164 protein-coding genes, 4 tRNA genes, 1 CRISPR repeat array and 1 riboswitch are annotated in these 171,511 nt (G+C 43.3%); of the genes, 66 read left to right on the forward strand and 102 right to left on the reverse strand.

Going from position 1 to position 171,511, the window contains the following annotated elements; genetic code table 11:
- The first annotated feature begins 6 nt into the window (after window positions 1-6).
- Window positions 7-1,621: a CRISPR direct-repeat array (repeat unit 28 nt; unit sequence GAAACACCCCCACGGTCGTGGGGAAGAC).
- A 50-nt stretch (window positions 1,622-1,671) separates the two neighbouring features.
- The 9 genes from cas2e to BP27_RS0101575 form a co-directional block, all read right to left on the reverse strand.
- A complete protein-coding gene (gene cas2e, locus BP27_RS0101535) occupies window positions 1,672-1,956 on the reverse strand; it encodes a type I-E CRISPR-associated endoribonuclease Cas2e (RefSeq protein WP_027850036.1) in 285 nt (94 codons plus the stop codon).
- On the reverse strand, window positions 1,934-2,809 hold the full coding sequence (gene cas1e / locus BP27_RS0101540) for a type I-E CRISPR-associated endonuclease Cas1e (protein WP_027850037.1): 876 nt from the start codon (window positions 2,807-2,809) through the stop codon (window positions 1,934-1,936). The genes cas2e and cas1e overlap by 23 nt, the downstream gene beginning before the upstream one ends.
- Window positions 2,810-2,812: 3 nt before the next feature.
- On the reverse strand, window positions 2,813-3,529 hold the full coding sequence (gene cas5e, locus BP27_RS0101545; RefSeq protein WP_027850038.1) for a type I-E CRISPR-associated protein Cas5/CasD: 717 nt from the start codon (window positions 3,527-3,529) through the stop codon (window positions 2,813-2,815).
- Between the two features lie 12 nt (window positions 3,530-3,541).
- Entirely contained in the window at window positions 3,542-4,570 is a 1,029-nt protein-coding gene (cas7e, locus tag BP27_RS0101550) for a type I-E CRISPR-associated protein Cas7/Cse4/CasC (protein WP_027850039.1), read from the reverse strand.
- Between the two features lie 19 nt (window positions 4,571-4,589).
- Window positions 4,590-5,234: a type I-E CRISPR-associated protein Cas6/Cse3/CasE gene (cas6e, locus tag BP27_RS0101555; protein WP_027850040.1), complete on the reverse strand. Its 645-nt coding sequence runs from the start codon at window positions 5,232-5,234 to the stop codon at window positions 4,590-4,592.
- Complete coding sequence (gene casB, locus BP27_RS0101560) at window positions 5,231-5,779, reverse strand: type I-E CRISPR-associated protein Cse2/CasB (RefSeq protein ID WP_036239087.1); 549 nt, start codon at window positions 5,777-5,779, stop codon at window positions 5,231-5,233. The genes cas6e and casB overlap by 4 nt, the downstream gene beginning before the upstream one ends.
- Before the next feature lie 5 nt (window positions 5,780-5,784).
- Window positions 5,785-7,281, reverse strand: coding sequence for a type I-E CRISPR-associated protein Cse1/CasA (gene casA, locus BP27_RS0101565; protein ID WP_027850042.1), 1,497 nt, complete (start codon window positions 7,279-7,281; stop codon window positions 5,785-5,787).
- Window positions 7,282-7,290: 9 nt separating this feature from the next.
- Window positions 7,291-9,858, reverse strand: a complete 2,568-nt coding sequence (locus BP27_RS0101570) for a CRISPR-associated helicase/endonuclease Cas3 (protein ID WP_027850043.1) — start codon at window positions 9,856-9,858, stop codon at window positions 7,291-7,293.
- Between the two features lie 120 nt (window positions 9,859-9,978).
- The gene (locus tag BP27_RS0101575) at window positions 9,979-10,803 is read right to left on the reverse strand and encodes a helix-turn-helix transcriptional regulator (protein WP_027850044.1); all 825 of its coding nucleotides are present in this window, start codon (window positions 10,801-10,803) and stop codon (window positions 9,979-9,981) included.
- A gap of 101 nt (window positions 10,804-10,904) precedes the next feature.
- Here BP27_RS0101575 and leuS point away from each other — a divergent pair, with 101 nt between their 5' ends.
- From leuS to holA, 3 genes are read left to right on the forward strand one after another with little or no spacing between them, the layout of a single operon-like run.
- Window positions 10,905-13,502 (forward strand): leucine--tRNA ligase, encoded by a 2,598-nt coding sequence (gene leuS / locus BP27_RS0101580; RefSeq protein WP_027850045.1) that lies wholly within the window; start codon window positions 10,905-10,907, stop codon window positions 13,500-13,502.
- 1 nt (window position 13,503) lies between these two features.
- Window positions 13,504-14,019: an LPS-assembly lipoprotein LptE gene (locus tag BP27_RS0101585; RefSeq protein ID WP_036239092.1), complete on the forward strand. Its 516-nt coding sequence runs from the start codon at window positions 13,504-13,506 to the stop codon at window positions 14,017-14,019.
- Window positions 14,019-15,047 carry a DNA polymerase III subunit delta gene (holA, locus tag BP27_RS0101590; RefSeq protein WP_027850047.1) on the forward strand — a complete coding sequence of 343 codons (1,029 nt, stop codon included), beginning with the start codon at window positions 14,019-14,021 and terminating at the stop codon, window positions 15,045-15,047. Before BP27_RS0101585 ends, holA begins: the two co-directional genes overlap by 1 nt.
- On the opposite strand, the gene BP27_RS0101595 is transcribed toward holA, so the two are convergent.
- Entirely contained in the window at window positions 15,044-17,491 is a 2,448-nt protein-coding gene (locus BP27_RS0101595) for a YbeU/YbeR family protein (RefSeq protein ID WP_027850048.1), read from the reverse strand. The genes holA and BP27_RS0101595 overlap by 4 nt on opposite strands.
- Window positions 17,492-17,576: 85 nt before the next feature.
- On the opposite strand from BP27_RS0101595, the gene BP27_RS14865 reads away from it, so the two are divergent.
- Window positions 17,577-17,963 carry a DUF488 domain-containing protein gene (locus BP27_RS14865; protein WP_051610130.1) on the forward strand — a complete coding sequence of 129 codons (387 nt, stop codon included), beginning with the start codon at window positions 17,577-17,579 and terminating at the stop codon, window positions 17,961-17,963.
- 17 nt (window positions 17,964-17,980) lie between these two features.
- Here BP27_RS14865 and BP27_RS0101605 read toward each other — a convergent pair whose 3' ends face one another.
- The gene (locus BP27_RS0101605; protein ID WP_036239094.1) at window positions 17,981-18,814 is read right to left on the reverse strand and encodes a carbon-nitrogen hydrolase family protein; all 834 of its coding nucleotides are present in this window, start codon (window positions 18,812-18,814) and stop codon (window positions 17,981-17,983) included.
- Between the two features lie 97 nt (window positions 18,815-18,911).
- Between BP27_RS0101605 and BP27_RS0101610 the strand changes: the two genes are divergently transcribed.
- Both BP27_RS0101610 and BP27_RS0101615 read left to right on the forward strand, forming a co-directional pair.
- On the forward strand, window positions 18,912-19,130 hold the full coding sequence (locus BP27_RS0101610; protein WP_150112006.1) for a hypothetical protein: 219 nt from the start codon (window positions 18,912-18,914) through the stop codon (window positions 19,128-19,130).
- A gap of 94 nt (window positions 19,131-19,224) precedes the next feature.
- Window positions 19,225-21,207, forward strand: coding sequence for an exoribonuclease II (locus BP27_RS0101615; RefSeq protein WP_027850051.1), 1,983 nt, complete (start codon window positions 19,225-19,227; stop codon window positions 21,205-21,207).
- A gap of 77 nt (window positions 21,208-21,284) precedes the next feature.
- On the opposite strand, the gene BP27_RS16620 is transcribed toward BP27_RS0101615, so the two are convergent.
- From BP27_RS16620 to BP27_RS0101645, 6 genes are all read right to left on the reverse strand, one after another.
- Window positions 21,285-22,520, reverse strand: coding sequence for an HD-GYP domain-containing protein (locus BP27_RS16620; protein ID WP_084324474.1), 1,236 nt, complete (start codon window positions 22,518-22,520; stop codon window positions 21,285-21,287).
- A gap of 246 nt (window positions 22,521-22,766) precedes the next feature.
- Window positions 22,767-24,131: an ATP-binding cassette domain-containing protein gene (locus BP27_RS17560; RefSeq protein WP_150112007.1), complete on the reverse strand. Its 1,365-nt coding sequence runs from the start codon at window positions 24,129-24,131 to the stop codon at window positions 22,767-22,769.
- A 17-nt stretch (window positions 24,132-24,148) separates the two neighbouring features.
- Window positions 24,149-24,907, reverse strand: coding sequence for an ABC transporter ATP-binding protein (locus BP27_RS0101630; protein WP_027850053.1), 759 nt, complete (start codon window positions 24,905-24,907; stop codon window positions 24,149-24,151).
- A complete protein-coding gene (locus BP27_RS0101635) occupies window positions 24,904-25,911 on the reverse strand; it encodes a branched-chain amino acid ABC transporter permease (RefSeq protein ID WP_027850054.1) in 1,008 nt (335 codons plus the stop codon). The genes BP27_RS0101630 and BP27_RS0101635 overlap by 4 nt, the downstream gene beginning before the upstream one ends.
- The gene (locus BP27_RS0101640; RefSeq protein WP_027850055.1) at window positions 25,911-26,786 is read right to left on the reverse strand and encodes a branched-chain amino acid ABC transporter permease; all 876 of its coding nucleotides are present in this window, start codon (window positions 26,784-26,786) and stop codon (window positions 25,911-25,913) included. The genes BP27_RS0101635 and BP27_RS0101640 overlap by 1 nt, the downstream gene beginning before the upstream one ends.
- A gap of 81 nt (window positions 26,787-26,867) precedes the next feature.
- The gene (locus BP27_RS0101645) at window positions 26,868-28,022 is read right to left on the reverse strand and encodes an ABC transporter substrate-binding protein (RefSeq protein ID WP_027850056.1); all 1,155 of its coding nucleotides are present in this window, start codon (window positions 28,020-28,022) and stop codon (window positions 26,868-26,870) included.
- Between the two features lie 398 nt (window positions 28,023-28,420).
- On the opposite strand from BP27_RS0101645, the gene paaX reads away from it, so the two are divergent.
- Together paaX and BP27_RS0101655 are read left to right on the forward strand one after the other, a co-directional pair.
- Window positions 28,421-29,344 (forward strand): phenylacetic acid degradation operon negative regulatory protein PaaX, encoded by a 924-nt coding sequence (gene paaX, locus BP27_RS0101650; protein WP_027850057.1) that lies wholly within the window; start codon window positions 28,421-28,423, stop codon window positions 29,342-29,344.
- Window positions 29,345-29,494: 150 nt separating this feature from the next.
- On the forward strand, window positions 29,495-31,435 hold the full coding sequence (locus tag BP27_RS0101655; protein ID WP_027850058.1) for a methyl-accepting chemotaxis protein: 1,941 nt from the start codon (window positions 29,495-29,497) through the stop codon (window positions 31,433-31,435).
- An 82-nt stretch (window positions 31,436-31,517) separates the two neighbouring features.
- Here the strand turns inward: BP27_RS0101655 and fghA are convergent, their stop codons facing one another.
- The 7 genes from fghA to BP27_RS0101690 all read right to left on the reverse strand — a co-directional run bounded on the left by fghA (window position 31,518) and on the right by BP27_RS0101690 (window position 35,465).
- Window positions 31,518-32,360, reverse strand: a complete 843-nt coding sequence (gene fghA / locus BP27_RS0101660) for an S-formylglutathione hydrolase (protein ID WP_027850059.1) — start codon at window positions 32,358-32,360, stop codon at window positions 31,518-31,520.
- Window positions 32,361-32,387: 27 nt separating this feature from the next.
- Complete coding sequence (locus BP27_RS0101665) at window positions 32,388-33,512, reverse strand: S-(hydroxymethyl)glutathione dehydrogenase/class III alcohol dehydrogenase (RefSeq protein WP_027850060.1); 1,125 nt, start codon at window positions 33,510-33,512, stop codon at window positions 32,388-32,390.
- A 37-nt stretch (window positions 33,513-33,549) separates the two neighbouring features.
- Window positions 33,550-33,822 carry a BrnA antitoxin family protein gene (locus BP27_RS0101670; protein ID WP_027850061.1) on the reverse strand — a complete coding sequence of 91 codons (273 nt, stop codon included), beginning with the start codon at window positions 33,820-33,822 and terminating at the stop codon, window positions 33,550-33,552.
- Window positions 33,797-34,108 (reverse strand): BrnT family toxin, encoded by a 312-nt coding sequence (locus BP27_RS0101675; protein WP_027850062.1) that lies wholly within the window; start codon window positions 34,106-34,108, stop codon window positions 33,797-33,799. The genes BP27_RS0101670 and BP27_RS0101675 overlap by 26 nt, the downstream gene beginning before the upstream one ends.
- Before the next feature lie 184 nt (window positions 34,109-34,292).
- A tRNA-Ser gene (locus BP27_RS0101680) sits at window positions 34,293-34,380 on the reverse strand.
- A gap of 74 nt (window positions 34,381-34,454) precedes the next feature.
- Window positions 34,455-34,907 carry a YiiD C-terminal domain-containing protein gene (locus tag BP27_RS0101685; RefSeq protein WP_027850063.1) on the reverse strand — a complete coding sequence of 151 codons (453 nt, stop codon included), beginning with the start codon at window positions 34,905-34,907 and terminating at the stop codon, window positions 34,455-34,457.
- Window positions 34,908-35,465 (reverse strand): nitroreductase family protein, encoded by a 558-nt coding sequence (locus tag BP27_RS0101690; protein ID WP_027850064.1) that lies wholly within the window; start codon window positions 35,463-35,465, stop codon window positions 34,908-34,910.
- A gap of 112 nt (window positions 35,466-35,577) precedes the next feature.
- Between BP27_RS0101690 and BP27_RS0101695 the strand changes: the two genes are divergently transcribed.
- Entirely contained in the window at window positions 35,578-36,183 is a 606-nt protein-coding gene (locus BP27_RS0101695) for a hypothetical protein (protein WP_027850065.1), read from the forward strand.
- Window positions 36,184-36,201: 18 nt separating this feature from the next.
- Here the strand turns inward: BP27_RS0101695 and BP27_RS0101700 are convergent, their stop codons facing one another.
- Genes BP27_RS0101700 through rarD form a run of 3 tightly spaced genes read right to left on the reverse strand, consistent with a single transcriptional unit; the run spans window position 36,202 to window position 38,890 of the window.
- Window positions 36,202-36,978: an ABC transporter permease gene (locus BP27_RS0101700; protein ID WP_027850066.1), complete on the reverse strand. Its 777-nt coding sequence runs from the start codon at window positions 36,976-36,978 to the stop codon at window positions 36,202-36,204.
- Window positions 36,978-37,937, reverse strand: coding sequence for an ABC transporter ATP-binding protein (locus tag BP27_RS0101705; protein WP_027850067.1), 960 nt, complete (start codon window positions 37,935-37,937; stop codon window positions 36,978-36,980). The genes BP27_RS0101700 and BP27_RS0101705 overlap by 1 nt, the downstream gene beginning before the upstream one ends.
- Before the next feature lie 50 nt (window positions 37,938-37,987).
- Entirely contained in the window at window positions 37,988-38,890 is a 903-nt protein-coding gene (gene rarD / locus BP27_RS0101710) for an EamA family transporter RarD (protein WP_027850068.1), read from the reverse strand.
- Between the two features lie 113 nt (window positions 38,891-39,003).
- Between rarD and BP27_RS0101715 the strand changes: the two genes are divergently transcribed.
- Window positions 39,004-40,218 (forward strand): YbfB/YjiJ family MFS transporter, encoded by a 1,215-nt coding sequence (locus BP27_RS0101715; protein WP_027850069.1) that lies wholly within the window; start codon window positions 39,004-39,006, stop codon window positions 40,216-40,218.
- 13 nt (window positions 40,219-40,231) lie between these two features.
- On the opposite strand, the gene BP27_RS16625 is transcribed toward BP27_RS0101715, so the two are convergent.
- From BP27_RS16625 to BP27_RS0101745, 6 genes are all read right to left on the reverse strand, one after another.
- Window positions 40,232-42,715, reverse strand: coding sequence for a bifunctional diguanylate cyclase/phosphodiesterase (locus tag BP27_RS16625; protein WP_051610133.1), 2,484 nt, complete (start codon window positions 42,713-42,715; stop codon window positions 40,232-40,234).
- Between the two features lie 18 nt (window positions 42,716-42,733).
- On the reverse strand, window positions 42,734-44,977 hold the full coding sequence (locus BP27_RS0101725; RefSeq protein ID WP_027850070.1) for a bifunctional prephenate dehydrogenase/3-phosphoshikimate 1-carboxyvinyltransferase: 2,244 nt from the start codon (window positions 44,975-44,977) through the stop codon (window positions 42,734-42,736).
- Window positions 44,978-44,992: 15 nt separating this feature from the next.
- Entirely contained in the window at window positions 44,993-46,093 is a 1,101-nt protein-coding gene (gene hisC, locus BP27_RS0101730) for a histidinol-phosphate transaminase (RefSeq protein WP_027850071.1), read from the reverse strand.
- A 30-nt stretch (window positions 46,094-46,123) separates the two neighbouring features.
- Entirely contained in the window at window positions 46,124-47,224 is a 1,101-nt protein-coding gene (pheA, locus tag BP27_RS0101735) for a prephenate dehydratase (RefSeq protein WP_027850072.1), read from the reverse strand.
- A gap of 6 nt (window positions 47,225-47,230) precedes the next feature.
- On the reverse strand, window positions 47,231-48,316 hold the full coding sequence (gene serC / locus BP27_RS0101740) for a 3-phosphoserine/phosphohydroxythreonine transaminase (RefSeq protein ID WP_027850073.1): 1,086 nt from the start codon (window positions 48,314-48,316) through the stop codon (window positions 47,231-47,233).
- A 132-nt stretch (window positions 48,317-48,448) separates the two neighbouring features.
- Window positions 48,449-49,057: an ATP-binding cassette domain-containing protein gene (locus BP27_RS0101745; RefSeq protein ID WP_027850074.1), complete on the reverse strand. Its 609-nt coding sequence runs from the start codon at window positions 49,055-49,057 to the stop codon at window positions 48,449-48,451.
- Window positions 49,058-49,207: 150 nt separating this feature from the next.
- Here BP27_RS0101745 and yafN point away from each other — a divergent pair, with 150 nt between their 5' ends.
- Both yafN and BP27_RS0101755 read left to right on the forward strand, forming a co-directional pair.
- Window positions 49,208-49,507 (forward strand): type I toxin-antitoxin system antitoxin YafN, encoded by a 300-nt coding sequence (yafN, locus tag BP27_RS0101750; RefSeq protein WP_027850075.1) that lies wholly within the window; start codon window positions 49,208-49,210, stop codon window positions 49,505-49,507.
- Between the two features lie 240 nt (window positions 49,508-49,747).
- Window positions 49,748-49,969, forward strand: coding sequence for a TA system antitoxin ParD family protein (locus BP27_RS0101755; protein WP_027850076.1), 222 nt, complete (start codon window positions 49,748-49,750; stop codon window positions 49,967-49,969).
- A gap of 140 nt (window positions 49,970-50,109) precedes the next feature.
- Here BP27_RS0101755 and BP27_RS0101760 read toward each other — a convergent pair whose 3' ends face one another.
- From BP27_RS0101760 to thiB, 4 genes are all read right to left on the reverse strand, one after another.
- Window positions 50,110-51,426 carry a type II toxin-antitoxin system HipA family toxin gene (locus BP27_RS0101760; protein ID WP_027850077.1) on the reverse strand — a complete coding sequence of 439 codons (1,317 nt, stop codon included), beginning with the start codon at window positions 51,424-51,426 and terminating at the stop codon, window positions 50,110-50,112.
- Window positions 51,420-51,752: a helix-turn-helix transcriptional regulator gene (locus BP27_RS0101765; RefSeq protein WP_027850078.1), complete on the reverse strand. Its 333-nt coding sequence runs from the start codon at window positions 51,750-51,752 to the stop codon at window positions 51,420-51,422. Before BP27_RS0101765 ends, BP27_RS0101760 begins: the two co-directional genes overlap by 7 nt.
- A gap of 79 nt (window positions 51,753-51,831) precedes the next feature.
- Complete coding sequence (locus BP27_RS0101770; RefSeq protein WP_036239098.1) at window positions 51,832-53,418, reverse strand: ABC transporter permease family protein; 1,587 nt, start codon at window positions 53,416-53,418, stop codon at window positions 51,832-51,834.
- Window positions 53,419-53,420: 2 nt separating this feature from the next.
- Complete coding sequence (thiB, locus tag BP27_RS0101775) at window positions 53,421-54,443, reverse strand: thiamine ABC transporter substrate binding subunit (protein ID WP_245597798.1); 1,023 nt, start codon at window positions 54,441-54,443, stop codon at window positions 53,421-53,423.
- Window positions 54,432-54,537, reverse strand: a riboswitch (TPP riboswitch). (Overlaps the previous gene by 12 nt.)
- Here thiB and BP27_RS0101780 point away from each other — a divergent pair.
- On the forward strand, window positions 54,528-55,295 hold the full coding sequence (locus BP27_RS0101780) for a phosphotransferase (RefSeq protein WP_027850081.1): 768 nt from the start codon (window positions 54,528-54,530) through the stop codon (window positions 55,293-55,295). Its footprint overlaps the riboswitch before it by 10 nt.
- A 284-nt stretch (window positions 55,296-55,579) precedes the next feature.
- Here the strand turns inward: BP27_RS0101780 and BP27_RS0101790 are convergent, their stop codons facing one another.
- Together BP27_RS0101790 and rlmKL are read right to left on the reverse strand one after the other, a co-directional pair.
- Window positions 55,580-56,422: a COG3904 family protein gene (locus BP27_RS0101790; RefSeq protein ID WP_027850082.1), complete on the reverse strand. Its 843-nt coding sequence runs from the start codon at window positions 56,420-56,422 to the stop codon at window positions 55,580-55,582.
- A 120-nt stretch (window positions 56,423-56,542) separates the two neighbouring features.
- Window positions 56,543-58,750, reverse strand: coding sequence for a bifunctional 23S rRNA (guanine(2069)-N(7))-methyltransferase RlmK/23S rRNA (guanine(2445)-N(2))-methyltransferase RlmL (gene rlmKL, locus BP27_RS0101795; RefSeq protein WP_027850083.1), 2,208 nt, complete (start codon window positions 58,748-58,750; stop codon window positions 56,543-56,545).
- 172 nt (window positions 58,751-58,922) lie between these two features.
- Between rlmKL and rmf the strand changes: the two genes are divergently transcribed.
- The 5 genes from rmf to gloA all read left to right on the forward strand — a co-directional run bounded on the left by rmf (window position 58,923) and on the right by gloA (window position 63,048).
- Window positions 58,923-59,141, forward strand: a complete 219-nt coding sequence (rmf, locus tag BP27_RS0101800) for a ribosome modulation factor (protein WP_027850084.1) — start codon at window positions 58,923-58,925, stop codon at window positions 59,139-59,141.
- 152 nt (window positions 59,142-59,293) lie between these two features.
- Complete coding sequence (locus tag BP27_RS14880; RefSeq protein WP_051610135.1) at window positions 59,294-60,211, forward strand: recombination-associated protein RdgC; 918 nt, start codon at window positions 59,294-59,296, stop codon at window positions 60,209-60,211.
- 39 nt (window positions 60,212-60,250) lie between these two features.
- Window positions 60,251-61,393, forward strand: a complete 1,143-nt coding sequence (locus BP27_RS0101810; RefSeq protein ID WP_245597799.1) for a lysophospholipid acyltransferase family protein — start codon at window positions 60,251-60,253, stop codon at window positions 61,391-61,393.
- Window positions 61,394-61,425: 32 nt separating this feature from the next.
- A complete protein-coding gene (locus BP27_RS14885) occupies window positions 61,426-62,631 on the forward strand; it encodes a cation diffusion facilitator family transporter (RefSeq protein ID WP_051610138.1) in 1,206 nt (401 codons plus the stop codon).
- A 9-nt stretch (window positions 62,632-62,640) separates the two neighbouring features.
- Window positions 62,641-63,048: a lactoylglutathione lyase gene (gene gloA / locus BP27_RS0101820; RefSeq protein ID WP_027850086.1), complete on the forward strand. Its 408-nt coding sequence runs from the start codon at window positions 62,641-62,643 to the stop codon at window positions 63,046-63,048.
- A 72-nt stretch (window positions 63,049-63,120) separates the two neighbouring features.
- Here the strand turns inward: gloA and BP27_RS0101825 are convergent, their stop codons facing one another.
- The 13 genes from BP27_RS0101825 to BP27_RS0101885 form a co-directional block, all read right to left on the reverse strand.
- Entirely contained in the window at window positions 63,121-65,076 is a 1,956-nt protein-coding gene (locus tag BP27_RS0101825) for a methyl-accepting chemotaxis protein (RefSeq protein ID WP_027850087.1), read from the reverse strand.
- Window positions 65,077-65,279: 203 nt separating this feature from the next.
- Window positions 65,280-66,245 (reverse strand): lipoyl synthase, encoded by a 966-nt coding sequence (gene lipA / locus BP27_RS0101830; protein WP_027850088.1) that lies wholly within the window; start codon window positions 66,243-66,245, stop codon window positions 65,280-65,282.
- Window positions 66,242-66,901, reverse strand: coding sequence for a lipoyl(octanoyl) transferase LipB (gene lipB / locus BP27_RS0101835; RefSeq protein WP_027850089.1), 660 nt, complete (start codon window positions 66,899-66,901; stop codon window positions 66,242-66,244). Before lipB ends, lipA begins: the two co-directional genes overlap by 4 nt.
- Window positions 66,901-67,188 (reverse strand): HP0495 family protein, encoded by a 288-nt coding sequence (locus BP27_RS0101840; RefSeq protein WP_027850090.1) that lies wholly within the window; start codon window positions 67,186-67,188, stop codon window positions 66,901-66,903. Before BP27_RS0101840 ends, lipB begins: the two co-directional genes overlap by 1 nt.
- Window positions 67,189-67,266: 78 nt before the next feature.
- Window positions 67,267-68,415 carry a D-alanyl-D-alanine carboxypeptidase family protein gene (locus BP27_RS0101845; RefSeq protein ID WP_245597800.1) on the reverse strand — a complete coding sequence of 383 codons (1,149 nt, stop codon included), beginning with the start codon at window positions 68,413-68,415 and terminating at the stop codon, window positions 67,267-67,269.
- A 78-nt stretch (window positions 68,416-68,493) separates the two neighbouring features.
- Window positions 68,494-69,390, reverse strand: a complete 897-nt coding sequence (locus tag BP27_RS0101850) for a septal ring lytic transglycosylase RlpA family protein (RefSeq protein WP_027850092.1) — start codon at window positions 69,388-69,390, stop codon at window positions 68,494-68,496.
- Window positions 69,391-69,393: 3 nt separating this feature from the next.
- Entirely contained in the window at window positions 69,394-70,377 is a 984-nt protein-coding gene (gene mltB / locus BP27_RS0101855) for a lytic murein transglycosylase B (RefSeq protein ID WP_027850093.1), read from the reverse strand.
- 24 nt (window positions 70,378-70,401) lie between these two features.
- On the reverse strand, window positions 70,402-71,544 hold the full coding sequence (gene rodA, locus BP27_RS0101860) for a rod shape-determining protein RodA (protein WP_027850094.1): 1,143 nt from the start codon (window positions 71,542-71,544) through the stop codon (window positions 70,402-70,404).
- Window positions 71,531-73,408, reverse strand: coding sequence for a penicillin-binding protein 2 (mrdA, locus tag BP27_RS0101865; RefSeq protein ID WP_027850095.1), 1,878 nt, complete (start codon window positions 73,406-73,408; stop codon window positions 71,531-71,533). Before mrdA ends, rodA begins: the two co-directional genes overlap by 14 nt.
- A 6-nt stretch (window positions 73,409-73,414) precedes the next feature.
- Window positions 73,415-73,885 carry a 23S rRNA (pseudouridine(1915)-N(3))-methyltransferase RlmH gene (gene rlmH, locus BP27_RS0101870; protein ID WP_027850096.1) on the reverse strand — a complete coding sequence of 157 codons (471 nt, stop codon included), beginning with the start codon at window positions 73,883-73,885 and terminating at the stop codon, window positions 73,415-73,417.
- 3 nt (window positions 73,886-73,888) lie between these two features.
- Window positions 73,889-74,236 (reverse strand): ribosome silencing factor, encoded by a 348-nt coding sequence (gene rsfS, locus BP27_RS0101875; RefSeq protein WP_027850097.1) that lies wholly within the window; start codon window positions 74,234-74,236, stop codon window positions 73,889-73,891.
- A gap of 27 nt (window positions 74,237-74,263) precedes the next feature.
- Window positions 74,264-74,944: a nicotinate-nucleotide adenylyltransferase gene (gene nadD / locus BP27_RS0101880; RefSeq protein ID WP_084324476.1), complete on the reverse strand. Its 681-nt coding sequence runs from the start codon at window positions 74,942-74,944 to the stop codon at window positions 74,264-74,266.
- Window positions 74,925-76,181, reverse strand: a complete 1,257-nt coding sequence (locus BP27_RS0101885; protein WP_027850099.1) for a glutamate-5-semialdehyde dehydrogenase — start codon at window positions 76,179-76,181, stop codon at window positions 74,925-74,927. Before BP27_RS0101885 ends, nadD begins: the two co-directional genes overlap by 20 nt.
- Window positions 76,182-76,466: 285 nt before the next feature.
- Here BP27_RS0101885 and BP27_RS0101890 point away from each other — a divergent pair, with 285 nt between their 5' ends.
- Window positions 76,467-77,300, forward strand: a complete 834-nt coding sequence (locus tag BP27_RS0101890; RefSeq protein ID WP_027850100.1) for a hypothetical protein — start codon at window positions 76,467-76,469, stop codon at window positions 77,298-77,300.
- Window positions 77,297-78,274: a GGDEF domain-containing protein gene (locus BP27_RS0101895; protein WP_027850101.1), complete on the forward strand. Its 978-nt coding sequence runs from the start codon at window positions 77,297-77,299 to the stop codon at window positions 78,272-78,274. Before BP27_RS0101890 ends, BP27_RS0101895 begins: the two co-directional genes overlap by 4 nt.
- On the opposite strand, the gene BP27_RS0101900 is transcribed toward BP27_RS0101895, so the two are convergent.
- On the reverse strand, window positions 78,271-78,891 hold the full coding sequence (locus BP27_RS0101900; RefSeq protein ID WP_027850102.1) for a flavin prenyltransferase UbiX: 621 nt from the start codon (window positions 78,889-78,891) through the stop codon (window positions 78,271-78,273). The two genes, BP27_RS0101895 and BP27_RS0101900, sit on opposite strands and share 4 nt — an antisense overlap.
- The gene (gene mpl, locus BP27_RS0101905) at window positions 78,888-80,303 is read right to left on the reverse strand and encodes a UDP-N-acetylmuramate:L-alanyl-gamma-D-glutamyl-meso-diaminopimelate ligase (RefSeq protein WP_027850103.1); all 1,416 of its coding nucleotides are present in this window, start codon (window positions 80,301-80,303) and stop codon (window positions 78,888-78,890) included. Before mpl ends, BP27_RS0101900 begins: the two co-directional genes overlap by 4 nt.
- A 230-nt stretch (window positions 80,304-80,533) precedes the next feature.
- Here mpl and BP27_RS0101915 point away from each other — a divergent pair, with 230 nt between their 5' ends.
- Complete coding sequence (locus tag BP27_RS0101915) at window positions 80,534-81,793, forward strand: 6-phosphofructokinase (RefSeq protein ID WP_027850104.1); 1,260 nt, start codon at window positions 80,534-80,536, stop codon at window positions 81,791-81,793.
- 64 nt (window positions 81,794-81,857) lie between these two features.
- Here the strand turns inward: BP27_RS0101915 and BP27_RS0101920 are convergent, their stop codons facing one another.
- Complete coding sequence (locus tag BP27_RS0101920) at window positions 81,858-82,235, reverse strand: holo-ACP synthase (RefSeq protein ID WP_027850105.1); 378 nt, start codon at window positions 82,233-82,235, stop codon at window positions 81,858-81,860.
- A complete protein-coding gene (locus BP27_RS0101925; protein WP_027850106.1) occupies window positions 82,235-82,720 on the reverse strand; it encodes a YajQ family cyclic di-GMP-binding protein in 486 nt (161 codons plus the stop codon). The genes BP27_RS0101920 and BP27_RS0101925 overlap by 1 nt, the downstream gene beginning before the upstream one ends.
- A 126-nt stretch (window positions 82,721-82,846) precedes the next feature.
- Here BP27_RS0101925 and rfaH point away from each other — a divergent pair, with 126 nt between their 5' ends.
- A complete protein-coding gene (rfaH, locus tag BP27_RS14890; protein WP_036239104.1) occupies window positions 82,847-83,335 on the forward strand; it encodes a transcription/translation regulatory transformer protein RfaH in 489 nt (162 codons plus the stop codon).
- Here the strand turns inward: rfaH and BP27_RS0101935 are convergent.
- From BP27_RS0101935 to rpoE, 13 genes are all read right to left on the reverse strand, one after another.
- Window positions 83,310-84,230, reverse strand: coding sequence for a ketopantoate reductase family protein (locus BP27_RS0101935; protein WP_027850107.1), 921 nt, complete (start codon window positions 84,228-84,230; stop codon window positions 83,310-83,312). The two genes, rfaH and BP27_RS0101935, sit on opposite strands and share 26 nt — an antisense overlap.
- 1 nt (window position 84,231) lies before the next feature.
- Window positions 84,232-86,139 carry a hypothetical protein gene (locus BP27_RS0101940; protein ID WP_036239106.1) on the reverse strand — a complete coding sequence of 636 codons (1,908 nt, stop codon included), beginning with the start codon at window positions 86,137-86,139 and terminating at the stop codon, window positions 84,232-84,234.
- Window positions 86,136-87,545 carry an AmpG family muropeptide MFS transporter gene (locus BP27_RS0101945; protein WP_084324477.1) on the reverse strand — a complete coding sequence of 470 codons (1,410 nt, stop codon included), beginning with the start codon at window positions 87,543-87,545 and terminating at the stop codon, window positions 86,136-86,138. Before BP27_RS0101945 ends, BP27_RS0101940 begins: the two co-directional genes overlap by 4 nt.
- Window positions 87,545-88,279, reverse strand: a complete 735-nt coding sequence (pdxJ, locus tag BP27_RS0101950) for a pyridoxine 5'-phosphate synthase (protein WP_027850110.1) — start codon at window positions 88,277-88,279, stop codon at window positions 87,545-87,547. The genes BP27_RS0101945 and pdxJ overlap by 1 nt, the downstream gene beginning before the upstream one ends.
- Window positions 88,280-88,301: 22 nt before the next feature.
- Window positions 88,302-89,024 (reverse strand): DNA repair protein RecO, encoded by a 723-nt coding sequence (recO, locus tag BP27_RS0101955; RefSeq protein WP_027850111.1) that lies wholly within the window; start codon window positions 89,022-89,024, stop codon window positions 88,302-88,304.
- A 5-nt stretch (window positions 89,025-89,029) separates the two neighbouring features.
- Window positions 89,030-89,935, reverse strand: a complete 906-nt coding sequence (gene era, locus BP27_RS0101960; protein ID WP_027850112.1) for a GTPase Era — start codon at window positions 89,933-89,935, stop codon at window positions 89,030-89,032.
- Complete coding sequence (gene rnc, locus BP27_RS0101965; protein ID WP_027850113.1) at window positions 89,932-90,615, reverse strand: ribonuclease III; 684 nt, start codon at window positions 90,613-90,615, stop codon at window positions 89,932-89,934. The genes era and rnc overlap by 4 nt, the downstream gene beginning before the upstream one ends.
- Window positions 90,616-90,620: 5 nt before the next feature.
- Complete coding sequence (lepB, locus tag BP27_RS0101970) at window positions 90,621-91,466, reverse strand: signal peptidase I (RefSeq protein WP_027850114.1); 846 nt, start codon at window positions 91,464-91,466, stop codon at window positions 90,621-90,623.
- Window positions 91,467-91,480: 14 nt separating this feature from the next.
- Window positions 91,481-93,280: a translation elongation factor 4 gene (gene lepA, locus BP27_RS0101975; RefSeq protein WP_027850115.1), complete on the reverse strand. Its 1,800-nt coding sequence runs from the start codon at window positions 93,278-93,280 to the stop codon at window positions 91,481-91,483.
- A 137-nt stretch (window positions 93,281-93,417) separates the two neighbouring features.
- On the reverse strand, window positions 93,418-94,821 hold the full coding sequence (locus BP27_RS0101980) for a DegQ family serine endoprotease (RefSeq protein ID WP_027850116.1): 1,404 nt from the start codon (window positions 94,819-94,821) through the stop codon (window positions 93,418-93,420).
- The gene (locus tag BP27_RS16630) at window positions 94,811-95,287 is read right to left on the reverse strand and encodes a SoxR reducing system RseC family protein (protein ID WP_051610140.1); all 477 of its coding nucleotides are present in this window, start codon (window positions 95,285-95,287) and stop codon (window positions 94,811-94,813) included. Before BP27_RS16630 ends, BP27_RS0101980 begins: the two co-directional genes overlap by 11 nt.
- Window positions 95,288-95,305: 18 nt before the next feature.
- A complete protein-coding gene (locus tag BP27_RS0101990) occupies window positions 95,306-96,004 on the reverse strand; it encodes a sigma-E factor negative regulatory protein (protein ID WP_027850117.1) in 699 nt (232 codons plus the stop codon).
- A 126-nt stretch (window positions 96,005-96,130) separates the two neighbouring features.
- On the reverse strand, window positions 96,131-96,727 hold the full coding sequence (rpoE, locus tag BP27_RS0101995) for an RNA polymerase sigma factor RpoE (protein WP_027850118.1): 597 nt from the start codon (window positions 96,725-96,727) through the stop codon (window positions 96,131-96,133).
- Window positions 96,728-96,880: 153 nt separating this feature from the next.
- Between rpoE and nadB the strand changes: the two genes are divergently transcribed.
- Window positions 96,881-98,506, forward strand: a complete 1,626-nt coding sequence (gene nadB, locus BP27_RS0102000) for an L-aspartate oxidase (protein WP_027850119.1) — start codon at window positions 96,881-96,883, stop codon at window positions 98,504-98,506.
- A gap of 5 nt (window positions 98,507-98,511) precedes the next feature.
- Here the strand turns inward: nadB and BP27_RS0102005 are convergent, their stop codons facing one another.
- Together BP27_RS0102005 and BP27_RS0102010 are read right to left on the reverse strand one after the other, a co-directional pair.
- On the reverse strand, window positions 98,512-98,910 hold the full coding sequence (locus BP27_RS0102005; RefSeq protein ID WP_150112008.1) for a protein YgfX: 399 nt from the start codon (window positions 98,908-98,910) through the stop codon (window positions 98,512-98,514).
- Complete coding sequence (locus BP27_RS0102010; protein ID WP_036239138.1) at window positions 98,870-99,181, reverse strand: FAD assembly factor SdhE; 312 nt, start codon at window positions 99,179-99,181, stop codon at window positions 98,870-98,872. The genes BP27_RS0102005 and BP27_RS0102010 overlap by 41 nt, the downstream gene beginning before the upstream one ends.
- Before the next feature lie 193 nt (window positions 99,182-99,374).
- Between BP27_RS0102010 and BP27_RS0102015 the strand changes: the two genes are divergently transcribed.
- From BP27_RS0102015 to lapB, 3 genes are read left to right on the forward strand one after another with little or no spacing between them, the layout of a single operon-like run.
- Entirely contained in the window at window positions 99,375-99,656 is a 282-nt protein-coding gene (locus tag BP27_RS0102015; RefSeq protein ID WP_027850122.1) for an integration host factor subunit beta, read from the forward strand.
- A 24-nt stretch (window positions 99,657-99,680) separates the two neighbouring features.
- Entirely contained in the window at window positions 99,681-99,986 is a 306-nt protein-coding gene (locus BP27_RS0102020) for a LapA family protein (protein WP_027850123.1), read from the forward strand.
- 27 nt (window positions 99,987-100,013) lie between these two features.
- Window positions 100,014-101,195, forward strand: a complete 1,182-nt coding sequence (gene lapB / locus BP27_RS0102025) for a lipopolysaccharide assembly protein LapB (protein WP_027850124.1) — start codon at window positions 100,014-100,016, stop codon at window positions 101,193-101,195.
- Here the strand turns inward: lapB and pyrF are convergent.
- Complete coding sequence (gene pyrF, locus BP27_RS0102030) at window positions 101,173-101,874, reverse strand: orotidine-5'-phosphate decarboxylase (protein WP_027850125.1); 702 nt, start codon at window positions 101,872-101,874, stop codon at window positions 101,173-101,175. The two genes, lapB and pyrF, sit on opposite strands and share 23 nt — an antisense overlap.
- Window positions 101,875-102,052: 178 nt before the next feature.
- On the opposite strand from pyrF, the gene BP27_RS0102035 reads away from it, so the two are divergent.
- Window positions 102,053-102,379: a ComEA family DNA-binding protein gene (locus tag BP27_RS0102035; RefSeq protein WP_036239109.1), complete on the forward strand. Its 327-nt coding sequence runs from the start codon at window positions 102,053-102,055 to the stop codon at window positions 102,377-102,379.
- 67 nt (window positions 102,380-102,446) lie between these two features.
- On the opposite strand, the gene BP27_RS0102040 is transcribed toward BP27_RS0102035, so the two are convergent.
- Window positions 102,447-103,208 (reverse strand): SDR family oxidoreductase, encoded by a 762-nt coding sequence (locus BP27_RS0102040; protein ID WP_027850127.1) that lies wholly within the window; start codon window positions 103,206-103,208, stop codon window positions 102,447-102,449.
- A gap of 219 nt (window positions 103,209-103,427) precedes the next feature.
- On the opposite strand from BP27_RS0102040, the gene BP27_RS14900 reads away from it, so the two are divergent.
- The 3 genes from BP27_RS14900 to groL all read left to right on the forward strand — a co-directional run bounded on the left by BP27_RS14900 (window position 103,428) and on the right by groL (window position 106,053).
- A complete protein-coding gene (locus BP27_RS14900; protein WP_051610146.1) occupies window positions 103,428-103,904 on the forward strand; it encodes an FxsA family protein in 477 nt (158 codons plus the stop codon).
- Window positions 103,905-104,050: 146 nt separating this feature from the next.
- Entirely contained in the window at window positions 104,051-104,338 is a 288-nt protein-coding gene (locus BP27_RS0102050; RefSeq protein WP_027850128.1) for a co-chaperone GroES, read from the forward strand.
- A gap of 62 nt (window positions 104,339-104,400) precedes the next feature.
- A complete protein-coding gene (gene groL / locus BP27_RS0102055) occupies window positions 104,401-106,053 on the forward strand; it encodes a chaperonin GroEL (RefSeq protein ID WP_027850129.1) in 1,653 nt (550 codons plus the stop codon).
- Window positions 106,054-106,137: 84 nt separating this feature from the next.
- Here groL and BP27_RS14905 read toward each other — a convergent pair whose 3' ends face one another.
- From BP27_RS14905 to BP27_RS0102075, 4 genes are read right to left on the reverse strand one after another with little or no spacing between them, the layout of a single operon-like run.
- Window positions 106,138-106,932 (reverse strand): heme ABC transporter ATP-binding protein, encoded by a 795-nt coding sequence (locus BP27_RS14905; protein WP_036239111.1) that lies wholly within the window; start codon window positions 106,930-106,932, stop codon window positions 106,138-106,140.
- Window positions 106,929-107,948 carry a FecCD family ABC transporter permease gene (locus BP27_RS0102065; protein WP_211251266.1) on the reverse strand — a complete coding sequence of 340 codons (1,020 nt, stop codon included), beginning with the start codon at window positions 107,946-107,948 and terminating at the stop codon, window positions 106,929-106,931. Before BP27_RS0102065 ends, BP27_RS14905 begins: the two co-directional genes overlap by 4 nt.
- 5 nt (window positions 107,949-107,953) lie before the next feature.
- Window positions 107,954-108,844 (reverse strand): heme/hemin ABC transporter substrate-binding protein, encoded by an 891-nt coding sequence (locus BP27_RS14910; protein WP_211251267.1) that lies wholly within the window; start codon window positions 108,842-108,844, stop codon window positions 107,954-107,956.
- Between the two features lie 16 nt (window positions 108,845-108,860).
- Window positions 108,861-109,943, reverse strand: a complete 1,083-nt coding sequence (locus tag BP27_RS0102075) for a hemin-degrading factor (RefSeq protein WP_051610148.1) — start codon at window positions 109,941-109,943, stop codon at window positions 108,861-108,863.
- Between the two features lie 265 nt (window positions 109,944-110,208).
- On the opposite strand from BP27_RS0102075, the gene BP27_RS0102080 reads away from it, so the two are divergent.
- Both BP27_RS0102080 and BP27_RS0102085 read left to right on the forward strand, forming a co-directional pair.
- Window positions 110,209-112,236: a TonB-dependent receptor plug domain-containing protein gene (locus tag BP27_RS0102080; RefSeq protein ID WP_027850132.1), complete on the forward strand. Its 2,028-nt coding sequence runs from the start codon at window positions 110,209-110,211 to the stop codon at window positions 112,234-112,236.
- A gap of 48 nt (window positions 112,237-112,284) precedes the next feature.
- Window positions 112,285-113,433, forward strand: coding sequence for an HmuY family protein (locus BP27_RS0102085; protein WP_027850133.1), 1,149 nt, complete (start codon window positions 112,285-112,287; stop codon window positions 113,431-113,433).
- A 101-nt stretch (window positions 113,434-113,534) separates the two neighbouring features.
- On the opposite strand, the gene BP27_RS0102090 is transcribed toward BP27_RS0102085, so the two are convergent.
- Both BP27_RS0102090 and BP27_RS14915 read right to left on the reverse strand, forming a co-directional pair.
- On the reverse strand, window positions 113,535-113,900 hold the full coding sequence (locus BP27_RS0102090) for a glutaredoxin domain-containing protein (protein WP_027850134.1): 366 nt from the start codon (window positions 113,898-113,900) through the stop codon (window positions 113,535-113,537).
- Between the two features lie 171 nt (window positions 113,901-114,071).
- Window positions 114,072-115,250, reverse strand: a complete 1,179-nt coding sequence (locus BP27_RS14915; RefSeq protein ID WP_051610150.1) for a cytochrome-c peroxidase — start codon at window positions 115,248-115,250, stop codon at window positions 114,072-114,074.
- Between the two features lie 176 nt (window positions 115,251-115,426).
- Between BP27_RS14915 and BP27_RS0102100 the strand changes: the two genes are divergently transcribed.
- The 8 genes from BP27_RS0102100 to parE are packed head-to-tail and all read left to right on the forward strand — an operon-like array spanning window position 115,427 to window position 124,710.
- Window positions 115,427-117,496: a TonB-dependent receptor gene (locus BP27_RS0102100; RefSeq protein ID WP_027850135.1), complete on the forward strand. Its 2,070-nt coding sequence runs from the start codon at window positions 115,427-115,429 to the stop codon at window positions 117,494-117,496.
- Window positions 117,496-118,530 carry an ABC transporter substrate-binding protein gene (locus BP27_RS0102105; protein ID WP_051610151.1) on the forward strand — a complete coding sequence of 345 codons (1,035 nt, stop codon included), beginning with the start codon at window positions 117,496-117,498 and terminating at the stop codon, window positions 118,528-118,530. Before BP27_RS0102100 ends, BP27_RS0102105 begins: the two co-directional genes overlap by 1 nt.
- A 15-nt stretch (window positions 118,531-118,545) precedes the next feature.
- Window positions 118,546-119,337, forward strand: coding sequence for an ABC transporter permease (locus BP27_RS0102110; RefSeq protein ID WP_027850137.1), 792 nt, complete (start codon window positions 118,546-118,548; stop codon window positions 119,335-119,337).
- On the forward strand, window positions 119,334-120,158 hold the full coding sequence (locus BP27_RS0102115) for an ABC transporter ATP-binding protein (protein ID WP_051610153.1): 825 nt from the start codon (window positions 119,334-119,336) through the stop codon (window positions 120,156-120,158). Before BP27_RS0102110 ends, BP27_RS0102115 begins: the two co-directional genes overlap by 4 nt.
- Window positions 120,152-121,363 carry an NnrS family protein gene (locus tag BP27_RS0102120; protein WP_211251268.1) on the forward strand — a complete coding sequence of 404 codons (1,212 nt, stop codon included), beginning with the start codon at window positions 120,152-120,154 and terminating at the stop codon, window positions 121,361-121,363. The genes BP27_RS0102115 and BP27_RS0102120 overlap by 7 nt, the downstream gene beginning before the upstream one ends.
- A 38-nt stretch (window positions 121,364-121,401) precedes the next feature.
- Window positions 121,402-121,851, forward strand: a complete 450-nt coding sequence (locus BP27_RS0102125) for an NfeD family protein (RefSeq protein ID WP_027850140.1) — start codon at window positions 121,402-121,404, stop codon at window positions 121,849-121,851.
- Window positions 121,852-121,878: 27 nt separating this feature from the next.
- On the forward strand, window positions 121,879-122,808 hold the full coding sequence (locus BP27_RS0102130) for an SPFH domain-containing protein (protein ID WP_027850141.1): 930 nt from the start codon (window positions 121,879-121,881) through the stop codon (window positions 122,806-122,808).
- A 3-nt stretch (window positions 122,809-122,811) separates the two neighbouring features.
- Window positions 122,812-124,710, forward strand: a complete 1,899-nt coding sequence (gene parE / locus BP27_RS0102135) for a DNA topoisomerase IV subunit B (protein ID WP_027850142.1) — start codon at window positions 122,812-122,814, stop codon at window positions 124,708-124,710.
- Between the two features lie 19 nt (window positions 124,711-124,729).
- On the opposite strand, the gene BP27_RS0102140 is transcribed toward parE, so the two are convergent.
- Window positions 124,730-125,905 (reverse strand): nuclease-related domain-containing protein, encoded by a 1,176-nt coding sequence (locus tag BP27_RS0102140; RefSeq protein ID WP_027850143.1) that lies wholly within the window; start codon window positions 125,903-125,905, stop codon window positions 124,730-124,732.
- Window positions 125,906-126,114: 209 nt separating this feature from the next.
- Here BP27_RS0102140 and parC point away from each other — a divergent pair, with 209 nt between their 5' ends.
- Window positions 126,115-128,376 (forward strand): DNA topoisomerase IV subunit A, encoded by a 2,262-nt coding sequence (gene parC / locus BP27_RS0102145; protein ID WP_027850144.1) that lies wholly within the window; start codon window positions 126,115-126,117, stop codon window positions 128,374-128,376.
- Here the strand turns inward: parC and BP27_RS0102150 are convergent.
- Window positions 128,373-128,576: a hypothetical protein gene (locus BP27_RS0102150; protein WP_027850145.1), complete on the reverse strand. Its 204-nt coding sequence runs from the start codon at window positions 128,574-128,576 to the stop codon at window positions 128,373-128,375. The two genes, parC and BP27_RS0102150, sit on opposite strands and share 4 nt — an antisense overlap.
- A gap of 117 nt (window positions 128,577-128,693) precedes the next feature.
- Between BP27_RS0102150 and BP27_RS0102160 the strand changes: the two genes are divergently transcribed.
- On the forward strand, window positions 128,694-130,520 hold the full coding sequence (locus BP27_RS0102160; RefSeq protein WP_027850146.1) for an ABC transporter ATP-binding protein: 1,827 nt from the start codon (window positions 128,694-128,696) through the stop codon (window positions 130,518-130,520).
- A gap of 128 nt (window positions 130,521-130,648) precedes the next feature.
- On the opposite strand, the gene BP27_RS0102165 is transcribed toward BP27_RS0102160, so the two are convergent.
- From BP27_RS0102165 to BP27_RS0102200, 7 genes are all read right to left on the reverse strand, one after another.
- Window positions 130,649-131,653: an Abi family protein gene (locus BP27_RS0102165; RefSeq protein WP_027850147.1), complete on the reverse strand. Its 1,005-nt coding sequence runs from the start codon at window positions 131,651-131,653 to the stop codon at window positions 130,649-130,651.
- 270 nt (window positions 131,654-131,923) lie between these two features.
- Entirely contained in the window at window positions 131,924-133,090 is a 1,167-nt protein-coding gene (locus BP27_RS0102175; RefSeq protein ID WP_027850149.1) for a DUF4268 domain-containing protein, read from the reverse strand.
- Between the two features lie 20 nt (window positions 133,091-133,110).
- A complete protein-coding gene (locus BP27_RS16915; protein WP_245597801.1) occupies window positions 133,111-133,287 on the reverse strand; it encodes a hypothetical protein in 177 nt (58 codons plus the stop codon).
- Between the two features lie 203 nt (window positions 133,288-133,490).
- Complete coding sequence (locus BP27_RS0102185; RefSeq protein WP_027850150.1) at window positions 133,491-133,805, reverse strand: CBS domain-containing protein; 315 nt, start codon at window positions 133,803-133,805, stop codon at window positions 133,491-133,493.
- Window positions 133,806-133,924: 119 nt separating this feature from the next.
- Window positions 133,925-134,095, reverse strand: coding sequence for a hypothetical protein (locus BP27_RS17090; RefSeq protein WP_211251269.1), 171 nt, complete (start codon window positions 134,093-134,095; stop codon window positions 133,925-133,927).
- Window positions 134,096-134,156: 61 nt separating this feature from the next.
- Entirely contained in the window at window positions 134,157-134,354 is a 198-nt protein-coding gene (locus tag BP27_RS0102195; RefSeq protein ID WP_027850151.1) for a hypothetical protein, read from the reverse strand.
- Window positions 134,355-134,389: 35 nt separating this feature from the next.
- Window positions 134,390-134,872: a ferritin-like domain-containing protein gene (locus tag BP27_RS0102200; protein ID WP_027850152.1), complete on the reverse strand. Its 483-nt coding sequence runs from the start codon at window positions 134,870-134,872 to the stop codon at window positions 134,390-134,392.
- Window positions 134,873-135,036: 164 nt separating this feature from the next.
- Here BP27_RS0102200 and rlmD point away from each other — a divergent pair, with 164 nt between their 5' ends.
- From rlmD to dmsD, 8 genes are all read left to right on the forward strand, one after another.
- Entirely contained in the window at window positions 135,037-136,449 is a 1,413-nt protein-coding gene (rlmD, locus tag BP27_RS0102205) for a 23S rRNA (uracil(1939)-C(5))-methyltransferase RlmD (protein ID WP_051610154.1), read from the forward strand.
- 67 nt (window positions 136,450-136,516) lie between these two features.
- On the forward strand, window positions 136,517-137,119 hold the full coding sequence (locus tag BP27_RS0102210; RefSeq protein ID WP_027850154.1) for an anthranilate synthase component II: 603 nt from the start codon (window positions 136,517-136,519) through the stop codon (window positions 137,117-137,119).
- Window positions 137,097-138,116: an anthranilate phosphoribosyltransferase gene (gene trpD, locus BP27_RS0102215; RefSeq protein WP_027850155.1), complete on the forward strand. Its 1,020-nt coding sequence runs from the start codon at window positions 137,097-137,099 to the stop codon at window positions 138,114-138,116. Before BP27_RS0102210 ends, trpD begins: the two co-directional genes overlap by 23 nt.
- Window positions 138,117-138,130: 14 nt before the next feature.
- Window positions 138,131-138,934: an indole-3-glycerol phosphate synthase TrpC gene (trpC, locus tag BP27_RS0102220; RefSeq protein ID WP_027850156.1), complete on the forward strand. Its 804-nt coding sequence runs from the start codon at window positions 138,131-138,133 to the stop codon at window positions 138,932-138,934.
- 136 nt (window positions 138,935-139,070) lie between these two features.
- Window positions 139,071-141,536: a DmsA/YnfE/YnfF family dimethyl sulfoxide reductase gene (locus BP27_RS0102225; protein ID WP_027850157.1), complete on the forward strand. Its 2,466-nt coding sequence runs from the start codon at window positions 139,071-139,073 to the stop codon at window positions 141,534-141,536.
- A 35-nt stretch (window positions 141,537-141,571) separates the two neighbouring features.
- Entirely contained in the window at window positions 141,572-142,192 is a 621-nt protein-coding gene (locus tag BP27_RS0102230; protein ID WP_027850158.1) for a DMSO/selenate family reductase complex B subunit, read from the forward strand.
- 2 nt (window positions 142,193-142,194) lie between these two features.
- Window positions 142,195-143,028 carry a dimethyl sulfoxide reductase anchor subunit family protein gene (locus tag BP27_RS0102235; RefSeq protein WP_027850159.1) on the forward strand — a complete coding sequence of 278 codons (834 nt, stop codon included), beginning with the start codon at window positions 142,195-142,197 and terminating at the stop codon, window positions 143,026-143,028.
- Window positions 143,029-143,033: 5 nt separating this feature from the next.
- Window positions 143,034-143,660, forward strand: coding sequence for a Tat proofreading chaperone DmsD (dmsD, locus tag BP27_RS14920; RefSeq protein ID WP_051610155.1), 627 nt, complete (start codon window positions 143,034-143,036; stop codon window positions 143,658-143,660).
- 7 nt (window positions 143,661-143,667) lie between these two features.
- Here the strand turns inward: dmsD and crp are convergent, their stop codons facing one another.
- Window positions 143,668-144,318, reverse strand: a complete 651-nt coding sequence (crp, locus tag BP27_RS0102245; protein WP_027850160.1) for a cAMP-activated global transcriptional regulator CRP — start codon at window positions 144,316-144,318, stop codon at window positions 143,668-143,670.
- A gap of 182 nt (window positions 144,319-144,500) precedes the next feature.
- Between crp and BP27_RS0102250 the strand changes: the two genes are divergently transcribed.
- Window positions 144,501-144,920 (forward strand): OsmC family protein, encoded by a 420-nt coding sequence (locus BP27_RS0102250; RefSeq protein WP_027850161.1) that lies wholly within the window; start codon window positions 144,501-144,503, stop codon window positions 144,918-144,920.
- Window positions 144,921-144,989: 69 nt separating this feature from the next.
- Here BP27_RS0102250 and BP27_RS0102255 read toward each other — a convergent pair whose 3' ends face one another.
- The 9 genes from BP27_RS0102255 to BP27_RS0102295 all read right to left on the reverse strand — a co-directional run bounded on the left by BP27_RS0102255 (window position 144,990) and on the right by BP27_RS0102295 (window position 154,831).
- The gene (locus tag BP27_RS0102255) at window positions 144,990-146,231 is read right to left on the reverse strand and encodes a saccharopine dehydrogenase family protein (protein WP_027850162.1); all 1,242 of its coding nucleotides are present in this window, start codon (window positions 146,229-146,231) and stop codon (window positions 144,990-144,992) included.
- Window positions 146,232-146,271: 40 nt separating this feature from the next.
- A complete protein-coding gene (locus tag BP27_RS0102260) occupies window positions 146,272-147,369 on the reverse strand; it encodes a carboxynorspermidine decarboxylase (protein WP_027850163.1) in 1,098 nt (365 codons plus the stop codon).
- A gap of 65 nt (window positions 147,370-147,434) precedes the next feature.
- Entirely contained in the window at window positions 147,435-148,082 is a 648-nt protein-coding gene (gene coq7 / locus BP27_RS0102265; RefSeq protein WP_027850164.1) for a 2-polyprenyl-3-methyl-6-methoxy-1,4-benzoquinone monooxygenase, read from the reverse strand.
- 21 nt (window positions 148,083-148,103) lie between these two features.
- Window positions 148,104-149,336: an acetate/propionate family kinase gene (locus tag BP27_RS0102270; RefSeq protein ID WP_027850165.1), complete on the reverse strand. Its 1,233-nt coding sequence runs from the start codon at window positions 149,334-149,336 to the stop codon at window positions 148,104-148,106.
- Between the two features lie 3 nt (window positions 149,337-149,339).
- A complete protein-coding gene (locus tag BP27_RS14925; protein ID WP_051610156.1) occupies window positions 149,340-150,314 on the reverse strand; it encodes a bifunctional enoyl-CoA hydratase/phosphate acetyltransferase in 975 nt (324 codons plus the stop codon).
- 69 nt (window positions 150,315-150,383) lie between these two features.
- On the reverse strand, window positions 150,384-150,728 hold the full coding sequence (locus BP27_RS0102280) for a histidine triad nucleotide-binding protein (RefSeq protein WP_027850166.1): 345 nt from the start codon (window positions 150,726-150,728) through the stop codon (window positions 150,384-150,386).
- A gap of 52 nt (window positions 150,729-150,780) precedes the next feature.
- Window positions 150,781-151,104 carry a ferredoxin FdxA gene (gene fdxA / locus BP27_RS0102285; protein WP_027850167.1) on the reverse strand — a complete coding sequence of 108 codons (324 nt, stop codon included), beginning with the start codon at window positions 151,102-151,104 and terminating at the stop codon, window positions 150,781-150,783.
- A gap of 33 nt (window positions 151,105-151,137) precedes the next feature.
- On the reverse strand, window positions 151,138-153,765 hold the full coding sequence (gene mutS, locus BP27_RS0102290; protein ID WP_027850168.1) for a DNA mismatch repair protein MutS: 2,628 nt from the start codon (window positions 153,763-153,765) through the stop codon (window positions 151,138-151,140).
- 73 nt (window positions 153,766-153,838) lie between these two features.
- The gene (locus BP27_RS0102295; RefSeq protein ID WP_027850169.1) at window positions 153,839-154,831 is read right to left on the reverse strand and encodes a bile acid:sodium symporter family protein; all 993 of its coding nucleotides are present in this window, start codon (window positions 154,829-154,831) and stop codon (window positions 153,839-153,841) included.
- 92 nt (window positions 154,832-154,923) lie between these two features.
- Between BP27_RS0102295 and BP27_RS0102300 the strand changes: the two genes are divergently transcribed.
- The 9 genes from BP27_RS0102300 to BP27_RS0102340 all read left to right on the forward strand — a co-directional run bounded on the left by BP27_RS0102300 (window position 154,924) and on the right by BP27_RS0102340 (window position 162,058).
- Window positions 154,924-155,412: a CinA family protein gene (locus BP27_RS0102300; protein WP_036239115.1), complete on the forward strand. Its 489-nt coding sequence runs from the start codon at window positions 154,924-154,926 to the stop codon at window positions 155,410-155,412.
- A 106-nt stretch (window positions 155,413-155,518) separates the two neighbouring features.
- Complete coding sequence (gene recA / locus BP27_RS0102305; RefSeq protein ID WP_027850171.1) at window positions 155,519-156,607, forward strand: recombinase RecA; 1,089 nt, start codon at window positions 155,519-155,521, stop codon at window positions 156,605-156,607.
- Between the two features lie 17 nt (window positions 156,608-156,624).
- The gene (locus BP27_RS0102310; RefSeq protein ID WP_027850172.1) at window positions 156,625-157,128 is read left to right on the forward strand and encodes a regulatory protein RecX; all 504 of its coding nucleotides are present in this window, start codon (window positions 156,625-156,627) and stop codon (window positions 157,126-157,128) included.
- Between the two features lie 83 nt (window positions 157,129-157,211).
- A complete protein-coding gene (gene alaS / locus BP27_RS0102315; protein WP_027850173.1) occupies window positions 157,212-159,863 on the forward strand; it encodes an alanine--tRNA ligase in 2,652 nt (883 codons plus the stop codon).
- 34 nt (window positions 159,864-159,897) lie between these two features.
- Window positions 159,898-161,136: an aspartate kinase gene (locus BP27_RS0102320; protein ID WP_027850174.1), complete on the forward strand. Its 1,239-nt coding sequence runs from the start codon at window positions 159,898-159,900 to the stop codon at window positions 161,134-161,136.
- 253 nt (window positions 161,137-161,389) lie between these two features.
- Window positions 161,390-161,584: a carbon storage regulator CsrA gene (csrA, locus tag BP27_RS0102325; protein ID WP_027850175.1), complete on the forward strand. Its 195-nt coding sequence runs from the start codon at window positions 161,390-161,392 to the stop codon at window positions 161,582-161,584.
- 165 nt (window positions 161,585-161,749) lie between these two features.
- Window positions 161,750-161,839 (forward strand) — tRNA-Ser (locus tag BP27_RS0102330).
- Window positions 161,840-161,869: 30 nt separating this feature from the next.
- Window positions 161,870-161,946: transfer RNA gene (locus tag BP27_RS0102335), tRNA-Arg, on the forward strand.
- 35 nt (window positions 161,947-161,981) lie between these two features.
- A tRNA-Arg gene (locus BP27_RS0102340) sits at window positions 161,982-162,058 on the forward strand.
- Between the two features lie 82 nt (window positions 162,059-162,140).
- Here BP27_RS0102340 and BP27_RS0102345 read toward each other — a convergent pair.
- The 3 genes from BP27_RS0102345 to purD form a co-directional block, all read right to left on the reverse strand.
- Window positions 162,141-163,013 carry a phosphoribulokinase gene (locus tag BP27_RS0102345; RefSeq protein ID WP_027850176.1) on the reverse strand — a complete coding sequence of 291 codons (873 nt, stop codon included), beginning with the start codon at window positions 163,011-163,013 and terminating at the stop codon, window positions 162,141-162,143.
- 1 nt (window position 163,014) lies between these two features.
- Entirely contained in the window at window positions 163,015-163,446 is a 432-nt protein-coding gene (locus tag BP27_RS0102350; protein WP_027850177.1) for an acyl-CoA thioesterase, read from the reverse strand.
- A 71-nt stretch (window positions 163,447-163,517) separates the two neighbouring features.
- On the reverse strand, window positions 163,518-164,810 hold the full coding sequence (gene purD / locus BP27_RS0102355) for a phosphoribosylamine--glycine ligase (RefSeq protein WP_027850178.1): 1,293 nt from the start codon (window positions 164,808-164,810) through the stop codon (window positions 163,518-163,520).
- A gap of 386 nt (window positions 164,811-165,196) precedes the next feature.
- Between purD and BP27_RS0102360 the strand changes: the two genes are divergently transcribed.
- From BP27_RS0102360 to BP27_RS0102385, 6 genes are all read left to right on the forward strand, one after another.
- A complete protein-coding gene (locus tag BP27_RS0102360; RefSeq protein WP_027850179.1) occupies window positions 165,197-166,318 on the forward strand; it encodes a branched-chain amino acid ABC transporter substrate-binding protein in 1,122 nt (373 codons plus the stop codon).
- 126 nt (window positions 166,319-166,444) lie between these two features.
- Window positions 166,445-167,368 carry a high-affinity branched-chain amino acid ABC transporter permease LivH gene (livH, locus tag BP27_RS0102365; protein ID WP_027850180.1) on the forward strand — a complete coding sequence of 308 codons (924 nt, stop codon included), beginning with the start codon at window positions 166,445-166,447 and terminating at the stop codon, window positions 167,366-167,368.
- Window positions 167,368-168,636 (forward strand): high-affinity branched-chain amino acid ABC transporter permease LivM, encoded by a 1,269-nt coding sequence (gene livM, locus BP27_RS0102370; RefSeq protein WP_027850181.1) that lies wholly within the window; start codon window positions 167,368-167,370, stop codon window positions 168,634-168,636. The genes livH and livM overlap by 1 nt, the downstream gene beginning before the upstream one ends.
- Complete coding sequence (gene livG, locus BP27_RS0102375) at window positions 168,637-169,404, forward strand: high-affinity branched-chain amino acid ABC transporter ATP-binding protein LivG (RefSeq protein ID WP_027850182.1); 768 nt, start codon at window positions 168,637-168,639, stop codon at window positions 169,402-169,404.
- Window positions 169,404-170,105, forward strand: coding sequence for an ABC transporter ATP-binding protein (locus tag BP27_RS0102380; RefSeq protein WP_027850183.1), 702 nt, complete (start codon window positions 169,404-169,406; stop codon window positions 170,103-170,105). Before livG ends, BP27_RS0102380 begins: the two co-directional genes overlap by 1 nt.
- 155 nt (window positions 170,106-170,260) lie before the next feature.
- Window positions 170,261-170,626: a phasin family protein gene (locus tag BP27_RS0102385; protein ID WP_027850184.1), complete on the forward strand. Its 366-nt coding sequence runs from the start codon at window positions 170,261-170,263 to the stop codon at window positions 170,624-170,626.
- 110 nt (window positions 170,627-170,736) lie between these two features.
- Here BP27_RS0102385 and phaR read toward each other — a convergent pair whose 3' ends face one another.
- Window positions 170,737-171,243, reverse strand: coding sequence for a polyhydroxyalkanoate synthesis repressor PhaR (gene phaR, locus BP27_RS0102390; protein WP_027850185.1), 507 nt, complete (start codon window positions 171,241-171,243; stop codon window positions 170,737-170,739).
- Between the last annotated feature and the right edge of the window lie 268 nt (window positions 171,244-171,511).

The raw sequence follows: 171,511 nt of genomic DNA on the forward strand, positions 1-171,511 counted from the left end.
GCTGTAGAAACACCCCCACGGTCGTGGGGAAGACTTGGCGCGGATAAACACTTAGGCGAGCAAGAGAGAAACACCCCCACGGTCGTGGGGAAGACTCAGAACGCACTGGCCTAGCAATAAAGAGCGCAGAAACACCCCCACGGTCGTGGGGAAGACCTAAATCCACATTATTAATAACTGGAGTCGCCAGAAACACCCCCACGGTCGTGGGGAAGACAGCCTAAAGCGGCGCACTTCCCGGACGCTTCGGGAAACACCCCCACGGTCGTGGGGAAGACGCTGGCACGGCCAAAGGTGGTGCCAGCCGCTTAGAAACACCCCCACGGTCGTGGGGAAGACCGACAGCAGCAGCAGCAAGACCAGCTAGCCAGGGAAACACCCCCACGGTCGTGGGGAAGACAAATCTTAAATCAGGCTTTTGAATCAGCAGGAAGAAACACCCCCACGGTCGTGGGGAAGACAAAAACTACTGACTTGCTTGGTATCACACCGGGGAAACACCCCCACGGTCGTGGGGAAGACCACAGCAAGTTCATGAAGCGCACGCAACATTAAGAAACACCCCCACGGTCGTGGGGAAGACAGTTTGTAGCTAGCGGTAGAACTGTCAGAAGTGGAAACACCCCCACGGTCGTGGGGAAGACTTCAAGAGGCTTGGCAAGGTGGCTTTTGGTCGAGGAAACACCCCCACGGTCGTGGGGAAGACACGCCAAAACGAAACCACGAAAGTAATGGCGGAGAAACACCCCCACGGTCGTGGGGAAGACTACTGCAAAATCTTTACTGCTTAAAATGCTTGAGAAACACCCCCACGGTCGTGGGGAAGACACGCCAAAACGAAACCACGAAAGTAATGGCGGAGAAACACCCCCACGGTCGTGGGGAAGACTACTGCAAAATCTTTACTGCTTAAAATGCTTGAGAAACACCCCCACGGTCGTGGGGAAGACAAGCCAATCATAATTCGGTCTAAAGCTTGCTGAGAAACACCCCCACGGTCGTGGGGAAGACACAGCATGGATGGCGGCATAAAAGGCGCTAAAGGAAACACCCCCACGGTCGTGGGGAAGACACCACCAGCCCCTGAAATGAACCCCGATGCCAGGAAACACCCCCACGGTCGTGGGGAAGACAGCTTGGCGGTCAGTCGCTTGCTATATATCAAAGAAACACCCCCACGGTCGTGGGGAAGACCAAAACTACAGCCGACAATAAAAAAACTTATTGGAAACACCCCCACGGTCGTGGGGAAGACTCGTTGCCTATGATGGGCGCTCCGTCAGATACGGAAACACCCCCACGGTCGTGGGGAAGACAAAGCTCGTAAAGCCTTATAGCATAGGCACTTGGAAACACCCCCACGGTCGTGGGGAAGACCGAAAAAATGCTGTTCACGGCCTAGAATATTTAGAAACACCCCCACGGTCGTGGGGAAGACAAAAATACAACGGACAAAATAAGGGTAAGCGAGGAAACACCCCCACGGTCGTGGGGAAGACGATTTTTGGTGGGGCAGTGTTATTATTGCCCTGGAAACACCCCCACGGTCGTGGGGAAGACTTTTGTGGGTAACCCCCCTACATACCTACAGGGGAAACACCCCCACGGTCGTGGGGAAGACAGCAACACATTGTTAAAGATCTGCAGTTAAAACACAACACCTAGTGTTCTTTAGTTTTTAAGGGTTTCAATAACTAACTGCAATCCACTGATTTCAGTCATTGTTTTTCGAGTGGGGCCAATAGATCGAACTTCATACCCAGGCGGTTTAGATATAGACCTAAATATCATTACGCCAGAACTAGCTGGGCAGTATTTATAAAGGTAATCAATTACGCTAGTTGCAACTGAGTCTTTAATTCCTGAAACAAAGACATTAGGCCTCGGCTCAACAAACCATAATTTCATACGCCCACGTACCGCAGGCGGTAAATCATTTGCTATGACGACGAGCACGTTTCCCTCCCAACAGCTCAGGAATATCAACAGCAACCTTAGCTAAAAGATCCATCTCTATTACGCGACTTCGAAATGCACTGGAAACCTTGTGTTTGTTGTAACGCCCCGCCAAGTCTCTTGTTAATGAAAATGCTAAATCTATACACAGGTATTCTTTATATAGATCAGATAAATCATAAACAAAGGGTAACGGGCTACCTGAATGAATAAAGCCAATATGTGGAGAATAGCCCATGCTATGCACGGCAGAACATAAAATACCGTAAAGAGCAGCGTTACAAGACGTTAGCACCTGATTAGTAATATCACTGATTTCAAATTTACCCGGCGTAAACTGCCTGCCCTTCCAGCCTACTTGGTATTCTTGCGCTTTAGTTTGGTAAACCGTTCGCACACGATGGCCTTCCATGCCCATCATTTGTTGCAAGGTTTTATCCGTAAGCTCTGCATCTGGAAACCGCCTAGCAAACATTTTTCTAGCGACATTTAAAGATTTCTCATCATCTGCTGCCAGCTCAATTTGTTGCCTAAGGTTGCGCGTATCGGCAGTAGGCAAAAAGCCCGCTGCATAAAACAGCAGGCTATCTTCACCAACCCAGCAGATAGAACAGTTAGCAGCAGCGGCAATTTTAACTGCCTCATGTGTCACTGTTGTTCCTGGCCCAAGCAAAATGGCATTCAACGTTGCAACCGGCAAAGGCACGACATTAGCTTCTGCGTCTATCCATTTGATGCTACTGTCATCAATTTCTAAACGCCCTCGTTCAAGATAAATAAAAGGGTATTTATCTTTAACTTGCGGCAAGGTATCGCGTGTTACCTTAACCAGTAAACGGGTGCCCTCAGACATACCTTACTCCCTAGGTATTACCGTTACACGTCGGTCACGGTATAACTTATGTTCTCCAAATTGTATGGGTACATCGTTTAAAGTGATCACCTCGCCTTCATGCTCCCCCTGTAGAACTTTGAAAATGGACGTTCTGTTTTTATCTTCAGAAGCGGCTATTTCATGCGCTCTATTCATTGCAGCATCTAAGTTAGGGTAAACACCTTGGCCAATAAATTCTGTTGGCACACAATTCTTACGGCCAAGGTATAAACCCCAAACAGGGGTTTTTAATGCTTCTGTTAGGGTTTCTAGCTCTGCTTGTGGGCCTTGCAAGGCAACCGCATAGGCCATGTCTTGCAAGTAATAGCGATAAGTCATTTTTGCACCACCCCCGACTGACTTCTTCCCATCACTTGTCTTAGGGATCAGCAAATTTTGCCAAGGGTCTTGGTCATCATAACCACTACCGACCATGTGAAAATCACGTAACAAAGGTTCGCGCGTAACTGGCTCGCCTTCTTTGCCTTGGCGAACATAGGCCTCAACCACCATATCGCTATTTGCCCACTGTGCTAACCATTCCGTTTGCTTACCGCTAGCACCTAAAGCACAACACAGTAAGCCCAAGACACCTGACTTGGTGGGAAAGTCTAGGCTATCGCGACGGCCAAACTTAGAGTCATGCCCCCAAGCTTGCAGCGGCGCTTCTAACCAAAGCAATAAATAAGGTTCACTCATAGCTCACCCCCATTACACATGGCTTTGTAAGTTTTCAATCAAGTTATCAATGCTGTAGTTTTCATCTTCACCCCATTCATAACCCGCTAACTTGCCAAATAATGAGCCAGTCATTTTCTCTTTTTTATCTAAATAGCCTTTAAGTTCTGCAACGCTGGACTGTAAAAAACCACCCTCTTTAGCACGTACTGCTGTTTCAAAAGGTACTTGTAAACCTTGGCCTTTTCTAACCAATACACGCGCAAACTCCCATGGGCTAGCACCCGACTGGGTAGTTTGACGCGCATTTGGAACTGCTACAAAAATAGCTTTAGTGAAAGCTTCGATAGCAGGTTTTAAGTCAGCATCATCACCTAAGGTTTGCGCCAACTGGCCTAGGTCTAGGCTGATATAACGGTAATAGGTAGCCGAGTTAAACTCTAAGCTTCCCATGTGGGCAGAGCCTGGCTCATCCTGCAAATCATCTAACCCAGTAAAAAACTCAACTTCATTAGTTACTTTGTGGGTAGAAATAGCATGAGAAAACGATGCAGCGGCTTCAACATTCATATCGGTAGCTTTAGCAACCATGCGGCCAAACAAAGCAATATCTAAAGCATCATGTGCCGCATTCAATGCTTTTTTAGCAACACGCCCTAAGTCTTTATCCTTAATTTTACTGGCATCAAACTCTAGTGTTTTTGCGTAATTTGCAAAGGCATTAGCTTCTGTTTCGCTAATGAATAACAAAGTGTCATCACTTAATACTTTGGAAATTTTTTCTGCACAAGCGGTAGCCTGCTCTTCACTAGCGCCAGCTGCTACGCAAGCTTTATGTAACAAGCCCTCTACTTTCTTGGTACGAATACCTAACTTAATACCAAAATCTTGCATGGCTAAGCGAACTTGACGCTTCCAACACTGCGAGCTAACACGTGCCCTAGGCGTACCTCCAACCACTGCTGATTTAGGCGCACCTACATCATCACGGTTTAAGCAGGTAACGGGGAAGGATTGCAAAATATGGAATTCAATTCGGGTATTGGTGTAAGTATTTTTCATCGTTATTTTCCTGTTTTTATTAAGCAAAAGGGTTTTCTATTAAAGGAACGAGTTGTAACAACCCACAGCCAAAAGCACGACCACGGCCTACACCTTGACTAAAGCTGTTAATAAACTGTTGTTGGTTAGTTACCTGTAAAGTGCCTTGCACACTTGCCTGTGCCATTGTTATATCGCGTTGGTTTTTATCTTTAAATTGCAGCACATTAATTGAATCGACTTGTAACTGGGCAGGTGAAACATCAAAGCCCCAGCTGGTTTTAGCACGTTCAGCAAACCAATCATGTACAGCTTCTCTTCCCCTTACTGCTAGTAGCTTTTTGCTAGCACTGTCACGTTTTGTTGGGTTTACAATTACTTTAAAGCGGTAGTTTGCGTGGTTTAAAAAACTGTCACTAATTGCTTTGCTTTGTACTTCACCGTACTGCCCATCAACCTTTTCTTGGGGTGGTCGATTAGAAAGCAGCAGAATTTTACGACTTTTATAGTCACCCCCTTGATCCGCATAAAGTAGACCGCTACTTTTACTGGCTTGTTTTTCTTGCTCGCTGCGCACATCTTCAAACAAGCTATAAACCACGCGGTGCAGTGAATAGGGACTAGTGATTTTCAATGCTTTAATGGCTTGACGATCAAGGTGCAAAACACTAGCTATCAAAGTCATTCTTGCACCTCCGTAGTCTTATCTTGATCGCGCTGATTATAAAAGTCTTTCGCCCACCTGATTTTGCTGGATTCACCAAAAAAGCGTAGTTGACGAAGCAGGGCTGAAAAATCTATGGGTTGGCCTAACTTACTATCAATTAAAGTTAAGGTTGAGCGCAAAATACGGCAGGCTTCAGCAACATCATGACATGCCAATAAACGGCGCAAACGTGCTTTGGTTTGGTCGCTATACTTGTCAGCACCACCGGCTTCTGGGTAACACATCGCAATGGCTTTACCTAAAGGCAAGCTTCCATTTTTATCTGCTTTACTTCTAGCAATGGCTGCTGCAATGGTTGCATAGGGAAGACGCTCATAACTATTTTCAAGATCAATCCACGGCCCTAATATTTCCCAACTTTGGTATTCAGTAGCAGGGTTATCAGCGCGGCGTAATTTTGCAATAAAACCTTTATCTTGGTTGCAACGGTCAATAATGTAGTGAACAAATTGCTGTTCTTTATTGGTTTTATTCTTTGGTATTGCTTGTTGAGCAGCTTGCATGATGATTAAGCCTCCTGTGCTAAATATTTAAAGTTATTAGGGCGATGCTGCACCCAGTAATCTAATTGCCTTGCAGTACCCTTAGGGCAATAAAAGTCATAAGCTTGTTGTTGGTAGTTTGAAAACTTGCGGCGTAGCTGTTGGCGCACTTTGTTGGTTTCCTCTAAAGGTTCACAGTTATCAACAAGTGTTTGAAAATCGCGCTCGCATAACTGCCAAAAGAGCTGTGTAGCTTGTGCTGCTAACTTTGCACCATCAAGCTTCTGGTCTTTAAAATAACCTATAACACGCCCATAAAGATTTTTAGCAAGCGACTCCAAAGCTTCCATTTCTTGTTTAAGCTGGACATAAAACCCTTCACCCAATACTGCACTTTCTAACCCTACTTGCGATTCAACAGAATCGTTGTTTCCTGAGACATATTGCTCACCTGCATTGCTGCTTACTCTCAAACCGCCAGACCAAATCGTAAAATAGTCTACCGCTTCTCTGATACGATCTAAGCCGTTATGCACTTGCCAGCAATGAAAGCCTTGCGATCCTGATTGCTCAAAGAAGCTCAACAAGCTTGTAAGTTCTCGCCAAGGTCTTTTTTCAGGATCAGCCCACAAGGCTTTTGGATCTTTAAGGGAATAATTAACAGCCATACTGGTATCAAGCATTCCTTCTTTATAGCCAGCGTGTGCAATACCTTCAGAGTAGTGCATACCTTCTGGTGTTAATAAACAAAAACGGCATAAAGGAATTAACCTTCCCATTAGGCTTTGTTTCAGCTGTTTTGCCCGAGCACAGCCCTCACCTACTGGCATTTCTTCCCATGGGGCTTGCCCCATTCCTTCAGGATATAATTTCATTTGGGTAAGCTTCTGCTTAGAAAAAAGGTTTAGCCAAAGGCTTGTTTGCAAGTTCACTCCTAATAAAAATGTATGCAAAAAACCCATGTGCCCGACTGACGGCCCCGCTTTACCTGAAGACGGCTTACCCTTATTATTTTTTTTACCTGCATAATCTTCAGAAAGGACTACACTGTTATCTGTTTTTTTACCTGACAGTGCAAATCCCATTTGTGTGAGTAACAACAAAGCTTTATCTGCTTCACTTAACTCACGCTCAACTTGTGAGTGATTAAGGACTGTCGTATTTCCTGTTGAGACTTCGGGAACAAAAGCACCATATGAAAGTGCTCTTGCAGTAGCTATTGCAGGCATCTGCAAAAAAGGCTTATCGCCATATAGGTAAAAATGGTCATACCATTTATCTAGGTATGCCAAACAACGCTTGGCTAAACCCTGTGCCCCTAACGCTTGCCACTCTTGTTCATCTTTGGGCGTTGCAGCCGCTTGTGCGATAGCTAACAGCAATTTTAACAACGCAATTTTTTGAACAGGATTTCCTCCCAAACTGCGGTATTCAGGCTCGGTAAATATCTGCCTTAGGCTTACCTTTCCTTGATCGGTAACAGGTATCCAAGGCTCATCAATTAAGTTAAAGCGATTTTCCATTGGTAACTCCTAGTTTTTGATTACCTGATAACCTAAATCATCTCGGTATTCCAAAGGGTATTTATCGTGAATAGTCATGTGTTCTATTCCTTTTAATTCATCAGTTTCAGTTAGCAAAGCAACTCTTAATAAACTCTCATCATCTTGCCAATCTGGGTTACCTAAATAAAAACAATGTTGTAAACCAAAGTGCTTTAATACTTGGGTGGGTACTTGTTTAGGGGCATCGGCAATACGCACGTTCACAAGATGCTGCATTAATTTAGCAGTACATTTACGCCAATCTGCTCTCCCTAGCTGTGAACGCCTTAAAGGTAAAACAATTTGCTCACCCGTGATTAAAACAAGTACACCTGCTTGGCTTTCTTGGTCGTATTTAATCGAGCGCAAAATAAGCACTTCGAAGTTATCTGCTTCGCTGTAGCGTGTTTGAGCTTTACTTTCAGGCAAGGTAACACCCGTTTGTGCTAATGATATATTGGCTAACTGCTGTAATGTTTGCTGGCCTATTTTGTAACGGCTGCCTTCCTTTAGCTCCATTAACCAACGCAACATTGCACCCTGTTCTTCGCGCGCTTTATAGGTGTCCTCAATCAGTGGTCGAATATCATCGGGCAATGTAACTTGAGTTTTGCCTTGCCATACTTCTAAGCTGCGGCACAACACAAAAGGGCTATACACAAAAGCACTGGAACCAAATTCTGCCGCTGGGGCTTCAATAGCTGGTTTGAGTTTGGGTGCTAACAACCAAGCTTCTGGCTTAGCAAAACTGCAGCGTGGTGTATCTTCATGCCGCCATAAACGGCCAAACCGCTGTAATAACATATCGGTGGGTGCAAAACGGCTCACCATAAAATCAGCATCTATATCCAGCGACTGCTCTAGCACTTGTGTTCCGACCAAAATGCGTCCTTGTTGTTGGCGTTGTAGCCAGCCAGGTTTGCCGAATAAACCTACCCATTTTTCTTCAATTTTGTGACGATCATGCAAAGTAAAACGTGAATGTAGCAAACCACAAGCCACGCCTAATTCATTTGCACGTGCTGCTAAATCTAGGTAACGCTCTTGGGCTTCTTTAACCGTATTTTCTATCCATAAAATTTGCTGACCTTGTTCCGCACGTTTCAGAGCTTCTTCAAGGGCAAGGTCATCATTTTCTTGCAAATGAATGTGTACTTGCCGTGAATCACCTTTAGGTATAACAACCTCGGTTACTTCATTGGCTTTTTGTGGAAATGAGGTAATCAACGGATAAGCCATCGAGCTAGTTTGGCTACCAATTATTTGTTGGCGACGTTCTTGGTTAAGCGTGGCACTTAAAATAATAACGGTGCAATCTAGTTCACGAAGCAATTTAACCAAAGCATCTAGCAACGTGCCTGTGTAGGCATCATAGGTATGGACTTCATCAAGTATCACGACTTTTCCTGCCAACCCAAAAGCACGAACAAAACCATGCTTTACGTGCATAGCTGCCATTAAAGCTTGGTCAATTGTACCCACCGCAAAAGGTGCTAAAAGCCCACGTTTAGCTTGATTAAACCAAGCGCCACCCGGTCGCCCTTCTTCACCCATATCAGTGTCATAAAGCCAAGCGTTAGCATGCAGCAGCAAAGAACGCTGCTCGCAATCTTCGGTCAGTATCTGATCAAGAAAACCTTGGAAGCGCTCAAAAATCTTATTAGAGGTCAGTTGGGTAGGAAGCGCAAAATAAACACCGCTAGTGTTACCTGTGGACAACTGCTGATAAGCTACATAAAGTGCAGCTTCGGTTTTACCTAAACCCATTGGTGCTTCTAACACATAAACACCTGGGCTAGCCGCCTGCTCAATTAACAAGCTTTGCGCTTCGCGTGGAGGAAAACCAAACACCTGTTCAAAGCTTAAATCTTTTTTATAGGTAGGCTGCACAAAACCTGCTTGATCAAGCGCCACCCTGATATTTTTTTGCCAATCTTTTGTTGGGTCATCAAAGTGTTCACCTGAGCCTATCCAGTCTGCAACGCTTGTTAAGCCAGCTAACAAACGCGCTTGAGCATAAGATTTTATTTCTGGCCAGCTTTCACCTAACGCTTCTTGTAATGCTAGCACCAGCTTTTCTCGTTCTTGCTGCCAAGCAGTGCTACCGAAAACATCGTCATTCGCTCGTTTACCACTGACAGGTGGTGTAAATCCATGATGCTGACCAAGAATTTCAGGAATATATTCAGGTGCATTCATTGCTTTGGCGGTTAATTGGCTAACACCCGCATGGCCACCCCATTGCTTTTCTAAGTCAGGATTTACATTAGGAATTAATGGCAAGCCACAAGCACGCATCAGCTTGTTATAAAAGGTAGGGCTAACTTTGCCTATATCGTGGGTTGCTGCTGTAAATGCGGAGCCAGGTGGAAAAAGGTGTTTGGTAGGTAAGCGATGAATGATTTCACGCGCTACTTCACCAACAATATGACAGTGATTTTCAACACTACGCCCTAACTTAAAACCATGTCCAGCTTCAAAAGTTTTAGCTGGACAAACACTAAAATCAACAAGGTGTGCTTTTGGTTTTACTGTTATTGTTTTTTTCCTTCTCATGACCTTCCTTAGTTTTAAAATTTAACTTACCCAACAATGCTAAAACTTCTATCCAATTACAAGCCTGTAAAAAAAACACTGTAAACAAAGCCGACAGTCCTTTGCTAAATATTATTAGCTCTACTCAAACAACCAAGGTTTAATGTCATTTTTGTTGATAATTATTAATTGCTGCGCTGTTGCTTCTGCTTCATAAATACGTGGATTTATATTTAAAAGCTGTAATTTATAGCTAACTAAACAGGCTCGCGTTATTATTTCTAGCTGGCCATTTTGCATGGCATATTCAAACTCAACTACTCTTCGCTGTTCAGCACTTAGCCTTGGGTCAGGTGCAACAATAATAGAAACGTGAGTGTGCCAAGCTGCATCATCTAAAAAACTTATTGTGCTTTTGTTTAATAATTCAGCCTTACCTTGGAATCTACCTAATACAAAATCTCGAAAATCCTGGTTTTTTTCACACCAAGCACGTAAGTGCCATCTTTGGCCTGTATTAACTAAATGGTAAGGAACAATAATTCGTCCTTCGTGATCAGGATTACTAATAGAAACATAGTTAACTTCTATTCGCTTCTGTTCTCGTAAAGCCTGTAACAAAGCTCGCATTAGCTCAGGTGCTATAGGCCTCATAGGTGGTGCTAAGCAAGTGTTAGCTAATGCTCTTTCATACTGTATATTCTGGCCAGTAATCCAGCGTAGATACTCACCTACCTCGCAGGTTATGTAGCTGGGTAGAAGTTTTTCGGTCGGCAAATATGCTTTTTGTTTATTGCAAAACTTTAAGGCTTGTAAGTTATTTTGCCGATACTCACTTAGCTTTTTGCTGGCTTGTTGTCGGCTAACACCCGTAATACTGGCTAGTTGTGATGGCTGTATTCGTCCTTCCCAATAAGCAAGTAGCTCTATCAGCCAGTAAAAAAATTTATGCTTTGAGTTATGCATTAGGCTTATTCTCCCTGTTATAGCTGCTACATCTTAGCTCTTTTTTAGTGTATTCTAAGGCGTTATCTTTTCTATTTTTTAACTAATTTAACCGAGACAAAATGGACACCCAGATCCCCGATTACCAACCCAGTCTACTGGAGCAACAGGCTCAGAGCTTCTGGGATAAAAACCAATGTTTTAAAGCCGTTGAAGATGCTAGCCGCGAAAAATTCTATTGCCTCTCTATGTTTCCCTACCCTAGCGGCAAGCTGCATATAGGTCATGTGCGTAACTACACCATTGGCGATGTTATTAGTCGCTTTCAGCGTTTGAATGGCAAAAATGTAATGCAGCCTATGGGCTGGGATGCTTTTGGCCTACCTGCTGAAAATGCTGCTATTCAAAATAATGTTGCGCCTGGCAAGTGGACTCAGCAAAACATTGCCTACATGCGTGACCAGCTTAAGTCGCTGGGTTTTGCTTATGACTGGAGCCGTGAGTTTTCTACCTGTGACCCTTCTTACTATAAGTGGGAACAGTGGTTTTTTGGCAAGCTAATTGAAAAAGGCTTGGTTTATAAAAAGAATGCCATGGTGAATTGGGACCCAGTAGACCAAACCGTTTTAGCGAACGAACAAGTAATTGACGGTCGTGGTTGGCGTTCTGGCGCTTTAGTTGAGCGTAAAGAAATCCCTCAGTGGTTCTTAAAAATTACTGACTATGCTGAAGAGTTGCTAGCCGACCTAGAAAAAGTTGAATGGCCTGAGCAAGTTAAAACCATGCAGCGCAACTGGGTAGGTAAGTCTCGCGGCGTGGAAATGACTTTTGGCTTAACTGAACAGGCCAAGCAAGTTTTACCTGAAGGTTTAGAAGTTTACACCACTCGCCCTGATACCTTGTTTGGTGTTACTTATGTGGCTGTTGCAGCTGGTCATCCGCTGGCTAAAGCCGCCGCTGAAAACAACCCTGAGCTAGCCGCATTTTTGGTTGAGTGTGCTAAGGGTGGTACATCTGAAGCAGACCTAGCTGTTATGGAAAAGAAAGGCATGGCAACCGGCTTTGAGGCTGTGCATCCTTTAACCGGTCGTCAAGTGCCTATTTGGGTGGCTAACTTTGTGCTAATGGAATATGGCACAGGTGCTGTTATGGCTGTTCCAGCCCACGACCAACGTGACTGGGAATTTGCTACCAAATACGGCTTAAACATTGAGCAGGTCATTGAGCCACTAGCTGGTGAAGAATGTGACATTAGCCAAGCTGCTTTTGAAGAAAAAGGCCGTTTAATTAACTCGTCTCAATACAACGATTTAGAATTTGATGCCGCTTTTAATGCTCTTGCTGGTGAGTTAGAAAAACAAGGCAAGGGTCGCATTAAAATTAACTACCGCCTGCGTGATTGGGGTGTTTCTCGTCAGCGTTATTGGGGTGCGCCCATTCCTGTTGAGAATGGTCCTAATGGCGAAACCCGCCCTGTTACCGATGCAGACTTACCTGTTGAACTACCTTTAGAAGTTGAGTTTGATGCTTCTGGCGGTTCGCCCATTAAAAAAATGCCAGCTTTTTACGAGCTTGAAGATGGCTGGCAGCGTGAAACCGATACCTTTGATACCTTTATGGAATCTAGCTGGTATTACGCACGCTTTTGTAGCAGCGACAATAACGATGCCATGTTAGATGAACGGGCTAATTATTGGTTACCTGTCGATGTGTATATCGGTGGTATTGAACACGCTATTTTGCACCTGCTATATGCGCGTTTTTTCCATAAACTGATGCGTGATTTTGGTTTAGTAAATAGCGACGAACCCTTTAAGCAGTTGCTTACCCAAGGCATGGTTATTGCTGAAACCTTCTACCGTAATTTACCCAATGGCGGCAAAGAGTGGTTTAACCCTGCCGATGTAGAAGTAGAAAAAGACGCTAAAGGTCGACCGACCAGTGCTATTTTAACCACCGACGGTCAACCCGTTGAAATCGGTGGTATGGAAAAAATGGCCAAGTCGAAGAATAACGGTGTTGATCCACAATCCATGATTGACCTTTACGGTGCCGATACTGTTCGCTTGTTTATTATGTTTGCTGCCCCACCCGATCAATCTTTGGAATGGTCAGATACTGGGGTAGAAGGTGCTAGTCGTTACCTTAAACGCCTATGGCGCTTGGTACACCAACACCTCTTGGCAGGAACACCGGGCGAGCTAGACTTAAGCCAGTTAACGGCTGAACAAAAGAATCTGCGTCGCAAAACCCATGAAACCATTAAAAAAGTGGCCGACGATATGGGTCGCCGCATTACTTTTAACACTGCCATTGCAGCGGTTATGGAGCTAACCAACGAGTTATCTCGCTTTAATGCCTTAGATCCGCTTAGCCTGGCTGTAGCGCGTGAAGGTTATGAAGCCTTAACTGTTATGTTATCGCCCATTATTCCGCACATTTGCCATAAAATTTGGCAAGATTTAGGCAAAGAAGGCAGCGTGATTGATGCGCCTTGGCCTGAAGTGGATGAGTCTGCTTTAACGCGTGACACCATTAATATGGCGGTTTCTATAAACGGTAAGCCACGTGTACAGCTAGAGCTGCCAGCTAATGCAGATAAAGAAGCCATTGAAAAAATAGCCTTGGAAGATGAAAAGGTACAGAAGTACCTAGATGGTAAAACACTACGCAAGGTTATAGTGGTACCTGGTAAATTAATTAACCTAGTGGTTGGTTAAAATGCCTAGCTTAATAAAGTCACCAATAAAGCCACATTTAGGCATTGCATTACTACTGCTAGTGGTACTGGTAACAAGTGCCTGTGGTTTTCGTTTGCGTGGCTTTATTGAGCTGCCAGAAAACTTGCAGCCTTTATATATTAGTAGCCAAGGGGGCGCTAATAATTTAGCCGCCACCCTAGCAAGGCAACTAGAACAATCGGGTGTGGTTATTAGCCAAGAATTAGATCCTAGTAAACTTAGGTTAGAGCTTAAAGATTTTAACTCTAGCCAACGTCAGGTTGTTTTTGGTCAAAGAGAAGAGTTTGAGTTAAGTCTGCAAATTACCGCTAGCGCTAGAGATAGCCAAGGTGAAGCTTTGTTTACTGATGAGGTTCTTCAGGCCTACCGTCAGTATTCTTATAACTCTGATACCGACAGTCTGCTAACGCGTGATAGCTTACGCAAAGAACTTTTGCGCAGTATGGAAGATGATTTAATCCGTCAGCTGACTTTACGCATTCAGGCACTTCAGTAATGAAAATCGCGGTTAATAAATTAAGCTCTAGCCTTAATAAGCAACTGCCCAAAATTATTTGGCTAACGGGCGATGAGCCCTTACAAATGCAAGAAGCTGCCGACCTGATTCGTTCAAAGGTTAAGCAACAGGGCATAACCGAGCGCGAGGTTTACGATGTTGGCGCTCAGTTTGCTTGGCATAGTTTGCTTGAGGCAACTGCTAGCCTGTCTTTATTTGGTGATAGCAAACTTATAGAAGTGCGTTTAGGTGCTAGCAAACCTGGTAAACCGGGTGGTGAGGTAATAAGAACCCTTTGCCAGCAACTAGCTAACAGCCCAGATATTTTTCTATTTACAAGCAATAAGTTAGATGCAGCACAAACTAAAAGTGCTTGGTTTAAAGCCGTTGATCAAGCAGGTTTAATTGTACAAATTTGGCCTATTAGTGCTAACCAGCTGCCTCAGTGGATTAGCCAGCGTTGCCAAACCAGTGGCTTAACGCTAGAGCCTGCAGCGGCTACGCTTTTAGCAGAAAAAGTTGAAGGTAATTTATTGGCTGCTGCTCAAGAAATAGAAAAGCTCAGCCTGTTTGTTAATAAAGGTGAAGTGTTAAACGCTGAAAAACTGCTAAGTTTAATTGAAGATGCCAGCCGCTATAGTTTATTTGATTTAGCCGATGCTTGTTTAGAGGGCAAGGGTAATAGAGCAGTTAGAATTTTACGCGGCTTACAAGCTGAAGGAACGGAAGCGCCTTTATTGCTTTGGGCATTAACTAGAGAAATTCGCCAAGCTTTTCACCTAGCCTACAAGTTAAATGATGGCTTACCCTTCGACACCCTTTGCCAGCAATTACGCATTTGGGATACACGCAAACCGCTTTACGCTAAAGCCTCAAAACGCTTAACGCCTCTGCAAGCCCAACAACTTTTACAACTGGCCAACCAATGCGATCAGGCCATTAAAGGCTCGGGTGAGCCATTAAATGACTTACTGTTACAACTGGTTGTGCAGTTTAGTGGCCAAGCACCAGCTTTAATCAGCAGCTAGTGCAAACGCTGTTTAGCGGTTGTTAAGGCCGTTGCAGCTTGATTCCATTCCCTTGCTCTTTCCCCAGGCCAAGCTAGGGTGTACCAAAGCCCAACTTGAGGAGGTACAGCTATCAGCAGGCTAAGTAAGCGTTGGCTAAAGGTTTCTAAGAGTTCAGACCTAGTTGCTGATTCATTCATAAAAAAGTTATAACCCGCTAATAGAGCGCGTGCAAAGTCATCCCAACCAGAATACTCCTGGGTTATTAAATCACGTACTTTGGCTAACCAAGCATGGAGCTGGTCGTCATCTAACCAATTAAGCTGGTAACCAGCTACGGCTAAATCAACCAGCTGCACCATATCCCAAGCAGTTAAATCAACGTCATTAATGCCTAAGCTATTGTGCTTCACTCTTAATAAGCGTTGATAATAAGCTTCTTGCTCTTCATCACGTTCTTCAATTGCATGGGTTTCTATTTCAGCATCTAACCTTGCTTCATTTAAGGTGAAGGGCGAAAAAGCGATTAAGTATTCTTGCCTGTCACCTGCATGATAGAGGTGGTTAAGGTAATCAATTAAATCATCAGCCGTTTGAAATAAGTGCGTATCTTGTAAGAGGCTTTTAAGCTCTTGGGCTGGCCAAGCGGGCAACTTTTCTGGCCAAGACCAATGAATACCAGTTAAAGGCCCCACTAGGTTCAAGGTCGCTAGGTCGGCTTCGCTCACTGGTTTACCTGGCTCGGTAAAGCTAACCGGTGGGCGCTTCCAAGGAATAAAACGAAACAAGCTACCTGGGTCTTTTAAGTGCCAATCTAGCTCTATCAATAAAGGTTTTTCATCTTCTGCTTTAGATAAAAGCTCATCCCATCCCCGCCACGCTTGGAGCATTTCTTGAGCAGTGGAATAATGCCAGCTTAAATAATCTTTTAACGCTAGGGTAAGCTGCTGCCTATCTTTTGCTGGGTAATGGTGGGTTTCTTCAGCCTTAACTAAGTAAAAAGCATACTTCTCTGCCATTACTATGCCTGCTGGATGTTTCACTAGCTCGGCTAGTTCCGGCAATTGTTGCTGCCATATTTCCCAAACCTCGGGTATTGCAGCTAGGTTTTTAGCTAAGCGTGGTGCTTTATTTATTCGGCTGTTTAAAGCCAGTTGATCATAATGATGAACTCGTCCGGGTTGCCAAAAGCGCGACAAGGTTGAAGTTAGGGCTTCGTCTGGATGAATATCTAAACCTGCAAATAAATAGTCTTTGGCTTCATCACGACGCTCATCAGGTAATTCATCGGGTGCTAAGCCAGTTAATAGGCTGGCATCGTCTCGCAAGCTCGCCACTAGAGCGGTTAATAAAAATGGCTCGTCTAAGCCAGCTGAAAAGTTGGCCCTGGCATCACGAAAATCTGGGTGATCTAAGGCTAGGGCTTGCCAATCTAGCTGCTGAAAGGGTGAGAAGGGAGATTCTAAGAGTAGCTCCCAAGTGTGTTCTAACTCAGGGCTTAAAGTGTATTCTGTTTGGGTTTGCCACAACTGATAGCCCAATAAATAGCTATTAGCTAAGGCTTGCCAAGAAGTGTACTGACTACGCAATAACCAAAGTGCTACCAAACCAAATGTACGCCACTCAGCTTGAGTTAAATAACCAGCCAAGTAACCAGCAAAGGCAAGGTCTGCCATGCGTACCCAATCCCAGGCTGCAACATCTAACTGGCTGCCAGGTTCTAATTGGGTTAGTACATTAGCATAGTCTTCGTAACCTTCAGGTAGCTCACTACGCCAAACCTGGCGATCAGACTCTTCTGCTTGCTGTAACCAGGCCGCATCGAGTTGCCATGCATAACGCTGACCCTGCCCTGCCATCCAATACAAAAGCTGTCGGCAATCTTTTCCTGAATGAACCTGCCAATATTCATTAAGAGTGGCTTGCACATCTGGCCAAAATTTTTCTTTTAACTTTTCTTTGTTGTCTAGGGGCTGTTGATAAACAACAAAGCTAGATGAACGAATGGCTAATGCATAACCTATAGGGGTGTTGCGCGCTTGCAAAGCCTTGGGTAGTTGCAAGCTGAGCTTATCTAAAGTGCACTCAACACTAAACTTGGCTTGCCAGTTTGAAAAGTCGGCTTGGGCCATGCGTTTTAATTTAGCTACCCCATAGTCTTCCTCTTCAAGGCGAGCTAGTAGCTGTTCGGCAGTTGGGTAGGTTTGCTGCAAACGCTGGGCAAAAAGTTCTAACCAGGCTTGGCTTTCGTTAGAATCTATCCAATGCAGGTGCCGCATAGCAGCTAACACCTGTACACTACTGACTAGATCACTGGCAGAAGTTTGGTGCCATGCACGGTGTAAAAAGCTATAGGCATCGGCTAACTGAGGTAAACTACACTCAGCTAAAATTTCACCCGTCTCACGATCATCATTCGTTGTGAGTAATAATGGACGCAGCCAATCAGTTAAGGTTACAAACAAAACAACCCCCGAGGGAAAAGAGCTAAGCGGGCTATTCTAACTGAGTGAAGCGCCAGCGTCAGTCCAATTCAACAGAGAAGGCGTTATGAAACACGAAATAGCTATTAAATGGATTTATGCAGCAAAAGAAGACCAGGATGGAACTAGAATTTTAGTAGACCCTGTCTCACCCCATAGTCGTGAATTACATGATTTAAACATTGACTCTTGGTGCCAACATGCCGCCCCTAGTAGTGGGTTGAAACGTCAGCTAGTTAAGGGCGAGCTAGACTGGAAAAGCTTTACACAAGCTTATCGTGAAGAGATACATCTACAGCCTCAAAAACTTACTCAGCTTTTAGATGCTGCCAGCCAGGGCAAACTTACTTTGTTAACCGTAGAGCGCGAACCTGAACACACTTGGTTGGCTTTACTAAAAGACCTGCTAGAAACCCGCCTCAAGAGTAATATGTTTAATCTTAGCCCTGAATAGTTTTATCCTTGAATTAATTACCAGCGCCTATGATGTAAGGCTGGTAACTGGGTGCGTACCTCTTGCAGCCTTGCAGCATTTAACTCACCTAAGACCACGCCTTCGTCTTCTGGCTGATAGGCTAAAACTTCACCCCAAGGGTCTATAAACATAGAGTGACCATAGGTTTTACGTCCGCCTGCGTGCTCGCCTACCTGAGCGGGCGCTAACATATAGCAAAGGTTTTCTACCGCTCTAGCACGTAATAAAAGCTCCCAATGAGCTTTGCCTGTAGGCACAGTAAAAGCAGCGGGTAGAATCAGTAAATCTATTGCATCTAACTTACGAAATAGCTCGGGAAAACGCAGGTCATAGCAAATACCTAAGCCAACTCGCCCAAAAGGCGTATCAAAACTAACTGGCTGATCACCCGCTATTTGTGTTGCAGCTTCGTTATATCGTTCTTCACCCTTTTGGTAACTAAATAAGTGTACCTTGTCATAACGCACCACACGTTGACCATTAGGGCCATACACTAAGCAGGTATTGGTTAGCTTATCTGCCGCATAGCTTTTTAGTGGCAGGCTACCACCCACTAACCAAATGCCCTGCTTTTGTGCTTGTTCTGCTAAAAAGTCTTGCATGGGCCCTTGCCCATCGTCTTCAGCTAAGGCAAAACGGGCAGACTCATCTGGAGTAATGATTGGAAAGTATTCAGGCAGGGCTACTAGCTCTGCTCCCTGGTCTACTGCTTGGCCAATCAGTTGGGCGGCTTTATCACGGTTAACAGACCAGTCTGCCGCTGAATTCATTTGTATTGCTGCAACCTTAGCGGCGGCTTCTAAATGAGAAAAACTACGTGGATGCAACATAACTGACTCCAGCACTGAAATGAAAAACAACTATGAGGTAGAATACCCCACAGTTTACTTGCCTCACCCACCTATCAACAAGATGGAAATTTTTTATATGGCTCCCAGTATTTTTTTCTTGCACTTTATTGGCGTGGTAATTGTGCTTGTTGGCCTCACCCTTAAAGAAAAGCGCAAAAAAATTGGTCTTAGCCTTGCCATTATTGGTTTTTTAATTGGTACAGGGCCTGTTTGGTATGGTCACTTTATGGCACCTAGCCCTAGTGAAATGCGCCAAATTCAAATTCAGGAATACATGGTTCCTGATAAAAAATAAATTAACAAAAACTTATCGCTGCAACTTGTAACCCCCTCTTGAGTGGTTATAGTGTGCTTTTCATTATTTGCCGTCTAACTAGGTTTCTTAATCTATGCAAAATGCCCTACTAAAAAATAACTCTCTACTATCTCAGTTAAAAACCCAATTGCGTGAAACAACACCACGCATAGAAGGCCGCATTAAGGGCACTGACCGTGGTTTTGGTTTTCTAGAAACTGAAGATGGCAAAAGCTACTTTGTACCCCCACCCCATATGAAAAAAGTAATGCACGGTGATGTGGTTAAAGCCGTTTTACATGAAGAAACTGACAACAAAGGCCAAGCACGTGAAACTGCTGAGCCAGAAGAACTCATTGAAATGGGTTTAAATCGTTTTATTGCTCGGGTACAAAAAGTACAAGGCAAGCTAGCAGTAGTGCCAGACCACCCAAGTATTAAACAAGCCATTAAAGGTAAAGCTGCAAATGGCCTAGATGAAAAAAACCTCACCGAGGGTGATTGGGTTGTCGCTAATTTAGAGCGCCATCCATTAAAACCTAACGACACCAGCTTTTTTGTTGAGGTAACACAGCTTGTTGCCAAAAGTGATGACCACTATGCGCCTTGGTGGGTTATTTTAGCGCGTCATAATTTACCTCGCGAACAACCTGTAATAGATGAAGACTGGACTTTAACAGACCCAGAAGGCTTGGTTCGCCAAGATTTAACCTCAGACAACTTCTTTACCCTAGACAGCGAGTCTACTTTAGATATGGACGACGCTTTAGCCGTAACACCTCGTAGTGAGGGTGGCTGGGTATTAAAAGTAGCCATTGCTGACCCAACTGCTTATGTAGCAGAGGGTAGCGCGGCAGATCTTGAAGCTAAACTACGGGCTTTTACACTTTATTTACCTGCTCGCACGGTCACCATGCTACCCAAGGTTTTATCTGATGACCTTTGCTCGCTGGTTGAAAACCAACGTCGTCCTGCTTTAGTTGCAACCCTCACCTTAGACGAGTCGGGTGCTCAACTAGGGTCAACAGAGTTTTCAGCTGCTTGGATAGAGTCTAAAGCTAAGTTGGACTACTTAAAGGTATCAGATTGGTTAGAGGGTATAGGTGATTGGCAGCCTAGCTCACCAGACCTTGCCGAAGCTTTAAAAGCTCTCGAGGCTTTGGCTGCAGCACGTTTGGCTTGGCGACATAATAACGCGCTAGTATTTAAAGACTTTCCTGATTACCGCTTTGTATTAGATGCCGATGGAAAACTGGTCGATATTGTTACTGAAGAACGTCGTGTTGGTCATAAAATGGTTGAAGAAGCCATGCTGTTAGCCAACGTTTGTGCTGCCAACTTCCTAACCGAAAAAGCAGGCCAGGGTGTTTACAATGTTCACCAAGGTTTTGATTCAGAAAAAGTCGCTAGTGCAGTAGAGCTTATTGCTGAACAGGGTTTAACCTACCACGAAGAAGCATTTACCCCTGAAAACCTAGATACCTTGCTTGGTTTTAGGCACCTACGTCTTGCATTAGATAACTTAGAGTCTGGCTGGTTAGATGCACGCCTACGTCGTTACCAAGGTTTTTCTTTAGTGTCTATTCTACCTGGCCCCCATTTTGGCTTAGGTTTTCAAGGTTATGCCACCTGGACTTCTCCCATTCGTCGTTATGGCGATATGCTGAACCACCGCATTATTAAAGCTATTCTAGCGGGTAAAACTCCGCAACCTATTGATGAGAGCTTGCCTGAACAACTAACTGCAGCGCGTAAAACTAACCGCTTGGCAGAACGTGAAGTTAAAGATTGGCTGTATGCACGCTTTTTAGAAGAAAAAGTAGGCGAACGTTTTGAAGCAGAAATATTTAATATTAACCGAGGCGGTATGCGTGCTCGTTTAATCGCTAATGGCGCTGCTGTATTTATTCCTGGTTCTTCCATTCATGCAGTTAAAGATGAAATTATGTGTGATGCAGATAATAGCTGGATAAAAATTAAGGATGAAGTGCAATACCGTGTGACTGATAAAATTCAAATAGAGTTAACCGAGGTTAAAGTAGATCAACGTAGTTTAATTGCTCGCATTTCTGCCTAGATTTTAAAGCAAAAAAAAGCCACTCAGATATAAAAACTGAGTGGCTTTTTATTAAGGCTTTATTTTGGTTTTTTAAGCTAGCGCAGACCACGCATAAATTCATCAACACTCGATAAATCAACTTTAATATTGACTCTTAACGCTTCAAAGCCCCACAGCTGTGATGGGTCCACTCTCACCCTTTCGGTTGGATCACACACATACTTAACAGCAAAACCAGGCTCTTTCGTGCTATGTCTACGCGGTGAAGAGTGCATATTACCATCTGATTTTCTTATACTCGCCACCATGGGGACTTTAAAGTCAGACGTTCGACCTACCACTACGGCTAGCTCACCATTTTCTAAGCGCACATAAATGCCAGGTGGGTATAAACCTAATTCGTTAATAAATAATCGGGTTAGCTTATCGTCAAACTTACTGCCACGCTGAGTAAATAAGTCACGGAGTGATTCTGTCAGCTTAATAGGGCCGCGATAAACTCTAGGGGTAATCATTGCTGAGTAAACATCGGCTAAAGCAAGTATAAGTGCTTCTCGACGTATTTCTTCACCCTCTAGCTGCATAGGGTAGCCGCTGCCATCGAGCTTTTCGTGATGCTGCTCTACTAGCTGTAACCAGAGCTCATTTTCTACACCCGCTTCTTCTAATTGCCTTGCACTGAGCAATGGATGATTATTTACCAGTTTACGCTGCTGATCAGTTAAAGGCGTTTTCTGCTGATTCAAAGCTTTTTGGTAGGGGTTCATTGCCAAGTTGCTGGTTAAAGCTGCGGCTAGGGTGCTGATGCGAACGTCTTGCGTGACTTGTAATCTTTCTAGTATAAGTTCAGTTAAAATAGCAATTTGCATGGGGTGGTGTACATGGTATTCAAAACGGTCAGAAAGGTGGACCGCTCCCATGAGCGCATCGGCATCGTAGTTAACTAAACCTTGAATATGTGCTGCAATATCATAAACCTTACGTTCTACTCGACCCTCAGGCTGGATTCTTGAGAACTCCATTTCATTAAACAAGGTTTCTAGCTGAACACATAAATCATCAAATTCTGCAAAAGGGTTTACCCTGCCTTTAAAAACAAAAGGCTGTTTAACTTTTTTATGCTTAGGGAAATGAGCTAGTTTAATTTTTCTTATTTCTTTAGAAAAATACCCCACCTGCTCCAATAGTTTTTTATACATATCTGATTGAATAAGAGTACCCTTTTCAACCAGTTCTTGGCCGTCGGAATCACATATTTTATAAGGCGTAGGCTTGCCAACGACTAGGTCGTCCTGCTTTACCTTTAACAATTCAAACTGCTTCGATGACATAATGTTTCTCAAAAATACATTGTAATGCCTTACATTAGACCTTTCGACTAGAAGGTGTCAATAGTAAGCATACTTATTTACCTTATTTACAGGCCTTATACAATGGAGTTAACCAACTGAATTTTAAGTTTTTTTATTTAGTAATCACATAAATTGGTGATATAAAACCACGTTTTTTTGGTACAAAAAAAACACCAGGTTTTTAATCTGATGTTTTTTTAGAGAGCTTCTACTAACAAATAAAGTTTACATTCCTAAATAGGCCTCGCGCACCTTCTCATTACTAAGCAGTTCTTTACCCGTGCCTTGTAATACTACCTGCCCAGTTTCTAACACATAGCCTCTGTCTGCTAGTGCTAAGGCTTGGGATGCATTTTGTTCCACTAAAAAGATGGTCATGCCTTCATCTTTAAGCTCTCGCACGATTTCAAAGATTTCTTCAATGATTAAGGGTGCTAGCCCCATGCTAGGTTCATCTAACAGTAGTAGGCGTGGTCTAGCCATAAGTGCACGGCCCATGGCTAGCATTTGCTGCTGCCCACCTGAAAGCTCACCTGCTAGGTTATAGCGTTTTTGCCTTAAAATAGGGAATTTGCTGTACACCCTTTCTATATCGTCTTGAATTTCAGTGCTTTTACCCCGTGTATAAGCACCTAGCAAAAGGTTGTCATAAACCGTCATATCTTTAAAAACCTGGCGACCTTCTGGCACTTGAACAATGCCTTTACCTACGCGTTTATCTGCAGCTACTTTGGCTAGGTCTTCTCCATTAAACTGCATCTGGCCTTTGTCCATTGGCTGTAGCCCAGAAATAGTCATTAATAAAGTAGACTTACCAGCACCATTAGCGCCCACTAAAGAGACAATTTCTCCTGCATTAATGCTGATATCAACGTCATGCAAAACTTCAATTTGCCCATAAGAAGTCACTAGGTTTTTAATGGAGAGCATTTCCTGCCCTTCATGATGAGCCGTGACTCGTCCTGTATGCGCTAAACCTAAACCACCTAAACGCTCGGGTGTTAAACTTATAATTTTGTGGCGAAGGTCACGAAATTCTTCCCTAACCCTATCACCAAAGAGCGGGTCGTCCTGTTGGTCTCGAGCCGATAAAATACTATCCCAATCTTCATCGGTTAGTAGGTCTCTTGCTCTAGGAATAACCACACCTTCTTCTTTCTTTATGTGCTTACGCAAAGCTGCACTAAAGCGACTTAAACCATGACCAAAGGCTTCTCGACCATCTGGCCAATGAATCATGCAGTCTTTTAATAGTTGACGTAACTCTTGAAGCTTTTCATGCCCTATCACATAACCTTTCTCTAGTTTTTCTAGCAAAGGTATCGATTCTGCAGACTTTTCTTTTAATAGTTGGTACAAGCGTATTTCGGTTGGCTGGCTGTGTACTCGGTTAGAAAAGTGTTGGATATAGTCAAAAATAGCTCCAAACAGCAGTTCATCGGGTAGGGCTGCATTGATATTCATGTCCTGCTCTAGCAGGTCCATTAAATCAATAATACGCCATAAACCTTGGTGTTCACGAACAATAGTGCGAATGACTTGCTCACCACGTAAGCGAGTAGGCGCAACCTGATTTTGCTCTTGCGTCATGTTATTTGCCTCCACGCTTAGCCACCTAAATAGGCAGCAATGACATCTGGGTTATTACGAATTTCTTCTGGTGTGCCTTCGGCCAGTTTACGGCCATAATTGAGCACTAATAGTCGGTCTGAAATTCCCATTACTAGCTTCATATCATGTTCAACTAACACAACTGTAATACCTTGAGCAGCAATTTTTTTAATTAGCTCTTCTAAAGCTGCCGTTTCTGTGCCGTTTAAGCCTGCTGCGGGCTCATCTAGCAAAACCACCTTGGGGTTTGAAGCTAAAGCCCGCGCTATTTCTAAACGCTTTAATGCACCATAAGACATAGCTGAGGCATCGGTTTCTAGGTATTCACCACAGCCTACAAACTTCATAAGTTCTACCGCATGGTCACGGCAATCTTCTTCATCTTTTAGTAAAGAAGGTAGGCGTAGCATGGTGGTTAGAAAACTGCTTTTAAGCTGTAAGTGACGACCTAACATGACGTTTTCTAAGGCTGTCATATTCATACAAATTTGCATTTGCTGGAAAGTACGGCACATACCACGTTCAGCAAGCTGGTTAGGTTCTAAACCTACTACCATTTCACCGTTAAGCTTAATTTCGCCTTGGGTGGGTGTGTAAATACCCGTTATTAAGTTAAACAGAGTGGTTTTACCTGCGCCGTTTGGGCCAATAACTGAATAAATTTGCCCAGCATCAACACTAAAACTTAAGGCTTCAACTGCATGAACGCCACCAAAGGTTTTGCTTAACCCAGTTACCTCAATCAGAGCTGTCATGCTTGTTCCTCCGATTTCTTACGCTTTCTTTCTGCTAACTTATTTTGCAGGGTTGGAAACAAACCTTTGGGCATAAAAATCATTGTCAGCATTAGAATTAAACCAAACATCATCATTTCAAGTTCTTGAAAATCAGCTAAAACTTGAGGCAGTAATTTCAAAACCACTGCACCTAAAATCACCCCAAAAGTTGAAGCCATGCCACCTAAAACCACCATGGTAATAAGCACTATGGATTGTTCAAAACTAGCAAGGTGAGGGGTAATAAACCCTGAGAAGTGGGCATAAATACTGCCCATTAAGCTGGCATAAACAGCAGAAACAACAAAGACGAGACTTTTATAGTAGGACGTATCAACACCCACTACACGCGCCGCTATTTCTGAACCATGCACTGAACGCAGAGCACGCCCTATAGGTGAGTCAATAATATTTTCTGCTATCCAAACTGCAACAAGCAGTAGAAAACCAGCAAAGAAGTACCAAGCAACATCACCACCAAACTCAATACCAAAAAGAGAGTACTGATTAAATGAGCTAAGCTCCCAACCAAAAATACTAAAAGGTGCAACGGACATTCCATCTGGGCCACCCGTCAACCAGCCTTCGTTGTTAATAATAATGGCAATAATAAAACCCATTGCCAAAGTAGCCATGGATAAATAATGGCCTTTTAATTTTAAAATTGGTCGACCAACTAACCAAGCAAGCAAAGCAACAACGACTGCTGCAACTAGCATTGTTGGCAGGGGCGTCCAACCATAAGTGCCTGTCATAACAGCACTGAAATAAGCACCCACACCAAAAAAACCAGCATGGCCTAAGCTTATTTGTCCTGCAAAACCTACCAGCAAATTCAACCCAACAACGGTAGCTGCAAAAATGGCAATTTGCGTTGCTAAGTCATAGTGAAAGGGGTTGTTAAAAAATAATGGTAATAAGAGCACTATTACAGCCAAAACCACTAAGCCTTTTAAGCGCATTTGTAAAAAGTTTTTTAACATTAAACACGCTCCACTACACGGCTACCAAACAGACCACGAGGCATAAAGAACAACACTAGAAGTATCATTGAGAAAGCAACCGCATCTTTGTAGTCAGAAGAAATATAACCTGCTGTCATGGCTTCAACTATTCCTAGCAATAAACCACCAACAATTGCGCCTACACCGCTACCTAAGCCACCTAAGGCTGCAGCAACAAAACCTTTAAGACCTAGCATGATGCCTATGTCGTAAGAGGTAAAAGTAATAGGGGCAACAATAATTCCAGCTATCGAACCTAAAAGTGCCGATAGCATAAAGGCCAGCATTAGCACCATTTGTGTACGTATACCAACCAAACGTGCTGCATCCTTATTCATTGAGGTAGCTAGAATGGCTTTACCTGTCATGGTTCGGCTAAAGAACAAGACCAAAGCAACAACAAGAATAGCACCTATGCCAACCACCCAAAAACTTTGGCTATTTAGTACTGCACCAAAAGCATGAATAGGTTTATCGGTCGAAAAGTTTTTCATCACGTGGTATTGCTTGCCCCAAACTAGCTGGGCTACACCACGAATAAAAATAGATGCACCTATGGTAATAATAATTAAGGTAACAACATCTGCTTTTTTAGCGGGTGCTATAGCAAAACGCTGTAAACAAATACCGATAACCCCTGCGAGCAACACTGCTAGAACTATGGAAACAGGCATAGGTAATCCCATTCCAACAAATGAAACAGTAGCCATTCCACCAATCATTAAGAACTCGCCTTGGGCAAAGTTAATTACATGACTAGAGTTGTAAATAAGGGTAAAACCCAAAGCGATTAGTGCGTAGGTCGCACCAATGGTGATACCAGTAAAAAGGTACTGAATAAATTCTGCAAACATGTTTTAAATCTCGCACGACACCGTACAGCCCCTTAAGCTGAAATTATTAAGGGACTGTAAACGGGCTGGTTTAGAGTTGAATCAGTTGATCAGCTTCCACTTGCCATTTTTAACTTCCAAAATACGGAAGGAATCAGCGCTAAGACCGTTGTGGTCTGTAGAAGACATGTTGAATACACCTGTTACACCTACATAACCCTGAATGCTTTCAAGTGCTTTGCGCACTGCTTCACGGTCAGTACTACCTGCTTTTTCAATGGCTTCAACTGCTAGCATTAGGCCATCATGTGCGTAACCACCAAAAGTAGAAACCTGCATATTCCAACGCTCTTCATAAAGCTTCTTATAAGAGGTTACTACAGCTTTTTGAGGGTCACTATTAGGTAGTGAATCAGGTACTAACAAAGGAGAAGCAGGTAAACGCAAACCTTCACCCGCATCACCTAGTAAATCTAGGAAACGGTCAGAAGCTACACCATGCGACTGGTAGAAAGGTAGATCTATACCTAACTGAGCATAGTTACGTGTAACAATGGCAGGCGATTGACCAAAACCAAAGTTAAATACTGCTTCTACACCTGGAGTGTTACGAATACGCGTTAACTGGGCAGTCATATCGGTATCAGAAGGGCTGTAGGTTACATCAGCTACAATTTCCATACCCATTTTACCAACCAGGGCTAGGGTTTGCTCACGACCCGAACGGCCAAAACCACCCGTTCCTGAAATTAAGCCAATCTTAGTAATACCATGGCTTTTCATGTCTTGTAAGACACGTTCTGCTGCTGCACGGTCAGACTGAGGCGTTTTAAATACCCACTTTTTAACTGGGTCAGTAATTACTACAGCACCCGCTAAAGAGATAAAAGGCATACGCGCCTGCTCAATTAAAGGCACAGCAGCCATGGTTGCACCTGTAGTACTACCACCAACAATGATATCAACACGGTCTGAACGAACTAGGCGACTAGCAAAGTTACGCGCAGCCGATGCATCACCAGCATCATCGTAGTGAACTAATTCTAAAGGACGACCAATAACACCACCCACAGCATTAATACGTTCTACGTACAATTCTAGGGTTTTTAGTTCAGGGTCACCTAAGAAAGAAGCAGGGCCAGTTACAGATAGGAAGGATCCAATTTTAATTGGCTCAGCAGCTTGAGCACCAGTAAAGATACTTGCTGCCAAGGTTGCGGCTAGAAAGCCCGCACGACGTAAGATTTTCTTACTCATTATTTTTATTCTCCAAGCTTGGGGTAGTGACTACCCTCATTTATTTTTGTTTCCAAATACAGCTTACAGCAATTATTTTTTAAACATGTATCACTTAGCTCTAACACTAAAAGTAACTGACTTAGGTACCTAGCCAGCTAATATTTAGAATCAGAACCACTCCCGGCTCATTTAGCCATCAAATGAATCAAAAAAAGTGACACATTTGATGAGCTATATCAAAAACTATTGTATCACGACCTGCATGTCAACCAGTTTTGCCGCTAAAAATCAGCCCACAAAACCTAACATATGTCATGAAAATAGCTTAAGGCTTGATATATAAAGGTTTACCTCTTGTTAAAGCGCGGCATAATAGGCCAACCCTCTTTTTCCCTTTGTATAGAATTTTTGAGTGTATGACTGCAAAAAACCAACTGGACTTATTAGTCCATAATTTTCAGCAAAAGCGCCCCTTACGTGCTGGTTCATTAATTATTACTCTCTACGGTGATGCTATTGTTCCTCGCGGCGGCACTGTTTGGTTAGGTAGTTTAATGAAGCTGCTAGAACCTATGGGCATTAGTGAGCGCCTAGTTCGCACTTCAATATTTCGCTTAACCAAAGAGTCTTGGGTGCAAGCAGAAAAAGTGGGCCGCCGCAGCTATTACAGTCTTACCGGCCCAGGGTTAAGGCGCTTTGAACAAGCTTTTAAACAGGTTTACAACACGAATAGTGAGCAGTGGGTAGGCCGTTGGTGTCTAGTTTTCTTATCGCAACTTGAAAACAACAAACGACGTATCATAAAAGAAGAGCTTGAATGGATGGGGTTTGGTTGCCTAGCCCCTAATGTTATGGCACACCCACGCTTAGAGCGCACCGAAATTTTACCCCTACTTCAAGAGCGCGATACTTTAGATGACACCATTGTTATGCAAAGTGAACCTCAAGAACTACTCACTTCTCGCGCACTTAGGTTACAAGTTAAAGAAAGTTGGAACTTAGAACACCTGGCTAGCAGCTATGCAAAGTTCATTAATCAGTTCCGCCCACTTTGGCAAGAGCTAAGTATTGAAAACACCCTAACCCCTGAAGAATGCTTTATAGTTCGTACCCTTCTTGTGCACGAGTATCGCAAAGTGCTTTTGCGCGACCCTCAACTTCCTGATGAGCTTTTACCTGGTGATTGGGAAGGTCGAAGTGCTAGACAACTCTGTCGTAACCTTTACCGCGTTATTTATCAATGTGCTGAAACTTGGCTAGATGAAAACCTAGAAAATGCTTCTGGTCCATTACCCGCACCTAATGCCAACTTTTTTCTACGCTTTGGTGGTTTAAAATAAGACTGACAAGAAGCGATACAGAAAAAATCACAAAGAACACAAAAAGCTATCACTTGTTGCTGGCTTTTTTTTGACTTTAGTCTAGTATTCTACTTCGAAAATATGACATTCCTCCTGGCTCTCAAAAATAACTATCAGAGGAAAGTCGCTATGCTCACGCTAGTTCGTAACTTATCTGTACGAATAAAGCTCCTATTAATGGTCGTTCCACCACTAGTCGGCATGTTGGTTTACGCTGGCTTAAGTACCCGTAACGATTTACAGCTTTATACCGACCTGCAATTTCAGCAGCAGTTGGTAGATGCACGTATGCAACTGAATATAACGGCAAGTGAATATCAAAAACTAAGAAGCTCTTTGATGCTAGACGGTTCAAGCTCAGATCAACAGCTTCAAGCGAGTTTAAGCAAACTAATCAGCTTAACTAAAAGCTTGCCCCAAGATCTTCACCCCTATTTAAATGGTTTAGATTTACTGGCCAAACAAGCCAGTCAAAATAAAATAGACCTAGCAGGCTTGCTCAACTCAAGCTCTGCTCTAGCCACCTTGGGTTTGCGCTTAGAGCTTTACTCTAATCAGTTAGCTGGCTATTCCAACGGCCTGACTACTCGTTCCCATTCTGCGCATCATGCCTTAATGCTAGCAGTCAGCCGTTTACATGAAGAACAGCTTATTATGGCGCAAGCCTTTACCGCTAGTTATTTTCCTACGGGGGCTTATCCTCGCTTTGTACGCCTACTGAGTGAACAAAGTGTGTTTTTTGCTAACTTCAATAACAACCTGCCTGGCTCATCAAATTTAGGTTTAAAAGCTTGGCAACAAAGTGATGACTACCAGCAGCTCACACGAGTAAGAGCCACTGCTGAACAAATTTATTTGGATGGTAACTTTGGATTAAGCACTTCCACCCAAGAGTGGATGCAGCTCACTAACAAGTTATTAAATAATCCTATTGAGCAACAAGACCAACTACTTCAGCAGTTAAATACCCAGGTTGCTAACCAACTAGACTCAGCTTGGCAACGTCTTTTAATGATTGGGCTGTCTAATCTATTACTGGTTTTAACGGGCGCTTTGATTACCTGGTTTATTTACCGACAAATTAGCCTGCCCATGCTGCGGCTAACGCACACTATGGAAAAGGTAGCCGATGATTTAAACCTAACTCGCAAAATGGCTTTAGTTGGGGAAGATGAAACCGCTCAAGCAGCTCGTGCTTTTGACCGCATGCTAGAACAAGTTAGATTGTTATTGCAGCAGGTTATTAGTGCAACCGATGAGGTTTCTTCAAGTTCAAGCTTGGGCAAGCGAGTAGCTTCTAATTTAGAAGGGCAAGTTCAACAAGGCCAGCAACGCTTGAGTGAAATGCTAACCAGTGTGGAAGAACTTCATCAAGCCATTCATGGTATAGCAGCCAATGCCGAAACCAGCCAAGATGCTTCTCTTAATGCTAGCCAACTTGCTGCTCAGGGCAATGAGTTAATTCAAAGTTTAGAAAAAAATAACACCGCTTTATCTACCAGCCTACAAAACTCTGGAAATAAGGTGAATGAACTTGCTGAACATAGTGCCAAGATAGACAGTATTTTAGAGGTCATTAATGCCATAGCAGAGCAAACCAACTTGCTTGCCTTAAATGCAGCAATAGAAGCTGCCAGGGCAGGTGATGCTGGTCGAGGGTTTGCAGTTGTTGCTGATGAAGTACGCTCACTTGCTGCCCGCTCACGTGAAGCTACGATTGAAATTAGCCAATTATTAGATAGCAACCGTGTAGCAGCAGATGAAGCCGTAAAACAAATGCACACTAGCCTTAAACAAGCAGATGAAGTGAGCCAGCAATTAAAACAGGCTGACCAATCTTTGCAACAAATCAATACCGCTGTTGAAGGCATTCACTCTGCTAACGTAGAAACCGCAGCAGCGGCTAATCAGCAACGTGCCACAGCAGACCAGCTTAGTAACAATGCCACTGCAATGAATAACCTTTACCAAGAAACAACAGGTGCAGTAACAGAGCTTGAAAACAATAGCCAAGGACTAGAAAGCCTGCTGACTAGATTAGAGCAACAGCTAAAACGCTTTAAGACTTAACAAAAGCTTTCTTCTTGGTTATCAAGCAACAAAGCCCCAAAAGCTATGCCTTTGGGGCTTTTCTTAAAACCAGTTTAAAAGGCTAGTCAGCCATCAAAAAAGGCTGATGAAACTTTAAGTGCTCATCTATAAAGCTGGCAATAAAATAATAGCTATGGTCATAGCCTTCTTGCATTCGCAGCTCTAACGGGTAACCCGCTTCTTTAGCCGCAGCCACTAAGCTTTCTGGCTTTAACTGCTCAGCTAAAAAGTTATCACCTTCACCTTGGTCAATTAACATGGGGAGATGCACTTTAGCCTTAGCAATTAACTCACAGCTATCGTAAGCCTTCCAAGTTTCACGGTTATCACCTAAATAAGCGGTGAAAGCTTTTTCACCCCAAGGCACGTTGATAGGATTAACGATTGGGCTAAATGCCGACACCGAAGTAAAGCGTTCTGGGTTCTTCAGTGCCAAGGTTAATGCACCATGCCCACCCATAGAATGCCCACTAATGGCACGTTTGTCCGTTACTGGAAAAGCAGACTCAATTAAATCAGGCAATTCCTTTAAAATATAGTCTTCCATTTGGTAATGCTTGGCCCAAGGTGCTTGAGTGGCATTCAAATAAAAGCCTGCACCCTGCCCTAAATCATAGGCATCATCGTTGGCGACACCTTCACCACGAGGGCTGGTATCGGGCGCAACAAGCGCAATACCCAATTCAGCCGCCATGCGATGCGCACCTGCTTTTTGCATAAAATTTTCATCGGTACAGGTTAAGCCAGACAGCCAATAAAACACAGGCACCGACTGAGTTGCTGCTTGAGGTGGCAAATAAATAGCAAAACGCATATCACAACCCAACACCTTAGAAGCATGGGTATATTGTTTATGCCAACCGCCAAAACTACGGTTTTGGCTAGTATTTTTTAAACGATCCATTAAATAAACCTCGCAAATAGACGCATCTTAAAAATGAATAACACTACGAATTGACTTACCTTCGTGCATTAAATCAAAGGCTTCGTTAATTTTTTCTAGCGGCAGGGTGTAGCTAATAAAGTCATTCAAAGCGAATTTACCTGCTAGGTAATCTTCAACAATGCCTGGCAATTCAGAACGGCCTTTAACACCACCAAAAGCTGAACCACGCCAAACTCGACCAGTGACTAGTTGAAACGGACGCGTAGAAATTTCTTGCCCAGCGCCAGCCACACCAATAATGACCGACTCGCCCCAACCCTTATGGCAGCACTCAAGCGCGGAACGCATGACATCAACATTACCTATGCACTCAAAAGAATAGTCCACACCGCCATCGGTTAAATCAACAATGACTTCTTGAATGGGCTTGTCGTAATCTTTAGGGTTAATGCAATCAGTCGCACCCAGCTTTTTAGCCAGCTCAAATTTAGACTCATTAATATCTACAGCTATAATACGGCTAGCTTTAGCCATTACCGCACCAATAATCGCTGACAAGCCAATACCGCCAATACCAAAGATAGCTACAGTAGAACCCTCTTCAACCTTGGCGGTATTTAACACCGCGCCCATGCCAGTAGTTACGCCACAACCTAACAGACACACCTCTTCTAAAGGCGCTGCTTTATTCACCTTGGCTAACGAAATTTCTGGCAAGACGGTGTATTCAGAAAAAGTTGAACAACCCATATAGTGATAAATAGGCTGACCATCTTTATAGAAGCGTGTCGTGCCATCGGGCATTAAACCCTTACCTTGGGTTTCACGAATTTTTTGGCACAAGTTAGTTTTGCCCGATAAACAAAATTTACACTCACCACACTCAGGCGTATAAAGCGGAATCACATGGTCGCCCACGGCAACACTGGTTACACCTTCGCCTATCGCTTCAACAATACCACCACCTTCATGACCTAAAATAGCAGGAAACACACCTTCAGGATCTTCACCTGAAAGGGTAAACGCATCGGTATGGCAAACACCCGTGGCAATAATTTTTACTAGCACTTCACCCGCTTGTGGCGGCATAACATCCACTTCTTCAATCGACAGCGGTTGGCCAGGGCCCCAAGCAATAGCAGCACGGGACTTAATTATGGGTTGAGTCATAGCTTTCTCCAGGAAATTTTAGTTTGTAATAAATTCATCAAATTTTACTGTTTTGCTTAACATCATTAGCAAGCCAAGCCTTAATAAGTGACTGATAAGGTATATCCCTTTTATTAGCTTCAATTTTAATTCTTTCGAGTAGTGTTTCTGGTAATCTGAGTGAAATTGTCTTAGTTGAAGGCTTCAATTTTGGTAAAGAAGCCAGCTTAGCTTTATTCCAGTCCATATAATCTGAGGAGTCGTGACTTTCCCAAAACTTTCGTTCTTCAGTTTCGGTTTTAAACTCAGGCATCTCTTTTAACTTGTTCATAAGTAGCCCTCTCTTTATGGTGCATATCACGAGCAGAAATTATCCGTATCAAAGTTTCAGTATTTCGTAGAGTGAAAGTAATATGCAGTAGTCTAGTGTTATCAGTTTTACCAAGCGCATGAAATCGAGCTTCTTCATTACTGTGTTTAGAATCTTGCAACACAAGAAGTGGCTCATTAAAAAATATTTCTTCTGCCTCTGACTGGCTAACTTTGTGTTTTTCAGCACTTTTTCGGGAATTACCCTTATCCCAGTCAAAGCCAATAATCTGTGTAAAATCAATCATGAGTGTATATTACCATCATATACAAACGCGTTAAACTTATGGGGGTATTTTTATTAGAGCGCAAATTGTTTCTAAAAAGGTTACCAACCAGTTTTATAGTGTGTATAAAGTTTACTACTTAAGTGCACACCAAAACGACAAGCAAAAAAAAGCCCCTGATAAATCAGGGGCTTAAAGAATTTTTTGGCGGAGAAGGAGGGATTCGAACCCTCGATACGTTGCCGTATATCCGCTTTCCAGGCGAACGCCTTCGACCACTCGGCCACTTCTCCGCAAACTTTTTATAGGGAGCTACCCCTTAACAAGAGCCGCGTATAATACTGATAGATAAGACTTATTGCAAGCTTCAGTGCTTGCCTAGCGCAACGTAAGTACCTTCATAGCTAAAAGCTACCTCACCTGCTTGCTCCACCCAAACCTTTAGCTTCAATCTAGCGCGCCCTTTTTCATTCAACTGCTGTAAGAAACCTTCTTTATAGCTGGGGTCTACTGCTTCACAGCGCATTATAAAATCTTCTGTAATAGGCGCAGTAAAAGCATTGTTAGAATCTTTAACTACCACAGGGCAAAGCTGGTTTGTTTCATCTAAGAGCAGAGTAACAAAGCACCAGCCTAGTAGGGTGGCAATACCTGCCACACCACCACCAAAACCCGTACCCTTGTCATTCACTAGCGGTGCAAGCTCTAGATCGAAAGCTAAACGCTGCTTCTGCCAATAGATAGACTTAATACCCAAATGCTTTGTTAAGGGTATGGCTTCATTCAGCCAGGGTAAAAATGCTGCATTAACTGGCTTCATTTATGTCCACTTTTCTACAAAATCTGAGGTTTTACGTTCTGGTAAAGCTTTACGGCGACCAACAGGACTTCCCATATAAATAAATCCTAGCAGCTCATCAGCATCATTGAGTTTGAGTGACTGCTTAACCTTAGGGTCAAAACAAAGTGAACCTGAACGCCACATAGCCGCAAAACCTTCAGCTTCTGCGGCTAACAAAAGCCCATGAGCCACACAGCCAGCAGATAAAAGCTGTTCACTAGCAGGCACTTTTGGATGCTCTTGTATTTTAGCAATTACAGCTATCACTAAGGGGGCCCGATAGGTCATATTGCGTAAGCGGGTTAAATCTTCAATACTGGCACCCGGGTCTTCACAAAGCTTGGCTTGAGCAAATAGCTCTCCTAGCTGGCCTAATCCTTCATTCCGAAACTCAATTAATCGCCAAGGAGTTAATCCTGCATGATCTGGGGCTCTTAGAGCGGCTTGGTAAATTCGTTCCATTACCTGTCCTTCTGGTGCAGGCTCTATTAGTCTTGGATGTGAGTTTCTTCCTATCAGAAATTCAGTAACTTGCATAAAATAACCTCTGAGTTGCAAAAATTAATAGCTAGATAGTTGCTAGTCACTCTATAGAAGCTTAATCTTTATAGAATATCCACTAACATCAGTACTTTGAGGACAGCTTACCATGGCGTTATCTCCCTTGGCAGTTATGTTATTAGCCCAACTTGGGTTAGTGATGCTGGCAATTATTTTTTTTCAAAAACTGCAAAAGCGACGCCTTATTAAAGAAATAGATAGCCTTAAGTCACCTAGCCGACCTTTTTTTGCTGCAGAAAATGAAGCTGAGGCACCTAGCTTTGATCAAGACCAAGTCGAGCTACTTATGAATCGTATATTTCAGAAGTCACAACTGATTATCTCTGAAGTGCCTGCATCTAAGGCTCTCTCACTAGAGCAGCAAGAATTATTGCATAGCCTTGGTGAAATTTTAGGTATTCAATTAGATTCATCAAAAGCAGAACCCTCTATTAACCCAGCATCAATTGAAAATGAAGACATTATAACTCAACAAGAAATCGACTCTACATTAGGTAGAGAAGAAGCCCTTGAAGAATTTGAGATGGATGACTTTGAGAATCTAGAAACTAGCGATACAGCTACAGATGCTGATTCCGACTTAACTGAAGAAGAATATGAGCTACCCGAAGACAGTGTTCAGGTAGCTTTAGATAATATGGGTGATTTTGATATGGATGAATTTGAGTCTGAGCTCAGTAAGCTAGATGACTAAATACACCAGCCAAAAGAGTTACTGACGTAAACCACGCCCTCTTTCAAGAAGCCATAAAGCCAAACCAAACAATAAAACAATAAAAACACAAATGGCTGCTAAAGCTGCCCAAGCGTTAATATCTGAGACACCTAAAATACCAAAACGGAAAGTATTCACCATATAAAGCACTGGGTTAAACAAAGACAAACCCTGCCAAAATTCTGGCAATAGCTGAATCGAATAAAACACCCCACCTAAATAGGTTAGAGGCGTTAAAATAAAGGTTGGAATAATCGTAACGTCATCAAAGCTACGTGCAAACAAAGCATTAATAAAACCACCCGTAGCAAAAAGCACAGCTGTTAAAAAAACCACCGTTATAGTCAAAAATAAGTTATGAACGGTTAGGTCAGTAAAAAACAGTGCCATGATAGTGACAATTAAACCCACTAATAGGCCACGAGCTACACCACCTAGTACAAAGCCCGTTAAAATAACCCAGCTAGGTACAGGTGCCACTAACATCTCTTCAATAGATTTTTGAAACTTGCTGCTAAAAAATGATGAAGTCACATTAGAGTAACTATTGGTAATAACCGACATCATTATTAAACCAGGCATAATAAATTGCATATAGTTAAAGCCACCCATTTCACCAATTCGGCTACCAATTAGGTTGCCAAAAATAACAAAATACAGCGCCATAGTAATAGCTGGTGGCAAGAGTGTTTGCGCCCAAATACGCGTAAAACGACGTACTTCTTTAATTAGAATGGTGCTAAAAGCAACCCAGTAAATACGAACAGAATTCATCAGACACTCACTTCAGTAGTAATTTCATCAGCTTTAAAGCCACTTGCTGCTGTTTTATCAACCAGTGAAACAAACAGTTCTTCCAACCGGTTAGCTTTATTGCGTAAGCTAAGCACTTCAATTTTTTGTTCAAACAAAAGAGCAAACAGCTGGCTAATGTTTTGGCCTTTTTTTATTTCAACCTCTAGGGTAGTTGCATCTTCTAAATGGGTTCTAAAACCCTCTACTTTAGGTGCATCTATTAAAGGTTGAGCTAAATCTAACACAAAGGTTTCACTGGTTAATTCAGCCAGTAAAGCTTTCATACTGGTATTTTTAATAATTTCACCCTTGTCGATAATGGCAATATTTCGACACAGGCTTTCAGCTTCTTCTAAATAATGCGTGGTTAAAATAATCGTGGTACCTTGGCGATTAATTTCTTGCATAAAGCTCCACATAGAGCGGCGCAGCTCAATATCTACACCTGCTGTTGGCTCATCTAAAATAAGCAGTTTAGGGCGATGTACTAACGCTCTGGCTATCATTAAGCGGCGCTTCATACCACCCGACAACATGCGTGCCTGAGCATGACGCTTGTCCCACAAACCTAAATCACGCAATAGCTGTTCAGCACGAGGACGGGCTTCTTTTAAGGTTAATCCTTGATAACCCGCAGAAGTTAAAACTATGTCTTCTACTTTTTCAAACACACCAAAATTAAATTCCTGCGGTACCACGCCTATCAGTTGCTTGGCCTTAGCAAAGTCATCATCAATATCTACGCCAAAAATACTCACCTTACCGCCAGTTTTGCGAACTAGTGAGCATACTATGCCTAAAGTGGTTGATTTACCTGCACCATTAGGACCTAGCAAAGCAAAAAAATCGCCTTCTTTTACATCTAGGCTGATGCCTTTTAGGGCTTGAAAACCATTGCCATAGGTTTTTTGTAAATTGTGTATCGAAAGTGCTTTCATACTAAATTCATTTTCTCCGAACGCAGAGGGTGTCTTATTTAAAATAAAGTTTAATCAGTGGCTTGCTGTTCAGCTAAACGCTGCTGCTTTAATAGTCGCCTTGCCTGCCACAAACCCCACATAAATAGCAACATAGCGGCCCAAATAAGCGCAAAAGTAATTAGGCGCTCGGGTGGGTAATCTTCTTTAAGAATAACCACAGCAGAAATAAACTGCATGGTTGGGTTGATGTACATGATAAAGCCGACTACAGACAAGTCCAAGCGTTGTGCTGCTGCAGCAAATAACAACAAGGGTGCAGCAGTCATTAAACCTGAAGCCATTAACAGCAAACTAATTTGCCAAGAGCTACCGTAGCCTACAGAAGTTGAACTTAGATAAGCCCAGCCCAGCCAAATAAAAGCTAAGGGAAGCATCCAAAGCGTTTCTGCGGTTAATCCGTGTAAAGCATCCACTGGGTGTTGTTTACGAACCAAGCCATAAAAGCCAAAGGTTAAGGCTAAAGACAGTGGGATCCAAGGCAAGCTTCCTAAACTAATCAGCTCCCAAGCAACGGCTATTCCTGCTAACCAACCTGCAGCGGCTTGCCAAAAGTGAAGTTTTTCTTTTAAAAAAATACGTCCCAAAACCAAGCTGACCAAAGGCGTTAAAAAATAGCCTAAACTGGCTTCCATTACTCTTTGCTGACCCACTGCCCAAATAAATATAAGCCAGTTAGTCGCAATAAGAATAGAAGATAGGGCTAACCAACTTAAAGCAACAGGCTGTTTGAACAAGGCTAGCAAACCCCTGCCTCGCTTAAAAACTAGGCTAATAAATAAGGTAGCAACTAAAGACCAGATAACTCGGTGAACTAAAACTTCACTGGCAGTTACCGAACTAAGTAGACTAAAAAACAATGGGAAACAGCCCCAAATCATATAGGCTGCCAGTGCTAAACCTAAGCCTTGCATGGCGAATCTCGCTTAGTGGGTAAATTAAAACTAATAAGTCATTTATGCTTCTTGCCTTTTGATAAGGCTACTTTAGAGTGTAGACGCAGCAGTCTAACAAAAAGGATAATAACATGCTCACCTCCCAACGTATTAAGGTTCTTTTGGCAGGTATTTTTAGTCAAATATTATGTGTCGGTGTAGCGCGCTTTGCTTACACCCCTTTGTTACCCATTATGCAAGAGCAAACTTGGATGGGCGATGCCGCTGGCGGTTGGTTAGCAGCGGTTAATTACCTTGGGTATATTAGTGGTGCGCTTATTGCTGCTTCTATAAGTGACTTAAAACTCAAAGATACGCTTTACCGTTTGGGTTTAATTTTGGCAGTCACCACTACTGCTGCCATGGCTTTCACAGAAAACCTAACGCTATGGATGCTGTTACGTTATTTATCTGGCCTAGCTAGTGCTGGCTCTATGTTAATTGCTTCTGGATTAATTCTTAACTGGTTAATACGCCACGATCACCGTGGCGAACTAGGTATTCATTTTGCGGGCATAGGCTTAGGTATTGCCATTGCAGCCCTATCTGTAGAGCTAATGATTTATTTAAGTCAGGGTTGGGCAGAGCAATGGTTGTGGTTATCACTCTTAGGGTTTGCGCTAGCTATTCCTGCCTGGCTTTGGCTACCCAGACCTGAAGTAGGTAACACCACCTCAAATGGTTCTACGCTAACCGACAACCCACCCACCAGCCGTTTTATGTGGCTAATGATGGCGGCTTATTTTTGTGCTGGTTATGGCTATGTTATTACCGCAACCTTCATTGTGGCTTTTGTAGAACGTCAGCCTGAACTTGCTGGTATGGGTGCTATGTCGTTTGTATTAGTAGGCTTAGCCGCAGCACCCGCTGTTATGGTTTGGGATATTGTCGCTAGGCACACTGGTTATCTAAATGCCCTACTACTCACCTTAATATTGCAGGTAGGCGGTATTCTCTTACCCGTTATTTACCCAAGCTTGCCTGTTGTTTTCTTAAGCGCCATGTTGTTTGGTGGTACTTTTATTGGTTCTGTCAGCCTAGTGCTAACCATGGCAGGCCGACTTTACCCAACCAAACCAGCCAAACTCATGGGTAAAATGACTATTTCTTATGGGTCGGCACAGGTTATAGCGCCTGCTTTAACAGGCATGTTAGCGGCTAAACTGGGTAATTATGACTTAGGTTTATGGATAGCTGGTAGCTTTGTTGTAGTAGGTATAATCCTAGTGCTTTGGCTTAAATTCACCGATGAAACTGCTCAGCAGTTAGATGCTTCGGCTAAGCTAAGTAATACAACTAATAGCTAATTAACAGGCAAGCTTATGCCTGTAGATAAAGAACAAACTCATCTGCAGGCATAGGTTTAGCAAAATAGTAGCCTTGAAACTCATCGCATTTTAATTCAGCCAACATTTGCATCTGCTGTTGAGTTTCAACTCCTTCAGCCGTCACTTCCAAACCCAAACTATGGGCTAGTTGAATAACAGTTGTAACTAAAGCGTAGTCATCTGTATCATTTTCCATATCACGCACAAAAGACTGATCTATTTTTAACTTATCTACAGCGAAGCGTTTTAGGTAAGAGAGGTTAGAATAACCCGTTCCAAAATCATCGATAGACAGTTGTACACCTAGCTCTTTTAGTTGACTAAGCATTTGTAATAAGCGCTTCTGATCTTTCAATAACAGGCTTTCTGTTAATTCCAACCCTAAGTACTGCGGCTCTAATCCGCTGGTAGCGAGTGCTTTTTTAACCGTTTCTACCAAGTCACCTTTACGAAATTGCACGGCAGATAAATTAACCGACATAACAAAAGGTGGAATACCGGTTTGCTGTATTTTTATTGCTTGTTGGCAAGCTTGATTGAGTACCCATTCACCTATAGGAACAATTAAACCGCTATCTTCGGCTAATGGAATAAAGCGGGCGGGGGAAACAAAACCTAACTCTGGATGCTCCCAACGCAGTAATGCTTCTGCACCAATTATTTGAGTGCCTGTTGAGTCATATTGTGGTTGATAGTTCAGGCTTAGTTCTTGGTTTTCTAGAGCTACTCGTAATTTACTTAATAAGCTAATGCGCTCTTGTGCTTCTTCCTGCATGTTTTTTTCAAAAAACTGATAGTTATTACGACCATCTGATTTAACCGCATACATGGCGGTGCTAGCATTGCGAAATAGGGTTGTAAAATCTTGCCCATCTGCAGGGTAGCTAGCTATACCAACGGAAGAGTTAGTAGCTAAATCATAAGAGTCGACATTCACTGGATGAGACAGGTGGCTTTGTAAGTTTTCAACAAAATCAATTATAAAAGCTTTATTAGGTAGGTTAGTTAGCAAGACTAAAAACTCATCGCCACTGTACCGACTAACCAAGCCTTGATTAGCTACCAAAAGCTGTAGCTTTTTAGCCAGCACACAAAGAAACTTGTCGCCAACATCATGCCCTAAAGAGTCATTCACATCTTTAAAGTGATCTAAGTCGATGTAAATAAGTGCACACTGACAAGCTGTACCTTTGCAACGCTGCATCTGCTCTTCAGCTTGCTTAACAAAGTAAACTTTATTCATTAGCCCTGTTAATTGATCAAAATGGGCTAGGTTTTCTATGTAAGCACGACTTGCTTTTCTTTCTGTAACATCCGTAGCAATAGTCCCACTACCTAACAAGCACCCATTAGAGTCGATGACTGGAAAATGAATGGTTTCAAAAGCTATTTTTTTATCGTCAAACACTACTACATCTTCTGTGACACAAGCCTCTACTTGCCCCCTCACTTGCTCTAAACTTAAAGCAACCCTTTGTGCTAACTGAATGGGTAAAACCTCATGAAAGGTTTTATTTAAAATTTGCTCTTTACTTTTACCAACTAATTTTTCAAAAGCAGGGTTAACAAGGGTGTAACGATTCAAAGTATCTTTTACAGAAACACTGGAAGGTATATTGTCAATAAAAGCAGTATTTAAGGCTTGAGTGGCTCTTAAACTGGCGCTACTTTCAGCTACTAAGCTTTCTAAGCGTTGTTCATTCTTTTTTAAATCACTAAAAAGCAATTCATAGGGTGTTAATAAGCCAGTAACCAAAATAGCCCGGTAAATTAAGTAGGTAGAAACTAACAAAAGGTGATGGCCTAGCTGATTTGCAAAGTCGAAAACGCCTATATACTGAGTAAATGCAAAGCTGCTCAGGGCGTTACACAGCATGGCAGCCGCTAACAGCCAACGAACGTCTTTTTCCAAATGGTTTTTAGCGTTTAATAATAAGAAGGCACTGGCTAAAAAGGCCAGAATCATCACCCACTCACTGTAAATTTTAAAAGGTGTAAGTCCTTTACCTTCTATAAAAGCATCAGGAAACTGCCCATTAAAAATGGTCACACAGAAAAGAGTAGCTAGTAGTCCAAACCCTAAGAAGTTGCTAGGTATATGTACTTTTTTACCTAAAGACAAGACAGCAACTAAAACCGCCAAGGCTTCTAAGTAACGAAAAGCTAACCATAACTGAGTGGGAATATTAGGATCATCTAGCGCCATTAACCCCATGCCTTTGTAGGTTAAAGTATGCAATAGCTCTAATACGCCTATAAAACCTGCGGCGATAGAAAGAACCAGCAAAGCGCTATTATTACTCCAGCGTCGGGTATGCCATCCCAAGACAAAAACACCACCCAGCACAACCACTCTGAGCAGCTCAACTAGGGTGTGATAAAGCAAAAAGTTAAAGCTTGCTAGTACACTTAAAGCTAAAAGTGTAGAAAATAGAATTGCTACTTGATGCCAACCAAATAACAGTTTGCGTATCATGCCTTAACCTCGGTATTGCTATTTTTGTTCAACGAGTAGCTTACCGCCCACATTATTCATTAACTCCGCAAAACCTGGAAAAGATGTATTCACCACTGCGCAGTCTTTAATATGAATATTGCCACTAGCTCGTAAACCGGCCACGGCAAAGCTCATGGCAATTCGGTGGTCGTGATGGCAAATAATTTCTGCTGAACCAAACACTTCTGCTTGCTCACCTTTGCCAATAATTTGAATGCCATCGTCTAATACAGTGCATTCAACGCCTAAATCTAATAAACCATCGGCCATCACTTGTATGCGATCCGATTCTTTAACACGTAATTCTTCAGCACCGCTTAAGGTGGTTACCCCTTCGGCACAGGCTGCAGCAATAAATAGCACAGGAAATTCATCAATCGCTAAAGGTACTTGGTCTTCAGGTATGGCAATGCCTTTTAAAGGTGCATAACGCACACGAATATCAGCTACGGGTTCGCCACCCACTTCTCTTTGATTAGACAATTCTAAATCAGCACCCATTAAACGTAAAATATTAATCACGCCATCACGGGTCGGGTTAATGCCCACGTGCTCTAGGGTTAAATCACTGCCGGGCATAATCGCTGCGGCAACCATAAAAAAGGTCGCTGAAGAAATATCCGCTGGAATATCGATTTCTGTGGCCGTTAATTTGCCACCACCCGTTAAACTAACGGTTGCGCCTGCTTGGCTTACTGTATAACCAAAGCCTTTTAACATGCGTTCAGTGTGGTCACGAGTGGGTGCTGGCTCAGTCACCTGAGTCTCACCTTCTGCCCACAAGCCAGCTAAAAGCAAACAAGACTTAACCTGTGCCGAAGCCATGGGTAAATCGTAGTTGATGCCCTTTAAAGGCTTACCACCGGTAATTTTTAAGGGTGGGCGGCCTTGGTCAGCGGTGGCTATTTCTGCACCCATTAAACGTAACGGGTCGGCAACACGGTTCATGGGTCGTTTGCTTAAGGAGGCATCGCCTGTTAGTTCAGTATCAAAAGGTTGGGCGGCCAACAAACCTGCTAGTAAACGCATGGTTGTGCCTGAATTACCTAAATACAGCGGCCCTTGTGGCTTTTTCAAGCCGTGCATACCCACGCCATGAATAGTTACTTGGCCGTTATGTGGGCCTTCAATTAAAACCCCCATATCACGAAAAGTTTGTAGGGTAGCTAGTGCATCTTCACCTTCCAAAAAACCCTTAACCTGGGTGGTGCCTTCGGCCAAAGCGCCTAACATAATGGAACGGTGCGAAATGGACTTATCACCGGGTACTCGAATTGTGCCTTTAATGGTTTTAGCACCAGGCTGAGTTATAAAATTAAGTGTTGTTGTTTGCATGGTTTGATAGCCCGTTTCATTCAATAGCGCTGTAAAATAGTCTCTTGCTGACTTGGCTCGTGTAAAGCTACTCACGAGTGCTTCAGCATCTTGGGATTCAACAGCTGTTTTTAGCCGTTCTACCCCTTCCATAAATTCATCCAATGCCTCTAAGGTGGCATCACGATTGGCTAGAAATATATCTCGCCACATAACAGGGTCACTTGCAGCCACACGGGTAAAGTCACGAAAGCCACCCGCTGCATAGCGAAAAATTTCTAAACGCTCATCTTTTCTAGCTAAAGTTTCAACCAAAGAAAAAGCTAATAGGTGGGGTAAATGACTGGTTCTTGCCAAAACTTGATCATGCTTTTTCACATCCATTTCGATGACTTCAGCACCACAGGCTTGCCATAGTTGCTTAACCAAGCCGATAGCTTCAGCAGCATTGTTTTCAGTCGGGGTTAAAATCACTGTTCGACCCACAAACAAATCAACTTTCGAAGCTAAAACACCGCTTTTTTCAGCGCCAGCTATGGGGTGACCTAAAACTAAGCGAGCGGGAAGCTCATTAAATACTTTTTTGGCAGCTTCTAAAACAACTGCTTTGGCAGAACCCACATCGGTTACCACAGCAGTAGGTTTTAAGTGGGGTTTTAGCGCTGCTAATACTGGCTCCATTGCCAATACTGGCACGGCCAAAAGAATTAAATCAGCATCGGGGGCCAGCTCTGCTAAAGATGCACTGGCTTGATCGACCACACCTAAAGATAGAGCTCCTTGGCGCTCGTCATAAGCTAGGTCAACACCTAAATAGTGGTTAGCAAAACCAGCACGTCTAGCGGCTAGGGCAACCGAACCACCGATTAACCCTAAACCAACCACTAAGAGCTTATTCACCTTTAAAAGCTCATCAACCTTCTGCATACCTTCTGCCACGGTTTAAACTACCTTGCGCAGTGCATCAATAAAGCGTTGGTTTTCTTCGGGTAAGCCAATACTAACGCGCAGGTGGTTATTCATGCGGTAAGGGCGTAGTGGGCGGACAATAATGCCTTCTTTTAGTAATGCATTGTTAACAGCTTCTGCATCACCCACTTCTACACAAATAAAATTGCCTACTGAGGGTATATAAGGCAAACCTAACTCTCGAAAAGCAGTTTCTAACTGCAACATGCCCGCTTTGTTAGTGACAACTGACTGCTGTAGGTATTCATCGTCATGTAAGGCGGCTAACGAAGCCTCTAGTGCCAAAGAGTTAACATTAAAAGGTTGGCGAATACGGTTTAAAGTTTCTGCAATATTCACAGAGGAAACGCTATAGCCCACACGCAAGGCCGCTAAACCATAAGCTTTTGAAAAGGTGCGGCAAACAATGATATTAGGAAAGTCATTTAGCAGCTTTAAAGTGTCTGGGTAGGCTTGTTCATCAACGTATTCTGAATAGGCTTCATCTAATACAACCAGTACGTTTTCTGGTACACGCTGCATAAATTCACGCAGTTCTTTTTCTGCCAGCCAAGTGCCCGTTGGGTTGTTAGGGTTGGCTACAAAAACTAGGCTGGTGGTTTCATCTATGGCCGCGGCCATGGCAGGCAAATCATGCCCCCAGTTTTTAGCAGGCACCACCTTATGCACAGCACCCATAGCCTGGGTTGTAATGGGGTAAACGGCAAAACTGTATTCGCTATACACTGCACTACGCCCGGGTGCTAACCAGCAGCGGCCAATTAAATCTAATAAATCATTCGAGCCATTACCCAAAGTCAGTTGGCGCGTGCTTAAATCAAACTTTTTAGCTAAAGCAGCTTTTAAACGGTAGCCGCTACCATCGGGGTAACGAGTTAGCTCTTTTAACTCTTGTTGAATCGCTGCCAAAGCTTTAGGGCTAGGACCTTGTGGGTTTTCATTACTGGCCAGCTTTACAAGAGTCGCTGGGTCTAGGTTCAATTCACGGGCCACTTCATCAACCGGCTTGCCTGGCTGGTAGGGCATTAAACCTTGCACGCCTTCATTGGCGAGTTTAAAAAAATCACAGCTCATCTAGTTATACTCTTTTCAGTCAATTGCTGGTTATAAAACGCCTTGAGGATAAGAACCTAGCACTTTCATATCTGCAGCATTCTCGCCTACTTCTTTTAATACTGGCTGAACCCGCGCTTCATCAATATGCCCATTAAAATCAACAAAGAACACATAGTTCCAAGCACCTGAACGGCTAGGGCGGCTTTCAATGCGGGTTAAGTCAATTTTATGTTTATTAAAAGGTTCCAGTATTTGATGCAGCGCACCTGGTAGGTTACGCATAGAAATCATTAGTGAAGTTTTATCATCGCCAGATGCAGGTACTGTTTCACGGCCAATAATTAAAAAGCGTGTCGAGTTATCTGGTGTGTCTTCAATATTTTCTGCTAGGCGTTTTAAACCGTATAAATCCGCCGCCATATCGCCAGCAATAGCGGCTGAGTGCCATTCGCTTTTTACTTTGCGTGCGGCTTCTGCGTTGGAAGGCATGGCTACCCGCTCAGCACCCGGGTAGTGGGCATCTAACCATTTACGGCACTGGGCTAAAGAGGAAGTATGCGAATAAATAGTAGAAATTTTATCGGGTCGGGTATTTTCACCTAATAATAAATGCTGATGAATACGCAGCACTACTTCGCCACTAATTTGTAGGCCTGAGTCCATAAAACTATCCAGCGTATGGCTTATCACCCCTTCGGTGGAGTTCTCGATGGGTACAACACCATAATCAACCGCACCCGCTTCTACTTCACGGAAGACTTCATCAATTGCCGCAAAAGGTACAGAAATGGCCGAATGACCAAAATGCTTTAGCGTGGCCTGCTGGGTAAAAGTACCCTCTGGCCCTAAGTAAGCTACTTTAATGGGGCGCTCTAGCGCCAAGCAGGCCGACATAATTTCGCGGAACAAACGGGCTATTTCTTCGTTGGATAAAGGCCCTTGGTTGCGCTCCATAACAGCACGCAACACCTGCGCTTCACGTTCTGGACGATAAAAAACCGCATCTTTACCGTCTTCAGCTACTTTAACCTGAGCCACCTGCTGCGCACATTTGGCACGTTGGTTAATCAGCTGATGCAACTGCTGGTCTATTTGGTCAATTTCTTTTCTAACGTCTGCCAAATCTGGCAGTGATTTACCCTGAGTCATTCAGGCTTAACCTCTTGTTTTAGCAAAGTCATTCATAAATTCAATTAGCGCATCTACCGCTGCTTCGGGTACGGCATTATAAATACTGGCACGCATACCACCCACGCTACGGTGACCGGCTAGGTTTAGTAATCCAGCATCGTCTGCCTTAGCTAAGAAAAGCTTATCTAAACTGGCATCGGCCAAACGGAAAGGCACGTTCATAATCGAACGGTTTTCTAATGCGACTGGATTGCTATAAAAGTCGTTAGCATCTATCGCAGCATAGAGTTTGGCTGCTTTACGCTGGTTAATGTCTGCCATCTTTTCAAGACCGCCAACATCATTTTTTAACCAATCAAACACTAAGCCAGAAAGATATAAAGCAAAGGTGGGCGGCGTGTTATACATGGAAGCATTTTCAGCACACACCTTATAGCTAAACATGGTGGGAATTTCTGCTTTGGCTTGGTCAAGTAAATCATCACGTACAATTACAAGCGTTAAACCGGCAGGGCCAATATTTTTTTGAGCGCCAGCATAAATTAAACCAAACTGGTTAATATCTGTAGGCACGCTAAGAATATCGGACGACATATCACAAACTAGCGGCACATCACTGGTAGGAAGATAGTCAAACTCTAAACCGCCAATGGTTTCGTTGCTGGTGTAGTGTAAATAAGCGGCATCGGTACTGGTTTGAATTTCAAACTGACGTGGCACTCGGCTTAAACCATTAACTTCAGCGCTGCTACCCGCCAAATGTACTGGCATATAACGCTCGGCTTCTTGAATGGCTTTTTTACCCCAAATGCCCGTATTTATGTAGTTAGCTGTACCACCCTTGCCGCCTAGGTTTAAAGGCACCATGGCAAACTGGCTGGAAGCACCGCCCTGCATAAATAAAACTTTATAGTTAGCAGGTATTTTTAATAAATCACGCAGGTCGGCTTCGGCTTTATTGGCAATGCTGACAAACTCATCGCTGCGGTGACTCATTTCCATAACAGACAGGCCCTTGCCTTGCCAGTCTAGCATTTCATCACGCGCTTGCTTTAACACTGCTTCAGGTAAGGCCGCTGGGCCAGCACAAAAATTGAATTTACGGCTCATGGATAAGGCTCTTGTCGATAAAAAAGTAAGAAAAATTGCCAACAATCATACAGTAAAAAGCAGCTTGTCGCTGCTATCTGTTAGCAGAATGCATTAGCAGCGGCACATCGACTAGGCAAGAAAAGAATCAATTTACAAAATAAGCAGCTGATCTGCCAAGGCATCGGCATCGGCTTGCCTATGGGTTACTAATAACGCAACTCGGCCAGAGTTTTTTATTTCTGCCTGCAACCACTGGCCAGCCACTTGGCGTAGGTCGTCATCTAAGGCACTAAAAGGTTCATCTAGCAAAACCACTGGCATGGGTCGCAAGACGCTGCGAATTAAGGCAAGGCGCTGCTGCTGTCCACCCGAAAGCTTGCTGGGTAAACGCTTTAATAAAGGCGTTACTTCTAACAGTTCACAAGCCACTAATACCTGCTGCCATTGTTCTGAGCTAGGTTTGCCTTTGTTAAAGCCTAGTTTTAAATTTTGCTCTATGCTGAGGTGTTCAAAAAAATTCTGCTGCTGAAATAAATACGAAACAGGACGCTCTTCTGGCGGCAGGCTTTCTATGGCTTGCCCGTTAACCAAAATACTACCCGAAGCTACTGGCAAAAAACCCGCTACAGCATTTAATAGCGTACTTTTACCGCTACCACTGCCGCCCATAATCACCACCAACTCACCGGCCTCAACCTGCAAATGATGCTGCCAAGTTTGTTCGCCTAGCTTTAACTCAAGATGGTTTATTTTTAGCATTGAGCCTCACTCGTTTTATAAGTCACTTAAGTCACTTAAGTCACTAAGATAAACCAAAATCAAACTAACTGATTTGCTCAAGTAGCTTAACAAGAATATAATGCATTATATTGTACTTAATTTTGTACAAAAAATCACACGAGGCTTACTATGAAAACCAATTTAATTTTAGCCGAAAAGTCCGTAAGTATTTCTGCATTACGTAGTAACCCAGCTCAATACTTTGTAAATGAGCCAGTGGCTGTACTTAACCATAACAAGCCCGCTGGCTACTTAGTAGGGGCAGCTTTATTTGAAGAGATGGTTAACAGGCTAAGCGTCTTAGAAGAATCCCAGGCCTTTATAGGTCGCTTCCAGCCTAGAGGCGCTGAGCTTGCTGAGCTTTGTAAAAAGGGTGCAGATTTAATGCTAGAAACAACCCAAGAAGAAATGGCGGACTTTGCTGAGTGATTCGTGTTTTTAGATATACACTCACAAGCTAAAATTAGTAATGTTATGCGAAAGATTGGTGAGCAGGCAGAAATTTTTCGCATGAAGTATTAATTTCTTACAAGCTCTTGTTTCACTTCCTTTCCAACAGCATTAACCCTATAAAAGCCAGACCCAGAAGCCAAAGCCGCTGCAGCTAGTAGCTTCTTGCTACAAATGTGGCGCAACGCTACAATCGTAACTCCACACAAGGAGAAAATTATGTCTACCACAAGCATCAGGCTCGACCAAGCACTCGTAGAAAAAACCTCCATCATGGCTAAGGCTTTTAGCAGAACAACACCTAAGCAAATTGAACATTGGGCAAAAATTGGAGAAATGATGGAGGATAATCCTGATCTTCCCTACGAGTTTGTTAAGCAAGCCATTATTGCCCAAGCAGAAAAAGAAGCAGGTAAACTTGAGGAATATACTTTTGGCTAGAGTAAACCGCATTTTACAAACACCAAGCTTCAAAAAAACGGTTAAAAAGCTGCACACAATGACACCTTCCGCAAGTTTGCTCGCCTAGCTTTAACTCAAGATGGTTGATTTTTAGCATTGAGCCTCACTCTAAATTGCTTCTAAATTCTTAACCTAAGATTATTCACCACTTCATCAATTAGAGCCTTTGGAACTTGGTTATCTATTGCAAGTTTGTTCCAACCTGCTATTTTTTCAATGGTTTCATCAAGTACATTATTAATAAAATGACGATTAAAAAGTGGACTCAGTTTTTCTAGCGAATAAAAGTCTTTACGCACAAAATCATCACGTTTACCGTTTAAGCTCATCCAGTGGCTATTTACCCACTTACTACCAGGTTTATAGCTATAAGCTAAATCATAAGCAGGTGCTAAAACCCACTTATCTTCTTGCAACATAAAACCAAAGTTCTTTGCATGATCATCATGATTGCGAGCTACGATATTGAATACCATACGCCGAAATAGCTGCTCAGCATCAACAGCAGTTAACTTCAGCTTCCTTAACACACCAAAAAGCTCAGCATAGGAAAAAGAACCTGGCTTTTTATAATCAACATGCGCAAGACCATTAAGTGTTTGCACATGAACTTTATCATTACCCATTCGATCAAAGCGTTGGGTAATAAAATGCCTGCGGTGACCTTCAGCTAATAAGTAACAAGGCATCATGTCAATACCGCACTCTTTAGCCAGTAGGTAGTACACATATTCCATCGCACCGAAACCCAGTGGGTCACCAAAGGTTTCTTGGTATTTATTCTGCTCGCTAACACCATCAAACTTCATTAAGTAATGTGTAAACCCTTCAGGTGCAGCTACTTGCCCAGAACGTGCTTCAGTAAAATCCGTATTGAATGCCAGCACTGCTTTTGGTCTTGCCCCACCTGCGCTCATACCCACAGACACTAGTGAAAGCATTGCCTCTCGATCATCTTGGTTGTTGTTATTGAGTTCTACAGAAAAGTCACTACGCGTATTTAAAATGTCTTGAGCAATTGAAACAAGAGAATCGACTTCGACTTCCTGTGATGCGTTAAGACTTTTAATCTGGGTGGCTGGCTTATATTCAAGCGCACCCATGCCACGTGTTCCAGTGTATTGTAGACGTTGCAAAGGCGTAATAGTATTTGGTGATTTGCCACGCATCGCCATCCACGCATTTAGTACGGCATTACCAAAATCATCCGGCAGAGAATCGGCAATTAAACCAGGCAGGCCTTTAAAAGTATTAAAGTCTAGCTCAGGAAAACTATAAATACGCTGTGCTAAAGGCATTTTTAACGGTGATAGCTCAATCCCTGTTTTAATAAAACTTGGCGCATACTCAAAAGCACCCAAGCCTGTTTGGGTATCGAAGCTAACTGCACCTACTTCCTGCTGCTTGAAGTGGACTGAGAGAACTTCAATTACCATTCTGACTCATCCTCTTCTTCATCAGGACTTTTTTGACCAGAAGCACGTTGCCGCTGCCGACCTTGCAACTTAGCAAGTTGGATAGGAGATATTTGCTGTTTAGGCAGGAAAAGTTCTAAATGTTCCGTTAAATTTAATGCAACCAAAATGGCCACAAACACTTCAAGCTGAGCTTTACCTTTTTCTGCATTTATTACTAGCCTACGATTAATGCCAACCGCTTTAGCCACTTCAGCCTGAGTCACATTCTGATTCAATCGTGCTTGCTTTAAGCGTTCACCTAGCTCTTCTGCAATAGCTGTTATCGACATTTTAGAAAGGCTCATAAAGTACCTTTTAATACACTTAATAACCATAAAAAGCTTTTAAGTGTAGAATATAGCACTTTATATACTCCGTCAAAACTCACTTCCTTTCCAACAGCATTAACCCTATAAAAGCCAAACCCAATAACCATAACGAAGCCAAGGCCGCTGCGGCTAGTTGGTAACTGCCTGCTAGTTCGTAAATTAACCAAGGCAGGGTGGTGTAGTTAGGCTGTCCAAAAATACCAAATATTGCAAAGTCACCTAAGGTTAATACCAAAGAAATTGCGGCAACTCTTTCGAGCGCTGGCTTTAAATAGGGTAAGACAACTCGCCACCAATACATCCCAAAAGGTAAACCTAAACTAGCAGCTAGCCGTTGGTAATTAACTTGGTAGGTAAATACCGCAGGTTTTAGTTGTGAAAAAGCAAAGGGCAGCGCAATGAGTGCATTTAACCAAATAATGGCTAGCCAGCCCCAATCCATCCAGTTTATAAACGGCATAAAGAAAATATACAAACCCACACTAAGCACCATGCCGGGAATAATTAAATGATGTAGCGCCGCTAAGGCGGCTAGGCGGGTTATAAACCCCTCTAAACTGTTGGTTTTTTTGGGCAGGTAGGCCGGTTGAGTGCTAGACATCCAACTTAGCTGCAAAGCCATTAATACAGCTAATAAACTAGCGGTTAAAGCAAATAACAAAGACCAGCCACTGGCTTTAAGTAGTTTTAACCAAGGTAAACCTGCTAAACCTTGGCTAATGGCTGTAGGCAATAAACCTAACACGGGCAGGGTTAAATAAAGCGCAATGCACAAATAAAAGCCTCGCCCTAACCAGCGAGTAAATAAGTTAGTCGCAGGTCGCCAAGTTTGTCCACCGCTGGCTGGTGCTAACCATTCTAACTTGCCCCAACGGTTAAAAAACCAGAACAAGCTGCCTGCTACTATTAGCTGGGTTACGGCTAAAAATAGCGCTTCAGATGGGTTGAAGTTGTATTTTAAAGCTTGAAATATTGCCACTTCCAAAGTGGTTGCCGCTGGGCCACCGCCTAAAGCTAACACCACTGCAAAGCTGTTAAAGCATAACAAAAAAATAAAACCTAATAAGGCAGGCAATACACTACGCAGAGCTGGCCATTCCACCAATAAAAATCGCTGCCAGCCTTTTAGTTGTAACTGAGCGGCCATTTTCCAAACACTAGAAGGAATGCTGCCCCACTGAGAGGTTAAAACTCGAATCGCCAAAGGTAGGTTTAAAAATACATGCGCCAGCAGAATGCCGGTTAAACCATACAGCGACCAACCTTCACCAAAAACCAAATTCAGAAAAGGCGTTAGCCAACCGGTAAAACCAAACATCACTACTAGACCAGTAATTAAAATTAGGCTTGGCATCACAAAGCACAACAAGCACCAGCGCAAAAAAGTTGCTTTAGCGGGTAGTTGTTTATCCATCACCAAAGCCCTTGCTAAAGGTAGCGCCAGTAACACGGAAATAAAGCTACTTAATACTGCCTGCCAAAGGGTAAATTTTAAAACCTGCCAAAACCAAGGGTCTTGCCAAAGCTGCACTTGAGGCGCAGTTTGCCAGCCTGTTAGCGCCAGCAAAGCTAGGCCACTACTTCCTAGCAATAAAGCTAGTAGCAGCACCAAAAAATACTGACTGAATGAAAGTGACTTCACCCTTAACGGCTAACCGCAGAACGCCATTGGCGAATCCAAGCTTGGCGTTGTTGGTGAATTTCTTCTGGCGTAAAACCTATCGCTTTAGGTTGAATCAGTTGTGAAAAAGCATCGGGCAGTTCCACCCCTTCACGAACAGGCAGCATCCAGTTATTTACGGCAATAATCTGTTGGGCTTCTTCACTTAATAAAAAGGTTAAAAACTGTTTACCTAGTTCAAGCTGTTTAGAAAACTTAGTTAAAGCCGCCACTTCCACTTGCCTAGCATGGCCTTCACTAAACAGCACTGCAGCATAACGGTCTGATTTTTCAGCCATTAAATGGTAAGCCGGTGAGCTGGAGTAGCTCAGCACATAATCCGCTTCACCCTGTAAAAATAAGTTATAGGCTTCAGACCAGCCCTTGGTAACTGTAACAGTACGTTGGCGCATTTTTTGCCAAGCTTGTTCGGCTTGCTCGCCATAAATGGCCTGCATCCAAATTAACAAACCTTGGCCTGGTGTGCTGGTGCGTGGGTCTTGGTAAATAATTCGTGCATTGCTATTTAACAGTTCAGCCATAGAATGAACTGGCTGTGTTTTTTGGCGATCATAAACAAAAGCAAAATAACCTAAGTCAAAGGGTATAAAGTCTGCCGCTTGCCAGTTGAGTTCGGGTTTTAATTTTAAATCGGCTAAATTTAAACCATGTGGTTGTACTAAACCTAAGCTGCGTGTTTCAGTCATTAACGCATCGTCTAGGCCAACCACCACATCGGCTTGGGTATTTTTACCTTCTAAACGCAAGCGATTTAATAAACTAACGCCGTCATCACTGCTGACATAATTCAGTTTGCAGTCGCATTGGTCTTCAAAGGCTTTTTTTAGCTTAGGTCCTGGCCCCCAATCGCTGGTAAAAGAAGAATAGGTATAAACATTTAAGGTGGCAGCGGATAAACTGCCAATAAAGAACAAGGGCAGCAGCAGAAAGCTACGCCATAAAAAATAAGAGAAGTATTGCTTCATGATTAAAATTACCTTGTCCATCCCACTCCCTACGCTGGTATTAACCAGATCAGGTTCAGCGGGTAGATTTTCTCAGCCACACAAGTACAAGCCGTGGGCACCCCGATGAGACAGACCTATTCTAACCTAAAAACAACTTTGCAGCTGCCCGACTTGCCCGCTGATTATCGCCCTTTAAAAGCACCCGAATTTTTTGCTGAAGGTACCGGTAATAGCCACTGGCTGATTACTAGCCCTGTGGGCAAGTTGGTATGGCGGCAATTTGGGCAAGCACCAGGCGTAGACCACCAACGAGAAACAAAACTGTTAACCTGTTTACAAAACAAAGCTTGGGTGCCACGTTTATTGCTGGTTGCTGGTGATTTGGGCGTGTTAATGCGTTTAGCTGAAGGCGAGCACCCTAAAACTAACGAGCTAAGCAATACCGCAAGGCAAAGACTGATCACCCTAGCTCTTGAGCTATGGCAAAACCCTTGTCCTATCGCGCCACAAAATTACCCACAACTGCTGAATAGTTATTGGCAGCTTGCTGGTAGCAAAACAGACAACCGCCCTTTATTAGAGCAGCTGGTTTATGAAAGTTTACGCTGGCCTACTAGCTGTTATCGCTTAACCCACCATGATTTGCATGCGGGTAATCTGTTACTGAATAACGACCGATGGATATTGCTCGATTGGGAATATGCAGCCTTAGGAAACCCTTGGCTAGATGCAGTTTCTTTAGATAGGTTTATGCACTTAACTGCCGACGAAAAAGCACAACTAGAAGCAGCCTTGCCACCCCTAGCTGTTTATACCAACCCTTGGCGAAGTCTAGGTCGCTGGTTAACAGATCTAGATTCATTGTGGCAAAAGGCTTTAAAAACAAGCTAGGTATTAAAACCATGATCCAACACAGCTTTAAAACTAGTGTTTCTTTATTAACTCAGATTACCTACAATCAAAACTTATAAATAAACTTTAAGAGACAACACTATGTATTGGTTTACACTCATCATACCTGTGATTTCAGCACATTTTTTGGCTAAGTATTTATCAAAAATAGCAAATGTTAGTAATCAAAACTTCTATGGTGAAGCAATGGCAATTCTAGTTACTATCCAGTACCTATCATTTTTTATTGGTAAAATAATATAAACATTTATGATGTTTTTATATTACTGCATCCCCATTTCTTTTAGTTTAGTTTTAACACCCCTATGAAACTTTGTGACTTGCTCTTTAACAGCATTATTACGACACTCATCCATATCTTTTATCATTTTAATGTATGGTGCTAGCAACCCTTTCTGTTCCATATTGAAAGCTAACTTAGCATCATCTTCTAAAGAAATATCTTCATCATTAACATTAGGATTCAAGATTCTAGCTAATTCCAAACTATGATAAGAGTTTACTATTATCAACTGTTCAGGATTATATGCTCCACACTTAGCTATCAACCATTCATCATAAAAAGCTGATCTAACCCCAAACTCCTCGTTAGCTTCTACTGCAGTTAGTAAGTCCACTTCATTTGATGGTGCTTTAAAAATACGTTCGATAACCTTATCTGGAACCTCTATTTCTTTCAAGTACTCAACACTATCCTTTGTAAGCTGAACATATTTTTTTTGAGCCTCATATAAAGAGAGGCTTGAAAAATACCCATGTTCATACCTAGGTCGATGAAGTCCTATTTCACCTATAGCAATCCTATCTACCCCTGCTGCCCATATAAAAACACATGCACTATAACACTGCTTATCTGTCCATACAGGCACATTGCTCAATCTAATAAAACGTCCTATTTTAATTGCCTCTTGAATATTTCCACCATAAGATGATATAAGAAACATATTTGGCGGCTCATCTAAATTAGAAAAAAGTAATGCAACTTTTTTTGCATCTCCCTCCTCTATAATTCCATCCATAATAAAAACCCCACCATTTGAAGATATCTCCAATGCGTAAGATTGTTTAGAAAACACAACAATTAAAATAAAAAAAACCAATCTCATATTGATAGCATCCCTTTAGCCACTTAGATTCAAATTTAAAATACACAATAATAAAAAACCTTAACGCCCATCTATACATATCAAGCCCTAATTGATTAACAAGCATCCACTTCTTTGTTTTTAACTATGCCTAATTTCAAAGCATTGGTGAATTTTGCTGTTGCGCTCAAAATCTGGGTCTAGCGTTTGATGGGTAATGTCTTTAACTTCATACTTTTCTAAAATTTCTGGGCTAATTTTAAAGCCACGCAAGTTATTAGAAAAAATCAGCAAGCCATCGGTGCTTAACCGCTGCATGGCTAAATCGACTAACTCTTCTTGGTCGCGCTGTATATCCAAGGTGCCTTGCATACGCTTAGAGTTAGAAAAAGTAGGTGGATCCATAAAAATAAGGTCGTAAGCATTGCTTTCTTGCTTTAACCATTCACGGCAATCGGCTTGTACACGGGTATGCTTTTTCAAATCCAGTTTATTTAAGCGCAGGTTACGTTCTAACCAATCTAAATAAGTTTTAGATAAGTCTACACTGGTGGTATGAATGGCTCCGCCTACAGCTGCATGAATGGTTGCTGCACCCGTGTAACAAAAGAGGTTTAAAAAGCGTGTGCCTTGGGCTTCTTTAGCTAGACGCAAACGTATTGGCCGGTGGTCTAAAAAAATTCCTGTATCTAGGTAGTCAGTTAAGTTCACTAACAACTCTACCTGCCCTTCAACCACAGGAAAAAACACCCCTTGGCCAGCAAACTTTTCATATTGCCTTTTACCGGTTTGTTTACGGCGGGTTTTTAAATGAATTTTGTTGGCTGCCACTTCAAGTACACTAGGAATGGCTTGCAGCGCTTCCATTAAACGCTTTTGCGCCTTGCCTTCATCAACGCTTGCAGGGGGTGCATATTCTTGTACATGCACCTGGTCGTTATACACGTCTATGGCTAGGGCGTATTCAGGCATATCGGCATCATAAACGCGGTAGCAATTAATATTCTCGCGTTTTACCCAGCGTGAAAACTTCTTTAGGTTTTTAGCTAAGCGATTAGCAAACATCTGTGCGCCTTCACTTAACGGCCTAACATTAATAGAGGTTTCAATGGGGTCTTGGGTTTCAGTAACTTCATTAACCTGCTTTACCTTCTTAATAGCAGGGCTAGTACCCGCTTCAGGCACTTCAAATAAATATAAGCGGCAATCTAAGGTGGCATTGTTAATGGGGTAGCTTTTATAAGGTTTAAGTGGAATGCGGTAAGCCAGTTCTTGGTTATTGGTGTACAGCGCAAATTTCCATTGGGCATAATCTTGGCAAACTCGCTGACCTAAGTCAGCATACAGCTTTGCTAGCTGCGGTAGGTTATCTAAACGCTCACCATAGGGCGGGTTAGTAATTAACAAGCCTCGCGCTGCAAAAGCAGGCGGTAATTCGTTTAAAGGTCGCACAAACAAGCGCACCTTGTCTAACAGGCCAGCACGTTCTAGGTTATCTTTTGCCATAGCAATAACCCGTGCATCTTGGTCACTGCCTTCAAAATTTAAAATTTTATTTGCTCCAGCAGCGCGTCTGGCTTCGGCTTCTTCCACCAAAGCCTGCCACACACTTGGCTGATGACCTAACCAGGTTTCTAAACCATGCCAAGGGCGCAACAAACCCGGTGCAACGTCTAGCGCGATAAAAGCAGCTTCAGCTAACAAAGTTCCCGAACCACAGAAGGGGTCAAACATTACGGCTTCTTCAGCTTCTGCAACCATCGCAGGCCAGCCAGCACGTAACAGCAAAGCAGCCGCCAAGTTTTCTTTTAAAGGGGCTAAACCTGCCTGTAAACGGTAGCCTCTTTGGTGCAAGCTAACACCACTTAAATCTAAGCTTAATACGGCTTTTTGGCCTTTATCAAAACGTAAATGAAAACGCACATCGGGGCGTACTTTATCTACTGAAGGGCGGCGATCTTGCTGCTGTTTGAAGTAATCAACAATGGCATCTTTCACTCGTAAAGCCGTATCGTGGCTATTGCGTAAGTGCGGTGTAGTGCCAGACACTTCCACAAATAAAGTACCATCACCTAACAGGTGTTCGCTCCAATCCACCAAGGCCAGCCAGTTGCTTAATTCCTCTGCTGTTTCAACAAAAGCGGTATCAATTTGTAACAACACACGGTTAGCTAAGCGGGACCACAAAATAGCGCGATAGGCACTTGCTAAACTAGCCTGCCCTGTTACCCGCCCCACCCTTGCGCGAGCATCTATAAAGCCCAGGGTTTCTAGCTCTTCAGCCAGTAGTTGTTCTAGGCCGCGTGAACAAGTGGCATGAACGGTATAGGTAGCATTTAAGGATGTCATGGTAACGCCTTTTATGGTGGAGCAATTATATTGAACAATCGGAAGTGCAATAACGATAAATAAATAAAGCTATCAATCTTAACTCTTCTAGCTTATCAATAGAGATGAGGCATTCAAGTGACCTGCCGTAGAAGAAAGCACCATCTTAACAATAAACAAGAGGCTGTACTCTATGAAGCGTCAAAAACGTGATCGTACCCAAAGCGTTTATACTCGTGGTTACAAAGTTGGTTTAGCTGGGCAATCAAGAGAGAAATGCCCTAATCAACAAGACGACCTACGTACTAGTTGGATGAATGGCTGGCGAGAAGGTCGAGAAGACCGATGGTCAGGTATGAATGGCGTATCTGCTATTCATAAAAACCCCGCTGTTACCCTCGGCAGCTCCTGATACCTTTTAAGGTTCATTCCTATATAGTTCGATCACTCCGCATTGAACAAACTCACTTAGAACCCATGCTTAAGCATGGGTCTTTTGCTTTGGTAGCTTCATCCTTCAGGATCATGGATAATACCGCACTAATCGAATGAAGGATTTCTTTAATGTGGTTTAAAGCCTTACGTATATATCAGGCGCGTAGCAAGCAGCCTTGGAGTAGTGACTCCTTAGAATCAGCCCTAGCAACTAAACCTTTTCGCCCTTGCACCAGCAGTGAAGAAAGTACCGCTGGCTGGGTTTCGCCATCGAATAGTTCCATGCTAGTGCATAGCCAGGGTGATCACTGGCTAATTAAATTAAAAATAGAAGAAAAAATTCTTCCAGCGAGTGTTGTGCGTGAACAATTAACTGAAGAAATTGAGGCCTTAGAAGCTGCTGAGAATCGTCGTATAGGTCGTAAAGAACGCAAAGACCTAACAGACGAAGTGCGTTTAAGCCTTTTACCTAAAGCTTTTACCCGTTCACGTTATGTTTGGGTGTGGTTAGACGGTAAAAACAACCGCATTATGCTAGACACCACTACCGACAAACAAGCAGAACTAGCCTTAAATTTGCTGCGTGAAGGTTTGGGCAGCCTGCCAGTGATTCCTTTAAATACGCAGCTAGCACCTGTACAAGTCATGACTAATTGGGTAGCTAAACAACCACCCCAAGGCATAGAATTACTTGATAGCTGCGAACTTCGTGACGCAGAAGACGATAAATCCATTATGCGTTGTCGAGGACAAGATTTAGCCAGTGATGAAATTCAACAACTCTTAGCTGCAGATAAACGCGTAACCCAGCTAGGCTTAAACTGGCAAGAGCAATTGAGCTTTACACTCACTGACAGCCTAATGTTAAAAAGCTTAAACTTTGCAGAAGAGCTATTAGAAGAAGCTGCAGATGTTAATCCAGATCAAGACCCTTTAGTTGCACTGGATGCTGAATTTATTTTAATGAGCAATACTTTAAGCACGCTAATTGACCAACTGGTGACTTACCACCAGGGCCTAAGTGATAACCTACAAGCAGACGAATAATAAAACCTGAGGTTTGTTGTAACGATGGAAACCAGCTTAATGAATGCCTCTCCCGAGGCCTTTGACGAAATACGCCCCTACCGTGATGAAGAAGTCCGCGAGGTGGTTGAACGGCTAACCAAAGATGCTGAGTTTAAAAAGGCTATTTTGCGTTTTAAATTTCCTAAACTAGCCAATTCGCTACTTGCCTTACCCTTGGCTTGGTTAGTAGGGCGTGAGCTGAGCAAACGTTTAGCAAAAATTAATACAATACATGACCTACAAGTTTACGTTGAAAGCTATATGGCTGAAATGATCGCCAACACCACTCAAGGCTTTAGTGTCGAAGGCTTAGAAAATCTAAAAGCAGATGAAAGCTATCTATTCATTAGTAATCACCGTGATATTGCTATGGATCCAGCCTTTGTAAACTATGCCTTACACGTTAAAGGTAGGAACACAGTACGCATTGCTATAGGTGACAATCTTTTAAAAAAGAACTATGTCAATGATTTAATGCGTCTAAATAAAAGCTTTATCGTTCAACGTTCAGCTAAGGGTGTCAGGCAAATGATGGCTGCCTTTAACCTCTTATCTCGCTATATTCATCATAGTATCAAAGAAGAGAACCATTCTATTTGGATAGCTCAAAAAGAAGGCCGAGCTAAAGATGGTATCGACCGAACAGACCCTGCCATTATTAAAATGTTTTATATGGCAGAAAAAAAATCGGGTAAATCCTTTGGAGAGTGCATAGCTGGTTTAAAAATTGTACCCGTTGCACTCAGTTATGAATACGATCCACTAGATATAGACAAGTCACGCGAACTCGTTCAAATAGAACAAGAAGGTCACTATGCTAAAAGTGAATTTGAAGATATAACCAGCATTGCTCAAGGCATTGCAGGGTTTAAAGGCAAGGTGCAAGTGGCTTTTGGCCAACCGTTAGGAAAGAACTATGCCGATGCTGATGCAGTCGCTGCTGAGGTAGACAGGCAAATACGTCAGCTTTACAAACTTTACCCTAGCAACTACCTAGCCTTAGAAGCTTTAAATGAAGCGGAAGATTTTACGATTCCTACATTTGATGCACGCACTAAAGCTGAATTCACTCAACGCCTAGCCACCTGCCCTGAAGATTACAAACAACAATGGCTAAAGCTCTACGCTAACCCAGTTAAAAACTACCTAGGTAGGCTTTAATAGCAAGAAACACTTCCAAACAGGTAATAAAAATGCCTAACAATCGAGCAGCAGAAACACGCGCTGCACACAAGGTTACTTTAATAGGCATGCTAGTTAATGCCCTCAATGCCTTAGCTAAAATTTTAGTGGGTGTTTGGGCTAACTCTAGCGCGCTGATTGCAGATGCCATTCACTCCTTCTCTGACTTACTTAGCGATGCCTTAGTGTTAGTCGCCACGCATTTTGGTCGCCAAAAGCCAGACGAAGACCATCCTTATGGGCATGACCGCTACGAAACCCTTGCTACACTGTTACTTGGAACTATTTTAATTGCTGTAGCAGGTGCTTTAGTTTGGGATAGCCTTAGACGCTTACTTCAGCCAGGCGAACTCATTATACCTGGCACTTTAGCCCTAGTGGTTGCAGCTGCCTCGGTATTAAGTAAAGAATGGATTTATCGCTACACCTTAAAAATAGCCAAAAAAATCAACTCTAAACTGTTAGAAGCCAATGCTTGGCACCACCGTACCGATGCGCTCTCATCCATAGTGGTGTTTATTGCCCTGCTTGGTAGTTTGTTTGGTTTTAGTTGGTTAGATCAGCTAGCAGCTGTAATAGTAGGCATTATGGTCGCTAAAATGGGTGCCGAGCTTATTTGGGAAAGCTTAAAAGAGCTAGTAGACACTGCCCTACCCGCAGAAGAAACAGACAGAATTTATAGTGCCGCTAGAAGTATTCCGGGTGTAAGAGATGTTCACCACTTGCGTACTCGTACTATGGGAAGCCGTACTTTGCTAGATATTCACCTACAAGTTGCTCCCTACTTAAGTGTTTCTGAAGGCCATGAAATTGGTGTTTGGGTAGCTAGAAAGCTACGCGATGACTTTGAGCACATTTCTGATGTTACCTTTCATATAGACCCAGAAGATGACGAAGAAACTGATAACCCAGATCCAGCCAATATGCTGCCTTTACGCCCTAATATTATGGCGCAGTTGCATAGCTGCTGGCAGGGTGACGAAGACTATGAACGACCCCACCACACTACCTTGCACTACCTAGACCTCAGCATAGATGTTGATCTGTTTTATCCAGCCGATCAAATAGAAACCTCACAAATTAGTGATTTTGAAACACGCTTAAAAACCAAGGCAGAGCACCTACCTTGGTTGCGTGATGTAAAAGTGTGGGTGGGCTATATCACCCCTAGAGAAACCGCTAAAAAGCAAAAAATTTACTGTGTTAAAGAAATATAGGTTATAACCATGAGAATACTACACACCATGCTTCGTGTTAGTGACTTAGATAAGTCTCTACATTTTTATACTCAAGTGATGGGTATGCAATTATTGCGTACTAGCAAAAATGAAGACTACCGTTACACCTTAGCTTTTGTTGGCTATGGTAATGAAGCTGACACTGCTGTGATTGAACTCACTTATAACTGGGATACAGACCAATACGATTTAGGCACTGGTTATGGGCATATCGCCATAGAAGTAGAAGATGTATATAGCAGCTGTGACAAACTGCGAGCGGCTGGTGCAAAAATTACCCGTGAACCTGGGCCTGTACTTGGTGGCAGCACTGAAATAGCTTTTGTTGAAGACCCAGATGGCTACAAAATAGAATTAATTGCCAGCAAGGGTGCTGGTCAAGGCTTAGAAGGTTAACTGATGACTGTAATAACCCCCAGAAGCTAGCTTTTGGGGGTTATTTTTTTAGGTGTTTAAGACCAGCAAAGTTTAAATAGAGCGGGCAATCTTTTCCATTTCTTGCCCTGCTTTTGCTACTGAAGCACTCTGCTGGGTAATTTCAGACGTTTCATTTTGCAAAACAGCAACAGCTTCTGCTAGATGAATTATATTGCTATTCACTTCTTCCATAGTAGTCTGCTGCTGAACAGTTGTGCTTGCTATTTGCAAATTCATCTGCTCTAACTGGCTAACAGCCTGTTGAATGTCTGTCAGTGCCTGCTCTGCTTCTTTTGAATACTCTACAGTTTCTGTGGCTTGTTTAGCACCAGCATCCATAGTGCTAATTGCTTGTACAATTAAGCCTCTTAGGTTCTGAATAACATCTTGTGTACGTTCAGTCGATTCTCTAGTTTGCTCTGCTAGGGTACGCACTTCATCGGCTACCACAGCAAAACCTCGACCATGCTCACCCGCACGCGCAGCTTCTATTGCCGCATTAAGGGCTAGTAAGTTGGTTTGCTCAGCAATGCTAGTAATGCTATCAAGCACTTCACCTATTTGCTCACTAGAGTGGTGCAACTCTTGTAACTCTTTAGCAGCATCACTAATACGGTCAGACAAGGCACTAATTTGCTTCTGGTTATGAACCAAAGCTTCATGCCCTCTATTAGCCTGCTCTTTAACCCGAACACTATCATCTGAGGCAAGTTTTGCATGTTGAGCAACCTCCTCAAACGTTTGCGTCAGCTCACTGGCTGCTGAAGCCACTTGATCCATTTCTTGTGACTGCTTACTTACTTGCTGACTCAGTGTTGAACCAGTGTTTTCTAGTTGGTTGGAAGCCTGAGTAAGCCCTTCTGCCACCTGAACAATGCTAGAGACTGAACCTCCTAACTTTTCCATAAAAAAGTTAAAGTTATTAGTGACTGCACGTATTTCTTTTGGTCCTGTCGCAATAAGACGAGCATTAATACCCTTATCGTCACTCACAAGGTTTTGCATTGCTTCTGCCAGCTTAGTTATAGGTTTGGCCTGCGACAAACTAGAAAGCACAATTAACACAACAACCAGCCCTAAGCCAAACAACATAACCAAAACCAGTGTAATTGAAAGGCGATTAGCACTGGCATAAAGTTCAGTTGAAGGAACAGAAACACCAAACGTCCAGCCAGGAGTGTTGGCGATTTGTGTAAAGATCATGGTGACTGACTCACCTTGAATATTAAGAATGTCACCCGTACCACTTTCGCCTGCAATCATACGCTTGCCATGGAAATCTAAACCAGTAAACCCACTTTTATCGGCGTCAGTTACATTGATAGTCATACGAGCTTTTTCTGAAGGGTGAGCAACTAATAGTCCTGTACCATCGGCTATCCATGCATAACTACGGTCAGTTAACTTAGTTTTATCGGTGATTTCACTTAACATTTCTAAGGTTACAGTTATTGCTAAGGCACCCACAATATTGCCTTGTGGATCTTTCACTACTTTTGCAATAACAGAAATAGGCTGCTGAGTAGCAGTAGAAATAACAGGATTGGTTAAAACTTCAGCTACACGGCCACTAAGTAGGTCTTTAACATACTGGCGCTTACTAAGGTTGGCTTGCCCCATTTTTCCATCTCTGGTTACAAAGGTAGCCTCGAAGTTAGTATCAACAAAGAAAAGCATTTCTGCTAATTTCAACTCGGGTATATTGCCCTTAAACCAAGCAGGTAAATCCTTTTCTCTAGTAGCTGAAGCAAGTAACGGTGCTGTTGCAAGTACCGCTACTTCTTCTTGTAAACCATTGAGAATTGCCGCTACCTCTGCAGCATGACCTTGCACAACCTGCTCACCCGATTCGAGCATAATATGTGAAGTCTCTGACTTTATTTCATTATAAATCCAAACAGTTAAACCACCCATCAACACAATAATGGGCAGCATAACAGTCACAAGCATCTGGGTTAGCAGTGGTGTTCCAGATGTAGAAGCTACAGGGGTGCTTGGGTTGGGCATATCTAACTTTCTCCTTGTTTTACAGCTAAGTGTTGTTTTTTTAATTTCTGTTTAGATAACTAATTGTTACATTTTATGCAAAGGACATACATAAGTCGACTTGAATCCACAACAAATATTAGCCTAAAAAGCACAAAAGGCCAGACTCTTTAAAGCCTAGCCTTTTATTTATTAGTAAAACTTACTCTTTTTTCTTGGGTAAGCTAGCTAACTTTTTCACCACCCGCTTGTTTGTCAGCATGGTAAGAGGAGCGTACTAAGGGGCCGGAAGCAACGTGTTTAAAGCCCATTTTATAAGCTTCTTCACCTAACCAGTCAAACTCTTCTGGCGTTACCCAGCGGTCTATCGCTAGGTGATTTTTAGAAGGCTGCATGTATTGGCCTAGGGTTAGCATATCAACATCGTGGGCGCGTAGATCACGCATTACTTCTAAAATTTCTTCATTGGTTTCGCCTATACCTAGCATTAAGCCAGACTTGGTTCTTACCTCTGGGCAACGTTCTTTATAACGTTTAAGCAGGGTTAGTGACCACTGGTAATCGGCACCTGGGCGCACTTTACGGTAAAGGCTAGAAACGGTTTCTAGGTTGTGATTAAACACATCTGGTGGTGATGCCTCTAAAATATCGAGTGCAATATCCATACGACCACGAAAGTCAGGCACTAGCACTTCAATTTCTAGCTCGGGTCTTCGCACACGCAGCTCGCTAATACACTGAGCAAAATGATCTGCACCACCATCACGCAAATCATCTCGGTCGACAGACGTAATCACCACATACTTTAAATCCATTTCAGCAATAGCAGCTGCCATTTCTCTGGGTTCATCTGGGTTTAATGGGTTAGGGCGACCTGTAGCCACATCACAGAAAGGACAACGGCGGGTGCAAATATCACCCATAATCATAAAGGTTGCCGTTCCACCATGGAAACACTCACCCAGGTTAGGGCAAGAGGCTTCTTCACAAACAGTGTTTAAATTATGTTTACGTAGGGTTTCTTTAATACGCGCCACTTCAGGTGAAATGTGCATTCTCACTCTCAGCCAGTCTGGCTTAGTGGGCAGCGTTTCAGTTGGAATAACTTTTATGGGTATACGGTCAGTTTTATCAGCGCCCCGTAGCTTTTCACCTTGGATAACTTTCTTTTTCTGAGTGCTCGCGGTCATACCGACTCCTGCCCATGTAAATAAGTAATGTTTGTGTGGCCTAAACGGCGAATAAGGATTGCTAAAAGGGCATCTTGTGCCTGTTGAAAACTGCTAGTGGGTACTAAGTCAATTAAACGTGCTACTGGCATTCCTGCATAACCGCAGGGATTAATGCGCTGAAAAGGACTTAAATCACAGCTCACATTAAAACTTAACCCGTGAAAGCTGCAGCCGCGGCGTATTTTTAAACCCAAGGCAGCAATTTTTGCACCAGCAGCTGAGCCTTCTTTTAAATACACGCCAGGTGCATCAGGTCTGGCTTCTGCTGAAACACCTAAACTAGCAAGGTACTCAATAAGACTGTCTTCAATTAGGTTAACTAAATGACGTACACCATAATTAATACGACGTACATCTAACAGCAGATAAATAACTAACTGACCAGGGCCATGCCAAGTAACTTGACCACCCCGATCAACTTTAACTACAGGTATATCACCTGGGTTCAGTAGGTGTTCTGCTTTGCCTGCCTGACCTTGAGTAAACACTGAGTCGTGTTGCACTACCCAGAGTTCATCAGTGGTTGCTTCATCACGAGTGGCAGTAAAGTCTTGCATAGCCTGCCAAACAGGTAGGTAAGGCTGTTGACCTAACAACCTAATGTTTAATGGCATTAAAGAACCATCTGTACTCGACCCGTGTCTTTCAAACACTGGTGCAACTTAAATAAGTGGTCTTCACTTTCTGCCTGAATGGTTACCCGAATGGATTGATAGCGACCTGTTCGGCTATCAACCACACTAACAGTTTCTTGCTTAAAGCTAGTTTCAGATTCAGCTAAAACATCTAGAATGCATGCTTTAAAATCTGGTGCAGCTGTACCCATTACTTTAATGGGGTAATCACAAGGAAACTCAATTTTTGGCGGGTTATCTAAGGGACAAACGCTAGGGTTTTGCATGGCATCACCATAATTCTGACTAGTTTAATCAAGTATAACGCTTCTTAAGCTGTTAGTGCAGCCTAAGAAGCTTAGAGGTTAACTAAAAAGGTTAATAAAAAACATCACTAGGCTATGCCAAAGGCTTTTAAAGAAGCCTGCTTTGTCGATATTGTCTAAGGCTACCAGTGGTTTTTGGGTGATAATATCATCACCTAAGCGTACCACTAACCTACCTAGCTGATCACCCGCACGAATAGGTGCTTGGATATTTGGGTTAATCTGCATATCCGCATTCAGCTTATCAACATGGCCGCGAGGTAGCGTTGCATAAAGGTCTTCGGTGACACCTAGCTGCAAGGTATCCTCTACACCCTTCCAGAGTTTGACTTTATTTAACACTTGGTATTGTTCATATAAACGCGTGGTTTCAAAGTACCTAAAACCATAAGTTAAAAGTTTCTGGCTTTCTTGCGCTCGCCCTTCTTCACTGCGTGCTCCCATAACCACGGAAATCAAGCGCATTCCCTTATCTTCTGCTGAAGCAGCTAAACAGTAGCCTGCTGCATCTGTATGGCCTGTTTTTAAACCATCCACTGTTTCATCACGCCACAAAAGACGATTACGGTTAGACTGGGTAATGTTGTTGTAAGTGAACTCTTTTTCCGAGTAGATTGCATAGTGGTCAGGGTAGTCTTGAATTTTAACCTGTGACAAAAGTGCTAAATCTCTAGCACTTGAGTAGTGATCGTCTTCTGGCAAACCAGTTGAATTTCTAAATTGGGTGTTTTTCATGCCTAGTGCACGGGCATGCTGGTTCATCATATCTGCAAAGCTTTCTTCACTGCCTGCTAGGTGTTCAGCCACGGCAACCGAAGCATCATTACCTGATTGAATAATAACGCCTCTCAATAGGTCACTTATAGAAACATAGGTTCCTTCTCTAATAAACATACGCGAGCCAGGCATGCGCCAAGCTTTAATGCTTACTCTTACCTTGTCTTCTAAGCTGACATTGCCTTGTTTAAGCTCATATTCAAGCAGATAACTAGTCATCATTTTAGTTAAGCTAGCAGGTGGAATGCGCTTATCTGCATTGTGTTCGGTAATAACCTTGCCACTATTGGCATCAATTAATATCCAGGCAGTAGCTGATAACTGTGGGGCTGCAGGAATCATGGGTTGAGCTTGAACTAGCGTACTAGCCAGTAGAGCAACAATTAAAACGCCACCACTAAAAAAACTCATCACCAATCTTTTAAAGCTTAAAACAAACATTTGATGGTCAAACCTCTTTTAAAAAAATCATAATCACTAACTTTTAACTTAATAGCGCACCATTAAGGGACGGCCTAAATCGGTTGCTTCTAATTGCTGGATTGCAGTTTGCACTGAGTTACCTTGTAAGGGTCCTACCTGAACTCGGTAGAGGGTAGGCGCACCCTGAGACAACACTCTTACTGGAGCCTGAGTAAGCTTACGAACTCGATGCTCTAGACGCTTGGCTGCTTGAGCATCACCTAAGGCGGCGACCTGTAAAAAAACACTGTTTTGTGAAGCATTAGAAGCCACTAGTCGATTGCTCTGGGCTTTTTTTGCTTGCCACTGCACTGGATCTATGGCTTCTACTTTAACTCTAGCGGTACCCGTTTTAATCATATCTAGGCGATAGGCTGCAGCATAAGATAAGTCAATAATACGGTTACCAACAAAAGGGCCACGATCATTAACCCTCACGATTACTTGGCGATTATTATCTAAGTTGGTTACTTTTACATAGGTCGGCAAAGGCAGACGTGTATGGGCTGCACTCATGGTGTACATATCATAAACTTCACCATTAGAAGTTAAGTGACCATGAAATTTTTTACCATACCAAGATGCAGTACCCGTTTGTGTAAAGCCTCGGCTAGAATTTAATACTCGGTAAGACTGACCAAAAACCACATAATTAGAGGCATTACCTCCTCTACTTTTAGGTTCTACTTTAGGTATAGCGTCTGGAACACGCGAAACATCAGGTGGATTAGAGGGCAAGCTATCGATACGTTGCGTATAGCGACCTTTACCTGAGCTAACAATTCTATCTTCTAAAGTGTAGACACCTTGCCCTTTATTATAGGCACCATAAACCCCGCCACCTTTACCTACCGAACAAGCGGTTAAAAAGAAAAGAGTGGGTAGCAAACAAAGTAAATATAAGTTAATTCTTAACGCTTGCATGAGTTAGTTTCGTAAAGCCTCGGCTAGTTCATAAACGGCTAATGCATACATTCGACTATGATTGTAGCGGGTGATCGTATAAAAGTTCTGCCTTCCCAAAAAGTAAACCTCGCCCTCTTCTAGTGCAAAAGCCATAGGAATAACTTCCAAATCATCTTTGAGCTTTTGATTAGCAGGGATGATTCCTGCCGATTTAGCCTCACCCAAAGTGACGCGATTAAAACGGTTCAATCTAAGTTCGGGTAGCTTTTTATCTGATTTGAGTGTTTTAACTGGCTCTACTACTGGCTGATCTTTTTGCCAGCCATGCGCCACAAAGTAATTAGCAACCGAGCCTATGGCATCCACTGGGTTAGTCCAAATATCGGCAAAACCATCGCCATCATAATCGACAGCAAAGTCACGGTAGCTAGTAGGTATAAATTGCGGGTAGCCCATAGCACCAGCGTAAGAGCCCATAGGTAAAAGTGGGTTTAAACCTTCTTTATTAGTTAAGTTTAAAAACTCAACCAACTGGCCTCGGAAAAACTTAGCCCTAGGTGGATAATCAAAAGAAAGGGTAGCTAAGGCATCGATAACTCTATGGCGACCTTTGTTACCACCATAATAGGTTTCCACACCTATAATGGAGGTAATCACTTCTGCTGGCACACCGTATTCCTGCTCTGCACGCTTTAAAGCAGCTGCATAGTCAGTCATAAATTTGTGACCTCCAGCTATACGCTTAGGGGTAATAAATATTTTTCTGTACTCGTGCCAACCTAAAACCCTTTCTGCAGGCTTAGCAATTAAATCCAGTATATCTTGACGTTTATTGACCTCTTTAAAGACTGCTTTTAAATGAGCTCTGTCCATTTGATGCTCATTTACCATTTCTTCTATAAACTCAGAAACATCTTGGCGTTGTGCAGGATTATAATCACCAGCATGTAAGTGACTGACTAGTAAGAAACTCAACAACGTACAACCTAAAAGACGCAAAAACATTTTCTACCCCTGAAAATTCTTAACCTAACCAACAGCCATACTTTTATGAGTATGGATTGACATTAAAATTCCAAAACCAGCCATAATGGTGATACTTGATGTTCCGCCAAAGCTCACTAAGGGCAGTGGAACACCCACAACGGGTAACAACCCACTGACCATGCCTATATTAACAAAAACATACACAAAAAAGGTTAAAATAACAGCCGATGCCATAAGCCGGCTGAAGGTATCAGTCACTGATAAAGCTATTAACATTCCTCGCCAAATAATGAGCATGTAAAGCGTCAGCAGCAGAGTAACGCCAACTAAACCTGTTTCTTCTGCTAAGACTGCAATAATAAAGTCAGTATGCCTTTCTGGTAAAAATTCTAATCTAGATTGAGTACCTTCTAACCAGCCTTTACCATGTAACCCACCTGAGCCTATGGCCGTTTTTGATTGAATAATGTTCCAGCCTGTTCCTAAAGGGTCACTTTCAGGATTTAAAAAGGTTTTTACACGATTTTTTTGATAGTCATGCATCACCATCCATAAAGCAGGAAGTGCCGCTAATGCCAAGGCAAAGAATGAAGCAATTAAGCGCCAGCTTAAGCCAGCTAAAAAAAGCACTACAAGGCCTGCCCCCGCAACCAAAATAGAAGTACCTAAATCAGGCTGTACAGCAATCAAAGCGATAGGAATAACCATTAAGGTCATTGCTATAAATAAATTTTTCCAACCTGGTGGTAAATGACACCTAGCTAAATATGCGGCCAACATCAGTGGCAAAGCCAACTTCATCAGCTCTGAAGGTTGTACCCTAAAAACACCCAAGGATATCCAGCGCTGCGCTCCTTTTGCATTAATACCTAGAAGAAGCACGGCCAAGAGCATCAGCAAAGTTAGCCCATAAATAATAGGCGCCCAACGTTGCATATAACGGGGTGGAATTTGTGCAATCACCAGCATACCTAGCAAAGCCAAGCCAAAACGAGAAGCTTGCCCTAGTGTTGCATCTAAGCTACCGCCGGTTGCACTGTAGAGTACAAACAAGCCGCTTGCCATTAATGTAAGCAAACCCAGCAGTAGCCAACCATCAAGGTGTATTCTAGACAGAAGACCTTCTTTACGGCGCAAATCCCGATGCCCGCCAGGCAGACTCCATAAAAAATCACGGGGCACGATTACTCTCCTTGCCAGCTAGTCGCTCAGGGGTGAGATAAAAGTCTAAAATTTTTCGTGCTAAGGGTGCAGCCACTGTACTTCCTCCCCCTGCATTTTCCACTACAATCGCTAAGGCTATTTGTGGGTTTTCTACCGGTGCAAAACCAATAAAAACGGCATGATCCCTTAAATGCTCGGGTAAATCAGTCTTAGTTGTATTTTTTTCTTGGCTTAAGCTATACACCTGTGATGTACCAGTTTTTCCTGCAATTCTATACTGAGCACCCCGCCCCGAAAAACGTGCTGTCCCTTCATAGCCGTGCATAACATCAGCCATAGCATCAAAAACATATTTCCAGTTTTCAGTATCTTTAAGCTGAATATTTTTTTTATTCACTATTTTTTTAGCTAAGGACTCTGTTTTAGTTTCTTTATTTGCTAGAAACCTTGGCTGCACCCATTCACCTTGATTAGCTAATACCGCTGTGGCAGTGGCTAACTGTAAGGGGGTGGTTAACCAATACCCCTGCCCTATACCCGTACTTAAAGTTTCGCCAGGAAACCAAGGCTGTTTTTGGGTTGCTTTTTTCCATTCTCGGCTAGGCATTAAACCTGTACGGGCATTATTGACATCTAGCGCGGTGTCTTCACCAAAACCAAAACGACGCATGAAAGATGACATTTCATCTATTCCCAAGTTATAGGCAAGGTTATAGAAAAAAGTATTGTTCGATACGGCTATAGCCCTTGCTAGGTCGACTAGACCATGACCTGACCGTTTCCAGTTTCGATACAAGCGATCATCATTAGGTAACTGGAAGTAGCCAGTATCCTGCAGCTCATAGTCGCGTGTTACTACGCCATTTTCTAGGGCAGCAACTCCAAGCATGGGCTTAATGGTTGAACCAGGCGAGTATTGGCCACGGCTAGCACGATCAAATAAAGGTAGGTTTGGGTCTCGACGCAGCTTATTAAACTCTGATGAATCTAGCATGCCGATAAAAACATTAGGGTCATAACCAGGCGAACTAACCAGTGAGAGTATTCCCCCTGTTTTTGGCTCAATAGCAACAACTGCTGCTCTACGACCTTCTAACAGAGCGTAAACTTTCTGTTGTAATTCAGCATCTAAATAAAGCTCTAAATCTTGACCAGGAATAGGTAGCTCTGACTCAACTATTTTGATAACTCGACCGCGGGCATTAGTTTCTACTTTGCGATAACCCACTTGGCCGTGAAGCTGGTTTTCATAAAAACGCTCAACACCTGTTTTACCCAAATAGTGAGTGCCACTATAAGCGCGTCTATCTAAGGTGCGCATGTCCTCTTCACTAATACGACCCACATAACCCAGCGCATGAGAAAGTGCTTCACCACCTGGGTAGTTTCTTAATAACTGAGCTGAAATATCTACCCCAGGTAATAGGTGTCGGTTAACAGCAATGCGAGCTATTTGCTCTTCGGTTAACTGATCAACAAGTAAGGCAGGCTCAAAAGGACGGCGGCGTTGAAAGCTGCGTTCGGTTAAAGCTTCTTGGCAGGCTGCATCTAGCTCTAACAGCATGCAAATGCGCGCTACAACCAGTTTTACATCGTCAGTTAATTCTCGGGTTAAAGTAAGACTGTGGCTAGGTAGGTTGTCAGCTAACAATCTACCTTGTCGGTCATATATTAATCCGCGAGTTGGAGGGATAGCTTCTACACTGGTGCGATTACGCTCCGATCTGAGAGTGTAAAGATCGTATTGAAAAACTTGCAAATAGGCCATTCGACCTAGCAGCACAAGCATGAGTAGCACGACAAAAAAAAGCAGTAGCCGACCACGAAATAGAAAGATTCGACTTTCTTTTTCTGGGTCTTTAATTTGACGTCTAAATTCAGTCATAATTACTCAACGGTGATAGGGGTGACCCGAAAGCAGTGTCCAAGCACGGTAGAGCTGCTCAGCTAAAAGCACTCTAACCAATGGGTGAGGTAGGGTAAGCGCAGACAAAGACCAACGCTGTTCAGCTAGCTGTAAACATTCTTGGGAAAGCCCGTCTGGCCCGCCTATAAGTAAAGCTAGGTCACGCCCTTCCATGCGCCAATCTTCAGCTACTTTAGCTAAATCTTCACTGCTCCAAGACTTCCCCAGTACATCTAAAGCTATAACTTTTTCTTTCCTATTTTTTAATTTAGCTAAAATAGCGGCGGTTTCTTGCTGCATGGCTTTCTTTAAATCACTGCCTGGTCGCCTAGCACCCAAGGGAATTTCTTCAAACTCAACTTTAAAGTCATGCGGAAGCCGCTTAGTGTATTCAGCAACTCCCTGCTCGACCCAAGCAGGCATTTTTTGCCCTACAGCTAGTATTCGTATTTTCAAAACTTAAGCCTGATGGTTGATTGGGCTAGCAAACTCACCCCAGAGCTTTTCTAAATCGTATAACTCTCGAACCTGAGGCTGCATGAGATGAACAATAATATCGCCTAAATCAACTAGCACCCACTCGCCTGCATCTAAACCTTCCACCCCTAGCGGCTCAACATTTAACTCTCTAACTGCACTTTGTACATTGCGAGCTAAAGCTATGACTTGGCGAGATGAGGTACCACTGGCAATAATCATATAGTCGGTAACACTGGTTGCTGCTTTTACATCTAATACAATCAAGTCTTGTGCTTTTAAATCTTCTAAAGCTGCGACTATTGTTTGCTTCAACTGTTCAGTTTGCATTTCTGCTCCGGAAAGAAAACAGCAGGGTTAGTGCTTAGACTGGTAAAGCTGCTGCTGGTGAATAAAATCTAACACTTGTTCTGGTAGTAAATAACGTGCTGATTGCTTGTTAGCTAAAAGCCTACGAATATATGTGGCTGATACTTCAAAAGAGCTAGGTAAGCTTAAACGTAAAATACGCCCTGCTGGACTAGCATTTAAGCTTTCTCCAGCTTGTAGCTCATGTTTATCTAAAAGCTGCAAAACTTCTTCTGCTGGCTCATGCATTTGGCCGGGTCGTGCTAGCACAATAATGTGTGCCAACTCTAACAATCGCTCACTTCGAGACCAGCTAGGCAAACCAAGAAAAGCATCCCAGCCTAAGAGCATTGCTAGGGGCTGCTGCTCTCCGTAGTCTTGACGCAAACTGGCTAAAGTATCGACCGACCAAGAAGGGCCTGCTCTTAGTAGCTCTCGATCATCACCATAGAGCAAAGGCTCAGCTGCTATGGCTAAATTAAGCATTTCAAGCCGCTGCTCGGCTGTAGCAGACGGCTGACTACGATGTGCAGGAAGCTGACAAGGCACTAGGTGTACTTTTTTTACGGGTAACACCTGAGTTAATTCTAAAGCACAACGCAAGTGCCCATGATGAATCGGGTCGAAAGTACCGCCAAACATTAACACTAAAGAAGGTGTTTTGGCAGTTTTAGCCACGTATTTGTCCATCACCCAGCACTAGGTATTTTTGTGAGGTTAAGCCATTCAACCCAACAGGCCCTCTGGCATGAATTTTATCCGTTGAGATGCCTACTTCGGCACCTAAGCCATATTCAAACCCATCGGCAAAACGCGTAGAAGCATTGACCATAACAGAGCTTGAATCGACCACGGCCATAAAACGTCTGGCACGGGTATAGTTTTCGGTAATAATGGCATCGGTATGATGTGAACCATAAGTATTTATATGCGTCATGGCTTCATCTAAACAGTCAACCAGCTTAACGGCTAAAATGGGTGCTAGGTATTCTGCTGTCCAATCGGAATCAATGGCTGCCAACATACTTGGCGCTACTAATCTACTACGCACACAACCACGCAACTCAACACCCTTCGCTTCATAAGCTTCAGTTAAAGCAGGTAGCAAACTGGCTGCTTGCGACTCATGAATTAAGAGTGTTTCCATGGTGTTGCAGGTGCCATAGCGGTGAGTTTTAGCATTAATGGCTATATTTAAAGCCTTTTCTCTGTCTGCATAGCTATCAATATAAACATGACACACACCGTCTAGGTGTTTAATAACTGGTATTTTGGCATCAGCAGTGATTCGCTCAATCAATCCTTTACCACCCCTAGGCACCAACACATCAATGTATTCACTGAGTGTTATCATTTGTGCTACGGCTTCTCTGTCTATGGTTTCTACCACTTGCACTGAAGTTTCGGGTAAGCCGGCAGCTTTTAAGCCTTGCATTAAACACTGAGCTATAGCTTTATTTGAACTAATCGCTTCTGAGCCACCACGCAAAACTGCAGCATTACCTGCCTTTAAACAAAGACTAGCTGCTTCCACAGTTACATTAGGGCGTGATTCATAAATAATACCCACAACACCTAAAGGCACACGCATTTTACCCACTTGAATACCACTAGGGCGGTAGCTCATCTCGGTTATTTCACCCACAGGGTCTGGAAGGCTAGCAACTTGGCGTAAGCCTTCTATCATTGCATCGATACGCTCATGGTTAAGCTCTAAACGATCGAGTAAAGCCGCATCTAGCTGTCGAGTAGCGCCAGCTTTCATGTCTTCATTATTGGCAGCAAGCAATTCTTCTCGCTGTTTGTCTAATTCTTCAGCAGTGGCTAACAAGGCTGCATTTTTAACTTCTGTTGCTGCTTGAGCTAGTTGACGCGAGGCTTCTCTAGCTTGCTTGCCTAAAGTTTGCATATATTCTGCAATATTCATTTTTATGCTCTTTTTCTATTACCAATTTGTTAACTTTCACACAGTATACTCAAGGCTAAGAGCTTACCCTAGCCCTAGTAGTAATTCTTCTGCTCTCTTAGTTTCCTAATAAGACAACATTAAGTTACAATGAATCCGCCAGGGGATGGTTAGGTCAGCCGGAGAGGCACTATATTTTTTAATAAGACCGGGTACGCCGCGTCTCGGCGCAAGATATTTACTGTAAGGTTTTACCAAGTTATGGGACTACTCGTGTCCATACGTTCGCTTGTATGGTGCCAATTTTTGGCCTGCAGCTTTTTTATACTGTTGTTTGGCTGGCATATTTATCAAGGAGATGACTTAACTGCCTTGATGTACCTTAGTGGCTCCGTGGTTATAATTTTCACGTTACTGAGCGGTCAAGACCCATCTAAAAAAAACTTACAACTTTTAAATCGCTTAGTCTTTGCTGGCTATACCCTCGTATCATTAATTCTACTGCTACTTGCCCCACAAAAAAACAGCTTTCTTCACCTTAGCTTATACCTAGCCTACCCTTTATTAGCCTTTTATTTATTACCTTTTCGGGTAGCGCTGCTGTTTGTTATAGGCTTTTCTATACTCGCCAATCTTTTACTTATGCTACAGCTAGAAGGTGCTTTTAGAGCCATTTATATTCTTGCCTTTTGGCTAGTTACGCTCTTAACCAGCTTGAATCGTTTTACACATTTTACACGCCAAGAAGCCTTACAAAAACAACTTAATCGTGACCCTAAAACACAACTACTCAACCAAGACCAACTTTTTACCGACTTACAAAAGGAACAAGAAAGAGCAGAGCGTGAAGCAACTTGTTTAGGAGTTATTTGCTTCACCAGTATAGAAAATTTTAGCTTAGTAGAAATCAAAGAGTTGAAGGGTTACTTTGCACCCTATGAAGGGATTTATTCAGTCCAGTCAGCCAATAAACTAGTTGCTCTAGTTCCCTTAGCAACCCCTCAAGACTTGCAAGCTCATAAAAAGAAACTTACCCAACACCTACCCCATTTAACGCTAAGTTTTCAGATCACCAGCACCGAGCAGTCTTTGGCAAGTGACTTAAAAGCTTTTACAACTGAGCCTGGGTTAGCTAAATGAGCAGCGAAGTTAACCCTACTTACCCTAGAGCCTCGGCAAGTCTCTACCTGGTATTAAGCTTAGGCTTAGGTGCTTTGGCTTTTAAGGTTTATTTATCTGGCTACTACCAAGCCATTCTTTTGCCTACCTTACTAACACCTATTTTTATCGCCTTAGGTAGTTGGCGCTGGCACACGGCTAATCGTTATACCCATGACCCAGCAGCTGTAACAGCCTTATTAGCCCTAGGTTTACTTTTATTATTTCAGCCTGAAACGTCTACAAATATTACCCAATGGCATTGGATTGCTTTTTGTTATCCACTCTTAGCTTTTTACTTACTACCAACAGCCCTTTCTTTAGCCTTTTGTTTGCTGTTATTAGCCGGGCTACTCCACCTAAGACTGCACAGCCACTCAATTGAAGATCAGTTAACTTTTTCTGGTCAGTTTTTACTACTCATGTTTATTGCCTGCTTTTACGCTATTTCTAATCTGTTAAAAATTAAACAACTAGAACATTTGGTTGGCCTTGATAAAGTGACAGGCTTTTTTAATCGCCGTCATTTAACTCAGCGCTTAAATGCCGAGGTTAGTAGAGCTAGAGCAACTAAAAAACCCTTGGCTCTACTTTTAGTTGAATTGAACCAATACCCAGAAATTCAAAAAGAATTAGGTCAGTTGCTAGCAGATAATTTTATTCGTGAAGCCAGCAAACTATGTAAACTTAACTGCCGTACTGGCGATGAGGCTTACCGTTATGATGAACAAACCCTGTTACTTTTAATACCCAACACCACCATTAATGGTGCTTTAGTGCTTAGGTCTAGGCTTTACCAACATCTACTGCAAGAGCTGACTAGTGATTTAGGTCCGCTGGATGTCATTATTACGCCCCTAGAACTGCAAATAGGGGAGCAGGTTGCAGACTTAGAAATGCGCATAGCTAACAGCTGTTACCACTCTTTAAGTGACAGGGTCGAAGACAAGCTTTAATCTTCGCCCCATTTAGCGACCAGGTTTTGATCTAAACCCAAATGATCCATTACTCGGGCAACTACAAAATCAATTAAATCTTCGATACGTTTAGGCTGATGATAAAAGCCAGGGCTAGCGGGCATAATAACAGCACCCATTTGTGCCAATTTCAACATATGTTCTAGGTGAACTTGATGCAGCGGCATTTCACGAGTAACTAAAATTAACTGGCGGCCTTCTTTTAAAGCCACATCGCCCGCTCTTTCTATTAAATTATTACTGGCACCGGTTGCCAAGGCTGAAAGCGTACCTCCAGAGCAAGGACAAACTACCATGCTAGAAGCCGCCCCTGAACCTGAAGCAGCAGGTGCAAACCAATCTTCACGACCATAAGCCTTAACCTGCCCTGGCAACTGAGAGTAGCGCTTCATTAATTGCTCGGTTAACTTCTCTGCATTGGCAGGTAGCTTTTCTTCCGTCTCTACTTCTATCACTAGGTGGGCTGCTTTAGATATTAATAAATCCACTGCACAGTTTTGAGCCAATAAACACTCTAATAAACGTAAACCATATTGCACACCTGTAGCGCCGGTAATGGCTAGCGTTACTCTTTTTTGCTGTTTGCTGTTGCTCATTCTTCTGCTGCCCTAGTTGTTAATGCCTGCATTATTTCTTGGTGCAAACCACCAAAACTACCGTTGCTCATCAATACCACCCAATCATCTGGTTTTAAGTCGGTAAGCAACGCAGTTTTAAGGGCGGCTAAATCAGTAAATGAATGACCCACATTTAGCTCTTGAGGTGACCAGCTCATTTTGGGTGACTGATACCAATAAACGGCATCAGCTAATTCAACACTGGCAGGTAAAGCGGCACGCAAAGTACCTAACTGCATGGTGTTAGAACGTGGCTCTATCACTGCAATTAAACGCCCTTTACAACCAGGGCGAGCGCCCTCTAGGGTGGTTGCTATAGCCGTTGGATGGTGAGCAAAATCATCGTAAACCTGCACACCTGCTACCTCGCCTAGCAATTCCATACGGCGCTTTACACTTAAAAAGCTACCTAGTGACTCTAATGCCTTAGCTGGTTCTACGCCCACATGCCTAGCTGCAGCTAAAGCTGCTAAAGCATTGCTAATATTGTGTTCGCCCGTTAACGACCAATTAACTTCACCTAGGTACTCACCTTTTAAGTAAACTTCAAAAGCTGAACCAGCCGCATCCTTTTTAACCGCTTGCCAATCGGCTTTGTTACCACCTAGGGTTTCTTGTTCACTCCAACAGCCTTGGGTAATCACAGCTTGTAATGCTGTATCAGCTTGTGGGTAAATAACACGGCCATTAGCAGGTAATAAACGCATTAAGTGGTGAAACTGCGTTTGAATCGCGGCTAGGTCTGGAAAAATATCGGCATGATCAAACTCAAGGTTATTAAGTACTAGGGTTCGTGGCTGGTAGTGTACAAATTTAGAGCGTTTATCAAAAAAAGCCGTGTCATATTCATCAGCTTCAATAACAAAAAAATTTGTGCCACCTAAACGAGCAGGAATACCAAAGTTAGCAGGCACACCACCAATTAAAAAACCTGGATTCATGCCAGCATCTTCTAATAACCAAGCCAACATACTGGCTGTAGTGGTTTTACCATGTGTGCCAGCCACGGCTAATACCCAGCGCCAAGGTTCTATTTGACTGGCGGAAGGCTCTAGGCTTTGGGTTAATGTATTCGTTTGCTCTTGCCCACGCAGCAGGTAATCATGCAGCCATTGCGGACCAGAAGTATAAGGCAGCTTAGATTCTAACAAGGCTTCAACGCAGGGTTGCCCACGACTCATAACATTGCCGACTATCACTAAATCAGGGTTAAAGTCTTCAGGGTTATAATCAAAACCCTCGTGTAAATGAATGCCAGCAGCCAGCAGTTGGTCACTCATGGGTGGGTAAACCTGTTGATCTGAGCCGCTGACACTATGCCCCATTTCTCTAGCTAAAATAGCCAAAGACCCCATAAAAGTGCCACAAATACCTAAAAAATGCAGGTGCATAGTTGAACTCGTTTTTTCTGTTTATCTAAAATATCACCTAAAAAGCCGTTAGAGTTTACCACCGCTGCCATTAAAAGTGGCTTTATCTAATGCAAGTCATCATGCATAGCTAGGTTAAATCCGTTAGAATAACAGCAACGCTTAAACCTTTATTATTAAGATGCCCATAAAGCAGGTTATTAACCTTGCTAGGCATTTACTTCTTAACCAAGCAGGAGCTTTTACTAACGATGAGTAAGCAAAACGCTTTTTATGCCCAGTCGGGCGGCGTAACGGCTGTAATTAATGCCAGTGCCTGTGGTGTAATTGAAACAGCACGCAAGCATGGTGATTCTATTGGCACAGTTTACGCTGGTCGCAATGGTATTCTGGGTGCTTTAACAGAAGAATTAATAGACACCTCCGCTTTATCTGACGAAACAGTTGCTGCTCTGCGCCATACGCCTGGTGGTGCTTTTGGTTCTTGCCGTTACAAGTTAAAAGATGTTGAAACTCACCGTGCCCAGTACGAGCGCTTAATCGAGGTTTTTAAAGCGCACAATATTGGTTACTTCTTCTATAACGGTGGTAACGACTCCGCAGATACCTGCTTAAAAATTGCTCAATTAGCTGAATCAATCGGTTATCCATTAAAAGCCGTCCATGTTCCTAAAACGGTTGATAACGACCTACCCATTACCGATAACTGCCCTGGTTTTGGCTCTGTTGCTAAGTACATAGCGGTTTCTACCAAAGAAGCGGCTATGGATATCGAATCCATGAGCGCGACCTCTACTAAGGTCTTTATTCTTGAAGTAATGGGTCGTCATGCTGGCTGGATAGCAGGTGCGGGTGGTTTAGCAGGCGAAGGGGAAGGCTCTGCGCCGCATTTAATTATCTTCCCTGAAATTCCTTTTGACCGTGGCACAGTAATGGCTCGAATTGATGACTGTGTTAAAAAGTTTGGCTACTGCGTTATTGTGGTGTCTGAAGGTGCACGTTATTCAGATGGCAGCTTCTTAGCCGATGCAGGCACAACCGATGCCTTTGGTCATAAACAGTTAGGTGGTGTAGCTCCCTCTTTAGCCGCCATGGTTAAAGAAGACCTAGGATACAAATACCACTGGGCAGTGGCTGACTACCTACAGCGCTCTGCACGTCACCTAGCCTCTGCTACTGACGTTGAGCAGGCTTATGCGGTAGGTAAAGCAGCCGTTGAATTTGCTCTGGCAGGTAAAACCTCGGTTATGCCAGCCATTATGCGTACCAGTGAAAGCCCTTACGCTTGGGAAATTGGCGAAGCACCTTTATCTAAAATTGCTAATGCTGAAAAATTCATGCCGCGTGACTACATTACGCCTGATGGTTTTGGCATTAGTGACCTTGGCCGTAAATACTTTACACCACTGATTCAAGGTGAAGACTACCCTCCTTATAAAGATGGGATGCCCGTTTATGTTAAGTTGCAGCATAAGTTGGTAGAAAAAAAGCTAGGTGACTTTGAACCCTAAGGTTAGGTTAATTAGTTTTAGCTAGTAAAAAGACCGCTTTGATAGCGGTCTTTTTTTATGCAAACTAACCTTCTAATACAACAAAGGCTAAAGCCATTTCCTTTTCATCGCTAATAGTAAGGTGAACAGTGTTTACACCCTTGGCACTTGCTAGCTCAGCAGCCTTACCACTTAACTGCATTATAGGTTTGCCTAGCTCATCATTGCTTACTTCCATGTCTTGCCAACTTAAACCATTGCGCAAACCAGTGCCTAGTGCTTTAAGCAAAGCTTCTTTAGCTGCAAAACGCTTGGCTAAAAAAGCGGCTTGGCTAGCAGCCTGCTGCATGGCTTTGGCTTCCTTAGCCGTTAATAAGCGACGCGTAATAGCCTCTGCTCGTCTTTGTAAAATTGCATTAAAGCGTTCTATTTTGGCTAGGTCTGTGCCAATTCCAATAATCATTAGTCGCGAAAGTTAATGTACTGAAGCGGCATATCTAGCTCTGCACCACGCAGTAAAGCCATAACCTGTTGTAGGTCATCACGTTTTTTACCCGTCACCCTTACCTGCTCGCCTTGTATCTGGGCTTGTACTTTTATTTTTGAGTCTTTTATCATTTTCACAATCTTTTTAGCCAACTCAGTTTCTATACCTTCACGCAATTTCACTGGCATACGTGCAGTTTTATTGGCTTCTTCCACCTTACCTTCTTCCATACAAGCGGCATCTATGCCCTTGCGTATCAACTCTGCTTGTAGAATTTCTAATAACTGCTTAACTTGGAATTCTGCTTCAGCATGCAACATAACGTCATTATTAGTGGTTAGCTCAAAGCGTGCATCAACACCTTTAAAATCAAAGCGATTCCCCACTAATCGATTAGCCTGGTCTACAGCATTGGTTACCTGGTGCTTATCTAATTCTGAGACGACATCAAAGGATGGCATAACAACTCCTTAACTAAAATAATAATCATTGTGCGCCTAGTATAACCCTAGTCACGGCAAAGCTGATATCTTGTTGCAGCTTAAGATGCTAGGCGTTAAGGTAGCGCCTTAAGTTTTGGAGTAAACATGGCAGAACGTAGTTGGTATGCAATTCAGTGCAAGGCAAAAGAGTCTTTTCGAGCCGCTGAGAATTTACAAAATCAGGGCTTTGAAGTTTTTCATCCCTTTATCGAAGTTGAGAAAATACGCTCAGGCAAGCTAAAGCTAATAGAAGAACCCTTATTCCCCTATTATTTATTTATTTATTTAAGTGATGCTACAGATAACTGGCACCCTATACGCTCAACTCGTGGCGTACTTAAAATGTTAGCTTTTGGCAGTACACCAGTAAAAATTCCTGATAGTTTGATTGAGGAGTTAAAGCAGCGCATTCTTCCTGCACCTGAAAATGTATTTAAAGCAGGTGATCAGGTGCTTATTAATGAAGGGCCATTTAAAGGACTAGAAGCTATTTTTGCTACCAAGAAAGGAGACGAGAGGGTTATTTTGCTGCTTAACCTTTTACAAAAGCAGCAGCGTATAGAAATTGCTACTCGCGCTGTTCGGCCTCTTTAATAGCCAAATAAACAGACTGGTGTGCTTTAAGATCTAGCTTTAGGGCTTTAGCTGCTTTTAAGAGTGCACCGGTTATGTAATCAATTTCAGTTTTTTTGCCTGAACTTATGTCTTGTAACATAGAGGAACGATTAGCTGCAGTCGATAAAATGACCTGTTCTACCCTGTATTTTAGTCCGCCCTCAGGTTCTTCTATTCCTAAGCGTTTAAATACTTGCAGCACCTCTGCACATAAAGCATCAACCTGAGGCTTGTAATCTCGGCTAGCCAGAGCGCCATTGTCTATATTATTGATTGCTGTTAAGGGGTTAATAACCGAGTTGACTGCGAGCTTATGCCAGAGCACTGGACGTATAGGCTCAGTCACTTCTGCTGTTAAACCTGCAATGGTTAAGCGGCTGGCCCAACGAGCAGCGGCATCTTTTCCTGCACCACTCCAACGTCCTAATTGGGTTTTACCCTTAGACGCATGAATCACGGATCCTGGCTTTGCTAGGTAAGCGCCTTCTGTAACACTGGCCGCTAACAAGGTTTGCTGGGCTGTTAATAACTTAGCGACTTCTGCTTGGCTACCCATACCATTTTGCAGCATTAAAATTTCTGCATCATCCGCCAAACTGCTTTGCCAGTTTTTTAGCGACTGAACTGCTTGCCCTGCTTTTGTAGCAAGTATTAGCTGTTGAATTTTTATCTCACTGCTTGGTTCACTTCTAACCCTAACAAAAACACGCTTAGCTAAGGCTGCCTCTCCCTCGCTCAGGGTAATACCTAAATTTAAAGCTGAAGTTTGGCTAGGCTTAACTAACAAGCAAACAGTTTTACCTGTTAAGGCTAAACGTGCTGCGTAAAGTAGGCCTAAAGAACCAGCGCCTAGAACATAAGTAACCTGCTGCATTTTAACTTAACTCCTGCCTAGCCTTAATGAGTGCTCGATACCAGTCACGCTTAGGGGCAACAACTAAAGGTGGGCGTAAACTTAAAAAGCTGACTGGGGTATTAACACTACTGGTTTCATAGTTAGAGAGCATTTCTAGTGTTTGTGGCCTTGCACCATAGGTATCCACTAAAAAGTCACGCGCTTCTTCTGTTAAGTCGACTCGATAGTGCTTAACTAGTGCAACGGCTAGCCTTTCTGCAGCATGACTCATATCTTGTTGCACTTCGCGCGCCATAGCTGAGCCTAGAGCGGCTTTTTCTGCAGCGCTCATATCTGGTTCTAGCCCACCCAAATAAGAGGCATTGGTGGCATTCAAGCCCCGTTGAATAGCAGGCCGTGAAAGGTGTATATGTGGTTCTAAAGCTAAGGCAACTTCTACAGCCAGCTGTCGAGCACCTTCCAGTGTTAAAGGGCGTGAGCGACCATCGCGACGTGTAAAAAAACGTCGACCACGTTTTTCAAGTTGTTCACCATGTAAGTATTCTACTAGGTGCTGACAAACGTCTACTTTTTGTTCATCAGATAAAGACACAATCCGTTCAATAATGCGTAAACCATTGCGGCCTGGGCCAAGTCTTAATTGGCTTTCTGTATCGCTAAAACGGTCGGCAAGTTTATTCCAATTTTTTGATGCATCTAATAGGCCTACATGCGCTCGACCTAATTGCTGGTAGCCCAAGCGAGCCGCTTTATAAAGGTTAAGTGACTTAGCTAAGACTTCTGCCTTGCCTCTTAGCTCAGTTAAGCTTGTTAGTTTGCGCTTATTTGAAAGCTCAACTAGGGCTAAAACATCACTGGCAACCTGATCCATAATTTCTTCAATGCCGCCAATCAACTCATGGGCAGAGGTTCCATAAGGCAGTTGTTCGTGGGTCGCTTCATCGGTTTCAACCAAAAAACCTGCCAAGGCACGAATACGGTTACTGCCACTAGCTTGAGCTATACGATAATGACTACGCTTTTCTTCTAGCTGATCTATGGCTCTGGCCAGTTTCCATTTACCTGAATAGCTAAAAATTAACATGGGTATTTCACGCCCATTAATTAACTCAAAAGCTAGAATCAACATTTCTTCAACGTCTTGCAGGGTCATTAACAGCAGGTTGTCTTCTTCAATGGCTGCCAATACACGTTCTATAAAGTACTCATCTCTCGGCACACCTTTTTCTAACTGAGGTGCATCCCCACTAAAGCGCTCTCTTAGTACGCTGGTTGCTTCTGGTGAAGCTTCATTGAGCCACTGTAAAGCTGTTTCAATGCGTTCACGGTGTTGGCGATTTAAGTCTCTAACGCGAGAATATAAGCCTGCACGACGGTAGGTTTCAATTCGACCTAAAATTTTTGCTAGTTCACTATCACCGGTTAACTCTTGAGCGGCAAAAGCCACACCATCAGGGGTTAACTCTATTCGTCGTAATAATTGCAATGCTGCTTCACGCGGGCGCACTTCTTCTTCATGGCTTTCTACAATTAAGTCACGAACAGCTAAGATAAGGTCAGCTAACTTATCTATAACTTCTGTAACATCTTGCTGAGCCTGCTCTGCAACATGACCACGTGTCATGTCATAAACAACCTTAGCAAAAAAGGCGATCAAACCTGACAAAACCGTAAAGGTGAAAAAATAAAGCAGGGTTTGTACTGGGGGCACCTTGCCATAAGCTAGGTAAAACCCACCTAGCAGCCCTAGCATAGTGACTGGACCGGCTGTCCACATAATGCCTAAAATAGTGCGCGTCCAGTGAATTTTATGTACCACCTGACTTATGCGCTCAATTTGCTCATTACCTTCACGCTCAAGCGATACCCTAGCTCTTAAATCACTTAGGTCATTCTTGTTGCGGGAACCAAACAAACGCTCAATCATTGGTTAACCACCTCATCTTGTTTTTTTGCAGCTGGGGATGCTTGAGACGAAACACTGGGAAAGTGTCGCATAATCACCCATAAAAGCGGCAATCCAACCAAGGCAATAATTGCTGTTAAAATAAAGAAAAGTGTCCAGTCACCATTTAGCTTGTCGACCATCCAGCCGCTAGAAGCAGATAACCAAATTCTGGCTAGGTTACCTAAGGATGCCAAGAGTGCATATTGTGTTGCCGTATAAGCTGAGTTACACAGGCTAGAAAGGTAGGCTACAAACGCAACAGTGACTAAGCCAGTAGTAAAATTATCACTGACCAAGGCAACAACAAAAACTAAGTAAGATTGCCCAGAAGCAGCCAACCAAGCATAGGTAAGGTTAGTTGTTGCCGTAGCCAAACCTGAAATAAATAAGGCTTTTAACATGCCCACCCTAGCAACCAGAATACCACCCAAAAGAATACCTACAATATTACCTGCAAAGCCATAGAGTTTAGAAACCTCGGCTATTTCCAATAAAGAAAAGCCTAATTCACGGTAGAAAACGCCCGACATACGCCCGAGCAAAGCATCGCCTAGTTTAAAAACAAAAATAAAGACCAGTATCCATAGCCAACCACGTCGGCGAGTAAACTCTACAAAAGGTGCTAGCAAGCTAACATATAACCAGCTTATTGCATGGCGAAAATACTGAGGAAAAGCTCTAAAAGCTTCTAGGCGAGCAATCACGCGTGACTCTTCAGCTAGAGTTTCAGCTGAAATGGCTTGGTCCGGTTCTGAACTCATCAGTATGGCAAGCATTCCAAGGACAATGCCTGTGGCCAAAACCATATAAGCAGCATTCCAACCATAGTATTCTGCAAGGTATAAACCACCCGCCGCACCTACTAGCGTGCCTCCCAAATGCCAGCCCCAGATAGCAGCTGCCGTACCAGCACCATACAAGTGAGGCTCTAGTAACTCTATGCGGTAAGCATCAATAACAATATCTTGGGTAGCAGACATAAAGGTAACAAAAAGCACTGCCATGGCTACTAGCATTAAATTTTCTGCAGGGTTAGTTAAAGACAACAAAAGAATAGCTACAACTAACAGGCTTTGAGTCAACAAAGCCCAGCCTCTGCGTCGTCCAAATTTAGCTGAGAGCCAAGGTATTCTTAGCCTATCAACCAAAGGTGCCCAAAGAAAATTAATAGCATAAGGGGTAGCTGCTAAAGCAAAAAGGCCAATGTCAGTACGACTAACCCCTAAGTCTCGCAGCCAAATTGAAAGGTTGGAAAACACTAATGGCGCAGGCAAACCACTAGAGAAGCCTAGCAATAGTAGGGTTAACATTCGCCTATCATTATAAGGCGCAAAGGTTCTGGCCAGTCGTTCCTTAACTGGCACTAAACCTAGCTTTTTTAGCATCAAGCCCTAGTAGCCTGCATTATAGCTTTCATTTCTTTAATCGCTTCAACCAAGCCTGTAAATACAGCACGTCCAATAATGGCATGACCAATATTTAATTCATTAAGGCCTGGTATGGCAGCGATAGCCTGCACGTTATGGTAATGCAAACCATGACCAGCATTAACAATTAAGCCTTGGCTAAGGGCATAGGCTGTACCTTCTTGAATACGTTGGAGTTCTTTTGCAACTAATTTCGGGTCTTTGGCTTCTGCATAAGCGCCTGTGTGTAGCTCTATGGCTGGTGCGCCAGCCTTAACAGCTGCATCAATTTGTTTAGGATCGGCATCTATAAACAAAGATACTTCACTGCCTATTGCTGCTAAACGCTTGCAAGCTGCCGTTATGCTGTCTAGCTGTGCAAGCACATCTAGCCCACCCTCTGTAGTCAACTCTTCTCTACGCTCTGGTACTAAACAAATATGCTCTGGCTTAATTTTTTCAGCGTAGCTCAACATAAACTCTGTCACAGCCATCTCAAAATTCATGGGGGTGTGCATCACTTGTTTAATCAGCTCTACATCCCTTTCTTGAATATGGCGACGATCTTCACGCAGGTGCAAAGTAATACCATCAGCTCCTGCTTGCTCGGCTAGCTGTGCTGCTAATACAGGGTCTGGATAGTCTGTACCTCTAGCTTGGCGCAGAGTAGCAATATGGTCGATATTAACGCCAAGCAATAATCGCTGGTTCATTTTAATCTCCAATAAGAGAAAGTTATTTGAGGCTGGGCTTTTTCATTTGCAAAAAAAGCTGCCGACTGAGTAAAGGCTTGTTTCCTAGCAAGGGTGCTAAAAGCTGCCGTGTTAAAGCTTTGGCAGTTTTTCGTGTTAGTTTTTCTTGCCAATCATCGTTTGCTATCGCAAGCAGGCTTGCGCCAGTGTAGGTTCTATTATGAGGTTCAGCTATTCCCTGAACCATTAAAAATCCCTGCTCAGGTAGCCAGCGATACAAACATTCTTTAGCAAGCGGCGCTCCTAAATGATCATTAAATAGTAAAGGGTAGCCTAGGTGTTCTAGCAGGCTTAATTCAAAACGCCGTAAAGCTGGCTCACGTTGGTCAGTATTATTTAATAATTGTAATAACAGGGAATAGTCACGAAAAAGGGCTGGGCAAGCCTGACTTGGCAAAAGTAAACGACTTAATAACTCATTAGCATAGAGCCCACAAACCAAAGCTTCACCACTTAACCAATGAGGTGCAGAGGTTGCTTCTAGTCCTACCAGGTTTTTTAATTCGTGCTTACCACTGACTCTAACAAGCAAGGGGGTAAAAGGCTGTAACAGGGCACGGTAACGACTTTTTTTTGTGCGCACACCCCTAACCACAGCATTAACTCGCCCTTCTTCTAAGGTTAGCAACCAGGCTAGGGCACTGGTTTCCCTGTAGGGGCGTGAGTGCAATAGCCAAGCGGGTTGAAAGTCACTGGCCTGCGACATGGGGTTTAGTCCTGCCCAGTGTAGCCTAAGCTTTTTAAAGCGCGTGCGTTATCTGACCAGTTACTTTTAACCTTAACCCAGAGGTTAAGCATTACTTTGCTTTCAAAAGCTTTTTCCATATCTAGGCGAGCATCTCGACCAATCAGTTTTAACTGATTGCCCCTATCACCAATAATGATTTTTTTCTGACCTTCACGCTCAACCAGTATTAAAGCATGAATATGCAATACTTTACCCTGTTGCTTAAACTGCTCAATTTCAACGGTTGTTGAATAGGGCAGCTCTTCACCTAGTTGGCGCATAATTTTTTCTCTGACTAGCTCAGCAGCTAAAAAACGCAAACTGCGGTCAGTTACTTGGTCTTCAGGATAAAAGTGGGGGCCTTCGGGTAAGCGTTTTTGTATCTCATTAACTAGGCTGTTCACTTTTTTACCACTGAGTGCAGAAATAGGCACTAGGGCTGCAAAGTCATGTTTTTGACTAACTTCTTCTATAAAAGGCAAAAGCGTACTTTTATCTTCTAGCCAATCGACCTTGTTAATTACCAAAATAACTGGACACTTCAAGTAGATTAAACGCTCTAGTACCAACTGGTCTTCAGGCATCCATTTAGTACGGTCAATGACAAACACCACTAAATCAACGTCTCGCAAAGCCTGTTTTGCCGTATCATTCATATAGTGATTAATGGCTTTATCACGTGTACCTTCGGCAAGGTGCATACCAGGCGTATCAACATAAATGGTTTGTACTTCACCTTCAGTATGAATACCCATAATTTGGTGACGTGTTGTTTGTGGCTTTTTACAAGTAATGCTTATTTTTTGCCCTAAAATACGATTTAAAAGTGTAGATTTACCTACATTCGGGCGACCTACTAGGGCCACATAACCACAACGACTACTAGTCATTTAACCTTAACCTCCAATGCCTGCAAAACCTTTTCAGCGGCTTCTTGCTCGGCAAATCGACGACTAGAACCTATGCCTAGAGGTCGATAATCTAACTGATCTATCACACATTCAACTGTAAAAAGTTGTGCATGGGCTTCGCCTTCAACGTGTATAACATCATACTGGGGTAGGGGTAGTTGACGCGACTGAAGGTATTCTTGTAAACGTGTTTTGGGGTCTTTCTGAGTGTCATTTAAGCTCATCGCTTCTAGTCGCGAAGCAAACCAGCTTAAAATACGATTTTTAACTACTTCCATGCCTGCATCTAAATAGATAGCACCTATCACTGCTTCTAAAGCATCGGCAAGAATTGATTCTCGGCGGTATCCGCCACTTTTTAACTCACCAGAACCCATACGCAAGTAATCACCTAGCTTAAATTCTCTGGCTACTTCAGCTAGGGTGGTGCCTTTTACTTGACGAGCTCTAAGACGAGACAACTGCCCTTCTCTTGCTTGAGGAAAGCGTAGGTATAAGTCTTCAGCAATTACAAAATTAACGATAGAGTCGCCTAAAAACTCTAAGCGTTCGTTATTATTATTACCAAAACTACGGTGCGTAAGCGCCAGCTCTAATAAACTAGAGTCGCTAAAGGTATGGCCTAAAGCTTTGATTAGTGGTCGTAGGTTATCTTTCACTCGGATCACTCAATTAAACGAACATCACCAAACTTAGGTAAGCTTAGCAGTTTAGGCCAATGCATCCACACAGCAAAAGCACGCCCTACTAAATTTTCTTCAGGAACAAACCCCATAACCAAGGGTGCACCACGGTCATTAACGTAACCAGGAATAATTAAACAACCTGCTTCATTGCGTGGCTGACCCTGGCACCAAAAACGACTGTCATTACTATGGTCACGATTATCACCCATGACAAAATAGTAACCTTCAGGCACAGTTATTTCAGGAAAATTAAAAGTAGGCTGCGGATAGTTATAAACTGAATAGCTGGCCTCTGCCAAATTCTCTTGCCACAAATCTTCTTTGGGTGACTCTACAGGGCTTTTTTCTACAAGCTGTCGCTCTAAGGGTTGGCCATTAATTTGTAACTGACTATTGTGGTAACTAATTTTATCACCCGCAACGCCCACTACTCTTTTAATGTAGTTTAAACGCTCATCTAGCGGGTAACGAAACACTGCAACATCGCCTGGCGATGGGTCATCCATTGCTATAATTTTTTTATTAACTACCGGCAAACGCACACCATAGCTGAATTTATTAACCAGAATAAAATCACCTATTTTTAGGGTAGGCAACATTGACCCTGAAGGTATTTGAAAGGGTTCAAATAAAAAAGAACGTAAAATTAGTACCAGTGCTAAAACCGGAAAAAAAGAATTGGAATACTCAACCACTAGGCCAGGCTTTTTATCTTGAAAGCGACTGGCTGCTCGGCGTTTTTTTAATACCAGCTTATCTAGCAACCAAACCAACCCTGTTACAAAGGTTGCTAGAACCAAGATAAGTGAAAAATCTAGATGCATAAGTGAATTAATTCCTAGTTATCAACCTGCAATACAGCAAGGAAAGCATCCTGTGGAATTTCCACTCGACCGACTTGCTTCATACGCTTCTTACCGGCTTTTTGTTTTTCTAAAAGTTTCTTCTTACGACTAGCATCACCGCCATAACACTTAGCCAGAACGTTTTTACGCATTGCTTTTACGGTAGAGCGTGCAACTATTTGTCCACCCAAGGCAGCTTGAATAGCAACATCAAACATTTGCCTAGGTATTAGTTCCTTCATTTTTTCAACTAAACCGCGACCTTTGCTAACCGCTAAGTCGCTATGCACTATCAAAGCTAAAGCATCCACTTTTTCGCCATTGATCAGCACATCTAAACGAGCCAGCTTAGCTACTTCAAAACGATTAAAGCTGTATTCAAGTGAAGCAAAGCCGCGAGATACTGACTTCAAACGGTCGAAGAAATCTAATACTACTTCAGCTAATGGAATATCATAAACCAGTTGTACTTGGCTACCTAGGTAAAGCATATCTACCTGCATACCACGTTTTTCTGTACACAGAGTAATACAAGAACCCACCATTTCTTGTGGAGTTAAAATGGTACAGCGAGCGATAGGTTCACGCATTTCTGCAATGGCTGCAGGGTCTGGCATCAGTGTTGGGTTGTCTACTTTTATAACGTCGCCATTTTTTAAAACCACTTCGTAACTAACGGTGGGTGCAGTGGTGAGCAGGTCTAGATTATATTCGCGCTCTAAGCGCTCTTGAATAATCTCCATGTGCAGCATACCCAAAAATCCACAACGGAAACCAAAACCTAGTGCTTCTGAGCTGTCTGGCTCAAAAAATAGCGAAGCATCGTTTAATGAAAGCTTGTCTAGCGCATCACGAAAGTCTTCAAAGTCTTCAGCCGAAACTGGAAATAAACCAGCATAAACTTGTGGAGATACTTTTTTAAAGCCGGGCAGGTTTTCTACTTCGGGTGTTTTAGCATGGGTAATGGTGTCACCTACAGGCGCACCATGAATTTCTTTAATGCCTGATACCAGATAACCAACTTCACCTGCTTTTAAGCTACCTGTTTCTACTCGCTTAGGAGTAAATATACCTACACCTGTGGCATCCCAAGTTCTGCCAGTCGATTTAATAACTATCTTGTCGCCTTTGTTCAGCGTACCGTTTTTAATGCGTAACAGGGAAACAACACCTAGGTAGTTATCAAACCAAGAGTCAACTATTAAAGCCTGCAAAGGAGCATCTACTTCACCTTCGGGTGGTGGTATCTGCTTGATTAGCTGCTCTACTACATCTTGTATGCCTAAACCACTTTTAGCAGAGCAACGCACTGCATCGGTGGCATCTATGCCTATCACGTCTTCTATTTCTTTGGCGACACGTTCTGGATCAGCTTGAGGCAAATCCATTTTATTTAAGATAGGAACAACCTCTAAGCCTTGTTCAATTGCGGTATAGCAGTTAGCTACTGATTGAGCCTCAACCCCTTGCCCAGCATCCACAACTAATAAAGCGCCTTCACAGGCAGCTAAAGAGCGCGAAACTTCATAAGAGAAGTCTACGTGGCCAGGCGTATCAATAAAGTTAAGCTGATAATCTTCACCCTCTAAAGAGGTGTAATTAAGCGTAACGCTCTGCGCTTTAATAGTAATACCGCGTTCGCGCTCAAGATCCATAGAATCGAGCACTTGCATTTTCATTTCACGGTCGCTTAAACCTTCACAAAACTGGATAAAGCGGTCTGCAAGGGTGGATTTACCATGATCTATATGGGCGATAATAGAAAAGTTACGAATATGTTTAAGGCGCTTCACGTTCACCTACATCGAAATTCAGATAAATAAAAGAGAAGGTAATACGTCTAGCTAGGCTAAGGCGTATTACCCGAAAAAAGTGCGCTAAAGTTTACCTGATATGCTCTAGCAAAGAAATGCCACTAAATAAGTGTTAACTACTCATTAACGCGTAGCGCAACAAATATAGGGCTACCTCGTCTGACAAGTCTAACAGCTACAGTCTGACCTGTTGCTAGGTTTTCTACCAGCTTGGCAAATTGCTTAGGACTGACAATATCTTTTGAAGCGATAGAAACCAGCACATCGCCGCGACGTATTCCTGCAGCTGCCGCGGCTCCTTCAGGACTCACCTCTGCCACTTGAACACCGTTGCTAATTGACCACTTATCTTTTAAGCCAGCTGGTATTATTTCTACCTGCAAACCTAGCTTGCCGGCTAAAATAGGTTCAGATTCAGCTGCACTGTTTAAACCTAGCTGCATTTCATCTGGTCGCTCACCCACTTGAATGCTTAGGGTTTTACGCGAGCCATTACGCAGCACTAAAAACTTACCCTTGGCATTGGGGCGAATACGGCCCACTGCTGGTGGTAAATCTGAGGAAGTATTAATGGTTTGCTCATTAACCTGCAAAATAATATCGCCTGCCTTCAAACCACCTTTAGCACCTGGTCCATCTGGATCAACATTGGCAACTAGAGCACCTTGTGGTTTTTTTAATCCAAAAGACTCAGCTAAATCACGATTAACATCTTGAATAGCCACGCCTAACCAACCCCTACTCACTCGACCCTGGTCTTTTAACTGCTCAGCTACTTCTAAAGCAACCTGCATAGGGATAGCAAAAGACAAGCCCATAAAGCCACCTGAGCGAGTGTAAATTTGCGAGTTAATACCCACCACTTCGCCATCCAAGTTAAATAATGGCCCACCTGAATTACCAGGGTTAATGGCTACATCGGTTTGAATAAAAGGTACATAAGTTTCATTAGGTAGCGAGCGCCCTTTAGCACTCACTATGCCTGCTGTTACTGAGTGGTCAAAACCAAAAGGTGAACCTATAGCCAGCACCCATTCACCCACTTTTAATTGATCAGAATTACCCATCGTCACCAGCGGTAAGTCTTGAGCATCTATTTTTAAAAGTGCCAAGTCACTTGAAGCATCACTACCTACTAGCTCTGCAACTAATTCTCGCCTATCACTTAAGCGCACGACTATTTCATCTGCATTTTCTATCACATGGTTATTGGTTAAAATATAACCATCATCAGAAATTATAAAACCCGAACCTAGTGATTGTCGCTGTTGCTGAGAGGGTCCTTGTTCAAACCCTTCTGGTAGCTCACCAAAAAAGTGCCTGAAAATTTCGGGAACTTCCTGTGGAATACGCGTGGAACGTTTTTGAACTTTTTGCGTAGTACTAATATTGACCACTGCAGGCGCGGCTTTTTCTACCAGCTGAGTAAAGTCTGGCAAATTAGCTGCTGATACAAAAAAAGAGCAAGCAAGTAACAAGGTGGCTAATACTGCTTGTAAAGAAGCTCTTTTACTCAACATGAGTTAACTCCAAATTATTCTTAGCTTTGGTTGAAGGAAAGGGGGTGAGTTGTTTTATTAGTTCTAGCTGACTGGTGGCTGCTAGTTTTCTAGCCAAAAATAATCCACTAGCCAACCCAATAAGTGCTATAAAAAAAAGCAAGAGCCCAGAGGTAACACCTAAATACTCAGCCAGCAAAGCTGCTGCTAACAAGGTGAACAGAGGTAATAAAAATTGCAGTATTGCAGCTCGATTTAACTGAGCAGCATTGACACCCAGTAAAACTCGATCACCTGGCTGCAGGGAAGTTTCTGTAGATATAACAAGTTTGGGCGAGCGATTTAACAACCAGCGTGACAAAACACCCTGCCCACAGCCACCTGCTAAGCTACAGGAACCACACCCCTGAGATGCACAAGCTTTAACTTGCACTTGCCCTAGGCTTTGTTCTGCTATGACTTCTGCTTCTTGTGTTACCCAAGTCATGCTCTACTTCCTAGTTAGTTAACGCGATGAAACGGGTGTAAAACTTTGCTGCCTAGACTGAGGCGAGCTAACCAGAGGGGAATAGGCTTGAACCTTGTCACTACAAGGTTTGCGCTGCAATATTTCTACAGGAAAATCGATCGCTGTCACACCCGAAAAACTGGAATTTTGGCAATCAGATGCAACTTGGCTAGCCTGCATTAGCGGGCTAGTTATGGGAGGCGCAGCTTCTTGTGTTGCAAAAGCATTCGCTGGAGACTCACCTTCTTGGCTAAGATTATAAATTTGCGTACCTGTTATCACCAAAAGCGCAACTGAGGCAGCTAAGGCTCCACCACGCAACCACTGACCACGATCTTGGTTCTTGGGTAAAGTAGCAGTCTTGCTAGGCTCTACCACTGAAATAGGTTCTTCTGCTTGGCTTGAAGCGAAGCCTAGCTCACTAGCCGCTCCAGCATCTGTAAAGTTGAGGCTTTCATTTTCTAACTGCTGCATAACAGCTGCAGAAATATCCATTTGGGCTGTTTTGGGGTTTTGCTTACCACGCAACTCGCCGCGTAAAACACCTTGAGCTAAATGATAACGACGCCATTTATCGCTTAATGCTTGGCTGGTAGATGATGACGCCTGCATGGCATTAAGCAGGCGGGGCAGTTCTAAGTCATCACCTGCGCCATCCATAATAGAAGAAAGAGACTGGTACAGCTTGTCTGTCATGCCAGATACCTCATAAATAATAAACAATCCAACTTCAGCTTCTATCCTAGACAGTGGACAATCCATTTGGTTTTATCTAATTGCAAAAATTCCCATATATTTTTTGCGATTATTTTTCTGCTGTGTCTATTTTGCAACAGAGTTAGGGTCTAACAAGGGTGCTATTGCTTTATCTATAGCTTCACGCGCACGGAAAATACGCGACCTAACCGTACCTACCGGACACTGCATCACCTCAGCAATTTCGTCATAACTTAACCCTTCAAACTCGCGCAAACTAATGGCAGTTTTTAAATCATCGGGTAGCAAGTCTATCGTGGCAAAAATACGTTCCTCTAGCTCATCACGCATTAGGTTAGATTCAGGCGAATCGTTATCTCGCATACTCGCTACTAGGCTAAAGTTTTCTGCATCTTCAACATCTACATCGGTTCCAGGCGGACGACGACTTCTAGAAACCAAGTGGTTTTTAGCGGTATTTATCGCTATACGGTACATCCAAGTATAGAAAGCACTTTCTGCACGAAAATTACCAAGCGCTCGATAAGCTTTAATAAATGCTTCTTGAGCAACGTCTTGCTGCTCATGAGGGTCATTCACATACCGCCCTATCAGAGCAATAATTTTATGCTGATATTTTTTTACTAATAGATCAAAAGCACGTTTATCGCCCTTTTGTACACGTTCGACCAATCGCTGGTCTGTTTCCCTTGCGCTCGTCATTCAGGAACTCCAAGTTTAATACGCAAACCAATCGAAGGATCAAGACTTGCCAGACAGGCTAAAATAGATATACCTTAGCACGGCTAAGCCTTGTCAAGAAGCCCGAAGGCCATTGATCAACAAGCATTTATTATAAATTAGGACCCCTACCTTATGCCTGCTTCTCAACATTATGATGTTGTTATTATTGGTAGTGGCGCAGCAGGCATGACTGCTGCACTGCATCTAGCCAACACCCACAGGGTTGCTCTACTCAGTAAAGCTAGCCTTAACCAGGGCTCAACACGCTGGGCACAGGGCGGCATAGCAACAGTTGTCGACCCTGAAGACTCCCTAGAGGCACACATAGAAGACACTCTTATAGCCGGAGCAGGGCTCTGCCACCAAGACACGGTAGAGCTGGTAGTAAAAGAGAGCCGTAAAAGTATTCAGTGGCTTATAGATCAAGGCGTTCCCTTTACTCCTGCTGAAGAAACACTAGGCCCTCTCAACAAAACAGCGCCCTCCCCTCTGAACTACCATTTAACACGTGAGGGTGGACATAGTTTTCGGCGTATTCTACATGCAGATGACGCAACAGGCTTAGCTATTTCTGAAACCTTAACAGCCAGAGTTTTACAGCATAGCAACATCGATATTTTTGAAGACCACCTAGCAGTCGATTTAATTACCCGTCACAAGCTAGGTTTAGCAGAGCAAGCCTGCGTGGGTGCTTATGTTCTAGACACCCAACTAGGTAAGGTAAGGGCACTTGCTGCTAAAGCGGTTATTTTAGCCACTGGTGGCGCCAGCAAAGTTTATTTATATACATCCAACCCAGATGGCAGCTCTGGTGATGGTATTGCTATGGCTTGGCGTGCTGGCTGCTCTGTTGCCAATATGGAGTTTAATCAGTTTCACCCTACCTGCCTTTATCACCCTGCAGCTAAAAGCTTCTTAATTAGCGAAGCATTACGCGGCGAAGGTGCGCGCCTTACTCTACCCAATGGCGAACCCTTTATGCACCGTTTTGACGCTCGCTGTGAACTCGCACCTAGAGATGTGGTGGCTAGAGCCATAGACCATGAAATGAAGCGCCTAGGGTTAGACCATGTTTGTTTAGATATTTCACACCAAGATGCTGATTTTATTCGAGGGCATTTCCCCACCATTTACCAACGCTGCTTAGAACTGGGCATAGACATTACCCAAGAGCCACTTCCAGTGGTACCAGCTGCCCATTACACCTGTGGTGGCATACAAACCAGTGCCAAAGGGCAAACAAACCTTCCAGGCCTTTACGCCATAGGAGAGTGTGCCTTTACTGGCTTACATGGTGCTAACCGTATGGCTAGCAACTCACTTTTAGAGTGCGTTGTTTTTGGGCGGTTAGCCGCTGAAGACCTACTCACTAAGCTAGATAGCTTTAAAGAAGCACCTGAACTAGAAAGCTGGGATGAAAGCCAAGTGACTGACTCAGATGAAGACGTGGTTATTAGCCATAACTGGGATGAAATTCGTCGCTTTATGTGGGACTACGTGGGGATAGTTAGAACCGATAAGCGCTTAGAAAGAGCTCAGCATCGTATTAAACTTTTACAGTCTGAAATTCATGACTACTATTCTAATTACCGTATTTGCAGTGGCCTGTTAGAGTTACGCAACCTTGCCACCGTGGCCGAATTAATTATTCGCTCAGCACAACTAAGAAAAGAAAGCCGCGGCTTGCACTACACCCTAGATTATCCACAGGCAGCTGCCGAGGCGCGTGACACCTTACTTACGCCCGATAGCTGGTAATCAGTTTAATGCCAAGTGCGTAAAAAACAACGTAATTGATGGTGCTCTTTTGGGCTAAGTGAATCAGGCCAGAGCAACCAAGGCCAAGCGAACGGACCAGCAGGTTTAAAAACCAGAATAAAACGGCTAAATAAAACAGCAGGTGGCTGTAAAAGCTGCTGCTGCCCTCTAGCCAACTGCCAATAAAGCTCTTTATCTTTTAAGAGCAGAGCAACAGGGGCTGCTACGCCAAAAGCTTGGCGCCAACTCCACCAAGCATGTAACAGTAGAAGTGCAATAAACCCGTTGGCTAACCAAGAAGTGTGAGAAAGTAAAACAACTATTAGCCCCGTATAAACGAGCAGGAAAAATATTCTTCCTAGTTTAGAGACCTTTATATTGATCCAAACTGCCATTTTCTGCATGATCAATAATTGCTTGAATAATAGGCTGCAAACTAGGGTCGGTAGCTGGTTCGCGGCGCATCAGCCAAAGAAACAAATCTTGATCTTCTTCCTTTAGAAGCCGTTTATAATCAGACTGCAAAGCCTCTGAAAGCTGACTTAAGCAACCATCTAAAAAAGGCACTAGCATTAAATCTAACTCCCACATGCCACGGCGACTTTGCCAATACATGCGGTTACGCTCAGTTATTGCAGTTGTTGATTCAGGGGAAGCAGGGGTGGTATCTGTCATGTTGGCCTCAAAAGTCACTTTTACTATAAATTAATAAGCAAGCTCCAAGTTTAAGCGCAAATACTCAGTAAACCAAACACTTGTAGCTCTAACTAGCTAAATGCTTGTTTATAAGCTAGTTATTGTGTATTAAGTAAAAGGTAACTATGCTAGTTAATTCAAAAACCTAACACCCAGAGACGGAGTGAAAGGCGTGACTAAATCAGAACTTGTAGACCAAATCGCACTGCGTAAAAACAACCTAAGCTTAAAGCAGGTAGAATCAAGCGTTAAACTACTACTCGATTATATGACTGACACCCTAGCTACGGGCGGTCGAATAGAAATCAGAGGTTTTGGTAGCTTCTCTCTACACTACCGACAAGCACGCAAAGGCCGTAACCCTAAAACAGGTGAAAAAGTACACTTAACGGGCAAGTATGTTCCCCACTTCAAGCCTGGCAAAGAGTTACGCGAACAAGTAAATGCGAGCTAGTTGCTTTAAACACCAGGAAAAAGTATGAAATTAATTAAATCGCTTTTTAGCCTAGCACTACTTATAGCTTTATTGTTGCTAGGCATCTGGTTCACTTTGCGTAATCAGCAACCCGTTCCCTTAGACTTACTGTTTATAAAACTACCCGAAAACAGCCTTGCACTCTGGTTAATTCTTAGTCTCATTGTAGGGCTTAGTTTAGGACTAGTGCTTATGTTACCTTGGGTAGCTCGCTATAAAGCAAAATTACTCAGTAACCAACGCCTACTCAAACAACAGAAAGAAGAGCTTCATAAACTAAGAACACTTACTTTCAAAGCACCTGAATAACACCCGCTCACTAACGACAGACTGTTTATGCCACTGGAAATACTTTTATTTGCCCTACTCTTTTTGGCACTCGCCTTAGGTTGGTGGCTGGGTCGTAAAGAACGTCGTCGCCTTACTCCACCTCCGGGTACTTTAGGGGAGCTAAGTCATGATTACTTTGTTGGCTTAAACTACCTGCTTAACGAACAGCCAGATGAAGCCATAGAAACTTTCATTAAAGCACTAGAAGTTAACTCTGACACCATTGAAACGCATATTGCCCTAGGTAATCTGTTTCGTTCACGCGGCGAGTCAGATAAAGCCGTACGCGTACACCAAAATCTTTTTGCCCGCCCCAGCCTTACTAAAGAACAAGCAGCCCGAGTACAGCTAGAGTTAGCTAGAGACTTTATGGCTGCAGGCTTGCTAGACCGAGCTGAACGCCTACTAAGCGAATTAACAGGCTTAAATAATGCCACAGGGAAAGCCAGCCAATTACTACTGGTGGACCTATACGAAAGAGAAAAAGAATGGCAAAAAGCCATACATACCATTTCTCCTTCCATGCTAAAAGAAAACCATCATCTAAAAAAAGCCGCTGCTCACTATGCTTGTGAACTAGCAGCAATACAGCTAGGCCAAAAAAACTTTGCGCCCGCACGCAAGCTATTAAAGCAAGCCACCGCTTTTGATGCTGCCTGCATTAGAGCAACCCTGCTTATGGCACAACTTGAATTACAAAGCGGCAGCGCCAAGGCTGCAATACGCATACTGCTTCGCCTACCTGAGCAAGATCCCAATTACATACCTGTTATGTTGCAAACGCTAGTAGATGCCTACCAGCTTCTTGACCAGCCCAAAGAACTGGTTAGTACACTAGAAAAACTACTCGCTGAACATAACTACACTTCAGTGATGATTCACCTAGCAGAAGTATTAAGAAAGAAAGGCAGGCACCAAGAGGCATTAGAGAAAGTGGACCATTACATGCTTAGGCAGGGTTCGCTTAAAGGTGTTGATTACTTAATTAATCTTTACTTAGATCAGGCGCGTGGTGATGAACGCGCCCACCTGCTAACCCTCAGAAACCTAACCAGCCAACTGTTAGAAAAAAAGCCAGAACATCAATGCAATAACTGCGGCTTCGCAAGCAAACAGCTCTATTGGCAATGCCCCAAGTGCAGAGAATGGGGCAGTATTAAGCCAATTATTGGGGTAGAAGGTGAATAATAGCTTCTAGCGCCTGGTTAGGTTCTTTGGCCTGAGTAATCGGTCGACCAATAACCAAATGGGTGCTACCTGCTGTCATGGCAGCTTCAGGAGTCATAATCCTTTGCTGATCATCTGTACTGCTAGTGGCAGGCCTTATTCCAGGTGTTACCTTCAAAAAAGCTTTACCTAGCTTCTCTTCAAGCAAACTGGCTTCCTGTGCTGAGCAAACTACACCATCTAAACCCGCCTGATGGGTAAGCTGTGCTAAGTTTAACACCTGCTGCTCTAAGGAACGCTCAACACCTAGCTCTTGTAAGTCAGCCTGCGACATACTCGTTAAAACCGTAACAGCAATTAGTTGAGTTTTTAAACTGTGCTTAACTAAATTTTCTTTGGCTGCCTGCATCATACGTAGCCCACCACTGGCATGTACATTCACCATCCATACACCCTGATCTGCAGCCGCTAAAACAGCTTGAGCGCAGGTATTAGGAATATCGTGGTATTTAAGGTCTAAAAAAACCTCAAACCCACGTTGATGCAAAGCAGTAAGAATACTCGGCCCTGCACGGGTAAAAAGCTCTTTACCCACCTTCACTCTGCAAAGCTTAGAGTCAAGCTGATCAGCTAAAACCAAAGCCTGTTCGGCGGAAGGAAAATCGAGTGCAACAATAATTGGGCTCACATAGGTCTCCATTAAAATCTGCAAAAAAAGTAGAGAAACCTAACTAATAGATTAACTCTTGAGTCGAATCAAAAAACAAGGTCGTTCTGCAACATTTCTCTGCTAGCTGAAGCCGTATTTGACTTCTAGTCTAAAGAAGTCAGTTTAGCAAAAACTGGCACTTTCAAAAATGAATCGAGAGGAATTAAAGATGCAGGGAAATTCTATCAAATTCAAAGGCCTTCTTTGTGCTTTATTGCTACTTATAACTTTTAGTGGCAGTGGTTTAGCCAGTGGACAAGCCACCTCAGCCAGTCAAGAGCAAGCAACCATTCAACAATCAGCTGCTCGCATTAATATCAATCAAGCAACAGCAGAACAGCTCAGTAGCTTACCGGGTATAGGGCCTGCTAAGGCAGAAGCCATTATACTAACGCGAGAAAAGCAGGGTAGGTTTACTAGCACTCAAGAACTACAAGCCGTTAAAGGCATAGGTGAAAAAACTGCTGCAAAGTTAAAGCCATTAATTAGTTTTTAAAAACTAAAAAAAGCTCACCTCAGAATTTGAAGTGAGCTTTTATACTTCTGCTGACTAGTAGTAAAGCTTAGATGCGCAAAGCACCATCACACTCTACAACACGGCCTGAGAAGTAATCATTCTCTACTATATAGCGAACAGTGTGCGCAATTTCATCTGGCTGACCTAAGCGCTTCAAAGGAATACCAGCAGTAATTTTACCTAGCACTTCTTCTGGCATAGCCGAAACCATATCGGTAGCTACAAAACCTGGGGCAATTGCGCCAGTACGAATACCGTAGCGAGCAAGCTCTTTAGCCCAAGTAACCGTCATAGCCACCACAGCAGCTTTAGCAGCTGCATAGTTAGACTGACCCATATTACCAGCGCGAGAAATAGAAGAGATATTAATGATAACGCCCTGGCTACCTAGCTTAATCATCTGCGCTGCCGCTTCACGGCCACATAAAAATACGCCAGTTAAGTTAACATCAATAACCTGCTGCCAGTTAGAAAGGCTCATTTTACCGGTTACTTCACCATTTTTAGCTTTCACTAATAGGCCATCACGGGTAATACCCGCATTATTGACCAACACATCTAGCTTGCCAAAATCTTTACCTATCTGTTCAAAAGTGCTTTCAACAACGACTTCATCAGCAACGTTAGCTAAGTAATAATGGCCATCACCACCCGCTTTTCTAACCAAGTCTAGTGTCGCTTTTAGCTTGTCTTCATCTAGGTCGATCAGTGCTAACTTAGCACCCTGGGTAGCTAAATTAAGCGCCATCGCTTGACCTAAACCCTGCGCACCACCAGTAATTGCAATCACTGCTTCCTTAACTTGCATAAATCACCTCGATCATTTTTAGAATAATAAAAAACTTAGCCTATACTTACATTTCCTAACCAATATAACGCATCATCTCGCAGTTGCGAAATAGAAAAGCGAAACTTATTGAAAATAATTGACTGAAGCGTCATTTTCAAGAAATGTGACCCACCCACTTGAAGATCAACCTAAGCGTCACCACTTCTTACTTACAACCTTCAAAACAAGGCTTAAAAAATGCCATTACTCTTCTTTTTATTAGTTTGGCCCTTAGCAGAAATTTGGCTAATGATCCAAGTTGGTCAGCAAACCGGGGCTTTTTCTACTGTTCTACTTATTGTTGCCACTGCAGTCTTAGGTCTGGTGTTAGTGCAGTTAGAATGGCAACGCTTAATGCTGGCTATGCGCGACAAGATGAATAAGGGTGAAGCAACCCTAGGCGTTGTCTTAGAAACAGCCGCTGTTGGTTTAGCGGGTGTATTGTTATTTATACCCGGTTTTATTTCAGATTTTTTAGGGCTATTGCTACTCCTTCCCTTAACCCGCCAATTTCTTATTCGCCCCTTGAAAAAAAGAGGGCAAGGCACCACTTATCAAGAGCGCCAGAGTTATTACTACACATCCAGTAATAAAACTCAGCAGCGAGAAAACTTAGATGGTTCTGGACAAGTGCTTGAAGGAGAATACCAAAGAAAAGATGACCAAGAGACTTGAAATTTTTTTCTACATCCCCATTTAAAGTTAGCAACATAATTTCTGCTTGTTCTTTTCCAAGAGCAAGCAATCCGGCTAGCCGGAAAGGCAAGTAAAACAAGCAAAATGCTTAAACAATAAGTTGACCAATCAGGAGACATTCAGCAATGAAAATCCGTCCTTTGCACGATCGCGTAGTCGTTCGTCGTATGGAAGAAGAAACCACCACCCCTGGCGGCATTGTTTTGCCAGGCAGTGCAAAAGAAAAGCCTCAGCAAGGTGAAGTTGTTGCTATAGGTGAAGGTCGTTTTGTTGATGGTCAGCTGCGTCCTCTGTCAGTTAAGGCCGGTGATAAGGTCATTTTTGGCAGCTACGCAGGCAGCACTATCAAAATTGATGGTGAAGAACTACTGATCCTGAACGAAAGCGAAATTTTCGGTGTACTAGAAGGCTAAGCGCTTTCTTACCAACACCCCTATATCTATCCAATACAGTTATTTAAGAACAGGAAACGAAAATGGCAGCTAAAGATGTACGTTTCGGTGATGACGCGCGTAAACGCATGGTTACCGGTGTTAATATTCTAGCCGATGCAGTAAAAACCACCCTAGGCCCTAAAGGTCGTAATGTTGTTTTAGACAAATCTTACGGTTCACCAACTGTAACTAAAGATGGTGTATCGGTAGCGCGTGAAATCGAACTAAAAGAAAAGTTCGAAAACATGGGCGCACAAATGGTTAAAGAAGTGGCTTCTAAAGCTTCAGATGAAGCAGGTGACGGTACTACAACAGCAACTGTTCTAGCCCAAGCGATAGTCAACGAAGGCTTCAAGGTAGTAACTGCGGGTATGAACCCTATGGACCTTAAGCGCGGTATCGATAAAGCCGTTACCGTAGCCGTTGAAGAAATTAAAAAACTAGCTAAGCCTTGCACAGACACCAAATCAATTGCCCAAGTAGGTACTATTTCTGCCAATGGCGATACACGCATTGGTGAAATCATTGCTAACGCTATGGAAAAAGTGGGTAAAGAAGGTGTAATTACCGTTGATGAAGGTCGCGGTTTTGAAGATGAGCTAGAAGTGGTTGAAGGTATGCAGTTCGACCGTGGCTACATCTCACCTTACTTTGTAAACAACCAGGATAATATGTCTGCCGAAATGGAAGAGCCCTATATCCTGCTAGTTGACAAAAAAATCTCTAACATCCGTGAACTACTGCCAGTGCTAGAAGCTACTGCAAAAAGCAGCAAGCCTTTGCTAATTATCGCTGAAGACATTGAAGGCGAAGCTATGGCAACGCTAGTTGTTAACAGCATGCGCGGCATTGTTAAAGTAGCTGCAGCTAAAGCACCAGGCTTTGGCGATCGTCGTAAAGCTATGCTACAAGACATCGCTATTCTAACTAACGCTACGGTTATTTCTGAAGAAGTTGGCCTAAACCTAGAAGATGCAACCCTTGATCACCTAGGTACAGCTAAGCGTGCAGTGCTAACTAAAGAATCAACTACCATCATTGATGGAACCGGTAGCCAAGACGATATCGAAGCGCGTGTTAAGCAAATTCGTGCACAAATGGAAGACACCACTTCTGACTACGACCGTGAAAAGCTACAAGAGCGCCTAGCTAAACTAGCTGGTGGTGTTGCGGTTATTCGCATTGGTGCTGCTTCTGAAATTGAAATGAAAGAGAAGAAAGCCCGCGTAGAAGACGCTCTACACTCAACGCGTGCAGCAGTAGAAGAAGGTGTTGTACCTGGTGGTGGTACTGCTTTAATTCGCATTCTTGCAGCCGTTCAAGCTGTTAAAGGCGACAACGAAGATCAAAACCACGGTATTGCTATTGCACTACGTGCAATGGAAGCACCTCTGCGTCAAATCGTTACCAACGCTGGTGAAGAAGCTTCTGTGGTGGTTGCTAAAGTTAAAGAAGGTACCGGCAACTTTGGTTACAACGCACAAACTAGCCAGTATGGCGACTTGATTGAAATGGGTGTACTAGACCCAGCTAAAGTAACGCGTACTGCGCTACAATCAGCTGCTTCTGTGGGTGGTCTAATGATTACTACAGAATGTATGGTTGCAGACAACCCTGAAGAGCAAGCCGCTGGTGGTGGTATGCCTGATATGGGTGGCATGGGCGGTATGGGTGGCATGGGCGGTATGATGTAATCCGTTTTGACCCTAGCATGACCCGCGCTAAGCGCTAAAACAAAACCCCGACTTAAAAATCGGGGTTTTTTTATACCCATTTATTCAATCATCTAGCATCACTAAATGCCGATTATTTTCTGGATGATAATAAGCCGTTAACTCTGCTTTATAAACGCTGGAAATACGCTGCAAGTTTAAAACTTCAGTAGGTTTTCCTAAAGCTTGCACCTTACCTTTATCTAACATCAATAAACGATCGGAAAAAACACTAGCTAGGTTTAAATCATGCAGCACGCACACTAAACTCCAGTTGTGCTGTTTAACCAGCTTTTTAAGGTTACGTAACACCTGCTGTTGTTGGCCTAAATCTTGTGCTGACATGGGTTCGTCTAACAACAACAAAGCGTTGGGTACTTGCCAAATTTGCGCTAAAACTCTAGCTAACTGCACCCTTTGCTGTTCACCACCGGAAAGGCGGGTAATTTTACGCCCCAATAATTCATAAGCACCAGCGGCTTGCATCGCCTCGGCTACAATAGGAGAATCAGCCGTATCATCGCCCCAAGCATACCGTCCTAGCGCTACCACCTCTTGGGTTAAAAAATCAAAACTTAATGGAGTCGATTGCTCCATACGCGAACGGCAGCGTGCTAATTCAGCAGCAGGCCAAGCATTTAATGGTCTGTTTGCAACCAATACTTCACCGCTGCTGGGCTGTAATTCTCCGGTTAACAAACCTAAAAGGGTTGATTTTCCTGCACCATTGGGGCCACAAACGGCTAAAATTTCACCTGAGTTAAGGTCTAAGCTCATCGGCTGTAAGCGCCAACTATCTGGTTTACCTAAACTAACTTCTTTAACGGTAAGCACTGGCTGTTTAGCGGTTGTTTGCGTCATACATCACCTCTGTTACGCCCACGCGCTAACATCCATAAAAAATAAGGGCCGCCAATTAAACTGGTTAACAAACCTACAGGAATTTCCGCAGGGGCTGCTAAACTTCTAGCCAAAGCATCGGCAAGTAGCAATAAAATAGCACCACCCAAAGCCGAGGCTGGCAATAAAAGCCGATGACCTGGGCCTAAAAGCATCCGTAGCAAATGTGGAATCATCAAGCCTAAAAAGCCAATAATGCCAGCCAAAGCCACGCTAACGCCTACCGTTAAAGCTGTGCCTAGCACCACTTTTTGGCGTAGTTTTTTAGCATCTAAACCACTGTCGGCGGCAGCTAAATCGCCCAGTTGCAAAACATCTAGCTGTTTACGAACCGATAGCAATAAAAACAAACCGGGCAGCATTACCAAAGCACCCACGGCAAGTTCGCTGCCACGCACAAAACCCAAACCACCCATGCCCCATAAACTCATTTGGCGCAGCTGTTGGTCATCGGCAACGTAGCTAAGCAAACCATTAAAAGCGCCCGCTAAGGTATTAATGGCTAAACCTGCTAACAACAGCCACAGCATATTGCCCTGCCCATTTTGCCCTAAGCGAAAAATTAACCAACAGGTTAACCAACCGCCGACACAGGCAATTAACATTTGCCCTTGCCAAGTCCAAGCATCTGGCAAAAATGCCGCTACAGGAAACACAATCCATAAGCCAACTGCCAAACTTGCACCGCTAGAAACCCCTAATAAACCTGGGTCTGCCAAGGGGTTGCGAAATAACCCTTGCATGGCTGCACCTGCCAACGCCAAGCCGCTGCCAACCAACATAGCCAACAACAAGCGTGGCAAGCGAATGGCTGTCCAAATTTGCCAGTCATAACTTGTCATGCCGCCAGTAATAAACTGCCAAGGCCCTAAAGCTAAAGTGCCGGTTTGTGAAGCAATTAATAAGGCTAGCAATAAAGCGCTACCCAATAAAGTTAAAGCCCGTGTCGCAGGTTTTAAACCTAATAACCAAGTCATGGTGTTCATTGCCTAGCCGCAGTATTAACTTTTTTAGCTGAAGAATGCAGTTCTAATAGCGCAGCGTGTAATGCCAATACCGACTCTGCTGTTCTGGGGCCAAAGCCTAGAAAAGCTAAATCATCAACCACGACTAGCTGGTTATTCTTGGCGGCTGGGGTTTGCTGTAAACCGGGTAGTTGCCACACTTTTTCTTTACCACCTAAAGCTGCTAAACCGGCTTGGGTTAAAATCAAAGTACTTGGTTGGGCGGCAATAATGCCTTCGGTACTAATCGGGCGATAACCTTTAACGCCTTGAATGGCATTCTTTAAACCAGCCAACTGCATCAGTGAATCAGCACTCGAACCCTGCCCTGCGACCATCGGCGCACCCATACCCGCATGGCTTAAAATAAACACGCCTTTTAGCTGTTTAAAGGGCATTAGCTGGGTAAGTTGTTCACGTTGTTTGGCTAAAGCTGCTAATAAAGGTTTGGCTTCTTTTTCTAAATTAAGTGCTTCAGCCACAGCGTTCACTTTTAAATCAACACCGTCTAAATCTTGCTGGTAAGGAATACGCGCTACTTTAATGCCTGCCGCTTCAAGCCTTTCTGCTAAAGGCGCAGGGCGTGCCGCATCGCTTAATAGCACTAGATCCGGTTTAAACGACAAAATCCCCTCTAAGGAAAGCTGGCGTAAATAACCCACATCTGGCAAGTCATTAGCGATTTCTGGAAACATGCTGGTGGTGTCTCTGGCAATCAGGCGATCACCCGCGCCCAAGGCATATACAATTTCTGTAACATCACCCCCTAAGCTAATGACACGCTGTTTAGAAGAACCAGCGTCAGCAAGGCTTGTTAAAGGCAATAGAAAGAGAAACCCAGCCATTAGCTGGGTAAATAATTTATTCATAGCAAATCCCTCTGCTTTATTTCACGCTAGTATTTACACTAGGCAAATGGGTTAATAACTCTGTCCAAGCTGCTTGCTCAGGGCCATTCTCTTCACGTTTTGCATACATTTGCAGCAATAAAGTACCAAACTTATCAAATACTTCTAAACTAGTTACCCAGCCACTAGACTGCGGCTTACGCGTTACAAAAGCCCTAAAAAAACTGTCAGGATTGGCATGCAGAGTAAAATTTTCTTCAAAAATATTTAACCAGCCACGCATTGGTTTAATGCCTTGCGTTTTACCTGTATAAATTTGTACGCAGCCACGACTACCCACAAAAATCATGATTTCCATTTTTTGCTCAGCCGTTGCGTCCACCACCTGCTGAAAAGCATCCACAGAAACTTCACGACTTAAATCTTCTGGTACTGCTTGTACAGCAGAAAAGCGAGTAATACGGTGACGGCGTATCAAACTAAAAAATTGATGCACATCTTTCATCTGCCGCCATTCCTCAGCCACTTGGTTAGGGCTAACAGGTGCAGGATGAGCTACAGGTTCTGCGGGCGTAAAACTAGGCAAAGCTGCAGTTTTATCAGTAATCGCTTGCTCATTCACCAACTGCTGCCAAGCGGCCAAATCGGTTTCTTCTAGAGAAAAGATTTTATGTACAGCACTACCATGCTTATCAAAGAACTGTAGACTTAAACGCTTACCTTTGGCAGTTTCTTCTTCAATTGCACAACCCCAATGCCAATGTCCCATAAACAAGCGCAGGTCTAAACCGCCGATATCTAAGAATATACCCGCCGCATGTTGACCAGCCTCACCTAACTGAGGTTTAGGATAAATTCCCTTATATTCATTAACTACGCCCTGGTTACGAGTTAGTGCTAATACTCGACCTAAACTTGGCAAAGCTTTTAAAACAGCCAGAATATCTTTTAAAGGCCAAACTTTTTCACGCCCAACACGGCAGGCCTGAAGCGCTCCCTCACTAGAATCTAATAAAGCAGCCCAATCCACCATAAAACCTGGTGCTTCAGATTCACGTAATTGTTGTAAGGAAGAAAAAAGAATGGCTTGCTCATCTTGAGCGTCCAGAGTCATATTCATTGCATCTACTCCAAGGGTTGCAGAAAAACTGACGTGCTGGCTGCCTTGGAAAGTAGTAGTTATACCTGGGTGGCTTGCACACTATAATTCCAACAATGTTACTTAAACACTTTCGCAGATGTCAATCATTATAATTAAGTGTTGACAATCATTTAACATCAATTATCATTCACTACGTCAGCCAGCCACGTCCCTTCTTATTTTCATTTCGTTAAGGAACTGCCAGCCAGCAATTTATTTATTTCTGTGCTTAGGGAGTTTTTTAATGAGTCGCTGTAATTTTAGCTGCTTAGCTTTATTGGGTCTGACTTTAACGGCTACACATCTGCATGCAGATTCTCAAAACGAATCTACTGACCCTCTCATTAAAGTAACTCAGTTAGACAGCATCCTAGTGACTGGAACTCGCACTGAAAGAGCTTTAGCTGATGTTCCAGTACGTACTCAAGTTGTGACTGCTGCTGACATTCAAAAAACTCACGCTAAAGATTTACAAGAGGCTTTACAGCATGTACCTGGCCTACAATTGCGCCCAATTCACGGTAAAACGGGTTCTGGTGTTTGGCTGCAAGGTATCGATGCAAACCGTGTACTTATTCTAGTTGACGGCAATCCTATTTCTGCCAGCACTGGCTCAGCGGTGGATACTAGCCAAATAGCAGTAACTGATATTGAGCGCATTGAAATCATTAAAGGTGCTGCTTCAGCTATGTACGGCACTTCCGCAATGGGTGGCGTGGTTAACATTATTACCCATCAACACAAAAAACCTGTTGCCGCATCCATAACTGCCAGCGGCGGTAGTTGGGGCGACCAAGACCTTAAAGATAACCCTTTAGCGCAACGGCATTTAAAAGGCCAAATAGCATTAAACAATGAAGCCTGGAGCTTTAATTTAATGGCTGACGCTCGTGACCAAGACGGCTGGACAGCAACACCTAACAGCCTTAGCAACCAGGGCTACGTTGGTCACAAACTCAACCTTGCTAGCCAAATTCAATACCGCTTTACACCCAATTTAAAGCTCACTCTTTCACCACGCATTTATCAAGAAGACCTAACCAATGGACAAAGTGAATTTGCACCAGGTATAGGCAATATAAAAGTAAACAAAAAAGAACAAACCACCACACTGCATTTAGGTGCAAAGCTGGAAATGGGCAGCAAAGATGCATTTAACTGGTCTATTAATGCATTAGCAGAAAATTTTGAAGGTGAAACCGCTCAAGATAAACCCGCAACTCAACTAGTTGACCAACAGCGTAATACTGATATGAACCAACAGCTGTTGACCCTGCAATTTAACTACCCTACTGGTAACCACAAGCTATCTTTTGGTGGCCAAGTATCACAGGAAAGTATGGATGTAGTTCAGTACAAACGCACAAGCAACAGCACCGAGCGCCTAATTGAAGTTGATGATGCCACAGCTAAAACCCAAGAACTGTTTATGCAAGACAGCTGGTTTGTAGGTGAGCACCTAGAGCTGTTACCTGGCTTTCGTGTGCACAGGGATAAAGAAGCCGGTACACATTTATCCCCCATGATGAATGCCATGTTCTTTAATACCCTAGCCAGTGGCGACCGTATTAACTTGCGTTTAGGCGTAGGCAATGGCTATCGGGTCCCCAATTTAAAAGAACGTTTTTTTGTATTCGACCATAGCCAGTTTGGCTATAAAGTGATGGGTAACCCAGGTTTAGATCCTGAAAGCTCTATAAGTTACCAAGCAGGTATTGAATGGTTAAAAGCATCCAATAATGCACGAATAGAGTTAAGCGCCTTTCGTAATGACATTACTGACCTAATTGAATCTGACCAAGATTTTGCAGAATCAGCCGCACAAAATTTACAAATTTTTCGTTACCAAAATTTTGAAAAAGCTCGCACTCAAGGTGTTGAGTTAGTTGCATTCACACCGCTAGCTTACGGATTAAGCTTTAATTTAGGTTATACCTGGATGCAAGCCACCGACCGCATAACTGGTAACGACCTGCCCAGCCGCCCAGAACATTTAGTTAAATTAGGCTTAGATTGGCAAACACCACTGAAGGGATTACTGCTAACGGCAAAAGCCAAACATGAGTCCCAACAATTCACAGACAGTAACAACACCAATAAAACACCCGCCTTTACTGTTTTAGATTTAAAAGCCAACTACAGCTTTGCTTCTCACTGGCGAATTTTTAGTGGTGTAAACAACGCCACCAATATCCAAAAAGATTTCACTCAAGCAGATAACCGCCCCGAAGAAGGACGATTTATCTACCTAGGCATGGGTTGGGAATACTAAAACCTAGCAACTGATGTACTCCACCTTAATCAATAAGAGGCAATAACTATGCAACGTAAAACCCAAAGTTCATTAAAATTCAACAAAAAGCCCTTGGCTATTAGTCTAGCCCTATTGCTGCTTGCAGGTGGTCTGCAAGGTTGTAACAGCTCATCAGATGATGACAAGGATTCGTCTAATAATGGTTCAACACCGCCAGCCACTAGCTCAGCTAATTTAGCAACCCTAGATGCAACCAAAGCCAAAGCCCGTATTGATCTTGCTACAGGTAAGGTTGTTGCAGAAGAAGAGCCATGGCAGGTTGCTTATCAAAAATACATTGGTTTTAGTCTTAAAACAGGGGTCAAAGCTTGTTTAGCGCACGAAATAACCACGCTTTACGATGCAGACAGCAAACCAATTGAAGCAGAGTTTAATAAACTTAATAAAGATAATACATTAGCCAGTTTTAATGCGGTGGATATTAACAATACTGATATTTGTACGCCGGTAGCAGACACAGTAAACCCTCAAATTTCAAGTGATGCTTGGTGGACTTATAACCCAGACCCAGCAGCAGCTGGCAAAGTTACGGTTCATACCGATACTAGCAATGGTTGGATTTTAAAATCGGCTGATGGCCAAGCTTATGCACGCATTAAATTTACTGAATTTGCGACTCGCCAATACACCATGAAAATGAATGTTGAACAATGGAGTGGCAGCAACTTTGAACCTGCTGTATCAACCCCCGATTTAGATTTTAGCAGCAGTGCTGTTTATTGGGATTTAGAAACCAATAGCGTCTCCGCGACAGATAATGGTGATTGGGAACTGAAATTTTCTAAACAAGGCCGTGATATTTTAATTCAAGTCAACGGTGGTGCTTCAGGCAAAGGGCAAGCGGGCGTGGCTGGTAAAGACGGTGCATTGCAAGTGGCTTCTGTTGATGATGTAACTGACCCCACCAACACCGCACAGGTTTACAAATATTTTGCCGACAGTGCCGAAGGTGCATTTACTAAACCAGGTGACTTTGGCCCCTTAGAATACGGCGTAGGCGAAGGTAACCATGATATGTGGCCTACTTTTGCAACTTATTTAATTGAAGATAACAGCAATTTTTATAAAATGCAGGTGATTAGTAATAAAGGTGAAAGTGGTTCAGACCCTTCAGCAACACTGGTTATTCGTTACGATGAAGCCAAAGCCAAATAAAGCTAGCCTAGTTTTACCAGCCAAAAGAACAGCTTAAACTAAAAGGGCAGAGTCAAAATAACTGACTCTGCGCTTTTATTTATAAAACCAATAAGCTGAGTTTAAGCAAAGCGCTTGTTTAAATACTCAATAATATCATTCGACTCATACATCCAACGCACCTTGCCTTCTTCTTCAATACGCAAACAGGGTACTTTTACACGACCGCCCTGCTCTTGTAATTCTTGGCGAAACTGTGGATTATTTTTTGCATCACGCAGTGCGATATCAATATTCAAACCATGCATTGCACGGCGCACTTTCACGCAAAAAGGACAGGCTTTAAACTGGTATAAAGCTAACACCTTAGCTGCTTCATCTACCGCTGCTTGCTCCTCTGTACTACGCTGCTTTTTTTTGGGGCGCGTTAACCAATCAACAAAAATAATTAACTGACCCAAACCATTACGCAAACCTTTAACAATCATTGCCTTCCTCTTTAACTATTAACTAATCAACTAGTTTTTCAACACTCTTACTCCATTAAGAGTGACTCGCAAGCCAGTCTACTTTACTTTGTTTGGAATAACACAATTTACCTTATGGCCAGACTTGGTAAGACAGCAAAGGCTCACTCTAGTTAGCACTAATACTTTCAGCTATCTAATTAGATGCTCATAACGCTGGTCTGTTAAAGCTTTTAGAAATTCGATTAAATCTTGTTTATCTTGCTTAGATAAGGCTGGCATCATTAACTCAGCAAAATGAATGTGTTCAGGAAAACTTGTTGTACCCCAAGGCTTATCTGTTTCAGGGTTAATTAAGTTCGATGAGTTGTTAGGGCGACTCCTAAAGTTATAAAACTCTAGCACTGTGTCTAATTCAGCAAATACGCCATTGTGCATATAAGGCCCAGTAACTGCCACATTGCGTAAGCTAGGCGTTTTAAATGCACCTTTATCTAAGCCAGCATCTTTAGCTGTTATCCCAGTTAAGTCTTGTACAAGCAAGTTGACTGGCGCACCCACATTTTTATACAGATAGTTGGTAAACATTTCTTCAGGTGCTGTTAGGTTTCTATCAAGTGTATGGCAGTTAATGCAGCTAGATAGACTAGGAGTATAAAAAATGTCTTTGCCTCGCTCTTCAGCGGGTGTTAATTGATAGCTACCTGCTAACCAACGATCATATTTTGAATCAAAACTAGCAAAGCTTTCTTCACTCTGCCAACTAGCTAAACTGCTGGTTAAAGCGTTATAAGCTTGCTCAGTCGTAGCAAAAACTTCATCACCAAAAACCTGTTTAAAGCTTTGTGTATAAAAGCTTTTTTCTTGCAACCTAAGAATGACAGCTTCTTTACTTGGCATATTCATTTCAACAGGGTTGAGTAGTGGCTGCCCAGCTTGTGCTTGCAAACTAGCAGCTCGCCCATCATGAAAAAAACCACCCTCAACTTCAGCACCACTAGTTAAGTTAAAACTAGGTGTTAAGTAGGCATAAGTTAAGGCAGGCGCATTACGCTGCCCTAAACTTACACCGTCATCACCCAGTGAAACAGCACCTTTAGCTGAGTTGGGGCGCGTATCAATAAAAGCCTGCTTTGCATTGTGGCAACTAGCACAAGACTGGCTTCTATTCAGCGATAAATTAGGGTCATTAAATAAATAGAAGCCTAACGTTTGCTTACTACTAACTGCTTCACTAGGCAGTAAAAATGCATCATCTTGCGTTGAGCCTTTTTCTTTAGAGTGACTGCTAGGGTTGCTGTTAGAGTCACAACCTGCCAACAAGAAGCCAAAAAGTACCAAGCCTAGTGAAGCCTTCAGCTGTTTTGACATTGCTCATGCCTTTCCTATCAATTCATTAATATCAAAAAACCATAACGTATAAATCCTAGCCCACTCTAATCTATTTGATTATCGATATCATTACTTATTGCGACCAAGTTTCATTTGCGTTAAATTAAAAACAATTGACCGCCCTTCTCATTTGCTGGTTTTTCTGGAGTTTTTTTATGTCCTTTCCTTGCAACAAAATTGCCTTAGGTTGTTTAGCGGCTTTAAGCCTTCCTCTACAAGCACAAACCGTGCAACTTGATGACCAAGTTATTACTGCGCGTGGTTATGAAAGCGACAGTTTTGATACGCCTCAAGCCATTAGTATTATTAAACCCCAAGCCACCGACCAAGGGCCAGTGGGTGATTTATTAGTTGGGCAGCCAGGTTTGGCGGTACAAAGTGACGGTGCTTGGGGTAAAAACCCAGTAGTACGTGGCATGAAAAAAGAAAGCATTGTTGTTATGGTCGATGGCATTCGAGTTAATTCGGCTCAACCACAGGGTGCGCTGGCTTCATTTTTAGGCTTGGGTTTGTTGGATAGAGCTGAAATTATCAAAGGGCCAAATTCAGTACTTTATGGCAGCGGTGCTATGGGCGGTGTAGTCAATATGCTAACGCCTGCACCTAAATTCACCCAAGAAAGCCAGTTAGGTGGGCGTTTTGGTGCTTCAGCCAGCAGTGTTGACAAAGGTTACAGTGGCGCTCTTATATTAGAAGGCAGCAACAGCCAACAAGGTTTTGTGGTGGGTTTAGCTGGCAGTGATGTGGGCGATTATAAAAGCCCTAACGGTCGTGAAGACAATACGGGCTATCAAGCCACCAGCGCCTTAGTAAAATACCAGCATAAGCTTGCTGAAGATTGGGTTGTAAGGGCTAATTTACAACGCCATGACGATGAGGATGTTTGGTACCCAGGTTCTGCCCGCACGGGTGGACAACCGGGTGGTGCGGGTATTCCACTGCCACTTGGCAAAGTTACTATTCATTCACCTAAGCAACACCGTGAACTTTATAGCCTAGGTTTAGATGCACCTTTAGCAGGTGGTAACTTATCAACGGATATTTATCACCAAGAAGTGTTTCGCCAAATTCGGGCTAACTCACAAAAGCTTAATCGAGATTATGTTAGAAATGATGTTACTTTTAAAACCACTGGTTTACGCAGCCAGTGGAATGGTCATTTAATGGACAGCCATTGGTTAAGCGTGGGGGTTGAAGGTTGGAAAATGACCGGCAATCCTGCACGTTATATGGATAACAACCCACCGGCCTTTAATAGCAATACACGCAACGACCCTTTTAGAGACGGTGAAGTCACTTCGATGGGTCTTTTCTTGCAAGATGAATTTGCTATTGGTGAAACATTATTCACGGCTGGTTTACGTTTCGACCAAGTTATGGGCGATGCTAAGGTAAAAGGTGCTGGGCCTGCTGCCCAAACAACAGGGTTAAAAAGCACAGATAACAATGTGTCTTGGTCGTTAGGTGCAGTGCAGCCTTTAACCACTAGCTTAAATGTTTATGCCAATGTTGGGCAGGCTTACCGTGCAGCAGACTTGCGTGAACGCTTTGAAGATTCAGCGCGTGGCGATGGTTATTACCATACGGGCAACCCACAGTTAGACCCAGAGCGTTCTTCCAGTGTTGAACTAGGTTTGAAAGCACGTGATGGTTTAATGGCTTATCAACTAGCTACTTTTTTTACCCAAGTGGATGACTACATTGCAGGGCGAGTTACTGGGCAAAATCACCCCCAAAATAACCTACCCATTAAGAAAACTGAGAACCTAGATAAAGTTGAAATTTACGGTTTTGAAGGCAACCTTGAAATGCCGGTTAGCGTTTTATTAGTTGATGCTGGTTTTACTTGGATGCGTGGCACAAACAAACAAGACGATGAGCCCTTGTATCAAATGCCTGCCAATGAATTGCGCCTAGGGGTTGGCCAGCCAGCAGAAACAGGCTTTAGTTGGCACACAGGTGTGCGTGCGGTTGCCAAGCAAGACCGAATTGCTACACAATTTACGAATGGCAGTGAAAATGAAACGTCTGGTTTTGTTACGCTGGATGCACGTTTAGGTTATAGCTTTGGCTCTATGGCTGGCTTAAAAACTAGCCAAGTTAATTTACAACTAAACAACCTAATGGACAAAAAGTACCACGAGCATTTAACCGATGGTATTAGCGGCCAAGAGTTAAAAGCACCGGGTCGTGGTGCGGTTCTAGCCTTTAGCGGGAGTTTTTAATGCATACTAAGCGCAGGTTGTTTTTAACAACGCACTTTTTAACCGCCTACCTTTTATTAGCCAGCCTTGTGCTGGCAAGCTTTAGCACTACAGTTATGGCACAAAATAAGCTGCCTAAATTAGTGCTGGCAGGGCCTTTTTCTTCGGTTGCTAATCCACTCGTTCACATGGTTGAATCGGGCGCTTTAGATGATTTAGCTGAAGAGGTTGAGTTTGTAAGTTGGCGTGACCCAGACCACCTTCGCATGTTGGCACTAAATGGTGAAACTGACGTACTAGCTATGCCAGTGAATGTGGCTGCAAATCTGTATAACCGTGGCGCACCAGTAAAATTATTAAACGTTTCTACTTGGGGTTTATTATGGATGGTGTCACGCGATAATAACCTAACCAGTATTGAAGATTTTCGTGGCAAAGAAGTAGCTATGCCTTTTCGGGGTGATATGCCTGATATTATTTTTGGCGTGTTGGCTGAACGGGCAGGCATAGACGTTAAAAAAGATATTAAACTACGCTATGTTGCTTCACCTTTAGATGCTATGCAGCTGTTATTAATGAGGCGGGTTGACCATGCTTTATTAGCTGAGCCAGCTGTTTCTATGGCACTGCGTAAAAGTGGTTCTTTTCCAATTGGTATTATTGCCCCTGAATTACATCGTAGCTTAGATTTACAAAAAGCTTGGGGGCTTAGCTTTGAAAGGCAAGGCCGTATAGCCCAAGCAGGTATCACCTTGGTCGGTAAGCAACGCAACAACCCTGAATTGGCTGCACGTATTGCTGAAGAGTATAAAAAATCATTAGCTTGGTGTTCTGAAAACTCCAATGCTTGCGGTAAAATGATTGCCAAACGTGTGCCTATGTTAAATGCTGAAGCGGTCGCCGATGCCATGGCAGTGAGTCAAATGGAAGCCATTTCAGCCGAAGATGCCCGTTTTGAAGTAGAGTTTTTACTCAACCAACTTTTTGCCAAAAACCCTGCATCCATTGGTGGTAAACTACCTAACGATGATTTTTATTGGCAACAACCCAAGTAAACACTAGGTTTTTTAATGCACTTACTGCGTAGCACTTTGCGTGAACTGCCAAGTTACTTATGGAGTGGCTGGGGTGCTATTTGCAGCCTTTTATTACTTATGGCTGCTTGGCAGTTGGTTAGCGAGCTGTATGGTTCATTAGTTCTAGCCCAACCTTTAGAAGCTTTTGCTAGCTTTAAACACCTTTGGAATAATCAAACCCTGCCTGAAGCCCTAATCATTACTGGGCGACGGGCTTTGTCAGGTTTATTGCTGGCTTTAGGCTTGGGTACAGGTTTAGGTTTATTAGCAGGGGTTTCAGTAACCGCTGCCATGATGTCTAGGCCTTTGGTTACCGTGCTGTTAGGTATGCCGCCCATTGCATGGTTGGTACTGGCCATGCTGTGGTTTGGGGCAAGTGATGGCACGCCCATTTTTACAGTCTTTGTTGCTACCTTCCCTATGGTGTTTATTGGTGCTTTGCAAGGTGCCAGAACGGTTGATAATCAGCTGAATGAGATGGCACAAACCTTACAACTTCCTAAACGCATGATGTTGTTTGACGTGTATTTACCCCATGTATTTTCTTATCTTTTTCCTGCTTGGGTGGCTGCTTTAGGTATGTCGTGGAAAATTGTTGTTATGGCCGAATTGCTGGCTAACCAAGATGGTGTGGGTGCATCTTTGGCAGTAGCACGTTCACATTTAGACAGTGCTGCCAGTATGGCGTGGATTGTTGCTATCGTGCTTTTATTATTGGGCATAGAATATTTATTCCTTGAACCCATTAAACGGCAGGTTGAACGCTGGCGAGTAACCGAAGCATGAGCAGTTCACTTAATAGAAAGCCAGTAAGCCAAAAAGGTTATTTGCTGGTAGAAAATGTAGAACATGATTTTGTACGCACCCAAGTTCTGCAAAACATTGGCTTTACTGTTCAAGCAGGTGAGGTTTATGCCCTCGTTGGGCCTTCTGGTTGCGGCAAAACGACCCTACTACACTTATGTAATGGTTTGCTAGATTTGCAAGATGGCATCATTGAAAACACTTTCCAAAAAACTGCTAGCATGTTTCAACAACCACGTTTACTGCCTTGGAAAACCTGCCTAGATAACATGACCTTAGGGCTTAAAGCCAAGGGTTGGAATAAAAAAGACCGTAATCTTAAAGGCTTAAAATTGGCCAAGCTAGTTGGTTTACAACCTAGTGACTTAGAAAAATTTCCTCACCAACTTTCAGGTGGTATGCAAAGCCGCGTAGCACTGGCAAGAGTACTTTTATTAGAGCCAGATTTACTATTGCTGGATGAACCCTTTTCAGCCTTAGATATAGGTTTAAAAACGGAGCTATATCAACTACTGCTTGAACAACAAACCCAGCAGGATTTAGCAGTCTTAATGATTACCCATGATTTAATGGAAGCCGTGCGCTTGAGTGACAACATTTTGCTGATGAAGAGTAAACCTGGGCGCATTGCAGCAAGCTTTAAGTTAACTAGACCCCCAAGCCTGCGTGACGATGCTTGGGTGTATCAAACCACGGCTGAATTATTACAGCAGCCAATAGTGCGTGAAAGTTTTGAACTACCCCCGCCAACCAGCCCCAGCCCAGTAGATTTAGCCACCCGCGAATGGAGCTATACGTGCTAAACCACCCCGTTTGCTTATGCGCTTTTAGGCCATTTTTTTTATTAAGTTTAGTCAGTGGCTTGATTAGCCTCTTTTTATGGCTAGGTTTTTTGCAAGGTTGGTGGGTACTGCCAGCAACGACTAGCGGTATTATTGTTTGGCATGCTCATGAGTTACTGTTTGGTTTTGTTATGGCATCTTTGGCAGGTTTTATTTTAACCGCCATGCCAGAGTTTACTCGCACACCTGATGTAAGGCGGCAAATATTTCTTGGCCTAGCTGTCCTTTGGGTTTTAGGTCGCATAACTTTTTGGGCAAGTGGCTGGCTAGGTATTGTGCCAACTGCTATCACCAATGTAGGTTTTAGCCTAGGTTTATGGCTGTATTTACAACCACGTTTATTAGTTAACCCTTTGCGTCGTCAGTGGCTTTTTTCGATGGGTTTAGCTGGCATGGCAGGCATTAGCATTGGTTTTTATAGCGACCTATTAAGAGACCTTTACCCTATGCGTTGGTTACATGCAGGTATTGGCATGATGATGGCATTAATTGTTATTACTGCCAGCCGCATTGCCATGCGTATAGTGAATGAGTCGATTGAAGCTTTACCAATTAATAAAGATGAAAATGACCAAGACCTACCCGATGAATACCGCAGCACCCCACCACGCCGTAACCTAGCCGTTTTTTGTATTCTACTTTACACCGCAACGCATTTTATTTGGCCACAAGCCAGTGTGAATGGCTGGTTAGCTTTGGCTGCTGCTGCCAGTGTATTTAATGTTTTAAATGACTGGCACGTTGGCAGAGCCTTGTTTAGCCGTTGGCCTTTGCAGTTTTATGCCGTTTATTGGTTTATGGCTGTAGGTTATATTGTATTAGGCTTACAGCACCTAGGTATGCCTATTCCTGCCAGCAGCGGTTGGCATTTATTATCTATAGGCGGTATGAGCTTATCGGTTTTTTCTGTTTTATGCATTTCAGGAAGAACCCACAGCGGACACCAACTAGACGAGCGCAACTGGGTAAACTTGGTTACTTGTTTAATTATTATTGCTGCTATTAGTCGCGCTTTGGCAGGTTGGCTAGACTTACCCCTTAACCTGCTTTACCTAATTAGCGGCAGCACTTGGCTAGCAGCTTTTTCTATTACGCTTTATTATTTAGCCCCCGTGTTTTTAAAACCCAGACCAGACGGTGGCAAAGGGTGCGAAGAACCTTTGTAGCCTTTACTATCTAGAACCCCTTAACTTTGTGAGGTCTTATGACACCACCCCTAGTTTGGATTATTTTAGGTCTATTTCTGATTCTTACCGAATTAGTTGCTACCAGCATTATTGCGGTGTTTTTAGGTATCGGTGCTTTAGTGACAGGTAGTTTGCTTTACCTAGAAGTTATTACTACCCCGGCTGTACAGTTACTAACTTTTAGTGCCGTTAGCCTGCTGAGTTTATTAGTGGCTCGCCGTCGCCTTAAAACATTTTTTGTTGGCAGTACCATTGAAAAAAACCAACACTCAGACTTTTTACAACAAGCCCTAGGCCAACGTGTAAAAGTTGTTACCAGCTTTGAGCAGGGAGCAGGTCGGGTTGAACTAAATGGCGTACAATGGTCAGCTTATAGTGAAGAAGCACTACAAAAAGGTGATACAGCCTGGGTTATTTATAACGAAGGCATAGAGCTGCATGTTGCTAGCCAACCCAATACCCTTTAGTTCAATAAGGTTTAACAAGGAGTTTTTATGAGTTTCGATTTTGGTACTATTTTAGCCTTGGGTGTTGCACTTTTTGTCATTATCACCCTTTTTAAAACAGCACGCATTGTTCCACAACGTAGTAATTTTGTAGTCGAAAGACTAGGTAAATACAGTCGCACTTTAGATTCAGGTTTTCACATTTTAGTCCCTTTCCTTGACAAGGTAGCCTACCAACACACGCTAAAAGAAGAAGTGATTGATGTAGAGCGTCAGGCTTGTGTTACTAAAGACAATATTCAAGTCGGCATTAATGGTGTGATGTACATTCAAGTGATTGATGCACATAAGGCTAGTTACGGTATTAACAACTACCGTTATGCTGCCTCCCAGCTAGCACAAACCACCATGCGCTCAGTTATAGGTCAAACCGATTTAGATAAAACCTTTGAAGAACGCAGCAAAATTAACGAAGAAGTGGTTAGAGCGCTCGATGAAGCCGCTGCGCCTTGGGGTATTAAAGTTTTACGTTATGAAATTTCTGATATTGAACTACCTGGCAGCATTAAAGATGCCCTAGAACAGCAAATGCGCGCAGAGCGTGAAAGACGTGCAGCGATTGCTAAGTCTGAAGGTGAGCGTCAATCCATGATTAACGTTTCTGAGGGTCACAAGCAAGAAGTGATCAATATGTCTCAAGCGGAAAAACAGAAACAAATAAACGAAGCTGAAGGTCGAGCTAAAGAAATTGAGCTAATTGCCAGTGCAACAGCAGAAGGCCTACAAAAAATTGCTCTAGCCATTAAAGAAGAAGGCGGGCATGAAGCAATGAACCTGCGTATAGCCGAGCAGTATGTAAAAGAGTTTGGTAATCTTGCTAAAACTAACAACACCATGATTATCCCAGCTGAACTTTCCAGCGTAGGCGGTGCAGTGGCTGGCTTAACCGAAATGCTAAAAACTAAGAATATTAAGTAAACCATGACCCAATATGATGCGCGTGCCATAGAGGTATTAACCGGCCTAGACCCAGTTCGTAAACGTCCAGGCATGTACACAGATACCACTCGCCCTAACCACCTTGCCCAAGAAGTAATCGACAATAGTGTTGATGAAGCTTTAGCAGGCCATGCAGACCTAATAACAGTAACACTCCATGCTGATAACTCACTTAGCGTAATGGATAACGGTCGTGGAATGCCTATCGATATTCACCCTGAACACGGTGTTTCAGGTGTGGAGCTTATTCTTACTCAGCTTCACGCTGGGGGTAAATTCTCTAATAGTAACTATGAGTTCTCGGGTGGTTTACACGGGGTGGGTGTTTCAGTTGTTAACGCCCTATCAGAAAACCTAGAAGTCACCATTAAGCGTGATGCAAAAATAAGCCGCATTACCTTTGCTAAGGGTGAAAAAACCAGTGAGCTTGAAGTCATAGGCAAGTGCGCTAAAAAAGAAACAGGAACAGAAGTAAAGTTTACTGCTGAAGCCAAATACTTTGATAGCTCACGTTATGCTGTAAACCCCTTAAAGCACCTACTCAGAGCTAAAGCAGTTCTTTGCCCAGGTTTAAGGGTTGTGTTTATTAACGAGCAAGAAAAAGACCCAGAAACAGGCACTAGCCAAACTATAGAATGGTGCTATAGCGAGGGTTTGAGCGACTATTTACAACAGGCTTGCCAAGGTTATGAAACACTGCCGAGTACAGCCTTTCAGGGTAGTTTTAAAGCTAAGCAAGAAGCGGTTGATTGGGCAGTTGTTTGGTTTCCTGAGGGCGGCGAGCTAACCCAAGAAAGCTACGTTAACTTAATACCTACCGCACAAGGTGGTACCCACGTTAATGGTTTGCGCAGTGGTTTATTAGATGCCCTGCGCGATTTTTGTGAATACCGCAACTTGTTACCTAGAGGCGTAAAGCTAGCACCCGAAGATTTATGGCATGACTGTAGCTATGTTTTGTCGTTAAAAATGCAAGATGCTCAGTTTTCTGGTCAAACCAAAGAGCGTTTATCTTCACGCCAAAGTGCCACTTTTATTAGTGGTGTAGTTAAAGATGCCTTCTCACTCTGGCTAAACCAACACACGCTAGATGCAGAACGGTTAGCTGAACTGGTGTTAAGCCGCACTAACCAACGCTTGAGAGCGGCTAAAAAAGTAGTGCGTAAAAAAGTTACCCAAGGCCCTGCGCTTCCGGGTAAGTTAGCTGACTGTACCGGGCCAGACACAGCACGCAGTGAGTTATTTTTAGTCGAAGGGGATTCAGCAGGTGGCTCTGCTAAGCAGGCTAGGGATAGAACTTTTCAAGCCATTTTACCTTTACGCGGCAAAATTCTTAATACGTGGGAAGTTGAGTCATCAGAAATTCTTGGCTCACAAGAAGTTCACGACATTGCTGTTGCAGTAGGTATAGACCCAGGCTCAGAAGATTTAAGTGGTTTACGCTATGGTAAAATTTGTATTCTTGCCGATGCTGACTCAGATGGTTTGCACATAGCTACGCTCATCTGTGCTTTATTCTTGCGCCACTTCCCTGCATTGGTAGATAAAGGTCATGTTTTTGTAGCCATGCCACCCCTCTACCGTATTGATTGCGGTAAAGAAGTTTTTTATGCGTTAGATGAAAGTGAAAAAGATGCTGTCTTGGATCGTTTAAGTGGTCGCAAAGCTAAAATAAACGTGCAACGCTTTAAAGGCTTGGGTGAAATGAACCCTTCGCAACTACGCGAAACAACTATGGCACCAGAAACACGCCGCTTAGTGCAACTAGTACGTGAAGATGATGACCAAGCCATGGAACTGCTCGATATGCTTTTAGCTAAAAAGCGTTCGCCTGATCGTAAAAACTGGTTGGAATCTAAAGGCAATTTAGCTGAGGTGTAAGCCTCAGCTGTTTACTTCATTAACTTTGCTGCTCTTCTTCTAGTTCGTCAAGCAAGCCATCCATTGCATCATCGCCTACCTCTGCTTCGGGTGGCTCTTCTTCAGTTAGTTCTTCTTCTGAGACCAGCTCTTCTTCTGAGACCAGCTCTTCAGGCGAATCAGCTAATTCTTGCGATTCTGCTTCCTCAAAAGCACCCTCAACTTCTTCTAAGCCTTCAGCTTCTGGAGCTAAGCTTTCATCTTCTAGTGGTAAATTTTCATCTAGGAGTGCAGCTTCTTCTAAATGCTCTTCAGGCTCTTCAGGCTCTTCACTCTCTAGCTGGGTTTTAGCTTTTTTCTTAGCTAGGGCTGCTAACTTCTGTTTCTTTTGCTTTTCTAAATTGAGCTGTCTTTCACGCTGTTTTTGTATGAGTTCTAGGGTTTCTTTACCTGGTTTAATGTCTCTGCCTTTAATGATTTTTACAGGCAAAGTGCTTTGAGCACGAATAATTCCTGGGCGGCCAGTAGTTGCAGGTACGCTCACTTGGTTAGATGTTTGCTCATCAGCATCTGGGTAGCTACTTCGATCAATTTCATTACCCATTAAAAAGTTTGCGACAGCGTACATATCTGACTGAGATATTTTAAAAGTATCTAAACCACCGTACATTTGAAATTCACGCTTTTTATAAGCCACAAAAGTACGGTTAATGCTTTGTGTTAAGGCTTCTACAAAAATAATGTTTGACTGGTTTATACCTGTGCCAATAATGCTACTTTTTAGTGCCTGAATAAATAGCACATCAATGGGCATATTTTCAAAGGTACGCTGACTACCCTTGCTACGAGTTAAGAGCACATCTAGGTTTTCGGTTAATCTTTCGCGCAGCTTTTTACTAACGTGCTTGTAAAGGTCAACCGGGTTTTGCATCGCAATTTCACGACCTTTAACATTACGACTCCAGTCGCCTCGGTAATTAACCTCAATTTTACCGTAAATAGCACGACTACTAACCAAAGTAATTCCGTAACTATGTATAACAACCTGATCAACATTAATGGTGCGATCTTCATCGAAGGGCATGCGTATATCATTTAGCAGCAACACATCTTCGTTATTTTTAAACGCATTACGCAGGCGCGTTGCAGCTTCTGCACAAGTTTCTTCAGAGCGAGAATCAGCATCTGGGCGGTGTACATAGTCTTTTAAAATCATTACAAGTCTCCCTGACTGCAGGTTTAGCAACCAAAATTAAACTGATTATAACCAGTGACCTAGCTAACCGATAGCCACTGCAACACAAGGAAACAATCTTTACCTAGGTTAGCGACTTAAATCTGTATATTTAATCAGCTTATTATTTTGCACTCTACCCGCTTCAGGTTACACTAGCGCTCCAATTTGGATAGAAGGACGATTACTTAATGACTAGCTATAGCGAGTTTGTCGATGACAAATTTGAGCGACAGAGTCTGAGTCAATACACGGAAAAAGCTTACTTAGACTATTCCATGTATGTCATTCTCGACCGCGCTTTACCTCATATTGGCGATGGTTTAAAACCAGTACAAAGACGTATTGTCTACGCCATGAGTGAGCTTGGTTTATCGGCTAGCGCTAAGTATAAAAAGTCTGCCCGTACTGTAGGTGATGTGTTAGGTAAATTCCATCCACACGGTGACTCGGCTTGCTATGAAGCCATGGTGCTTATGGCACAAGACTTTAGCTATCGTTATCCACTGGTCGACGGCCAAGGCAACTGGGGTAGCCCAGATGACCCAAAATCTTTTGCCGCCATGCGCTATACCGAGTCACGTTTAGCGCGTTTTTCTGAAGTTTTACTTAAAGAACTAGGCCAAGGCACAGTTAATTGGATACCTAACTTTGATGGCACTATGGATGAGCCAGAAGTTTTACCTGCACGCCTGCCGCATATTTTATTAAATGGTGGCAGCGGGATTGCTGTCGGTATGGCAACCGATATGCCACCTCATAATGTACAAGAGGTTGTACAAGCCACCTTACACCTTCTAAAGAAACCAACAGCCAGTATTAGTGAGCTAATGCAGTTTATTCCAGCACCCGATTTTCCTACGGGTGCGGATATTATTACTTCAACTCAAGACCTACATAAAATTTATTCTACTGGGCGAGGCTCAGTTAAAAGCCGTGCCACTTGGCACTTAGAAGAAGGTGAAATTGTTATTGAAGCTTTGCCTCATCAGGTTTCACCTAGCAAAGTATTAGAACAAATTGCCGCACAAATGCAGGCTAAAAAACTACCTTTGGTTGCTGATTTGCGTGATGAGTCCGACCATGAAAATGCTGTTCGTTTAGTTATAGTGCCACGTTCTAACCGTGTGGATATAGAGCCGCTTATGGCGCACTTATTTGCCACCACAGACCTTGAAAAAAATCATCGCGTCAATTTTAACATCATAGGTTTAGATGGGCGTCCTCAGGTTAAGCCGTTAAATACCCTATTGAATGAATGGCTACTATTCCGTCGTACAACGGTTATCAATCGTCTGCAAAGCCGTCTTAACAAGGTAGAAGATCGCTTACATCTTTTAGCTGGTTTGTTAATTGCTTACCTTAACCTAGATGAAGTTATTCGTATTATTCGGGAAGAAGACGAACCTAAAAAAGCACTTATTAAAAGCTTTGGTTTAAGCGATCGTCAGGCAGATGCCATTCTAGACTTAAAGCTTCGCCATTTAGCACGTTTAGAAGAACAAAAGATTAAAGGCGAAGAAAATGAGCTAGAAGATGAGCGCAAAAAAATCACTGAGCTTTTAGCTAGCGATAAAAAACTCAGCAACTTAATTGCCAAAGAATTAAAAGAAGATGCAAAAACTTTTGGTGACGAGCGTCGCTGTCAATTGGTTGAGCGCAAAGAAGCAAAAGCCTTTTCAGAATTAGATCTAGTCGGTGCTGAACCTATCACCCTGGTACTTTCTTACAGAGGGTGGATACGTTCTGCTAGAGGGCATGAAGTAGACCCAGCAGGTCTAAACTACAAAAGTGGTGACAAGTTCTATTTAGCAGTGCGCGGTAAGTCTAACCAACAACTGGTAGTTATGGATGATACTGGGCGCAGTTATGGGCTGACAGCACACGACCTACCTTCAGCACGCGGCCAAGGTGAACCTTTAAGTAGCCGCATCAACCCACCTGCAGGCTCAGAATTTAGAGGCATGCTGATTGGCGAAGAAAGCCAACAGGTCTTAGTTGCTTCCGATGCTGGCTATGGTTTTATAACAACCTTGGGCGATATGGCCAGTAAAAATAAAGCAGGCAAGGGCTTATTAAATGTTCCAAGTGGAACCGAAGTTTTACAACCTCAACTTCTGCCTGAGCAGCCTTTAGAAGAACTTAAAATTGCAGCTGTATCTAACGAAGGGCGCTTACTAGTATTCCCGTTAAACGACCTACCCCAACTAAGTAAGGGCAAAGGTAACAAAATTATTGATATACCTGCTCGCCGCTCTGCTGGGCGAGAAGAATACGTTAAAGCTTTAGTGGTCTTAACCGCTGAAGATCATTTAAAAATCACTTCAGGCAAACGTAACCTTACATTTAAACCAGCGGACTTAGAACATTACCTAGGGGAAAGAGGTCGCCGCGGTAATAAGCTACCTCGCGGCTTCCAAAAAGTAGATCAAATGGAAAATGATTCGCTTTAAACCCTTAAATCAACATTGTTCCCCAAACTGCCATCGGGTTGCGGGGCGGGGACAGCAGCAATTAGAGACATAATGGCATCACCCTGCGCTTCTTGAGTATCTTTAAGCAGGCCAACTTGAGCTTCAAGCTGGGTCTGCGTTTCACGCTGCTGCAAGGTAGCACTAACTAAACGTTCTGGGCTTACACCTGAAATATCCATACTAACTCCTTAATACCTAGTCATTTAAACCAGCTTAGCAAGCTTAAAGCAGTTTTTATAGCGTTTTTAGATAAGAAGTCTTTTTTTGTTATAATTTTATTTTTTTGAGGTTCGCGAGTGACTGCTACTACCAACAATGAAGCCCAACAATTTTTAGGTGTATTCCGTTACACCCGCCGTGCAATTGAACTGGTTTGGCAAACTTCACGCCGCTTAACTTTGGGATTAGTGCTACTCACCCTAGTAGTAGGGAGTCTACCCGCAGTGGCCGCTTACTTAGGTAAGCTTATTGTTGATGCGGTACTTATGGCCATGCAGGTTTATCAAACCACTGGCCTAGTAGAATACCAGCCCCTGCTTAACTACGTGCTTTTAGAAGCTTTAATTTTAACCTGCCTGAGTGCTGCACAAAGAGCCACTACAGCTCATCAAGCCTTATTAAGAGGTTTGTTAGGGCAAAAAGTGAATGTCATGATTTTAGAAAAAGCCCAAACCTTGGCTTTAGCTCAATTTGAAGACTCAGAGTTTTATGACAAGCTCACCCGTGCCAGACGCGAAGCTTCCACCCGCCCCCTAGCTTTAGTAAATAAAACCTTTAGCCTGCTACAAAATGGCATTGCCTTAGCCAGTTTTTCTTTCTTACTAATTCAATTTTCACCCTGGGTTATGCTGCTACTATTTGTGGGCGCTCTACCCGTTTTTATTGCTGAAACTAAATTTTCTGGCGATGCGTTTCAAATCTTTCGTTTTCGCTCCCAAGAAACCCGCACCCAAATTTATTTAGAAACCCTTCTCGCGCGAGAAGACACCATAAAAGAAGTCAAGCTTTTCCAATTAGGTGACCTGCTGTTAGGGCGTTATAAAAGCATTTTTGACAAGCTTTTTGTAGAAAACCGCCACCTAATACTTAGGCGTGAAACTTGGGGCTTTATTTTAGGGTTACTGGGCACCCTCACCTTTTATGCTGCCTATGCTTGGGTTATTTTTGAAACAGTCATCGGCAAAATAACCCTAGGTGATATGACCATGTACCTGCTGGTGTTCAAACAAGGGCAAACCGCTGTTAGCGCCAGTTTAACGTCTGTAAGCGGCATGTATGAAGACAACCTTTATTTGTCTAATTTATATGAATACCTAGAACAACCCACCCCCACAGAATCTGGGCAAGGCAATACAGGAAGCCAGCCAGGCGATGGCTTACGCTTTGAGCAGGTTAGTTTCACCTACCCAGGTGCCAACAAACCCGCCTTAGAAAACATTAATTTGCATATAAAACCTGGCCAAAGCCTTGCGCTAGTGGGTGAAAATGGTTCAGGTAAAACTACACTCATTAAATTATTAACCCGCTTATATGACCCAAGCACAGGTCGAATTTTATTAGATGGCAGTAATTTAAAAGATTGGAATCCGCAAGCTTTACGCCAAAGGGTTGGGGTTATTTTTCAAGACTTTGTGCGCTACCAATTTTTAGTGGGTGAAAATATTGGCATAGGCGATATCAGTGCTTTTGAAGATGAAGAACGCTGGCATAAAGCCGCCAAAGCAGGCATGGCAGATGATTTTATTCAGCGTATGCCAGAAAAGTACCACACCCAGCTAGGGCGCTGGTTTAAAGGTGGGCAAGAACTCTCAGGTGGGCAGTGGCAAAAAATAGCTTTGTCGCGTGCTTTTATGCGTGAAAAAGCCGATATTCTAGTTTTAGATGAACCCACCTCAGCGATGGATGCCGAAGCCGAAGCCCAAATGTTTGATTACTTTAGAAGCCACACACTGAACAAAATGGCTATTTTAATCTCTCACCGCTTTTCAACCGTACGTATGGCAGACCAAATTGTGCTAATTAACCAAGGGCAAATTTTAGAAGAAGGTAACCACCAAGAGCTAATGCAATTAAACCAACGCTACGCCCAGCTATTTAACTTACAAGCCAGTGGTTACCGTTAGGGGTTGATTATGTATAACTGAATTGGCGATACTCATCCACCCCTACCCAATATTGTGCCCTAGTTTCTAACCCCAACTTTAAAAGCTTCATTTGGGAGTCGGCTGTGGTGTACTCAATCAACTGGCCGTCAAATTGTTGTACTCCAAAAAGGGTCATACTGCCAGTCTTCTGGAAATCCCATCCTAGCCTGATCAATTTCAGCGTAGGTGTTTAGCAGCGCTATTAAATCGTTTTTCCAATCATCATGTGGGCTAATCTGCAGCATAAAGTACTGTAATAGGCTTACTATAACTGCTACACGCGTATTATCACGCGTGCTCTGCTGATAATCAGGCCAAGCGATTGAGCTGTGTTTAGGTAGCTCAGGCTTGATACCCAACTCTCTATTCCATAAACGGCTGTGATGCGCACAAATATTACGAATTGTGGTTAATGTTTTGAGCCAAGATTCTAGTAACGGCATCGACAAACCAAACGCACGTGCAATCGCTTTTTTATCAGCATCTTTAGCCAGCCCCGCATACAGGTGTGATAGGTCACCGAGGGTTAACTCTTCCAGCATCGCCCAGCCAGGCATTAAATCAGGCTCTGAGTAAGTCAATGGGTAATGACGAGCGTAACTCTCTTTGGCACGTCGCACCTTTAAAGCTTTTTTATCCTGCGCTGATTTATCACGGGCTTTATCTATGCGTTGTGATTCTCTTTGGTAGCTTTTTAATGAGTCAGACTGTTTGCGATCAATGGTCTGTAAAAGACGGTAATACGCATAGTGTTGCTTGAACAGCTTGCGGTCTAAATACCAGTGTGGATTGTTATATTTAGGCCCTAAATAATTACTCACTACCGCACGTACCGAAACTTCAACGCGCTCAATAGCTGCCATAACTAGCAGCCTGAGCTTGCGATCAAATTCGTAGGTCTGTGTGATCTGCTTAAAGGTTGCTCCAGACCTAAAACGATGTGTTGGGTCATGATTGATTTGATAAGGGCGCATATAAGCGCTTAAACGAAAAAAACTGACCGATTGTAAAAACAGCTTAGCTTTGGCTTCGTTTTGAATACTCAAACCGCGCTGCTTAAGTACGGCGATTTGCTGCTCAACATCAATCACCGGCTTGGTGAAGTTACGCATAGTCACAGCCTCCAATGTTAAGAGGCACACAGCACTGGCGCGCAGTTTTTTTAGGGAGGCTAGAAATGAAAAACCCGCTCGATTTGTGCGTAACTTGCGAACAAGTCATAGGCATGGCGGGTATATTGCTGATAACTATAAAGCTAGACAGCACGGCTTGTAAAGCATTACTTATACATACCTGTAAAGCCAACACAGTATTTTGTAACTGCTGCTGTTGCCTAGTCTGGCATTTAAGCTTAGCTTGTCTGCTCATGAATCAAGCGCTCCTTACTCAAATTTCGTTTGCTTCAACGCCTCTGATGCTTTTTGTAGCGGGCTTTTTAGGGCTTGCTCTAGCTTACTCATGTATTGCAGATGCCAGGCGATGGACTGCGTCCATGTGTCTTGATTGAAGCCATCGACGGCCTTGGTAAACTGAATTCGGGATGATTTTCTGTCATCCATGCGTAACCACTCTAGCTTCTCACCGAATGTTTGCTCAATTTGTTCTTTATGCTGGACTAGATAATCAAACAAAAATTTATTTTCCTCTGTCACGCTGCGAGCAAGGTTAAGCGCGACCCATAACTCTTTTTGTAAAAAAAGCAATTGATACGGACAGCCACTTAAACCTGACCCTGCAGATAACCAGTGATCTTTACTTGGGCTAATATTGTTATACAGGGTGCAGTCACTTTTCTGGAAGGTCTCCAATAACTGCCCCCAGTATTCAAGTCGTACGTTGTGGCGATTTTTCAGCACTACTTCGGTGCTTTTCTCTTCAGCTTCCTTGACGCTGATTCCGATCATCAGCTCTTTCACTTCTGGCGTGGGAATAATCTGATCGATGTTAATCAGTAGCTGCTCACCTAGTGCATAAGGTGTGACTTTAAAACACTGAATATTAATACCCTGAGCAAGCAGCCAAAGTGCCGTGCTGGTGACTTCTTTACGGAAGTTAGCCGCAACAAGAATTAAACGTTGGCTGTTACCCAAGTTGAGCTTGACCTCATCAAGGTCAGGCGCATTTAAAAATTCACAGATACGATGACTGGCATTGACTGGTGCGGCGGGTGAGTCGGTATCGGTACAGGATGGCTCATACATATCAAGGTATTGCTGATAAATTTCGACAATTTGTGCCTTGCTGAGACTGGCGCAATAAGAGGCGTATTTAACCGCTTGCCACACCACATCGCGGCCACTGTCATCGAGTTTGTTTTCGATAATCACCAGATTACCGTCTTTATCCAGCGCCAGTAGGTCAAGGCGTTCACGGGTTTCGTCAAAGCCAGCAAACTCTTTCTGAATAATCAGCAGCTCTTCGCTCCCTAGCGCATTAGGTTTATGTGCCAGCCACTCTTGCAGGTGCTTGCGCTCAGAAAAGCCCAGCTCGTTAAAGCTTTTTGCCTTCACGGGTTTGATACGATTGTCTTGGCGACTAATGGTGAACACCTTATTTTGCTCCCTACTGCTTAAGAATAACCAGATGCTTCTTTTAGCGGCGCATCATTTAACTCAATGGCATTCATCTCTTCTTTTTGGAATTTTATTTCATCTATAGTACGGCTTGTTTGCTGGGCTCTAGCAAGGTATCTAAAACGGCGCAGCACCACCATAGGTAAAATTACATCACAGTATTTACCACGCACCTAAACATCACGCAAGCAATCGTCGGCAATGCTCCATATAAATGAAACGAGTTTGTTGTGTACGCCGTGATTCATGTTGATGCCTTAAGATATAGAGGGTCAGCTTATAATAGTGCTGCTTGGGCATTAGGTTTGGGGCGGGAACATGTCCCAGAGGTATTTACCTCGAAACCGCTTTTAAGCACAGCTTAGTGGCGGTAATTTCATTTAAGAGCATTACGCAATAAATCAGATAAACGAATAACGCCTAGTAGATGATGCTGATCATCGACCACAGGAATGTCTTCAACCCGTCTTTCTGCTGGCTGCTGAAAAAGATCATGACGATATAAGATATCATCTATTTTTTCATTATCACCAGCACACATTACCCTGTCACTCATATGATCTTCTACGCTACCCAAGGTAATTCGCTCAACCATTTCTCGCAAACTAAGGCTAGGGTTTAGCTTAGCCAGTAGCAAAGTTGTTACCTGCCAAAAACCTAAATGACCACGCACTTTCCCTTCATCATCCAAAATAAATAAATCACGTCCTTCTGGATCATCTAATTACAATAAAGCCGCATCTTTAAGGCTAGATTCTCCAGTTATCGTTAATGGCTTAACTGGATGAATTTTCAACCATTCACTTGTCTTCATTTACTAACCCTCTCTTGGTTATCAACTGCCTGCCCCAGCTCACCAGCTCGCGCCAAACCAAAACGTGTAGCCACTGCACCTAAGGTTTCAGTTAAAATTGTGCTAGCCGTAATAATATTAACCACTAGCAATGCTGAGTCTCCAAGGCTAGGTAGATTAGTTAACATTAATGCCATGCCTATGGCGACACCCCTTGTGGCAGCATCACCAAACCTACGTTATCGCTTATTACCCGCGGTGCTCCAGCCAAACGAGCACCCAACTTGGTTCCATAATTTGACCTGCAGCCCTTAATAAAAAATCAGGAGCAAAAGTGATTCCTGCCAATATATAGCCCACCACGCGTGGCATACGAAGCAGCTGACTAACCAGCACACCAAACATTAAGCCAGTTAGCATTAATAAACCTACCAGCAAAATTTCCATTTCAGCTCCTTAATTCTGAGTTGAGTGGTTGAACTCTACTGGCCTTTGCCACAACCCCGACCTTTACTTTGTCCTTTGCCGCGCCCTGTACCTTTACCACGCCCACTTAAGCCTCGTCCTTCCACACAACGTTGAAAGGCAGGAAGATGCCGCTCTTGTGATGCTCGTTGTAAATTTTCTAACACCATTAAAATATCGCCACGCTCAGTGGCTGCAAATAACCTTTCATAAAGTTCTGCATTAGCAATTTCATCTTCAACACCAGCCTCACAAGCTTCTTGTAAGCTAGTAAAGCTAGCAATTTTTCTAGGATAGGGATTATCAGGAATCGGAACCCCATAACGCACAAACAATCTTTTAAGCGCTTCTATATGCCGCCCTTCGGCATCACGAATATTGCTAAAAGGACGCACTTCACCAAAGTCATTCAGTACCTGATCGTAAGTCGACCAAGCTTTGTACTCATCATCTAGTGCTTCGTGTAAAGCGTTAATTTCTGTTTCTGATAAATTAGGCATAGTTAAACTCTCCCAATACAAGCAACCAAACAAAACACCAACTTAAATTACTAATATAAAATATACACTAGCACTTTAAACTAACTTTAGGACATTTACCTTCTTACTAAATAGTTTTGGCTAGGTAGCGTAGAATAGGCTTCTTTTTTATTATCGGTATCCTTATGAGTCTGTTTGCTAAGCCCCGTAAAAACTCAGCTAAAGCTAAAACCCCAGCTAAAAAACCTCAGCTGCCTAAAAATCCTACTATTCAAGATGAAAACTTAGCAGGCATGGCTATTTTGCGACTAAGCCATGAGGGCCGTGGTGTAGGCCGCAATGCCGCGGGTAAAACGGTATTTGTTGAAGGTGCTTTGCCGGGTGAACGGGTTACTTACAAGGTGCGCTTTACACGCAGCCGTTACGATGAAGCCGTTTTAGATAAAGTTCTACAACCTTCGCCGCAACGCCAAGAACCCAAGTGTGAACACTATGGGGTGTGCGGTGGTTGTAATTTACAGCACTTACAAACAGCAGCCCAAGTTGCATTTAAGCAATCACTGGTTGCTGAACTTATGCAGCAACCTGAAGAAACATTTCAGCCAGCCATTACCTCTCAGCCGTTTAGTTATCGTCGCAAAGCCCGCTTAGGTATTAAGTGGCGTAAAGACGGCAGCCTGTTATTAGGTTTTCGAGAAAAGTCATCGGCCTTTATTACCAATATTCTTCACTGCCCTATTCTTACTGAAAAGCTACAGCCTTTATTACCAGCCTTGCACAATTTTTTGCCCCGTTTAGAAGGTAAAAAGCATTTAGGGCACATTGAATTAGTAGCAGGTGAAAACCAAATTGGTGTGTTAGTGCGTTTACTGCGCCCTTTGGCACGTTTAACCCATAACGACCAAGGCTTATGGCAAACTTGGGCTAAAGAACAAGGCATTCTTTTATTACTACAAGATGAAGAGGGCTTTCATTCTTTAGACATTGAAACAGATGCTGATCTTGATAATCAGAATACGTCCAGTTTGTTTAGCTACCCACTAGAAGACCAAACCTTGTTTTTTGCGGGTAATGATTTTGTGCAGGTGAATGCCGCTGTTAATGAACAAATGGTACACCAGGCGTTAAGCTGGCTAGATTTACAAGGCAATGAAAAGGTTTTAGATCTTTTTTGTGGTTTTGGTAATTTTACCCTGCCCTTAGCTAAACAAACCTCACAGCTTGTAGGTGTGGAAGGTTCACCATCTTTAGTTGCTCGTGCCAAGGCTAATGCAAAACATAACCAACTCACTAACACCCAGTTTATTAGTGCTGACCTTAATTTGCCTTTAAAACAACAGGCTTGGCTAACAGAAGACAACAATAGTTGGGATGTGGTTTTATTAGACCCTCCCAGGGCTGGGGCTGAAGCTATCTGTCAACAAATAGGTAAACTGGACGTAAAGAAACTCCTGTATATTTCCTGTAACCCAGCCACTTTAGCTAGAGATTCTGCTCTGCTGTTACAAGCGGGGTTTGAACTAAGCAAGCTAGGCATTATGGATATGTTCCCGCAAACTGCCCACGTTGAAAGCATGGCTTTGTTTGTGCAGCCCTAGTCAGCTTAATGTTAGAATGCTGCGCTTGCTTATACTTAACTTATAAATAAATAGCCGGATAAACCCCATGCTGTTGATGATCGACAACTTTGATAGCTTCACTTTTAATATTGTGCAGTACCTTGCCGAGCTAGGTGCAGAGGTACGTGTAGAGCGTAATAACGCCATCACACTAGAACAAATTGAAGCCATGCAACCTAGCCACTTGGTTATTTCGCCTGGCCCCTGCACACCGAATGAAGCGGGTATTTCTGTTGCCGCTATTCAACACTTTGCTGGCAAAATTCCAATTTTGGGTGTTTGTTTAGGCCACCAGTCTATCGCCCAAGCTTTTGGTGGCCAGGTGGTGAGGGCACCTCAGGTAATGCACGGTAAAACGTCTTTAATTGAACACGAAAACACCGGGGTTTTTAGTGGCCTAGAAAACCCTCTTTTAGTTACTCGTTACCACTCCTTGGTGGTAGAAGAAGCTAGCCTTCCCGACTGTTTAGAAGTCACTTCGCGCGTTATAGCCGACGACCCAACACCCGGGCTAATTATGGGCATTAAACATAAAACGCTAGACATTGAAGGGGTACAGTTTCACCCAGAATCAATTATGTCGCACCAAGGCCACCAACTATTAAAAAACTTCTTGGAGAAAAAGAATGGATATGAAGCAAGCCATTGACGCTATTTCACGTTTTAAAGATTTATCACGCGAAGAAATGCACGATGTAATGCACTTAATTATGACTGGGCAATCGACCCCCGCCCAAATGGCTGGCTTTTTAGTTGGTTTACGCATGAAGGGCGAAACAGTCGAAGAAATTACTGCCGCTGCTGAAGTCATGCGTAACCTTGCCACCCCAATTAATATTGAATCTGAACAGCTGGTTGATATAGTCGGTACGGGTGGTGATGGTGCTAATCTGTTCAATGTTTCAACCTGTACTTCCCTCGTTGTTGCTGCCGCAGGTGGCAAGGTTGCTAAACACGGTAACCGTTCTGTATCTTCTTCTAGTGGCAGTGCCGACCTATTAGATTTTGCAGGTGTCAATCTAAACCTTACCCCAGACCAAGTTGCCCGTTGTGTTAACGAGATGGGTGTAGGTTTTATGTTTGCACCCCAGTTCCATACTGCCATGAGACATGCTGTTGCTGTTCGTGGTGATTTGGGCATACGCACTATTTTTAACACCCTAGGCCCACTTACCAACCCTGCAGGCGCCAAACATCAACTACTCGGTGTTTATACGGCAAAATTAGTTAAGCCACTAGCCAAGGTGTTAGGCAATCTTGGTCTAACCCATGCACTGGTTGTGAGTAGTGACGATGGCTTAGATGAAATTTCAATTGCTGCACCTACCCATGTTGCTGAGTATCGTAACGGCCGAGTCATTGAGTATGTTATTAAACCTGAAGATTTTGGCCTACAACCTCATTCACTCGACCCCTTGCGTGTTAACTCATCAGAAGAATCCTTTAACCTAGTTAAACAGGTTCTAAACAACGAACCAGGGGTAGCTCGTGATATGGTACTGCTCAATGCTGGTGCAGCGCTTTTTGCTGCTGATGTAGCTGAATCAATTATTGAAGGTGTAGCTATGGCACAAGATGCATTGGCATCGGGCCAAGCTGCTGAGAAACTAAAGGTTCTGGTGAATTTCACCCAGAGCCTTGCCTGAAAAGGGTTTTAATTATGTCGAATGACACCCCCACTATTTTAAAGAAAATTGTACAGCGCAAACATGAAGAAGTGGCAGAGCGCAGCCAAGTAACGCCTATAAAAGAACTTTATAAAACAGCAGAAAAGGCTAGGTCTCCACGCCTATTTACTCAAGCCATGTTAGATAAAGCCGCTACAGGTCAACCAGCTGTTATTGCAGAAATAAAAAAAGCTTCTCCTAGTAAAGGCATACTGCGTGAAAACTTTATTCCTGCTGAAATAGCCTTACGTTATGAAGACTGTGGTGCAACTTGCCTATCAATTTTAACTGATAGAGACTTCTTTCAAGGGCAAGAAAAATTTTTAATGGAGGCCCGCGCAGCTTCTAGCCTGCCAGTTATACGCAAAGATTTTATCGTTGATCCTTACCAAGTGGTTGAAGCACGCGCTATCAATGCAGATTGTATTTTATTAATTGCTGCTTGCTTAACTGATAAGCAAATGAGTGAACTCAACTTGTTGGCTCATGAGCTAGGCATGGATGTATTAATAGAAGTACATAATCGTGCTGAGCTAGATCGTGCGCTACAAGTTCCCAACCGTTTAATTGGTATCAATAACCGTGACCTACATACCTTTGAGGTAAAGCTAGAACACACATGGGACTTGCTACCCTTTATACCAGAAGACAGGTTGGTGATTACTGAAAGCGGTATTTTAAACCGCGAAGATGTAACGGCTATGCAAGCCCATCAAGTGAATGCTTTTTTAGTGGGTGAAGCCTTTATGCGAGCAGAAGACCCAGGCAAAGCTCTAAAAGAACTTTTCTTTTCTTAAGTTGCCTTTCATTCACTTGTTTATTGACCTGAGTCAAACTTACCTAAGCTCTTCTTGTTAGGCTGGGAATAGTGATCTAAATGTTTAATATATAGCATTTTTTCAATCTATCTCTCTATCTCGAGGAGCCTCATCCATGACAAACCATCCTGCTGACCCTAGTCGCCGTGGTTTACTTAAAGGCATGGCTGGAGTTGCTGCTCTAGCTTCTGCACCTTTACCTTTTCAAAAAGCTCAGGCTAACACCAACCCATCCGCTAGCCATTCACCCGCTGGTCAATTTGATGACACAACTAAGCGTACTTGGAGTGCTTGTACGGTTAACTGTGGTAGTCGCTGCCCCTTACAAATGACCACCCAAAATGGTCAAATTCTTTATGTAGAATCCGATGACACAGGCACAGATACCTACGGCGAAGACCACCAAGTAAGAGCCTGTTTACGTGGTCGCTCTATGCGCCAGCGTGTTTATGCACCAGACCGCTTAAAGTACCCTATGCGTCGTGTAGGTAAGCGTGGCGAAGGTAAATTTGAGCGTATTAGTTGGGACGAAGCTTTTAAAGACATAGCCGACAACCTCAAACGCATTAGTAAAGACTATGGCAATGAAGCCATTTACTTAAACTATGGTACAGGTACTTTAGGTGGCACAGTCACTAAATCTTGGCCACCTGCCGGCTCGCTTATTGCCCGCTTAATGAATTGCCACGGTGGTTACCTAAACCACTATGGTGACTACTCCACCGCACAAATTGCGGCTGGCTTAAACTACACCTACGGTGGTTGGGCTAGTGGAAACAGTATTTCAGATATCGAAAATACTAAGCTAATTGTTCAGTTTGGTAATAACCCTGCAGAAACTCGTATGAGTGGCGGTGGCATTACCTATTATTTGCAAGAAGCAAAAAAGCGTTCTAATGCACGTTTAATTGTGATTGACCCGCGCTATACAGATACTGCGCTAGGTAAAGAAGATCAATGGATTCCAATTCGACCAGGCACTGATGCTGCCTTAGTCAATGGTCTAGCTTATGTAATGATTACCGAAGACTTGGTTGACCAAGCTTTCTTAGATAAGTATTGCGTAGGTTACGATCAAAAAACCTTACCTGCAGATGCGCCAGCTAATAGCCATTACAAAGCTTATATTCTAGGTGAAGGTGATGACCAAACACCTAAAACGCCTGAATGGGCAAGCCAGCACACAGGCATTCCTGTAGCCACTATAGTTCAGCTAGCGCGTGAAATTGGCCAAGCCAAGCCTTGCTACATAGCTCAAGGTTGGGGACCACAACGTAGCCGTAACGGTGAAAACATTTCTCGTGCCATTGCGATGTTGCCGATCCTTACTGGTAACGTAGGTATTCAAGGTGGTAACAGTGGAGCGCGTGAGTCTAGTTATGCCATTCCTTTCCAGCGCTTCCCAACTCTGAGTAACCCTATAAAAACCAGCATTTCCATGTTCACTTGGACAGATGCTATTTTGCGTGGTGAGGAAATGACTGCCACTGCCGATGGTGTACGCGGCAAAGACAAACTTGATGCACCCATTAAGTTTATTTGGAACTACGCTAGTAACTGCTTAATAAACCAGCACGGTGGCATTAACCGTACTCGCGAAATTCTAGGTGATGAGTCTCGCTGCGAAATGATCGTAGTAATAGACAACCACATGACTTCAAGTGCTGAATGGGCTGATTTAGTCCTACCCGACTTAACCACCTCCGAACAAATGGACTTTGCTGCCGATGCAAACTTCGGCAATATGAACCTAGTTATTTTCTGTGACCAGGTCATTAAACCACTTTTTGAGTGTCGCTCCATTTACGATATTTGTAGCGGTGTGGCTAAAGCCTTAGGTGATTACCAAGGCGAATCAGTTTTCGATAAGTTCACTGAAGGCCGCACTCAAGAAGAATGGTTAAGGCATATTTACGCAGTGACTCGTGCTAAAGACCCTAGCTTCCCTAGCTTTGAAGAGTTCCGTGAAATGGGCATCATTAAGCGCCGTGATCCCAATGGCCACTTTATTGCCTATAAGGGTTTCCGCGATAACCCTAAAGCCAATCCCTTAAGCACGCCCACTGGCAAAATTGAAATCTACTCGCAAGCCTTGGCTGAGATAGCTGCCACTTGGCAACTGCCGGAAGGCGATGCAATTACCGCCCTACCCGAACACGTTTCTACCCTAGATGGTTGGGACGATGAAAAACGTAAAGAGCTTCCTTTACAATTAATTGGCTTTCACTATAAAGCACGTACCCACTCAACTTATGGCAACGTAGAACTACTTAAAGCGGCTAACCCACAAGAGGTTTGGATTCATCCCCTAGATGCTGATTCACGTGGCATTAAGCATGGCGATCTGGTTAATCTAAAAAATGATTACGGTGAAACCTTCACTCAAGCCAAGGTTACTCCTCGTATTATGCCGGGTGTTGTCGCCTTATCAGAAGGCGCTTGGTACCAACCGAACCAAAAAGGTGTAGATACCCAAGGTTCGTTTAACGTACTAGCAACCCAAGCTCCCTCCCCTTTAGCCAAGGGCAACCCATCACACACCAACTTGGTAGAAATCAAGTTATTGGCTGCTAAAGCTTAATTAGCAGAGTGACCCTTTTGTAGGAGGAGAGAAAGATGACTCAACAACACGGTTTTTATATAGATACTGAAAAATGCACGGGTTGTAAAACCTGTGAACTCGCTTGTAAAGATTACAAAGACTTAGGAACAGCAGTTAATTATCGTCGAATTTATGAGTACACAGGTGGCGACTGGCATCAAGATGCTGCTGGCTGTTGGATTCCCGATATTTTTTCTTACTATGTTTCTATGGCTTGTAACCACTGCAACAACCCTGCCTGTGCAAGCGTTTGCCCAACGGGTGCTATGCACAAACGTGACGATGGTTTCGTACTTGTAGCAGAAGACATTTGTATTGGCTGTCGCCATTGTGAATCGGCCTGCCCTTATGGTGCGCCACAATACAATGCTGAAAAACGCAATATGACTAAGTGCGATGGTTGTTATGAGCGGGTAGGCGAAGGTAAACAACCCATCTGTGTTGAATCTTGCCCACTTAGAGCCATCGATTTTGGCCCTATGGATGAGCTAACAGAGAAGTACGGCTATCAGCGTGATATAGCGCCTTTACCGCCTTCGCATTTAACTCAGCCTAATTTAATTATTCGTTTAAACCCTAATGCTAAATCAACTGGCTCTCGTGCTGGCAAGTTAGCTAACCCGCAGGAGGTCTAACCATGGCTAAGGACTTTCCCCTAGTAATCTTTACCCTGCTGCAACAAATGGCAACCGGTGGTTTTATTATTTTAGCTTTGCTTTTATTAACCAAAGCCATCGATCAAAATAATCGCTTACAGCTTTCTAAGCGGTTGCTGGTTATTGTCATTTTAAGTGGCTTGGCTCTGATGACCTCAACCCTGCACTTAGGTCACCCTTTCCGTGGTCCTAACGTGCTTTTTGGGTTAGGTCGTAGTTGGTTAAGTAATGAAGTCATTATTACTGGTTTATTCTTTGGCTCAGTTGCCAGCTATTGGTTGATGTCTTGGCGTTTTCCAGAGTGGGCTAACCTTAAGCAACTTAGCCTAATTGTTGGTCTGCTTAGTGGGCTAGCTGGGCTGTCTGCTATGTCGCTAACCTACATGATTTACACAGTGCCCGTTTGGGATACTTGGCATACCGCCGCTAGCTTCTTTACTACGGCATTAACTGCAGGCGCACTACTGGCCTTGTTAATTTCACAATCACTGGCAGGTGAGAAACCAACTCAGTTTATTCATTTAGTAGGTTTAATTGGGCTGATAAGTTGCGCCTTAGTAATGGCAATGCAGGCACAATACTGGGGTGGTGTTAGTAGTGCAGTTACCACACCAGTAGAACAGTTTCCTGGTTACGCTAGCTGGATGCTAACCCGCGCTGCTTTGCTACTTTTAGCTGCTTTAGTTTGGCTGGCAGTTTTAATCACCCGCAAGACTTCTTCTTTCGTTATATTCCTCACCTTAGCCCTAGTGCTAATTGCTGAAGGTATGGGGCGTGTAGTATTTTACGGCGTACACATGACAGCAGGGCTATAACTTAAGTGAATCTATCTTTACTAAACACTCTACAGAATGAAGCTCATGCGCTAGGTGCACTGTTTTATTACGGCCCTAGCCATGAGGCTAGTGAAGGGTTGTTTCAAGCAATAAACGAAGGCAGCATTTCAGAGTTCTTACCCAACCTACCTGTCAATGAATGGCAAGCTGCCCTAGCTGAACCCGATTTACACTCAGCTTGGCAAGCTAGCTTTTACGGCCCAGATTTTTTAGATGCACCACCTTGGGGTTCAGTTTATCTTGATCCTGAAAGGGTTGTTTTTGGCGTGTCACTCATTGAGTTAAGGTCATTCCTTAATGACCTTAAGCTAGAGCTAACTACCGATATGAATGAGCCAGAAGATCATTTTGGTTTATTATTATTGCTAGTTGCACAACTTGCAGCAGAACAGCAAGCCAATCAATCTAAGGAAGTCTCTAACCCACTTGTCCAGCTTCTAACAGTTCACCTTTTACCTTGGAGTGAGCGTTACCTTAGCTGCCTATCGAATAGTGCCGAACATCCTTTTATTAAATGCTTAGCTGACTACTCAAGGTTACGCTTAGTTAATTGGCAAAAAGAACTGAACCTAAAGCCAATTATTAAAGATTTATATTGGCCAATAACCTAGTGTGTTTTTAAAATACAGGCCTTAAAGACAGGTCTCTAATAACTAGGTTCATACCCTCTGACTCAACCAAGCCTTTTTCTTCTAAGTCTTTTAAAACACGACCTGCCATTTCTCTAGAGCAACCTACGAGTTGCGCTATTTCTTGCCGTGTAATACGTACCTGCATTCCATCTGGGTGAGTCATAGCATCTGGCTGCTTGGCTAGCTCTAATAAAGTACGAGCGACTCTGCCTGTTACATCTAAAAAGGCTAGATCACCCACTTTTTCTGTGGTTGCACGTAAACGGACTGCTAGTTGGTTTCCTAATAAAAACCAAAGGCATTGCTGTTCTTTTGCTAAGGCTGTAAAGCGCTGATAGCTCATTTCTGCTAATTCACAATCGCTTTTAGCTCTAACCCAGGCGCTACGACTATATATTTCATCAAACAAGCCTAGCTCACCAAAAAACTCGCCTTTATTAAGGTAAGAAATGATCATTTCTCGACCCTGTTCATCTTCAATGTAAACTGCCACACTGCCTTTAAGAATATAATAAACAGAATGTGCATCTTCGCCTGCATGAATAACAAGCGATTTTTTGTTATAACGTCGCTTATGCGCTTGCTCTAAAAATACGGCTAGAGCTTCTTGTTTAACATCTGCATAGGGCGAGTTCATGTACTTTCCTTCCATGTTTTTATAAAATTTGAAATGCAATAACACCCTAAGCCAATAAGCCTAAGGTGTCACGAGAATACAAAGCTATCTTTGGGTAGTTACAGAGCATGTAAGTCTGCAAGCTGTAAATTAAGAATAAGTATAGATGGTAATAGAAATTTTACACCGACGGAGATCACAAAATGCAAGCAAAGGTTAAATGGACAGACGGAGTACAGTTTGTCGCTGAGTCTGGTTCAGGTCATGCTCTAGTTGTAGATGGTGCCGCCGAAGCAGGTGGGCGCAACACAGGGCCAAGACCCATGGAATTATTGTTAATGGGACTAGGTGCTTGCAGTAGCTATGATGTGGTATCTATTTTAAAAAAATCTAGACAAAATATTATTGATTGCCAAGCTTCTGTTGAAGCCGAAAGAGTGGATGCTGTGCCTGCTATCTTTAGTAAAATACACCTGCACTTTGTTGTGACAGGTAAAGACTTAAAACCGGCCCAAGTTGAACGTGCAGTTAGCTTATCTGCAGAAAAATACTGCTCTGCTTCTATTATGCTGGGCAAGGGTGGCGTAGACATTACTCATAGCCATGAAGTGGTTGAAATCTAAACTAGTTAACCCCTAAAAAACTTAAATAAGACCTTCTTAGCACTAGCCAGAAGGTCTTTTTTAATACTGCTAAGAGAAAGTAAGTGGACGCTCACCTTGCTCATCACGAATGTTAGTTGTTAAACCCATTTGATTGAGCAGGTTTAAAAAAGGTGTAGGTGGCAACTCTTCTACATTCACCATCTTCTCTACATCCCAAATACCTTGAGCAACTAAAATGGCCGCTGCCACAGGTGGCACACCCGCGGTATAAGAAATACCCTGAGAACCCACTTCGTTATATGCTTCTTTATGATCTACAACATTATAAATAAAAACTTCATGCTCTTTACCATCTTTTTTACCTTTGACTAAATCACCAATGCAAGTTTTCCCAGTGTAGTCAGCTGCTAAAGATGTTGGATCTGGCAGTACCGCCTTTACCAGTTTTAACGGTACAACTTCTAAACCCTCTGCTGTTTTAACAGGCTGCTCTGATAACAAGCCTAAACTATTTAAAACAGTAAACACATTAATGTAATGCTCACCAAAACCCATCCAAAAGCGTATATCGGGCACATCAAGGTTTTTAGATAAAGAATGAATTTCATCGTGCCCTGTTAGATAGCTAGTTCTTTCACCCACCACTGGCAAGTCATCGGTACGCTTCACTTCAAACATTTTATTTTTTGTCCACTGGCTATTTTGCCAGGACCAAACTCGACCGGTAAATTCACGGAAGTTAATTTCTGGGTCAAAGTTGGTTGCAAAATAACGGCCATGGTCACCCGCATTAATGTCAATAATGTCGATAGAGCTAAGGGTATCGAAGTAGTCTTGCTTGGCTAAGGCTGCATAGGCATTCACTACACCTGGATCAAACCCAACACCTAAAATGGCGGTAATTTTTTTCTCTGTACATAGCTCTTTACGCTTCCATTCGTAATTGCCATACCAAGGTGGCTCTTCACAAATTTTGTTTGGCTCTTCGTGGATAGCTGTATCTAAATAAGCAGCACCCGTTTCTATGCAGGCACTAAGAACGGACATATTAATAAAGGCTGAACCAACATTAATAACGATCTGAGATTGGGTTTCACGAATTAAAGCAGCTGTAGCAGCTACATCTAAAGCATCCAATGCATAACACTGAATTGTTCCTGCTAGCTTCATGCTGTCTTTTTCTACAACACTTTTAGCGATGGCTTCGCATTTTTCTAAAGTACGAGAAGCCAAAGCTATCTGGCCAAGAAGATCGTTATTCTGCGCACACTTATGTGCAACAACCTGGGCGACACCACCAGCACCAATAATCAGAACGTTTTTTTTCATTTTAGGTCCAACTCCACTTTAAATAGGGTTCAAGCAGGGCTCAGGAGAGCCCTTGCACAAAGTCGTTGTAAGTGAACTCCTTAACGAGCTCTACACAACCATCTAGCTGCTTAATTGCAATGGCAGGCATTTTTACACCGTTAAACCAATTTTTCTTAACCATCGTATAACCAGCTGTATCTTGAAAAGACAGCCGATCACCTATTTGCAAAGGCTTTTCAAATTTAAACTCACCAAAAATATCACCAGCTAAACACGATTTACCACAAACCATATAATCATGCTCGCCTTGATTGGGCAGCAGTTTGGCTGCTTCACGGTAAATAAGCAGGTCTAACAAGTGGGCTTCTATTGAACTATCAACAATTGCCAGATGCTTACCATTAAACAAGGTGTCTAACACGGTGACTTCTAAAGAACAGCTATTGGTAATCGCTGCTTCACCCGGTTCTAAATAAACCTGTACGCCCCAAGTTTGCGCGAAGCTTTTAAGGCGCTGGCAGAAGGCATCTATTGGGTAATTTTCACCCGTAAAATGAATACCACCACCTAGGCTGACCCATTTCACTTGCTTTAGTAGCTCACCAAAGCGGGCTTCAATACCCGTTAACATTTCATCAAAGCGTTCAAAGCTATCGTTTTCACAATTATTGTGGAACATAAAGCCAGAAACTTTATCAATAACGGAGGTAATTTTAGCTGGGTCGTGTTCACCTAAACGGCTAAAAGGGCGGGCAGGGTCGGCTAGACTAAACTCGGAAGTGCTAACGCCTGGGTTAACTCGCAAACCTCGCGTATGCTCACGGGAGACGCTTGCAAAGCGTTCTAGCTGACTAATCGAATTAAAAATAATTTTGTCGCTGTTGGCTAAAACTTCAGCCATTTCATTGTCAGCATAGGCGACACTATAAGCATGGGTTTCGCCAGCAAATTTTTCACGGCCAAGTTTTACTTCAAAAAGTGAGGAGGAAGTGGTGCCATCCATATAGTCTTGCATTAAATCAAACACAGACCAGGTGGCAAAGCACTTAAGTGCTAGAAGGGCTTTAGCGCCTGACTGCTGACGAACATAGGCAATTTTTTCCATGTTCTTTAGCAATAGGCTTTTATCAATTAGGTAATAGGGCGTTTTTAGCATCGCAAGCCTCACACTTAAACCCAGCTTTAAACTGGGTTTAAGCTTAGTGTTAGCAAAGCGCGCGATTATATACGATAAACACTCTTAGTCATTACTTTTGATACTAATGACATGGCTTTTTTAACTGGGGTAGGAAACTCTATACCACCAGCACTTAAAGCCCACTCAGCATGCTGCGCTTCATCTTCATGCATTTGGCGCAAGATAGCCCGAGAACGCTCATCTTGTGCAGGCAAAGACTCAAAGTGCTCTTCTAAATGCTGGCACACTTGATCTTCAGTTGCCGCAACAAAACCTAAGCTGTATTTATCGCCTGCTAAACCTGCCGCCGCACCTATACCAAAAGATAAGCCGTAAAAGATGGGGTTAAGCAAACTGGTTCGGCTATCTAGTTCTTGAAGGCGCTGATCGCACCAGGCTAGGTGGTCTATCTCTTCTTCAGCCGCTTGCGTCATTTGTTCGCGCACTTCTTCCAATTTAGCCGTTGCCGCTTGGCCTTGATAAAGTGCTTGAGCACAAACTTCACCTGTGTGGTTAATACGCATCAAACCTGCCGCATGGCGACGCTCTGCATCGTCCATATCAGCTTGTTCATGTCCTAATGCTGGGTTAGGCCTGTGAGGCTGAGCCGCTTTAGGCACTAGGGTACGCAAAAGCACATCAAACTGGCTAATCAATTGATCAACCTTGGTTTCTTGTCTGGGAAGAGACATACCACCCTCCTGATTTAAACCTTACCAAGTTAAAGCAACACCTAGCTGCTTTAACGTATGGCGAGCAATCATTTTTTCTTCATTGGTCGGAATCGCAAATACCCTCACTCGGCTATCATCAGCAGAAATCAGGTATTCGTTAGCCGCGTTACGCGCAGGGTCTAGTTTCATACCTAACCAAGCATTTTCTTTAACCACAGCTGCACGCAAATCAGCATCGTTTTCACCCACACCGCCAGTGAAAACAAACACATCTAAACCACCTAAAGCCGCTGCTAAAGAGCCTGTTTCACGTGCTATACGATAAACCAGCATATCAATGGCTTTTTTAGCCAGTGGGTCGTCTGATTTTTTCAAGGTTAGCATGTCTGAAGAAATGCCACCCGAAACACCAAACCAGCCACATTCTTTGTAAAGGAAGCTTTCTAACTGCTTAGCGTCCCAGCCTTTTTCTTGCATAAGGTAAAGCATAACACCTGGGTCTAGCTGACCAGAACGCGTACCCATAGGCAAGCCTTCTACAGCAGTAAAGCCCATAGTAGAAGCTAGGCTTTCACCCTTAGAAATAGCACACATAGAACTACCCGCACCCAAATGGGCAACCAGTAGTTTTTGTTTGGCTAGATCAGCATCTAAGCGCTCTAACTTGTCATGAATGTATTCATAAGACAGACCGTGGAAGCCATAACGACGAATACCTTCTTCGGTGAGTTTTTGAGGAATCGCAAACTCACGCGCTACAACAGGTGTAGTGCTGTGGAAGGCAGTATCAAAACAGGCAACCTGAGGGCTATCGGGTAAAAACTCACGGCAAAGGTGAATCAGCTTAAGGTTATAGGGCTGATGCAAAGGTGCAAGCGGAACAAGTGTTTCTAAAAATTCGAGAACCTCTGTATCAACCACTACTGGTTCAGCATAACGATCACCGCCATGCACAACCCTGTGACCTACCCAAGCTACTTTAAAGTGGGGCGTGTTGGTTTCTATCCACTCTAACACCACTTTTAATGCACTGGCGTGAGCTTGCTGATTAGCTACATCTAGCTGTTCTGCTGTTAAGGTTTCTTTGTCGACAAGAATGCCATCTGGATTAACACTATGGTCATAAATTTCTAAACGGGCTGGGCCAGCCAAATTGGCAACTTTAACCCGAAAGTGCTGATTAATTTCATCGCCCTGCACATCAAACAAAGAACATTTTAAGCTTGAAGAACCAGCGTTGATAATCAACACCATATTAGTTTTAGCGGTCATTATTTACTCCAGACGACCCAGTTTACGTGCAACCATAACAGCCACTGCACAAGAAGATAGACGCTCAAGAGATTTAGCCGCTCGACTAGTTAAGATAACTGGCACACGCGCACCCATAACAATACCGGCTGCTTTTGCACTGGCTAGGTATTGCAACTGCTTAGCAAACATATTCGCCGACTCTAAATCGGGCGCCATTAGAATATCAACATCGCCAGGCACTTCAGACTTAATGCCTTTGTCTAAGGCTGCTTCTAAAGAAATAGCATTATCGAAAGCTAAAGGACCATCAACAACTGCGCCTGTAATTTGTCCACGATCAAGCATTTTACAAAGTGCAGCAGCATCTAAGGTTGATTGAATGTTTGGCTTAATTTTTTCAACAGCAGAAAGAATGGCTGCTTTAGGCATTTCAATACCTAAAGCGTGAGCACAATCGATAGCATTTTGTAAAATATCACGCTTTTCCATTAGTTTTGGCGCAATATTAATAGCTGCATCGGTAATGAATAATGTTTTGTGGTAACTAGGAACGTCCATTACAAAAATATGTGAAAGACGACTTTCGGTACGCAAACCATTTTCTTTGGCAACTACCGCGCCTAATAACTCAGCGGTCGCTATAGAACCTTTCATCAGTGCGTGCACTTCACCACACTGTGCCATTTTTGCTGCTACATGGGCCGCTTCATGGCTGTGCTCTGTATTAACAATTTTGTAGTCTTTTAAATCTAAACCTGCTTCTTCAGCAACAGCACGAATTTTTTTCTCTGGACCTACTAGAAAAGGAATAATAATAGTTGCTTCAGCTGCTTCTATAGCACCTTGCAGACTATTGACATCAGTAGGGTGCACCACAGCGGTTGGAACCGGCGCTGCATCCTTGGCTTGCTGTAAAATAGATTCCAAACGAAAGTGTTTTACATCCTTATCTTTCGGTGCGTGAGGTGCTAATACCTTCTTGATTGCATCATTCATGTTTCTAGGATTCCTCAAATTTAAAAAAACTACTTTTACTACCTAAGCAGGCCGCTTAACTGATACTGATCAGCCAGGAGGCCAGCTCAAACTACGGCCAGCCAATACATGCATATGAATATGCCATACTGTTTGACCACCATCTTCATTACAGTTCATCACTGTGCGGTAACCCGCCTCAGCAAAACCTAATTCTTTAGCTAGCTTTGCAGCCACTACCTGTAAACGACCTGCTAAAGCCTCATCGCCATCTTTTAAGTCGTTCAAAGTAGTAATATGACGCTTAGGTATGACTAATAGATGATGCGGTGCCTTTGGGTCAATATCATTAAAGGCAATCACTTGATCGTCTTCAAAAACTACAGTTGCTGGCAACTCATGCTTAGCTATTTTACAAAAAATACAGTCTTGCATTGGACACCTCCAAGTTATTATTTTTTATTCAGTCGTCCTAACTTAGCTCACTTTAGCGTTCTAGGTACTTAAGCTTATCTGTTTTACCATCCCACTCTGCGGCATCAGGTAGTGGGTCTACCTGTTCAGATATATTAGGCCAAACCTCAGCTAACTCTGCATTTAACTCTATATAGTTTTTCATATTTGCAGGTAGTTCGTCCTCAGAGTAAATGGCATCTGCTGGGCATTCAGGCTCACACAAAGCACAGTCTATACATTCATCTGGGTGAATCACTAAAAAGTTAGGCCCCTCATAAAAACAGTCTACTGGGCAAACCTCTACACAATCTGTGTATTTACAGCGAATACAGTTCTCAGTTACTACAAAAGTCACCTGAGCCTCCTCAATTTAATAATTATAATGTTTTTAATCATCAACTAGTTTTTTAAAGCTGTAAAGCAGATCTAATGCCTGCTTAGGTGTTAAATCATCGGGTGTTATTTTGCGTAACTCATCTAGCAATGGATGAGACTCTACAGCAAACATATCAGCCTGTAAGGGTGGCAAATTCGCTTGCCGAGTGATTGGCTCCTTAACTTGTTGGCTTGGTACTTGTTGGCTTGCTGCTTGAGTCTCCAATGCTTCTAAGTCTTTTAGCTTTTGTTGTGCCCTAGCAATAACGTTATTAGGTACACCTGCCAAGCGTGCTACCTGCAAACCATAGCTTTGGCTGGCTGGCCCTGCTTCTACCTTATGCATAAAAACTAGGTAATCATCCTGCTCGCTAGCAGATAGATGCACATTAGCTACCTGGGGTAAGTCATCAGCTAAGCTAGTAAGTTCAAAATAGTGAGTAGCAAATAATGTCCAAGCGCCTAAAGCAGCCAGTTCTTCTGCGCTTGCCCAAGCCAAGGATAGACCATCAAAGGTACTGGTACCTCGGCCTACTTCATCCATTAACACTAAACTTTGTGACGTAGCATTATGGAGTATATTAGCCGTTTCAGTCATTTCCACCATAAAGGTTGAACGCCCTGAAGCTAGGTCGTCAGATGCACCTATACGGGTAAAAATACGGTCTATTGGTCCTATTTGTGCTGCATCGGCAGGTACGGCTGAACCAATGTATGCTAACAAAACGATTAAAGCGACTTGGCGCATAAAAGTTGATTTACCACCCATATTAGGGCCAGTAATTACCAACATTCTTGTAGCTGGGTCAAAGTTTAAGTCATTTGCCACAAAAGGATCAGTCACCACCTGCTCTACTACTGGATGCCGACCAGCAGTAATAGCAATACCTTCTTGCGTGCTTAATTCAGGCACACACCAGCATAAAGTTTCAGCCCTTTCTGCCAAATTATGCAGCACATCCAACTCTGCTAGTGCCATGGCTGTTTGCTGCAGACTAGCTAAATTTTCATTCAGCACATCTAGCAGCTCTTCATATAACTGCTTTTCACGGCTTAATGCACGACTTTGGCTAGAAAGCGCCTTATCTTCAAATACTTTTAACTCTGGGGTAATAAAACGCTCAGCATTTTTAAGCGTTTGGCGGCGCTGGTATTCAACCGGTGCTTTATCAGATTGCGCTCGGCTAATTTCAATAAAATAACCATGCACTCGGTTGTAACCTACTTTTAAAGTAGATAGCCCTGTGCGTTCTTTTTCTTGTTCTTCTAACTTTAATAAAAAACCACCCGCGTTTTCTCTTAAGTCCCTTAATTCATCTAGCTCAACATCATAGCCTGAAGCAATCACCCCCCCGTCACGAATAACCACTGGCGGATTTTCAATAAGAGCACGCGCTAGTTGGTCAGCTAACTCTGGCAAAGGTGCGAGTTGTTGGTTAATCGTTTTTAGCAGGGGTGCTTTTAAAGGGCTAATTTTTTGCTTTAATTCTGGCAAGCCAAGTAAAGCATCTTTTAGCTTAGCTAAATCACGCGGCCTAGCTGAGCGTAAGGCTATACGCGATAAAATACGTTCTAAATCACCAACGCTTTTAAGGTTGCTGTCTAACTCTAATTCAAACAAGTTGGCTTGTAATTCCTGCAAAGCAGTTTGGCGCTTTTGTAAAACAGCAAGATTGCGTAAAGGCCTATGCAACCAGCGGCGCAATAAACGCGAACCCATAGGTGTAGCTGTGGCATCTAGCACTTCCATTAGGGTATGGGTTTGCCCACCAGACAGGTTGGTATCTAGTTCTAGGTTACGTCGACTAGCCGCATCTAATAACAGAGCCTCATCTTCATTTTCAACCAATAAAGAGCGCAGGTGCGGTAAGGCAGATTTTTGGGTTTCCTGAACATAGTCCAACAAAGCGCCAGCAGCAGCTATGGCAGGATTTAACTCATCGCACCCAAAGCCACGCAAATCTTGCACAGCAAACTGCTGGCATAGCTTACGAACAGCGGTTTGTTTATCAAACTGCCAAGGTGGAATACGACGCAGACCTTTTAGGTTTTCCCATTCGGCAGGTAGTTGCGTTAACTCACCAACCAATAATTCTGAAGGGGCTAAACGCGCCAAGGTAGTTTCTAACTGAGTTTGACCTACCACCTCAGCCACCACAAAACGGCCACTGGCTAAATCTAAGTTAGCAACACCCCAAAGGGCTTCTTCGGGTTTTGAAGCATCACCCTGTGGATAAATTGCTACCAGCAGGTTGTCGCGCCGCTCATCCATTAAGGCTTCGTCAGTTAAAGTACCTGGAGTAATAATTCTGACTACTTTTCTTTCTACTGGCCCTTTACCCTCGCCTGCTTGCCCTACTTGTTCGCAGATAGCGACTGACTGACCTGCTTTCACTAAGCGTGCTAAGTAACCATCAGCTGAATGGTAAGGAATACCTGCCATGGGTATTGGGTTACCATCTGAAGATCCACGCTGGGTTAGCGTAATATCTAATAGGCGCGCACCTTCTTTAGCATCTTCAAAAAAAAGCTCGTAAAAATCACCCATTCGATAAAATAGTAGGGTAGTGGGGTAATCACGCTTAATGGTCAGAAACTGCCGCATCATCGGCGTATGGTTGGAAAATTCCGCGTCGCTCAAGCCTTAAAACTCCCAAATGCTCGAAGATAAAATTCGCCTCTATGATACCCGAGGCAGGAGTACGAATACAGGCTCAAGCTTTTTCCTCTGCTACTTCTGGGCGCTTGGCATAGTGTGCAGCTAACTGCGCACAAGCCATTAGCTGTATTTGGTGGAAGATCATTAAAGGCAACAACATAGGACCTAATAAAGCACCACTAAATAAAACCTGCGCCATAGGTACGCCGGTTGCCATGCTTTTTTTAGAAGCACAAAACACGATGGTAATTTCATCTGCTTTATTAAAACCTAGCCTGCGAGCTAGCCAAGCGGTTAAAAATAAAACTAGGGCTAACAGCACAGAGCAAGCCAAGGTTAACCACAAAAGCTTATTGAGTGGAACATCCTTCCACAAACCTGCCACCACTGAAGCACTAAAGGCGGTATAAACCACTAACAAAATAGACGTTTGATCGACTTTACTTAACCAGCTACGTTGCCCTGCTATCCACTCACCAATAAAAGGACGCAGCAAATGCCCAGTTACAAAAGGTACAAGCAACTGCAAGCTAATACTGATTAAGGTGTCTAAAAAAGAAAAGCTAGCACCCGAAGCCTCTAGGTCTAACAGAATTAAAACCAGCAAGGGCGTAACCAAAATACCTATAAGACTAGAAGCTGAAGCACTACATACAGCAGCGGCTAAGTTACCTCTTGCTAGTGCAGTAAAGGCAATGGCTGACTGTACCGTGCCAGGCAAGGCAGTAAGGTAGAGCATTCCCATGGCTAGTTCGTTACCTAGCAAAGGACGTAGCAGAGGCAGCATTAGCCAGCCTAGAAGTGGAAAAGCAATAAAAGTAAAACTAAAAACCAAACCGTGTAAACGCCAGTGCATAATGCCAGCTAAAATAGCCTGTCGAGACAAGCGTGCACCATGTAGAAAAAACAGCAAACCTATAGCAAAGCGAGTCAGCCAAGTCATTACTAGCTCAGCTTGCCCAACCGCAGGAACAAAAGTAGCCAGCAGCACCATACCCAAAAGCAGAAGCGTATAGTTATCAAAAAATCGCCTAAATACTTGCCACATGACCAACACCTTTATTTTAATTGTTACTCGTTATTTAAGAAAACAGCCGCTAAGCTATAAAAATAAGTTTTAGAATATACAGGAGAAGAAGCATGCTGACACGCCTAGCACTCGTTCAGAAGATTGCCGAGCAAGCAACAACAGCTAATTACCAGCTAGCTACAGCAGAATCTTGTACGGGTGGCGGTGTAGCCAAAGCACTCACTGAAATAGCAGGCAGCTCAGCTTGGTTTACTAGCGGTTTAGTCACCTATTCTAACCAAGCTAAAAAAAACCTTTTAAAGGTTGATGAAGCCAGCCTAGAAAAACATGGCGCGGTAAGCGAAGCTGTTGTAAAAGCCATGGTAAAAGGTGCTTGTAAACTAGCCAAAGCAGACTTAGCTGTTGCTATTAGTGGTGTTGCTGGCCCAGCTGGTGGCAGTGCCGAAAAGCCTGTAGGTACTGTTTGGCTAGCTTGGGGCAATACAGACAAACAGTTAGCAGAAGTTTTTCACTTTACAGGTGACCGTAGGCAGGTTAGAGAAGCCAGCATAGATAAGGCATTAGAAGGCTTGCTTGCTTGGCTTGAAAAAAGTGTATAAATCAGTTCTTGCCTTCCAGCAAAATACTGTTAACCTATACAGTAATTAACAAATTACTGAATTTTAATCGACTCTACCAATAGATCGCACAACAAGGATATTCTCTATGGCTTCTGATGAAAACCGCCAAAAAGCACTAAGCGCCGCACTAGGCCAAATTGAAAAGCAGTTTGGTAAGGGTGCAGTAATGCTTATGGGTGATCAACCCAGAGCTGCTATTCCATCTGTTTCAACTGGCTCTTTAGGTCTAGATATAGCCTTAGGTATAGGTGGCTTGCCCTTTGGTCGTGTTGTTGAAATATACGGTCCAGAATCTTCAGGTAAAACCACCTTAACCTTATCGGTTATAGCCCAAGCACAAAAAATGGGTAAAACCTGTGCCTTTATTGATGCTGAGCATGCACTTGACCCTATCTATGCTGAAAAGCTAGGTATTAACCTAGATGATATGCTGGTTTCTCAACCAGACAATGGTGAGCAAGCCCTAGAAATTACCGACTCCTTAGTTCGCTCAGGTGCAGTTGACGTCATAGTTGTAGACTCAGTAGCAGCCCTTACACCTCGCGCTGAAATTGAAGGTGAGATGGGTGACTCACACGTTGGTTTACAAGCACGTTTAATGTCTCAAGCCCTGCGTAAAATCACCGGCAACATTAAAAATGCCAACTGTTTGGTTATTTTCATCAACCAAATTCGTATGAAAATCGGCGTTATGTTTGGTAGCCCAGAAACCACTACTGGTGGTAACGCACTTAAATTCTATTCATCGGTACGTTTAGATATACGTCGTATTGGTGCTGTTAAGCAGGGTGATGAAGTTACGGGTAACGAAACACGCGTTAAAGTTGTTAAAAATAAAGTAGCTCCACCCTTCCGCCAAGCTGAGTTCCAAATTCTTTACGGCAAGGGTATTTACCATGCAGGCGAAGTGGTCGACCTAGGTGTGCAATGCAAGCTGGTAGAAAAAGCAGGTGCTTGGTATAGCTATCAAGGCACTAAAATTGGCCAGGGTAAAGCTAATGCAGCTCAGTACCTAGAAGATAATCCAGCCATTATGGAAGAAATTGAAGCGGGCGTACGCGATCAGCTACTAGCTAAATTTGACGAAAAAGCTGAAGCCAAAGAAGAAAAAGCTGCAGACTCCAAAAAAGCAGCTAAAGATGCACCCGAAGATCAACTACCGCCTTTAGACTAGGTTAAGTTAGTTTACTTATGCAGGATGATCTTGCCCTAGATTGGATTAAAGCCCGCCGCGAGCGGGCTTTTCGCTTATTAGCAGCGCGTGAACAAAGCCTGCATGAGCTACAAGAAAAACTACTTAAGCCCACCTCAGCAGAAACAGCCAACCCTGAAAAAACACCCAGCCAAGCAAAATGTACTGAGCTCATTGATCAGCTTATAGACTGGCTTTTAGAGCACGATTTACAAAGTGATGAACGGTTTATAGAAAGCCTAACCAACAAGTACCTACGCCAAGGTAAGGGCCCTCTTGCTCTTCAACAAGGTTATTGGAAGCACCAGCTAGATAAAGACCTAATTACCCAGCAACTTAAACGCTTAGAGCCACTTTGGTATGCACAGGTTATGCGAGTTAGAGAAAAGCGTTTTGGTCATCTAGCTCCAAGTGACCAACGTGAGGCAGCTAAAATGCAACGTTTTCTAGCTTCTCGCGGCTTCACGCCCGACCAAATTCGTCAGGCAGTATTTCTAGATTAAGCGAGGTTATCATTTTGCTACGAACTCCGTATAATAGTTGCCCAGCTTAACCCGGCAGCTTAATTAGCATACAGAGAGGCATCATGAAAAGTGCTGAAATTCGCGAGGCTTTCCTGAAGTTTTTTCAGTCCAAAGGCCATACTCTAGTTCCATCCAGCTCCCTTGTACCTCAGGATGACCCTACCCTGCTATTTACCAATGCGGGTATGAACCAGTTCAAGGACTGTTTTCTTGGGCATGAGCAGCGAGGCTATACTCGTGCCACCACCACTCAAAAATGTGTACGCGCTGGTGGTAAACATAATGATTTAGAAAATGTTGGTTATACCGCTCGTCACCACACCTTCTTTGAAATGCTAGGTAACTTTAGTTTTGGTGATTACTTCAAGCAAGATGCCATTACCTATGCTTGGGAATTTTTAACAGGTGTCGCTAAACTCCCAGCTGAAAAACTTTGGATAACAATTTACCACACTGACGATGAAGCCTTTGATATCTGGAATAAGTCAGTGGGTGTTCCTGCCGAGCGCATTATTCGTATTGGTGACCAAGACGGTATTGCTTATAACTCAGACAACTTTTGGGCTATGGGTGACACTGGCCCTTGTGGTCCTTGCACTGAAATTTTTTATGATCACGGCGAACACATTTGGGGTGGCTTGCCCGGTTCACCCGAAGAAGATGGCGACCGCTTTATAGAAATCTGGAACGTCGTTTTTATGCAGTTTAATCGTACTGCAGAAGGTGAAATGCTACCACTACCAGCACCTTCCGTTGATACGGGCATGGGGCTAGAAAGACTCGCTGCTGTTTTACAGGGCGTTCATGCTAACTATGAAATTGACCTTTTCCAAAATCTACTCCAAGCCTCCTCTATTGCTATAGGTTGTGAAAACACTGATCAACCTTCACTTCGCGTTGTTGCAGACCATATTCGCTCATGTAGCTTTTTAGTGGCTGATGGCGTACTACCTTCCAATGAAGGTCGAGGCTATGTGCTGCGTCGTATTATTCGTCGTGCCTGCCGCCACGGTCATAAACTAGGTGCTGAAGGTAGTTTCTTTTACAAAATTGTGGCTGCCTTAACTAAAGAAATGGGTGCTGCTTTTCCAGAACTAAAAGAAAAACAGGCTCAAATAGAAAAGGCCATTCAACACGAAGAAGAACAGTTTGCTAAAACCCTAGATCAAGGTATGAAAATTCTTGAGCAGGACTTAGCAGAACTTAAAGGCAAGGTTATTCCAGGCGAAGTTGCTTTTAAACTCTACGATACTTTTGGCTTCCCCTTAGATTTAACTGCTGATATTGCCCGTGAAAGAAACCTAGAAGTGGACGAAGCTGGCTTTGAAGAACAAATGCAAGCACAACGAGAGCGTGCACGTTCAGCGAGTAACTTTGGTCTAGATTACAACAGCATTATCAATATTGACCGACCAACCAGTTTTACTGGTTATAACCAAGCCAGTGACCAGGTAGAAGTGCTTGCCCTCTACCTAGATGGCAAACCAGTAGACCAATTAACTGAAGGCCAGCAAGGTATAGTTATTCTAGACACTACACCTTTTTACGCTGAGGCAGGTGGTCAGGTGGGCGATACGGGTCAACTGTTAGGTAAAACACAACGCTTTGACGTACAAGATACCACCAAGGCGGGTGAAGCTTATGCCCACCAAGGCTTAGTGGCTGAAGGCTCACTAAAAATCGGTGATCAACTGACTGCTCAGGTTGAACTGTCTATTCGAGAACCTACGCGCCGTAATCACTCAGCAACCCACTTATTGCATGCAGCTTTGCGCCAAGTGTTAGGTGAGAGTGTTCAGCAAAAAGGCTCGCTAGTTGACTCAGAAAGACTGCGCTTTGATTTTAGCCACAATGAAGCTGTCACACCTGAGCAGCTGGCTGAGGTCTCACGTCTAGTCAATGAACAAATTCTTGCTAACACCGCAGTTAAAACTGAATTACTTGATTTAGAAACCGCAAAAAAACGTGGCGCTATGGCATTATTTGGTGAAAAATACACCGAAGAAGTTCGCGTATTAAGCATGGGTACACCTACAGCTACTCAGCAAGGCGAGCAGAGCTTCTCTATTGAGCTTTGTGGCGGCTTACACGTTCTTCGTACAGGCGATATAGGTTTGTTTCACCTAACGTCTGAGTCGGGTGTTGCTGCCGGTGTACGTCGTATAGAAGGCATTACGGGTAAAGCGGCCCTTAACTTTTTGCAAGACCGAGAGCAGCAGTTATTAAAGGCTGCGAGTCAGCTTAAAGTAAAACCAGACCAGCTGATTGAGCGTTTAGAAACTAATCAAGAGCGTACGCGTCAGCTAGAAAAAGAGTTACAGCAGCTTAAGAAAAAACTAGCTTCGGGTGGTGGCGGTCTAGACCTAGCCAGTCAAGCTGAAGAGATAGCAGGCATAAAAGTTTTAGCCACTTTAATCGATGGTGCAGACGTTAAAACACTACGCGAAATTATGGACCAAATGAAACAAAAGCTAGAGCCCGCCGCTGTAGTTCTAGCTGCTGTTGAGGGTGACAAGGTTAGCTTGATTGCTGGCGTATCGGGTGCAGCTAAAGACTCAATTCATGCAGGCAAATTGGTTAATCATGTTGCTCAACAAGTCGGAGGCAAAGGCGGTGGTCGCCCCGACATGGCGCAGGCGGGTGGTACTCAACCCTCTAGCCTGCCCGCAGCCCTAGCTTCAGTTAAGGCTTGGGTTGCAGAACAACTGGGGTAGGATTAATTCCCTTACATAACCCAAAAGGATACCTATGGCACTTTATGTACAAAAGTTTGGCGGCACCTCAGTCGGTAGCGTTGAACGTATTAAAAAAGTAGCAGAGCGCGTCGGTCGCTTTCGTAAAGAAGGGCACGATGTTGTTGTAGTCCTGTCAGCTATGAGTGGCGAAACCAACCGCCTACTCGCTCTAGCTGAAGAAATTCATAAAACACCTTCACCGCGTGAGCTAGACATGCTTATTTCCACAGGTGAACAGGTGACTATTGCGCTTTTAGCTATGGCAATGGAGCAACAGGGCATACCTGCGACTTCTTATACCGGCGCACAGGTTGGCATAGTAACCGACAAGTCATACAACAAGGCGCGTATCAAAAAGATTGATACAGAATCGGTTAGCAGCGATTTAAAAGCTGGGCGTGTTGTAGTAGTTGCAGGCTTTCAGGGTGTTGATGAAGAAGGCAATATCACCACACTGGGCCGAGGCGGCTCAGACACAACGGCAGTTGCTTTGGCTGCAGCTCTAAAAGCTGATGAGTGTCAAATTTATACAGACGTTGATGGTGTATATACCGCTGACCCACGTATTTGCTCTAAGGCAAACCGTTTAGAAAAAATCACCGTAGAAGAAATGCTCGAGCTAGCCAGCCTAGGCTCTAAAATTCTACAAATTCGGGCGGTTGAATTTGCTGGTAAATACCAAGTACCCCTGCGTGTACTTTCTAGCTTTGAAGATAACGAAGGCCCAGGCACACTCATAGTTGCAGATAGCGAGGAGCAAAACTCGATGGAAGATCCACTAATTTCTGGTATCGCCCACCACACTAATGAAGCAAAAATCACTATTTTAGGTGCACCAGATATCCCAGGTGTTGCCGCTAAAATTCTTGGCCCCATTAGTGACGCCAACATTGAAGTCGATATGATCGTTCAAAATGTTTCACCTAATGGTGAGTCAACCGACTTCTCTTTTACAGTCGGTCGTGGTGACTATACAAAAGCTTATAGCTTGGTAGAAGAGTGCGTAGCTGAAATGGGCGCTGGCCGTATTCTTGGCGACAATGCTATGGCTAAAGTTTCACTGGTTGGCGTAGGTATGCGCTCTCATGCAGGTGTTGCTAGCCTAATGTTCAAAACCCTAGCAGAAAACAGTATTAACATTCGTATGGTATCTACTTCTGAAATTAAAATTTCGGTAGTGATCGACGAGAAGTTTACTGAGCTAGCAGTAAGAACACTTCACTCAGCATTTGGCTTAGATAAATCTGAGTAATCCTCTCCAATTAGGGATAATGACAGTAAGCCAAGGAAGGTTTCTATACTTATATAGAAAATTCATCTAACAAATAGTTAAAAATCATTTAACATTTTTATGCTATTGACCGATAATGAATAGGTCTGATAAGTGAACACTAGCCATCGGAGATGGTCTACACTTAAACCAGACTCATGGAATAAAGCACTAAAGCATTATTCTACGCCTGTTGAGATGTTATATCTGGACTGAATGATATGGAGATTCTACTATGCTGATTCTTACTCGCCGTGTTGGTGAAACACTTATGATTGGTGATGAAGTTACCGTTACTGTTCTAGGTGTTAAAGGTAATCAAGTTCGCATTGGTGTTAATGCACCTAAAGAAATTGCAGTACACCGCGAAGAAATTTACCAGCGAATCCAACGTGAAAAAGAGGAAGGTGGCGATCAAGGTAATTACTAAATTTCCTTTATTGACTGCTAACTGAAAAAACCGCAACTAACCTATCAGTATCTGAGTTAAGTTGCGGTTTTTTTGTCTAAATAAAATTTAAGTCTTTGCTTAAACAAGTTTTTTTCAGCAAAGGGTAGACAAAAAAATAACAGATGGTATTATGTGCGCCGTGTTGGAGAGGTGGCCGAGTGGCTGAAGGCGCGCCCCTGCTAAGGGCGTATGGGAGAAATCTCATCGAGGGTTCGAATCCCTCTCTCTCCGCCACAAATTTTAGATTAGTGTATTGAGTAATCCGCGCTCTTAGCTCAGCTGGATAGAGTACCTGGCTACGAACCAGGCGGTCGGAGGTTCGAATCCTCCAGAGCGCGCCAATACATAAACGTCTAAAGCTTGATATTAGTTAAATGCGCTCTTAGCTCAGCTGGATAGAGTACCTGGCTACGAACCAGGCGGTCGGAGGTTCGAATCCTCCAGAGCGCGCCAACTAAGACTCCACGCCCCCTTTGTTGCTAACCCTAACTTATTATTCACTCTAAGCTCACCAACAGCATCCCTGCTAACTTTCTTATTTAAATCGTCTACCCTCTAAAATTTCTTGCATTCTTGGTAGCATAATTAATTCTATGGCCAGTGGCATTTTTGCACCCGGAATCACCAAGGTATTAGGGCGAGACATAAAGCTATCTTTAATCATGGAAAGCAAATAAGGGAAGTCTGCTTTTTGAGGCCCACGAAAACGAATGACAACCAAACTTTCATCGGCTGTGGGCACACTGCTTATCACAAAAGGGTTAGAAGTATCTACAACGGGAACACGCTGAAAGTTAATATGAGTACGCGAAAATTGCGGCAGTATGTAACGCAGATAATCTTCCATTCTTGAATGAATAGTATCGATCACCGCCTCTTGAGAATAACCCCTTAGCTTAGTATCTCTTTCTATCTTTTGAATCCATTCCAAGTTAATCGAAGGCGCTACACCAATCAACAAATCAACATATTGGGCAATATTATAGCTTTCAGTTACCAAGCCACCATGCAGTCCTTCATATAGCAGCAGGTCTGTACCTTCAGCTAGTGTTTCCCAAGGGGTAAAAGTACCCACCTGATAACCCGCCTCTACCTGCTCCTTGTCTTCAGCATGAATGTACTGACGATACTCACCTGTACCACTAGCAGAGTAATCCTGAAATAGTTGATCGAGCTTATCGAGCAGGTTAGCTTCTAAAGCAAAGTGAGAAAACGACTGACGCTCTTCTGGGTGTGCTTCTAACAGCTTTTCTAGTTCATCTCGCGTATAACGATGAAAACTATCACCATGCACAAAAGCAGCATTCACCCCTTCACGAGCAAACATGCGCGCAAAAGCATCTTTAACCGTTGTAGTGCCAGCTCCCGACGAACCTGTCACAGCTATAATAGGGTATTCTCTCGCCATATTAAGGCCTTTTTGCTAATTGAATAAAGTTTTCAGGCACTGCTGCTGCTTTACGCGCTGTATAATCAAAAAACACCACGCCTACTTTTGCTACAGCCACTTCAACCCCTTCTTTACCTACGACACGATGATAGATTTCTGCACCCTTAGAGCCAATTTCACCTATAGCTAACTCAACTTGCAGCTGATCATCGTAAAAAGCTTCTGCACGGTAGTTAACTACCAACTCAGCTACGACCCAACCCAAAGATTTACCATCGACTGTAAGCTCTGTTAAGCCGTGTTCAGCTAACCAGCCGCAACGTGCATCGTGTAATAACGAAACTAAAGTATCGTGACCTAAGTGATTGCCATAGTTAATATCGCTAATGCGTAAACGCACTGGATGGCTGTAAATAGCAGGGGCTGGAAATTCCAAGGTAACTCTCGACATAAACTACTTCTCCTAAGAAAAAAAAGCCCAGCAAGAAACTGGGCTTATAAAGTTATAAGATTTGCTTTAAATTACTTATTAGCTTGTTCCCGAGCTATTGCACGGTAACCTATATCACGGCGGCTAAAACAGCCTTCCCAACTAATTTTGTCTAGGGCTTGGTAAGCTAAGTTTTGTGCTTGGGCCACAGTAGCGCCCAAAGCGGTTACACAAAGCACACGACCACCACTGGTCACTACTTCATCGCCCTGCATAGCAGTACCTGCATGAAACACCTTAACAGCTTCTTGCTCTTGTTGGGGTAAACCTGAAATCACCTGACCTTTCGTGTAATCATTAGGATAACCGCCAGCAGCTATTACCACACCTATGGCTGGGCGTTTATCCCATTCCGCTGTTACCTGATCCAGCTTTTTATCTAGGGCAGCCTGGCAAAGCTCCACTAGGTCAGACTTTAAACGTAGCAATATAGGTTGAGTTTCAGGGTCACCAAAACGGCAGTTGTATTCAATCACCTTAGGCGTGCCACTGGCATCAATCATTAAACCGGCATACAAAAAGCCCACATAGGTATTACCTTCAGCAGCCATACCTTTAACTGTTGGGTAAATAACCTCATTCATGGCTCGCTGATAAACTTCATCGGTAACAACAGGAGCAGGAGAGTAAGCACCCATACCACCTGTATTCGGGCCTGTATCACCATCACCTACCCGCTTATGATCTTGACTGGTTGCCATGGGCAATACATTTTCACCATCAACCATCACAATAAAACTGGCTTCTTCACCTTCTAAAAACTCTTCAATCACTACACGAGCGCCAGCCTCTCCAAAAGCATTGCCCGATAACATATCAATAATCGCGGCTTCGGCTTCTTCTAAGGTCATGGCAACAATAACGCCTTTACCTGCTGCCAAACCGTCTGCCTTAATAACAATAGGTGCGCCTTTTTCACGAACATAAGCTAACGCTTTATCTACTTGTGTAAATACACCATAAAACGCGGTTGGAATGTTATGACGTGCTAAAAAATCTTTAGTAAAAGCCTTAGAGCCTTCTAGCTGCGCCGCTCCTTTAGCAGGACCAAACACAGCTAAGCCTTCTTTTTCAAAGTAATCAACTATACCTTCAACCAAAGGCACTTCAGGGCCAATCAAGGTTAAGGCTACATTTTCAGCTTTAGCTAGGGCAGCCAAGCCTGCAAAGTCGAGAACATCTAAAGCGATATTGCGTAGTTTTGGTTCCAGCGCAGTACCTGCATTACCTGGCGCAACTAGCACCTCTGAAACACCTGCTGACTGAGCTGCTTTCCAAGCCAAGGCGTGCTCGCGTCCACCGCTGCCGACAACCAATAATTTCATGTATTTTACTTCCTATGCTTTGCTTAAGATTTAGGCCAAAAATAATTTTAAGCATTATACAGTTATTTTGCCCTAGGACTCTATTCAGCCCTAACAGGCAATAACAGCACTTTCAAACACCTGTATAAATTCAATACTATCAACCAAGATAAAAAAACAATTATAGAAAATATAACCAAACAACAAGATCAAACATCTTTTTCTTCTGCACAAAAGTAAAAACACGTTATATACCGCTAACGTATCGATCTAGACAGCAGACCATTGAAATGCTAGTAATCACCTGTGGAACTATACTGAGCAGTGATTTAGTACACCCAACCATGTTTACTCGGTTCGATTTTTCAAAAAATCAGCCTAAAAACTTACCCTAGGAAAACAATAAAATGAAAAAAACTTTTCAAAAAACTCTTCTTAGTGCAGCTGCTGCAGGCCTACTCCTAGGCAGCAGTTTCGCTAGCGCAGCCGATACAATAAAAATAGCTTTGGCTGGCCCAGTTTCTGGTCCTGTTGCTCAATACGGTGATATGCAGTTTACTGGCGCGCAAATGGCCATTAAACGCATCAATGCTAAGGGCGGTATTAACGGTAAGATGTTAGAGAGTGTTGTTTACGATGATGCTTGCGAACCACGTCAAGCCGTGACTGTAGCCAATCGAATTGTTAACGATAACATTAGCTTTGTTGTAGGCCACCTTTGTTCTGGCTCTACCCAGCCTGCAGCGGCAGTTTATGATGAAGAAGGCATTCTGATGATTACTGCGGCCTCAACCAGCCCAGAAATTACTCAGCTAGGCTACCGATCCATCTTCCGCACTATTGGCTTAGATACTATGCAAGGCCCTGTAGCTGGTGACTATATAGCAACTAAAATTAAGCCTAAAAAAATGGCTGTCTTACACGACAAGCAACAGTATGGCGAAGGTATTGCGCGTGCAGTGCATAAAACCGTAACTGACCAAGGCATCAACGTAGTTATGTTTGATGGTATTAATGCGGGTGACCGCGACTTTTCTGCAATTATTTCGCGCATGGTTCGTGAAGATGTAGATTTTGTTTACTATGGCGGCTACCACCCTGAATTAGGCTTAATGTTACGCCAAGCGAGTGAGCAAGGCTTAAAAGCACAATTTATGGGCCCTGAAGGTGTGGGTAACCCAGATATCACTGCTATTGCAGGTGAAGCTTCTGAAGGTCTACTGGTAACCCTGCCACCCGCTTTTGAACAAGATCCACGTAATGCCGATCTAGTTAAAGCCTTCCACGACAACAAAGAAGATCCTGCGGGTCCTTTTGTTATGCCTGCCTACACTGCGGTACAGCTTATGGCTGAAGGCATGATTGGCACTCAATCTGAAAACCCAGAAAAAGTGGCTGACTATCTGCGCAGTAATACTTTCACCACTCCCATTGGTCAAGTTCAATTCGATGAATATGGCGACCTAAAAGCCTTTAATTTTGTTGTATTTACTTGGCATGCTGACGCAACTCGTACTGAAGCACCTTAAGGGTTGCAGCTAATAACTTAAATATAAAAGCCCCAGCCTATTCTGGGGCTTTTCGGGTTATCGCCTGAAATTAAGCCGTGCTGAACTTACCACGAACAGCCTCGCGCATTACTAATGGTACCAACCATGAATGAATCAATTAGTTATTTTATACAGCAAGTCATTAACGGATTAACCGTAGGCAGCACCTACGCCCTCATAGCCATTGGCTACACTATGGTTTACGGCATCATTGGCATGATCAACTTCGCCCATGGCGAAATTTACATGATTGGCACTTACATTACTTTTATTGTTATTGCCGGCCTAACCCTTCTAGGTATAGAAAGTCTTCCTTTCATTTTAATCGCCGCCTTAATTATCAGCATGATGGTAGCAGGCGCTTATGGGTTTACTATCGAACGAGTTGCCTATCGACCCGTTCGCAACAGTAAACGCTTAATTGCGCTTATATCTGCAATAGGCATGTCTATATTTTTACAAAACTACATGCGTTTAGCTCAGGGCTCACGTGACTTAGCTTTGCACAGTGTTATTTCTGGCAGCTGGTCTTTGGGTACCGATGAATTCAGTGTCAACCTTGCCTATATGCAGCTTATTATTTTTGGTATCACACTTGTTTGCATGATTTTGCTAACCCTGTTTATTAGTCGATCAAGAGTAGGACGAGCCTGCCGCGCCTGCTCACAAGATGCAGGAATGACTAACCTGCTAGGTATAAATACCAACCACATGATTGCAGCTACTTTTGTTATAGGCGCTATGCTGGCTGCTGTCGCAGGCGTTTTACTAGGGCTTTATTATGGGGTAGTCAACCCAATGATAGGCTTTATTGCTGGACTAAAAGCCTTTACAGCTGCAGTGCTTGGCGGGATAGGCAGTATTCCTGGCGCAGTGTTGGGTGGGCTTATACTAGGCACTGCCGAAACCATGACAGGTGCTTATTTCTCTGCTCAGTATAAAGACGTGGTCGCTTTTTCTTTGCTCTGCTTAATTCTACTTTTCCGTCCTAGTGGTTTACTAGGCAAGCCAGAGGTTGAAAAAATCTAATGCCAAAAAAACCTCTCTTCGCTAACTTAACCTCAGCTTTTTTTGCTGCAGGCCTTACGCTTTTTCTTGGTGCTTCAGTGATGGGCTTACGCCTTAACTCTGAAGGCATTACCCTAGGTGTTGAACTCGCTAGCACTCAAACCTTTGTGGAACTAGGTCTAGCTGGCTTACTGGTCTTTCTTTTCCAGCTTTTCCGCGACCACCTTCCTAAACTCAGTAGCAATACCAGTGCCAAACTAGCCATCCCCTCTTTTTTGCGTACCGACAAGCAACAACGCTTATGGTTAATGCTAACCCTAGGGGCACTACTCTTATTCCCTTTCACTACAGGTCGCAGCAATATCGACCTAGCAACCCTAGTGCTTATTTACATTATGTTAGCTATAGGGCTCAACATAGTGGTTGGTTTGGCAGGCTTGTTAGATTTAGGCTACGTAGGGTTTTACGCTGTAGGTGCTTATACCTACGGTCTGCTTTACACCTATTTCGGATTTAGCTTTTGGCAAGCCTTGCCGGTGGCTGGCCTATTTGCAGCCATTACTGGCTGGCTGCTTGGTTATCCTGTGCTCAGGCTCAGGGGGGACTATTTAGCCATAGTAACCCTAGGCTTTGGTGAAATAATTAGGCTACTACTCAACAACCTTACTGAGTTAACGGGTGGCCCTAATGGTGTTAGCCGCATTCCTAAGCCCACACTCTTTGGCTTAGAGTTTTCCCGTCGTGGCGATAACACCTTCCATGAATTTTTTGGTATTGCTTACGATCCAGTGCATCGGGTTATTTTTCTTTATATTCTAGCCTTATTGCTTGTCATACTTTCTATCTACGTAGTACGCCGATTAATAAGAATGCCCATAGGCCGAGCTTGGGAAGCCTTGCGCGAAGATGAAATTGCCTGTCGTTCCTTAGGCATGAGCCCCACCAATATTAAGCTTTCTGCCTTTACTATTGGGGCGACCTTTGCTGGTTTTGCGGGTGCTTTTTTTGCCACTAGGCAAAGTTTTATTAGCCCAGAATCTTTTGCTTTTATTGAGTCTGCCATTATTCTTGCCATAGTTGTCTTAGGTGGCATGGGTTCTCAACTAGGCGTTGTGCTGGCAGCCATAGCTATGGTGCTACTGCCCGAGTTAGCCAGAGAGTTTAATGAATACCGTATGCTGCTCTTTGGTTTAATGATGGTGCTTATGATGATTTGGCGTCCTCAAGGGTTATTGCCGGCCAAGCGCCCGCATCGCGAACTAAAAACTACTAACGCAGAGGTAAAATAAATGACTCAACCTTTGCTAGAAGTAAAAGACCTAGTTATGCGCTTTGGAGGTCTAAGGGCGGTTAATCAGGTTTCTTTGGATGTACAGGAAGGGCAAATAGTTTCGCTAATTGGCCCCAATGGTGCAGGTAAAACCACTGTATTCAACTGCATTAGTGGCTTTTACAAACCATCCGCTGGCGAAGTAATTTTTAAAGGTAAACCCATGCACCGGCTACCTGGGCACCTAATTGCTCGGCATGGCATGGTTCGCACCTTTCAAAACATTCGCCTATTCAAAGAAATGACAGTGCTAGAAAACCTGCTAGTAGCCCAACACATGCAAGCAGAAAGAAACCTATTAAAAGGTTTATTGAACCTGACTGGCTACCAATCCAAAGAGCAAGAACTAGAAGACAGATCAGCTGAGTGGCTTGAAAGGGTTAACTTAATCGAATTTGCTAACCGTGAGGCAGGAACCCTTGCTTATGGTCAACAAAGGCGCTTAGAAATTGCTCGCTGCATGGTAACTCAGCCCACTTTGCTCATGCTAGATGAACCAGCAGCAGGGCTTAACCCACAAGAAACTCAAGACCTAGATCAGTTAATTATGGAGTTACGCGATAAGTACAAGGTAACCCTGCTTTTAATTGAGCATGATATGAAACTGGTCATGGGTATTTCTGATCAAATAGTGGTTATCAATCAGGGTGCACCCTTAGCCAAGGGTACACCGGCAGAAATTCTTGGTAACCAAGATGTTATTAAAGCCTACCTAGGGGAAGAGTAATGCTGCAGCTAGAAGATGTTCACACTCACTATGGCGCAGTACACGCTTTAAAGGGCGTTTCTCTTGATGTAAAAAAAGGAGAAATAGTCACCCTTATTGGTGCCAATGGTGCAGGTAAAAGTACCTTAATGATGACCATTTGTGGTGACCCTAAAGCAAGCCAAGGTCGAATAACCTTTCAAGGTGAAGACATTACCCATACGCCAACCAATAAAATTATGCGTAACGGTTTATCTGTTGTTCCTGAAGGTCGGCGTGTTTTTACAGGTATGACTGTAGAAGAAAACTTAGCCATGGGTGCTTACTTTCAAAGTAAAGACATTAAGGAGCAGCAAGAAGAAAGGGTTCTTAACCTTTTTCCACGATTAAAAGAACGCTTTCATCAGCGTGCTGGCACTATGTCGGGTGGTGAGCAGCAAATGCTAGCCATAGGTCGTGGGTTAATGGATGAGCCCGAGCTACTCTTGCTAGATGAACCTTCCTTAGGTCTAGCACCTATAATAATTAGCCAAATCTTTGAAATCATTCAACAGTTACGTGAAACAGGCACGACCATCTTCTTGGTTGAGCAAAATGCTTTAAAGGCACTCGCTATTGCCGACCGAGGTTACGTTTTAGAACACGGAAAACTGGTTATGCAAGACACAGGCAAAAATCTTTTAGCCAACGAGGATGTTAAAAAAGCCTATTTAGGTGGTTAAACCAAGTTTTTCACTATAAAAAAGCCAAAAAACAAGTTTTTTGGCTTTTTTTTGATTTCGGGTTTGACGCTTATTGTGCAGTGCACTATATTAAACACACTTGTTGCGGTGCAGCAAAGTAAATGAAGTATTATGTAATTTAAAGGAGTCGCACCATGTTCCAGAAATTTATGACTGATATGCAAACCATGATGAAGCCCTACCAAGAAAGCCTGAACGGTAAGCAGTTTCAGCCTATTTCTAACCTAATGGTTATTCAAGCAAAAGCACTAGAGAAGCTTGGTAGCGAACAAACACGTTTTTACACCGAGTGTGTAGAAGCAGTTTCTAAGCAAGTTGAAAACACCAGTAAAACTACTGATGCGGCCAAACTACAAGAAGCTCAGTTTAATTTTGCACAAGATTTACAAAACCGTGTTGGTCGTTTATTCAAAACCAATATGGACATAATGACTGAAGCACGTGAAAGTGCTACAGCTGAAGTTGAAACACTTAAAACTCAGGCTAAGCCAGCTAAATAAGCCTAGTTTTTAAAAAGTTTAGCAGCCGTACTTCAGCAAATTCCCTCTGCCTGATACAACGCGCTGTTATTTTTGCCCGGCCACTTGGCCGGGTTTTTTATTCGCTACTTTTACTTGTCATCGGTTTTTTTATCTTCAGGCGTTTTATCAACGACAGAACGACCCAAGCTTCCACCCGCCAAACTTTTCCATAGCAAAAGATTTTGTTCAGCAACCTTGCGCATAACATCCATAGGACTAGCTGCTTGCATAGGGTTAGCTTTAATAGCTTGTTGCATTTGCTCACGCAGCAATTTTTGTTGCTCCATAAAAATATTAACGCTTTGCTCTAAGTAACCACTCATAGAGCCTTGCATTGAGTCTCCATAAAAGCGTATTAGCTGCTGCAAAACCTTGTTACTAAACATAGGACGGCCTTTTTCATCGCCTCCCTGGTTCTCTTGCTCAGTAATGATCTGCAATAAAATATTGCGCGTTAAGTCCTCACCGCTTTTTGAATCTTCAACATAAAAATTTTCCTGATCTACAATCAGCTTCCGAATATCCTCTAGCGTCACATAGCGGCTTTCTGAGGTATCATAGAGGCGTCGGTTGGCATATTTACGAATGGCTCGCAAAGGTTACTCCTTATATAAAGCTTGCTAAAACACAAAGACCTACTTAATTTTGAACTTACCCTAACAGCACCAATGGCTTAGATACTTACTCAGACCATTTAGTTACTATTATTGTATAACTCTTAGCCAGACTAAGAAAAAGCACTAGGAGAGCATGTATGTTAATTAAAATTCACCTGGATTCAACTCTCAAGTGCAACTCATTAAACTAGGATTGGATGGCAAGCTGCTGTAGCATCTTATGCTTTTCAATCGACCAAGAATGAGA

Source organism: Marinospirillum insulare DSM 21763 (assembly GCF_000686905.1).
Lineage (GTDB): Bacteria > Pseudomonadota > Gammaproteobacteria > Pseudomonadales > Halomonadaceae > Marinospirillum > Marinospirillum insulare.

Excerpts from the sequence above, each read along its gene's own strand:
- BP27_RS0102385 (WP_027850184.1), top strand. The coding sequence starts at position 170,261 with ATGTTCCAGAAATTTATGACTGATATGCAAACCATGATGAAGCCCTAC.
- BP27_RS17090 (WP_211251269.1), bottom strand. The coding sequence starts at position 134,095 with ATGTTAACTAATCTACCTAGCCTTGGAGACTCAGCATTGCTAGTGGTT.
- BP27_RS0102115 (WP_051610153.1), top strand. The coding sequence starts at position 119,334 with ATGAGCAGTTCACTTAATAGAAAGCCAGTAAGCCAAAAAGGTTATTTG.
- BP27_RS0101915 (WP_027850104.1), top strand. The coding sequence starts at position 80,534 with ATGAGTAAGCAAAACGCTTTTTATGCCCAGTCGGGCGGCGTAACGGCT.
- casB (WP_036239087.1), bottom strand. The coding sequence starts at position 5,779 with ATGCAAGCTGCTCAACAAGCAATACCAAAGAATAAAACCAATAAAGAA.
- cas5e (WP_027850038.1), bottom strand. The coding sequence starts at position 3,529 with ATGAGTGAACCTTATTTATTGCTTTGGTTAGAAGCGCCGCTGCAAGCT.
- pdxJ (WP_027850110.1), bottom strand. The coding sequence starts at position 88,279 with ATGAACCAGCGATTATTGCTTGGCGTTAATATCGACCATATTGCTACT.
- BP27_RS0102010 (WP_036239138.1), bottom strand. The coding sequence starts at position 99,181 with ATGACAGATACCACCCCTGCTTCCCCTGAATCAACAACTGCAATAACT.
- BP27_RS0101765 (WP_027850078.1), bottom strand. The coding sequence starts at position 51,752 with ATGAGCCTTTCTAAAATGTCGATAACAGCTATTGCAGAAGAGCTAGGT.
- paaX (WP_027850057.1), top strand. The coding sequence starts at position 28,421 with ATGACTGCAAAAAACCAACTGGACTTATTAGTCCATAATTTTCAGCAA.
- recA (WP_027850171.1), top strand. The coding sequence starts at position 155,519 with ATGGCTTCTGATGAAAACCGCCAAAAAGCACTAAGCGCCGCACTAGGC.
- BP27_RS0101980 (WP_027850116.1), bottom strand. The coding sequence starts at position 94,821 with ATGTTGAGTAAAAGAGCTTCTTTACAAGCAGTATTAGCCACCTTGTTA.
- trpD (WP_027850155.1), top strand. The coding sequence starts at position 137,097 with ATGGATATGAAGCAAGCCATTGACGCTATTTCACGTTTTAAAGATTTA.
- rsfS (WP_027850097.1), bottom strand. The coding sequence starts at position 74,236 with ATGCAAACTGAACAGTTGAAGCAAACAATAGTCGCAGCTTTAGAAGAT.
- era (WP_027850112.1), bottom strand. The coding sequence starts at position 89,935 with ATGACTAGTAGTCGTTGTGGTTATGTGGCCCTAGTAGGTCGCCCGAAT.
- BP27_RS0101705 (WP_027850067.1), bottom strand. The coding sequence starts at position 37,937 with ATGAAAGCACTTTCGATACACAATTTACAAAAAACCTATGGCAATGGT.
- trpC (WP_027850156.1), top strand. The coding sequence starts at position 138,131 with ATGTCGAATGACACCCCCACTATTTTAAAGAAAATTGTACAGCGCAAA.
- BP27_RS0102380 (WP_027850183.1), top strand. The coding sequence starts at position 169,404 with ATGCTGCAGCTAGAAGATGTTCACACTCACTATGGCGCAGTACACGCT.
- BP27_RS0101935 (WP_027850107.1), bottom strand. The coding sequence starts at position 84,230 with ATGCAGCAGGTTACTTATGTTCTAGGCGCTGGTTCTTTAGGCCTACTT.
- rpoE (WP_027850118.1), bottom strand. The coding sequence starts at position 96,727 with ATGACGAGCGCAAGGGAAACAGACCAGCGATTGGTCGAACGTGTACAA.
- BP27_RS0101615 (WP_027850051.1), top strand. The coding sequence starts at position 19,225 with ATGCAAAATGCCCTACTAAAAAATAACTCTCTACTATCTCAGTTAAAA.
- BP27_RS0102230 (WP_027850158.1), top strand. The coding sequence starts at position 141,572 with ATGACTCAACAACACGGTTTTTATATAGATACTGAAAAATGCACGGGT.
- BP27_RS0101845 (WP_245597800.1), bottom strand. The coding sequence starts at position 68,415 with ATGAGTTTTTTTAGTGGTGGCGTTTTAATTGTTGCTCTACTGGCTAGT.
- BP27_RS0101760 (WP_027850077.1), bottom strand. The coding sequence starts at position 51,426 with ATGGTAATTGAAGTTCTCTCAGTCCACTTCAAGCAGCAGGAAGTAGGT.
- rlmKL (WP_027850083.1), bottom strand. The coding sequence starts at position 58,750 with ATGACATCCTTAAATGCTACCTATACCGTTCATGCCACTTGTTCACGC.
- lepB (WP_027850114.1), bottom strand. The coding sequence starts at position 91,466 with ATGCATCTAGATTTTTCACTTATCTTGGTTCTAGCAACCTTTGTAACA.
- livG (WP_027850182.1), top strand. The coding sequence starts at position 168,637 with ATGACTCAACCTTTGCTAGAAGTAAAAGACCTAGTTATGCGCTTTGGA.
- BP27_RS0102310 (WP_027850172.1), top strand. The coding sequence starts at position 156,625 with ATGCAGGATGATCTTGCCCTAGATTGGATTAAAGCCCGCCGCGAGCGG.
- BP27_RS0101630 (WP_027850053.1), bottom strand. The coding sequence starts at position 24,907 with ATGACAGCTCTGATTGAGGTAACTGGGTTAAGCAAAACCTTTGGTGGC.
- BP27_RS0102080 (WP_027850132.1), top strand. The coding sequence starts at position 110,209 with ATGAGTCGCTGTAATTTTAGCTGCTTAGCTTTATTGGGTCTGACTTTA.
- BP27_RS0101925 (WP_027850106.1), bottom strand. The coding sequence starts at position 82,720 with ATGCCATCCTTTGATGTCGTCTCAGAATTAGATAAGCACCAGGTAACC.
- lipB (WP_027850089.1), bottom strand. The coding sequence starts at position 66,901 with ATGCCATTAAACATTAGGTTGTTAGGTCAACAGCCTTACCTACCTGTT.
- BP27_RS0101690 (WP_027850064.1), bottom strand. The coding sequence starts at position 35,465 with ATGCAAGTTACTGAATTTCTGATAGGAAGAAACTCACATCCAAGACTA.
- BP27_RS0101940 (WP_036239106.1), bottom strand. The coding sequence starts at position 86,139 with ATGATTGAGCGTTTGTTTGGTTCCCGCAACAAGAATGACCTAAGTGAT.
- BP27_RS14925 (WP_051610156.1), bottom strand. The coding sequence starts at position 150,314 with ATGAATGATGCAATCAAGAAGGTATTAGCACCTCACGCACCGAAAGAT.
- casA (WP_027850042.1), bottom strand. The coding sequence starts at position 7,281 with ATGGAAAATCGCTTTAACTTAATTGATGAGCCTTGGATACCTGTTACC.
- BP27_RS0102320 (WP_027850174.1), top strand. The coding sequence starts at position 159,898 with ATGGCACTTTATGTACAAAAGTTTGGCGGCACCTCAGTCGGTAGCGTT.
- BP27_RS0102085 (WP_027850133.1), top strand. The coding sequence starts at position 112,285 with ATGCAACGTAAAACCCAAAGTTCATTAAAATTCAACAAAAAGCCCTTG.
- BP27_RS14885 (WP_051610138.1), top strand. The coding sequence starts at position 61,426 with ATGCCTAACAATCGAGCAGCAGAAACACGCGCTGCACACAAGGTTACT.
- rarD (WP_027850068.1), bottom strand. The coding sequence starts at position 38,890 with ATGCAAGGCTTAGGTTTAGCACTGGCAGCCTATATGATTTGGGGCTGT.
- lapB (WP_027850124.1), top strand. The coding sequence starts at position 100,014 with ATGCCACTGGAAATACTTTTATTTGCCCTACTCTTTTTGGCACTCGCC.
- BP27_RS0102100 (WP_027850135.1), top strand. The coding sequence starts at position 115,427 with ATGTCCTTTCCTTGCAACAAAATTGCCTTAGGTTGTTTAGCGGCTTTA.
- BP27_RS0102105 (WP_051610151.1), top strand. The coding sequence starts at position 117,496 with ATGCATACTAAGCGCAGGTTGTTTTTAACAACGCACTTTTTAACCGCC.
- BP27_RS0102250 (WP_027850161.1), top strand. The coding sequence starts at position 144,501 with ATGCAAGCAAAGGTTAAATGGACAGACGGAGTACAGTTTGTCGCTGAG.
- BP27_RS0101675 (WP_027850062.1), bottom strand. The coding sequence starts at position 34,108 with ATGATTGATTTTACACAGATTATTGGCTTTGACTGGGATAAGGGTAAT.
- yafN (WP_027850075.1), top strand. The coding sequence starts at position 49,208 with ATGAAAACCAATTTAATTTTAGCCGAAAAGTCCGTAAGTATTTCTGCA.
- BP27_RS0102200 (WP_027850152.1), bottom strand. The coding sequence starts at position 134,872 with ATGCCTAATTTATCAGAAACAGAAATTAACGCTTTACACGAAGCACTA.
- BP27_RS0101585 (WP_036239092.1), top strand. The coding sequence starts at position 13,504 with ATGCCTAGCTTAATAAAGTCACCAATAAAGCCACATTTAGGCATTGCA.
- hisC (WP_027850071.1), bottom strand. The coding sequence starts at position 46,093 with ATGAGCTGTGATTTTTTTAAACTCGCCAATGAAGGCGTGCAAGGTTTA.
- BP27_RS0102020 (WP_027850123.1), top strand. The coding sequence starts at position 99,681 with ATGAAATTAATTAAATCGCTTTTTAGCCTAGCACTACTTATAGCTTTA.
- BP27_RS0102140 (WP_027850143.1), bottom strand. The coding sequence starts at position 125,905 with ATGATTTTAAAAGACTATGTACACCGCCCAGATGCTGATTCTCGCTCT.
- cas6e (WP_027850040.1), bottom strand. The coding sequence starts at position 5,234 with ATGACTTTGATAGCTAGTGTTTTGCACCTTGATCGTCAAGCCATTAAA.
- BP27_RS0102165 (WP_027850147.1), bottom strand. The coding sequence starts at position 131,653 with ATGCGTAACTTCACCAAGCCGGTGATTGATGTTGAGCAGCAAATCGCC.
- livM (WP_027850181.1), top strand. The coding sequence starts at position 167,368 with ATGCCAAAAAAACCTCTCTTCGCTAACTTAACCTCAGCTTTTTTTGCT.
- BP27_RS16625 (WP_051610133.1), bottom strand. The coding sequence starts at position 42,715 with ATGATACGCAAACTGTTATTTGGTTGGCATCAAGTAGCAATTCTATTT.
- BP27_RS0102125 (WP_027850140.1), top strand. The coding sequence starts at position 121,402 with ATGACACCACCCCTAGTTTGGATTATTTTAGGTCTATTTCTGATTCTT.
- rmf (WP_027850084.1), top strand. The coding sequence starts at position 58,923 with ATGAAGCGTCAAAAACGTGATCGTACCCAAAGCGTTTATACTCGTGGT.
- coq7 (WP_027850164.1), bottom strand. The coding sequence starts at position 148,082 with ATGTCTCTTCCCAGACAAGAAACCAAGGTTGATCAATTGATTAGCCAG.
- BP27_RS0102295 (WP_027850169.1), bottom strand. The coding sequence starts at position 154,831 with ATGTGGCAAGTATTTAGGCGATTTTTTGATAACTATACGCTTCTGCTT.
- nadD (WP_084324476.1), bottom strand. The coding sequence starts at position 74,944 with ATGGACAAATACGTGGCTAAAACTGCCAAAACACCTTCTTTAGTGTTA.
- fghA (WP_027850059.1), bottom strand. The coding sequence starts at position 32,360 with ATGGATCGTTTAAAAAATACTAGCCAAAACCGTAGTTTTGGCGGTTGG.
- BP27_RS0101695 (WP_027850065.1), top strand. The coding sequence starts at position 35,578 with ATGGCGTTATCTCCCTTGGCAGTTATGTTATTAGCCCAACTTGGGTTA.
- BP27_RS16630 (WP_051610140.1), bottom strand. The coding sequence starts at position 95,287 with ATGACTTGGGTAACACAAGAAGCAGAAGTCATAGCAGAACAAAGCCTA.
- BP27_RS0102345 (WP_027850176.1), bottom strand. The coding sequence starts at position 163,013 with ATGGCGAGAGAATACCCTATTATAGCTGTGACAGGTTCGTCGGGAGCT.
- BP27_RS0101685 (WP_027850063.1), bottom strand. The coding sequence starts at position 34,907 with ATGAAGCCAGTTAATGCAGCATTTTTACCCTGGCTGAATGAAGCCATA.
- BP27_RS0101840 (WP_027850090.1), bottom strand. The coding sequence starts at position 67,188 with ATGCAAAACCCTAGCGTTTGTCCCTTAGATAACCCGCCAAAAATTGAG.
- BP27_RS0102065 (WP_211251266.1), bottom strand. The coding sequence starts at position 107,948 with ATGACTTGGTTATTAGGTTTAAAACCTGCGACACGGGCTTTAACTTTA.
- lipA (WP_027850088.1), bottom strand. The coding sequence starts at position 66,245 with ATGACCGCGAGCACTCAGAAAAAGAAAGTTATCCAAGGTGAAAAGCTA.
- BP27_RS0101570 (WP_027850043.1), bottom strand. The coding sequence starts at position 9,858 with ATGAGAAGGAAAAAAACAATAACAGTAAAACCAAAAGCACACCTTGTT.
- BP27_RS0101900 (WP_027850102.1), bottom strand. The coding sequence starts at position 78,891 with ATGAGCAACAGCAAACAGCAAAAAAGAGTAACGCTAGCCATTACCGGC.
- BP27_RS0102280 (WP_027850166.1), bottom strand. The coding sequence starts at position 150,728 with ATGCAAGACTGTATTTTTTGTAAAATAGCTAAGCATGAGTTGCCAGCA.
- BP27_RS14905 (WP_036239111.1), bottom strand. The coding sequence starts at position 106,932 with ATGACGCAAACAACCGCTAAACAGCCAGTGCTTACCGTTAAAGAAGTT.
- BP27_RS0101745 (WP_027850074.1), bottom strand. The coding sequence starts at position 49,057 with ATGCTAAAAATAAACCATCTTGAGTTAAAGCTAGGCGAACAAACTTGG.
- rfaH (WP_036239104.1), top strand. The coding sequence starts at position 82,847 with ATGGCAGAACGTAGTTGGTATGCAATTCAGTGCAAGGCAAAAGAGTCT.
- holA (WP_027850047.1), top strand. The coding sequence starts at position 14,019 with ATGAAAATCGCGGTTAATAAATTAAGCTCTAGCCTTAATAAGCAACTG.
- BP27_RS0101780 (WP_027850081.1), top strand. The coding sequence starts at position 54,528 with ATGAGACAGACCTATTCTAACCTAAAAACAACTTTGCAGCTGCCCGAC.
- BP27_RS14915 (WP_051610150.1), bottom strand. The coding sequence starts at position 115,250 with ATGTCAAAACAGCTGAAGGCTTCACTAGGCTTGGTACTTTTTGGCTTC.
- BP27_RS16620 (WP_084324474.1), bottom strand. The coding sequence starts at position 22,520 with ATGTCATCGAAGCAGTTTGAATTGTTAAAGGTAAAGCAGGACGACCTA.
- livH (WP_027850180.1), top strand. The coding sequence starts at position 166,445 with ATGAATGAATCAATTAGTTATTTTATACAGCAAGTCATTAACGGATTA.
- BP27_RS0101825 (WP_027850087.1), bottom strand. The coding sequence starts at position 65,076 with ATGCCCAACCCAAGCACCCCTGTAGCTTCTACATCTGGAACACCACTG.
- gloA (WP_027850086.1), top strand. The coding sequence starts at position 62,641 with ATGAGAATACTACACACCATGCTTCGTGTTAGTGACTTAGATAAGTCT.
- BP27_RS0101810 (WP_245597799.1), top strand. The coding sequence starts at position 60,251 with ATGAATGCCTCTCCCGAGGCCTTTGACGAAATACGCCCCTACCGTGAT.
- pheA (WP_027850072.1), bottom strand. The coding sequence starts at position 47,224 with ATGACTCAGGGTAAATCACTGCCAGATTTGGCAGACGTTAGAAAAGAA.
- serC (WP_027850073.1), bottom strand. The coding sequence starts at position 48,316 with ATGAGCCGTAAATTCAATTTTTGTGCTGGCCCAGCGGCCTTACCTGAA.
- BP27_RS0101755 (WP_027850076.1), top strand. The coding sequence starts at position 49,748 with ATGTCTACCACAAGCATCAGGCTCGACCAAGCACTCGTAGAAAAAACC.
- BP27_RS0102195 (WP_027850151.1), bottom strand. The coding sequence starts at position 134,354 with ATGGAAATTTTGCTGGTAGGTTTATTAATGCTAACTGGCTTAATGTTT.
- BP27_RS0102360 (WP_027850179.1), top strand. The coding sequence starts at position 165,197 with ATGAAAAAAACTTTTCAAAAAACTCTTCTTAGTGCAGCTGCTGCAGGC.
- BP27_RS0101715 (WP_027850069.1), top strand. The coding sequence starts at position 39,004 with ATGCTCACCTCCCAACGTATTAAGGTTCTTTTGGCAGGTATTTTTAGT.
- BP27_RS0101990 (WP_027850117.1), bottom strand. The coding sequence starts at position 96,004 with ATGACAGACAAGCTGTACCAGTCTCTTTCTTCTATTATGGATGGCGCA.
- BP27_RS0102300 (WP_036239115.1), top strand. The coding sequence starts at position 154,924 with ATGCTGACACGCCTAGCACTCGTTCAGAAGATTGCCGAGCAAGCAACA.
- BP27_RS17560 (WP_150112007.1), bottom strand. The coding sequence starts at position 24,131 with ATGACGCAAGAGCAAAATCAGGTTGCGCCTACTCGCTTACGTGGTGAG.
- BP27_RS0101645 (WP_027850056.1), bottom strand. The coding sequence starts at position 28,022 with ATGAGTAAGAAAATCTTACGTCGTGCGGGCTTTCTAGCCGCAACCTTG.
- groL (WP_027850129.1), top strand. The coding sequence starts at position 104,401 with ATGGCAGCTAAAGATGTACGTTTCGGTGATGACGCGCGTAAACGCATG.
- BP27_RS0101635 (WP_027850054.1), bottom strand. The coding sequence starts at position 25,911 with ATGTTAAAAAACTTTTTACAAATGCGCTTAAAAGGCTTAGTGGTTTTG.
- BP27_RS0101640 (WP_027850055.1), bottom strand. The coding sequence starts at position 26,786 with ATGTTTGCAGAATTTATTCAGTACCTTTTTACTGGTATCACCATTGGT.
- BP27_RS0101790 (WP_027850082.1), bottom strand. The coding sequence starts at position 56,422 with ATGAGATTGGTTTTTTTTATTTTAATTGTTGTGTTTTCTAAACAATCT.
- purD (WP_027850178.1), bottom strand. The coding sequence starts at position 164,810 with ATGAAATTATTGGTTGTCGGCAGCGGTGGACGCGAGCACGCCTTGGCT.
- BP27_RS0102130 (WP_027850141.1), top strand. The coding sequence starts at position 121,879 with ATGAGTTTCGATTTTGGTACTATTTTAGCCTTGGGTGTTGCACTTTTT.
- BP27_RS0102005 (WP_150112008.1), bottom strand. The coding sequence starts at position 98,910 with ATGCAGAAAATGGCAGTTTGGATCAATATAAAGGTCTCTAAACTAGGA.
- BP27_RS0102225 (WP_027850157.1), top strand. The coding sequence starts at position 139,071 with ATGACAAACCATCCTGCTGACCCTAGTCGCCGTGGTTTACTTAAAGGC.
- nadB (WP_027850119.1), top strand. The coding sequence starts at position 96,881 with ATGCCTGCTTCTCAACATTATGATGTTGTTATTATTGGTAGTGGCGCA.
- cas1e (WP_027850037.1), bottom strand. The coding sequence starts at position 2,809 with ATGTCTGAGGGCACCCGTTTACTGGTTAAGGTAACACGCGATACCTTG.
- mpl (WP_027850103.1), bottom strand. The coding sequence starts at position 80,303 with ATGCACCTGCATTTTTTAGGTATTTGTGGCACTTTTATGGGGTCTTTG.
- BP27_RS0101895 (WP_027850101.1), top strand. The coding sequence starts at position 77,297 with ATGAGCAGCGAAGTTAACCCTACTTACCCTAGAGCCTCGGCAAGTCTC.
- BP27_RS0101850 (WP_027850092.1), bottom strand. The coding sequence starts at position 69,390 with ATGCAAGCGTTAAGAATTAACTTATATTTACTTTGTTTGCTACCCACT.
- recO (WP_027850111.1), bottom strand. The coding sequence starts at position 89,024 with ATGTCGCAGGCCAGTGACTTTCAACCCGCTTGGCTATTGCACTCACGC.
- csrA (WP_027850175.1), top strand. The coding sequence starts at position 161,390 with ATGCTGATTCTTACTCGCCGTGTTGGTGAAACACTTATGATTGGTGAT.
- BP27_RS0101700 (WP_027850066.1), bottom strand. The coding sequence starts at position 36,978 with ATGAATTCTGTTCGTATTTACTGGGTTGCTTTTAGCACCATTCTAATT.
- BP27_RS0102260 (WP_027850163.1), bottom strand. The coding sequence starts at position 147,369 with ATGCTAAAAACGCCCTATTACCTAATTGATAAAAGCCTATTGCTAAAG.
- BP27_RS0101610 (WP_150112006.1), top strand. The coding sequence starts at position 18,912 with ATGGCTCCCAGTATTTTTTTCTTGCACTTTATTGGCGTGGTAATTGTG.
- BP27_RS0102110 (WP_027850137.1), top strand. The coding sequence starts at position 118,546 with ATGCACTTACTGCGTAGCACTTTGCGTGAACTGCCAAGTTACTTATGG.
- pyrF (WP_027850125.1), bottom strand. The coding sequence starts at position 101,874 with ATGGAGACCTATGTGAGCCCAATTATTGTTGCACTCGATTTTCCTTCC.
- BP27_RS0101670 (WP_027850061.1), bottom strand. The coding sequence starts at position 33,822 with ATGAACAAGTTAAAAGAGATGCCTGAGTTTAAAACCGAAACTGAAGAA.
- BP27_RS14865 (WP_051610130.1), top strand. The coding sequence starts at position 17,577 with ATGAAACACGAAATAGCTATTAAATGGATTTATGCAGCAAAAGAAGAC.
- BP27_RS14900 (WP_051610146.1), top strand. The coding sequence starts at position 103,428 with ATGCCATTACTCTTCTTTTTATTAGTTTGGCCCTTAGCAGAAATTTGG.
- cas7e (WP_027850039.1), bottom strand. The coding sequence starts at position 4,570 with ATGAAAAATACTTACACCAATACCCGAATTGAATTCCATATTTTGCAA.
- alaS (WP_027850173.1), top strand. The coding sequence starts at position 157,212 with ATGAAAAGTGCTGAAATTCGCGAGGCTTTCCTGAAGTTTTTTCAGTCC.
- mltB (WP_027850093.1), bottom strand. The coding sequence starts at position 70,377 with ATGTTTTTGCGTCTTTTAGGTTGTACGTTGTTGAGTTTCTTACTAGTC.
- BP27_RS0101885 (WP_027850099.1), bottom strand. The coding sequence starts at position 76,181 with ATGAATATTGCAGAATATATGCAAACTTTAGGCAAGCAAGCTAGAGAA.
- BP27_RS0101665 (WP_027850060.1), bottom strand. The coding sequence starts at position 33,512 with ATGACTCAACCCATAATTAAGTCCCGTGCTGCTATTGCTTGGGGCCCT.
- parE (WP_027850142.1), top strand. The coding sequence starts at position 122,812 with ATGACCCAATATGATGCGCGTGCCATAGAGGTATTAACCGGCCTAGAC.
- BP27_RS0102035 (WP_036239109.1), top strand. The coding sequence starts at position 102,053 with ATGCAGGGAAATTCTATCAAATTCAAAGGCCTTCTTTGTGCTTTATTG.
- BP27_RS0102235 (WP_027850159.1), top strand. The coding sequence starts at position 142,195 with ATGGCTAAGGACTTTCCCCTAGTAATCTTTACCCTGCTGCAACAAATG.
- mrdA (WP_027850095.1), bottom strand. The coding sequence starts at position 73,408 with ATGACTGAATTTAGACGTCAAATTAAAGACCCAGAAAAAGAAAGTCGA.
- BP27_RS0102040 (WP_027850127.1), bottom strand. The coding sequence starts at position 103,208 with ATGCAAGTTAAGGAAGCAGTGATTGCAATTACTGGTGGTGCGCAGGGT.
- parC (WP_027850144.1), top strand. The coding sequence starts at position 126,115 with ATGACTAGCTATAGCGAGTTTGTCGATGACAAATTTGAGCGACAGAGT.
- BP27_RS0101945 (WP_084324477.1), bottom strand. The coding sequence starts at position 87,545 with ATGCTAAAAAAGCTAGGTTTAGTGCCAGTTAAGGAACGACTGGCCAGA.
- BP27_RS0102150 (WP_027850145.1), bottom strand. The coding sequence starts at position 128,576 with ATGGATATTTCAGGTGTAAGCCCAGAACGTTTAGTTAGTGCTACCTTG.
- BP27_RS0102075 (WP_051610148.1), bottom strand. The coding sequence starts at position 109,943 with ATGAATATGACTCTGGACGCTCAAGATGAGCAAGCCATTCTTTTTTCT.
- BP27_RS0102210 (WP_027850154.1), top strand. The coding sequence starts at position 136,517 with ATGCTGTTGATGATCGACAACTTTGATAGCTTCACTTTTAATATTGTG.
- rlmD (WP_051610154.1), top strand. The coding sequence starts at position 135,037 with ATGAGTCTGTTTGCTAAGCCCCGTAAAAACTCAGCTAAAGCTAAAACC.
- BP27_RS0101655 (WP_027850058.1), top strand. The coding sequence starts at position 29,495 with ATGCTCACGCTAGTTCGTAACTTATCTGTACGAATAAAGCTCCTATTA.
- BP27_RS0101575 (WP_027850044.1), bottom strand. The coding sequence starts at position 10,803 with ATGCATAACTCAAAGCATAAATTTTTTTACTGGCTGATAGAGCTACTT.
- BP27_RS0101605 (WP_036239094.1), bottom strand. The coding sequence starts at position 18,814 with ATGTTGCATCCACGTAGTTTTTCTCATTTAGAAGCCGCCGCTAAGGTT.
- BP27_RS0102050 (WP_027850128.1), top strand. The coding sequence starts at position 104,051 with ATGAAAATCCGTCCTTTGCACGATCGCGTAGTCGTTCGTCGTATGGAA.
- BP27_RS14910 (WP_211251267.1), bottom strand. The coding sequence starts at position 108,844 with ATGAATAAATTATTTACCCAGCTAATGGCTGGGTTTCTCTTTCTATTG.
- BP27_RS0102350 (WP_027850177.1), bottom strand. The coding sequence starts at position 163,446 with ATGTCGAGAGTTACCTTGGAATTTCCAGCCCCTGCTATTTACAGCCAT.
- BP27_RS0102090 (WP_027850134.1), bottom strand. The coding sequence starts at position 113,900 with ATGATTGTTAAAGGTTTGCGTAATGGTTTGGGTCAGTTAATTATTTTT.
- thiB (WP_245597798.1), bottom strand. The coding sequence starts at position 54,443 with ATGGACAAGGTAATTTTAATCATGAAGCAATACTTCTCTTATTTTTTA.
- BP27_RS14880 (WP_051610135.1), top strand. The coding sequence starts at position 59,294 with ATGTGGTTTAAAGCCTTACGTATATATCAGGCGCGTAGCAAGCAGCCT.
- BP27_RS0101920 (WP_027850105.1), bottom strand. The coding sequence starts at position 82,235 with ATGATTATTGGAATTGGCACAGACCTAGCCAAAATAGAACGCTTTAAT.
- BP27_RS0102255 (WP_027850162.1), bottom strand. The coding sequence starts at position 146,231 with ATGAAAAAAAACGTTCTGATTATTGGTGCTGGTGGTGTCGCCCAGGTT.
- leuS (WP_027850045.1), top strand. The coding sequence starts at position 10,905 with ATGGACACCCAGATCCCCGATTACCAACCCAGTCTACTGGAGCAACAG.
- BP27_RS0101725 (WP_027850070.1), bottom strand. The coding sequence starts at position 44,977 with ATGCAGAAGGTTGATGAGCTTTTAAAGGTGAATAAGCTCTTAGTGGTT.
- crp (WP_027850160.1), bottom strand. The coding sequence starts at position 144,318 with ATGAACTCGCCCTATGCAGATGTTAAACAAGAAGCTCTAGCCGTATTT.
- BP27_RS0102270 (WP_027850165.1), bottom strand. The coding sequence starts at position 149,336 with ATGACCGCTAAAACTAATATGGTGTTGATTATCAACGCTGGTTCTTCA.